At 66.6% G+C, this 191136-nt stretch carries 165 protein-coding genes, 2 tRNA genes and 3 pseudogenes; 86 read left to right on the top strand and 84 right to left on the bottom strand.

Annotation, left to right across the window (positions count from 1 at the left end; all coding sequences use genetic code 11):
• Window positions 1-174: 174 nt before the first annotated feature.
• Both AC06FA_RS08805 and AC06FA_RS08810 read left to right on the top strand, forming a co-directional pair.
• Window positions 175-570, top strand: a complete 396-nt coding sequence (locus AC06FA_RS08805) for a hypothetical protein (RefSeq protein ID WP_478067967.1) — start codon at window positions 175-177, stop codon at window positions 568-570.
• 118 nt (window positions 571-688) lie between these two features.
• Window positions 689-3493: a TonB-dependent receptor gene (locus tag AC06FA_RS08810; protein WP_478067968.1), complete on the top strand. Its 2805-nt coding sequence runs from the start codon at window positions 689-691 to the stop codon at window positions 3491-3493.
• Between the two features lie 83 nt (window positions 3494-3576).
• On the opposite strand, the gene AC06FA_RS08815 is transcribed toward AC06FA_RS08810, so the two are convergent.
• The 4 genes from AC06FA_RS08815 to AC06FA_RS08830 form a co-directional block, all read right to left on the bottom strand.
• Window positions 3577-3987, bottom strand: a complete 411-nt coding sequence (locus tag AC06FA_RS08815; RefSeq protein ID WP_478067969.1) for a hypothetical protein — start codon at window positions 3985-3987, stop codon at window positions 3577-3579.
• Between the two features lie 94 nt (window positions 3988-4081).
• Window positions 4082-6544 carry a DNA ligase D gene (gene ligD / locus AC06FA_RS08820; RefSeq protein WP_478067970.1) on the bottom strand — a complete coding sequence of 821 codons (2463 nt, stop codon included), beginning with the start codon at window positions 6542-6544 and terminating at the stop codon, window positions 4082-4084.
• A 3-nt stretch (window positions 6545-6547) separates the two neighbouring features.
• Entirely contained in the window at window positions 6548-7483 is a 936-nt protein-coding gene (ku, locus tag AC06FA_RS08825) for a non-homologous end joining protein Ku (RefSeq protein ID WP_478067971.1), read from the bottom strand.
• Window positions 7484-7595: 112 nt separating this feature from the next.
• Window positions 7596-7994 (bottom strand): hypothetical protein, encoded by a 399-nt coding sequence (locus AC06FA_RS08830; protein ID WP_478067972.1) that lies wholly within the window; start codon window positions 7992-7994, stop codon window positions 7596-7598.
• 143 nt (window positions 7995-8137) lie between these two features.
• On the opposite strand from AC06FA_RS08830, the gene AC06FA_RS08835 reads away from it, so the two are divergent.
• Window positions 8138-8461 carry a hypothetical protein gene (locus tag AC06FA_RS08835; protein ID WP_478067973.1) on the top strand — a complete coding sequence of 108 codons (324 nt, stop codon included), beginning with the start codon at window positions 8138-8140 and terminating at the stop codon, window positions 8459-8461.
• Between the two features lie 229 nt (window positions 8462-8690).
• Here the strand turns inward: AC06FA_RS08835 and AC06FA_RS08840 are convergent, their stop codons facing one another.
• From AC06FA_RS08840 to AC06FA_RS08860, 5 genes are all read right to left on the bottom strand, one after another.
• Entirely contained in the window at window positions 8691-10085 is a 1395-nt protein-coding gene (locus AC06FA_RS08840; protein WP_478067974.1) for an ATP-binding protein, read from the bottom strand.
• Window positions 10078-10794, bottom strand: coding sequence for a response regulator (locus tag AC06FA_RS08845; RefSeq protein WP_478067975.1), 717 nt, complete (start codon window positions 10792-10794; stop codon window positions 10078-10080). Before AC06FA_RS08845 ends, AC06FA_RS08840 begins: the two co-directional genes overlap by 8 nt.
• A 58-nt stretch (window positions 10795-10852) precedes the next feature.
• Window positions 10853-11869: a TonB-dependent siderophore receptor gene (locus AC06FA_RS08850; RefSeq protein WP_478067976.1), complete on the bottom strand. Its 1017-nt coding sequence runs from the start codon at window positions 11867-11869 to the stop codon at window positions 10853-10855.
• A gap of 60 nt (window positions 11870-11929) precedes the next feature.
• A complete protein-coding gene (locus AC06FA_RS08855; RefSeq protein ID WP_478067977.1) occupies window positions 11930-13171 on the bottom strand; it encodes a TonB-dependent siderophore receptor in 1242 nt (413 codons plus the stop codon).
• A 121-nt stretch (window positions 13172-13292) separates the two neighbouring features.
• A complete protein-coding gene (locus tag AC06FA_RS08860; RefSeq protein WP_478067978.1) occupies window positions 13293-15410 on the bottom strand; it encodes a TonB-dependent receptor family protein in 2118 nt (705 codons plus the stop codon).
• A 169-nt stretch (window positions 15411-15579) separates the two neighbouring features.
• On the opposite strand from AC06FA_RS08860, the gene AC06FA_RS08865 reads away from it, so the two are divergent.
• The 3 genes from AC06FA_RS08865 to AC06FA_RS08875 all read left to right on the top strand — a co-directional run bounded on the left by AC06FA_RS08865 (window position 15580) and on the right by AC06FA_RS08875 (window position 18954).
• Complete coding sequence (locus AC06FA_RS08865) at window positions 15580-16782, top strand: amino acid aminotransferase (protein ID WP_108751687.1); 1203 nt, start codon at window positions 15580-15582, stop codon at window positions 16780-16782.
• A gap of 339 nt (window positions 16783-17121) precedes the next feature.
• Window positions 17122-18138 carry a class 1 fructose-bisphosphatase gene (locus tag AC06FA_RS08870; RefSeq protein WP_478067979.1) on the top strand — a complete coding sequence of 339 codons (1017 nt, stop codon included), beginning with the start codon at window positions 17122-17124 and terminating at the stop codon, window positions 18136-18138.
• A gap of 108 nt (window positions 18139-18246) precedes the next feature.
• Window positions 18247-18954 carry a 2OG-Fe(II) oxygenase gene (locus tag AC06FA_RS08875; protein ID WP_478067980.1) on the top strand — a complete coding sequence of 236 codons (708 nt, stop codon included), beginning with the start codon at window positions 18247-18249 and terminating at the stop codon, window positions 18952-18954.
• A gap of 28 nt (window positions 18955-18982) precedes the next feature.
• On the opposite strand, the gene AC06FA_RS08880 is transcribed toward AC06FA_RS08875, so the two are convergent.
• From AC06FA_RS08880 to dnaA, 18 genes are all read right to left on the bottom strand, one after another.
• Window positions 18983-19600 (bottom strand): hypothetical protein, encoded by a 618-nt coding sequence (locus AC06FA_RS08880; RefSeq protein ID WP_478067981.1) that lies wholly within the window; start codon window positions 19598-19600, stop codon window positions 18983-18985.
• 102 nt (window positions 19601-19702) lie between these two features.
• Window positions 19703-19906, bottom strand: a complete 204-nt coding sequence (locus AC06FA_RS08885; protein ID WP_478067982.1) for a hypothetical protein — start codon at window positions 19904-19906, stop codon at window positions 19703-19705.
• A gap of 76 nt (window positions 19907-19982) precedes the next feature.
• Window positions 19983-20345: a hypothetical protein gene (locus tag AC06FA_RS08890; protein ID WP_478067983.1), complete on the bottom strand. Its 363-nt coding sequence runs from the start codon at window positions 20343-20345 to the stop codon at window positions 19983-19985.
• A gap of 201 nt (window positions 20346-20546) precedes the next feature.
• Window positions 20547-21659 carry a PA0069 family radical SAM protein gene (locus AC06FA_RS08895; protein ID WP_478067984.1) on the bottom strand — a complete coding sequence of 371 codons (1113 nt, stop codon included), beginning with the start codon at window positions 21657-21659 and terminating at the stop codon, window positions 20547-20549.
• A 210-nt stretch (window positions 21660-21869) separates the two neighbouring features.
• Complete coding sequence (locus AC06FA_RS08900) at window positions 21870-22613, bottom strand: pyridoxine 5'-phosphate synthase (RefSeq protein ID WP_478067985.1); 744 nt, start codon at window positions 22611-22613, stop codon at window positions 21870-21872.
• Window positions 22614-22622: 9 nt separating this feature from the next.
• Window positions 22623-22889, bottom strand: coding sequence for a hypothetical protein (locus tag AC06FA_RS08905; RefSeq protein ID WP_478067986.1), 267 nt, complete (start codon window positions 22887-22889; stop codon window positions 22623-22625).
• 40 nt (window positions 22890-22929) lie between these two features.
• Window positions 22930-24390: a cardiolipin synthase gene (gene cls, locus AC06FA_RS08910; protein WP_478067987.1), complete on the bottom strand. Its 1461-nt coding sequence runs from the start codon at window positions 24388-24390 to the stop codon at window positions 22930-22932.
• Window positions 24391-24590: 200 nt separating this feature from the next.
• Window positions 24591-25004 (bottom strand): ExbD/TolR family protein, encoded by a 414-nt coding sequence (locus tag AC06FA_RS08915; protein WP_079224464.1) that lies wholly within the window; start codon window positions 25002-25004, stop codon window positions 24591-24593.
• A 3-nt stretch (window positions 25005-25007) separates the two neighbouring features.
• Window positions 25008-25433 (bottom strand): ExbD/TolR family protein, encoded by a 426-nt coding sequence (locus tag AC06FA_RS08920; RefSeq protein WP_312706457.1) that lies wholly within the window; start codon window positions 25431-25433, stop codon window positions 25008-25010.
• Window positions 25434-25490: 57 nt separating this feature from the next.
• On the bottom strand, window positions 25491-26252 hold the full coding sequence (exbB, locus tag AC06FA_RS08925; RefSeq protein WP_108747910.1) for a TonB-system energizer ExbB: 762 nt from the start codon (window positions 26250-26252) through the stop codon (window positions 25491-25493).
• Between the two features lie 92 nt (window positions 26253-26344).
• Window positions 26345-27013 (bottom strand): energy transducer TonB, encoded by a 669-nt coding sequence (locus tag AC06FA_RS08930; RefSeq protein WP_108763509.1) that lies wholly within the window; start codon window positions 27011-27013, stop codon window positions 26345-26347.
• Between the two features lie 144 nt (window positions 27014-27157).
• On the bottom strand, window positions 27158-28345 hold the full coding sequence (locus tag AC06FA_RS08935; protein WP_478067988.1) for a tetratricopeptide repeat protein: 1188 nt from the start codon (window positions 28343-28345) through the stop codon (window positions 27158-27160).
• Between the two features lie 131 nt (window positions 28346-28476).
• A complete protein-coding gene (locus AC06FA_RS08940; protein ID WP_312706459.1) occupies window positions 28477-29283 on the bottom strand; it encodes a M48 family metallopeptidase in 807 nt (268 codons plus the stop codon).
• Between the two features lie 69 nt (window positions 29284-29352).
• Window positions 29353-30198: a lysostaphin resistance A-like protein gene (locus AC06FA_RS08945; protein ID WP_478067989.1), complete on the bottom strand. Its 846-nt coding sequence runs from the start codon at window positions 30196-30198 to the stop codon at window positions 29353-29355.
• Between the two features lie 67 nt (window positions 30199-30265).
• Entirely contained in the window at window positions 30266-32725 is a 2460-nt protein-coding gene (gene gyrB / locus AC06FA_RS08950; RefSeq protein ID WP_478067990.1) for a DNA topoisomerase (ATP-hydrolyzing) subunit B, read from the bottom strand.
• 111 nt (window positions 32726-32836) lie between these two features.
• Window positions 32837-33931, bottom strand: a complete 1095-nt coding sequence (recF, locus tag AC06FA_RS08955) for a DNA replication/repair protein RecF (RefSeq protein WP_478067991.1) — start codon at window positions 33929-33931, stop codon at window positions 32837-32839.
• Window positions 33932-34734: 803 nt separating this feature from the next.
• Window positions 34735-35835, bottom strand: a complete 1101-nt coding sequence (gene dnaN, locus AC06FA_RS08960) for a DNA polymerase III subunit beta (protein ID WP_005411731.1) — start codon at window positions 35833-35835, stop codon at window positions 34735-34737.
• Between the two features lie 276 nt (window positions 35836-36111).
• Window positions 36112-37443, bottom strand: a complete 1332-nt coding sequence (dnaA, locus tag AC06FA_RS08965) for a chromosomal replication initiator protein DnaA (RefSeq protein WP_312706463.1) — start codon at window positions 37441-37443, stop codon at window positions 36112-36114.
• Between the two features lie 254 nt (window positions 37444-37697).
• Between dnaA and rpmH the strand changes: the two genes are divergently transcribed.
• The 6 genes from rpmH (at window position 37698) to AC06FA_RS08995 (ending at window position 45468) form a co-directional block, all read left to right on the top strand.
• On the top strand, window positions 37698-37838 hold the full coding sequence (rpmH, locus tag AC06FA_RS08970; RefSeq protein ID WP_005411729.1) for a 50S ribosomal protein L34: 141 nt from the start codon (window positions 37698-37700) through the stop codon (window positions 37836-37838).
• Between the two features lie 5 nt (window positions 37839-37843).
• Complete coding sequence (rnpA, locus tag AC06FA_RS08975) at window positions 37844-38338, top strand: ribonuclease P protein component (protein WP_478067992.1); 495 nt, start codon at window positions 37844-37846, stop codon at window positions 38336-38338.
• The gene (yidC, locus tag AC06FA_RS08980) at window positions 38338-40053 is read left to right on the top strand and encodes a membrane protein insertase YidC (protein ID WP_478067993.1); all 1716 of its coding nucleotides are present in this window, start codon (window positions 38338-38340) and stop codon (window positions 40051-40053) included. The genes rnpA and yidC overlap by 1 nt, the downstream gene beginning before the upstream one ends.
• Before the next feature lie 121 nt (window positions 40054-40174).
• A complete protein-coding gene (locus tag AC06FA_RS08985; protein ID WP_478067994.1) occupies window positions 40175-42847 on the top strand; it encodes a polysaccharide deacetylase family protein in 2673 nt (890 codons plus the stop codon).
• Window positions 42848-42850: 3 nt separating this feature from the next.
• Window positions 42851-44200, top strand: a complete 1350-nt coding sequence (gene mnmE / locus AC06FA_RS08990) for a tRNA uridine-5-carboxymethylaminomethyl(34) synthesis GTPase MnmE (protein ID WP_478067995.1) — start codon at window positions 42851-42853, stop codon at window positions 44198-44200.
• Between the two features lie 155 nt (window positions 44201-44355).
• Window positions 44356-45468, top strand: a complete 1113-nt coding sequence (locus AC06FA_RS08995) for a glycerophosphodiester phosphodiesterase (RefSeq protein WP_478067996.1) — start codon at window positions 44356-44358, stop codon at window positions 45466-45468.
• A 50-nt stretch (window positions 45469-45518) separates the two neighbouring features.
• Here AC06FA_RS08995 and AC06FA_RS09000 read toward each other — a convergent pair whose 3' ends face one another.
• A complete protein-coding gene (locus tag AC06FA_RS09000; RefSeq protein WP_478067997.1) occupies window positions 45519-46289 on the bottom strand; it encodes a rhomboid family intramembrane serine protease in 771 nt (256 codons plus the stop codon).
• A gap of 107 nt (window positions 46290-46396) precedes the next feature.
• Window positions 46397-47359, bottom strand: coding sequence for a TerC family protein (locus AC06FA_RS09005; RefSeq protein ID WP_108751422.1), 963 nt, complete (start codon window positions 47357-47359; stop codon window positions 46397-46399).
• Window positions 47360-47736: 377 nt separating this feature from the next.
• On the opposite strand from AC06FA_RS09005, the gene AC06FA_RS09010 reads away from it, so the two are divergent.
• Window positions 47737-48906, top strand: a complete 1170-nt coding sequence (locus AC06FA_RS09010; protein WP_478067998.1) for a class I SAM-dependent rRNA methyltransferase — start codon at window positions 47737-47739, stop codon at window positions 48904-48906.
• A gap of 44 nt (window positions 48907-48950) precedes the next feature.
• On the opposite strand, the gene AC06FA_RS09015 is transcribed toward AC06FA_RS09010, so the two are convergent.
• Complete coding sequence (locus tag AC06FA_RS09015) at window positions 48951-49853, bottom strand: hypothetical protein (RefSeq protein WP_478067999.1); 903 nt, start codon at window positions 49851-49853, stop codon at window positions 48951-48953.
• On the bottom strand, window positions 49850-50665 hold the full coding sequence (locus AC06FA_RS09020) for a protein klaA (RefSeq protein WP_478068000.1): 816 nt from the start codon (window positions 50663-50665) through the stop codon (window positions 49850-49852). Before AC06FA_RS09020 ends, AC06FA_RS09015 begins: the two co-directional genes overlap by 4 nt.
• A gap of 154 nt (window positions 50666-50819) precedes the next feature.
• On the opposite strand from AC06FA_RS09020, the gene AC06FA_RS09025 reads away from it, so the two are divergent.
• Entirely contained in the window at window positions 50820-52052 is a 1233-nt protein-coding gene (locus AC06FA_RS09025) for a dipeptidase (protein WP_478068001.1), read from the top strand.
• Window positions 52053-52156: 104 nt separating this feature from the next.
• Here the strand turns inward: AC06FA_RS09025 and AC06FA_RS09030 are convergent, their stop codons facing one another.
• Together AC06FA_RS09030 and AC06FA_RS09035 are read right to left on the bottom strand one after the other, a co-directional pair.
• On the bottom strand, window positions 52157-53584 hold the full coding sequence (locus tag AC06FA_RS09030; RefSeq protein WP_478068002.1) for an amino acid permease: 1428 nt from the start codon (window positions 53582-53584) through the stop codon (window positions 52157-52159).
• 266 nt (window positions 53585-53850) lie between these two features.
• Entirely contained in the window at window positions 53851-54753 is a 903-nt protein-coding gene (locus AC06FA_RS09035) for a LysR family transcriptional regulator (RefSeq protein WP_478068003.1), read from the bottom strand.
• A 111-nt stretch (window positions 54754-54864) separates the two neighbouring features.
• Between AC06FA_RS09035 and AC06FA_RS09040 the strand changes: the two genes are divergently transcribed.
• The 3 genes from AC06FA_RS09040 to AC06FA_RS09050 all read left to right on the top strand — a co-directional run bounded on the left by AC06FA_RS09040 (window position 54865) and on the right by AC06FA_RS09050 (window position 57688).
• On the top strand, window positions 54865-55932 hold the full coding sequence (locus AC06FA_RS09040; RefSeq protein ID WP_478068004.1) for an aldo/keto reductase: 1068 nt from the start codon (window positions 54865-54867) through the stop codon (window positions 55930-55932).
• 36 nt (window positions 55933-55968) lie between these two features.
• Window positions 55969-56964: an aldo/keto reductase gene (locus AC06FA_RS09045; protein ID WP_478068098.1), complete on the top strand. Its 996-nt coding sequence runs from the start codon at window positions 55969-55971 to the stop codon at window positions 56962-56964.
• A 67-nt stretch (window positions 56965-57031) separates the two neighbouring features.
• On the top strand, window positions 57032-57688 hold the full coding sequence (locus tag AC06FA_RS09050; RefSeq protein WP_478068005.1) for a suppressor of fused domain protein: 657 nt from the start codon (window positions 57032-57034) through the stop codon (window positions 57686-57688).
• A gap of 143 nt (window positions 57689-57831) precedes the next feature.
• Here AC06FA_RS09050 and leuE read toward each other — a convergent pair whose 3' ends face one another.
• Together leuE and AC06FA_RS09060 are read right to left on the bottom strand one after the other, a co-directional pair.
• Window positions 57832-58461 carry a leucine efflux protein LeuE gene (gene leuE, locus AC06FA_RS09055; protein ID WP_478068099.1) on the bottom strand — a complete coding sequence of 210 codons (630 nt, stop codon included), beginning with the start codon at window positions 58459-58461 and terminating at the stop codon, window positions 57832-57834.
• Between the two features lie 8 nt (window positions 58462-58469).
• Window positions 58470-59450 carry a LysR family transcriptional regulator gene (locus tag AC06FA_RS09060; RefSeq protein ID WP_478068006.1) on the bottom strand — a complete coding sequence of 327 codons (981 nt, stop codon included), beginning with the start codon at window positions 59448-59450 and terminating at the stop codon, window positions 58470-58472.
• Window positions 59451-59540: 90 nt separating this feature from the next.
• On the opposite strand from AC06FA_RS09060, the gene AC06FA_RS09065 reads away from it, so the two are divergent.
• From AC06FA_RS09065 to AC06FA_RS09110, 10 genes and pseudogenes are all read left to right on the top strand, one after another.
• Entirely contained in the window at window positions 59541-60548 is a 1008-nt protein-coding gene (locus AC06FA_RS09065) for a zinc-binding alcohol dehydrogenase family protein (RefSeq protein ID WP_478068007.1), read from the top strand.
• A gap of 565 nt (window positions 60549-61113) precedes the next feature.
• The gene (locus AC06FA_RS09070) at window positions 61114-61551 is read left to right on the top strand and encodes a DUF2946 family protein (protein ID WP_478068008.1); all 438 of its coding nucleotides are present in this window, start codon (window positions 61114-61116) and stop codon (window positions 61549-61551) included.
• A 72-nt stretch (window positions 61552-61623) separates the two neighbouring features.
• Window positions 61624-63690 carry a TonB-dependent copper receptor gene (locus tag AC06FA_RS09075; protein WP_478068009.1) on the top strand — a complete coding sequence of 689 codons (2067 nt, stop codon included), beginning with the start codon at window positions 61624-61626 and terminating at the stop codon, window positions 63688-63690.
• Between the two features lie 300 nt (window positions 63691-63990).
• Complete coding sequence (locus tag AC06FA_RS09080) at window positions 63991-65097, top strand: efflux RND transporter periplasmic adaptor subunit (RefSeq protein ID WP_478068010.1); 1107 nt, start codon at window positions 63991-63993, stop codon at window positions 65095-65097.
• A complete protein-coding gene (locus AC06FA_RS09085) occupies window positions 65094-68219 on the top strand; it encodes an efflux RND transporter permease subunit (RefSeq protein WP_312706485.1) in 3126 nt (1041 codons plus the stop codon). The genes AC06FA_RS09080 and AC06FA_RS09085 overlap by 4 nt, the downstream gene beginning before the upstream one ends.
• Window positions 68212-68866 (top strand): annotated as a pseudogene (locus AC06FA_RS09090) (GNAT family N-acetyltransferase). The gene AC06FA_RS09085 and the pseudogene AC06FA_RS09090 overlap by 8 nt, the downstream one beginning before the upstream one ends.
• 202 nt (window positions 68867-69068) lie before the next feature.
• A complete protein-coding gene (locus AC06FA_RS09095) occupies window positions 69069-70577 on the top strand; it encodes an alanine/glycine:cation symporter family protein (protein ID WP_478068011.1) in 1509 nt (502 codons plus the stop codon).
• Window positions 70578-71420 (top strand): TrmH family RNA methyltransferase, encoded by an 843-nt coding sequence (locus AC06FA_RS09100; RefSeq protein ID WP_478068012.1) that lies wholly within the window; start codon window positions 70578-70580, stop codon window positions 71418-71420.
• Between the two features lie 142 nt (window positions 71421-71562).
• Window positions 71563-72549, top strand: coding sequence for a hypothetical protein (locus AC06FA_RS09105; protein ID WP_478068013.1), 987 nt, complete (start codon window positions 71563-71565; stop codon window positions 72547-72549).
• Between the two features lie 10 nt (window positions 72550-72559).
• Entirely contained in the window at window positions 72560-74011 is a 1452-nt protein-coding gene (locus AC06FA_RS09110) for an alanine/glycine:cation symporter family protein (RefSeq protein ID WP_478068014.1), read from the top strand.
• Window positions 74012-74164: 153 nt separating this feature from the next.
• On the opposite strand, the gene AC06FA_RS09115 is transcribed toward AC06FA_RS09110, so the two are convergent.
• The 4 genes from AC06FA_RS09115 to AC06FA_RS09130 all read right to left on the bottom strand — a co-directional run bounded on the left by AC06FA_RS09115 (window position 74165) and on the right by AC06FA_RS09130 (window position 77413).
• Entirely contained in the window at window positions 74165-75586 is a 1422-nt protein-coding gene (locus AC06FA_RS09115; RefSeq protein WP_478068015.1) for a M28 family peptidase, read from the bottom strand.
• A 297-nt stretch (window positions 75587-75883) separates the two neighbouring features.
• Entirely contained in the window at window positions 75884-76288 is a 405-nt protein-coding gene (mscL, locus tag AC06FA_RS09120; RefSeq protein WP_478068016.1) for a large-conductance mechanosensitive channel protein MscL, read from the bottom strand.
• Window positions 76289-76341: 53 nt separating this feature from the next.
• A complete protein-coding gene (locus AC06FA_RS09125) occupies window positions 76342-77058 on the bottom strand; it encodes a fumarylacetoacetate hydrolase family protein (RefSeq protein ID WP_478068017.1) in 717 nt (238 codons plus the stop codon).
• Window positions 77059-77128: 70 nt separating this feature from the next.
• Window positions 77129-77413, bottom strand: a complete 285-nt coding sequence (locus tag AC06FA_RS09130) for a hypothetical protein (protein WP_312706494.1) — start codon at window positions 77411-77413, stop codon at window positions 77129-77131.
• Window positions 77414-77590: 177 nt separating this feature from the next.
• Here AC06FA_RS09130 and AC06FA_RS09135 point away from each other — a divergent pair, with 177 nt between their 5' ends.
• A complete protein-coding gene (locus AC06FA_RS09135; protein WP_478068018.1) occupies window positions 77591-77929 on the top strand; it encodes a Rieske (2Fe-2S) protein in 339 nt (112 codons plus the stop codon).
• Between the two features lie 223 nt (window positions 77930-78152).
• On the opposite strand, the gene AC06FA_RS09140 is transcribed toward AC06FA_RS09135, so the two are convergent.
• The 4 genes from AC06FA_RS09140 to thiS all read right to left on the bottom strand — a co-directional run bounded on the left by AC06FA_RS09140 (window position 78153) and on the right by thiS (window position 81904).
• Window positions 78153-80000, bottom strand: coding sequence for an SLC13 family permease (locus AC06FA_RS09140; protein ID WP_108757018.1), 1848 nt, complete (start codon window positions 79998-80000; stop codon window positions 78153-78155).
• Window positions 80001-80027: 27 nt separating this feature from the next.
• Entirely contained in the window at window positions 80028-80762 is a 735-nt protein-coding gene (gene trmB / locus AC06FA_RS09145; protein WP_478068019.1) for a tRNA (guanosine(46)-N7)-methyltransferase TrmB, read from the bottom strand.
• Window positions 80762-81556 (bottom strand): thiazole synthase, encoded by a 795-nt coding sequence (locus AC06FA_RS09150; RefSeq protein WP_108750910.1) that lies wholly within the window; start codon window positions 81554-81556, stop codon window positions 80762-80764. Before AC06FA_RS09150 ends, trmB begins: the two co-directional genes overlap by 1 nt.
• Window positions 81557-81703: 147 nt before the next feature.
• Entirely contained in the window at window positions 81704-81904 is a 201-nt protein-coding gene (gene thiS, locus AC06FA_RS09155; protein WP_478068020.1) for a sulfur carrier protein ThiS, read from the bottom strand.
• A 205-nt stretch (window positions 81905-82109) separates the two neighbouring features.
• Here thiS and AC06FA_RS09160 point away from each other — a divergent pair, with 205 nt between their 5' ends.
• From AC06FA_RS09160 to AC06FA_RS09195, 8 genes are all read left to right on the top strand, one after another.
• Window positions 82110-83942 carry an autotransporter outer membrane beta-barrel domain-containing protein gene (locus AC06FA_RS09160; protein ID WP_478068021.1) on the top strand — a complete coding sequence of 611 codons (1833 nt, stop codon included), beginning with the start codon at window positions 82110-82112 and terminating at the stop codon, window positions 83940-83942.
• A gap of 108 nt (window positions 83943-84050) precedes the next feature.
• A tRNA-Gly gene (locus tag AC06FA_RS09165) sits at window positions 84051-84124 on the top strand.
• Window positions 84125-84267: 143 nt separating this feature from the next.
• Window positions 84268-85146 (top strand): 30S ribosomal protein S6--L-glutamate ligase, encoded by an 879-nt coding sequence (rimK, locus tag AC06FA_RS09170; RefSeq protein ID WP_108757016.1) that lies wholly within the window; start codon window positions 84268-84270, stop codon window positions 85144-85146.
• A gap of 256 nt (window positions 85147-85402) precedes the next feature.
• On the top strand, window positions 85403-85879 hold the full coding sequence (locus AC06FA_RS09175) for a hypothetical protein (RefSeq protein WP_478068022.1): 477 nt from the start codon (window positions 85403-85405) through the stop codon (window positions 85877-85879).
• A gap of 88 nt (window positions 85880-85967) precedes the next feature.
• Window positions 85968-86435 carry a hypothetical protein gene (locus tag AC06FA_RS09180; RefSeq protein ID WP_478068023.1) on the top strand — a complete coding sequence of 156 codons (468 nt, stop codon included), beginning with the start codon at window positions 85968-85970 and terminating at the stop codon, window positions 86433-86435.
• An 8-nt stretch (window positions 86436-86443) separates the two neighbouring features.
• Window positions 86444-87121: a response regulator transcription factor gene (locus AC06FA_RS09185; protein WP_005410804.1), complete on the top strand. Its 678-nt coding sequence runs from the start codon at window positions 86444-86446 to the stop codon at window positions 87119-87121.
• Window positions 87084-88454, top strand: a complete 1371-nt coding sequence (locus AC06FA_RS09190; RefSeq protein ID WP_108750905.1) for a sensor histidine kinase — start codon at window positions 87084-87086, stop codon at window positions 88452-88454. The genes AC06FA_RS09185 and AC06FA_RS09190 overlap by 38 nt, the downstream gene beginning before the upstream one ends.
• A gap of 483 nt (window positions 88455-88937) precedes the next feature.
• Window positions 88938-89324, top strand: a complete 387-nt coding sequence (locus AC06FA_RS09195; RefSeq protein ID WP_478068024.1) for a hypothetical protein — start codon at window positions 88938-88940, stop codon at window positions 89322-89324.
• A gap of 96 nt (window positions 89325-89420) precedes the next feature.
• On the opposite strand, the gene AC06FA_RS09200 is transcribed toward AC06FA_RS09195, so the two are convergent.
• The 8 genes and pseudogenes from AC06FA_RS09200 to AC06FA_RS09235 all read right to left on the bottom strand — a co-directional run bounded on the left by AC06FA_RS09200 (window position 89421) and on the right by AC06FA_RS09235 (window position 95336).
• Window positions 89421-89843 (bottom strand): DUF4279 domain-containing protein, encoded by a 423-nt coding sequence (locus AC06FA_RS09200; protein WP_478068025.1) that lies wholly within the window; start codon window positions 89841-89843, stop codon window positions 89421-89423.
• A gap of 179 nt (window positions 89844-90022) precedes the next feature.
• On the bottom strand, window positions 90023-90508 hold the full coding sequence (locus AC06FA_RS09205; RefSeq protein ID WP_478068026.1) for a tetratricopeptide repeat protein: 486 nt from the start codon (window positions 90506-90508) through the stop codon (window positions 90023-90025).
• 351 nt (window positions 90509-90859) lie between these two features.
• Window positions 90860-91033 (bottom strand): annotated as a pseudogene (locus tag AC06FA_RS09210) (DUF6968 family protein); the annotation flags it as partial.
• Window positions 91034-91235: 202 nt separating this feature from the next.
• On the bottom strand, window positions 91236-91721 hold the full coding sequence (locus AC06FA_RS09215; protein ID WP_478068027.1) for a tetratricopeptide repeat protein: 486 nt from the start codon (window positions 91719-91721) through the stop codon (window positions 91236-91238).
• 210 nt (window positions 91722-91931) lie between these two features.
• The gene (locus tag AC06FA_RS09220) at window positions 91932-92417 is read right to left on the bottom strand and encodes a tetratricopeptide repeat protein (RefSeq protein ID WP_478068028.1); all 486 of its coding nucleotides are present in this window, start codon (window positions 92415-92417) and stop codon (window positions 91932-91934) included.
• A gap of 168 nt (window positions 92418-92585) precedes the next feature.
• Window positions 92586-93194 carry a dephospho-CoA kinase gene (coaE, locus tag AC06FA_RS09225; RefSeq protein ID WP_478068029.1) on the bottom strand — a complete coding sequence of 203 codons (609 nt, stop codon included), beginning with the start codon at window positions 93192-93194 and terminating at the stop codon, window positions 92586-92588.
• Window positions 93195-93204: 10 nt separating this feature from the next.
• The gene (locus AC06FA_RS09230) at window positions 93205-94068 is read right to left on the bottom strand and encodes a prepilin peptidase (RefSeq protein WP_478068030.1); all 864 of its coding nucleotides are present in this window, start codon (window positions 94066-94068) and stop codon (window positions 93205-93207) included.
• Window positions 94069-94076: 8 nt separating this feature from the next.
• Complete coding sequence (locus tag AC06FA_RS09235; protein WP_478068031.1) at window positions 94077-95336, bottom strand: type II secretion system F family protein; 1260 nt, start codon at window positions 95334-95336, stop codon at window positions 94077-94079.
• 355 nt (window positions 95337-95691) lie between these two features.
• Here AC06FA_RS09235 and AC06FA_RS09240 point away from each other — a divergent pair, with 355 nt between their 5' ends.
• From AC06FA_RS09240 to AC06FA_RS09265, 6 genes are all read left to right on the top strand, one after another.
• Window positions 95692-96159 carry a pilin gene (locus AC06FA_RS09240; protein ID WP_199932827.1) on the top strand — a complete coding sequence of 156 codons (468 nt, stop codon included), beginning with the start codon at window positions 95692-95694 and terminating at the stop codon, window positions 96157-96159.
• 89 nt (window positions 96160-96248) lie between these two features.
• The gene (locus AC06FA_RS09245) at window positions 96249-97442 is read left to right on the top strand and encodes an isoprenylcysteine carboxylmethyltransferase family protein (protein ID WP_478068032.1); all 1194 of its coding nucleotides are present in this window, start codon (window positions 96249-96251) and stop codon (window positions 97440-97442) included.
• The gene (locus AC06FA_RS09250) at window positions 97439-98326 is read left to right on the top strand and encodes a serine hydrolase domain-containing protein (protein ID WP_478068033.1); all 888 of its coding nucleotides are present in this window, start codon (window positions 97439-97441) and stop codon (window positions 98324-98326) included. The genes AC06FA_RS09245 and AC06FA_RS09250 overlap by 4 nt, the downstream gene beginning before the upstream one ends.
• Window positions 98327-98411: 85 nt before the next feature.
• Window positions 98412-98822, top strand: coding sequence for a pilin (locus AC06FA_RS09255; protein ID WP_478068034.1), 411 nt, complete (start codon window positions 98412-98414; stop codon window positions 98820-98822).
• A 118-nt stretch (window positions 98823-98940) separates the two neighbouring features.
• Entirely contained in the window at window positions 98941-100668 is a 1728-nt protein-coding gene (gene pilB, locus AC06FA_RS09260; RefSeq protein WP_478068035.1) for a type IV-A pilus assembly ATPase PilB, read from the top strand.
• Window positions 100669-100738: 70 nt separating this feature from the next.
• Window positions 100739-101101 (top strand): hypothetical protein, encoded by a 363-nt coding sequence (locus tag AC06FA_RS09265; RefSeq protein ID WP_478068036.1) that lies wholly within the window; start codon window positions 100739-100741, stop codon window positions 101099-101101.
• Between the two features lie 144 nt (window positions 101102-101245).
• On the opposite strand, the gene AC06FA_RS09270 is transcribed toward AC06FA_RS09265, so the two are convergent.
• On the bottom strand, window positions 101246-102628 hold the full coding sequence (locus tag AC06FA_RS09270) for a sigma-54-dependent transcriptional regulator (RefSeq protein WP_478068037.1): 1383 nt from the start codon (window positions 102626-102628) through the stop codon (window positions 101246-101248).
• Window positions 102629-102681: 53 nt separating this feature from the next.
• Window positions 102682-104295 carry a sensor histidine kinase gene (locus tag AC06FA_RS09275; protein WP_478068038.1) on the bottom strand — a complete coding sequence of 538 codons (1614 nt, stop codon included), beginning with the start codon at window positions 104293-104295 and terminating at the stop codon, window positions 102682-102684.
• A 435-nt stretch (window positions 104296-104730) separates the two neighbouring features.
• On the opposite strand from AC06FA_RS09275, the gene sucC reads away from it, so the two are divergent.
• From sucC to AC06FA_RS09290, 3 genes are all read left to right on the top strand, one after another.
• Window positions 104731-105900 (top strand): ADP-forming succinate--CoA ligase subunit beta, encoded by a 1170-nt coding sequence (sucC, locus tag AC06FA_RS09280; protein ID WP_108750894.1) that lies wholly within the window; start codon window positions 104731-104733, stop codon window positions 105898-105900.
• 21 nt (window positions 105901-105921) lie between these two features.
• Entirely contained in the window at window positions 105922-106797 is an 876-nt protein-coding gene (sucD, locus tag AC06FA_RS09285; RefSeq protein WP_005410793.1) for a succinate--CoA ligase subunit alpha, read from the top strand.
• A 225-nt stretch (window positions 106798-107022) separates the two neighbouring features.
• Complete coding sequence (locus tag AC06FA_RS09290) at window positions 107023-108657, top strand: NAD+ synthase (RefSeq protein WP_478068039.1); 1635 nt, start codon at window positions 107023-107025, stop codon at window positions 108655-108657.
• A gap of 102 nt (window positions 108658-108759) precedes the next feature.
• Here the strand turns inward: AC06FA_RS09290 and AC06FA_RS09295 are convergent, their stop codons facing one another.
• Entirely contained in the window at window positions 108760-109953 is a 1194-nt protein-coding gene (locus AC06FA_RS09295) for a lipase family protein (RefSeq protein WP_478068040.1), read from the bottom strand.
• Between the two features lie 222 nt (window positions 109954-110175).
• Entirely contained in the window at window positions 110176-111063 is an 888-nt protein-coding gene (locus tag AC06FA_RS09300; protein WP_478068041.1) for an outer membrane protein assembly factor BamD, read from the bottom strand.
• Window positions 111064-111175: 112 nt separating this feature from the next.
• On the opposite strand from AC06FA_RS09300, the gene rluD reads away from it, so the two are divergent.
• The 3 genes from rluD to AC06FA_RS09315 are packed head-to-tail and all read left to right on the top strand — an operon-like array spanning window position 111176 to window position 113453.
• A complete protein-coding gene (gene rluD / locus AC06FA_RS09305; RefSeq protein WP_478068042.1) occupies window positions 111176-112165 on the top strand; it encodes a 23S rRNA pseudouridine(1911/1915/1917) synthase RluD in 990 nt (329 codons plus the stop codon).
• Window positions 112165-112932, top strand: coding sequence for a peptidoglycan editing factor PgeF (pgeF, locus tag AC06FA_RS09310; RefSeq protein WP_478068043.1), 768 nt, complete (start codon window positions 112165-112167; stop codon window positions 112930-112932). The genes rluD and pgeF overlap by 1 nt, the downstream gene beginning before the upstream one ends.
• Window positions 112929-113453, top strand: coding sequence for a thiol-disulfide oxidoreductase DCC family protein (locus AC06FA_RS09315; protein WP_478068044.1), 525 nt, complete (start codon window positions 112929-112931; stop codon window positions 113451-113453). The genes pgeF and AC06FA_RS09315 overlap by 4 nt, the downstream gene beginning before the upstream one ends.
• A 189-nt stretch (window positions 113454-113642) precedes the next feature.
• Here AC06FA_RS09315 and AC06FA_RS09320 read toward each other — a convergent pair whose 3' ends face one another.
• From AC06FA_RS09320 to AC06FA_RS09340, 5 genes are all read right to left on the bottom strand, one after another.
• The gene (locus AC06FA_RS09320) at window positions 113643-114947 is read right to left on the bottom strand and encodes an OmpA family protein (RefSeq protein ID WP_478068045.1); all 1305 of its coding nucleotides are present in this window, start codon (window positions 114945-114947) and stop codon (window positions 113643-113645) included.
• A 276-nt stretch (window positions 114948-115223) separates the two neighbouring features.
• Entirely contained in the window at window positions 115224-116588 is a 1365-nt protein-coding gene (gene otsA / locus AC06FA_RS09325) for an alpha,alpha-trehalose-phosphate synthase (UDP-forming) (protein WP_478068046.1), read from the bottom strand.
• Complete coding sequence (locus AC06FA_RS09330) at window positions 116585-118366, bottom strand: glycoside hydrolase family 15 protein (protein WP_478068047.1); 1782 nt, start codon at window positions 118364-118366, stop codon at window positions 116585-116587. Before AC06FA_RS09330 ends, otsA begins: the two co-directional genes overlap by 4 nt.
• Window positions 118367-118404: 38 nt before the next feature.
• Window positions 118405-119163, bottom strand: coding sequence for a trehalose-phosphatase (gene otsB, locus AC06FA_RS09335; protein WP_478068048.1), 759 nt, complete (start codon window positions 119161-119163; stop codon window positions 118405-118407).
• Window positions 119164-119572: 409 nt separating this feature from the next.
• Window positions 119573-122005 carry a TonB-dependent receptor plug domain-containing protein gene (locus AC06FA_RS09340; RefSeq protein ID WP_478068049.1) on the bottom strand — a complete coding sequence of 811 codons (2433 nt, stop codon included), beginning with the start codon at window positions 122003-122005 and terminating at the stop codon, window positions 119573-119575.
• Between the two features lie 236 nt (window positions 122006-122241).
• Between AC06FA_RS09340 and AC06FA_RS09345 the strand changes: the two genes are divergently transcribed.
• The 4 genes from AC06FA_RS09345 (at window position 122242) to AC06FA_RS09360 (ending at window position 127476) form a co-directional block, all read left to right on the top strand.
• The gene (locus AC06FA_RS09345) at window positions 122242-122718 is read left to right on the top strand and encodes a DUF3574 domain-containing protein (RefSeq protein ID WP_199911969.1); all 477 of its coding nucleotides are present in this window, start codon (window positions 122242-122244) and stop codon (window positions 122716-122718) included.
• 34 nt (window positions 122719-122752) lie between these two features.
• Window positions 122753-123613, top strand: a complete 861-nt coding sequence (locus AC06FA_RS09350; protein WP_478068050.1) for an XAC2610-related protein — start codon at window positions 122753-122755, stop codon at window positions 123611-123613.
• A gap of 110 nt (window positions 123614-123723) precedes the next feature.
• A complete protein-coding gene (locus AC06FA_RS09355; protein WP_478068051.1) occupies window positions 123724-125442 on the top strand; it encodes a thiamine pyrophosphate-dependent enzyme in 1719 nt (572 codons plus the stop codon).
• A gap of 426 nt (window positions 125443-125868) precedes the next feature.
• Window positions 125869-127476, top strand: coding sequence for a SulP family inorganic anion transporter (locus AC06FA_RS09360; RefSeq protein WP_478068052.1), 1608 nt, complete (start codon window positions 125869-125871; stop codon window positions 127474-127476).
• Between the two features lie 46 nt (window positions 127477-127522).
• On the opposite strand, the gene AC06FA_RS09365 is transcribed toward AC06FA_RS09360, so the two are convergent.
• A complete protein-coding gene (locus AC06FA_RS09365; RefSeq protein ID WP_478068053.1) occupies window positions 127523-128086 on the bottom strand; it encodes a hypothetical protein in 564 nt (187 codons plus the stop codon).
• Between the two features lie 154 nt (window positions 128087-128240).
• Between AC06FA_RS09365 and AC06FA_RS09370 the strand changes: the two genes are divergently transcribed.
• Window positions 128241-129068, top strand: coding sequence for a DUF3014 domain-containing protein (locus AC06FA_RS09370; RefSeq protein ID WP_478068054.1), 828 nt, complete (start codon window positions 128241-128243; stop codon window positions 129066-129068).
• A 66-nt stretch (window positions 129069-129134) separates the two neighbouring features.
• Window positions 129135-130454, top strand: a complete 1320-nt coding sequence (locus AC06FA_RS09375; RefSeq protein WP_478068055.1) for a retroviral-like aspartic protease family protein — start codon at window positions 129135-129137, stop codon at window positions 130452-130454.
• Window positions 130455-130465: 11 nt separating this feature from the next.
• On the opposite strand, the gene AC06FA_RS09380 is transcribed toward AC06FA_RS09375, so the two are convergent.
• The 4 genes from AC06FA_RS09380 to AC06FA_RS09395 are packed head-to-tail and all read right to left on the bottom strand — an operon-like array spanning window position 130466 to window position 135970.
• A complete protein-coding gene (locus tag AC06FA_RS09380; protein WP_478068056.1) occupies window positions 130466-131584 on the bottom strand; it encodes a cytochrome-c peroxidase in 1119 nt (372 codons plus the stop codon).
• Window positions 131585-131630: 46 nt separating this feature from the next.
• Window positions 131631-134435, bottom strand: coding sequence for a hypothetical protein (locus AC06FA_RS09385; protein ID WP_478068057.1), 2805 nt, complete (start codon window positions 134433-134435; stop codon window positions 131631-131633).
• Window positions 134436-134493: 58 nt separating this feature from the next.
• On the bottom strand, window positions 134494-135465 hold the full coding sequence (locus AC06FA_RS09390; RefSeq protein ID WP_478068058.1) for a FecR domain-containing protein: 972 nt from the start codon (window positions 135463-135465) through the stop codon (window positions 134494-134496).
• Complete coding sequence (locus AC06FA_RS09395; RefSeq protein ID WP_478068059.1) at window positions 135455-135970, bottom strand: sigma-70 family RNA polymerase sigma factor; 516 nt, start codon at window positions 135968-135970, stop codon at window positions 135455-135457. Before AC06FA_RS09395 ends, AC06FA_RS09390 begins: the two co-directional genes overlap by 11 nt.
• Window positions 135971-136199: 229 nt before the next feature.
• Here AC06FA_RS09395 and clpB point away from each other — a divergent pair, with 229 nt between their 5' ends.
• On the top strand, window positions 136200-138785 hold the full coding sequence (clpB, locus tag AC06FA_RS09400; RefSeq protein ID WP_478068060.1) for an ATP-dependent chaperone ClpB: 2586 nt from the start codon (window positions 136200-136202) through the stop codon (window positions 138783-138785).
• A gap of 21 nt (window positions 138786-138806) precedes the next feature.
• Here clpB and AC06FA_RS09405 read toward each other — a convergent pair whose 3' ends face one another.
• The 5 genes from AC06FA_RS09405 to AC06FA_RS09425 are packed head-to-tail and all read right to left on the bottom strand — an operon-like array spanning window position 138807 to window position 143286.
• On the bottom strand, window positions 138807-139382 hold the full coding sequence (locus AC06FA_RS09405) for a relaxation protein (protein WP_478068061.1): 576 nt from the start codon (window positions 139380-139382) through the stop codon (window positions 138807-138809).
• Window positions 139383-139400: 18 nt separating this feature from the next.
• Window positions 139401-140651 (bottom strand): Tle-like phospholipase domain-containing protein, encoded by a 1251-nt coding sequence (locus AC06FA_RS09410; protein WP_478068062.1) that lies wholly within the window; start codon window positions 140649-140651, stop codon window positions 139401-139403.
• Window positions 140648-141370, bottom strand: coding sequence for a hypothetical protein (locus tag AC06FA_RS09415; protein WP_478068063.1), 723 nt, complete (start codon window positions 141368-141370; stop codon window positions 140648-140650). The genes AC06FA_RS09410 and AC06FA_RS09415 overlap by 4 nt, the downstream gene beginning before the upstream one ends.
• Before the next feature lie 18 nt (window positions 141371-141388).
• The gene (locus AC06FA_RS09420; protein ID WP_478068064.1) at window positions 141389-142633 is read right to left on the bottom strand and encodes a Tle-like phospholipase domain-containing protein; all 1245 of its coding nucleotides are present in this window, start codon (window positions 142631-142633) and stop codon (window positions 141389-141391) included.
• The gene (locus tag AC06FA_RS09425) at window positions 142630-143286 is read right to left on the bottom strand and encodes a hypothetical protein (RefSeq protein ID WP_478068065.1); all 657 of its coding nucleotides are present in this window, start codon (window positions 143284-143286) and stop codon (window positions 142630-142632) included. Before AC06FA_RS09425 ends, AC06FA_RS09420 begins: the two co-directional genes overlap by 4 nt.
• A 417-nt stretch (window positions 143287-143703) precedes the next feature.
• Here AC06FA_RS09425 and AC06FA_RS09430 point away from each other — a divergent pair, with 417 nt between their 5' ends.
• Window positions 143704-144264, top strand: coding sequence for a hypothetical protein (locus AC06FA_RS09430; protein ID WP_478068066.1), 561 nt, complete (start codon window positions 143704-143706; stop codon window positions 144262-144264).
• A 90-nt stretch (window positions 144265-144354) separates the two neighbouring features.
• Window positions 144355-145641 carry an O-acetylhomoserine aminocarboxypropyltransferase/cysteine synthase family protein gene (locus AC06FA_RS09435; RefSeq protein WP_478068067.1) on the top strand — a complete coding sequence of 429 codons (1287 nt, stop codon included), beginning with the start codon at window positions 144355-144357 and terminating at the stop codon, window positions 145639-145641.
• A gap of 201 nt (window positions 145642-145842) precedes the next feature.
• Here the strand turns inward: AC06FA_RS09435 and ybaL are convergent, their stop codons facing one another.
• Together ybaL and AC06FA_RS09445 are read right to left on the bottom strand one after the other, a co-directional pair.
• Complete coding sequence (ybaL, locus tag AC06FA_RS09440) at window positions 145843-147540, bottom strand: YbaL family putative K(+) efflux transporter (RefSeq protein ID WP_478068068.1); 1698 nt, start codon at window positions 147538-147540, stop codon at window positions 145843-145845.
• A 135-nt stretch (window positions 147541-147675) separates the two neighbouring features.
• Window positions 147676-150063, bottom strand: a complete 2388-nt coding sequence (locus AC06FA_RS09445; protein ID WP_478068069.1) for a TonB-dependent receptor plug domain-containing protein — start codon at window positions 150061-150063, stop codon at window positions 147676-147678.
• A gap of 337 nt (window positions 150064-150400) precedes the next feature.
• Between AC06FA_RS09445 and AC06FA_RS09450 the strand changes: the two genes are divergently transcribed.
• Window positions 150401-152266, top strand: coding sequence for an ABC-F family ATP-binding cassette domain-containing protein (locus AC06FA_RS09450; RefSeq protein WP_108753935.1), 1866 nt, complete (start codon window positions 150401-150403; stop codon window positions 152264-152266).
• 76 nt (window positions 152267-152342) lie between these two features.
• On the opposite strand, the gene ampR is transcribed toward AC06FA_RS09450, so the two are convergent.
• On the bottom strand, window positions 152343-153242 hold the full coding sequence (gene ampR / locus AC06FA_RS09455; protein WP_478068070.1) for a LysR family transcriptional regulator AmpR: 900 nt from the start codon (window positions 153240-153242) through the stop codon (window positions 152343-152345).
• Between the two features lie 176 nt (window positions 153243-153418).
• Between ampR and blaL2 the strand changes: the two genes are divergently transcribed.
• Window positions 153419-154330 (top strand): L2 family extended-spectrum class A beta-lactamase, encoded by a 912-nt coding sequence (blaL2, locus tag AC06FA_RS09460; RefSeq protein ID WP_478068071.1) that lies wholly within the window; start codon window positions 153419-153421, stop codon window positions 154328-154330.
• Between the two features lie 64 nt (window positions 154331-154394).
• Here the strand turns inward: blaL2 and ggpS are convergent, their stop codons facing one another.
• Both ggpS and AC06FA_RS09470 read right to left on the bottom strand, forming a co-directional pair.
• Window positions 154395-156644: a glucosylglycerol-phosphate synthase gene (ggpS, locus tag AC06FA_RS09465; RefSeq protein ID WP_478068100.1), complete on the bottom strand. Its 2250-nt coding sequence runs from the start codon at window positions 156642-156644 to the stop codon at window positions 154395-154397.
• Between the two features lie 65 nt (window positions 156645-156709).
• Window positions 156710-157951: an MFS transporter gene (locus tag AC06FA_RS09470; RefSeq protein WP_478068072.1), complete on the bottom strand. Its 1242-nt coding sequence runs from the start codon at window positions 157949-157951 to the stop codon at window positions 156710-156712.
• Window positions 157952-158085: 134 nt separating this feature from the next.
• On the opposite strand from AC06FA_RS09470, the gene AC06FA_RS09475 reads away from it, so the two are divergent.
• From AC06FA_RS09475 to AC06FA_RS09485, 3 genes are all read left to right on the top strand, one after another.
• On the top strand, window positions 158086-159297 hold the full coding sequence (locus tag AC06FA_RS09475; protein WP_478068073.1) for a cation:proton antiporter: 1212 nt from the start codon (window positions 158086-158088) through the stop codon (window positions 159295-159297).
• Window positions 159298-159401: 104 nt separating this feature from the next.
• Window positions 159402-160961 carry an ArnT family glycosyltransferase gene (locus AC06FA_RS09480; RefSeq protein WP_478068074.1) on the top strand — a complete coding sequence of 520 codons (1560 nt, stop codon included), beginning with the start codon at window positions 159402-159404 and terminating at the stop codon, window positions 160959-160961.
• 57 nt (window positions 160962-161018) lie between these two features.
• The gene (locus AC06FA_RS09485) at window positions 161019-161663 is read left to right on the top strand and encodes a hypothetical protein (RefSeq protein ID WP_478068075.1); all 645 of its coding nucleotides are present in this window, start codon (window positions 161019-161021) and stop codon (window positions 161661-161663) included.
• Window positions 161664-161746: 83 nt separating this feature from the next.
• Here the strand turns inward: AC06FA_RS09485 and AC06FA_RS09490 are convergent, their stop codons facing one another.
• Complete coding sequence (locus AC06FA_RS09490) at window positions 161747-162502, bottom strand: DUF3011 domain-containing protein (RefSeq protein WP_478068076.1); 756 nt, start codon at window positions 162500-162502, stop codon at window positions 161747-161749.
• A gap of 159 nt (window positions 162503-162661) precedes the next feature.
• Here AC06FA_RS09490 and aspS point away from each other — a divergent pair, with 159 nt between their 5' ends.
• The 20 genes from aspS (at window position 162662) to AC06FA_RS09590 (ending at window position 179964) form a co-directional block, all read left to right on the top strand.
• Window positions 162662-164413, top strand: a complete 1752-nt coding sequence (aspS, locus tag AC06FA_RS09495; RefSeq protein WP_478068077.1) for an aspartate--tRNA ligase — start codon at window positions 162662-162664, stop codon at window positions 164411-164413.
• Window positions 164414-164429: 16 nt separating this feature from the next.
• Complete coding sequence (locus AC06FA_RS09500; RefSeq protein WP_108750857.1) at window positions 164430-164753, top strand: DNA primase; 324 nt, start codon at window positions 164430-164432, stop codon at window positions 164751-164753.
• A gap of 32 nt (window positions 164754-164785) precedes the next feature.
• Complete coding sequence (locus AC06FA_RS09505) at window positions 164786-165307, top strand: N-acetyltransferase family protein (protein ID WP_478068101.1); 522 nt, start codon at window positions 164786-164788, stop codon at window positions 165305-165307.
• Between the two features lie 78 nt (window positions 165308-165385).
• Window positions 165386-166018: an esterase/lipase family protein gene (locus AC06FA_RS09510; RefSeq protein ID WP_478068078.1), complete on the top strand. Its 633-nt coding sequence runs from the start codon at window positions 165386-165388 to the stop codon at window positions 166016-166018.
• A 202-nt stretch (window positions 166019-166220) separates the two neighbouring features.
• Entirely contained in the window at window positions 166221-166952 is a 732-nt protein-coding gene (locus AC06FA_RS09515) for a YebC/PmpR family DNA-binding transcriptional regulator (RefSeq protein WP_108753923.1), read from the top strand.
• 105 nt (window positions 166953-167057) lie between these two features.
• Window positions 167058-167579, top strand: a complete 522-nt coding sequence (gene ruvC, locus AC06FA_RS09520; protein ID WP_478068079.1) for a crossover junction endodeoxyribonuclease RuvC — start codon at window positions 167058-167060, stop codon at window positions 167577-167579.
• Window positions 167580-167592: 13 nt separating this feature from the next.
• Window positions 167593-168186 (top strand): Holliday junction branch migration protein RuvA, encoded by a 594-nt coding sequence (ruvA, locus tag AC06FA_RS09525; protein ID WP_108750852.1) that lies wholly within the window; start codon window positions 167593-167595, stop codon window positions 168184-168186.
• A 49-nt stretch (window positions 168187-168235) separates the two neighbouring features.
• Complete coding sequence (locus tag AC06FA_RS09530; RefSeq protein ID WP_108750851.1) at window positions 168236-170155, top strand: potassium transporter Kup; 1920 nt, start codon at window positions 168236-168238, stop codon at window positions 170153-170155.
• A 502-nt stretch (window positions 170156-170657) separates the two neighbouring features.
• Window positions 170658-171698, top strand: a complete 1041-nt coding sequence (gene ruvB, locus AC06FA_RS09535; RefSeq protein WP_199933448.1) for a Holliday junction branch migration DNA helicase RuvB — start codon at window positions 170658-170660, stop codon at window positions 171696-171698.
• Entirely contained in the window at window positions 171688-172119 is a 432-nt protein-coding gene (gene ybgC, locus AC06FA_RS09540; RefSeq protein ID WP_478068080.1) for a tol-pal system-associated acyl-CoA thioesterase, read from the top strand. Before ruvB ends, ybgC begins: the two co-directional genes overlap by 11 nt.
• A 10-nt stretch (window positions 172120-172129) precedes the next feature.
• A complete protein-coding gene (tolQ, locus tag AC06FA_RS09545) occupies window positions 172130-172909 on the top strand; it encodes a protein TolQ (RefSeq protein ID WP_478068081.1) in 780 nt (259 codons plus the stop codon).
• A gap of 24 nt (window positions 172910-172933) precedes the next feature.
• The gene (gene tolR / locus AC06FA_RS09550) at window positions 172934-173362 is read left to right on the top strand and encodes a protein TolR (protein ID WP_478068082.1); all 429 of its coding nucleotides are present in this window, start codon (window positions 172934-172936) and stop codon (window positions 173360-173362) included.
• Window positions 173352-174404: a cell envelope integrity protein TolA gene (tolA, locus tag AC06FA_RS09555; protein WP_478068083.1), complete on the top strand. Its 1053-nt coding sequence runs from the start codon at window positions 173352-173354 to the stop codon at window positions 174402-174404. Before tolR ends, tolA begins: the two co-directional genes overlap by 11 nt.
• 178 nt (window positions 174405-174582) lie before the next feature.
• A complete protein-coding gene (tolB, locus tag AC06FA_RS09560) occupies window positions 174583-175902 on the top strand; it encodes a Tol-Pal system beta propeller repeat protein TolB (protein ID WP_478068084.1) in 1320 nt (439 codons plus the stop codon).
• A gap of 64 nt (window positions 175903-175966) precedes the next feature.
• Window positions 175967-176482, top strand: a complete 516-nt coding sequence (gene pal, locus AC06FA_RS09565; protein WP_108762703.1) for a peptidoglycan-associated lipoprotein Pal — start codon at window positions 175967-175969, stop codon at window positions 176480-176482.
• A 3-nt stretch (window positions 176483-176485) separates the two neighbouring features.
• Window positions 176486-177313, top strand: coding sequence for a tol-pal system protein YbgF (gene ybgF / locus AC06FA_RS09570; protein ID WP_478068085.1), 828 nt, complete (start codon window positions 176486-176488; stop codon window positions 177311-177313).
• A 146-nt stretch (window positions 177314-177459) separates the two neighbouring features.
• Entirely contained in the window at window positions 177460-178161 is a 702-nt protein-coding gene (queE, locus tag AC06FA_RS09575; protein WP_108750842.1) for a 7-carboxy-7-deazaguanine synthase QueE, read from the top strand.
• A gap of 78 nt (window positions 178162-178239) precedes the next feature.
• Window positions 178240-178905, top strand: coding sequence for a 7-cyano-7-deazaguanine synthase QueC (queC, locus tag AC06FA_RS09580; protein WP_478068086.1), 666 nt, complete (start codon window positions 178240-178242; stop codon window positions 178903-178905).
• Window positions 178906-179064: 159 nt separating this feature from the next.
• A tRNA-Lys gene (locus AC06FA_RS09585) sits at window positions 179065-179140 on the top strand.
• Between the two features lie 338 nt (window positions 179141-179478).
• Complete coding sequence (locus tag AC06FA_RS09590) at window positions 179479-179964, top strand: surface-adhesin E family protein (protein ID WP_478068087.1); 486 nt, start codon at window positions 179479-179481, stop codon at window positions 179962-179964.
• A 240-nt stretch (window positions 179965-180204) separates the two neighbouring features.
• Here AC06FA_RS09590 and AC06FA_RS09595 read toward each other — a convergent pair whose 3' ends face one another.
• Together AC06FA_RS09595 and yghX are read right to left on the bottom strand one after the other, a co-directional pair.
• Window positions 180205-180567 carry a hypothetical protein gene (locus tag AC06FA_RS09595; protein ID WP_478068088.1) on the bottom strand — a complete coding sequence of 121 codons (363 nt, stop codon included), beginning with the start codon at window positions 180565-180567 and terminating at the stop codon, window positions 180205-180207.
• A gap of 529 nt (window positions 180568-181096) precedes the next feature.
• Window positions 181097-181993: a YghX family hydrolase gene (yghX, locus tag AC06FA_RS09600; RefSeq protein ID WP_478068089.1), complete on the bottom strand. Its 897-nt coding sequence runs from the start codon at window positions 181991-181993 to the stop codon at window positions 181097-181099.
• 93 nt (window positions 181994-182086) lie between these two features.
• Here yghX and AC06FA_RS09605 point away from each other — a divergent pair.
• From AC06FA_RS09605 to AC06FA_RS09615, 3 genes and pseudogenes are all read left to right on the top strand, one after another.
• A pseudogene (locus AC06FA_RS09605) lies at window positions 182087-182929 on the top strand (alpha/beta hydrolase); the annotation flags it as partial.
• 66 nt (window positions 182930-182995) lie between these two features.
• Window positions 182996-183781 (top strand): alpha/beta hydrolase, encoded by a 786-nt coding sequence (locus tag AC06FA_RS09610; protein WP_478068102.1) that lies wholly within the window; start codon window positions 182996-182998, stop codon window positions 183779-183781.
• Between the two features lie 19 nt (window positions 183782-183800).
• Complete coding sequence (locus AC06FA_RS09615) at window positions 183801-184229, top strand: SMI1/KNR4 family protein (protein ID WP_478068090.1); 429 nt, start codon at window positions 183801-183803, stop codon at window positions 184227-184229.
• Between the two features lie 26 nt (window positions 184230-184255).
• On the opposite strand, the gene AC06FA_RS09620 is transcribed toward AC06FA_RS09615, so the two are convergent.
• Window positions 184256-184678 (bottom strand): response regulator, encoded by a 423-nt coding sequence (locus AC06FA_RS09620; protein WP_478068091.1) that lies wholly within the window; start codon window positions 184676-184678, stop codon window positions 184256-184258.
• Window positions 184679-184842: 164 nt separating this feature from the next.
• On the opposite strand from AC06FA_RS09620, the gene AC06FA_RS09625 reads away from it, so the two are divergent.
• Window positions 184843-185151, top strand: a complete 309-nt coding sequence (locus AC06FA_RS09625; RefSeq protein WP_478068093.1) for a TFIIB-type zinc ribbon-containing protein — start codon at window positions 184843-184845, stop codon at window positions 185149-185151.
• A 133-nt stretch (window positions 185152-185284) separates the two neighbouring features.
• On the opposite strand, the gene AC06FA_RS09630 is transcribed toward AC06FA_RS09625, so the two are convergent.
• From AC06FA_RS09630 to recQ, 5 genes are all read right to left on the bottom strand, one after another.
• Window positions 185285-185797, bottom strand: a complete 513-nt coding sequence (locus AC06FA_RS09630; protein WP_478068103.1) for an N-acetyltransferase family protein — start codon at window positions 185795-185797, stop codon at window positions 185285-185287.
• Window positions 185798-185864: 67 nt separating this feature from the next.
• A complete protein-coding gene (locus AC06FA_RS09635) occupies window positions 185865-186815 on the bottom strand; it encodes a copper resistance protein B (protein ID WP_478068094.1) in 951 nt (316 codons plus the stop codon).
• Window positions 186812-188629, bottom strand: a complete 1818-nt coding sequence (locus AC06FA_RS09640; protein WP_478068096.1) for a copper resistance system multicopper oxidase — start codon at window positions 188627-188629, stop codon at window positions 186812-186814. The genes AC06FA_RS09635 and AC06FA_RS09640 overlap by 4 nt, the downstream gene beginning before the upstream one ends.
• A 75-nt stretch (window positions 188630-188704) precedes the next feature.
• Window positions 188705-189085 (bottom strand): CopL family metal-binding regulatory protein, encoded by a 381-nt coding sequence (locus AC06FA_RS09645; RefSeq protein ID WP_478068097.1) that lies wholly within the window; start codon window positions 189083-189085, stop codon window positions 188705-188707.
• A 100-nt stretch (window positions 189086-189185) separates the two neighbouring features.
• Window positions 189186-190991, bottom strand: a complete 1806-nt coding sequence (recQ, locus tag AC06FA_RS09650) for a DNA helicase RecQ (protein ID WP_108753906.1) — start codon at window positions 190989-190991, stop codon at window positions 189186-189188.
• Between the last annotated feature and the right edge of the window lie 145 nt (window positions 190992-191136).

A 191136-nucleotide genomic window follows, 5' to 3' on the forward strand; every position in this document is an offset into this window, starting at 1 on the left:
GTCGAGCTTGCTCGACTGGCCTAACCCGTAGAGTCGAGCTTGCTCGACTGGCCTTATCCGTAGAGTCGAGCTTGTTCGACTGGCCTCGTACAGCAGTCGAGCAAGCTCGACTCTACAAGGCCAACGTCGCGCGCGCTCAACGCTACCCATGGCGGCACGCCGTACAATGCGTGCATGCCTGCCCTGCTCAAAACCATTTTCCTGTCCATCGTCGCCCTGATCGGTGCGCTGCTTGCCCTGGCCCTGGTCAGCAGCGCCGGCGGATGGCTGCCGTCGTTGTTCGGCCTGCACCCGGGCAGTGAAGCGCAGCTGGGCTGGGACCTGGCCTTCAGCGTGCTGGGCGGCATCGCCGCCATTGCCTTTGCCACCTACTACGCGCCGTGCTGGCCGCGCGCGCATGGCACCTCGGTCTGGCTGCTGCTGGTGCTGGGCGCGGGTTACGGTCTGTGGCTGATGGGCGGCGATTTCCCGCGCTGGTTCGCGGTTTCCCTGCTGGTGTCACTGCCGGTGCAACTGCTGGTGGGCTGGTGGTTCGGGCGCCGCCCCTCGCGCAGCGCAACACAGGCTTAACAATTCCCCCCTAGGCTCGGTGCCCGCCGAACGTCGGCAACGCGGCGCAGGGGCCTGCACCCACGGATAGAGGGGCAGGCGCGGCGTAAGACACCACAGGGAACCGGGAAATCATCCGATGCGTCACCAGATCCGGGAAGCCGCCGCAGCGGCTCCCCACGCGAAGCGTTTGTCCCGTGCCGTGCATGCGGTGCTGATTGGCGGCATGGCCGTACTGCCCATCGACGCAATGGCCGAAGATGCCGCCGACGGCGATACCCGCGAGCAGCTGCAGCAGTTGGACACGGTGACCGTGACCGGCAGCTACGCCAAGAGCCTTGAGAAGGCCGTCGACCTCAAGCGCGCGAACATCGGTTTCTCCGATTCGATCGTCGCCACCGACGTGGCCGACTTCCCGGAACAGAACCTGGCCGAAGCGCTGCAGCGCATGCCCGGTGTCACCATCGAGCGCAACAAGGGGCTGGGCAGCAAGGTCAGCGTGCGTGGCCTGCCCAGTGAGTTCACCCTGGTATCGATCAACAACCTGGCCACGGCCTCGGGCAGTGGCGGGCGCGATGTGCAGTTCGACATCTTCGCCGCCGACGTGGTGCAGACGGTGACCGTGCAGAAGTCGCCGACCGCGGCCGACGAGGAAGGCGGCATCGCCGGTTCGGTCTACATCGAAACCGCCAAGCCGTTCGACTATGCCGAACCGAAGTTCAGCGCCTCGGCCGAGGCTTCGCACAACTCGATCAATGGAAAGATCGATCCGAAGATCTCCTTCCTGGCCAGCGATACCTGGGGCGACTGGGGTGGCCTGGTGTCGTTCTCCAAGGCCAAGCGCAGCAACCGTACCGATTCCAACTCGGGCATCAACTTCCGGCCGATGGGACGCTTCCTGGAAGCGTCCGGCACGCGCGGCGCGCAGGCCGCTGCGGTGCTGGCGCGCGATGCGGGCATCATCGTGCAGGACCGCATGGACAAGGACGAAACCAGCCGCATCATCTTCCAGGACAAGGTCGGCGACCGCGTCTATCTGAACGAGCAGGACCAGTGGGGCGCCACGGCGTCGCTGCAGTTCAAGCCCAGCGATACGTTCTCGCTCAGCTTCGATGCCATGTTCGGTGGCTACGACACGCATGAGGATGAGTACGATGCGGCCGCCTATTCGGCCTCCAGCCGCAGCACGCTCGACACCATCCACGACTACGACAGCGACACCCTGTCGGCCTATGGCATCACCGTGCTGAAGGATGTGTCCTACACCGCCACCCAGCACGAGATCCTCAGCAAGGAACGCAGCGCCAACACCGACTATCGCCAGTTCAGCAGCAAGCTGGACTGGAAGGTGGGCGGCTGGGACATCGACGCGCTGGTCGGCTATTCCGGTGCGCGCAAGGATTCGGACTACGCAAACCTGAAGCACGTGGCCTATGCGCCCTCGCGCACGCGCTGGACCGCCAACGGCGGCGAGACCGTGCCCAGTGCAGCGTCCAACGGTTTCAACATGTATGCCTCGCCGGAAAAGTACCTGTTCGAGGCCTACGAAACCGAAGTGGAGAACGTGAAGGATGACAAGTACGCCGCGCAGCTCGACCTGCGCCGGCAGCTGGAACTGGCCTTCTTCCCCGCGCTCAATGCCGTGCAGTTCGGCGCGCGCTACACCGACAAGACCAAGGAACGCGCGTTCGGCAGCGGCAAGATCCAAGGCCCCAGCGCCGGCAGCGTGGCCTGGGTGAACACCCGCACCTTGGCCGACAGCAACCCGACCTGGATCAGCCAACTGGCGCCGGGCGGCGGCTATCGCCCCAGCGATCTGGATTGGCAACAGGTGTCCAATGCCTACGCGCGCGCGACGTTCCGCTACCCCGGCTACAGCACGCCGATCGATCCGGGCCAGTACTACGAGGTCAAGGAAAAGACCCTGGCGCTGTATGCCATGGCGGATTTCTACTTCGATATCGGCCGCGTACCGGTCTATGCCAACCTGGGCGTGCGCTCGATCGATACCGATGTCGATTCGGCCGGCTTCCACCCGGTGCAGAACGCCGATGGCAGCAACGGCTACACCCCTACGCCGATTTCCAGCAGTGGCGATTACAGCGATGTGCTGCCCAGCTTCAACATGACCGCCGAGATCGCCGACGGTCTGGTGCTGCGCGCTGCCGCGTCGGAAACGCTGATGCGCCCGTCGCTGACCGACATCGCCTACCGCCGCACGGTCAGCTGGAGCAGCTTCCGCTTCATGGATGGCAACCCGGCACTGAAGCCGACCACAGCCCGCCAGTGGGAAGTCGGCCTTGAGAAGTACCTGCAGAACGGCGGGCTGCTGGCCGCATCGTATTTCTCCAAGAAGATCGATGGCGTGGTGCGGCAGTCGCTGACCGGCATCGTGCCGAACGTGGAGAAGCTCAACGCCAACGGCTCGCTGGACGGTTACTACGACTTCGAGGTCTACCAGCCGGTCAACGCAGACGGTTCCTACAAGGTGACCGGCGTGGAACTGGTGGCGCAGCTGCCGTTGTCGATGCTGCATCCGGCGCTGGAAGGCTGGGGCATCAATGCCAACTACACCCAGCTGGACAACTCGCTGACCGGCGCTTCGGACCTGGACATTCCCACCCCGCCGGAAGGCCTGGCAGAGAAGGCCTACAACTTCACCCTGTACTACGAGAACGATCGCTTCAGCGCGCGCGCCTCGTACAACTACAAGGACAAGTACGTCGAGTACATCCACCTGAACATGTACCCGGTCTACCGCGATGCCTATGGCCAGCTGGATGCATCCATCGGCCTGCGCCTGAACGACACCTGGAAGGTGAACCTGGAAGCGATCAACCTGCTGGATGAGAAGACCAGCGGCTACACGATCGACAAGGCCTTCCCGACCCAGTACGAGTTCTCCGGGCGCCGCGTGACCTTCGGCATCCGCGCGGACTTCTGATCCGGTACCGCCGGGCCCTGCCCGGCGATACCCTCAACGGCGCGACGACCTGGCGTGCAGCCGAGCCAACGCTCGGCTGCATTTCAGCGGAAGCGCGGCTTGAGATCGTGCGCCTTCAGCTCTTCCACCAGCTCCGTCGTGCTGTCGATGCGTTCCTGGCTGCAGAAAGAGGGATTGCTGCGGATCTGCGCCTCGTGGAACCCGACACCGACGATTTCCTGCACCATCGGGTCCTGGTCGAACTTTTTCCCGAGGTAGTCCAAGGCCGCACCTTCGTCGACCGTGACGTTGCAGGCGCGGGCCGCAGCCAGGCGTGACCAGGTGTACTGCAGGTCCGGATCCCAACCCATGGCGTCCTCACCGGTGAAGCCATTGTCGAAGTGGTAGGCATAGACCTCGCTGGAAATCTGCTTTGCCTTCATGCCACCGTGGCCCGAGTAGGCCTGGGCCACCATGGGCAGCAGCAGCGCGGCAAGGAACATCATTTTCTTCATGCAGCCATCGTCCTGATTGAAATCCGTGCAGGATTCCAGCCAGCCGGGCACCAGGCGTACCACCGGCTGCGCGCTCGCCGGGCGTGGCCCGGCGCTACCGATTGCCGCGCGGCAATACCTGCTGCAACCGCTCGATGCCCCGCCAGGGGTCGGCCTTCAGCCGTTTCGCCCGCGCCAAGGCCTTGGCCATCGGGAACGCATCGGCAGCACTCACCCGCGCCAGTTCGTCCCAGCGCAGCGGCACCGCGACACCGGCGCTCTCGCGTGCGCGCAGCGACCACGAGCACACGCTGGTGGCACCGCGCGTGTTGCGCAGCCAGTCAATGAAGATCACGCCGCGGCGCTTGGCCTTGCTCATCGTCGCCACGTAGCGATCGGGCTGTTCCAGCGCCATCGCCTGCGCGAAGGCCTCGCAGAATGCCTTGGCCTGTTCCCAATCGGCTTTCGGCTGCAATGGCACCACCACGTGCACGCCCTTGCCGCCGGACAACCGCACGAAGCTCTGCAGTCCGACCTGCAGCAGGCGGTCGCGCACATCGCGCGCACCGGCCTTCACCTGCGCCCAGGACACGCCTTCGCCGGGGTCCAGGTCGAACACCAGTCGGTCCGGATGCTCGGGATCGTCCACCGTCGCGCCCCACGGATGCAGCTCCAACGTGTTCATCTGCACCAGCTGCAGCAGGCCGCGCGCATCGTCAATGTAGACGTAGTCCTCGCGCCCGCTCTTCTGCTGCAGCGACACGGCATGCACGGCATCGCCCAGGCCAGGACCGTGGTGCTTCTGGAAGAAGCAGGCTTTGCCGACGCCGTCCGGGCAGCGCAGCAGTGACAGCGGGCGACCGGCAATCTCCGGCAGGATCCAGCGTGCCATCTGCCGGTAGTAGTCGGCCACGTCGCCCTTGCGCAGCTTCTGTTTCGGATAGACCACCCGTTCGGGATGGCTGATGGCCACCGCCGCATCATCCTGCCCGGCACCAACGGGTGCCGCGCCCAGGTCCTGCTTCCGCTTGTCGCTGCGCAGCCGCTTGAAGCTGGCCTGGCGCAGCAGGCCTTCCTTGCCCCAGCCACGGAAGGCCACTTCAGCCACCACCTGCGGCTTCGCCCAGCGCACGCTGGCGGCGCGGAACGGAACATGTGCAGGCAGTTCCACTACCGGCGTCTTCACCGCCAAGGGCGCCAACACGGCGCTCAGGGCCTTCAGCGCGTCATCGTCGAAGCCGGTGCCGACCCGCCCCACGTAGCGCAGGCCCCCGCCATCGGGCGTGGCCAGCAGCAGCGAGCCGAAGCCTGCACGGCTGCCCTTGGGTGCGGTGTGGCCGACGACGACGAACTCGTCGGTGTCCTCGTGCTTCACCTTCACCCAGCTGCGCGCGCGGGTGTTCACGTAGGGCGCGTCCACCTGCTTGCTGACGATGCCCTCGAATCCGGCGTCGCCACTGGCGGCGAACACCGCAGGACCATGGTCGATCACGTGCTCGCTGAAAGCGATCATGCCGGGCTCCGGTCCGATCAGCGCCTTCAGCAGGGCTTTGCGTTCAACCAGTGGCGCGCGGCTGATGTCCACGCCAGCCACGCCGGGCAGGTCGAACACGATGTAGCGCAGCGGCTGCTTCGAACTTCCATCGATCACCCGCTGCAGGGCGGCGAAGTCACTGCGTCCCTGCGCATCGAGCACCACCAGCTCGCCATCCAGGCGCGCATCGCGCAGCGGCAGGGCGCGCACGGCCTGCGCGACTTCGGGGAAATCGGCGGTCCAGTCCAGGCCATTGCGCGATCGCAGTTTCACCTCGCCGTCGTGCAGATCGGCCAACAGCCGATAGCCGTCCCATTTGATCTCGTGCAGCCAGCCTTCGCCATCCGGCGCGCTGTCGCGGTGGTCGGTGAGCTGTGGCTTGAAGCCACGCGGATACGCGTGGTCACGTGCACCGGTCAACTTCAGTGCACGCGCATGCCAGCGTGCATCGGCCTTGCGTTGTGCAGCGCGTGGCTTCTTTGCGCGCGTGCGCGTGGCCGCGCGCGATGGCGTGGAATCCTGCAGCAGGTCATCGGCCTCTGCATCGCGCGCCTGCGCATCATCGCGCTTGATCAGCAGCCACTGCACCTGGCGTCCCTTCATGGCGGTGCGTACCAGCTTCCAGCCCCCGCTCAGGCGCTGCCCCTGCAGTACGAAGTCGATCTTGCCGTCGGCCAGCGCCTGCAGAGGGTCGCCTTCGCAGGCCCAGCTGCCGTGGTCGAACACCTGCACATGGCCGGCACCGTAGTGGCCTTCGGGAATGTCGCCCTCGAAACCCGCATAGGACAGCGGATGATCTTCCACCTGCACTGCCAGGCGCTTCTCGCCCACGCGCAGCGAGGGTCCCTTGGGCACCGCCCAACTCTTCAGCACGCCGTCCATCTCCAGACGGAAGTCGTAGTGGCGTGAGCTGGCGTGGTGCAGCTGGATGACGAACTGCGGGCGTCGTTTCAGATTGCCTGCCGCCGGGGCATCGTCGGGCTCGGGTGTCTGCCCGCTACCCCCACCCAGGCGGCGCTTGCGGCGGTACTGGTGCAGCGACATGGTTCAACCCGCCTTGCGGCGCGGCGCGGCCTTCTTGGTTGCCTTGCCGGTTCTGGCAGCGGTTTTGGCGGTCGCCTTCTTCGCCTTCGCTGCTTTTTTCGCTGGCGCCTTGCGGGGTGCGGCCTTCTTCGCCGGCGTACGCTTGTTGGCGTCCAGGCTCTTCTGCAGCAGCGCCATGAAGTCCACCACGTTGGTGGTGGCGTCCTCGCGCGGCTCCGGCGCTTCTTCCACGCGGGTGGTACCGCCCTTGGACTTGATGCGCTTGTTCAACACCTGTTGCAGGCGTTCGCGGAATTCGTCGTGGTACTGCGCAGGATCCCACTGCGCCGACATCGACTCGATCAACTGGGCCGCCATCGCCGTTTCCTTGGCGGTGATGCGGTAATCGGCCAGGCGGCCGCTGGGCAGCTTGTAGTCGTCCGGATCGACCAGTTCCTGCGGATAGCGCAGGATCATCAGCACCAGCGCGTCGTCCTGCGGCATGACCGCACACAGGTATTCACGCGTGCGCACCACCACCCGCGCGATGCCGGCCTTGCCGGTGCTGCGCAGGGTTTCGCGCAGCAGCACGTAGCCTTTTTCAGCCTTCTTGCCAGGCAGCAGCAGGTAAGGCTTCTCGTAGTAGCGCGGATCGATGCTGCCGGCATCGACGAAGGCTTCCACTTCAACCGTTTCGTGGCTCTCCGGCGCCGCTGAGCGGATGTCACTGTCCTCCAGCACGACGTAGCTGCCCTTGTCGTACTCGTAGGCCTTGACGATGTCCTTCCACGGTACTTCTTCGCCGGTATCGGCATTGACCCGCTCGAAGCGGATCGGTTTGCGGTCCCGCGAATCCAGCATGCGGAACTGCAGGTCGACCTTGCGCTCGCCGGACATCAGCGAAACCGGCACGTTCAGCAGGCCGAAGGAAAGGGTTCCAGTCCAGATCGGGCGAGCCATGGCGCGCACCTGCATTGCGGCGGGGCGGCCAGATTCAGGCGCCCGCCGTGAAACGGCCGTGTCGGCACCGTGCAGGGCGGGTGGTGCAGCCGGGAACGGGTTCGGTGCCGGCTCACTGCAGCAAGGGCCGCACCGCGGCCGCCGGAATGTGGTCCAGCGCGCGCCAGGCGTCTTCCACCACGGGCCGGGCCTGGGCCCAGCCCATGCGCGACTGGCCACGCATCTGCTCCCAGTGTTCGGCCAGTTCCTCGCAGGTGTCGGCCGCATCGCCACGGGGCCAATCGGCGGCATGCGTGGTCAGCGCGAACGCGTACACCGGGCACAGGTCACGCCAGTTGCGGTGGCCGTGGGCGCGGCGGGTCTCGTAGTCGTTCAGCATGTACTGCAGGTAGTCCTGCGCCACGGCCTGCGGATCTTCATGGCGGCGGCTGCGGCGCTGCGCGGTGCGCGGGGCAACCGGATCCAGCAGGGCGTTGAACACGGACGGGGCGGGGCGTTCAAGACGGGGCATGGCCGGCTCCTGCAGCGGGGCGGGAGGGCAGGAATACCGGCGCCGCCGTTATCCAGCCGTGACAGATATGTTCATGACGCCGGGTTCGCGGTTCCTTTACCCGCGCGGCGCTGTAGTGGGCACCCCGCCACCGGAGCAGCCCCATGTCCAGCCGAGATCCCCTGCGCCAGGCCCACACCCCGGTTCCGGGTGAACAACGTGCCAAGCATGATCTGGCCGACGCCGAGAACCGCGGTGCCGGCATGCCGGCGCCTGAGCACGACGCCCTGCCGGTGGTCCGCCACCCTGAACAGGCGGCGCAGGACCGCAAGGACTGCGGTGACCGCCATCGGGGCGGGCAGGAGAGCCCGCTCAAGCGCCGCGAGCGCAAGCAGCACGCCAGTGACAACCAGGACCAGGCGCTGGAAGAGACTTTCCCCGCCAGCGACCCGACCTCGCCGTTCGTACCGGCCAAGGCCCCGGATTGATCCGGTAGCGTCGAGCTTGCTCGACTGCCGTTCGTAGCGTCGAGCTTGCTCGACTGCTGTTGGTAGAGTCGAGCTTGCTCGACTGCCGTTCGTAGAGTCGAGCTTGCTCGACTGCCGTTCGTAGAGTCGAGCTTGCTCGACTGCCGTTCATAGAGTCGAGCTTGCTCGACTGCTTCCAGGCAGCCGAGCATGGCTCGGCGCTACACAAGCCAGTCGAGCAAGCTCGACTCTACCCGGGTGCGTGCGGCAGGGTAATGCGCACGCACAGCCCGCGCCCCGCCTCGCCGTCTTCCAGCCACAGCTGGCCGCCATGGGCCTGCACCACCGCCACGGCGATGCTCAGGCCCAGACCGGTGCCGCCATGCCGCGCGCTGCGCGAAGCCTCCAGCCGCTGGAACGGCTGCAGCATGCGTGCACGCTGTTCGGCGGGTATGCCCGGACCGTCATCCACGATGCAGATGTGGATGGCCTGTGCATCGCCCCAGGCGTTCACCCGGGCGCCACCGCCGTAGCGCCCGGCGTTGTCCAGCAGGTTGGCCAGCGCGCGCTTCAGGCTGCGGGGAAAGCCGCTGCAGGCCATGCCGATCTGTCCCTGCAGCTGCACCGCATGCCCGGCCTCGCGTGCATCGTCCACCACCGTGCGCAGCAATGCGTCGATATCCAGCGGCTCGCGTTCGCCGCGCAGCTGGGTGGCGCTGCTGTAGTCCAGGATTGAATCCACCAGTTCCTGCATGTCGTCCAGATCGGCACGCCAGCGCGTGCGTGCGCTTTCATCGGCCAGCAGTTCGGTACGCAGGCGCAGCCGGGTCAACGGCGAACGCAGGTCGTGCGATACCGCGGCCAGCAGTTCCTCACGTGCCTGCGCAGCCTGTTGCAGCTGCTGCTGCATCTGGTTGAACGCCTGCGCGGCCTGGCGCACTTCGCGCGGCCCTTCCAGCGGCAGCGGCGGAGCGTGCAGGTTGTGGCCCAGGGCCTGCGCGGCGGCCCCCAGGCGGGTGAGCGGACGGGTCAACCAGCGCACCACCAGCAGCGCCAGCAGCACGATCAGCAAGGTGCGCAGCCCGTAGATGCGCAGCAGGTAGTCGCTCAGCGCGTGGCCCGGCTCCAGCTGCAGGCCGGCCTGGCCCTCGCGCACGTCGAACTGCAGCCAACGACCGGTGCTGCTGCGCACCCGCAACTGGAACTGCCCGGCCACATGGCGCGCCGACAGCGCCTTGTCGTCCTCGCGTCCCTGCCCGTCGTACAAGCGCAGGTGCTGCAGATGCAGTTCGCGCGGCGCACCCAGCTCGCTGGCCAGTGCCGCCTGCAGCAGGTGTTCAACGGCACGGTCACGCGCGCGCAGGGGCACCGGGCCACCATCGTCCACCGCGTGCACGGTCAGGTCGGCCGTGGACAGCAACGCGGGGTCGGCGCCGGCCAGCGGTGATCGCGGGGCTTCCAGCAGGCGCAGGCTCTGCGCGACGTGGGCGGCGGCCAGGCGCGCGGGAATCTCGGCCACGCGTTCGTAGCGGGCGTCATGCCAGATCGTGCCGGTCAGCAGCTGGGCCAGCAGCATGCCGGCCACCAGCACCAGCACCAGGCGGCCGTACAGGGTGCGCGGCCAGCCCTGGCGCGGCTCAGCCATCGGCCAGCACCGGCCCGGCCAGGCAGTAGCCGCGGTGGCGCACGGTGCGGATCAGCAGCGGCGCGCGGCTGTCGTGCTCCAGCATCTGCCGCAGCCGGCTGATGCACATGTCGATGCTGCGGTCGCTGGGCAGGCGGTCGCGTCCATAGACCTGTTCCACCAGATAGTCGCGTTCCAGCACTTCATCGGGGTGGCGCAGGAACAGCTGCAGCGCGATGAAGTCCGTCTCGCCCAGCAGGTGGCGGCGGCCATCATCGGCCTGCAGCTGGTGGGTACGCGTGTCCAGGGTCCAGCCGGCAAAGCGCAGCCGCGGGGCGACCGCCGCCGGTTGCGCGCGGCGCAGCACCGCCTGCAGCCGCAGCAGCAGCTCACGCGGGTCGAACGGCTTGGCCACGTAGTCATCGGCGCCGTGTTCCAGCCCCAGGATGCGGTCGGCCGGCCGCCCGCGCGCGGTCAGCATGATCACCGGCAGCGACGTGCGCGCACGCAGCTGCTGGCACAGGGTCAGGCCATCGTCGCCGGGCAGCATCAGATCCAGCACCACCGCATCGAACCGCTGGTGATCCAGCACCGCCCACATGCCCGTGCCGTCGGCGGCCGTTCCGGTGTGCAGGCCATGCCGGCCCAGGTATTCGGCCAGCAGCGCGCCGATCTCCGGGTCGTCGTCCACGATCAGGATGCGCGCAGCGGGGGCAGGGGCTTCAACCATGTCTGCATCTTCCCAGAAGCGGCGGCGCCCCGCAGTGCAGGCGCCGCCGTTGGTGGGGTCAGAAGCGCGCACGCACGCTGAAGGTCGCGCTGCGCGGCTCGCCGAAGATCAACCCGTCGTAGAAGCCGTACTGGGTGTAGTAGGTCTTGTCGGTCAGGTTGTTCACGTTCACCGCCAGCTGCACGGTATCGGTCAGGGCGTAGCGCGCCATCAGGTTCACCAGGGTGTAGCCGCCCATCGGCAGGTTGCTGGCGTCGTAGCGGCCACCGCCCAGCGGGCGGCCCGGGTTGGTCGACATCACCGTGCCGCTCTGCACCGACAGGCCACCGCCAACAGTCAGCTTCGACAGCGCACCGGGCAGGGTCCAGGTGGTGTTCAAGCGCAGCAGGTGGCGCGGGTCCTGCTGGTAGGACAGGCCATCGACCTGCAGCCAGGTGTAACCGGCATAGACGTTCCAGCCCTGGGCCAGGCGGCCACTGATTTCCAGGTCGGCGCCCTTGGATTTCACCCCGTCCACCGCGCGGTAGATGGTCAGGCCGGTGTCCGGATGCACCTCGCCGGTGCTTTCGGCCACGTTGTTCTGCTCGTTGCGGAACAGCGCCAGCGCCGCGTTCACTGCGCCGTCGGCCCATTCGCCCTTGATGCCGGCCTCGTAGCTCTTGCCGGTCACCGGATCGAGCAGGGTGTCGTTGGCATCACGCACGTTGCCCTGCGGGCTGAACACATCGGTGTAGCTCACATACGCCGAATAGTTCGCGGCGAAGTCCCAGACCAGGCCGGCGTACGGCGTCACCACCTGCTGTTCGCCGCTGGCCGCACCGCGGGTACGCACGTCGGCCTGGGTGTAGGTCTGGGTATAGGTCTTGTAGTTGCTCAGCCGCGTGCCCAGCACCAGCAACAGCCGGTCGGCCAGGCTGAAGCGGCCGGCCACGTAGCCGCCCAGGTTTTCGGTAATGGTCTTGCTGCGCGCGGGCGTGCGGAAGGTTTCAAAGCCCGCGTAGCTGCCGTCCCAGCTGCGCCAGTCGGCGATCGGCAGGCCCACGGCGCGGTACTGGCAACCGCTCCACGGCGCCACGCCTGCGATGGTGCAGTTGCCCAGCGCAGCACTGAAGCTGTAGTCGGTGATCTCGCTGCGCTAGCCGTTGAAGCCCACCATCAGCTGGTGCTCGCGGCCGAACAGCTGCAGCGGGCCACTGGCGCTGACGTCCAGGTTGTCGCGGCGGGTTTCCGATTCACTGTGGATGGCGTTGAGGAAGGCGCCGCTGCCATCAGGGTTCCAGAAGCCGGCGAAACCCTGGTTGCGCGCAGCGTTGTTGACCTTGGCCACGCCGTAGTTGGTGAAGCTTTCGCCGCTGTCATGGGCGAATGCCACGCGCAGCGTCCAGTCCGCGCCCAGCCCCTGTTCCACGCTGCCGAACACGGTGGTGTTGTCACGCTTGGCCAGGCTCCAGTCGGCGGCAGGGTTGGTGCTGCGCGACAACTGCGCACGGCTGCCGTCGGCCCACCAGATCGGCACGTTGCTGCCCCACGAAGCGCCGCCATTGCGGGTTTTTTCGTACTGCACGCCCAGGTTCAGCACGGTGGCACTGCCCAGGTCGGCCTCGAAGCTGGCCAGCCCGGCCAGGCGCTGGATGTCTTCGCGCTGGCGGAAGGTGTCCGAATCCTCGGCACTGACCACGAAGCGGCTGCGCACGCGACCATCGGCGGTCAGCGGCACGTTCACGTCGCCCATCAGGCGGCGCTTGTCATGGCTGCCGAGGGTGAGCGCGGCGGCGCCACCGAAGTCCGCAGTCGGCCGCTTGCGTTCCAGGTAGACCGTGGCCGAGGGATCGCCGGTGCCGCCCAGCAGGCCGTTGGCACCGCGCACCACCTGCACGTGGTCGTACAGATCCATGTTCAGCGCTGCACCGCCACCGCTGAAGCTGCTGGCACCGTTCACCAGCATGCCGTCCACCTTGAAGTTGCCGATGTCGAAGCCGCGCGCGCGGAAGGTGGTGCGCCCGGCGTTGTCCAGCGAATAGGTGGTGATGCCGGTGGTGCTGGTCAGCACGTCGTCGATGGATTCGATCTGCAGATCGTCCATCTGCTGGCGGGTGACGCTGGTGACCGATTGCGGGGTCTGGCGCACGCTCAGGTCCAGGCCGATGGCAGCGCGGCTGACCGGCAGCGTATAGCTGTCGGCCTGCGACTGGCGGCGCGCGGTCACTTCCAGCCCGTCCAGCGTGGTGGGGTTGGCATCGGCCGGGGCCTCGGCCTGGGCGGCCAGCGGCAGCGCCAGCGCAACGGCCAGGGCAAGGGCGCGGCGCAGGCCAGGCGCATGCGGGCACGGCAGAACAGCGCGCGGCAGGCCCGCGCGGGTGGGGGCATCGGCAGTCACAGGGGGAGTCCTTATCGGAGATTCAAATGGGATCGATTCCCATTTGCGTCATGATAGCGACGCCGTCCTGTGTTCCTGCGTGTGGGAATGTAAGCGTGTGTAACGGCGCGCCGCTGCGCCCTCAGCGCCACGACCACTGCAGGCCGACGCTGGCGCGACGGTCCGGGCCGGGTTCGAAGAAGCGGCCATTGCCATCGTTGACGATCACCGAGCCGATGTAGCGCTGGTCCAGCACGTTGTCCAGGCGGGCGAACGCACGCAGATCGCCATTGGCCAGCGACCAGCGGTGGCCAGCTTCCAGGTTCAGCACGGCGTAGCCCGGCGCGCGTTCGGTGGCCAGATCGTTCACCACCACGTCGCTGCTGGCGGTGCCTTCCAGCGCCCACTGCCAGGCACCCGGCGACCACTGCAGGCGCGCGTAGGCCTGCTGGCGGGGCACGCCGGGCAGGCGGCTGCCGGCACGCACTTCCGTATCGGGCACGCTGCAGCCGCTGCCGCCACAGGCCAGGTAACCCGACCGCACCTGCGCCTGCAGCCAGGTCCAGGCCACCTGCAGTTCCAGCTGTTCGGCCAGCGGCTGCCGGTACTGCAGTTCCACGCCCTGGCGGCGGGTGCGGCCGATGTTGCGGTAGGTACTGCGGCCGTTGGTGTTGCTGGCCACGGCCAGTTCGTCATCGGTGTCGGCGCGGAACACGCTCACGTCGAACTGGGTGCCGTTCTGTGCATGCCACTTGCTGCCCACTTCCACGTTGCGGCTGCGCGCGGCGGCCAGGTCCAGCGCCAACCCGGCCTGGGCGTCGGCGCGGTAGCCCAGCTCGTTGAAGGTGGGGGTTTCGAAACCGCGGCCCACCGCCGCGTGCAGGCGCCACTGTGGCGTGGCCTCGAAGCTGACCCCTGCCACCGGGGTGGTGGCCTGGTAGCGGCGGCGACCGCTGTCATCGGGATTGCGGCCGACGATGTAATGGTCGTCCGACTCGAAGCGCACCGTGCTGTGGCGCACCCCGGCCAGCAGCGACCAGCGCGGGGTCCACTGCCACCAGGCCTGGGCGAACTGGTCCACGTTCTGCACGGTGTCGCGCTGGTCGCGCCGCAGCGCACCGCGCACACCCAGCGTGCTGCCGATGAAATTCTCGTAGCCGGTGCGGTGCTGGCGCTGGCGGTCGGCATTGGCGCCCACCACCACGTCCAGCGGCCGGCCGGCCAGATCGCCGCGCCAGCCCCAGCGCGCGTCCACGCCGCCGTAGTTGCCGTCCAGATCGATCACCCCACCGGCATGCAGGGGGTTGGCCTGCGGGCCCGGCGGAATGGCCAGGTACTGGGTCACCTCGCGCTGCCCGCCGTAGCCCATCAGCTGCCAGCGCTGGGCGCCTGTCTCGCGCGTCCAGCGCAGCCCGGCCTGCTGCTGGCTGACCGATTTACGAGTGTTGTACTGCGTGGCCACGGACGTGGCCTGGCGCGGATTGGCGGCCACCTGGGCGCGGGTCAGGCCCAGCGGGTCCTGCGCATCGGGCGCGTCCAGCGCGTTCAGCAGCAGCTCCAGGCGGCCACCGGCCACCTCGCCGCCGATGCGGGCGTTCAGCGATTCGCGGCGGGCGCGGCTGTGGTCGCGCCAGCCGTCGGTACGGAAGTGGTTGGCGGCGATGTTGTAGTCGATGCCGGCACTGGCGCCGCGCAGCTGCGCGCCCACGCTCAGTGTGTTGTCCGCCCCGGCATTGACCCGCAGCCGCCACGGATCACCGGCCTGGCCCTGCGCGCTCCAGACCTGCAGCACGCCACCGGACGAATTGCCGTACAGCGCCGAGAACGGCCCACGCAGCACGTCGATGCGCTCGGCGCCCAGCAGGCTGGCATGCGACAGCTGGCCCTGGCCGTCGGGCATGGTGGCGGGCACGCCATCCACCACCACACGCACGCCGCGCACGCCGAAGGTGGAACGGGCACCGAAGCCGCGGATCGACAGCTGGGTGTCCTGGGCGAAGTTCTGCCGGTCGCGCGCCAGCAGCCCCGGCACGCCGGCCAGGGCCTCGGAAAGCTGGGCACTGGCGCCGCTGCGGTCGTCATCCACCCAGACCGTGTCCTGGCTGGCCGGCAGCGCGAACGGGTCGATGCCCTGTACCCGTGCGGCCTGCACCTCCACCGTGGGCAGCGCGGTGGGGGTGGTCTGGGCCTGCGCCCCGGCGGCGGCCGGCAGCAGGGCGATCAGCAGGGGCAGGCGACGGCGCGCCACGGGCTCGTTCATTGTTCAGCTTCAACCACGGGGGGGAAAACGACACGGCATGGTACGGGCAGCAGCGTGACGATGGGCGCCGCGGCGGTGGCACGCTTTGTTACGATGGAAGGGTTGCGGCCCAGCGCTGCAACCACGCGACCCGCGCTTCTTCTCCCCCTCAATTCGAACGAGTACCGCCGTGTCCTTCTTTGCAAACGTGGAACTGGTCCCGGGCGACCCGATCCTGGGCCTGACCGAGGCGTACAACGCCGACAGCCGCCCGACCAAGGTCAACCTGGGTGTAGGCATCTACTACGACGAAAGCGGCCGCATTCCGCTGCTGCGTGCCGTCAAGCAGATCGAGCAGCAGCTCGCCACCGAAGCAAAACCGCGCGGCTACCTGCCGATCGATGGCCTGCCGGCGTACACCCAGGCCACCCGTGAGCTGGTGTTCGGCAAGGACTCGCCGCTGCTGGACGCCGGCCGCGTCGCCACCACCCAGACCGTGGGCGGCAGCGGTGCGCTGCGCGTCGGTGCTGACCTGCTGAAGAAGCTGCTGCCGCACGCCACCATCGCCATCAGCAACCCCAGCTGGGAAAACCACCGCGCGGTGTTCGGTGCGGCCGGTTTCGAAGTGGTCGAATACACCTACTTCGACGCCGCCACCCACGGCGTGAACTTCGACGGCATGCTGGCCGACCTGCAGACGCTGCAGCCGGGCACCGTGGTGCTGCTGCACGCCTGCTGCCACAACCCCACCGGCGCCGACCTCACCGTCAGCCAGTGGAAGCAGGTGGCACAGCTGCTGAAGGATCGCCAGCTGTTCCCCTTCATCGACATGGCCTACCAGGGCTTCGACAAGGGCATCGAGCAGGACGGCGCGGCCGTGCGCATCATCGCCGAGGCCGGCATCGACAGCTTCATCGTCGCCAACTCGTACTCCAAGTCGTTCTCGCTGTATGGCGAACGCGTGGGCGCGCTGTCGGTGGTCGCACCGACCGCCAACGACGCCAAGGCCGTGCAGTCGCAGATCAAGCGCATCATCCGCACCATCTACTCCAGCCCGTCCACCCACGGTGCGGCGCTGGTGGCCGGTGTGCTCAACAGCCCGGAACTGCGCGCGCTGTGGGAACAGGAACTGACCGAGATGCGCGAGCGCATCCACGCCCTGCGTGGCGGTCTGGTGGAAAAGCTGGCCGCCGCCGGCGCACCGCAGTTCGGTTTCATCAACCAGCAGGCCGGCATGTTCTCCTACTCCGGCCTCAGCCGCGTGCAGGTCGAGCGTCTGCGTGACGAGTTCGGCATCTACGCCGTCGGCACCGGCCGCATCTGCGTGGCCGCGCTCAGCCAGAACAACCTGGAATACGTCGCCAAGGCCGTGGCCACCGTCGCCAAGGGCTGAAGCACCGCTGCACATGCTTGAAAACAGAGGCGCCGAAAGGCGCCTTTGTTTTTGCTGATGCTCCTGCTTTTGCCACACCCTCCGCGCTCGCGGCGAACCCTGAAGCCCGCGGGAGGGACAGGCTGCGTGGGACCGCAGGCGCCAAGGATGGCGCCTACGAGCCCCCATGGATGGGTTAACGGCGTGTCCCGCGCAGCCTGTCCCTCCCGCGGGCCTCGATAGAAAGACGGCGCCGCACAGCGCAACGCTCCTGTAATCGATTTCCCCTCAAACCAATCACGCACGCGCCGCGCGCAGCAGCGACAATAGCCGTTTCCCCGCTGCCAAGGCCCGCCCGCCATGTCCCGTACTTCGCTGACCCGGTACCTGATTCAAGAACAACACGCCGGCCGCATCAACGCCGACCTGCGCCAGCTGATCGCCGTGGTCGCCCGCGCCTGCACCAGCATCTCCATCGCCGTCAGCAAGGGCGCCCTGGGCGGCGTGCTGGGCGATGCCGGCACCGGCAACGTGCAGGGCGAAGCGCAGAAGAAGCTGGACGTGATCAGCAACGAGATCCTGCTGGAAGCCAATGCCTGGGGCGGCCACCTGGCCGCCTGCGCGTCGGAAGAAATGGACCACAGCCAGCCGGTACCGGACATCTACCCGCGCGGCGATTTCCTGCTGCTGTTCGATCCCCTCGACGGCAGCTCCAACATCGACGTCAACGTCTCGGTCGGCACCATCTTCTCGGTGCTGCGCTGCCCCACCAACGTCGAGCTGCCGGGTGACGAGGCCTTCCTGCAGCCGGGCAGCAAGCAGATTGCCGCCGGCTACTGCATCTACGGGCCCAGCACCCAGCTGGTGCTGACCGTCGGCCATGGCACCCACGCCTTCACCCTGGACCGGGAAACCGGTGAGTTCGTATTGACCACCGCCAACATGCAGATTCCCGCCGCCACCCAGGAATTTGCCATCAACATGTCCAACCAGCGCCACTGGGAAGCACCGATGCAGGCCTACGTGGCCGATCTGCTGGCCGGCAAGGAAGGCGCGCGCGGCAAGAACTTCAACATGCGCTGGATCGCCAGCATGGTGGCCGACGTGCATCGCATCCTGACCCGCGGCGGCATCTTCATCTACCCGTGGGACAAGAAGGAACCGGGCAAGGCCGGCAAGCTTCGCCTGATGTACGAAGCCAACCCGATGGGCCTGCTGGTGGAGCAGGCCGGTGGCGCGGCGTGGACCGGCCGCGAACGCATCGTCGACATCCAGCCCGAGCATCTGCACCAGCGCGTGCCGGTGTTCCTGGGCTCGCGCGAGGAAGTGGCCGAAGCCGTGCGCTATCACCAGGAGCATGACGCGAAGAGCGTCTGACGGCGGCCATCCCTACAGCGGTCATGGCACAACGATGACATGACCGCAGGGTGACAGCAGCGGCGGCAAACGGCACCATCAGGCCCTTGCCGCCGAAGGAATGTACGCATGCACGAGCCGGGCCCGGTCGATTTCATCGAAGTCATCCACAACGCCGTCCCCAGCGACGTCTGCGCCGCCATCGTCGCCCGCATGCGCGCCAGCCAGCACCTGAAACCGGGTGCAGTGGGCAGTGGCGTGTTCCCGGAACTCAAGCGCAGCAAGGATCTGCGCATCAGCGGCGCGGATGGCTGGAAGGATGTGGACAGCGCGCTGCAGCAGGCGGTTTTCGCCGGACTGTTGACTTATCTACGCCGTTATCCACAGGCGTTGATCGCGCCGCTGATGTTGCAGATCCAGGACAGCAACGGCCAGCCGCGCCGACTGTCGGCCGAGGATTTCCCCGACATGGCGCAGGAGCAGCTGGCCGACCTGGCCCGCACCTGCCTGCGCCCGGGCGCCATCAACCTGCAGTGGTATGCGGCGGGCGAGGGCGGTTACCCGTATTGGCACTGCGAGCTGTACCCGAAGGACTCGCAGGCCGAAACGTTGCACCGGCACGTGTTGTGGACGCTGTACCTCAATGACGAGTTCGAGGAAGGCGAAACCGAATTCCTGTTCCAGGGCCGCAAGATCGCACCGCGCACCGGCAGCCTGCTGATCGCGCCGACAGCGTTCACCCACACCCATCGTGGCAACCGCCCGCAGGGGGGGGACAAGTTCATCGCGACGAGTTGGATCCTGTTCCAGAGTGCGCAGAAGTTGTTTGGGGGGTGAATCCTGTCCCCACGGGTGTCGCATCCCATTACCTTTTCGGGGGATTCGCCTCATCAAAGGGAGAATCATCGCTCCCCGGTCTTCCCTCCCACGCGCGCAGTTCGGCGATGTCCGCGCTGTCGGCCTTGATCGCACGATGGATGCTGACAGGAGCGTCACAGTCTTCCGGCCAATCCAGAGGGCTTGCGAGCGTGAACGTCGCCTGCAACGAAACCTCGATCCGGTTGCGCTCGACGGCATCGATGATGACCTGGCCGGAAGCAGCCGTGCTGTAGCAGCCACTCTTGCCTGCAAAAGCACTCGCCCCCTTGCTGAAGAACACACGTACTCCTGCATCGCCAACAGCCAGGATCTGCCCAGCGCGCAGCACTCCAGGAAGTACAACCGTCAGCTTCGAGAAACTCGACCTGTCGGCATTCCAGGCACGCTTGAATTCCCGCACAGCGACCACGGTCTGCGCGCCATCAGAAATTCTGTGGCACGAAAAGGGCAAGCTTCTCGTATCAACGTCAAGGCACGTGTCTTCAATCGATGACGCATGGCTGACGAAGAACGCAGATCGATCCGCTGCGGCGGCGGCCGTCGGAAGCCAAGCCAGCATCGCCAACGTGATGGATCGCGCGTGCAATCTACTGAGTACGATCACAGCCGCCTCCTTGTGGATCTGCGCATGGGGCCCCTCATTGCATCGCCTTCCGCATGAGCGCGCTCAGTCGAGCCAGCTCGACGCTGCAATCGTGGCGCAGCATCAGGCTTCCGGCTTTCTCCAGAGTCTGATCAGGACCTTGTACATCACCCAGGCGATCCAGCCACAGACCAGACCGATCCCAGCGACAATGATTTCCTCTTCGCCGAACGGCGATCCATTCAATCCTTGATAGACGACGAAGCCGATTGCCCGCAAGGAAAACAGTGCAAACAGCACGATAGGTGCCCAGAGAATTATCTTCATCGTTGTCTCAGAGGATTGGTAGCGTCGAGCTTGCTCGACGGCTCTTTGTCGCGCGCTCAGTCGAGCAAGCTCGACGCTACAGGGCCAGCGCGACGCACACCGCGATCAGCACGATCACCAGAACGGGTACTACATAGCGCAGCAGCACGCGGTTGAGGCGCTCGGCCGATCGATCGTCGTCCTGCACGCGCTGCAGCAGCGTCTGCCGGTCCAGGTAGCAGCGGTCGGTCGCCACGACCTCGACCAGGCCGTCGTCGATCATGTCGTACAGCACCTCTTCCAGCTCCACATCGAATGCGGCCAACGGAATCGAGGTCGCCGGCGAAAAGGCCTGCCGCTGCTCGAAGTACTCCAGCACCTGGCGATGCTGCGCCTGCATCCAGGGATGGGTGTTGGCAGCGGAAGCGGCGATCGCCGCGGCAAGTACACCATCGTTCACGGACATCTCCTGTCCGGCCCTTCATGGGCCTCGCCCCGATTCTTGGCCGAAGCGGGGCGCCGCGTCCACCCCGCAGCGTCGAGCGCGCTTGATTGCCTCCGCTTCGTAGAGTCGAGCTTGCTCGACTGCTTTCAACATCAGTCGAGCAAGCTCGACTCTACCTCGACTGCGTTCAACATCCGTCGAGCAAGCTCGACTCTACTAGAACAACGTTCCCTGCGGCGAATCCTTCTGCGGCGGCAACGGCTTCAGAAACCGGCTGCAGTCCAGCTTCGGCCAGTGGCTGTTCTGCGCATTGAAGCCCAGCCGCTTCCGCGCCAGCTTGAACCGGTTGTTCAACAGGTCCGCGTACACGCCCTGGCCACGCATGCGCGTGCCGAACTGGCTGTCGTAATCCTTGCCGCCGCGCAGCTGCTGGATGGTGCTCATCACGTGCGCGGCGCGGTCGGGGTGGTGGGTTTCCAGCCAGTCGCGGAACAGCGGCGCCACTTCCAGCGGCAGGCGCAGCAGCACGTAACCGGCGGTGCTGGCGCCGGCGTCGTGGGCAGCCTCCAGCACGGCCTCCAGCTCGCTGTCGTTGATCCACGGAATCACCGGCGCCACCATCACGCCCACCGGAATGCCGGCCTCGTGCAGCCGCTTCATCGCACGCAGGCGCGCATGCGGTGCCGATGCGCGCGGTTCCAGCTTGGCCGAAAGGTGCGGGTCCAGCGAGGTGACCGAGAAATGCACGCTGACCAGGTTTTCCGCCGCCAGCGGTGCCAGCAGATCGATGTCGCGCTCCACCAGCGCGTTCTTGGTGATCAGCGAAAACGGATGCTTCGTTTCCAGCATCACTTCGATCAGCTGGCGGGTCAGTTTCAACTTGCGCTCGATCGGCTGGTAGGCATCGGTGTTGATGCCCAGCGCGATCGGCTGCGGCACGTAGCCCGGCTTCGCCAGCTCCTTGCGCAGCAGCTGCGGTGCGTTGGTCTTGGCAAACAGCTTGGTTTCGAAGTCCAGGCCCGGCGACAGGTTCAGATAGGCATGCGAGGGCCGTGCGAAACAGTACGAGCAACCGTGCTCGCAGCCACGGTAGGGGTTCACCGACTGGCTGAAGCCTACATCGGGCGAAGTGTTGCGGCTGATGATGCTGCGCGCGGTCTCCGCCCGCACTTCGGTGCGCAGGCGGGGCGCGCTGAACTCGTCGCTTTCGTCTGGCGCCCAACCGTCATCGATGGCCTCGCTGACCGTGCTTTCAAAGCGGCCGGCCAGGTGCGAGGTGGAGCCGCGGCCCTTGATGGCGGCGTGGGCCTTGAGAGGCAGGTGCTGCATGTCGCCCTCCGGCCGTTGCTGGGCCGTTAGTATTATTGCTAACCACAGGCGGTGCAAGCACCGGAAATTCACGTAGCTGTAGGCGTACAGGCGAATCCGGGTGCGCGTTGACCCCAGGGTTATCCACAGGTTCCACGGGGCAGGGCGCAGCCCAGCGCCGTGGCAATCCAGAAGCCTGGGCCACGGCGGTCTCAACAACTGCGACGGGGGTTACAGCAGGGCCAGGTAGCCCTTCACGGTGGCATCCAGACCGTCGTACAGCGCCTCGCCAATCAGCGCGTGGCCGATGGACACTTCCAGCACCTGCGGCACGGCCGCCAGGAAGTCGCGCAGGTTGTCCTGCGACAGGTCATGGCCGGCGTTCACGCCCAGCCCGACCGCCTGGGCGCGGCGTGCGGCGGTAGCGAACAGGTCCAGCATGGCGCGGGCGTCACCGGCGGCGTGGGCTTCGGCATAGGGGCCGGTGTACAGCTCGATGCGATCGGCCCCCACCGCGGCGGCCTGTTCCAGCAACGGGTTGCCGGCATCCACGAACAGGCTGACCCGGCAGCCCATCGCTTTCAGTTCGGCCACCAGCGGGCGCAGGCGCTCGCCATCGCGTTCGAAGTCGAAGCCATGGTCGGAGGTGATCTGGCCATCGCCATCGGGCACCAGGGTGGCCTGCGCCGGCCGGGTCTGCGCGCACAGCGGCAGCAGGCCGGGGTAGCCCTCACGCGGCGGGGCGAAGGGATTGCCTTCGATGTTGAACTCCACACCACGGGCACGGGTCAGCGTGGACAGCGCCAGCACGTCTTCGGCGGTGATGTGCCGGCGGTCCGGGCGCGGGTGCACGGTAATGCCGTGTGCACCGGCATCCAGGCAGGCCTGGGCGGCGCGCACCACGTCCGGTTCGGCACCGCCACGCGAGTTACGCAGGACGGCGATCTTGTTGACGTTGACGCTGAGCTGGGTCATGGAACGGAACTACGGGGTCGGGGAAGGGGGATCGTGCGGGTCGCGCGGGGCGTGCCCCTGTGGCGCCTGCTCGCGCAGCCGACGCACCTGGTCGGCGTCGACCAGGGTGGACGGGTCGCGCTGCAGATCGCCGAAGCGGGCCACGTAACGGCCGCGTACCCAGGCCAGCAGGAAGGCCAGCGCCGCCAGCAGGGCCAGCGACATCAGCCCCATGTGCGGGGTCTTCAGGGCGAAGGCGAAGCAGCCCAGCGCCAGCAGCAGGTACAGCCAGTACATGTGCGATCTCCCGCAGGTTACGCGGCAGTGTAGCGCTGCGTTACAGCAGCGGCGAGGCCAGCCGCGCGAATGCCTCGGGCAGGCGGTGCAGCCAGAGCGAGCGTCCTGCCTGATCCTGCACACGGCACGAGCGGTTGAATTCGGCCTGCAGCAGCTGCGCCAGCTCGGCCACCCGGTCGCGGTCGCTGATCATCATCGACAGCTCGAAGTTCAGCCGGAAGCTGCGGTGGTCGAAGTTGGCGCTGCCGACGATGCAGACATCGTCGTCGGCAATGAAGGCCTTGGTATGCAGCATGCGCGGGCCGTACTCGTAGATCTTCACCCCGGCATGCAACAGTTCGTCGAAGTACGAGCGTGCGGCCTGGGTGACGAACCAGGAGTCGCTCATCTTCGGCACCAGCAGCCGCACGTCCAGCCCGCCCAGTGCGGCCGAGGTCAGCGCCATGCGCGCGGCCTCACCCGGCACGAAGTAGGGGGTGACCAGCCACACGCGCTCGCGCGCTTCCTGGATGGCCGCCACATGCAGGCGATGGATGGTTTCCCAGCCCGAATCGGGGCCGGATACCAGCACCTGGGCATCGATGCTGCCGTCGCCCCGCAAGGGCATGTCGGTGGGCCACAGCCGCGCGATATCGAAGCGCGAGGGTTCCTGGCCACTGGCATACAGCCAGTCTTCCACGAACACCAGCTGCAGGCTGCGCACTACGTGGCCGGCAATGCGCATGTGCAGATCGCGGTAGGCGTTGGGGTTGCGGCTTTCGTCTTCCTCGTCGGTGATGTTGATGCCACCGGTGAACGCCAGGCGGCCATCCACCAGCACCAGCTTGCGGTGGGTGCGCAGGTTCAACCACGGCCGTTTGAAGGGTTTCAGCAGCTGCCGCGGATGGAACCAGATGGCCTCGCCGCCGGCATCCAGCAGCGGCTGCAGGAAGCGCCTCGGCAGCGACGAGGAACCCACCGCATCCAGCAGCAGGCGCACCTGCACGCCGGCCCGCGCACGCTCGACCAGGGCATCGCGCAGCGCGGTACCGGCATGGTCGGGGCTGAAGATGTAGTACTCCAGGTGCACGTGGTCGCGCGCCTGGGCGATGGCCTCCAGCAACGCGGCATAGGTCGCCGCGCCATCCACCAGCCAGGTCACTTCGGTGGCGGTGCTGGGCGCCAGTCCGGTGGTGGCCTGGGCCACCTTGGCCAGCTCGGTGCAGCCGGCATCGGGCGGGCAGACATCGCTGTAATGCTCCATGCCCGAGCGCGCGCGGCCACGGCGCAGGCGCTGCCGTTTCACCTTCTGCGGGCCCAGCAGGTAGTAGATGAAGAGGCCGAGGTACGGCAGCAGGGCCAGCGACAGGATCCAGCTCAGCGTGGCGACCGGCTCGCGCTTCTGCAGCATGATCCAGCCGGCCAGCGCCAGCAGGTAGAGCAGATAGGCCACGGCCAGGATCGTGCCGAGGTGGGCGATGCCATCCAGCCAGACGCGAAGAGAATCGAAGAGGGCGAGCATGCGCCGATCATAGCGGGCGGGCGCGTGGTGGTGAGGTCGTGGTGCTGGGGTCAGAGCCCTTCCCGGTGGGAAGGGATCCGCCCCCCGGGGTCAGATCCGTTTCTGCAGGAAACGGCTCTGACCCCAGGCAAAAAAAAGACGCCCCTGTCTCCAGGGGCGTCTGCAGTCGCGTCATGACTGTTGTGCTGCGGTATTGCGTATTACTGCTGCACGAAGCCGATCTTCTTCATCTGAGCATTCTTCGCGGCGGCCAGAACCTTGGCCATCACGTCGTACTCGGAATCCGGGCTTGCGTCGATACGCAGTTCGGGCTGGTTGGTCGGGTCACGCTGGACCTCCTGTTCCATCCGCTGCTGCAGATCGTGCGTGCCGATCGGGCTGTTGTTCCACGAGACCTGGTTGCTGGCGTCGATCTTCAGTTCGATCGGCGGCGGCGGTTCGACCAGCTGCGGCGGTGGGTTGAGCACGCGCTGCGGCAGGTCCACGGCGATCGGGTACGTCATGATCGGCGCGGTCACGATGAAGATGATCAGCAGAACCAACATCACGTCCACCAGGGGCGTCACGTTGATGTCAGCCATGGGGCCTTTGCCACCACCACTACTGAATGCCATGGCTTATTGCCCCTTTTCTTTGGTCGCGACGAAGCCGACGTCCAGCATGCCCTGTTCCTGCGCGACCTTGGTCAGGTCGTTGATGACGCGCATCTTGGTGGTGCGGTCACCACGCAGGTTCAGCGGCGGCTGCGGGGTCTGCTGGGCGGCGGTCGCCAGGCGCGACTCGAGAGTCTGCTTGGTGATTTCCTCGTCGTTCCAGTAGATCGAACCGTCTTCCTTGACTGCCAGGGTGATGGGGCCCTTGCGGTCGTTGGTGTCGTCCGGCTTCTGGACCAGATTGGCCTCCGGCAGATCCACCTTGACCTTGTGGGACATCAGGGGCGCCGTGATGATGAAGATGATCAGCAGCACCAGCATCACGTCCACGAGGGGCGTAACGTTGATGTCGGCCATGGGGCCGCCGCTGTTACCACTACTGAAAGCCATAACGGGCTCCGTCTAGATCGTGTTGACTACGTTCTCGCTGGGTACAGCGCGTCGCAATTAGCGGACGCGCGAACCGGTGGCGAAGAAGTCGTGCAGGTCGTGCGCGAAGGTATCGAACTTGCTGATGGTCGCGCTGTTGATCTTGCTGAAGAAGTTGAAGGCGAACACGGCCGGGATCGCGACGAACAGACCGATCGCGGTCATGATCAGCGCTTCACCCACCGGGCCGGCAACGGCGTCGATCGAAGCGGAGCCGGTGGCACCGATCTTGATCAGCGCGCCGTAGATGCCCCACACGGTACCCAGCAGACCGACGAACGGAGCGGTTGCACCGACGGTGGCCAGCAGGGTCATGCCCGACTGCAGCTTGTTGCTTTCGCGGGTGACGGCCTGACGCAGGGCGCGGTCGACGAACTCCGAACGGCTCAGGTTTTCGCCCAGGCCACCGGTGGCGCCGCCTTCAGCGCGCTGGTGGTGGGCAGCAGCCTGCGCAGCGTCCAGGGCGATCTTCGAGAACGGCTCCGAAGCCGGCTGCTCTTCCATCGCACGGATGGCGTCCTGCGCGTTCGGGGTATCCCAGAACAGGCTGACGACGCGGTCAGCAGCGCTCTTCAGGCGGGTAGCGCGGAAGATGTTGATGACGGTCCAGTACCAGGACATGGCCGACATGACGACCAGGGTCAGCAGCACGACCCAGGAAACGGCGAAATCACCCGGCTTGGTGGTCATTTCGTGGATCAGGTGCTCGAAGCCCATCTGCGACAGGGCGTTGGACGGATTGCCCCCGGCAGCAGCGGCGATGAAAATTTCCTGCAGCATGACGCTTACCTTTGTTGTGTGTGGTGATAAAGGGTGTAGCTAAGCTAGACAATCGAACCGGAGGAGGGGGTGGCCGCAGCCACCCGCTCGCATCAGTTCAGCGCAAAGTTGACCGGGACGCGGACGCGACCAGCAGCCTTCTTACCGCCAGATTCAGCGGCGTTGAAACGCCACTTGCGCGCGGCTTCCATCGCAGCACGGTCCAGGTCGCGGTTACGGCTGGACTTTTCCACCGTGACATTGGTGACGTTGCCGTTGGCATCGACATCAATGATCAGGATCACTTCGCCCTGGATACCAGCGCGGAAAGCGGCCGGCGGGTAGCGCGGCGGATTCATGGCCTTCGACGAGATGTCGACGCTGGCCTCGATCGTCGTCGGCGGTGCCGGCGGTGCGGGAGGCGACGGCGGGGTGACGATATCGTTCGGGCGCGGTTCCGGCACGTCGACGACCGGCGCCTGCGGCGGCGGCGGGACGGGCGACGGCTTCGGCGGCGACAGATTCTTCACCGGCGGCGGCGGGGTGTCCTGCGGCGGCGGCGGCGGCGGCGGCGGCGGCGGAGGCGGCGGCGCGTCGACGATGGTCACCATGACGTTGCGCTCCTTCTCAGCCACGGCCTTGGGGGCCACAGCGGGGATCAGGAGCATCATGAAGGCGGCCAGATGCAGGGCGATTACAAACGCGATACCGACGATGCGAGGCCAGCTCAGCCCCTTGTCATCGGGTTGTTCGTACCGGTGAACGACTAGTTGTTCCGTCATGCGCCAAGAGCTCAATAGTGGGGCCGGAGTCCCGGGGGGCGGGATCCCTGATCAGCGGTGCATGACACCGCAGGAACCTCCAAGCTTATACCAATCCTGAGCGCCTGCGCATTAATCTCGCAGGCGTTCAGGCGTTATTCCTACTTACTTCAGGTTGATGATTTTCTTGGCATCAGCCTGGTTCTTCACACCCTTCGCCAGCGCCTGCTGGGCGGCCTGCTTGGCCTCCGGAATGCGACCTTCGGCATGCAGGACGCGTGCCAGGTTCAGGTAGGTCTCACCGTCCTTGGACAGCGGGGCAGCCTTCTGCCACGCCTCGATCGCCTGCGGGACCTGGTCGGAGTAGTAGTAGGACTGGGCCAGTGCCAGGTAAACCTGGTAATCCGGCTTCAGGATGCCCTTCTGCAACCCTTCGTTGATGACCCCGATGACGTCCTTTTCCTTGTTCTCGGTGTTGGCATAGATCGAGTACAGCTGCTTGTACTCGCGCTCTTCGGTGAGCTGGCCGCTGCTGCGCAGCTTGTCCATCACCGCGGCGGCCTTGGGCATCTGGTCGGCCTGCATGTACATGTTGGCCAGGTTCAGCTGCGCCTTCTTGTCGTTCGGATTCTTCGCCGCCAGCGCTTCGGCGGTCTTCACCGCTTCGCCGGTCTGGCCTGCTTCGGCCAGGGCGGCCATCAGCAGCTGGTTCCAGTTGTCCTTCGGCTCCGGCGAGGCGGCAATGGCCTGCTGCAGGACCGGAATCGCTTCCTGGTAACGCTCCAGCTGGTACAGCGCCTGGCCCTTGGCGATCAGCTCTTCCGGCTTGTTCGACTTGCTCTCGGCGAAGTACTTGTCCAGGGTGGCCAGGCCTTCAGCGGTCTGGTCTTCCTGCAGCTGCAGCTGGCCCAGCATCAGCATGGACTGGTAGTGGCCGTTGTTGTCCAGGCCGTTCAGCTGCAGCACCTGCTTCAGGTAGCCCAGCGCAGCCGGGGTGTCATCGCTCTGGTAGGCGGCCTGCGACGCCAGCTGTGCAGCCAGCGACTTGTCGTAGTTGTTCGACGCGCTGTTGCCCAGGATCTCGCCGGCAATCTGCAGGGTCTCCGGGAACTTCTGATCGTTGTAGCTGTCAATCAGCTTCTGCAGCTGCTTGCCCATCTTCGCGGATGCCTTTTCCTTCGGCTCCTCACGGGTGGCGTTCGGGTACAGCACTTCGGCCTTGGCCTGCTTGCCACCGCGGTTGCCACGCTCGGACGAACGCGAGGACTGCGCGAACGCATCGGTGACCACGGCGCCGGTCAGGGCAGTGGCGATCAGGACGGAAAGCACAGCTTTGTGGTTACGGAAAATCATCGTTCACCTCGATCGAACCGCCCGGAGCGGCAAAGTCGGACTGTCAGAAAAATCTGAGCCGCCAAACGTATCAGAAACGGATGGCATGAGAAATCGTTTTATGTGCTGCAGTACAGCATGAATCTGCGCACTCACCCACACTTTGGCCGGCGACCGGCCGCCTGCGCCTGCTGATAGACCGGCGCCAGGGCGGGCGCGTCACGCTGCAGCTCGCGGATACGGTTGGCCGGATCAGGGTGGGTGGACAGCCATTGCGGGCTGCGTCCGCCACTGGCGGCCATCATGTTCTGCCACAGATCCACGGCCTGGGCGGGGTTGAAACCGGCCTGGGCCATCAACCGCTGGCCGATCACATCGGCCTCGCTTTCCTGGGTGCGCGAACCCGGCAGCAGGAACGCGGCCTGCGCGCCCATGCCGCCGAGCTGGTTCACCGTGCTGGCGGCGCCGTCGCCGCCGTAGGCACCGGCCAACGCGCCCAGCACCGCCAGACCGGTCTGCGCGCCCATCTGCCGGGTGATGCGCTCCTCGTGGTGGCGGGCGATGACGTGGCCGATCTCATGGCCGATGACGGCCGCCAGCTGATCCTGGTTCTTCGCCACGGTGAAAATGCCGGAATTCACGCCCACCTTGCCGCCGGGCAAGGCGAAGGCGTTGGGTTCCTTGTCGACGAACACGGCCGTCTCCCACCGTACGCCACGGTATTGATCGGGCAACTGGGCCACCAGCGCATTGACCACGCACTGCACGTAGCCGTTCTGGCGACCGTCAGTGCTGATCTTTTCCTTCTGCTTGGTTTCGGCGAATGCCTGCGCCCCCAGCTGGTCCAGCTGGGCCTGCGACACGCCGCCCACCATCTGCCGACGGCCGGTAGGCGAAGTAGTGGTCGCACAGGACGCAACCAACAACGTGATGAGCAGGGCGAGCAACAGTGATTTCATGGAATCCCCCGTGTTCATGCAGGCAGTGTGTACCGTACCTGCTTAATCTTTCGTCAAGCGACCGTGGCCTTACGTCGCACCGAAAAATACCAGCGCCGCCAGCGCCACGGCGTTGTTCAGCCCGTGCGCGGCAATGGCCGCCCACAGCGTACCGGTACGCTTGTACAGCCAGCAGAACGCAGCGCCCATGCCCCCGTAGACCAGCCACAGCTGGGCGATCTCGGCCGGACCGTTGGCGCTGGTGCCGGGAATTTCATGGATCAGGGCGAACGCCAGGCTGCTCAGCAGGATGCCCACCCCGGGGCGCCCGGCCTGCCACAGGCGCCCGAACAGCACGCGGCGGAACAGCAGTTCTTCATAGGCCGGGGCCAGCACCACCGCGAACAGCACCAGGAACACCGGGAACTGGGCCACGGCGTTCTGCATCAGATGCAGGTTGGTGGGCACCGGTTCGACGCCCAGCTGCTTGGCCACGAAGGCGATGCCGTTGCTGCCGATCACGATGCCGGTGGCCACCAGCAGGGTCCAGCCCCAGGTGGCGGGGCGGCGCAGCGCCTGCAGCGATCGTTGGCGTTCGGCGGCGTTGGCCGGCCGCCGCCAGAAGTACACCAGCAGTGCGGCGCCGCCGGTAGCGACCAGCGCCATGATCACCTGGGCCAGCGCACCCGGTTGCCCCAGCCGGTCGGCCAGGGCGCCGGCATCGACCGCTGCGCCACCGGCGTTGGCATTGGCCACGCTGATCGACACGGTGCGCGCCAGGCCCCAGACCATGCCGCTGATCAGGCTGAGGCCGAACAGGGCGACGGCGGCAATGCCCAGATCGATGAAGAAGCCGGCCAGCGGCGAGGAGGCGCGGGGCGCGGCGGACGCCGGGGGAACCGGCGGCGGTGCGGAAACCGGAGCGGAAGCGGACATCGGGTACCTGTGGTCGAGGGACAACGGCCGGCGCGCCTCCCCGCGCGCCGGCCAGCAGTCGAGTGTGTCAGATATCCAGGTTGGCGACCTTCAACGCGTTGTCTTCGATGAAGTCACGACGCGGTTCGACGACATCGCCCATCAGGGTGCTGAAGATCTGGTCAGCAGCGACCGCGTCCTCGATGCGCACCTGCAGCAGGCGACGGGTGTCGGGGTTCACCGTGGTATCCCACAGCTGTTCCGGGTTCATTTCGCCCAGGCCCTTGAAACGCTGGATCTGGCGGCCACGCTTGGCTTCGTCCAGCAGCCAGTTCTGTGCCTTGGCGAAGCTGTCCACCTCGATGGACTTGGCGCCGCGGGCAATGGTGGCGCCTTCGCGCACCAGGCCATGCAGCAGCTTGGCGGCCTGATGGATGGCACGCAGTTCGCCGCTTTCGAAGGCCGACAGCGGCAGCACCTGGAGGTGTTCCTCGCCCATGTGGCGGCGGGTGACCAGCACAGCGGCGGAGCGCTCTTCGGTGGCGTCCTGCAGTTCCAGGGTGAAACGCGGGCTGCCCAGGCTGCCCTGGTTGAGCTGCTTGGCCAGTGCGTCCAGCCCTTCGTCGGCCGGGGCGTTGCGCAGGCTTTCCGCATCCATCGGCACGAAATCGACCAGCGCTTCCAGCAGCAGGCGATCGTAGCGGTGCGCGTTGCGGGCGATGGCATCCTGCGCAGCGGCGTAGGCCAGCAGCAGCTTTTCCAGCGCGACACCTTCGATGCCGGGTTCGCCGGACGCCGGCACCAGCGAGGCGTTTTCCACCGCGCTGCTGGCCAGGTAGCTGTCCAGCGCCGGATCGTCCTTCAGGTACAGCTCGGTCTTGCCCTGCTTGATCTTGTACAGCGGCGGCAGGCCGATGTAGACGTAACCGCGCTCGATCAGCTCCGGCATCTGGCGGTAGAAGAACGTCAGCAGCAGGGTGCGGATGTGGGCGCCGTCGACGTCGGCGTCGGTCATGATGATGATCTTGTGGTAACGCAGCTTGTCCGGGTTGTACTCGTCGCGGCCGATGCCGGTGCCCAGTGCGGTGATCAGCGTACCGACCTGGTCCGAAGACAGCATGCGGTCGAAACGCGCACGTTCCACGTTGAGGATCTTGCCGCGCAGCGGCAGCACGGCCTGGTTCTTGCGGTTACGGCCCTGCTTGGCCGAACCACCTGCCGAGTCACCCTCGACGATGAACAGTTCGGACAGCGCCGGATCCTTTTCCTGGCAGTCGGCCAGCTTGCCCGGCAGGCCGGCGATATCCAGCGCGCCCTTGCGACGGGTCAGATCGCGCGCCTTGCGCGCCGCTTCACGTGCACGCGCGGCATCGACGATCTTGCCGGCGATGGCCTTGGCTTCGTTGGGGTTTTCCTGCAGGAATTCTTCCAGGCGCGCACCAAAGGCGTTTTCCACGGCCGGGCGCACATCGGAACTGACCAGCTTTTCCTTGGTCTGGCTGGAGAAGCTGGGGTCAGGCACCTTCACCGACAGCACGGCGATCATGCCTTCGCGCATGTCATCGCCGGTCAGGTTGATCTTGGCCTGCTTGGCGATGCCGTTCTGCTCGATGTAGTTGTTGAGCACACGGGTCAACGCACCACGGAAGCCGGCCAGGTGGGTACCGCCATCCTTCTGCGGGATGTTGTTGGTGAAGCAGTACATCGTCTCCTGGTAGGAGTCGGTCCACTGCAGCGCCACGTCCACCACGATGTTGTTGTGCTCACCGGTCACGGCGATGACGTTCGGGTGCAGCGGGGTCTTCAGCTGGGCCAGATGCTCCACGAAGCTGCGGATGCCGCCTTCGTAGTGGAAGTCGTCGCGACGGCCATCGCCGCGCTCATCGGCCAGCACGATCTTGACGCCGGAGTTGAGGAACGACAGTTCGCGCAGGCGGCGGGCCAGGATGTCGTAGTGGAATTCCACGTTGTTGTGGAACGCCACCACCGACGGCCAGAAGCGCACGGTGGTGCCGCGCTTGGTGGTCGGACCCAGCTGCTTCAGGGCCGTTACTGCGGCGCCATCGCTGAATTCCTGCTGGTAATGGAACCCGTTCTGGAACACGTCCACCAGCAGCTTCTGCGACAGCGCGTTGACCACGCTCACGCCCACGCCGTGCAGACCGCCGGACACCTTGTAGCTGTTGTCGTCGAACTTGCCGCCGGCGTGCAGCACGGTCATCACCACTTCCGCGGCCGATACTTCGCGGCCGAGCTTGGCGCTCATCTGCTCGTGCTTGCCGGTGGGGATGCCGCGGCCGTTGTCCGAGACCGACACCGAGCCGTCGGCGTGGATCGTCACCGCGACGTGGTCGGCATGGCCGGCCAGCGCTTCGTCGATGGAGTTGTCGACAACCTCGAACACCATGTGGTGCAGACCAGTGCCGTCATGGACGTCACCGATGTACATGCCAGGACGCTTGCGGACAGCCTCGAGCCCTTCCAGGGCGGTGATGCTGTTGGCGTCGTAGTTGCCGTTGTTTACCGGGGTGTTCTGTTCGTCGGTCATTGCGCTTGCCGTAGGCTCCGCAGGTCGGGCACCACGTGAAGCGGTGCGCCGGGAAAGTAGGGGTGCAGCGTGAATTATACCAGCCGGGCCTTGCGGGCCCTGATGTTGCCACTATGGCACAGCCACGATCCGTGCATGTTCCACGTGGAACCGGGTGATGTCGGGCAGATCCACCAGGGCGACCGGCGTTTCGGTGGCGGTGACAAAGATCTGCGCCGGCCCGGCCAGCAACCGCTGCAGCACACGGGCCTGATGGGTGCGATCCAGCTCTGAGGCCAGATCATCCAGCGCGATCACCGGCCATTCCCCACGCTGTTCGGCATAGTCCTCGGCCTGCGCCAACAGACAGGCCAGTGCTGTGAGCTTGGCCTGCCCGCGGGACAGCGCGTCGCGACCGGGGATGCTGTGGAAATCCACGCTCCAGTCGGCCCGATGCGGTCCCACTGAGGTGTAACCAGCCTGGCGGTCACGTTCGCGGGCCAGCAGGAGTGCATCGGCCAGCGGCAGTTCGTGCCGGCGCCAGCCGGGGCTGAGATTCAGGCCCTGGATGCCCAGTTGCGGCGCCAACTCGGACGCCAGGGCGATTGTCCGTTCCTGCAGCCGCTCCAGATAGTGCTGGCGTCGGCTGGTCAACGGTTCACCGGCTTCGGCCAGCTCGTGATCCCATGTATCCAGCATTCGCGAGGGCCCGCCCTGCTTCAACAGGGCATTGCGTTGCTTCAGAGCGCGGGAATAGCGGCGCCAGAGCGAAAGAAAGTCTGGTTCCACGTGGAACAGGCCCCAATCCAGGAAGCGACGGCGCGGTTCGCCGCCGCCACTGACCAACGCGTGGCTGCCGGGCTCAAACGTAACTACTGCCAACGCTGCACAGAGATTGCCCAGCTGGGCAACGTCCTCGCCATCCAAACGACCCTTCCATTCCTGCCCACTGTGGCGCAGGCCTGCCTTTCGGCGGTGCGGCGGGTGGTTGGACCGCTGTTCGTCCCATTCCACGAAGATTTCCAGCGCGTCCTGGCCTTGCTGGACCAGCCCATCACGCACCCGTCCGCGGAAGCTGCGGCCATAGGCCATCAGATGCAGGGCCTCCAGCACACTGGTCTTGCCCGCACCGTTGTCGCCGGTCAGCAGGTTCAAGCCCGGCTGCGGCGACAGGTCCACCGCACTGAAGCGGCGCAGTTGGTTCAGGGCGAGGCGGCGGATCAGCATGGGAAGCAGGAGACCATCCGCGCAGGGCGGAAGCAGGGCAGGGAATCCATCAGCTTACTGCATCGGTCAAGCGCGCCGCCGCCAGCCATGGGAGCTGCTTGAACCCCGCGAATTTCTTGAAATCTGCAGCGCAGGCCAGGCCTGGCGTGCGCAGAATCCAACGAATCGAGGCTGGTCTGGTGCTTCACAAAGCGATGCAGCCTGACACCCAAGCGATACGCCCCGCCGATTTCTTGAAATCTGAAGGGCAGGGCAGTGGAGCGTTCCACAGATTTCAAGAAATTCATGCACCTCGTTCCACGCTGTCCACAGCGGCACTGTATGACTTATGCACAAGGGATGGGCAATCTGTGGATAAAAAAGGCTCTTTTCGCCGATGGGAAAACTATCCACAGCTTCCCCCCCAGCCCCAGAGCCCGATATACAGGGGGTTTCAGGCGCATAAACCCGTTAAAAATCAAATAGATAACCATGTTTTCCACGAAATCTGGCTCTACCAGCACCGCCATGCTTTAGATTTATACCCAGATTTAAAAGCTTGGGACGCCCTCGCACGCAGGAATCCAGGCCTGTGGACAGTAACGTCAGCAGAGGCCGCGAACTCTCGCCGAACAGGACTCCGCAGGATTGCTCCAACCAAGCTTTCGATGGAATAGCGCTCGGCGCGTTGGCTCACGCGCGGTTCTGCCAATGCCACCATGCATGAACTCAAAGATCCGGAAGCGGCAATGCTCCACGTGGAACAAAAAAAAACGCCCGGATGATCCGGGCGTTTTCTTGTTTCACGTGGAACAGGCGCCAGGTCAGAGACGCAGCGGCATCACCACATGGCGCGACTTCTCGCTGCTGGATTCACGCACCAGCGCCGAGGAGTTGGAATCGCGCAGCTGGATGATGACCTCTTCGTCGCGCAGCGCGGACAAGGCATCCAGCAGGTAGTTCACGTTGAAGCCGATGGCCAGGTCGCTGACCGTGGTGTCGGCTTCGATCTCTTCCTGGGCTTCTTCCTGCTCCGGGTTGTGCGCGCTGATCTTCAGGTTGCCCGGCGAGACTTCCACGCGGATACCGCGGTACTTCTCGTTGGACAGAATCGCGGCACGCTGCAGCGAGGCACGCAGCGCTTCACGGTCCACCTTCACTTCGCGGTCGGCGCCAATCGGAATCACCGCTTCGTAATCCGGGAAGCGGCCGTCGATCAGCTTCGAGGTGAAGGTGACATCGTCGCGCTTCACGCGCACGTGGCTGCGGCCAACTTCCAGCTCGATCTCGCGATCGCCGCTTTCCAGCAGACGCTGCAGTTCGGTCACGCCCTTGCGCGGCACGATGATCTGGCGCTTGGAACCGCTGGGCTTGGCCAGATCGGTTTCACACAGGGCCAGGCGGTGGCCGTCGGTGGCCACGGTCCGCAGGGCATCGCCGCGCAGATCGAACAGCAGGCCGTTGAGGTAGTAGCGCACGTCCTGCTGGGCCATCGCGAACGCCGTGCGTTCGATCAGTTCCTTCAGGGTCGCTTCGCCAATGGCCACGCGCTCGGTGGCTTCCACTTCGTCCACCGACGGGAAGTCGTTGGAGGGCAGCGTTGCCAGAGTGAAGCGGCTGCGACCGGCCTGCACGGTGATCTTGTCACCGGTCTGCGAGACGGTGATCCGGCTGCCGTCGGGCAGGGCGCGGATGATCTCGAACAGCTTGCGGGCGGGAATGGTGGTTTCGCCGTCCTGGGCATCTTCAACCGCGATCCGCGACACCATCTCCACTTCCAGGTCGGTACCGGTCAGCGACAGCTGGCCGTTCTGCACCTGGACCAGGAAATTGGCCAGAACCGGAAGGGTCTGGCGGCGTTCGACCACGTTGACGACCTGTGCCAACGGCTTGAGAAAGGCTTCGCGCTGCAGTGTGAAACGCATGTGGTTCCGTGCCCCTATGCTTTAAAAAAATGTGGAATAAATCAAAAGCTTGGTGGTGCTGGTAGAGACAGAATTGCTGGAAAACAACCCTAAGTCTTTGTAATAAAAGGATTTTCAGACCGCGAAACCCTCTGCATTACCGACCCCCAAGGGGTGGGGAAAGCTGTGGATAAATCTGCCGCGATTTCAAACCGCTTTTTTATCCACAACTCATCCCGCGCTTGCTACCGGATTCTGCACCGTTTTGTGCGATGACGCCTTATCGGCGTCGGTGCATCATTCGCTCAGCTTCCGGATCAGCTTGTCCCAGTCCTCGCGGAGCTTGCCGTCGGTTTCCATCAGGGTGCGGATCTGACGACAGGCATGCAGCACCGTGGTGTGATCGCGACCGGCAAAGGCGTCGCCGATCTCGGGCAGGCTGTGTTCGGTCAGCTCCTTGGTCAGGGCCATGGCGACCTGACGAGGGCGGGCCAGCGAACGGGTCCGACGCTTGGACAGCAGATCCTTGATCTGCAGCCCGTAGTAGTCGGCCACGGTTTTCTGGATGTTGGGAATGCTGATCGCCTGCTGCTGGGCGCGCAGCAGATCGCGCAGGGTTTCCTGGGCGAATTCGGTGGTGATCGCGCGGCCGGTGAAATTGGCGCGGGCGGTCAGGGTATTGAGCGCACCTTCCAGGTCGCGCACGTTGGAGCGCATCTTCTTGGCGATCAGGAACGCAACATCATCGGGAATCTCCGCGCCGCGCTCGCGTGCCTTGGCCAGCACGATCGCTGCGCGCGTCTCGAAGTCCGGCGGTTCGATCGCGACGGACAGGCCCCAGGCAAGCCGCGACTTCAGGCGCGCTTCCAGGCCTTCCACTTCGCGCGGGTACCGGTCGCAAGTCAGGATGATCTGCTGCTTGCCGTCGAACAGTGCGTTGAAGGTGTGGAAGAACTCTTCCTGGGTGCGGTCCTTGCCGGCGAAGAACTGGATGTCATCGATCAGCAGCGCGTCCACCTGCTGGAACTGGCGCTTGAACTGATCCATGGTCTTTTCCTGCAGGGCCCGGATCATCGCGCTGAAGAACTGTTCCGAACGCAGGTAGAGCACCTTCGCACCCGGATTGGCCTGGCGCATGGCGTTGCCGGCGGCAAACATCAGGTGGGTCTTGCCCAGGCCGGTGCCCCCGTACAGCAGCAGCGGATTGTGCGCGCGGTCGCCCGGCTTCTGCGCCGCCTGGAACGCCGCGGCCAGACCCAGCTGGTTGCTGCGGCCTTCCACGAAGTTGGCAAACGTGTAGTGGTTGTCCAGATTGCCGGCAAACGGCACCTGCGGTTCGGCGGCCACGGCCGCTGCCGGGCTCGAAACCGGCGCGTTCTGCGTGTCCGAGGGCCGCGGGCGCGAGCCGATTTCAAGGAAAACGTCGCTGAAACCGGCGAAATGGGCCAGCAGTTCGCGGATGCGCGCCAGGTACAGCTCACGTACCTGGTCGACGATGAAGGCGTTCGGTGCATACAGCACCAGGCTGTCCACGCGCAGATCGGCCTGCAGCGGCTTCAACCAGGTGTGAACGTCTTCCGGCGGGAACTCCGCTTCAAGGCGTTCGAGACTTCGGGTCCAGGCATCCATCGGCAATAATCGTCCGGTGGCCGGTGGATAGGCGCGACAACGCGCCCAGACACAGGCCGGAAAGGGGGAAATGGATGGCTCAGACTACCACCGCGCGCGCGCCTTCGGAATGGTTGTCCCCCACTTATTCACAAAAACATCCACAGCTATTGCACAGGCCGGTGAATTCGCGTAGTCAACAGGGGTTGACGGGAGGGGGGCGACCTCTCTAGAATTTCCGGTTCTTTCCCGTCCCATTCATACGAGAGGCCCACATGGCCACCAAGCGCACCTACCAGCCCAGCAACCTCAAGCGTAAGCGCGACCACGGCTTCCGTGCCCGTATGAAGACCGCTGACGGCCGCAAGATCCTGTCGCGTCGCCGCGCCAAGGGCCGCAAAGTCCTGAGCGCCTGATTGCCATGCCGCTCACCGCGGCAGACGCAATCCCTTCGACAGTGAATACTGCAGACCCGCGCAAGCGATTCCCTCGCTCTGCGCGGGTTCGCACGCGTGCCGAATATTCAACGGTCTTCAACGGCGCCCGCCGTGTGTCCGATCCGCTGATGACCCTGCACTGGCTGCCGGCTGACCGGCCGGCCAGGCTGGGTCTGGCGGTTTCCCGCAAGGTCGATCCGAACGCCGTTGGGCGTAACCGGATCAAGCGCGTCCTGCGCGACATCCTGCGTCAGACACGTACCGACATCCAGCCAGGCGACTTCGTCGTCGTGGCCCGTAGTGCTGCGCGTTCCGCCAGCAACGACGACATCCGCCAGGCCTTCCTGCGCCTGCTGCGGCGCCTGCGCGCATTGCCCGCGCCGGGCGTGGACGGCACAATGCCGCCGCCTGATGGCATCGCAACTCCCTCTTTGACCGAGCCGGCATCGCGTTCCGGCCCCGCTGAGCATGCCCGCTGATGAACCAGACCCGCGTATTCCTCATTTTTGCCTGGCTGATGGTGGCCGTGCTGCTGTGGATGGAGTGGAGCCGTGAAACGGCCGCCCCCACCCCGGCCCCGACCAGCAGCTCGGCCCCGGCCGCCGCACAGAGCGTTCCGGGCGCGACCCCGGGCAGCATCCCCAGTGCACAGGTTCCCGGCGCGCCGGGCCAGGCTGCGGCGACCCAGGCCCAGGCCAGCGCGACCCCGGCTGCCCAGCGCGTCACCGTCACCACCGACGTGCTGCGCCTGGTGCTCGATGGCGGCCGCGTGCTGGACGCCGAGCTGCTGCAGTTCCCGCAGAGCAAGGATGAAGGCAGCCCGCCGGTTCGCCTGCTGACCGAAGACCCCGCGCACCCCTACAGCGCGATCAGCGGCTGGGCCAGCGAAGACAAGAGTGCCCCGGTGCCCGGCGCCGACGGCTTCAAGCTGGTAGGTGATACCCGCGACTTCGTGCTGGCCGACGGCCAGAACGAACTGCAGATCCCGTTCGAATGGGCCGCCAACGGCGTGACCATCAAGCGCACGCTGACCGTCTCGCGCAACGAGTACGCCGTGCGTTTCAAGGACGAAGTGATCAATGCCGGCGCTGCACCGTGGAACGGCTACGTCTACCGCACCCTGGACCGCACCCCGACCATCCTGTCGCGGAGCATGACCAACCCGGATTCGTTCAGCTTCAATGGCGCGACCTGGTACGACAACGACAAGAAGTACCAGCGCCGTGCGTTCAAGGACTACCTGGAAGATGGCGCGCTGAACCAGAACATCACCGGCGGCTGGCTGGCGATGCTGCAGCACCACTTCTTCACCGCGTGGATTCCGCAGAAGGACCAGACCGCCCACTACGTGCTGTCGCAGGTGGCCGGTCGTGATCTGATCGAAGCGCGTGGCCCGGCCTTCACCGTGGCCCCGGGCCAGTCCACCAGCACCGAGGCCCGCCTGTGGGTCGGCCCGAAGCTGGTGAACCAGATCGCCAAGGAAGACGTGCCGGGCCTGGACCGCGTGGTCGACTACAGCCGCTTCTCGATGATGGCGGTGATCGGCCAGGGCCTGTTCTGGGTGCTGAACCAGGTGCACAAGCTGGTGGGCAACTGGGGCTGGGCGATCGTCGGCCTGGTGGTGCTGCTGAAGCTGGTGCTGTACCCGCTGTCGGCCACCCAGTACAAGAGCGGTGCCAAGATGCGTCGCTTCCAGCCGCGCATCGCGCAGCTGAAGGAACGCTATGGCGATGACCGCCAGAAGTTCCAGACCGCGATGATGGAGCTGTACAAGAAGGAAAAGATCAATCCGATGGGCGGCTGCCTGCCGATCCTCATCCAGATGCCGATCTTCTTCGCCCTGTACTGGGTGCTGGTGGAATCGGTCGAACTGCGCCAGGCGCCCTGGTTCGGCTGGATCCAGGACCTGACCGCACGTGACCCGTACTTCATCCTGCCGGTGATCAACGTGGCGGTGATGTGGTTCACCCAGAAGCTGACCCCGGCACCGGGCATGGACCCGATGCAGCAGAAGATGATGCAGTTCATGCCGCTGGTGTTCGGCGTCATGATGGCCTTCATGCCGTCCGGCCTGGTGCTGTACTGGGTGGTGAACGGTGGCCTGGGCCTGCTGCAGCAGTGGTGGATGACCAAGCGCCACGGCAGCGAGCCGGTTGCAGCCAGCACCGCCCCGGCCCCGGTCAAGAAGAAGTAACCCGACCGGCGGGTAGAGTCGACCGTTGGTCGACTGACATGAAAAGCCCGCCGCAAGGCGGGCTTTTCGCATGCGGGGGTAGAATCGCCCGCACACCGCTTCTCCCACCTTCGAGTCCGCCATGCCGCGAGTGTCGTCGTTCCGCCTGTTCCTGCCCTCGCTGTTGCTGACCCTGGTCGTTGCCGGGTGCGGCGACAAGGACGCGAAGGCGCCGGCGAACGCGGTGACCCAGCCCAGCGCGCAGGCCGCCGCCGCTGCCGATCCGGCCGCTGCGCCGCTGCTGCAGGCGCTGCAGAAGCAGCTCGATGGCTACCGCCGCATCGTGGTGCTGCTGGCCAACGAGGAACAGCAGTCGGCCGCCGACCGTGCCACCTCCACGCGCGTGGGCCAGCAGCTGTTCCACGATGGCCTGGAGCAGCGCACCGCCATCGCGGCGCAGTTTGATGCTCTGCTGGGCAGTGGCAGCCCGCAGCGCTTTGCAACGCTGGGCACCGTGCTGGACTACATCGAGTCGGCGCCGGAGCTGTTCGATGCCGACCGCCTGGCGTTCCGCGAAGTGCTGCGCGACCTGCACGACCGCGTCGGTGCCGATTCCTCGCTGCCGGCGGTGAAGCTGCACCAGCGCATCGGCGAAGACCTGGACGCGCTGGACGAGATCGAGCGCAACTACAACCAGGAACTGACCCGCATCTTCAGCCGCTTCGAGCGCACCCGTGCCATCGACCTGAAGCGCGAGAAGTGGGACGACTACATCGCCCACCTGCACAAGGACTACAGCCGCGAGTCGATCCTGCGCGACTACGGGGTGATCGAGCCGTACCCGATGTCGATGAAGGACAGCGACCGCGAGATCTTCGGCCGCGACCTGCCGCCGAAGACCGTGGTGCTGACCTTCGATGACGGCCCGCACAAGGCCTATACCGATGAAGTGGTGGCCATCCTCAAGCGCTACGACGTGCCGGGTGTGTTCTTCGAAGTGGGCCGCAACCTGGGCAAGGTCGACGCCGACGGCAAGGTCACCCTGGGCCCGATGGCGAAGATCAGCCGCAGCCTGATGGAAGAGGGCTACGCGGTAGGCAACCACAGCCTGACCCACGCCCAGCTCTCGCGCACCACCGGCGATGCACTACGCCAGCAGGTGCTGGACACCGATACGCTGCTGAAGGATGTGGACAGCAAGCGCGCGCCGCTGTTCCGCTTCCCCTACGGTGCACGCAATGCCGAAGGCCTGCAGCTGCTGAACGAAGCGGGCCTGAAGTCGATCATGTGGAACATCGACTCGATGGACTGGGCCGACCCGGTGCCGGAATCGATCGTGCAGCGCGTGCTGGGCCAGGTGAACAAGGAACAGCGCGGCATCATCCTGTTCCACGATATCCACGACCGCGCGGTGAAGGCGTTGCCGCAGATCCTTGATCGCCTGATCGCCGAGGGTTACCAGTTCGCCGGCTGGAACGGCCGTGAATTCAACGTCGCGCGCCCGCGCAAGGGCGCCAGCAACGATGCCACCGTCACCACCGGCTACGAGAAGTCGTGGGCGATCGTGGTCGGCATCGACAACTACGCCAAGTGGCCGAAGCTGGAATACGCCAGCCACGATGCACAGGCGGTAGCCGATACGCTCACCGGGCAGTTCGGCTTCCCGTCCTCGCAGGTGATCGTGCTGAAGAACGAACAGGCCACCCGCAACAACATCCTGGCCGCGTTCCACGACCGCCTGGCCGATGACCGCACGGGAAAGAACGACCGCGTGTTCGTGTTCTTCGCCGGCCACGGCGCCACCCGCCAGCTCGCCTCTGGTCGCGACCTTGGCTACATCATTCCCGTCGATTCGGACCCGAAGGAATTTGCCACCGACGCCATCGCGATGACCGACATCCAGAACATCGCCGAGAGCATGCAGGCCAAGCACGTGATGTTCGTGATGGATGCCTGCTACAGCGGCCTGGGGCTGACCCGCGGTGGACCGTCGTCATCGTCGTTCCTGCGCGAGAACGCGCGTCGCAGCGCGCGGCAGATGCTGACTGCCGGCGGTGCTGACCAGCAGGTGGCCGATGCCGGCCCGAACGGCCACTCGGTGTTCACCTGGGTGCTGCTGCAGGCATTGGCCGGCAAGGGCGATCTGAACGGCGATGGCCTGATCACCGGTACCGAGCTGGCCGCCTACGTGGCGCCGGCGGTGTCGGCGGTTTCGCAGCAGACCCCGGCCTTTGGCAGCCTGCCCGGTTCGCAGGGCGGCGAGTTTGTGTTCCAGGTGCCGGACAGCCAAGAATACCTCAACGCCGATACGCGCCAGCTGACCGCCGATGCGATTGCGCTGAACAACAAGGTCGACGCCGCGCAGGACGCCAAGAACACCCAGGCACCGGTCACCGTGGCCGACCTGCAGGGCGGCAAGGCCAAGCTGGTGGTGCCCAGCGCCGGCCCGGCCTCGGACCGCCAGCGCGCGCAGCAGGCCAACGATCGTGGTCTGCAGCTGTACCGCGAGAAGCAGTACGACGAAGCCGCCGCGCAGTTCGCCGAAGCACTGAAGCTGCGTCCGGACTTCGCCCAGGCCGCCAACAATCTCGGCTTCGTCTACTACCGCCAGCAGCGCTATGCCGAAGCGGCGCGCTGGCTGGAAAACACCTTGAAGATCGACCCGTCGCGTGCGGTCGCCCACCTCAACCTGGGCGATGCCTACTTCAATGCCGGCGACAAGGCCAAGGCGAAGCAGGCTTACACCACCTACCTGGCGCTGCAGCCGCAGGGCAGTGGCGCCGCGCAGGCCCGTGCACAGCTGGAGAAGCTCTGAGCCATGAACGATGTGACCCGCACCGACACCATCGTCGCCATCGCCAGTGCCCCCGGCGCGGGCGGTGTCGGCCTGCTGCGTTTGTCCGGTCCGCGTGCGGCCGCCATCGCCAACGCACTGGGCGCGCCTACGCTGCGCCCGCGCCACGCCCACTACGCGCGCCTGCGCGATGCCGACGGCGAGGTGATCGACGACGGCATCGTGCTGTGGTTCCCGGCGCCGAACAGCTTCACCGGCGAAGAAGTGGTGGAGCTGCAGGGCCATGGCAGCCCGGTGCTGCTGCAGCAACTGGTGGCGCGCTGCATCGCCCTCGGCGCGCGGCAGGCGCGGCCCGGTGAGTTCAGCGAACGCGCCTTCCTCAACGGCAAACTGGATCTGGCCCAGGCCGAAGCCATCGCCGACCTGATCGCCGCCGGTGACAACCGTGCCGCGCGTGCCGCACGGCGTTCGCTGGACGGCGTGTTCTCGCGCCGCATCGACGCGGTGGTGGAACAACTGGTGCTGCTGCGCATCCATGTGGAAGCGGCCATCGACTTCGCCGACGAACCGCTGGATACGCTGGGTGGCGAGCAGGTACGGCGTGGTCTGGAACAGGCGCGCGGCGACCTGGCCCTGCTGCGCCGCGATGCCGAGCGCGGCCGCCGCCTGCGCGATGGCCTGCATGCGGTGCTGATCGGCCCGCCCAATGCCGGCAAGAGTTCACTGCTGAACGCACTGGCCGGCAGCGAGCGCGCCATCGTCACCGACATCGCCGGCACCACCCGCGACACCCTGCGCGAGACCATCCGCCTGGATGGGCTGGAATTGACCCTGGTCGACACCGCCGGCCTGCGCGACGGCGGCGACGCCATCGAACGCGAGGGCATGCGCCGCGCCCATGTGGAGATCGAGCGCACCGACCTGGCGCTGATCGTGCTGGACGCGCGCGACCCGGCCACCGGTGAAGCCGCGCTGGGCCAGGCCGTGGCCGCCGTGCCGCACAAGGTCTACATCCACAACAAGTCGGACCTGCTGGACGCGCTGCCGGCGCTGGACGACCCGGACCGGGTGTTCGTTTCGGCGGCAACGGGCGCGGGGCTGGACGACCTGCACGCGCGCCTGCGCAGCATCGCCAGTGCCGGGGCAGGGGAGCAGGTGGACGGCGAGTTCTCCGCGCGCACCCGCCACGTGGATGCGATCGAACGCGCGCAGGAACACGCGCAGCGCGCCGATGGCGAGCTGGCCCACGAACACCTGGAACTGGCCGCCGAAGAACTGCGGCTGGCGCATGACGCGCTGGGCGAGATCACCGGACAGATGAGTGCCGACGATCTGCTGGGCCGGATCTTCTCCAGCTTCTGCATCGGCAAATAGGCTCTGCCTCTGGTAGATGCCAACCTTGGTTGGCATAAGGCTCAGGCCAGAAGCTGGGGTCGGAGCCCCTACGGGGATCCGACCCCATGCTTCCCCCGGCTGTCATATTGCCGCCGCATACTGACGGCCATCACAGATCGTTTGGGGACGTCGCAGTGAAGTCGTGGGGTTGTGCGTTGCTGTTGTCGCTGGCCGTGGCACCATCGGTGGCCATGAGTGCTGAATCGTCCACCCCGACCGCGCCCAAGGCGCTGGTCTATGGCCACCGCGGCGCCAGTGCGCTGCTGCCCGAGCACACCCTGGCGGCCTATGCCCAGGCCATTGCCGATGGCGCCGACTACATCGAACCGGACCTGGTGATGACCAAGGATGGGGTGATGGTGGCCCGCCACGAGAACGAGATCGGTGGCACCACCGATGTGGCCGAGCACGAGGAATTCGCCAAGCGGAAGACCACCAAGGTGATCGACGGCCAGAGCGTCACCGGCTGGTTCACCGAAGACTTCACCCTGGCCGAGCTGAAGACCCTGTACACCCGCGAGCGCCTGCCGGAGCTGCGCAGCACCGCGTTCGATGGTCAGTTCCGCATCGCCACCCTGGACGAGATCCTGGCCTTCCTGGTGCAGCAGGCCGGGCGTGCCAACCGCGGCATCGGCCTGGTGCCGGAGATCAAGCACCCGACCTACTTCCAGTCCATCGGCCTGCCGATGGAAGACGCGCTGCTGGCGGCGCTGCGTGGCAAAGCCTATACCAACGTGGGTCCGGTCACCATCCAGTCGTTCGAGACCGCCAACCTGCGCTACCTGCGCGGCAAGCTGGGGCGCGGCAGCAACATCCGCCTGCTGCAGCTGATGTGGAAGGGCGAGGTGAAGCCGGCGGACATCGCCAAGGCCGGCGGCAGCCTGACATACGCACAGATGATGACCCCGGCCGGCCTTGAGCAGGTGGCCACCTATGCCGATGGCATCGGCCCGGAACTGCGCTCGATCATCCCGCTGCAGGCCAACGGTGCGCTGGGCACGCCCACGACCCTGGTGCGCGACGCGCATGCGGCCGGGCTGCTGGTCATTCCGTATACCTTCCGCCCGGAAAACCACTTCCAGGCCAGCAACCTGCGCAAGGGCGCGGACAACGCGCGCAACCCGGAAGGTTCGATTGCGGAAATGCGCGCCTACCTGGCGACGGGCATCGATGCGTTCTTCACCGACGACCCGGCACTGGGGCGGCAGGCGGTGGACGGCACGGGCGCGGTCGCTGCCGGGCAATGACGCGTGCGGGTGGGGTCAGAGCCCCTTCGGGGATCTGACCCTGCCACCGGTCAACCGCGCGGGTCTTCCGGCCGGCGGAACGGAATCACCACGTAATCCTGCCCTTCGCGCGGCTGCCACAGCACCGGCACGCGCTGCGGCGAGGGCGGTTCCAGTTCGTCGTCGGCCAGCGGCTGCACCTCGTCTTCCTCGTCTTCCCAGCTGTAGTGCGGGCGCGGCGGCAGCGGGTCGGCGTTGCGGAACAGCAGCGCGGCGATGATGCCGGCGAAGGCGCCGCCCATGTGCGACTGCCAGGACACACCGTCGGCATGCGGCAGGATGGTCATCAGCATGCCGCCATAGAACAGCATGCCGATCAGGCCGGTGGCGATGGCCGCGCGGTCGCGGCGCAGCAGGCCCAGGCTGGCCAGCAGGAACATCAGGCCGTGGGTCACGCCACTGGCGCCCAGGTGCACGCTGCCCGGGTTGCCCAGCATCCACGCGCCGACACCCGAGCCCAGCCACAGCAGGGGCAGGGCGCGTACGGTCGCCTTCGGATAGACGCTGCCGGCCAGGGTGCCCAGGATCAGGATCGCGATGCTGTTGGCGGCGATGTGCTCCACCGACGCATGCAGCATCGGCCCGCCGACCAGGCCCAGCAGGCCCTTGGCGTCCAGCGGTGCTACCGCCCACGGCCGCCAGTCGAAACTGCCCTGCAGGGCGAACACGACCACCAGCACCAGCACGGCGGCCAGGCTGGTGTTGAACGCCCGCAGGATGCGCAGGCGGTCGTTGCGGGGGGCCGGCACGTCGCCGGCCGGCAGGGGCGCGTTGTTGTCCATGCTTCAGCAATGGCGGTGGCTGGCGCGAAACCAAGGCCATCGCTGCGGGAGAGTGGGCGCGGCCGGCGGGACAATCCACCGGCCGCGCGCTGCGGGCCCGGCCAGGATCAGGCCGCGCCGGTACCTTCCTTCGGCGGGTACTTCAGGCTGAGCACCACGGTCGCGGCAATGATCACCGCCACCACGCCCAGCGACACCGGGGTGGGGATCTTGAACAGGTCGATGATCATCATCTTGATGCCGATGAAGCCCAGCACCAGCGCCAGACCGTACGGCAGCAGGTGGAAGCGGTCGGCCATGCCGGCCAGCAGGAAGAACATGGCGCGCAGGCCCAGCACCGCGAACACGTTGGAGGTGAGCACGATGAACGGGTCGGTGGTGATGGCGAAGATGGCCGGGATGCTGTCCACGGCGAAGATCACGTCGGTCACCGCGATCAGGATCAGCACCGCGAACAGCGGGGTGAACCAGCGCACGCCGTCGCGCTTCACGCTCAGCGCATTGCCTTCATAGCCGGGCAGCAGGCGCAGGTGCTTGCGCATCCAGCGCAGCGCCGGGTTGGTTTCCAGATCCGGTTCCTGGCCGGCGGCGAACCACATCTTCCAGCCGGTGAACAGCAGGAAGGCGCCGAACACGTAGAGCAGCCAATGGAACTGGCTGATCAGCACGCTGCCCGCGAAGATCATGATCGTACGCAGCACGATCGCACCCAGGATGCCGATGATCAGCACCTTCTGGCGCTGTTCCTCCGGCACCGCGAAGTAGCTCATGATCATCAGGAAGACAAAGATGTTGTCCACCGCCAGGGCCTTTTCGACCAGGTAGCCGGTCAGGAACTCCAGGCCCACCTTGTTGGCCACCACCTGGCCGGCGGTTTCACTGAGGTAGAACCACAGGCCCGCGTTGAACAGCAGGGCCAGGGCGACCCAGCCTATGGACCACCACAGGGCTTCCTTGAAGGTGACCTTGTGCGGGCCCCCGTGACGCATCAACACCAGGTCGACCAGCAGGGCGATGATCACCACCGCCACGAAGCCGCCCCACATCCACACATTACCGATCGTCTGCATTGGGAATATCCGTTGGAAAGATGAATGCCAGGCCGGACGGCGAGGATCTGCAACGGAGGATCGGGAGGGGGATCCAGGGACAGAGCTTCGCCAGTACGGCGAAGGTCTCGCTCGCAACCCCACGCGGGTGGGATTGCCGTTGCACCGGAGCCTGCGGGCTCGAATTGACGGCGACAACGTCTGGGAGCTACTCCCCTTCTGGCGCCGATTCTGCGGCCTGGCCGGCCCGCCGTCAAATGGCCGGCCCGACGGGGTCAGATCCCCGCAGGGGCTCTGACCCCATGCCGCCTTGGTAGGTGCCAACCTTGGTTGGCACGCCGGTCAGGTTCGGAGCCCCGTTGGGGATCCGACCCTGGCTGCCGGTTTACAATAGGTGGATGAATACCCCCTTGCCCGTTGTCCGCCTGAAGAATGCGTGGCGTTCCAGCCACCCGTGGATCTTCCAGAAGCTGGTCGAAAAGCCGACCGTCCGCCCCAAGCCCGGTTCCATCGTCGACGTGGTCGGCATTGATGGCGAATTCATCGGCCGCGGGTTCTACAACGGGCACTCGCGCATTGCCGTGCGCATCCTTGAAACCGATCAGAACGTGCCGGTCGATGCCGGCTGGTTCTCGCGCAAGATCGCCCAGGCGGTGTCGCTGCGCCGTGAGGTGCTGAAGCTGGATGCGGTGTCCGACGCCTGGCGCGTGGTGCACAGCGAAGGCGACGGCCTGTCCGGCCTGGTGGTCGACCGCTACAACGACCTGGTGGTGGTCGAATTCTTCGCTGCCGGCATGTTCCGCCACCGCGAATGGATCTACGACGCCCTGCGCGAACAGTTCCCGGGCTGCCGCTTCCACAGCTTCGCCGACGAACACGTGCAGAAGCAGGAAAGCTTCGACTTCCACGGCAACACCACCACCGAAGCGTCGGTGATCACCGAGTACGGCATCAAGTTCCGCGCCGACCCGGCCGGTGCCCACAAGACCGGTTTCTTCGCCGACCAGCGCGAGAACCGCGAGTGGCTGAGCCAGCAGGTGGAAGGCAAGCGCGTGCTGGACCTGTGCTGCAACACCGGTGGTTTCGCCGTGTACGCGGCTGCGCGCGGTGCTTCGGAGGTGGTCGGCATCGACATCGATGAGGACGTGATCCAGATCGCCAAGGGCAATTCGCGCCTGAACAACGTGCGCCCGAAGTTCGTCCAGTCCGACATCTTCCCGTGGCTGCGCGACGCCGCCAACCGCGGCGAGCAGTACGACGTGGTGATCCTGGACCCGGCGAAGATGACCCGCGACCGCGACCAGGTAATCACCGCGCTGAAGAAGTACCTGGACATGAACAAGCTGGCGCTGGGCGTGGTGAAGCCGGGCGGCCTGTTCGCCACGTTCTCCTGCACCGGCCTGGTGGCCGAGGACCAGTTCCTGGACATGCTGCGCCGCGCGGCGTACTTCTCCGGCCGCACGATCCAGATCCTGAAGGTGGCCGGCGCCGGTCCGGACCATCCGTTCATGGCGCACGTGCAGGAATCGCGCTACCTGAAGGCCGTGTTCTGCCGCGTGGTTGATTGATTCCGACCTGTAGAGTCGAGCCATGCTCGACTCTCGGTGCCTGATCAGTTCAGTCGAGCATGGCTCGCCGCGACATGTGCCACATCCGGTACCGGCGGCACCTGCAACTGCTGCAGCAGGCCGTTGATCACCCGCGCCCGGCCGCGCACGTGGTACCCCAGCGTGGTCAGACCGATGCCGGCGACGATCAGCAGCAGCAACGACCAGGCGATTGCCATGCCGATGACGTGCTGCACGCCGCTGCGCCACCGCTGGTCGCGCAGCCACGCCTGGCTGCCCGCCGAATAGGGAAGCCGGGCCTTGGCTTCAAAACGCGCACGGATCACCGCCGGCACGGCGATGCCGATCTCCTCGCCGCGGGCAATGGCCAGGCCGGTGTTGTTCAAGGGCGTGGAGGCCCGTGCCAGCGAACGCTGCGCCTGCAGGTAGCCCTGCCACCGCGGGCTGAGCGCGGCGAATCCCGGGCTGTCGATGAGCGCGGGCAGCTGAGTGCTGTCGAGCTTGGTGCCATCGCCGGCTTCTGACCGGCTGAAGTCGGGACTGACGAAGCCGTTGCCAACCAACAGGGCCACCAGCACCGACCCGCCGATCACGAACGAGAAGGTGAAGTGGCGCACGCCGCGGTTGAGCAGCACCCTGCGCAGGCCGAAGCCCATCCACACCAGCAGGCCACCCACGATGCTGAGGTTGGCAAATGCCAGCAGGGCGAGCGACGAGGGCTCATTGCCGTAGCCGGCCGGCACGTGCGCCGAAGGTGGACTACCGGTCAGCCCCTGCAGCAGCATCATCGACAGCAGCGCCGTGGCGGGCAGCAGTGCGAAACAGGCCAGGCCCAGGGTGCGCGCGAAAGAACCCCGGCGATACAGCGCGCGCAGGCCGGGCACTGCTTCAACACGCTGCTGCAGCTCTGCCGGCACCTGCAGTGGGTCGGGCCTGGACGGGGTCATGCCGGTGCTCCGGAGGTGCGCAGCAGCTGCTGCAGGGCCTGCTTCAATTGTTCCTGGGCCTGTGCCGCACGCGCCACCATCTGCGGGCTGGCGTTGTCGCTGTTCTGCAGGGCCTGGATGGTCTGCCGCCAGATGGGCAGCAGGATCTGCACGGTTTCGCAGTAGCGGTCGAGCAGTTCAATGGCGTGGTTGCGCGCCAGCTGCACCTGGATGCGGCTCATCGAATGGCTGGCCAGCAGCGCGGTCAGGTTCGCCACCCGTCGCTGCAGGCGCTCCACGGGGCGGTCCAGCACCAGCGGATCGTCGCTGGCGCCGCTGTCCGTCGGCAGTTCCTGCAGGAACTGCACGCCCGCGTCGATGTAGATCTGCAGGCGTGCGCCCTGCACATCGTGCGCATCCAGCTGCGCGTTCAAGCGGTCGACGCTGCCGCGCACCGCGGCGGCCTGGTGCTCCACTTCCGACAGCACGTCACCATTGCCGCCCAGCGCGATGCGCCGGCGCAGCCGCCGTTCGATATCGGCACCGGTGAACCGCTCCCACCAGCTGGCGCGTTCCAGCAGTGCGTTGGGGTCGTGTGCGGAAAGGCGGCTGACCAGATCGGCCAATGCCTGGGCCAGCGCGTGGGCACTGGCTTCCTGCCAGGCCGGCTCGGCACTGGCGCTGGCCAGGTCGGCCGGCCCGTAGCGACCGATGTCGATGCGCCCAGCGAACAACGCCGGCAGCACGTCACGCTTGAGTTGCTCGACGCTGAGCGGCGCACTTTCAGGTACAGGCTGTGCCGTGGGAAGCGGGGGTGGGGCGGGATGGGACATCGGGATTCCGTTCCAGGGATGACGCGGCGTAGCGACTGCCGTTGTCGATAGCGGCTGTTGCCGAGTGTAATGGAGTGCGCGCGCCCACTTGGCACTACCGGTAGTGGCTGACCCGGCGCTATGGTCGTGTTCTTCCCATTGCTGGTGAGAGCCCATGCCATCGTTGCGTCGCCTGTCCCTGCTGCTTGCCCTGGCGCTGAGCGCGCCGCTGTCCGCCCACGCCATCGAGTTCAGCGCGCAGGAACTGGCCCGCGCCAAGGCCCTGCAGCAACGCCTGCTGACCCTGGACAGCCACCTGGATACCCCGGCCAACTTCGGCCGCAGCGGGTTCGACATCGAGCAGCGCCACGACCACAACGCGCTCTCGCAGGTGGATTACCCGCGGATGGTCGACGGCGCACTGGATGGCGGCTTCTGGGCCATCTACACCGACCAGGGTGATCGTAGCGCTGCCGCGCACCTGGCCGAGCGCGACCATGGCCTGCAGCGCCTGCTGGAGATCCGGCAGATGCTGGCGGCCAACCCCGAGCGCTTCGCGCTGGCGCTGACCGCCGATGATGCCGCGCGGATCAAGGGTGAAGGCAAGCGCGTGGTCTACATCAGCATGGAAAACGCCAGCCCGCTGGTGGCCGACCCGACGCTGCTGAGCTTCTACCACCGCGCCGGGCTGCGCCTGCTCAGTACCGTGCATTTTGCCAACAACGAATTCGCCGATTCGGCCACCGATCCCAAGGGGCCGGAGTGGAAGGGCCTGAGCCCGGCGGGCAAGGACCTGGTGCGCGCGGCGGTGAAGCTGGGCATCGTCATCGACCAGTCGCACGCCTCCGATGCCGTGTTCGATGATCTGCTGGCGATGATGCCGGTGCCGTTCGTGCTGTCGCACAGCTCGGCCAAGGCGGTCTACAACCATCCGCGCAATCTTGACGATGCGCGCCTGCGCAAGCTGGCCAAGGCTGGCGGCGTGATCCAGGTGAACGCCTATGGCGGCTACCTGATCGATACCGGCAAGACGCCCGAACGCAGGCAGGCCGAGGAAGCGCTGAGCAAGCAGATGGGGGGCTGGGAAGGCATGTCCATCGCCCAGGGCGTCGCCCTGCAGCAGGCCGAGCAGGCCCTGGACCATGAACATCCGGTGCGCCACGCCAGCCTGGACGACTTCTTCGCCCACTTCGAGCACATCCTGAAGGTCGTCGGCCCGGAGCATGTGGGCATCGGCCTGGACTGGGATGGCGGTGGCGGCCTGACCGACCTGGCCGACGTCAGCCAACTGCCGAAGATCACCGCCTGGCTGCTGCGCAAGGGCTACACCGAACAGCAGATTGCCGACATCTGGGGCGGCAACCTGCTGCGGGTGATGCGAAAGGCACAGGCCTACGCGTCTCCGTAGCGTCGAGCCATGCTCGACTGCGCCTTTGTAGAGTCGAGCCATGCTCGACTGCTTCTGCCGCCAGCAGTCGAGCATGGCTCGACTCTACAGAAGGGCGACCCGGATCAGCGCGCGATCACCGCATTGCGGCGGCTGTACAGGAAGTACAGCACCAGGCCGACCACGTTCCACAGCAGGAAGTACAGCTGGGTGGTGTGCGGCAGGCTGATGAACAGGTAGATGCAGCCCAGTGCGGCCAGCGGCCCGACCACGAACGCCAGCGGCGTGCGGAAACTGCGTTCGCGGTTCGGCTCGCGCACGCGCAGCACCACCAGGCAGATGCCCACGGCAGTGAACGCGGCCAGGGTACCGGCGTTGGCCAGCGCCGCGATCTCGTCCAGGCGTGCCACACCGGCCAGCGCCGACACCACCACGGCGGTGAACAGCGTGGTCGCCACCGGCGTACCGGTGCGCGCGCTGACCTTGGACAGGCGGCGCGGCAGCAGGCCGTCGCGGCTCATCACGAAGAAGATGCGGCTCTGGCCATACAGGAAGGCCAGCAGCACGGTGGGCAGGGCGATGATGGCGACCACGCCGATGAACATGGCGGCCTTGGGGCTGCCCAGTTCACGCATGATCAGGGCCAGCGGTTCGGCACTCTGCCCGAACACCGCATAGCTCATCGCGCCCACCGCGGCCAGCGCCACCAGCACGTACACGATGGTGCAGCCGACCATCGAACCGATGATGCCGATCGACAGGTCGCGGGCCGGATTCTTGGTTTCTTCGGCCGCAGTGGAAATGGCGTCGAAGCCATAGAAGGCGAAGAAGATGATGGCCGCCGCGGCCATCACGCCGCGCTCGACGCCGTCAGGGCCCATGGATTTGGCGAAGCCGTGCGGCATGAACGGCTGCAGGTTGCTGCTGTCGAAGGCGGGCAGGGCGACGGCCACGAACACGGCCAGCGCGATCAGCTTGAACACCACCAGGATGGCGTTGAGGGTGGCGCTTTCCTTGGTGCCGGCCATCAGCATCAGCGCCACCAGCCAGGTGATGATGATCGCCGGCAGGTTGATGAAGCCACCGGCCACGTGCGGCCCCGCGGCCAAGGCAGCCGGCAGGGTGATGTCGATGCCGAACTGGGTGTGCACCCACTGCAGGAAGCCGACGAAGTACCCCGACCAGCCCACCGCCACGGTACTCACGACGAGCGAGTACTCCAGGATCAGGCTCCAGCCCACCACCCAGGCGAATACTTCGCCCAGCGCGCTGTAGCTGTAGGTATAGGCGCTGCCGGCGGCAGGCATCATGGTCGACAGTTCGGCGTAGGACAGCGCCGCGCAGGCGCACACCGCGCCGGCGATGGCGAAGGAAATCAGCACCGCCGGTCCGGCCAGGTTGGCGCCCACGCCGATCAGCGTGTAGATGCCGGTGCCGACAATGGCGCCGATACCTAGGGCGATCAGGTGCGGCCAGCTGAGGGTCGGGACCAGCCGCCGGCCGGCTTCATGGTCGGTGACGGAATCTAGGGTCTTGCGCCGGAGCAGGGACATGCAGGCCTCGGAAGGGGATGACTTGGAACGACAAGTTCCCGAGTGTGACCCAACGCAGCGCAGCATTACCACTGACGGGGGTCATACCCGCCCTGCCGCGCGCTGTGGCCCGATCAGGTTGACGGAATCGGCATAAACGGGCCCGTGATCACGTCGGGCGTGGCCGATGGCTTCGGGTGGGTAGCGTCGAGCTTGCTCGACTGTGCAGAACAGTCGAGCAAGCTCGACTCTACCGGTCATGGCAGATTCGTCGAGCAAGCTCGACGCTACCGGTCATCCATGGCCGCGCGCAGGTGGTCGATGAACACCCGCAGCTTCGGTGCCATCTGCTCGCGCGCCGGGTAATACAGGTGGAAGCCGGGAAACGGCGGCTGCCAGTCCTGCAGCACGCTGCGCAGGCGGCCGGCGGCAAGGTCGTCGGCCACCAGGGAGGCGAAGCCCTGGGCCATGCCCAATCCATCCAGCACGGCGCGATGGGCGACGCCGGCATCGTTGAACACCAGCCGCCCGGTCACTTCCACCTCCAGGTCGTGGCCCTCGCGGCTGAACTCCCAGGGCATCAACCGGCCATTGGCCAGACGGTGCACGATGCAGGCATGGCCCTGCAGGTCATGCGGGGTCTGCGGCACACCGTGGCGTTCGAAGTAGGCCGGCGTGGCCACCACCACTTGCCGTTCGGGCGGCCCGACCGGCACCGCGATCATGCCCTGCGCCAGTGATTCACCCAGGCGGATGCCGGCGTCGAAGCCCTCGGCCACCAGATCGGTCAGCGCCGGGTCCACGCACAGTTCCACCTGCACCTGCGGGTAGCGCGCGAGGAAATCGGGCAGCCGCGGCAGCACCATGCGATCGGCGACGATGCGCGGCAAGGTGACCCGCAGCCGCCCGGCCGGCACCGAGCGCGCGCTGTCCAGTTCGGCGAACGCCTGGTCGATCTGCTCCAGGCCGCCGCGCACGCGCTGCAGGAAGCGCGCGCCGTGTTCGGTCAGGCCCACCCGCCGCGTGGTCCGCTGCAGCAGGCGCACACCCATCCGCGCTTCCAGCGCGCGCACACTCTGCGACAGCGCCGAGGTCGACACCCCCAGCGCATCGGCGGCGCGGGTGAAACTGGCATGTTCGGCCACGTGAACGAAGGCAACCACGGCCGTGAGCGGTGCGGAGGCATCCATTGTGAAGCCATCCTTCAAGGTGAGTCCGGTTGAACGCAGTTTATCCACATGATCGACAGGAGGAAGCTGGTTTCCCCGGCGGATGCACCGCCTGCGTGATGGAGACCTGCCATGTCGCTCGACCACTACCGCCTGCTGGGCCGCTCCGGCCTGCGGGTCAGCCCGATGGCCCTGGGCACGATGACCTTCGGCGCCGACTGGGGCTGGGGCGCGGATGAAGCCGAGGCCCGCCGCATCTTCGACGCCTACGTCGAACGTGGCGGCAACTTCGTCGATACGGCGAACAACTACACCAACGGCAGCGCCGAGACCCTGCTCGGCCGTTTCGCCAAGGGCCAGCGCGACCGTCTGGTCATCGCCAGCAAATACACCCTGGCCACCGTGCCGGGCGATCCCAACAACGCCGGCAACCACCGCAAGAGCATGCTGCGCTCGGTCGAGGACAGCCTGCGCCGGCTCGGTACCGATTATCTGGACGTGCTGTACCTGCACGCCTGGGACGACACCACCGGCGTGGACGAGGTGATGCGTGGCTTCGACGATCTGGTGCGCAGCGGCAAGGTGCTGTACGCCGGCATTTCCGATACGCCAGCCTGGCAGATCGCACGCATGCAGACCTTGGCCGACTTGCGCGGCTGGGCGCCGCTGGTAGCGCTGCAGATCGAATACAGCCTGATCCAGCGCAGCGTGGAACACGAATTGCTGCCGATGGCGCAGGCGCTGGGCCTGGGCGTGGTGGCCTGGTCACCGCTGGGCAGCGGCGTGCTGACCGGCAAGTACAGCGCCGCCGATCTGGCCCAGACCGACGCACCGGAGGCCACGGCGGGTGGCTCACGCCGCAACGTCGCCCTGATCAACGGTGCGTTGACCCCACGTTCGCTGCAGATCGCCGATGAAGTCCGGCAGATCGCCCAGGAACTGTCGCACTCCCCGGCCCAGGTTGCCCTGGCCTGGCTGTTGCAGCGCCCCGCAGCCGGTGCCCTGCCCATTGTCGGCGCCCGCACCCTGGCCCAGTTCGAGCACAACCTGGACGCCCTGCAGCTGCAGTTGCCGGTCGAGGTGATCGCACGACTGGACGCGATCAGCGCCGTTGCACCGTCCTTCCCGCACGACTTCCTGCAGATGCCACTGCCACGCATGTTGATGAGCGGCGGCACCCGCCTGCAGCCGCGCGCCTGACCTTTCCCCGGAGACTTGCCGATGAACCCCGCACCGATGACCACCCGCACCCTCGGCCCCGCCGGCCCCACCGTGTCCGCCCTGGGCCTGGGCTGCATGGGCATGAGCGCCTTCTACGGTGGGCGCAGCAGCGAAAACGAGGCCATCGCCCTGATCCAGCAGGCGCTGGACCGTGGCGTGACGCTGCTCGACACCGCCGATGTATACGGCCCGCACAGCAATGAACGCCTGCTCGGCCGCGCCATCGCCGGGCGCCGCAACGAGGTGTTCCTGGCCAGCAAGTTCGGCCTGAAGCTGGACCCCGGCAACCCGCAGGCGCGCGGCATCGACGGCCGCCCGGAATACGTGCAGGCCGCCTGCGAGGACAGCCTGCGCCGGCTGGGCGTGGACCACATCGACCTGTACTACCAGCACCGCGTCGACCCGGCGGTGCCGATCGAAGACACCGTGGGCGCGATGGCGCGCCTGGTGGAACAGGGCAAAGTGCGTTGGCTGGGCTTGTCCGAGGCCTCCGCAGCCACGGTCCGCCGCGCCCACGCCGTGCACCCGATCACGGCGGTGCAGAGCGAGTACTCACTGTGGTCGCGCGAGCCGGAGCAGAACGGGGTGCTGGCCACCACCGCCGAACTGGGCATTGGCTTCGTGCCGTATTCGCCGCTGGGCCGTGGCTTCCTGACCGGTGCCATCCGCAGCGCGGATGATTTCGAGGCCGACGACTACCGCCGCAGTTCGCCGCGCTTCCAGGGCGACAACTTCGCCCGCAACCTGGCGCTGGTGGCGCAGGTGCAGGGGCTGGCCGCCGAGCTGCAGATCACCCCGGCACAGCTGGCCCTGGCCTGGGTGCTGGCACAGGGCCCGCACCTGCTGCCGATCCCGGGCACCACGCGCCTGCCGCGCCTGCAGGAAAACCTGGGCGCGCTGCAGGTGCAACTGAGTGCAGCGGTGCTGGCACGGCTCGATGCCGTGTTCCCGCTGCACGCGGCCGCCGGGGAACGTTACCCACAGGCCGTGCTGGCCACGGTGGACCGCTGAAGGGAGGGGCGGGGTCGCGCTATCCTGCCGCCCCGCCCACAACCGCCAAGGACGCACGATGCCCGCCATGGACGATGACACCCTGCTCGAGCGCAGCTGGGAAGTCCGCGAAGAAACCCTGTACAAGCAGCACTTCGGCGACACCGGTCCGGGCATCTACCCGCTGGACATGGACCTGCTGCACGGGGTGTTCCAGCAGGAGGACATCGATCCGCGCTGGCTGCACGTGGGCGTGTTCGCCTGCCCCCCACATGGCGAGCGCCGGCACTGGGTATATGTCAGCTCGGGCCTGTCCAACGCCTGGGAAGGTGCGCACGAGGACGGCGATTCGGGCTTTGGTGTCGAACTGCTGCTGGAGACGCGCGACGAAGCGCCGTGGGCACTGACCACCCTGCGCTGGTTCACCGCCTACCAGCTGCTGCTGTGCCATTCGCGCATGCCGGGCGGTCCGCTGGCGCCGTGGCACCGGTTGAAGCTGGGCATGCCGGTGGACCGTGCCGACAGCGAACTGCAGGCGATGGTGTTCATTCCCTCGCCGCATTTCCCCGGTCCGCAGCAGCTGCCCTCCGGTCGCTTCGATTTCCTGCAACTGCTGCCGCTGACCCTGGATGAGCACGCCTTCGGTCGCGAGCACGACTTTGAAACGGTGCTGGCGCAGCTGACCGCGGCTGGCGCCGCGCCGGTGGTCGACCCGCAGCGTGGCGGAATCGCATTGATCCCGTAGAGTCGAGCTTGCTCGACTGGCACGGAAAATCAGTCGAGCAAGCTCGACTCTACCGCACTGTCAGTGGTTCGATCCCCGGCCAGTGGCAGCCATCTTCCTGCCACGCATCAACGTTCTCGGTGAACGCCGTGCCAGCGGCCGTATCACCCGTTCAGCCCCAGGCGGATGCCGAAGCCGACCAGGAACAGGCCGGCCACGCGGCGCAGTGCCGTACTCACCCGCGGGTGCTGGATCAACCGCCGCCGCGCCAGGTTGCCTGCGCCGATCAGCAGCGAGCAGTAGGCCACGCTGACCACGAAGATGATGCCGGCCAGCGCCGCGAACGTGGCGATGCCGTGGTGCGCCTTCGGATCAATGAACAAGGGCAGGAAGGCCATGTAGAACAGGATGGCCTTGGGATTGAGCAGGCTGACCAGGATCGCCTGCTGGAAATAGCGGCCGGGCTGCATGCGGATCGGGCCGCCGTCACCGCCCTCGGACTTCGGTGTGCGCAGCAGGCTGATGCCCACCCACACCAGGTAGGCCGCGCCCAGGTACTGCACCGCGTGGAAGACCAGCGGATTGGCTTTCAGCAGGGCGGCCACGCCGGCCAGGGCCAGCCACATCAGGATCTGGTCGCCTACCAGCAGCCCGGCCAGCGCGGTGTAGCCGCCGCGCACGCCGCCACGGCCGGTGGCCGTGAGCAGGGTGAAGGTACCGGGCCCGGGCAGGGCAAGGAACACCAGTACGGCGAGCAGGAACGTCCACAGATCCTGGATGCCCATCCACGGCATGGCTTGGCTCATTGTTGTTGCGGGGGGGCGTTATTGTCGGCCAGAGCCGCGGTGGGGGACAGGGGCCCGCTCTCGCCACCGGGCAGCCCGGACAGCAGCCGTTGCAGGTGCTGGCGCAGCTGCGCGTGCAGCTGCCGCACCGCCGGCGAGAACTGCTTGCGGTGCGGGCAGACCAGCTGCAACGGCACGTGGCTGCCAATACCGTCCAGCAGCACCTGCAGGCGACCTTGCAGCACGTCCTCGCGCAGGTCCAGCCACGACTTGTAGGTGATGCCTTCACCGGCGACCGCCCAGCGCCGCACCACGTCGGCATCGTCGCAGACCAGCGGGCCGCGCACCGGCAGCACCACCCGCCGTCCCTCGACCTCGAACGCCCAGCGATCGTAGGTGCGTCCCCCCAGCTGATAGGCCAGGCAGTCGTGTTCGCGCAGATCCTCCAGCCGCGCCGGTACCCCGCGCCGCTGCAGATAGGCGGGTGAGGCGGCGAGCACGCGGCGGTTGCCCTCCAGCAGGGGCAGGGCGACGTAGCTGGCGTCGTCGAACTGGCCCAGGCGGATCGCCACGTCCACCGGGTCGCGGAACACATCGGCCACCTCGTCGGACAGCCGCAGGTGCAGGCGCAGCTTCGGGTGTGCGGCGCGGAAGGTGGCCAGCCACGGCAGCAGCAGGTTGCGGCCGAAATCCGAAGGCGCCGACAGCTGCAGGGTGCCGTGCAGTTCGGCCGCGTCGCCCTGTACCCGTGCCTGACCCTCGCGCAGGGTGGTCAGCACCTCCTGCGCATAGGGCAGGTACAGCGCACCTTCGCCGGTCAGGCGCAGGCTGCGGGTGGTGCGCACGAACAGGCGCAGGTCCAGCTCGCGTTCCAGCCGTGCCACCGCCGCGGCCACCTGGCCGGGCAGCAGGTCGGCTTCGCGCGCGGCCTGCGAGAAGCTGCCGAGCGCGGCGGTGCGGACGAACAGCTGCAGGTCGTCGAAGCGGATCATTTTCATCGCCAGAGTGAAAGTGCTGACTGATTCTGCGCCTTTTCCGCCCGGCCAGCGCGGCGCACGCTGTGCCCTCCTTCTCCCGTTGGACCCCTCATGCGCGCCATTGCCTATACCCACGCCGGCCTGCCCATCGACGATCCGCAGGCCCTGCTCGACATCGACCTGGACCTGCCGCAGCCCGGCCCGCGCGACCTGCGGGTGGCCGTGCGCGCGGTGGCCGTGAACCCGGTGGATACCAAGGTCCGCCGCGGCGCGGCCACGGAAAGCCCGCGCGTGCTGGGCTGGGACGCCGTAGGCGTTGTCGACGCGGTGGGCAGCGAGGTGACGCTGTTCCAGCCGGGCGACGCGGTCTACTACGCCGGGGTGATCGACCGGCCCGGCAGCAACGCCGAATACCAGCTGGTGGACGAGCGCAGCGTCGGCCGCAAGCCGGCCCGCCTGGACGACGCGGCGGCGGCGGCCCTGCCGCTGACCGCGATCACCGCCTGGGAGCTGCTGTTCGACCGCCTGCGCATTGCCGAAGGGGGCGGTGAGGGCCAGACCCTGCTGGTGATCGGCGCCGCTGGCGGTGTCGGCTCGATCCTGGTGCAGCTGGCGCGGCAGCTGACCAGGCTGACGGTGATCGGCACCGCTTCGCGCCCCGACACCCAGGACTGGGTGTACGCCATGGGGGCCCACCACGTGATCGACCACAGCCTGCCGCTGGCCGAAGGCCTGGCCCGGCTGGGTATCGCCCAGGTGGAACACGTGGCCAGCCTGACCCACACCGACCAGCACTATGCGCAGATCGTCGAGATCCTCGCGCCGCAGGGCCAGCTGGGCCTGATCGATGATCCCGGCCAGCTGGACGTGATGGCACTCAAGCGCAAGGCGCTGTCGCTGCACTGGGAATCGATGTTCACCCGGCCGCTGTACAAGACGGCGGACATGCAGAAGCAGCACGATCTGCTGAACCGGGTGGCCGAGCTGGTCGACGCCGGCGTGCTGCAGACCACGCTGGGTGAGCACTTCGGGCGCATCAACGCGGCCAACCTGCGCCGCGCGCATGCACTGCTGGAAAGCCACCGTGCCAAGGGCAAGATCGTGCTGGAAGGCTGGTGAGGGTTCCGGCCAACGGCTGAGCCCCTCGTGGCTGAGGGGCGGTCGCGGAATGCGGGTCATGCGCTTGGGCCGGGCGGGTGGGTTGTGCGGGGGACGCCGTGAATCCGTCCATGGAGGCTTGTCAGCCGCATCCATGCGGCCGACACCCCCGCGCAACCCACCCGCCCGACCTCTGACAGATTCCGGGTGTGGTCAGCCACGGAAAAGAAAATAGAAGATCAAGATCAAGAGCAAGATCAAGAGCAGAACCGGGGTCAGAGCCCGTTGCGAAGCAACGGGATCCGACCCCGTGCCGTTCCGACAGATCGCAGAAAACTGTCGAAGGCGGGGTGGGTCCGGTTGCGGGGGTATCCGCGCCATGGATGGCGCGGCTAAGCCCCCATGGACGGGTTTACGGCGTCCCCCGCAACCGGACCCACCCCGCCAACCCACGGATAGCCGCTTTTGACGTTGCTTCAGTCGAGCATGGCTCGACTCTACAGGGGTGCAGGGCGCAGCCCTGCCGAAAAACACCTGCGACGGTTCGTCGCACGGCCAACCCTGGAGCGGGCTCTACACTAGCGCGGTGAACCGCCTGTCCCGCCCGCAGCGCCTCCTGCTGCAGCTTGCCTTCGTGGCAACGCTGCTGATGGTGCTTGCGCCGCTGGTCAGCCGTGCGCTGCAGGCGCCCGAGCATCACGCTCCTGCGCATGCGCAGATGGATCAGATGTCGCCGGCCATGCATGCCCACATGCATCACAGCAGCATGGCGGAAGAACACGGCGCGTTGCATGCACAAGGGCCGTCTACCCCGCCGGCCGATCCGCATGCCATGCACGGCGAGGCCTGCGAGTACTGCGTGCTGGCCATGCGCCTGCTGCCGTGGCTGGCTGTCGCGCTGCTGCTGGTGCCGCTGCTGTGGCGGCCGCGTGTGCTGTTCGCCCCGCTGCTGCCGCCGCTGCCACCGCAACACTGGCCCGCGCATGCCGCGCGGGGCCCACCGCTGCGCTCCATCGTCCGCTGAATTTCCCATTCAATCCGCCGCACGACGCCTGACCGGGTGCCGTGCGCGCGTGCGCACCCTGGAGTTGTCTGCATGAAAAACCTGTCCCGCCCCGCGGGCGCGTCCGCGCGCCTGCCGGTTGCCCTCGGCCTTGCCGTGGCCGCTTCGCTGGCACACGCCGCGCCTGCTGATGAAGCGCGCACCCTCGATACCCTGGTGGTGACCGCCGCCGCGCCGTCCTCGCCACTGCACTGGGTGACCGACCCGCGGCTGCCGCGGCAGCCGGTGCCGGCCAGCGATGGCGCCGATTACCTGAAGACCGTTCCCGGCTTTTCCGCCATCCGCAACGGCGGCACCAATGGCGACCCGGTACTGCGCGGCATGTTCGGTTCGCGCCTGAACATCCTCAGCAACGATGGCAACCTGATCGGCGCGTGCCCCTCGCGCATGGACAATCCGCTGTCCTACATCGCGCCGGAAAGCTTCGACCGATTGACCATCATCAAGGGCCCGCAGAGCGTGCGCTGGGGCGCGGGTGCGTCGGCCGGCACCATCCGTTTCGAGCGCGATACGCCGCGCTTCGACCAGCCCGGCGTGCGCGCCGATGCCAGTGCGCTGGTCGGCTCGCGCAACCGCAACGACCAGGTGCTGGACCTGACCCTGGGCAATCCCACTGGCTACGTGCGCGCCAGTGGCAACCGTTCCGAGGCGGACGACTACAAGGACGGCCATGGCGATGTCGTGCCTTCGAAGTGGCGCAAGTGGAACGGCGATGTGGCGCTGGGCTGGACGCCCGATGCCGATACGCTGCTGGAAGTATCCGCCGGTGCTGGCGATGCCATCGCGCGCTATGCCGGTCGTGGCATGGACGGTGCGGCGTTTGAACGCACCACCTTCGGTGCGCGCTTCGAGAAGCGCAACCTGCCCGGTGCCTGGGACACGCTGCAGGCCAACGTGTACTACAACGAAGCCGACCACGTGATGGACAACTACACGCTGCGCACGCCCAACCCGGACAGCAGCATGCCCATGCCGATGGCTTCCAATGTCGATCGGCGCACCCAGGGCGGGCGCATCAGTTCCGAATGGCGCTGGCAGGACGTGCAGCTGGTGGCCGGCGTGGATGCCGAGGACAGCCGCCACCGTGGCCGCGTGGGCATGGGTCGCAACACCTATCAGAACGCGGCCTGGAACCGTGATGCCGACTTCGAACGGCAAGGCGTGTTCAGTGAACTGACCCTGGGCGCGGACACTGCGCAGCGCTGGATCAGCGGGCTGCGCATCGACCGCGCCCGGGTGCGCGATACGCGTGCGCAGATCAGCGGGATGATGATGGGCATGCCCAACCCGACGGCGGGACAGCAGCGTCGGCAGTGGCTGGGCAGCGGCTTCGTGCGCTACGAACAGGATCTGGCCCAGGGCCTGACCGCCTATGCGGGCCTGGGCCACAGCGAGCGCATGCCGGATTACTGGGAACTGTTCTCGCCCGATGCCGGCCCGGCCGGCAGCGTGAATGCCTTCGCCGGCATCCAGCCCGAACGCACCACCCAGCTCGACGTGGGCGTGCAGTACAGCGGGCCGCGCGTGCAGGCCTGGGTGTCGGCCTACGCCGGGCAGATCCAAGACTACATCCTGTTCACCTACCGCAGCGGCGGCATGATGGGCAGCAGCAGCCAGGCCGACAACATCGACGCGCGCATCGCCGGCGCCGAAGCCGGGCTGAAACTGCAACTGGACCCGCAGTGGTCGCTGGGCAGTACCCTGGCGTATGCGTGGGGCGAGAACCGCGATGCGCAGCGTCCGTTGCCGCAGATGCCGCCACTGGAAGCGCGCCTGAGCGCCGACTGGCAGGGCCAGCGCTGGAGTGCCGGTGCGTTGCTGCGGGCCGTGGCCGCCCAGCACCGGGTCGCTGCCGGGCAGGGCAATGTGGTGGCGCAGGATCTTGCGCCCAGCGCAGGGTTTGCCACCTTCGCGCTCAATGCGGCGTACCGCTTCAGCCCGCAACTGCAGGTCAGCGCGGGCGTGGACAACCTGTTCGACCGCGCCTACAGCGAACACCTGAACCTGGCCGGCAGCGCCGACTTCGGTTTCCCGGCCGATCCGGTGCGCATCAACGAACCCGGGCGCAGCCTGTGGATGAAGGTGAACTACCGGTACTGATCCGCCGGGCATGGCCCGGCGCTACCCAGGCACCGGGTAAAAGAAACGGGGTCGGACCCCGCCAGGGCCGACCCCTGCCTGGCGCCCTCTGCCCGGCAGTTCCGACTGTACGACGGGATAACCCCATGCGGGCGCACTGGATACATCCCGACATACGCCGACATTGCGCCGCCGAGCCTTGCATGGAACGGGTTCCCGGCGCTATCGCAGTAGCGGTTTCACGGCGGTAAACGCTTGGCACATACCGATTTCATGGGGGGGTGCCTACACTCGGCGGCCGTGGATCAATCAGGACTGTGCATGTTGGCTCGTATCGCTTCCCCGCTGGCCCTTGGCCTCGGCCTGGCCCTCCTGGCCGGCTGTGCAGGCAAGCCGGAGGCTGCCGCACGCCGGCAGGGCGAAGCCGTACCGGTCACCGCGCAGGTGGTGCAGCCCACCCAGTGGAATGACACGCTGCAGGCATTGGGCACCGCCAAGGCACGCGAATCGATCAGCGTGACCGCCAAGGTCAGCGAGATCGTCGATCGCGTGCATTTTGAAAGCGGCCAGCAGGTGGCGGCCGGCGCGCCGATCGTGACCCTGCGCGGCCAGGCGCAGCAGGCGGCGTTGAGTCAGGCGCAGGCCACGTTTGCCGAAGCCGATCAGTTGTACAAGCGGCAGCGCGAACTGGCGACCCAGCGCCTGGTGTCCAGTGCCACGCTGGATACGCAGAAAGCGATCCGCGATTCGGCCGAAGCGCGTGTGGCGGAAATGCAGTCGGAAATCGGCGACCGCCGCGTGCGCGCACCGTTCGCCGGCGTACTGGGCATCCGCCAGGTCAGCCCCGGCTCGCTGGTCACGCCCACCACGGTGATCGCCACCCTGGACGACATCGAGCGCATGCACGTCGATTTCCAGGTGCCGGAAGTGGAGTTGGCCGCGCTGTCCACGGGTGACAAGGTCAGCGCCACCAGCGTGGCCTGGCCCGGACGCACCTTCGAAGGCGAGGTGAGCACCATCGATGCGCGCATCGATCCGGCCACCCGTGCGGTGACCGTGCGCGCCGACTTCGGCAACGCCGACCATGCGCTGCGCCCCGGCATGCTGCTGGATGTGCGCCTGTTCCGCCCCGAGCGCCCGGCGCTGGTGGTGCCGGAAATCGCGGTGGTGCAGGTCGGGCGCGATTCCTACGTATACCGGCTGAAGAACGATGACACGGTGGAACGTGCCGACGTGGTGATCGGTGCGCGCCGCTCGGGCGTGGTGGAAATCCGCCAGGGCCTGCAGGCCGGGCAGCGCATCGTGGTCGATGGCACCGGCAAGCTGCGCCCCGGGTTGAAGGTGGCCGCGTCGAACGCGGCCGCGGCCAACGATGCGCAGCCGCCGGCTGAGGCCACCCCGGCCGCCGCCGAGGGCCAGGGCGGATGAAGCTTTCGGATATCTCCATCCAGCGGCCGGTATTTGCCGTGGTGATGAGCCTGCTGCTGCTGGTGCTGGGCATCATGTCCTTCACCCGGCTGACGCTGCGCGAACTGCCGGCGATCGATCCGCCCATCGTGTCGGTGTCGGTGGATTACACCGGCGCCTCGGCGGCGGTCATTGAAAGCCGCATCACCCAGGTGCTGGAGGACGCGCTGGCCGGCATCGAAGGCATCGATACCATCAACGCGCGCAGCACCAACGGGCGTTCGCAGGTCAGCATCGAGTTCACCTCCAACCGCGATATCGAAGCAGCCGCCAACGATGTGCGCGATGCGGTCAGCCGCGTGGCCGACCGCATGCCCGAAGAGGCACGCCCGCCGGAAATCGCCAAGGTGGAAAGCGATGCCGACCCGATCATCTGGTTCAACATGTCCTCCACCACCATGGACACGCTGGAACTGAGCGATTACGCCGACCGCTACGTGGTCGATCGTTTTTCCAGCCTGGACGGCGTGGCCCAGGTGCGCATCGGTGGCCGCCAGCGCTATGCCATGCGCATCTGGCTGGACCGCGACCAGTTGGCCGCGCGTGGGCTGACCACCGGCGATGTGGAAACCGCCCTGCGCAACGAGAACGTGGAACTGCCGGCCGGCCGCATCGAATCGGCCGACCGCGATTTCACCCTGCGCGTGGAGCGCAACTACGTCAAACCCGAAGACTTCGCCACCATTCCGCTGGGCAAGGGCGCCGACGGCTACGTGGTGCGCATGGGCGATGTGGCCAAGATCGAACTGGCCTCGGCCGAACGCCGTGCCTATTTCCGCAGCAACGGCGAACCGGGCGTGGGCCTGGGCATCGTCAAGACCTCCACCGCCAACTCGCTGGACGTGGCCCGCGCCGCGCGTGCTGAAGCTGAAAAGGTGGCCGCCACCCTGCCCGAAGGCACGCAGATCGTGGTCACCTTCGACAACACCACCTTCATTGAAGCGGCGGTGGACCGCGTCTACGCCACGCTGGTGGAAGCGATGCTGCTGGTGCTGGCGGTCATCTGGCTGTTCCTGGGCAGCTTCCGCGCCGCATTGATTCCTGCGGTCACCGTGCCGGTGTGTCTGGTGGCCGCGTTCATCGCGCTGTACGCCTTCGACTTCTCCATCAACCTGCTTACCCTGCTGGCGCTGGTGCTGTGCATCGGCCTGGTGGTGGACGATGCGATCGTGGTGGTGGAGAACGTGCAGCGCCGCATCGATCTGGGCGAACCGCCGCTGGTCGCGTCCAAGCGCGGCACCACCCAGGTGGCCTTCGCGGTGATCGCCACCACTGCGGTGCTGGTGGCGGTGTTCCTGCCGGTCGGTTTCCTGGAAGGCAACACCGGTCGCCTGTTCCGCGAACTGGCAGTGGCGCTGGCCGCAGCGGTGGCGCTGTCGGCGTTCGTGGCACTCACGCTCACCCCGATGATGGCCTCCAAGCTGCTGAAGCCGCATACCGGGCAGGCACCGCGCGGCCTGCATGGTTTCATCAACCGCAACCTGGATCGCCTGGCCGCTGGCTATGGTCGCGTGCTGGACCATCACGTCGACCGCACCTGGATCTACCTGGTGGTGATGGCCGCTGCGCTGCTGGCTACCTGGGGGCTGATGAAGATACTGCCCTCCGAACTGGCCCCGGCCGAAGACCGCGGTTCGTTCCAGATCATGATCGATGGCCCCGAAGGCGCCGGCTACGACTACACCGTGCAGCAGGTGCAGCAGGTGGAAGCGCTGCTGGCCCCGCACGTGGGCGCCGACAAGACCATCGCCCGTGCCAACCCGCGCGTGCCCGGCGGCTTCGGTGCCAGCGAGGAAATGCACACCGGCCGGGTGAGCGTGTTCCTGCAGCCGTGGCGCCAGCGCAGCGAAAACACCGTGGACGTGGCCAACGAACTGCAGAAGGAACTGGACACCCTGCGTGGCGTGCGCGTGCGCACCCAGGTCGGTGGTGGCCTGGTGCGCAGTGGCGGGCAGCCGTTCCAGATCGTGCTGGGCGGGCCGGAGTACGCGGAAATCGCCCAGTGGCGCGACCGCATCCTGCTGCGCATGGCCGACAACCCGGGCCTGGTCGGCCCCGATTCGGACTACAAGGAAACGCGCCCGCAGATGCGGGTCAACATCGACCGCCAGCGTGCGGCCGACCTCGGCGTGCCGGTCACCGCGATTGGTTCGGCGCTGGAAACCATGATGGGTTCGCGCCGCGTCACCACCTTCGTCGACAACGGCGAAGAGTACGACGTGCTGGTACAGGCCGGCCGCGATGGCCGCGCCAGCCCGGCCGACCTGGCCGCGATCCGCGTGCGCGCCAACTCCGGCGAACTGGTGCCGTTGTCCAACCTGGTCACGCTGAGCGAAGTGGCCGAGGCGGGCACCCTGAACCGCTTCAACCGCCTGCGCTCGATCACCATCAGCGCCGGCCTGGCGCCGGGCTACCCGCTGGGCGAAGCGATTGCCTGGGCCCAGCAGGTCAGCCGCGAGGAACTGCCGCAGTACGCGCAGATCAACTGGAAGGGCGAATCGCGCGAATACCAGAGCGCCGGTGGTGCGGTGCTGCTGACCTTCGCCATGGCCCTGCTGGTGGTCTACCTGGTGCTGGCCGCGCAGTTTGAAAGCTTCATCCACCCGCTCACCATCATGCTGACCGTGCCGCTGGGCGTGCTCGGCGCGCTGGTCGGCCTGTGGGTGAGCGGCGGCACGGTGAACCTGTTCAGTCAGATCGGCATCGTCATGCTGGTCGGCCTGGCCGCGAAGAACGGCATCCTGATCGTTGAATTCGCCAACCAGCTGCGCGATGACGGGCGCACCGTGCGCGAAGCCATCATCGAATCGGCGATGGTGCGCCTGCGCCCGATCCTGATGACCTCGATCGCCACGGTGGTCGGCGCCATTCCGCTGGTGGTGGCCGGTGGCCCCGGTTCGGCCAGCCGTGGCACCATCGGCATCGTGATCATCTTCGGCGTCACCCTGTCCACCTTCCTGTCGCTGTTCGTGGTGCCGGCGTTCTACGCGCGCCTGGCCCCGTACACCCGTTCGCCCGAAGCGGTGAAGCGCGAACTGGAAAAGCAGGAAGCCGAATCGCCCTCGGTCGGCGGCCATGCCTGACCGGCACGCCGACGGGGTGCCTGACGGGGTCGGATCCCTTTCCCAACGGGAAAGGGCTCTGACCCCAACCCCGTCCGCCAGCGGGGTCGGATCCCTTTCCCAGGGCGAAAGGGCTCTGACCCCCAACCTGCAGGGCCAGGGCTTCCGGCTGCGCCCCTGGCACGCCGACGACCTCGAATCGCTCCTGCAGCACGCCAACGACCCCGAGGTATCGCGCGGCCTGCGCGATCGCTTCCCGTACCCGTACACCCGCGACGACGGCCAGGCCTTCCTGGCTGGCCGCGTGCTGGCGGCCAGCACGCTGAACCTGGCCATCGAGATCGACGGCCACGCCTGCGGCAGCATCGGCGCCCAGCCCGGCACGGCCGAGCGCGGACACAGCGCCGAGCTGGGGTATTGGCTGGGCCGGGCGCATTGGGGGGCAGGGCGTGATGACCCGCGTGGTCGCCCTGTTCGCGCCCTGGGTGATGGACGAGCTGCGCCTGTTCAGGCTGCAGGCCGAGGTCCTGGATTTCAACGAAGGCTCGGCCCGGGTGTTGCTGGCCAACGGCTTCAGCGAAGAGGGCACGGCCCGCTGCGCGGTGTACAAGCGCGGCCAGTTGCACGATCTGCGCCGCTTTGCCCGGGTGCGCACCCAGCTGCCCTGAACAGCCAGGGGTCAGATCCCAGAACGGGGGTAGAGTCGACTGTCAGTCGACTTCCGCGCGCAGCGCGGGATTTGCCGCAGTTCATCGGAGAGCAGTCGACTAACAGTCGACTCTACCGCAGCGACCTTCGATCAGGGAGAATCGGTGCCGTCCCTTCCAGCCGACGGGACGTCCCCCAACCCGCCGACTGGAGAGAGCGCGCGTGGAAGCAACCGTACATTTCATCAACAGCATCATCTGGAGCAAGGCACTGATCGTGGTGTGCCTGGGCGCCGGCCTGTTTTTCAGCCTGCGCACGCGCTTCATGCAGCTGCGCGGCTTCTTCGAGATGTGCCGCCTGACCGTGAAGGGCGAGAAGTCCGACGCCGGCGTGTCCTCGTTCCAGGCCCTGGCCATGTCCATGGCCGGCCGCATGGGCATCGGCAACATCGCCGGCGTGGCCACCGCCATCGCCTTCGGCGGCCCCGGCGCGATCTTCTGGATGTGGGTGATGGGCTTCCTCGGCGCGTCCACCTCGTACGTGGAATGCACCCTGGCGCAGATCTACAAGACCAAGGATGCCGAAGGCCGCTACCGTGGTGGCCCGGCCTACTACATCGAAAAGGCGATGGGCCTGAAGTGGTATGCGCTGGCCTTCGCCTTCGCCACGATCATCGCCGCCGGCTTCCTGATGCCGGGCGTGCAGGCCAATGCCATCGCTGACAGCGTCATCAACGCCTGCCGCGGCACCGCGCTGTGCGGCCCGCTGGATGGCCAGGCCTTCGGCATGGACCAGGTGCAGGCGCTGAAGCTGGTCATCGGCATCGTGGTCGCCCTGCTGCTGGGCGTGGTCATCTTCGGTGGCGTCAAGCGCATCGCCAACTTCGCCGAAGTGGTGGTGCCGTTCATGGCCGCCGGCTTCATCCTGATGGCCATCGTCATCATGATCATCAACGCCGACCGCGTGCCGGAAATGTTCGGCATCATCTTCGACAGCGCCTTCGGCACCCACGCGGCGTTCGGCGCCATGATGGGCCTGGCCATCGAATGGGGCATCAAGCGCGGCATCTACGCCAACGAAGCCGGCCAGGGTTCGGGCCCGCACGCCGCGGCGGCCTCGGAAGTCTCGCACCCGGCCAAGCAGGGCTATGTGCAGGCCTTCGCCATCTACTTCGACACCATGATGGTGTGCACCGCCACCGCCTTCCTGATCCTGGCCAGCGGCACCTACAACGTCTATTCGCCGGTGGAAGGCGCCGCCCCGATCTTCCAGGGCCTGGCCGGCATTCCCGAAGGCGCCGGCTATGCACAGGCGGGCGTGGAAGCGGTGTTGCCGGGCTGGGGTTCGGCGTTCGTGTCCATCGCCATCTTCTTCTTCGCCTTCACCACCATCATGGCGTACTACTACATGGCCGAGACCAACCTCAGCTATGTGAACCACAACAAGAAGCGCCCGCTCACCGTGCTGGTGCTGCGCCTGGGCATCCTGGCCATGGTCGTGTTCGGTGCCTTCCACAACGCCACCCTGGCCTGGGCGCTGGGTGACATCGGCGTGGGCCTGATGGCCTGGCTGAACATCATCGCCATCCTCATCATCCAGAAGCCGGCCATGCTGGCCCTGCGTGACTACGAACGACAGAAGAAGCTGGGCCTGGACCCGGTGTTCGATCCCGATGCACTGGGGATCAAGAACGCCGAGTTCTGGCGCCAGCGCAAGCAGGAGACCGTGTAAGTGAACAACCCCTGGAACAACCGCCGCCCGTCCGCCCGTCCGCCGCGCGCCACACCGTTGCCGCGCCCGGAAGGGCAGGGCAGTGGCGGTGGTGCAGGCGCCGGTGGGCGTGGCAATGACGAACTGCGCCTGTACGGCCTGAACGCCGTGCTGGCCGCGTTCGAAGCCCGCCCGCAGGCATTGCGCAAGCTGTACCTGCTGGAGGCGCGCATTCCGCGCCTGCAGCCGCTGCTGAAGTGGTGCGTGGCCAACCGCGTGGGCTACCGCGTGGTGGAAGACGGCGATCTGAACAAGCTGGCCGGCACCACCCACCATGAAGGCGTGGTGGCCGATGTGCTGCGCGCGCCTGCGCTGGAACTGGCGCAGTGGCTGCAGCAGGTGGGCGATGGGCCCGCGCTGGCGTTGTGGCTCGATGGCGTGGGCAATCCGCACAACCTGGGCGCGATCCTGCGTTCGGCCGCGCACTTCGGGGTGAAGGCGCTGCTGCTGCCGGCCGGCAGCACGCTGGCCCTGTCCGGTGCCGCCGCGCGCGTGGCCGAAGGCGGTGCCGAAGCGGTGCCGCTGGTGCAGCTGCCCGACGATGCGCAGGCCATGGCGCAGCTGCGTGCGGCCGGCTTCGGCCTGGCCGCCACCTTGGTGGACGGCGGCGAAGACGTGTTCCGCGCGACGTTGCCGGCACGTCTGGTGTACGTGATGGGGGCCGAAGGCGAAGGCATGGACCGCGAACTGGCCAGCCTGTGCGACCAGCAGGTCTCCATTCCGGGCAGCGGCGCGGTGGAAAGTCTCAATGTCGCATCTGCCACGGCGGTACTGCTGGCGCAGTGGGCCAGCCGCCGCGGTTGACCGCTTCAGGGTCAGATCCCGTGCCGCAGGCAAGGGCTCTGACCCTAAAGCACGCATGATGTTTTGAAAGTTTCCTTATTGGTCCGCCGTTCCCGGCGACGCAGGGTGGAAGTCCAACCCACGTTGTCCAGGAGTGGCTGTCATGCATCATCCGCGTCGTACCCTCGCCGTTGCCCTGCTGCTGGCCTGCGCGTTGCACAGCGCCAGTGCCGCGGCCAACGAACACAGCCTGGAAGGGGTCAACTTCACCGGCCCGCTGATCACCCCCAATTCCGCCGGCATGGCGGCGGGGCATTGGTACATCGAACCCTATCTGGTGCGTGTGGACAGCACCGCGTTCTTCGACGACAGCGGCGATCGCCACCGCAGCGATGAACGCAGCGGCGCGTGGGCCGTGGTGGTGCCCATCGCCTACGGCTTCAGTGAACGGGTCACCGGCCAGGTCAACCTGAGCGCCTCGCGCGCCGAATCGGGCAGCACCCGCAGCAGCGGCTTCCGCGCCGGCGATACCACCGCACGGCTGCAGTATCTGCTGCAGGCGCCCAGCGCCGACGGCACCACCCCGGCGGTGTCGGTGGCGCTGGTACAGCGCTTCAGTACCGGCAGCCACGACCGCATCACCGGCAATGCGCTGGATGCGCAGGGCGATGGCGTGCAGCGCACCACGCTGGCGCTGGGCATGCAGAAGGTGGAATGGATGGCCAACGGTCGGCCGCTGCGCTGGCGCGCGCAGTTCAGTGCCGGCCCTGCGCCGTCGCGCACCGCCCTTTCCGGGGCCAGCGTGTACGGCACCGAGCGTGGCTTCCAGGGGAACATCGCACGCGGGTCCGTGCTGGGCCTGTCGATGGGGGCCGAGTACAGCTTCAACTCGCGCTGGGTCGGGGTCATGGAAGTTGCCGCCAGCCGCGAATCGGGCCAGCGGCTCACCGGCTTCGCACCGGGTGCCGACGGTCAGGTCCGGCAGATCGACGAACGCCGCCCGGCCAGTCGCAGCGTCACCGTGGCACCGGCCGTGGAGTACCACTTCAGCCCCTCGCTGGGGCTCATCGCTGGCGTGGAAGTGACCGTGGCCGGGCGCAACAGCGGCCGCATCATCAGCCCCCAGGTCGCCCTGGGCATGTTCTTCTGAGGGGCGCGCCATGACTGTCGAATCCGTTGTGAACAGCGTGCTGGGCGTGGTCTGGAGCCCGCTGCTGGTGGTGCTGTGCCTGCTGGCCGGGCTGTACTTCAGCATCCGCACGCGCTTCATCCAGCTGCGCGCGCTGCCGGACATGCTGCGCCTGATGTTCCGCCACGAACGTTCCGAGGCCGGCGTATCGCCGTTCCAGGCGTTGTCGCTGTCGCTGTCCAGCCGGGTGGGCGTGGGCAACATCGCCGGCGTGGCCATGGCCATCGCCTTCGGTGGGCCGGGCGCCATCTTCTGGATGTGGATCGTGGCGTTCCTGGGTGCCTCCAGCGCCTTCATCGAATCCACCCTGGCGCAGATCTACAAGGATCGTGACGGCAAGGGCCAGTACCGTGGTGGGCCGGCGTATTACATCGAAAAGGGCCTGGGCCAGCGCTGGTACGCGGTGCTGTTCGCGGTGGTCACGGTGATGGCCGGCGCCATGCTGGCCGGTACCCAGTCCAATGCGATCACCAGCGCGGTGAACGAGGCCTGGGATGTGCCGGTGGTGACCACCACGGCGGTGCTGCTGGTGGTGCTGGGGGCGATCCTGGTCGGCGGCGTGCGCCGCATCGCGCGCGTGGCCGAATGGGTGGTGCCGATCATGGCCGTGGCCTATCTGGGCGTGACCGCCGTGGTCATGGTCATCAACGCGGACAAGCTGCCCGAGGTCATCCTGCTGGTGGTGCGCAGCGCGTTCGGGGTGGATGCGGCCTTCGGCGCGATGATCGGCACGGCCATCCAGTGGGGCGTGCGCCGCGGTGTGCTGTCCAACGAAGCGGGCATGGGCAGTGGCGCGCATCCAGCCGCCGCCGCGGAGGTGTCGCACCCGGTGAAGCAGGGCCTGGTGCAGTCCTTCTCGGTGTACATCGACACCCTGGTGGTGTGCAGCGCTACGGCGTTCCTGATCCTGTCCACCGGTCTGTACAACGTGTACGACCCGGCGGTGAACGGCATTCCAGATGAGGCGCGGTTGCTGCTGGGCAATCTGCCGGGCGTCGAGGCCGGGCCGCGCTTCGTGCAGCACGCGGTGGAATCGGCGCTGCCGGGCTTCGGCCGCTCGTTCGTGGCGCTGGCGATCCTGCCGTTCGCGTTCACCACCATCCTGGCGCTGTATTACATGGCCGAAACCAACGTCAGCTACCTGTGCCGCGATCGGCCAAGTGGCGGGGTGATGGTGGTGTTCCAGCTGCTGTTCCTGGCCGCCACCGGCTATTCGGCCATGAACAGCGCCACCGTGGCCTGGTCGCTGGGCGATATCGGCGTGGGCATGATGAGCTGGTTGAACATCATCGCCATCGTGCTGCTGCAGAAGCCCGCACTGGCCGCGCTGCGCGACTACGAGCAGCAGAAGCGCAACCAGACGGACCCGTTGTTCAACCCGCAGAAGATCGGCGTGCGCAACACGCGGGTCTGGGACGGCTGATCCCAAGCAATCGCCTGGTAGGTGCGAACCTTGGTTCGCACGGCTGTTGCCGGGGCGATCGCCGGGCATGGCCCGGCGCTACCGTAGGGCTGCTGCTCTTGCCTGGTGGGTGCGAACCTTGGTTCGCACCGCTGTTGCCGCGGCGCTACCGCATCATTCGTTCGGCGGAACCGTCGCCTTGGCTTCACTGCCGAAGCTGCCATCGGCTTCGGCGGCCAGGTAAGCAAACACGGTGTACGCGGCCACGTTCTGCGCCAGCGCCTTCGGGTCGATCTTGTCCAGCGTATCGTCGGCGGTGTGGTGCAGGTGGAAGTAGTCCGACCCATCCTGCGCCAGCCACGCCCACGCACCGCCCTTGGCCGCCAGCGGGCCCACGTCCGGGCCCGGGCCGCCCTTGTCGGCCTGGTACTCGATGCCCAGCGGCTTCATCACTTCGGCAATCTGCTGGGTCGCTTCGCGCGAACCTTCCGGGTTCGGCGAACCGGTGTTGAAGGCGTAGATGCGCCCAGCACCGAAGTCGCTCTCGGCGGCCAGCTGGTGCAGGGCCACGTCCTTGGCATGTGCTTCGGCGTAGGCCTTGCCGCCGTACAGGCCCTGTTCCTCGTTGGCGAACGCGATCACCCGGATCGTGCGCTTCGGCGCCTGCTTCAACTGGCCGATCAGATGGCCAGCGGCCATGGTGATGCCCACGCCGGCACCGTCATCCACCGCACCAGTGCCCAGATCCCATGAATCCAGATGCCCGCCGATCACCACCACTTCCTTGGGCAGGGTGCGCCCGGTGATTTCACCGATCACGTTGTACGAGGTGGCCGTGCCATCCCAGCCGCAATCCAGCGCCACCTTCACCGTGGTGCTGCCACGGGCCAGCAGGCGTGCCAGCTGGTCGGCATCGGGCACCGACAGCGCGGCCGACGGCACCGGGGTCAGGCCGTCGTCGAAGCGGGTGATGCCGGTGTGCGGCACGCGGTGCGAATCGGTGCCCGCCGAACGCATCAGGAAACCGACCGCGCCCTTGCGGATGGCCTCGGACGGGCCCTTGCTGCGGATCGCACCGCCGCGGCCGTAGTCACGACCATCGCGGAACGGCAGCATCTGGTAGTCGACGAAGGCGATCTTGCCCTTCAGCGATCCGGCCGGGGCGGCCTGCAGCGCGGCCAGGTCGGCAAAGCGCACCACTTCGGCTTCCACGGTACCGCCCGGGCTGCCCCCCAGTGCGGTGATCTGCAGCGGCTGCGGGTTCTTGCCGGTTACCGCGGCGTGTTCACTGCGGCGTTCCCACTTGGGGAAGGTCACCGGTTCCTTCCAGACCTTGTCAAAGCCCAGGGCCTTGAACTTGGCTTCGGCCCAGGCCACGGCGCGGGCGTCGGTCTCGCTGCCGGCAATGCGCGGGCCGATTTCAGTCGTCAGCGATTCGACCACCTTCCAGCCGGTGTCATCGGCCAGCGCCTGGTCGCGCAGCTGCGCGGCGGTGGCCAGCGAGGCGGGGGGGAGCGTGGTGGTGCGGGGCGCCGCGAAGGCCGGCGCGGCCAACAGGGCAAGGGACGATGCGATGGCAAGAACGCGGCGACGCATGGACAGCTCCGGGAAGGGAATCAGCCTTGGAGCTTAACAGTCGTTCAGTGCGGCGCATGGGTGGGAGGTCATGCCAGGGCTGAATGCTGTTTTCCGGCCATGAGCGGCAAAGCGAAAGCCCCGCCGGGGCGGGGCTTTCGTGTGGCGCTCGTGCGGGCGAATGGGCTGCTGTCGTAGAGTCGAGCTTGCTCGACTGCTTTGAAGAGGCCAGTCGAGCAAGCTCGACTCTACGGACGAGCGAAGTCGAGCATGGCTCGACTCTACGGACGAGCGGGGCGCCCACCGGCGCCCGGCACGTTATTTCTTCAGGCTGTCGCGGATCTCGCGCAGCAGCACCACTTCTTCCTTCGGTGCGGCCGGGGCGGCTTCCTTCTTGCGCGACAGGCGGTTGATCACCTTGATCACCAGGAAGATGGCGAAGGCCACGATGACGAACTGCACCAGGGTGTTGAGGAAATCGCCGTAGCCGATCACCACCGCCGGAATCTCCTTGCCATCCGGGCCGATGCTGGCCGGTGACAGCACCCAGGCCAGGTCAGAGAAATCCACCTTGCCGATCAGCATGCCCAGCGGCGGCATGATGATCTTTTCCACCAGCGCGGTGACGATCTTGCCGAAGGCTGCGCCAATCACCACGCCCACGGCGAGGTCGATGACGTTGCCGCGCATCGCGAATTCCTTGAACTCGGTAAGCATTCCCATTGTTGTTCTTCTCCAGAGGGCGAGGGGACAGGCGCAGGGTAACGCAGCAGATGTCAGCCAGCGATGACGCCGTGGCGCTCGGCCACGTTTTCCAGGCGTGCGCTGAAACGATCGCCCGGCTTCAGTGCGGCCACGCCCGACGGCGTGCCCATGAACACCAGGTCGCCGGCGCGCAGCTGCCACAGCTTGGACAGTTCATGCAGGATTTCCGGCACGTTCCAGATCATCTGGTCCAGCAGCGATTGCTGGCGTACTTCGCCGTTCACTTCCAGCGAAAGATTCAGTGCGGCCAGATCACCCACTTCGCCGGCATGCACGATCTCGCTGATCGGCGCGGAGGCATCAAAGCCTTTGGCCGAATCCCACGGGTGGCCCTTTTCCTTGGCGGCGGCCTGCAGGTCGCGGCGGGTCAGGTCCAGGCCCACGGCATAGCCGTACACCAGTGCTTCGGCATCGGCCACGGCCAGCTCACCGGCCGGCGCATCGCGGCCGATCGCCACCACCAGCTCCACTTCGTGGTGCAGGTTGGCGGTGGCGGGCGGGTAGGGAATCACATCGTCGTGGCCGACCACGATGGCATCGGCCGGCTTGGTGAAGAACATCGGCCGACCGCGATCGTCGGCGGCCGGCACAGCCGCGCCCATTTCACGCGCGTGGTCTGCAAAGTTGCGGCCCACGCAGTACACGCGGTGCACGGGGAAGCTGCCACCGCCCACCACGGGAACGCGGGGCACGGCGGGAGCGGCAATCACATCGGAAACATCGGACATGCGGACATCCAGGAAGGGCGTGCCCGCAGTCTAGAACCTAACGCGGCCCGCCGTCAGCGGGTGCGTGCCTTCAACGCGGCGACGACAGCGCCGATTTGCGCACCACGCGGTACTCGCCTTCCACCACGTTGGGGTCAGCGGCACGGCCGACGCTGGCCGGCTTGCGCGAGGCCAACAGCTTCCACGCCAGGCCGATCAGGATCATCGCAGCGCCCACGAACACGCCCACGAACACCATGGCGGCCAGGATGGCCAAGCCCAGCAGGCCCACGGCGATGCGTACCAGCGGGTTACGCGGCTTGCGCGGCGCGAACAGGGTACGGAACTGGTGGATGGCGGATGCGCGAGTAAACATGGCGGCTCGATAGGCTGAAATCAGCGAAGTGCCAGTATCCGGAGGCGCCACTGTCATTGAGTGAAAAAGTCGTTAAATATAGCCTTGGCTTATTACCAATCAATGACTTGTGTTCATGTGAGAGCCAGCGACCTGAGCGCGCGTGCGAGAATGGCGCTTTACGTCGGAGCCTTCGCCATGACCACCACCACCGTCGCCCTCATTGCTCTGGATGCCCTTGCCGACGGGGCGTTCGCCGAGGTCGAAGCGCTGGTGGATGGCGATGCCGAATCGGTGGTGTTGTACCGCGACGGCAATGACGTGCGCGCCTTCCTGAACATCTGCCCGCATGCCGGCCGCCGCCTGGACTGGGCGCCGGGGCAGTTCCTGAAAAGCCGCGAGGGCCACCTGGTGTGCGCCGCGCACGGCGCCTCGTTCGCGCTGGACAGCGGCGACTGCGTGGCCGGCCCATGCAAGGGCGACCGCCTGCGCGCGGTGCCAGTGGATGTGCGCGACGGGCAGGTCTACCTGGCCTGACCCCATCGGGCCGGGAGCAGTCGAGCATGGCTCGACTCTACAAAAGCCGTGTCGACCAAGGTCGACACCTACCAGAGCCGGGTGCGACCTCACGTCCGGGGTCGGATCCGTTTTCCGCAGGAGAACGGCTCTGACCCCATCGGGCCGCAAGCAGTCGAGCATGGCTCGACTCTACAAAAGCCGTGTCGACCAAGGTCGACACCTACCAGAGCGGTGTGCGACCTCAGAACATCAGGTTGATCATCAACACCACGACGCAGGTGTAGATCAGCGACAGCGGGCCGCCAACCCGCCACATCTCGCGCGGGGTGTAGTTGGCCGGGCCGGTGATCATCGAAATGACCGGGTTGGACGCGGTCATCAGGTTGTTGGACGCCGACAGCGCTACGATCAGCGCGAACGCGGTCGGGTTGCCGCCCGCCGCCAGCGCCAGGTTCACCGCAATGGGCACCATCACGATGGTCGCGCCCACATGGCTGATCACCAGCGAGAACGCGGTGGTCAGCAGTGCCAGTGCCACTTCCAGCACCCACAACGGAATGCCGGTGGGCAGCTTGTCGATGGTGTGCCCGGCCACCCACGCCGCCGCACCGCTGGAATCCATCGCCCAGCCGAGCGGGATCAGCCCGGCCATCATGAACACCGTCTTCCAGTTGATCGAGGCATAGGCCTCGTCCATGCGCAGCACGCCGGTCAGCAGCATGCCGGCCACGCCGGTCATCAGGGTCAGCGCCACCGGCAGCTTGCTGGTCAGCGCAATCAGGATGGTCAGCGCGAAGATCGCCATGGCGATCTTGAACTTGTGCGGGCGCTGCTCGCCGGTCGGGTAGTCGGTCACCACCACGAAGTCGCGGCTGCGTGCGGCCTGCGCCAGGTCGGTCCAGATGCTGTGGAAGACCAGCATGTCGCCGGCGCGCAGCTGCACGTCGCGCACATCCTCGCGGATCACCTGCTTGTCGCGGTTGATCGCCAGCAGGCTGATGCCACGTTCCTTGCGCAGGCGCAGATCGGCCGCGCTCTTGCCGATCACGTTCGAGGTCGGCGGCACCACGGCCTCGGAAATGCCGGCGCGGCTGGGGTTGAACAGATCGCCCAGGTGCTTCAGGCGCGAGGACATGCGCAGGAACTGGTTCTGCGCGAAATCGCTGATCTGCTCGCGCGGGCCCATCGCGCCCAGCACGCTGCCCACCCAGATGCGCATCTCCGCCGGCGGCGCCAGGCGGGTATCGTTGCCGGTCTTCAGGGCCAGCAGCAGCGGCGCATCGTGCAGGTTTTCCGCCTCGCCCAGCGTCATGCCCACCAGCGGGCTCTCGGCGGTCACCACCAGTTCGAAGACATCGCCCTCAATGCCGTAGGTCTTGGCGAAGTAGCTCTCGGTGCGCGCCGGGGTCACCCCGTCGTTCACCAGGTTCTCTTCCTCGATCAGCTTGCGGTCGCCGTAGTAGCGGAAGTACAGCAGCGAAGCGACCAGCAGCGCCACGCCGATCGGCAGCGGCGCGAACATGCGCAGCGGTTCGATGGTGGCCAGGCCGGAGGGCAGGTTGTTGTTGGCCGAGGCCAGCAGATCGTTCAGCAGGATCAGCGGCGAATTGCCGACCATGGTCAGCGCGCCACCCATCACGATGGCCGCGGAAATGGGCAGCAGCAGGCGTTGCAGGGTCAGCCCGGTGCGCGCGGCCAGGCGCGAGGCCACCGGCAGGTACAACGCCATCACCGAAGGGTTCTGCATGAACGAGGAGTTCAAGCCGGCAATGGCGGTGGTCATCATCAGCAGCCGCTGCTCGACGCCGTGGCCGCGCCGCAGCAGCCACGCGGCCAGCCGGTTCAGTGCACCGGTGCGGTCCAGGCCCGCGCCGAGGATGGTGGTGGCGATGATGCTCATCACCGCGTTACCGGAAAAGCCCCCGAAGATTTCCTCAGGGGCGATCAGACCGGTCACGCCCAGCACCACCAGCACCACCAGCGCCACCACGTCGGCGCGGATGCGCTCGAACAGGAACATCGCCATCGTGAAACCAACCAGCCCGAGCACGAGCTTCATGTCGTTGGTCAGCGTCAGCGCGGTATCCATGTGGGGCGCAGGGTCCTCGGTGGTGGGTCAGGTGCGGTCGTACAGCAGATCCCAGACGCCGTGGCCCAGCTTCTGGCCGCGGGTCTCGAAGTGGGTCTGCGGGCGCCAGTGCGGGCGCGGTACGCTGCCACGCGGGCCGGCACGGTTCACCAGCCCGGCAGTGGCGTCCAGCACGTCCCACATCTGTTCGGCGTAGTCTTCCCAGTCGGTGGCGCAGTGCAGGCGGCCACCGGGGCGCAGCTTGCGCACGATCAGCTCGGCGAACGCCGGCTGCAGCAGGCGGCGCTTGTTGTGGCGCTTCTTGTGCCACGGGTCCGGGAAGTAGATGCGCACTTCATCCAGCGCACCGTCGGCGATTTCGTTCTGCAGCACTTCCACCGCGTCGTGGTGGTACAGGCGCACGTGGTCGGCGTTGTCATCGGCCAGCGCGTTCAGCAGGCGGCCCACGCCGGGCGCGTGCACTTCAATGCCGATGTAATCGCGCGACGGGTCGTGCTGCGCGGCAAAGCGCATGGCGGCACCGTTGCCGAAGCCGATTTCCAGCACCTTGTGCGCCGGGCGGCCGAAGGTCGCGTCCAGGTCACGCGGCTGGCCGTTGTAGTCGATGCCGAAGCGCGGCCAGCGTTCGTCGAACGCGCGCTGCTGGGCGGGGGTGAAGCGGCCCTGGCGCAGCACGAAGCTGCGCACCTCGCGGCGGCCCTCGCTCACGGTGAAGGGCTTGGGCGGGGCCTTGGAACCGGCGCTGTCGAAGGGATTGGTCATCAGCCGATCACCCCTTCCACCGGCGAAGACGCACTGGCATAGCGCTTGCGCGGAATGCGCCCGGCCAGGAACGCCTCGCGGCCGGCTTCCACGGCCTTGCGCATGGCGCTGGCCATCAGCACCGGGTTGCGCGCTCCGGCAATGGCGGTGTTCATCAGCACGCCGTCGCAGCCCAGTTCCATGGCAATGGCCGCATCCGACGCAGTGCCCACGCCGGCATCGACGATGATCGGCACCTTGGCGTCTTCAATGATCTGCAGCAGGTTGTACTTGTTCTGGATGCCCAGGCCCGAACCGATCGGCGCGGCCAGCGGCATCACCGCCGCGCAGCCGATCTCTTCCAGGCGCTTGGCCAGGATCGGGTCGTCGGAGGTGTAGACCATCACCTCGAAGCCGTCCTTGACCAGCTGTTCGGCGGCCTTCAGCGTCTGCACCACGTCCGGGTACAGGGTCTTCTGGTCGCCCAGCACTTCCAGCTTGGTCAGGTTGTGGCCGTCCAGCAGCTCACGGGCCAGGCGGCAGGTGCGCACGGCGTCTTCGGCGGTGTAGCAGCCGGCGGTGTTGGGCAGGATGGTGAAGCGGTCCGGCGGCAGCACGTCCAGCAGGTTCGGTTCGCCAGGGTTCTGGCCGATGTTGGTGCGGCGGATGGCCACGGTGACGATCTGCGCGCCAGCGGCCTCGGTGGCCAGGCGGGTTTCCTGCAGATCCTTGAACTTGCCGGTGCCGGTCAGCAGCCGCGAGCCATAGGTCTTGCCGGCGATCACCAGCGAATCGGGGGAGACATGAACGTTCATGCCGCGATTATCGCCTATCCGCCTGAAGATGGGGTCACGCCGGAAGCAGGGTCGGATCCCTTTGCCAGCGGCCAAGGGCTCTGACCCGTGGCGCAATGCGTGGGGGTCAGAGCCCTGCGCTGTGCGAAGGGATCCGCCCCCTTTGCCTCAACCACCGCCCAGGGCGTGCACGATCTCCACCACGTCGCCATCGCACAGCGCGTGCGCGCCATGCTGGCTGCGGCTGACGATCTGGCCGTTCACTTCCACGGCCACCCGCCGCTGCAGCAGGTCTTCGGCGGCCAGCAGGTCGTGGACGGTGGCCGGGGCGGGCAGGGTGCGGGGTTCGCCATTGAGCTGGATGTTCATGGCCGCATTGTCGCCGATGGCCCGGTCTTATCGGAACCGTTGCAAATCCTCCGCAACGCCACCTCCGGCACAGTTGCTGCGGGGCGGTCCGGGCGACAATTCATGCGGCGGCGCAGCGTGAGCAATCGGCGGGACGGTGAAACCATTCACCGTGCGCCGGCGTACGTGCGCCGGGTCCTCAACATTTTCCCCCAGGAGTTTTTACATGCTGCTCAGCAAACGCCCGATCCGCTCCCTCATGGCGGCCGCGATCGCGCTGGCCGCGCTGCCGGCCATGGCAGGCGAATCCCCGTTCAACAGCACCGTCTTCTTCGGTGACAGCCTGACCGACGGCGGCTACTACCGTCCGCTGCTGTCGGCCGATGCGCGCCCGGTGGCGGGCCAGTTCACCACCAACCCGGGTTGGGTGTGGGCGCAGTTCGTGGCCGACTACTACGGCACCAACGCCACCCCGAACGGCCTGGGCCGCACCGGCGACAACTACGCCGTGGGTGGCGCCCGCGTAGGCACCGACCTGACCCAGCCGGCCTTCGGCAACGTGCCGGTGCCGTCGCTGAAGACGCAGACCGCCAACTACCTGGCCGCCAACGGTGGCAAGGCCGACCCGAATTCGCTGTACACCGTGTGGGGCGGCGCCAACGATCTGTTCGCCATCACCACCCCGGCGCAGGCCCCGGCCATCATCGGCGCGGCGGTAACTGACCAGATCGGCATCGTGTCGTCGCTGAAGCAGGCCGGCGCCCAGTACGTGATGGTGCCCAACCTGCCCGACGTCGGCATCACCCCGGGGTTCATCGACCGCGGCGCTGCCGGCCAGGCGCTGGGTACCTCGCTGTCCAATGCCTATAACAGCGCCCTGTACGGCGGCCTGAAGCAGGCCGGCATCGACTTCATCCCGCTCGATACCTACACCCTGCTGCACGAAATCATCGCCAACCCGGGTATGTACGGTTTCAGCAATGTCACCGGCCGCGCCTGCCTGGTGGCCTCCTCGTTGGGCTGCAGCCCGCTGGCCTATGTGCGCCCGGACGCGGCCAACACCTACCTGTTCGCCGATGACGTGCACCCGACCAGCGCGGCGCACCAGATGCTGGGCCAGTACGCCATCTCCATCCTGGAAGGCCCGCGCCTGCAGCAGGTGCTGAGCCACTCGGCGCAGACCATCGGCCGTTCGCGCGCCGACCAGGTCAGCCTGCACCAGAGCGGTCGTCCGGCCGATGGCCTGTCCTGGTGGGGCGGCCTGCGTGGCGACATGCAGCGCTACGACCACGCCGACGTGTACGACGGCATGGCCCCGGCCGGCCTGGCCGGTATCGACTGGGCGCGTGACGGCATGGTCGTGGGCGGCTTCGCCGGCTTCGGCCGCATGGACGCCGACTTCGGCAACAGCCGTGGCGACTTCACCCAGAAGGACACCACCGCCGGTCTGTTCGCCGGCTGGTACGGCGAGCGCGTGTGGGTGAATGGCCAGGTCAGCTACACCTGGCTGTCGTATGACGTGAACCGCAAGGTCCAGCTGGGCCCGGCTACCCGCGAACACGGCGGCTCGCCGGACGGCAGCAACCTGACCGCGGCACTGAACGCGGGCTACGAGTTCGGCACCGAAGGCGGCTTCCGCCACGGCCCGATCGCCTCGGTCATCTGGCAGAAGGTGAAGATCGATGGCTACACCGAAACCGCCGACGCCAACACCCTGGCCACCGGCCTGGGCTACGGCCAGCAGGATGTCGATTCCACCGTGGGCCGTATCGGCTGGCAGGCCCGCTTCGACGGCGGTGCCGTCAAGCCGTACGCGCAGCTGACCTACGACCACGAGTTCGAAGACACCAAGCAGGCCAGCGCCTGGGTGCAGAGCCTGCCGGACGTGGGCATGTACCGCGTGCCGGGCATGGACTTCGACAAGAACTATGCCACCGCCATCCTGGGCGCGCGCATGGAACTGTTCGGCCTGCAGAGCAACGTCGGCATCAGCGCCACCACCCTGCAGAAGCGTGCAATGGACGCCACCGTGTTCGCCAGCTTCAGCGGCAGCTTCTGATGCAAGGCGGGGTCGGATCCGTTTCCGCCTGGAAACGGCTCTGACCCCACAGCGGCATGCCGCCATTGCGCAACACCGGCTGCTCCGCATAAGATTCCACCCTGCAATGCGGGCGTAGCTCAATGGTAGAGCTGTAGCTTCCCAAGCTACTGACGTGGGTTCGATTCCCATCGCCCGCTCCAGCATTCCAACCCCGGTTGTGGCCCTGCCACTGCCGGGTTTTTTTTGTGGGGGCCGTACCGCGTTGGCCCGCCGCGCACATCAGCATCATCGCGCCGCCACACGCTCGCGCTATGCTGCGCGCCTGCCGCCCGATGCCCCTGCGATGAAGCTCGCCATCCTGTCCCGCAACAGTTCGCTGTACTCCACCCGTCGGCTGGTCGAGGCCGCGCGCGCGCGCGGGCATACCGTGCGCGTGCTGGACCCGCTGCGCTGCTACATGCGCATTGCCGCCGATGGCTTCTCGATGCATTACAAGGGCCGGCCAATGACTGGCGTCGATGCGGTCATTCCGCGCATCGGCGCCTCCATCACCCGCTACGGCACCGCCGTGCTGCGCCAGTTCGAGCTGATGGGCGCGCGCACGCCCAATCCGTCAGACGCGATCCTGCGTTCGCGCGACAAGCTGCGCGCGCACCAGCTGCTGGCGGCCAAGGGCATCGACATGCCGGTGACCGTGTTCGGCGACAACCCCGACGACACCGTGGATCTGTTGTCCATGCTGGGCCCGGCGCCGCATGTGGTGAAGCTCAACGAGGGCACCCAGGGGCGCGGGGTGATCCTGACCGAAAAGGCCAGTGCCTCGCGCGGCATCGTCGAGGCGCTGCGGGGCCTGTACGCCAACTTCCTGATGCAGGAATTCATCGGCGAGGCCAAGGGCGCCGACCTGCGCTGCTTCGTGGTGGGCGACCAGGTGGTGGCGTCCATGCAGCGGCAGGCGGCCGAGGGCGATTTCCGTTCCAACCTGCACGCCGGTGGCACGGCCCAGGCGGCCAAGGCCAGCCGCGCCGAGCAGCAGGTGGCGGTGCGCTCGGCCAAGGCACTGGGCCTGTCGGTGTGCGGGGTGGACCTGATCCGTTCCCAGCGCGGGCCGCTGGTGCTGGAAGTGAACTCGACCCCCGGCCTGGAAGGCATCGAAGCGGCCTGCGGCGTCGACGTGGCCGAGCGCATCATCGTGCACGTGGAGAAGCTTAAAAAACCTTGATTATCAATTGCTTGAGTTTTTGTTCAGGGCGCAGCCGGGGGTTTAACACGGCTTTAATCGGTCGGGGCGTAGGCTTCACCGAACCGCAGCTCTGCCTCTCAGCAGGATCGGTAATCGGGATACGACTTCAGGCCCAGACGGCTTACCGTCTGGGCCTTTTTTATGCGGCGGCCCGCGGCGACGGGCATCGCTTGTCCGGGGCCGGGTTGGCTCGTACAGTGGGGCCTTCGTTCCAGGAAGGATCGGGAGGCTGGCGATGTACCGTATGACGATGATCGCAATGCTGCTGGGCCTGAGTGTGGCCGCACAGGCCCGTCAGGAAAGCAGTGCCGTACAGATGGACCGCCAGGCCCCCGTGGCCGAGCAGGTGCGCCGGGTCGAAAAGGCCCTGGACAATGGCGATTACAGCGAAATCTCCGCCGACGACCGCGCCCAGGTGCGGCAGGCGCTGGCGCGCATCACCCAGCGCATGGGCGACCACACCACCCTGCAGGACCTGCCGCCGGCCGTGCAGAACGAGGTGTTCAACGACCAGGAGCGGGTCAATACCCTGCTGACCCGGGCCCACGCAGACAGCCGCATGATCTGCCAGCACACCCGCACCACCGGCAGCAACATGCCCAAGAGCCGGTGCCTGACCGTGGCCGAGCGCCGGCGCATGGAGGAAAAGGGCAAGGCACTGCTGAATGACCAGCGCTCATACAGCAACTTGAACCCGAACGACCGTCGTTGAGGGCGCTTAACGCGTTGCCAATGGCACTTGAAGGGCTTGCGCGCATGCGCATACAGTCAGCGTTCACATCAACAAGGACGGGTACCCCATGAAGCATCCATTGATGGTTGCGCTGCTGGTTTCTGGCTTGGCATTGGGGTTCGCAGCCCATGCCAAGGACGCCGTGCTGCAGGCCGGCCAGCCGCTGCTGCCGCAGCTGGACAAGATCGACAAAGACTTGAATGACGGCGAGACCTACTCCGAACTCAGCGCCCAGGACCGCGGTCGCGTGCGCGAAACGCTGGTGCGCCTGCGCCGGGTGGGCGAGGAGTACCGCGACGGTGCGTCCATGCCTGAATCAGTCCGAACCCAGGTATTCAACGACCAAGAGACTGTGAACGTAGTTTTGACACAGGCTCGTGAAGATAGTCGTCTAATATGCCGACGTGAAAAGACCACCGGCTCCAACCGTGCGACCACGCAATGCCTGACGGCAGCCCAGCGCGAACGCATGCGTGACGACGCCGACCGCAACCTGACGCGTGCGCAGCGTGGCGGCCCGACCAAGAACAACTAGAGGTGACAGTGAGAATCCTGGTAATCGAAGACAACAGCGACATTGCAGCCAATCTGGGTGACTACCTGGAGGACCGGGGCCATACGGTGGATTTCGCCGCCGACGGCGTGACCGGCCTGCACCTGGCTGTGGTGCACGAGTTCGACGCGATTGTCCTGGATCTCAACCTGCCCGGCATGGATGGCATCGAGGTCTGCCGCAAGCTTCGCAATGAAGCGCGCAAGCAGACCCCGGTGCTCATGCTCACCGCGCGTGATTCGCTGGACAACAAGCTGGCCGGCTTTGATTCGGGCGCCGATGATTACCTGATCAAGCCGTTCGCGCTGCAGGAAGTGGAAGTGCGCTTGAACGCGCTGTCGCGCCGCGGCAAGGGCGTGCAGACCCGCGTGCTGGAAACCGGCGATCTGGAATACAACCTGGACACGCTGGAAGTGCGCCGCCAGGGCAAGCTGCTGCAGCTCAACCCCACCGCCCTGAAGATCCTGCAGGCGCTGATGGAAGCGGCCCCGGCCGTGGTGACCCGGCAGGAGCTGGAAACCCGCGTGTGGGGCGAAGAGCTGCCCGATTCCGATTCGCTGCGCGTGCACATCCACGGCCTGCGGGCGGTGGTGGACAAGCCGTTCGAAGTGCCGCTGATCCAGACCCGCCATGGCATCGGATACCGCATCGCCACACCGGAAGCCTGATTCGGTGGCGGCGAAAGGGGAACGTCGGCGCACGCCTTATCGGCGGCGCCTGCGTAGCCGCATCATCGTGTCATTCGTGTTGTTGGGCTTCTGCCTGACGACACTGTTCGCGTTCGCCACCAACTGGGCCCGCATCCGCGTGGAAAACCAGCTGGTGGAAGACGTGATGAACCGCAACATCAACGAGTACGCGCGTCGCTTCTACGAACACCCCGGGCGCAACCCGGAAGTGCCCGTGCAGCAGATCAAGGCGTATGCGTATTCGCGCGACAAGTTCGACCGCGTGCGCGAGAACCAGCCGGATTGGGCCGCGCTGCCCAACGGCAACTACAACCTCAGCGGCACCGACGAGCAGGGCCAGCCTTACGCCTACAAACTGGCGGTGCGCAAGGCGGACGACGCCTGGTTCTTCCTGGCCTATGACATGACCGACAGCGTGCGCGGTGGGCAGCAGCTCAGCCGCGCGCTGGTGTTGTCGGTGCTGGTGTTCAGCCTGCTGTCGCTGGTGCTGGGCTGGTGGTCGGCGTCGAAGGTGATGAAGCCGGTGTCCGACCTGGCCGCACGCCTGCGCGCCTATCGCGGCGGCAGCAGCGACCCCGAGCCGCTGGCGCCGCGCTTCCCCGACGACGAAGTGGGGCAGTTGGCGCAGGCGCTGGACGACTATTCATCGCGGCTGACCGAAGTGGTGCAGCGCGACCGCGAGTTCAATGCCGACGTGAGCCACGAGCTGCGCACGCCGCTGGCCGTGATTCGCGGCGCCACCGAACTGCTGCTGACCCGCCCGGGCCTGGACGACAAGGTGCTGCAGCGCCTGCAGCGCATCCAGCGTGCCGAACAGCAGTGCAGCGACCTGATTGGCGCCTTGCTGCTGCTGTCGCGCAACGAGCGCGGGCAGGGCACCAGCAACGTGGCCCGCGTGGCCGAGCAGCTGCTGGATGCACACCGCGCACAGCTGGGCGGCAAGCCGCTGGAGCTGGTGCTGGAAGGCGAGCGCGATCTGGTGATCGACGCGCCCGAGGCCGCGCTGTCGGTGGCGCTGGGCAACCTGATCGGCAACGCGGTGAAGTATTCGCAGGACGGCGACGTGCGCGTGCACGTGGGTGGCAACGCGGTGTCGGTGACCGACAGCGGCCCGGGCCTGAGCGAAGAAGATGCGGCCAAGCTGTTCCAGCGCGGTTATCGCGGCACGCATGCCGGGCATTCGCAGGGCGGCGGTATCGGCCTGTCGATCGTCAGCCGCCTGTGCGATCTGTACGGCTGGCAGGTGAGCGTGCGGCCGGGCGGCCAGCGCGGCGTGATCGCCACGCTGACGTTCTCGCCGAAGCCGCTGTAATCGGGCGAACGGGTACCCGGTGGGCGCCGACCCTGGTCGGCGCTGGTGCTGCGCGCGATGTGTCGTGACTGGCGTGTGCGTGGGTACTGCAGCTCCGTTCTCTGCGGCTCTGACACCGTGGTGATGTGATCGGTATCGCGCAGCGGCTGTGCGTGGCGGCACGAATGGGCTGCGGCGTAGGGGCCGTGGCGCTTTTGCCTCGTGATTGTCGAGACGGGGGATGGCCTGATGGCCGGGCCGGGGCGGGTGCCTCGGCCGGGATTGGCGTCCTGAAAAAAACCGACATTCAGCAAATCCCTGATGCACGCTCCGTGCATTTCGGACAATGCACCGCTTGCCGTCTCCTTGGCGGGCGGTGCGTGGGGATTCGTCAGAATCCGCTGGAGTCTTTATTGCTGATTGTTGGATCTCCGGTACGCCAACCCGCACCGTCCGCCACCTTGCATCCGCAGGTGGCCCCGCCGTCTGCGGAGGAGCAACGCCATGTCACAGCGCACCGCCTATCCCAACCTGCATCGCCTGGTTGGCGAATCAATCGACCAGCTTCCGGCCGAGATTGCCGAACGCATTGAAGACGTCCTCTCTGAACCCACCGACCTGCTGCCCAACCTGCTGGCCCGCATGGATGGCCGCGACACCGCTGAAGGCCAGCCGCAGAAGGCAACCGGCATGACGCCGGCGCAGGCCGTCACCCTGGCCAGCTTGAGCCGCACGCTGGCCGGCCTGAATGCCCTGATCCAGATGCTGCACGCGGCCGAAGCCGCACGCGTGCAAGGCAGCGCCGGCCAACAGTTGCCACCCGACGTGGTGGAGGGTCTGCTGCTGGCCGCCCGCGAACTGGCCCAGTACGCCCGCCGCCAACTGGGCTGAAGGGCAGGGCACCCGCCGGGGTCGGATCCCTTTCCGCAGGAAAGGGCTCCGACCCCGATCAGGCCACCCCGCACAGCGGCGCGCATTCGGGAAACTTCAATCTTCCGAAAAATAGTTGTCGATGCTCAGCGCCACGTCGTAGCTGCCAAGCTCGATAAGCAGGTCGGGCGGCAGCGTGGGGCCGCCGTTGAAGCTGGACTGGAAGTGGCCACACCAGAAGCACGCCTTGAACTGCGTGGAAAGCAGCTTGATCTCGGCCTTTCTGGCATGCAAACAGCCGAGCAGGAACCTCAAGCCTTGCTCCAGACTTTCCCATTCGTGCCGGAAACCGATCTCACCGTGTCCGTCGTATGCCCAGAATGCGTGTCGTTTCCTCACGCCATGTTCTTCAGGCTGGCTGCGCTGATGGCTGGGCTGCAGATGCAACAGGGTTGAGATCCTGGCGGCGTCCAGTTGTTCGCCGGAGAACTGGATGCAGACGGTGTATTGATGGCCTGGCCGGACGGGTGCGTCGTTCATCGTAGTGTCTGATCCTTGGCGGCCGCGACGGGCAAACTGCGACGCCCGGCATGGAGATTCGTCATCGGTCGGGAGCCCTCGCGCCATCGCCCACTGCAAGCTCCGCCAGTTCCCTCCCGGCTGGGCGCGCATGCGCGTGTTTTTCCCGTTGCGTCCGCTCAGGAGTACGGCTGCACGAATCACTCCTCATTGGAGGCTGGACCATGCACCGCCACATACTCCTGGGCTGTTTCGTCGCCAAGGTCGGCGGCCTTGTCGATCCAGTAACGCGCTTCTTTCGTGTCCTGTTCGACTCCGTTGCCATGCATCAAGGCAAGACCGTATTCGTACATCGAAGCGGGATCTCCCGCGTCCGTGCCGATCTTGAAGTATTCCGCCGCACGTACATCGTCGATCTCGACCAAGTCGCCGAACAGGTATCTCATTCCGAGATCGAAGATCGCTGGAATGTATCCCATCTCTGCAGCGGTCTGTTCAGACCGCAGCATTCTGTCCTCACGCGCCTCTCTGGGCTCGCCCTTTGGGCTAAAGCTTCCCATGAGGTAGATGCCCTCTGCGGTTCCTGCTGCGGGATGCGACTTTACGAAGTCGTAAGCTTCTCTGAAGCCTTGTGTCTCGCAAATCTCACTGAAATCTTTGGACAATTGAGTTGGGAAGTTGCTCACGGATCCTTCCGGGAAATGTAAGCCGGATGCGGCTTGGGCTTGCGGGCTGGCGGCGATTCTACACCCACGCTGGACATGATCCGTAAGCTGGCGCTGACGGTCAGCGGCGATGCGTTGTTGTTCGATGACGAAGAACGGCAGACCGCGCAGGCCGTAAAGGCGTGATCCTCAAGCACCAGGCCAAACAGTCGCAGCCAGATGTGCAGCTGCCGGCGAGATCGAACGAGAAGAAGCGTGCAACGCGCTAAGGCAATCATCAACGCCACAAACGACAAGACCCGCAGCGATGCGGGTCTTGTCGTAATGGGCGATCAGGAAGCAAGCCTGACGTTCGCCGATCTGGAGTCATGATCAATCAACAAACCCGCCGTCCACCCAAGCACTATCCAGCCAAGTAACAGGAGTTCCAGACCTTTTGCTCAAAGCAATAAGTTTGGTGCTTATTTTTTTCATCGCCAATTGCAATGCCTGCACTGAATCTACGCCCATCGCATAGCTGATCTTTTTCCTGCCCCCAGTATCAAGCTTATACCGGCAGCGGTTTTATCACCAGATAACAAGGGTGGCGGACGCCCATCCACCGCGCTGCGGACGGCGGGGCCGTCGCGTCGGCTGGTGGGGCGGCCTGCGAGTTTGAAACCCTCAGGGAGGTGGCAGCTCCCGGACGTCCCGGTCTGCATGCGCGTGTTTTCCCCGTTAGTTCCGGCCCGCAGTACGGCTGCAGGAATCACTCCTCATTGGAGGCTGGACCATGCACCGCCACATACCTCTGGGCTGTTTCGTCCCCAAGCTCGGCAGCCTTGTCGATCCAATAACGCGCTTCTTTCCTGTCCTGTTCGATTCCCTTGCCGTGCTTCAAGGCAAGTCCGTACTCGTACATCGAAGCGGGATGACCGGCGTCTGTGCCGATCTTGAAGCACTCGGCCGCGCGTACTTCGTCGATCTCGACCCAGTCGCCGAACAGATACTTCATCCCCATATCAAAGATTGCTGGAATGTATCCCATCTCTGCAGCGGTCTGGGTATGTTCCAGCAGCCTGTCCTCATGCATCCACTGGGGATCACTCCCCGATCCTGACCAGGCAAGGAGGTAAATGGCTTCTGCAGTTCCTGCGGCGGGATGCGCCCTCAGGAACGCGTAGGCCTCATTGAAGCCGACTCTCTCGGCAATTTCATAAAACTCAGTCGTCAGTTGTGTTGGAAAATTGCTCATGGATCCTTCCAGACTATGTAACCCAGACGCGGTTTGAGCTTGCATGTTTGGGGAGCAGTTCCACCACGCTGCGGACGGCGGGGCTGTGGCGTCGGCTGGTGGGGCGGCCTGCGAGTTTGAAACCCTCCCGTAGGTGGCAGCTCCCGGACGTCCCGGTCTGCGTGCGCGTGTTTTTCCCGTTGCTTGCGCTCAGGAGCACGGCTGCAGGAATCACTCCTCATTGGAGGCTGGACCATGCGCCGCCACATACTCCTGGGCTGTTTCGTCGCCGAGCTCGGCGGCCTTGTCGATCCAGTAACGCGCTTGTTTCGTGTCCTCTTCGACTCCGTTGCCATGCATCAAGGCAAGACCGTATTCGTACATCGAAGCGGCATGGCCCGCGTCCGTGCCGATCTTGAAGCATTCCGCCGCACGTACATCGTCGATCTCGACCCAGTCGCCGAACAGATACTTCATGCCCATATCAAAGATTGCTGGAATGTATCCCATCTCTGCAGCGGTCTGGGTATGTTCCAGCAGCCTGTCCTCATGCATCCACTGGGGATCACTCCCCGATCCTGACCAGGCAAGGAGGTAAATGGCCTCGGCAGTTCCTGCGGCGGGATGCGCCCTCAGGAACGCGTAGGCCTCTTTGAAGCCGACTCTCTCGGCGATTTCATAAAACTCAGTCGTCAGTTGCGTTGGAAAATTGCTCATGGATCCTTCCAGACTATGCAACCCAGATGCGGTTTGAGCTTGCGTGCCCGGGAGCGCTTCCACAAGGCCGCGGCCGGCATTGACGAAGCCCTACACATGTACGCCTCCAGCCGGACCTCATCCGTGTGAGCCTTGCTTGGGGGCTGCCGCTGCCGCCGGCGCAGGGGTTTATCCCGCCGCAGCCAGATACAGGCCATGCAGCCGCTCCACCTGCGCCTGCAGCGCATCCGGATGCCCATCATTGACCACCACGTCATCGGCCAGCGCCAAGCGCTGTGCGCGACTGGCCTGGGCGGCAATCATCTGGTCGGCCAGCGCGGCATCGATGCCGTCGCGCTGCATCAGCCGGGCATGCTGCACGGCTTCGGGGGCGTCTACCACCAGTACGCGGTCCAGCCACGGGTAGGCGGTGCGCCCGCCCACTTCGGTCAGCAGGGGAATGGCGGCAATCGCATAGCGGCTGGGCGCCTGTTCGCACTGCTGCTGCATCAGCAGGCGGATGGCCGGGTGAGTGATGGCTTCCAGTGCCGTGCGTTCGGCCGGGTCGGCGAAGATGTGGGCGCGCAACCGCGCCCGGTCCAGAGTGCCGTCGGCCAGCAGCATGGCGGCGCCGAAGCGCTCGGCAATGCGGGCCAGCGCCGGTGCGCCGGGGGCGACCACCGCGCGGGCGGCCAGGTCGGCGTCGGCCACCACGATCCCCAGCGCCTCGAAGCGCCGGGTCACTTCACTCTTGCCGGCGGCAATGCCGCCGGTCAGGCCCACCACATAGCGGCTCATGGCGGTGCCGTCAGCGCAGCCCGCTCATGATCAGGTACTGGTTCAGCAGCGGCTCGCCCCACATGAAGAAGATCCAGCCGGCCAGCGCCAGGTAGGGGCCGAACGGGATGGGGGTGGCCTTGTCACGGCCCCGGCTGTACAGCCAGATCGAGCCGATGATGGCACCCAGCACCGAGGACATCAGGATGATGGGCAGCACGCCCTTCATGCCGCACCAGGCGCCCAGGGCCGCCAACAGCTTGAAATCGCCGTGGCCCATGCCTTCCTTGCCGGTCAGCTGCTTGAACAGCCACCACACCGACCACAGCGACAGGTAGCCCAGCAGGGCACCCAGCAGGGCGGGCTTGGCCGGCATGTACAGGTTGTCGATGCTGCCTATCAGGCCCAGCCACATCAGCGGCAGGGTCAACTGGTCCGGTAGCAGCTGGGTACGCAGGTCGATGCCCGACAGGGCAATCAGGAAGCAGGTCAGCACGATGGCGCCGAAGCCCTGCCAGCCGAAGCCGAACTGCCACACGCAGGCCAGCACCATCACCGCGGTCAGCGCTTCCACCAGCGGGTACTGGATGGAAATGGGGGCCTTGCAGTGGCGGCACTTGCCGCCCTGGATCAGCCAGCTGAACAGGGGGATGTTTTCGTACCAGGACAGCTTGTGCTTGCAGTGCGGGCAGTGCGAGGGCTCCACCACGATGCCCGGCGGGGCAGGTTCGTAGTAGTCCGGTTCTTCCAGAACCTCGCGCGCATCGCGCTTCCACTGCCATTCCAGCCGCTTGGGCAGGCGCAGGATGACGACGTTCAGGAAACTGCCCAGCAGCAGCCCCAGACCGGCCGCGGCGGGGTAGCCGAGGCCGGGATGCTGGTCGAGAAATGCCATTGTTACCTTTAGCCGACGACGGCGCCGAGTTTGAAGATGGGCAGGTACATGCCGATGACCATGCCGCCGACAATGGTACCAATGAACACCATGATCATCGGTTCCAGCAGGCTGCTCAAGGCATCCACGGCATTGTTGACTTCCTGCTCATAGTACTCGGCCACCTTGAACAGCATGGCATCCAGGGCGCCGGCCTCTTCGCCGATGCCGGTCATCTGGATGACCATGTGCGGGAACAGGTTGGTCTGCTTCATGGCCATGTTGACCGGGTAGCCGACCGACACGTCGTCACGCATGCGCAGCACGGCTTCTTCGTAGACCTTGTTGCCGGTGGCGCCGGCGACGATGCCCAGTGCTTCCACCAAGGGCACGCCGGCCTTGAAGGTCACCGCAGTGGTGCGTGCAAAGCGGGCAATCGAGCTGTTGTGCATGATCTGGCCGATCACCGGCACCTTGAGGATGAACCGATCCATCCCGTGCTGCATTTTCGGCGATCGCTTGTAGGCCATCACGAAGCCGATGACCGCGCCTGCGACGATGAACAGAATGAGCCACCACCAGGAAATCACGAAGCGTGACATTCCCACGATCAGCTGGGTGAACGCTGGCAGGTCGGCGCCGAATCCCTTGAACACCTCTTCAAACTGCGGCACGACGAAGATCAGCAGGATGGCCGACACGACGACGGCGACAACGACCACCATCGCCGGATAGAACAGCGCCTTCTTGATCTTGCCCTTCAGTCCTTCGATGTTTTCCTTGTACGTCGCAACGGTGTCCAGCACCGTCTCCAGCACACCTGCGCCTTCACCGGCCCGCACCAGGTTGCGATACAACTCGTCGAACTGCACCGGGTACTTGCTGACTGCCTCATAGAGCGAAGAGCCGCCCTCGATATCCAGCCGGATGCCGTCAACCATCTTCTTCATGCGCGGGTTCTTGTGCCCGCTGGCGATGATGTCCAGGGCCGATACGATCGGAACGCCCGACTTCATCATGGTGGCCATCTGGCGGCTGAAGAACGCAATGTCCTTCGGTCCCACTGCCTTGCCCGCAGACCCGAACAGCGGCTTGGGCTTGACCTTCACTACGCCTGGGTTGATCCCCTGCCGGCGCAGTTCTGCCCTGAGCAGGTTGGCGTTCTTGGCCAGCTGCTCACCTTTCATCTTCACGCCGCGCTTGTCTGTCCCCTGCCAGACAAACGGCTGCAACTCCATGGTGCTACGCGCCACGGGCTCTTTCTTGATCGCACTGCGACTGACAGACATGTTGGCTCCCCAAGACCCGCCATCCCCAGGCGGGTATCAATGGGCCGATGGTAGCGGGTTCAGGGGCTTCTGGGCAGCAGCAGGCCCCATCGGTGTGTGATTTCGTGGCAGGCGCCGACCAAAGGTGACGCACTGCGTCACATTGCCGCCTGCGTCGCAGATTTCTCACCGGGGGGTTCCCATCCTCGAAATAGCTGCCATCATTGGCGCGGGGAAATCCAGGGGGAGGCGTGCCGGGGTTGGCACGCAACCTGCGTTGATCCACCCGCAGGGCGCAGGACCCGCTCACCCGGCCGCCGGCCGGACCGCTCCTGGGCACTGACATCAACCACCACTATCTTGGGGATGTACGACTATGAAGAACCAGAAGGGCTTCACCCTTATCGAACTGATGATCGTTGTTGCGATCATTGCCATCCTGGCCGCCATCGCTCTGCCGGCTTACCAGGACTACACCATCCGTTCGCGCGTGTCGGAACTGGCCGTGATGGCCAGCTCGTTCAAGACCACCGTGGCTGAAAACATTGCCAACAACGGCGGCACCATTCCCACCACCGGCGCTTGCACCGGCACCGGCACCACCGCTGCTACCACCAACATGGCCAGCATCGCCTGCGCCGGCGCTGGCGTGATCACCGTGACCGGTGATGCGACCCGCACCAAGGGCACCATCCTGACCTACACCCCGACCGCTGGCGCCGCTGACTCGGCCGTTGGCACCACCTGGCGCTGCGTCGGCAGCGGCTCGCAGGCCAAGTACTACCCGGCCGAATGCCGCGGCGCTGCTGGCGGCACCGGCACCGGCACCGGCACCGGCGGCTGATCGCCCGGTAGCCAACGGTTAGTTGTCTGAGGATGGGGGGCAATGCCCCCCATCCTTTTTTTTGACAGTGATTTCCTGGGGGAGCAGGGATGACTGAACTTCCGCGAACGGCGGTACCGGCGCGCGTGGGGATCGTGGGCGCGCTGGGTGCGGTCGCAGCGATGCTGTGCGCATTCGCTTTGTCGCTCGGGACAGGACCCGCGCTGATCTTTCTGGTCCTGGGGGGCGCCGTGCCGATGTGGCTGCTGGAATGGCGCCAGGTTGAAAAGACGCAGCCGCCGCCGGCGGGCCCGGACGTCCTGCTCGGCCTGGTGGTTGTGGTGGCCCTGGCGGGCCTCAGCGTGTGGATGCAGCTGACCATCGGCGGGGGCCTGGGCGCTGCGGCTGGCGACATCCTGCTGCCCGGGATTGCGTCGGCGGCACTGGCGTTCATCGTTGCCTTGCTGCGCCCGCGCTGGCTTGGAGAGAACATCGCCGCCCTTGGACGCGTCGTGCGTGGCTTCGTGCGGTCCCGGCGCTTGGCCGACGGCGAGATGACCTTGATCCTTGGATGGGTGATCAAGTGCTTCTTCCTGCCGCTGATGCTGGGCTGGGCACTGGGATGGCTGACCCATGCCGAGGCAAAGGTGTTTGATTCGTCTGCGCTCGCATGGTTCGCGGTTCCGCTGGCGCTGATGTACGCCATCGACACCTCGTTCGCGGCCATCGGCTACATGTCCACCAGCCGCCACCTGGGGGCGGAAATCCGTTCCGTGGACCGGACGTGGCTCGGCTGGCTATCGGCCCTTGTCTGCTATCCGCCCCTGAGTGTGTGGGTGCTTGACGCCTGGTTGGTGTACAAACACGGTGCCGACTGGACCGTCTGGCTTGCGATCGGCAGCGTGGCGTCCTACCTGTGGGGCGGTGCGATCCTGGCGTTGACCGCCATCTACACCTGGGGCACCGTGGCCTTCGGGCCGAGGTTCTCCAATCTGACGCACCGCGGCATCGTGACCCACGGCCCCTATCGATGGGGCAAACACCCCGCCTATCTGGCCAAGAATCTGTCCTGGTGGTTGATGTGGGTGCCGTTCCTGCCCGTCATGGGGTGGGGGCAGGCGCTCGTGCACAGCCTTTCACTGCTGTGCGTGAACGTCATCTATTATCTGCGGGCGCGTACGGAGGAGCGGCATCTTCTGCACGATCCGGTCTATCGCCAGTATGCGGATTGGATTGCGCAGCATGGTCTGTTGGCGCGGATCTTGCGTCCCGTCGGCTGGGGGCGAAACAGGAGTCGGTCATGAATGCCAGGGCGTTTCTGATCATTGCCATGCTGCTGGTCAGCGGCTGCGGGGAGAAGGAGCGTCCGCAGGTTGCCTGCATGAAGCAGGCGTTGCAGCAGCCGGAGCTGCACTCGGGAAGAGTGGTGTTCGGGCGGCTGGGCGGGCAGCCGGAAGTGGTGCGCGCAGGCGGGCTGTTTGCTGCCGATACCGATTCCGAGCTGCCCATGGCCAGTTTGACCAAGCCGCTGGTAGCCGATCAGGTGCGGAAAGCCATCGCACGTGGGGACTTTCAGTTGAGTACCCCTTTCGCGGACCTGCTGCCCCACCTGCGGATCCAGAGCAGCAACCAGAAAACCACGGTGCGCCAGTTGCTTCAGCACCAGGGAGGGTTTGATCGCAGCGGCGGCGATCCGCTCTTCGCCAATGATCCGCCCAGTTGTGCCCTGGCTGCTGCGGATGTGGCGTTCCGCCCGCCGGAAGTGCAGCCTGGCCACGCGGTCATGTACAGCAATGCCGGGTACTGCCTGCTGGGGCAGGTGTTGCTGGAGAGGCCCCAGCACCTGTCCCCGGCGTTCCGCGCCATGCTGTCCAGCCCGTTGGGGGCTGCCGGCGGGTGGCGGGCGACGCTGCCCGCGGCCTATGCGACCTATCAGGCCCTGCTTCCGGTTCGTGACCTGCCTTCGACACTCCATCTGGAAGATGGCAGTCACTACGCCTACGGGTGGCGTTGGGATCCGGCTATGCGGGTGTGGATGCACTTCGGCAGATTGCCCGGAATGCTGTCGCTGGCGGTCACCGATGGCAGTGACCGGCTTCTGCTTGCCTACTTCGATGGTGATCCGGTGAGTGACACCCACAGCGCCGCGCTGGCTGCCAAGGCAATGTGGCCCTGTATGTCCCGCTGAGACGGGGCAGATGTACCGACCCGGCGTTGTTGATCGATGGCGTCGCTGATCTATCTCCACAGAATGCCCAGGGGAGGCATGCCAGATGAAGACTTCACGTGGCTTCACGCTGATTGAATTGATGATTGTGGTGGCCATCGTGGCCATTCTGGCTGCGATTGCATTGCCTGCTTACCAGGACTACACGATACGGGCCAGGGTTTCCGAGGCCACCGTACTGATGTCTGGCGCGAAGGCGGCCGTCGTGGAGAACATAAACAGTCGCAATGCCCTGGACGCGAACGCCTGCGTGGGCGTCGATTCGTTGGTGACGGCCACACGCAACGTCGCTTCGATGGCGTGCGCAGGAAACGGGGTACTGACGGTGATCACCACGGCCGCCGCGGGATCGGTGACGCTGCGATTGACGCCCACGTTCGCGGCCAATGAGCCGGTCCAGTGGCAGTGCACACGGGTCGCCGGTCTGGCCAAGCATGTGCCGGCCGAATGCCGTTGACGCGGCAAGGTTCGGCGGCGGCGATCGCGGGCATGGGCGCAGGATGTGGCGTGCATCCGGTGCTTTCGCATGGGTTGGGTGTCCGGTAACCTGTCAAAGGGAGTAGGAGCCTTATCTAATGAATGCAATCGTCACCGCCAATCTCGTCGGCATCACCGGCCTGGCCCGTCGCCTTGTGCAGGATGGTGCGCTGGACGAAGCCGGCGCCCGCGATGCCATGGCCAAGGCGACGGCTGCCAAGCAGCCGCTGCCGACCTGGTTCGCACAGAACAAGGTGGTGGGAGCCGCCCAGCTGGCAGCGGCCAACTCGGTTGAGTTCGGCATGCCGCTGTTCGACGTGTCCACGTTCGACAGCAGCCAGAACGCCATGAGCCTGGTCAGCGAAGAGCTGCTGCGCAAGCACAACGTGCTGCCGCTGTTCAAGCGCGGGGGCAAGCTGTTCGTGGGGACCAGCAACCCGACGCATTCGCTGGACGAGATCAAGTTCCACACCAACCTGGTGGTGGAGCCGATCCTGGTCGATGAGGACCAGATCCGGCGCACCCTGGAGCAGTGGCATTCCAGCCACGACACCCTGGGCGACGCGCTCGGCGGTGACGACGATGGCATGGCCAATCTGGACGTCTCCGGCGGTGAGGAGGACATGTCGTCCACCGATAGCGGCGTGGACGCCAAGGGCGATGACACCCCGGTGGTGAAGTTCGTCAACAAGGTGCTGGTCGATGCGATCCGCAAGGGCGCGTCGGACATCCACTTCGAACCCTACGAAGACGACTACCGCGTGCGCCTGCGCATCGATGGTCTGCTGAAGATGGTGGCGCGCGCGCCGGTGAAGTTGAACCAGCGCATTGCCGCCCGCCTGAAGGTGATGGCGCAGCTGGATATCGCCGAAAAGCGCGTGCCGCAGGACGGTCGCATCAAGCTGAACCTGTCCAAGAGCAAGCAGATCGACTTCCGCGTCAGCACCCTGCCGACCCTGTTCGGCGAAAAGGTGGTGCTGCGTATCCTGGACGGCAGCGCGGCGAAGCTGGGTATCGACAAGCTGGGTTATGAGCCGGACCAGCAGAAGCTGTTTCTGGAAGCCATCCACAAGCCCTACGGCATGGTGCTGGTGACCGGCCCGACCGGTTCGGGCAAGACGGTTTCGCTGTACACCGCGCTGGGCATCCTGAACGACGAAACGCGCAATATTTCCACCGCCGAAGACCCGGTGGAAATCCGTCTGCCCGGCGTCAACCAGGTGCAGCAGAACAACAAGCGCGGCATGACCTTTGCGGCGGCGCTGCGCTCGTTCCTGCGACAGGATCCGGACATCATCATGGTGGGCGAAATCCGCGATCTGGAAACGGCGGAAATCGCCATCAAGGCGGCGCAGACCGGTCACATGGTGCTGTCTACGCTGCATACCAACGATGCGCCGCAGACCATCGCGCGTCTGATGAACATGGGCATTGCCCCGTACAACATCACCAGCTCGGTGACTCTGGTGATCGCCCAGCGTCTGGCGCGCCGGCTGTGCAACAACTGCAAGCGGCCGGCTGAACTGCCGGCGCACGCGCTGCTGGCCGAAGGCTTCACCCAGGCACAGTTGGATGCGGGCATCCAACTGCACGAAGCGGTGGGCTGCGATGAATGCACCGAGGGCTACAAGGGCCGTACCGGCCTGTACCAGGTGATGCCGATGACCGACGAGATTTCCACCATCGTGCTGGCCGGCGGCAACGCACTGCAGATTGCCGAAGCCGCGCAGGCGATCGGCGTGAATGATCTGCGCCAGTCGGCGCTGAAGAAGGTAGCGGCGGGTGTGACCAGCCTGGCCGAGATCAACCGCGTTACCAAGGATTGACCAACGGACCCGGCCAGCTCGGCGACGCTGGTCGGTGATATCTGAAGCAAGGGCTTGCAGGAGATACGGAATGGCACATGGAGGATGCATCGGTGGTGTTGCTGCGCTGCGTGTTGCGCTGGCTGCGTTCGCAGCGGTCGCGCTCAGTGCCTGCAACTCCCCTGAAATCGTATGTGGCGGCAAGGTTCATCCGGCCGATATCACTCCAGAGCAGATGCGGCTCGTGGAAGTTGCCAGGCATGAGACCGAGGAACTCTGCGGTGCTGGCGGGCGCGGATGTGACTTTTCCATCTACGCGACGAGGGGTGGGCAGACCGTTCGGGCCAGCCGGATGTCGCCACATGACAACGGGTGTTCTACGTACTTCGGCGGCGATCAATACGTAGCGTTCGACGAGGCTGGTAAATTCGTCGAGGTGATCAACGGCCTGTAGCGGAACTTCTGGCCAGGCGGTGGTTGTGCCGCACGGAGCGCGCGCCCGGTGCAGGAGATCCACGCCATGCGTGGATAGCGCAGGCCCGAAGGGGTCAGAGCCCTTTCCTGCGGAAAGGGATCCGACCCCGGGGCACTCCGGCCCTTATTCCATGCCCAGCTTTTTCAGCTTGTAGCGCAGCGCGCGGAAGGTAATGCCCAGCTGCGCGGCCGTGCGCGTCTTGTTCCAGCGGTTCTCTTCCAGCGCACGCTGGATGGCGCTGCGTTCCAGCTGTTCGATGTACGAGGGCAGGGCGGCGCTGCCGGGTTGCAGGTCGGCTACCGCTTCCACGGCCACGACCGGGTGGGCGCCACCGGCCGTGCGCGGAGCGTGCTGCGGCAGGCGCAGGTCGTCGGCGCCGATGCGGTCTTCTTCGGCCAGCGCCAGGGCGCGTTCCAGGATGTTTTCCAGTTCGCGCACGTTGCCGGGGAAGCCGTACTGGGCCAGCGCGTCCAGCGCCGACGGGGCCAGCAGCGGGGTCGCGCGGCCGTGGCTGCGGGCCAGCCGCGCCAGGATGGAACCGGCCAGGTCGGGCAGGTCCTGGCGGCGCTCGCGCAGCGGCGGCACCTTCAGTTCGATTACGTTGATGCGGTAGTACAGGTCGTGGCGGAAGCGGCCGTCTTCGACCAGTTCGGCCAGATCCTTGTGGGTGGCCGACAGGATGCGCACGTCCACCGGTTCTTCGTTCGACGCGCCCACCGCACGCACCGATTTTTCCTGGATCGCGCGCAGCAGCTTCACCTGCATCTGCAGCGGCAGTTCGGCCACTTCGTCCAGGAACAGGGTGCCGCCATGGGCGGCCTGGAACAGGCCCGGCTTGTCGGCGTGGGCGCCGCTGAAGCTGCCCTTGCGATGGCCGAAGAACTCGCTTTCCATCAGTTCGCTGGGGATGGCACCGCAGTTCACCGGCACGAACGGGCCGGCAGCGCGGGCGCCTTGGGCGTGGATGGTGCGTGCCACCAGTTCCTTGCCCACGCCCGATTCGCCGAGGATGTAGACCGGCGCCTGGCTGCGCGCCACCTTGCCGATGGTGGTGCGCAGCACGTCCATGGCCGGCGAGCTGCCCAGCAGGCGCGCGGCCTGTTCGCTGGACGGGCCGCTGGCGGGGCGCTCGGCGTTGTTCAGTTCCAGCGCGTGCTTTACCAGCCCGCGCAGCACCGAAATATCCACCGGCTTGCTGACGAAATCGAAGGCGCCGGCCTTCAGTGCTTCCACGGCCAGGTCCATGCTGCCGAAGGCGGTGATCATCGCCACCGGCGTGCGTGGGTAATGGTGCGCGATCTCGCTGACCAGCTCGATGCCGTTGCCATCGGGCAGGCGCATGTCGGTGATGCACAGATCGTAGGGATTGCTGGCCAGCAGCTCGCGCGCTTCGGCAAGGTTGGCGGCGGTGCTGATGCGCAGGCCCATGCGGCCAAGGGTCAGCACCAGCAGTTCGCGGATGTCGCGTTCATCGTCGACGATGAGAGCGCTGCGGGTTTCGTTCATGGGCGGAAAGATAGCCGAGGGGGGCGGAAGCGACAAATACTTGACGCGCAGGATCAGGTCGGAAGCAGGGTGTGCGGGCCCGGCAGGACCAGGCGGAAGCACGAGCCGCCGGCCGGCACCGGGATGTAATCCAGGCGTGCCTGGTTGGCCCGGCACAGCTCGCGTGCGATATACAGGCCCAGGCCGGTGCCGTGCTCGGAGGTGGTGAAGAACGGGCGGAACAGCTGCGCGGCCACCGCTTCGGGAATACCAGGGCCGCGGTCCATCACGTCGATCACCGCATTGCGTTCGTGCTGGGCCACGCGCAGGCGCACGCGGGCGGGCTGCTGGCCCACGCGGCCGTACTTCAGCGCGTTGTGCACCAGCACGGTCAGCACCTGGTACAGGTGGCGGGTGTCGACCTGCGCCGGTACCGAGGTGTCGGTGATGATCGGTTCGATGCTGTCCGTTTCCAGCGTCTGGCCCTGCTTGTACTCCAGCACGAAGCGGCGCACGAAGGCGGCCAGATCGACGTTTTCCGGGGTGGCACGCTCGCGCCGGGCCAGGCCCAGCACGCTTTCCACGATGCTGTTGGTGCGCTGGCACTGCTGGTGGATGATCTGCAGCAGGCGGCGGTCGCTTTCGTTGAAACCGGTGCCTTCCTCCAGCAGCTGGACCGCGTAGTTGATGGCGGCCAGCGGGTTGCGGATCTCATGGGCCAGACTGGCCGAGAAGCGGCCCATGGCCGACAGGGTGAGCGATTCGGCGCGGCGCGAGACCACGCTGGAATCGTCCAGGAACACCAGGGCCAGATCGCTGCCGGCCAGCAGGCGGGCAAAGCGCGGCTGCACTTCCGGCTGGTCGGGGTTGAGCTGCAGCGGCAGTTCGTCCTGGGTCCAGCCGTTGCGCCAACGGTTCAAGCGGCGCGCCAGTTCCGGGGCGATGCTGGTCAGGTCCAGGCGGCCGGTTTCGCCCACACCGTCGCTGTCGCCCAGCAGCAGCGAGGCGGCTTCATTGGCCAGGGTGATGCGGTTCTCGCCATCGACCACCAGCACGCCGGTACGCATGCGGCGGATGATCAGCTCGTTGATCTGGAACAGGTTGGCCACTTCGTCGCCGCGCTGGTTGGCCAGCTGCTGGTTGCGGCGTGCGCGGTTGCCTACCTGATAGCTGATGAAGGCCAGGGCCAGGTAGCTGGTGGCGAACATGGCCAGTTCGGCCAGGGTGCGGGTGGGGTCGCCGCCTTCCAGCACCTTCCACAGGTATTCGGCGGCGGTGGCCACGCTGGCCGCCAGCGCCAGGCACAGGCCCCAGCTGAGCGGCAGCAGGGTGGCGGCTGCGGCGATGTTGAACAGCAGCGACATCGAGATGCCGGCACTGGCGCCGGGCAGGGCATGTGACAGCAGGCTGGCGGCAACGATATCCAGCAGCACGCCGCCGACCACGGTGGGGCGCAGCCAGCGTTCGCTGCGGCCGATCAGCAGCCACAGCATCGACAGGCCCAGGTAGACGCCGCCGACGGCATAGGCCAGGTGTGGGTGGTGGGCTTCGCCGACCAGGGCCGACAACGGGCTGTAGAGCAGGGCGGCGATGACCGCTGCGATCAGCACCCGATACAGGGCGAAGAAGTACAGCTCGCGCCGAGGTATCGATTCGATGCGGTCGATCAATGAAGCACTGGGTGACACGCCGGAACTCCCCTTCTGGCTGCCTGGAACTGGGTTTGACGGCGGTGGCCTGCAGCGTAGCCGATGTTCCCCCGATCATCGGAACCGCTTTGTAGAGTCGAGCCATGCTCGACTGCCTTGCCGAAACAGTCGAGCATGGCTCGACTCTACAGATCAGAAGCCGTCGAGCAAGCTCGACGCTACCGCCCCCAGTATAGGCCTGTGGAAGCGATTTCCTGCGCAGTCGGCCCCGGACCGGCGGCCGGCCGGGCCCCCCGGGCGGCCGCAACTGCCTGAATGACGGCGGAAATCTGGCCGGGTCTGGCCATTTGTCCATACTTCTTTGCGCCCCGGCGCTGGCTCGGCCACAATAGTGGGCCCGCCGCGGTCCATGCCGGCGCCCCGCCGGGGCCCCTGAGGAATTGCGTGCGGTCGTTCCTATTCCCACGGTGACGCATGAATTTCCACGAATACCAGTCAAAACAACTGCTTGCCGAATACGGCATTCCGGTCCCGGCCGGCAAGGTCGCTGCGACCCCGGACGAGGCGGTTGCCGCTGCCAACGCTCTGGGCCAGGGCCCCTGGATGGTCAAGGCGCAGATCCACGCTGGCGGCCGCGGCAAGGCTGGCGGCGTCAAGTTCTGCAAGACCACCGACGACGTGAAGGCCGCTGCGGCCAAGATGCTCGGCACCAAGATGGCCACCTACCAGACCGCTGGCGTTGAACTGCCGGTCAACCTGGTGCTGGTGACCACCGCCGGCGAGATCGTCAAGGAACTGTACCTGTCGGTGCTGGTTGACCGTGGCACCAAGACCATCACCTACATCGCTTCTTCGGAAGGCGGCGTGGAGATCGAGCAGGTTGCTGCTGAAACCCCGGAGCTGATCCACTCGCTGAACGTCGACTTCGTCGAAGGCGTGCAGGGTTACCACGGCCGTGATTTCGGCTTCAAGCTGGGCCTGACCGCCAAGCAGGCCGGCCAGTTCGCCAGCATCATGGTGAACCTGTACCGCCTGTTCAACGAAAAGGACCTGGCCCTGGTTGAAATCAACCCGCTGGCCATCCTGGACGACGGCAACCTGTACGCGCTGGACGGCAAGTTCGACAGCGACGACAACGCCGCGTTCCGCCAGAAGGCCCTGGTCGCCATGCGCGACAAGACCCAGGAAGATCCGACCGAAGTGATCGCTTCGGAACTGGACATCAACTACGTCACCATGGACGGCAACATCGGCTGCATGGTGAACGGCGCAGGCCTGGCCATGGCCACCATGGACGTCATCAAGCTCAACGGCGGCGAGCCGGCGAACTTCCTGGACGTGGGCGGCGGCGCCAACAAGCAGCGCGTCATTGAAGCCTTCAAGCTGATCCTGTCCTCGGACAAGGTCGAAGGCATCTTCGTCAACATCTTCGGCGGCATCGTCCGCTGCGACATGATTGCCGAAGGCATCATCGCCGCCGTGAAGGAAGTGGGCGTCAAGGTTCCGGTCGTGGTGCGCCTGGAAGGCACCAACGTGGAAGAAGGCAAGCAGCTGCTGCGTGACAGCGGCATGGCCATCATCCCGGCTGACAACATCAACGATGGCGCCAAGAAGATCGTTGAAGCTGTCAAGAACGCCGCCTGATACCGACACCAAGGAATTACCATGTCTGTTTTGATCAACAAGAACACCAAGGTGATCGTGCAGGGCTTCACCGGCCAGCAGGGCACCTTCCACGCCACTCAGATGATCGAGTACGGCACCCAGGTTGTGGGCGGCGTGACCCCGGGCAAGGGTGGCACCACCCATATCGACCTGCCGGTCTTCAACACCGTTGCCGACGCCGTGCAGAGCACCGGCGCCAACGCGTCGGTCATCTACGTGCCGCCGCCGTACGCGGCTGACGCGATCCTGGAAGCCGCTGCTGCCGGCATCAAGGTCATCGTCTGCATCACCGAAGGCATCCCGGTGCTGGACATGCTGCGCGTGAAGAACGTGCTGACCCGTTCGCATCCGGACACCGTGCTGATCGGGCCGAACTGCCCGGGCGTCATCACCCCGGGTGAGTGCAAGATCGGCATCATGCCGGGCCACATCCACCAGCCGGGCAAGATCGGCATCGTGTCGCGTTCGGGCACCCTGACCTATGAAGCGGTCAAGCAGACCACCGAAGTCGGCCTGGGCCAGTCCACCTGCATCGGTATCGGTGGTGACCCGATCAACGGCCTGAACTTCGTCGACTGCCTGAAGCTGTTCAACGAAGACCCGCAGACCGAAGGCATCATCATGGTCGGCGAAATCGGCGGTGACGCTGAAGAAGCCGGCGCCGAGTACATCAAGAACCACGTGAAGAAGCCGGTTGTCGGTTTCATCGCCGGTGCGTCGGCTCCGGCCGGCAAGCGCATGGGCCACGCCGGTGCGATCGCCTCGGGCGGCAAGGGCACGGCTGAAGGCAAGTTCGCCGCCATGGAAGCTGCCGGTGTCGTCACCGTCCGTTCGCCTGGCGACCTGGGCGCCGCCATCGCCAAGCTGGTGAAATAAGACCGTTGCCGGCCTGCGGCCGGCACGATCGGTAGAGTCGACTGTGTAGAGTCGACTGTTAGTCGACTGCACCACTGCTCGACTTGCTGCATGCGAAAACACAAAGGCCGCCTCCGGGCGGCCTTTGTGCGTCTGGCGTGGCGTGGGGTCAGAGCCCCTTTGCTGCGCAAACGGGATCTGACCCCGGCGTTACAATGGGCCATTGCAACCACAGGCTGGATTCCCATGGCTTCGATCCGTATCGCGATGGCGCAGTTCGATTTCCCGGTCGGCGATGTTGCCGGCAATTCCGAACGCATCATCGAGATGATCGGCCAGGCGCGCGATGAGTACGGCGCCGAGCTGGTGATGTTCCCCGAGCTGGCAGTGAGCGGCTACCCGCCGGAAGATCTGCTGCTGCGCCCGGGCTTCCTGTACGAATGCGAGCAGGCCATGGCCCGCATCGCCGCTGCCTGCCGCGGCATCACCGTCGTGGTCGGCTGGCCGCAGGCCGCCGGTGCGGTGGTCTACAACGCGGCCAGCGTGCTGCGTGACGGCCTGGTCGAGCGCACCTACCGCAAGCGTGAGCTGCCCAACTACGCGGTGTTCGACGAGCGCCGCTACTTCGACGTGGACCCGGACGGTGGCAGCTGCGTGTTCGAGGTGAACGGCGTTCCGGTGGGCCTGCTGATCTGCGAGGACCTGTGGTTTGCCGAGCCGCTGGCCGACACCGTGCGCGAGGGTGCGCAGCTGGTGGTGGTGCCCAACGCCTCGCCCTACGAGCGCGGCAAGCATGCCCAGCGCGATGCCGTGCTGGCCGCGCGCACCCGCGAGAGCGGGGCGGCCATCGCCTATCTGAATGTGGTCGGTGGCCAGGATGCGCTGGTGTTCGACGGTGCCTCGGTGGTTGCCGATGGCGACGGCACCGTGCACCCGGCCGCCGCGGCCTTCGTCGACCAGTGGCTGGTGGTTGATTACGACGGCAGCAGCCGGCGCTTCCTGCCGCATGTGTGGATGGACGACGGCGACGAAAGCATGGATGCGCTGGCCTGGCGTGCGGTGACCCGTGGCATCCAGGACTACTGCCGCAAGAATGGCTTCAAGAAGGTGTGGCTGGGCCTGTCCGGCGGCATCGATTCGGCGCTGGTGCTGGCCCTGGCCGTCGACGCGCTCGGCGCGGAGAACGTGACCGCTGTGCGCCTGCCGTCGCGCTATACGGCCGGCATGTCCAATGACCTGGCTGCCGAGCAGTGCGAGGCGCTGGGCGTGAAGCTGGAAGCGGTCTCGATCGAGCCGGCCTTCAAGGGCCTGATGGAAGCGCTGGCGCCGATGTTCGAAGGCACCACGCCGGATGTGACCGAAGAGAACCTGCAGTCGCGCAGCCGCGGCGTGATCCTGATGGCACTGGCCAACAAGTTCGGCGGCCTGCTGCTGACCACCGGCAACAAGAGCGAGTACGCGGTGGGTTACGCCACGATCTACGGCGACATGTGCGGCGGCTATGCGCCGCTGAAGGATCTGTACAAGACCGAGGTGTTCGGGCTGTCCAAGTGGCGCAATACCGTGGGCGGGGCGCCGGTCATTCCGCCGGCGGTGATCAGCCGCCCGCCGTCGGCCGAGCTGCGCGACAACCAGCTGGACCAGGATTCGCTGCCGGCCTACGACGTGCTGGACGGCATTCTGTACCGCTACGTGGACCAGGAGCAGTCGCGCACGGAAATCGTGGCGGCCGGTTACGACGCCGCCGTGGTGGATCGTGTACTGCGCCTGGTGCGCATCAGCGAGTGGAAGCGCCACCAGGCCGCACCGGGGCCTAAGGTGTCGCGCCGGGCGTTTGGGCGCGAGCGCCGCTACCCGATCAGCAATGGGTTCAAGGGCTAAGGGCGGCCCAGGCCAGGTCGCCCGGCGTCGGGTAGGTGCGGACCTTGGTCCGCACGGTGAGCGAAGAAGCGCAGTCGAGCATGGCTCGACTCTACAGACCCATCATCGTGCGGCGTCGAGCTGTTGTTCCAGACCCGCCAGTTCGGCTGCTGGGTCGAAGCGGGCATCCTCCAGCCGGGCACGCACGAATGCCAGCCCGTCGGCCGCGGCCGCATCCAGCGTGCCGCGGTGGTCGACCGGGTAGTGCCGGAAGGCCACCGGCTCGCCACGCAGGGCCAGGCCGGCGGCGTACAGCAGCGTGGTCAGGTAGGGCACATCCTGGTCGCCGGTGCCGTGGGCCAGCATCAACGGCTGGGTGAACCCGCGCCGCGGTACGCCCAGATAGTCGTGCAGCAGCGTCCAGATGCCCGGCACCGTGGTCAACGGCGCGCTGAACATCTCACCGGTGCTGGCGCCTTCCAGCTGCGCGGCCAGATCGGTCAGGCAGTGCTGGCGGGCCAGTGCGATGCGGGCCCGGCCCTGCGCGCTCAGCACGCGGTCGATCTGCGGCGCCACCTGCAGCAGGCCATCGAGCAGGTAGGCGTGATAGGCGTTCAATGCCCCGGGGTTGGCGGTGCGGTTGTCGGGCCGCATCAGCAGTGCGGTCATTTCCACGGCCACGGGCGTGCCGGCGGTGAAGCTGCCCTTGAACTGCAGGGCGGGGCCGGCGTAGTCGGCCGCCAGGTGGCCGGCGCTGAGCGCGGCCGACGCCCCCTGCGAATAGCCCACCGAGACCCAGCGGGGCGACAGACGCCCGCCGTCCAGGAACTGGTGGCTGGCCTTGACCATGTCGATGCTGTTGCGCGCGGCGGCGCGCACGTGCAGGTAGGTGTGCTGGCCCGGGCTGCCGAGGCCGTGGTAATCGGCAGCGACCACGGCATAGCCCTGGCCGAGGAAGTGGTCCAGGAAGCGCCCGTCGCGCTCGGGGTGAGTGGGGCCGGACACCGACGGCGCGCAGTGGTTGGCAATGCCCTGGGTGCCATGCGCCCAGGAAACCACCGGCCAGCCGCCCGCCGGCGCGGTGCCGGCAGGCAGGTAGAGCAGCCCCGTGCCCTGGGCCAGCCGGCCGCTGTGATCGGGGGTGTGGTAGCGCAGCAGGTAGGCCTGGGCCGCCTTCGAGGGCACCCAGTCGGCGCGGTAGGGGGCGGCGGTGAGCAGATCGCCGGGCTCGGCCGCCTGGGCAGCCACGGGCAGGCCCAGCAGGGCGGCAGCGATGGCGGCCAGCAGCGGGCGGGTGCGGGAAACGATTGAGGTCATGCGGACTCCAGGCAGCCGGGATGGCCGTGCACGGGAGTGTGGAAGGCGGTGCGGGTTGGGTGTGGGAACGGGATCGCAATGGCTGCGGATTCGTAGAATTCCTAACCAGGAGATCCACGCCATGCGTGGATGGGGATATCCCCAGCGTCCAAACGCCAAGCGCCGTCGAGCATGGCGCGACGCTACAAAAGGAAAGGGCCCCTTGCGGGGCCCTTTGCGCTCTTATTTCTTTTCCAGCCGCGCGTTGCGCTGGCCGGTGCTGGCGGACTTCTCGCCCGCAAACGGGTTCAGCTTGCGGATCATCCACGGGTACTTCGGCCAGTTGCCTTCCAGCCACGGGTGCTTGGGGTCGTTCAGGGTCAGCACGCGGCGGGCGTCATCGGCCAGGGTCTTGTTGCCCAGGTGGGTGTAGGCTTCGCCCAGCACCGCCACGGCGTCGTACTGGAACGCGCTCTGCGGGTAGGTTTCCAGCAGGTAGTTGGCGCGGCCGGCGGCGGAGACATAGGCTTCGCGGCGCAGGTAATACAGGGCGTTGTCCAGTTCGTGCTGGGCGAACACGTCACGCAGCTCGATCATCCGCTGGCGCGCATCGGCGGCGTAGCGGCTGTTCGGGTAACGGTCCACCACGATGTTGAAGTCGGCATAGGCCTGGTGCGGGGTGGACAGATCGCGACGGCTCGGGTCCAGCGACCATACGCGGCGCAGGAAAACCGTATTGCGATTGGAGTTGGCCAGGCCGCGCAGGTAGTACAGGTAGGCGATGTTGCGGTGGGTCGGATAGGTACGGATGAAGCGGTCGATGCTGGACACCGCGTCATCGTGCTTGCCGGCCTTGTACTGGGCGTAGGCGGTCTCGATCATGGCCTGTTCGGTGTACGGGCCATACGGGTACTGGGCCACCAGGCGGCGGAAGCTGGCTTCGGCGCCGCTCCAGTTGCCACCCTTCATGAGCGCGTGGCTCTTGTCGTACAGCTGTTCGACAGGCGTGCCTTCATCGGGGCGATCCCCCTTCTTGGCACCGCGGTGGCAACCGGTGGCGGCGATGACCAGCACCAGCAGCAGGGCGGTGAGGCGGACGGGCGCGGAGAGCATGGCGGAGCGTCGGATCATGGGGTCGAGGCGGGACGCGTCTGGAATACGAAGGGTCGATGATAGCCTAGTGTCCTGTCCTGCGACTGAAACCGGCCGTCCGGACCCCAAAATTTCAAAGATCCCCCTTGCCATGTCTGAACAAACCTCCGAATCGGCCCGCCAGGCCATCGTTCCCGATACCGCCGCCGGCCGTCGTTTCGACGCCGTTGTGGCCGAGCTGTTCCCCGAATACTCCCGTTCGCGCCTGACCGAATGGATCAAATCCGGCGATGTGCTGCTGGATGGCGCCCAGGCCCGCCCGCGCGACCCGCTGCGCGGGGGCGAGGTGGTCAGCCTGACCGTGGTACTGGACACCCAGACCGATGCGCAGCCGGAAGACATCCCGCTGGACGTGCTGTTCGAGGACGAGCACCTGCTGGTGATCAACAAGCCGGTGGGCCTGGTGGTGCACCCTGGCGCCGGCAACCACAGCGGCACCCTGGTGAACGCCCTGCTGTACCGCGACCCGTCGGTGGCGGTGCTGCCGCGCGCGGGCATCGTGCACCGCCTGGACAAGGACACCAGCGGCGTGATGGTGGTGGCCCGTACCCTGGAAGCGCAGACCGCGCTGGTGGAACAGCTGGCCGCGCGCGACGTGCACCGCCAGTACCTGGCCGTGGTGATGGGCGCACTGGTGGCCGGTGGTACCGCCGACGCCCCGATCGACCGCCACCCGCGCGACCGCCTGAAGATGGGCGTGCGCGAGGATGGCAAGGAAGCGGTGACCCATTACCGCCTGCGCGAGCGCTTCCGCGCGCACACCGCGCTGGAATGCCGCCTGGAAACCGGCCGCACCCACCAGATCCGCGTGCACATGGCGCACCTGCGCCACCCGATCGTGGGCGATCCGCTGTACGGCGGTGCGTTGAAGCTGCCCAAGGGCGCCAGCGACGAGCTGATCGCGGCGCTGCGTGGCTTCAAGCGCCAGGCGCTGCACGCCGAAACCCTGGAATTCGTGCACCCGATCACCGGCCAGCCGGTGCGCAACAGTGCACCGGTGCCGGCGGACATGCTGCATCTGATGAAGGTGCTGCGCGAAGACAGCGAAGCCTTCGCGGCGCGCGAGCGGGACCGCTGGTGATGGCCGCCGCACTGCCGCTGCTGCAGGCTGACTGGCCGGCACCGCCGGGAGTGCGGGCGCTGACCACCCGCCGCCATGGGGCGGGCATTTCGCCGGCGCCGTTCGACCAGTTCAACCTGGGCAACCGGCATGCCGCCGATGGCGATACCCCGGCCAACGTGGAGCACAACCGGCGGCTGCTGCAGCAGGGCCTGGCCCTGCCGTCGGCGCCGCACTGGCTGCGCCAGGTGCACAGCAGCACCGTGCTGCGCTTCACCGCGCCGCCGCAGGCCGGGGCCAGCGAGCCGGTGGCCGATGCGGCGGTGACGTCCGCGCGTGGCGTGGTGCTGGCGATCCTGACCGCCGACTGCCTGCCGGTGGTGTTTGCCGCCGCCGATGGCAGCGAAGTGGGGGCCGCGCATGCGGGCTGGCGCGGGTTGGCCGATGGCATGCTGGAACACACGGTGGCCGCGATGACCACCGCCCCGGCGCAGCTGCGCGCGTGGCTGGGACCGGCGGCCGGCCCGCAGGACTACGAGATCGGCGAAGAGGTCTACCACGCCTTCGTTGGCCACGACCCGGCGGCCGCAGCGGCGTTCGTGGCTACCCGCGAGGGGCACTGGAAGGTGGACCTGTTTGCCCTGGCACGGCAGCGCCTGCTGGGCGCGGGCCTGGATCTGGCCAACATCCACGGCGGCACCGTGTCGACGATGGCCGACCCGGACCTGTACTCGCACCGGCGTGATCGCCGTACCGGGCGCATGGCCACGCTGGTGTGGATGGCATGAGCCGGGATGAACCCGCTGCGGGGTCAGAGCCCTTCCCTGGCGGGAAGGGATCCGACCCCTGGCTCGCGGAGGGGTCAGAGCCCTTTTCTGCCGAAAAGGGATCTGACCCCCGCCACGACCCCAGCCACGCCGCCGTCATCGTCTTCGACGGCGTCTGCGCGCTGTGCAGCCGCTGGGTGCGCTTCCTGCTGCGGTTCGACCGCCAGGGCCGCTACCGCTTCGCCGCCATGCAGGGCACGCACGGCAGCCGCCTGTTGCGCGCACACGGGCTGGATCCGAATGATCCGCTGTCGTTCCTGCTGGTGGACGCACAGGGCGCCTGGACCGATACCAATGCGATCCTGCGGGTACTGGCCGGCCTGGGCGGCGTCTGGCGGTTTGCGGGCGCGCTGCGCGTGCTGCCGCAGGCATGGCGGGACCGGGCGTACCGCGTGCTGGCGCGCAACCGCTACCGCTGGTTCGGACGCCATGATGCGTGCTTTCTACCCAATGCGGACCAGGCGGCGCGGTTCCTGGATTGACCGCGCATTCGGTAGAGTCGAGCTTGCTCGACTGCTCTGTCTGTAGCGTCGAGCCATGCTCGACTACCGTATTTGTAGAGTCGAGCCATGCTCGACTGGTTGTGCGGCAGTCGAGCATGGCTCGACTCTACCAACGGCAGTCGAGCAAGCTCGACTCTACCAACGGCAACCGGCAGGCCGCATTGCCCATCATTCCAGTAGCCGGTAGGCAATACGCCGGTTCTGCGCGCGCCCGTCATGGCTGCGGTTGTCGGCGATGGGCTGGTCCTGTCCATAGCCTCTGGGCACGAGCACGTCGGCAGGCGCGCCGCGATCCTGCAACGCCTGCACCACTGCATTGGCGCGCTGCTGGCTCAGGTGCAGGTTGTCGCTTGCCGTTCCGTGGTGGCTGTCGGTATGCGCGGCCACTTCCACCCGCGCGCCCTGTGCCAGGTTGCGCAGTGTGGCTGCTACGGCGCCCAGCGTTTCATGCGAATCGGCGGTCAAGGTGCTCGTGCCCTGATGGAATTTCAGCGTGGTCATGTTCAGCGCTGCCACGTGCTGGGCGAGGTCGGCCCCGGGCGGAAGCTGGGCCAGTGCCGCCAGACCCGGGCCCCACAGGCCGTTGATCTGCAGCGCCGGGAAGTCCTGCCGCAGTTGCTGGGAAAGTGCCCGTCGCTGTGTTTCCGGCAAGCGCTGTGAATCGACCTGCAGTTGCTGGTCATCGAACGCCAGGCGCAGGCCATCGCCCTGCCACTGCGGCAGTCGGGTGATCAATCGGTCCAGCCAGTTCGGCGCCTGGGCGCGCGGGTCCAGGGTGATGCCACCGCGCACGTTGTGGCGACCGTGCACGGCCACCAGCGCGTTCCACACGCGGCGACGATCGGCCTCAGTGGGCAGGCAGCCGTCCACGTGCACCTGGCTGGCGTGCTGCTGCAGTCGCAGCCGTGCAGCATGTTCGGGCACGATCGGCGTTGTGCTCCACAGCGGTGTGCGCGCCTTCAACAGCAATCCGGTGGTGACGACCAGAACGGCGCAGACGGCAAGCAGCCACAGCACGCTGCGCAGCGCCATGCCGTACATCGCGCGCGAGGGTGCGGCGCCCCTCATGCGCCGGGGCGTGGTCGCTGGCGCGCTGCGTCGGGCCGGGCGGCGCAGCAAGGCTTGACCGGCCGACGATGACAGCAGCCGGATCAGCCCAGGCAGAAGATCGCAGGCGGTGACCCGGAACGCTCCGGGCGACAGACCGCTGCGCCGGGCCAACGCGTTCATCGCATGCGCACCGAGCGCGCGCTCCAGTTCGCTGGCGACCACGGGCAGCGCGATGGCATCGGGACGCTGCCAGGACTGGAAACGCATGCCCAGCCCGGCCTGTTCGAACTGCTGCTGCAACCCGTCCATACCCAGCGGATGCGATGCGATCCAGGCGACCAGTACGTCCACGACCCAACGGGTACGGTGGCCCAGGTCCAGACGGGTGGTGGCTGCAGCAATGAAACGGTCGTAGGCGGACATGCGGTGAATCCCCAAGGTGCCCCGGCGTGATGCAGGGGCTTCAGGGGGCGTCACTTTGGGCAGATAGCGTCAACGCGGAATGAAATATGTGGGCGCGCGCTGCGTTCGTTTGCTCCGTCGCGTTGGCGGACAAAGACACGCAACGCCTTGTGCGAAGCCAGCTTTACAGTGCAACCGGGCCGAATGCGACACAGCATGGGCACTGGCGGGAAGCGTCAATCGAATGGTTTCATGCGCAATCGATTAGGTGCCGATTACGACAAGACGGTGCCGCGGTTACCCCTCCAGCGCTTCCAGGTAGCTGCGCCGCCAGTGGTTGATGTCGTAGGTGCGCAGGTGCTCCATCATCGCGTGCCAGCGTTCCTTGCGGCGGCGAAGGGACATGGTGGCGGCGGTGGCGATCGCATCGGCCATGCCGTCCAGGTCGTAGGGGTTCACCAGCAGCGCCTGCTTCATTTCGTCGGCGGCGCCGGCCAGCAGTGATAGCACCAGCACGCCAGGGTCCTCCGGGTCCTGCGAGGCCACGTACTCCTTGGCCACCAGATTCATGCCATCGCGCAGCGGGGTGACCAGGCCGACCGCGGCGGCGCGGTAGAAGCCGGTGAGAGTGGCGTGGGTGAAGTTCTGGTTGACGTAGCGCAGTGGCGTCCAGTCCGGCGCGGCGTGGCCGCCGTTGATGTGGCCGGCAATCTGTTCCAGCGTGCTGCGCAACTGGCGATACTCGGTGACATCACCGCGCGATACCGGCGCGATCTGCAGATAGGTCAGCGAGCCGCGCTGGTCGGGGTGGCGTTCCAGATAGCGCTCGAAGCCGCGGAAGCGCTCGGGCAGGCCCTTGGAATAATCCAGGCGGTCCACGCCGATGGCCAGCTGGCGGTCGCGCAGGCTGCTGCGCAGGTCCTTCACCGCTGCCTTGCTGGCGGCGGTGCCGGCCTGCCGGGCAATCAAGGCGGTATCGATGCCGATGGGGAAGGCGGCGGCGCGGAAACGCCGACCGCCAGGGGCCTCAAGCTGGCCATCGCCCAGCACCTTGCCGCCACCAAACAGCCGCAGGTAGGTCTGGAATCGGTCGGTATCGCGCTGGGTCTGGAAGCCGACCAGATCGTAGGCGTACAGCGCCGAGAACAGGCGCAGGTGGTCGGGCATGGCCTGCAGCAGATCCGCCGATGGCATGGGGATGTGCAGGAAGAAACCGATGCGGCAGCCGATGCCCCGTTCGCGCAGCAGCGCACCCAGCGGAATCAGGTGGTAATCATGGATCCAGACAATATCGTCTTCGCGAAGCAGGGGGGCCAGCTTGTCGGCAAACAGCGCGTTGACCTTCTGGTAGGTCTCGCGCGTGCCGCGGTCGTAGTCCACCAGGTCCAGGCGGAAATGCAGCAGTGGCCACAGGGTGCGGTTGGCGAACCCGTTGTAATAGCCATCCACCTCGCGCTTGCTCAGGTCCAGGGTGACGAATTCGATATCGCCCTCTTTCTGCCGGTGCAGGGTACCGCTGCCTTCGCGCACGCTCTTGCCGCTCCAGCCGAACCACAGGCCACCGCGCTCCTTCAGTGCGGCCAGCAGGCCCACCGCCAGGCCGCCGGCGCGGTTTTCGCCAGGCAGGGCCACGCGGTTGGAAACAACAACCAGACGACTCACGAGGCCTCCTGCCAGGAGCGCGACAGGCGCATGGCGGCAGTGATCAGCCCCACGTGCGAGTACGTCTGCGGGAAGTTGCCCCAGGCCTCGCCGCCGTCGAAGGCGAGGTCTTCGGACAGCAGGCCCAGGTGGTTGCGCTGCTTCAGCAGCAGCTCGAACATTTCGCGAGCTTCGTCCATGCGACCGATCGCCGCCAGCGCATCGATGTACCAGAAGGTGCAGATGGTGAAGCTGGTTTCCGGCTCGCCGAAGTCATCCGGGGCGACGTAGCGGTACAGCGAATTGCCGTGCTTCAGGTCGCGGCCGATGGCTTCGACGGTGGCGACGAAGCGGGCGTCGTGGGCATCGATGAAGCCGATATCGGCCAGCAGCAGCAACGACGCATCCAGGCGATGGCCGCCGAACGTATCGGTGAAGTGGCCGTGCTCGTCGCTCCAGGCCTCGGCCATGATGCGCGCGTGGATGGTGTCGGCTCGCTCGCGCCAGTACTGCGCGCGGTCATCGCGCTTCAGGCGCACGGCGATCTTGCACAGGCGGTCGCACGCGGCCCAGCACATGGCGCTGGTGTAGGTGTGCACTTCGGTACGGCCGCGGAACTCCCACAGGCCGGCATCGGGCACGTCGTGCAGGGCGAAGGCCTGTTCGCCCAGCGGCTCCAGCCGCGCGAAGGTATGCGCATCGCCTGGGTCCTGCAGGCGGCGGTCGAAGAACAGCTGGGTGGAGGCCAGCACCACGCTGCCGTAGACATCGTGCTGGCGCTGCACCCAGGCCAGGTTGCCGCGGCGCACCGGGCCCATGCCGCGGTAACCGGACAGGGTCGGCACTTCGTCCTCATCCAGCTTGGCCTCGAAGCCGATGCCGTACAGCGGCTGCAGGGTGCCATCGGTGGTGGCCAGGTTGAAGATGTAGCCCAGGAACTGCTCCATGGTGCGGGTGGCGCCCAGCCGGTTCAGCGCGCGCACCACGAAGGCGGCATCACGCAACCAGCAGTAGCGGTAGTCCCAGTTGCGCACGCTGCCGGGCGCTTCGGGAATGGAGGTGGTCATGGCTGCGATGATCGCGCCGCTGTCTTCGTACTGGCACAGCTTCAGGGTGATCGCACTGCGGATCACCGCGTCCTGCCACTCCAGCGGAATGGACAGGTAGCGCACCCACTCGCGCCAGTAGTCGCGCGTGCGCTGGAAGGCTTCCTGCACATAGCCGCTGATCGAGCGGTTCAGTGATTCATCCACGCCCAGCACCAGATGGATGGGGTGGTTGAGCACGAACGGCAGGCCGTCGCGCACGAACCGCACCGGCACATCGGTGGTCAGGCGCAGCACGTGGTCGGGCAGGATCCAGCGCACGTGGTTGCTGCCCCAGGTCGATTCGGGCACGCGCGCGCCCCAGTCGGCCAGCGGCCGTGCACGCACCACGATGCGCGGGCTGCCAGCCAGCGGGCGCACCTGGCGGATCAGGCTGACCGGTCGGTAGAAGCGGTCGTTCTGGCGCCAGCGCGGGGCGAAATCGAGGATTTCCAGCGCGCCGCCGTGGTGGTCGTGCAGCACCGTGCGCAGGATGGCCGTGTTGGTCAGGTAGCTCTGTTCGCTGCTGGCGTAATCCTCCAGCTCGATGGCAAAGTCGCCACCTTCCTGTTGATTCGGCGAAAGCAGCGCGCAGAACGTGGGATCGCCATCGAAGGTGGGCAGGCAGCTCCACACCACGCGGGCATGCTTGTCGATCAGGGCGCCGAAGCTGCCGTTGCCGACCACGCCCAGATCAAGATCGGGTTGGGTCATCACGCAGAAGATTCCGGTTATGGCCGTGGGGGCCGGGGTCAATAGGCATTCTCACGCAGCCAGGCGTGCACGCTGCGTATGTCAGGCAGGGCGAACACCGCAGCGCTGGGCTCGCGTTCGCCGATCAGCACGCTCCAGCCGTGCTGGCCGTTGGCGGCGTCGAAGCCGTACTCGTCGGTCAGGTCATCGCCCAGGAACACCGGCAGGCGGCCGCGGAAGGGCAGGTACTGCATCATGCGGCGCAGGGCACGGCCCTTGTCGGTGCCCACCGGTACGAACTCGACCACGTGGTCGCCCGGCTGCAGGCGGTAGCTGGGCCGGCCGCGGACGTGGCGCTCGGCGAACGCGCGCACGTCCTCGCCGGCATGCGGGGCGCCGCGCCAGTGCAGGGCCAGGCCCACGCCTTTTTCCTCCACCAGCACACCGGGATACCCGTGGGCAAAACGCATGGCCTGCTGGTGCAGGGCATGCAGCCATTCGCCGGTGTCATCGTCGTGGTCATCGCGCAGCACGCGGCCATCGGCGCCGCGCATTTCATGGCCATGCAGGCCGGCGGCGGGCAGCTGCAGCGGCGCGAACAGCTGGTCCAACTGTTCCAGCGGGCGCCCACTGACCAGGGCCACGGCGCCTTCCAGGCGGTCGCTGATGCGACCGATGGCTTCACGCACGTCGGGCAGCAGGTGCACGGCATCGGGCCGTGCAGCGAATTCAATCAGGGTGCCATCGACGTCGAGGAACAACGCGCAGGCGTCGTCCAGCCACGGCGGTGGCGGACGCAGGGGAAGCGGTTCAGCCATGCCCCGCAGGGTGCCAGCGGCGGCGTGTAGGCCAGGTCGAGGACAGGCTACGGCCGCGCAACGGTGGGTGCCGACCGTTGCAGCGGGGGACGGGGGGCGATGGGGGAATGACTACGGGGGAACCACGGTGGGGGAACGACGGCGGGGAAACGACGGCGGGGAAACGACGGCGGGGGAACCACGGTGGGGGAACGACGGCGGGGTAGAGTCGACTGTCAGTCGACTATCGCGCGTAGCGCGGGATTTTCGCGGGGTGCCAAGAGCAGTCGACTAACAGTCGACTCTACCCGGTCGTTTTTCCCGGTCGATTTGATCCGGTCGATTTGATCCGGTGGTTTTTCCCAGCCGATTCAACCCAGCCGATTCCACCGGGGCGGCCCATCATTTCGATGGGCCGCCCCGCGCTGCATCAGAACGTGTAGCGCACGCGACCGTAGTAGTACGCGCCGTTGCTGCCGATCGGCGACAGCACGTCATACGGCAGGTTGCCGTAATAGTAGATATCGTCGTTGGACTTGTCCGGGTAGTTGTCGGTCAGGTTCTGCCCGCCGATGGCCACGCTCCACTGCGTGTTGAAGCGGTATTCCACTTCCGCATCCAGCTGCCATTCGGCCTGGTAGGTCTGGCGCGGAATGTAGCCATCGCCGAAGTTGAACACGCGGGTGGCACTGCCGTAGCGGTTCACCCGGCTGCTCAGCGACCAGTGGTCGTTGCTCCATGCGGCCGAGAAGCCGGCGCGACTGCGCGGGGTGGCGTCGGTCAGGGTGTTGGTTTCTTCGATGCCGAACAGCACGTAGTCAGCATCCAGCGCCTGCAGCTGGGCCGGGGTGGCCAGCACGTTCTTCAGCGTGGTCTTGGTGTAGGCGTAGGTGCCGGTCAGCAGCAGCTGGCCATCGCCCAGCGCCTGGCGCCAGTTGGTCACCAGTTCGGCACCACGGGTGCGGGTGTCGGCGGCATTGACGAAGAAGCTGGCGCTCTGCAGGCCGGTGACGCCGTAGTTGGCAGCCACGTAGTCGGTCAGTGCATCACCGGTGATGCTTTCAGACAGCGCAATGCGGTCGTCGATGTCGATCTGGAAGAAGTCCAGCGACAGGTCGAAGTGCTCGCCGATGCGGCTGGTGAAGCCCAGCGAGGTGTTCAGCGACTTCTCCGGCTTCAGGTCCTGTGCGCCCAGGCCGCGGGCGATCGGGTTGTTCACCGACAACAGGCGGCCCTGCACCAGCTGGCCGGCGGCGTTGTAGCCGGTGGAGGTGGATTCATAGCCGATCTGCGCCAGCGACGGCGCGCGGAAGTTGTTGGAGATGGCACCGCGCAGGGCGAAGGCCGGGGTGAATTCGTAGCGCAGGCCGAGCTTGCCGGTCAGTTCGCCGCCGAAGTCATCGTTGTGCTCGTAGCGCGCGGCCAGATCGGTGGAGAAGTGATCACCGAACTGGCTGGACAGGCTGGCGTAGGCACTGGCTACATCGCGCGCCAGCGAGGCCGCATCCTGCGGGGTCAGGCCACCACCGGCCTGCGAGCCGGTCGGACGGTCGGTGTACGGGCCTGCGGCATAGCTGTACGGATCACCGGGGCGGGTTTCATAGCGCTCGTGGCGCACTTCCGCGCCCAGGCCCAGGGTGTGGGTGATGCTGTCGCTCTGGCTGAACACGCGGCTCAGATCGAGGTTGCCCACGGTCTGCGCGTACTGGTAATCGGCGGTCTTGAAGCGGGTCGGGCTGGTCGGGCCCAGCGAGGCGTTGATCGAATCGCGCAGGCGGTAGGTGAAGTCGTTCTGGCCGTAATCGACGCTGCCGTCGTAGCTCCACTCACCCCACTGGCCGCGCACGCCGGCCACGGTCTGCACGTCGCGGTTCTCGCCTTCGGAGATCGGGCGGTAACCGTTCGGGTAGACCTCCTTCCAGTTGGCGTCGCTGTCGGGGTAGCGGAAGTAGTTGGCGCCTTCGGTATCGCGCTGGTTGAAGGTGCCGAACGCATAGAACGTGGCGGTCTTGCCCACCGGAATTTCGGTGTTCAGCCACAGGTTGATGTCCTTGCTGGCGCCATCGCCGAGCACGTAGTTGCGCTTGCCCTGCAGCGCCAGGTTGGCCTCGGTCTGGTCCCACGGCGGAATCAGGTCGTAGCCGGCGCGGTTGGTGCCGTTGCGCTTCTTGTACTCCAGGCCCACGCGCAGGAAGCCACCGTCTTCGCCCAGCGAGGTGCCGACCTTGGCGCTGATGTTGCCGGTCTGGCCATCGGTGAGGGTGCGGCCGATCGGCTTCAGATCGGTGTGGTTGGCACCGTAGCTGGCTTCGATTTCGCCGCCGTCGCCGCCGTTGTCCAGGATTACGTTGATCACACCGGCCACCGCATCGGAGCCGTACAGCGCACCGGCGCCGTCGCGCAGCACTTCGATGCGCTTGATGGCACTGACCGGGATCGAGTTGAAGTCGACCGGGGTGGTGCCCTTGCCGATCTTGCTGTCGGTGTTCACCAGCGCGGTGTGGTGGCGGCGCTTGCCGTTCACCAGCACCAGCACCTGGTCGGGCGACAGACCGCGCAGCTGCGCGGCGCGCACGTGGTCGGCGCCACCGGAATTGGACTGGCGCGGGAAGTTGAACGACGGCAGCAGGGCCTGCAGCGCGCTGCCCAGTTCACCGTTGACCACGCCGGCCTTGCGGATGTCTTCGGCAGTCAGCACGTCCACCGGCGCGGTGGATTCCAGCACGGTGCGATCTGCGGCGCGGGTGCCGGTCACGATCACCGTGTCCAGGTTGGTGGCGGCGTCCTGGGCTGAAGCCAGGGCGGGGGACAGCGCAAGCGCAATGGCGAGGCCGAGCGGCGACGCGGACAGACGGGGGGACATGCAGACTCCAGCAGCGACAACGTGGGGAAGGGGGGAGGTGTTATGGCTTACATCCATCCGGATGAAGCGATATATTATCTTCGCGTGAGGAGCCGGTGCGATGCAAGCCCCGGCTGCAATCGCATCAGTTCATGCCCCAACGGCATGAGTATTGGTTGCAGTTGCAACCACGGCGCGGGTGTACCCTCCGTGCCCTTTCACCGCGTTTGTTCCCCTTCCCCGGAGTGTTGTTCCCGATGAAACGCCTTGGCCTGATCTTCGCCGTACTGCTGGCCACCAGCGGCTGCGCCAGCCTGTCTTCGCAGGCGCCCAGCGCCTACACCACCACTGCCGCGCTGGAAGGCGACGCGGCCCGCCCGGCCAGCGGCCACGGCTGGGTGCGCAGCGAGCTGTACTTCGGCGTGGGTGAGGAGCAGGGCAGTGGCAACCGTCCGCAGGCCGACACCATCAGCGAGGCACAGTGGCGCGCGTTCCTGGACAAGGAAGTGACCCCGCGCTTCCCCGATGGCCTGACCGTGTTCGATGCCTACGGGCAGTGGCTGTTCCGTGGCGATGCAGCGCCCAACCGCCTGCGCACCAAGGTGCTGGTGGTGCTGCACGAAGACAGCCCGCAGCGCCGCGCCGATATCGAAGCGATCCGCCTGGCGTGGAAGCAGCAGACCCAGCACCAGTCGGTACTGTGGTCGCGGCAGGCGGTTGACGTATCGTTCTGACCTGGAGGGCGCCATGGCGGCGCCACAGGCCACGATGATGAAACACAGGGATGCGATGTCGGGCCTGCTGCTGGCAGGCCTGCTGGCGCCGGCCGCGCAGGCGGCCGGACAGGACGATGGTCCGCTGCGCTTCGCGCCGGCACCGGGCGTGCAGGTGCAGGCCGAGGTGAGGGAGGGCGGCAGCATCGACGTGCGTGTTTTGCCCTCGGGCAAGCGCCTGCAACTGCCCGGTGCCGCAGACGCCGATGGCAATGCGCGGCTGTCGGCCGAAGACATCGATTTCGACGGGCGCCCCGAGCTGGTGGCGCGGGCGTCGGTCGGCATGGTCAACGAAGCGGTGGCGGTCTATCGCTTCGATCCGGCCAGCGGCGGCTTCCGCGCGCTGGAGGCGGATACCCACGGCCGTGACAGCTGCGGCAACCTGATGGGCCTGACCGTCGACGCCGCCACGCGCACGCTGAGCAGCAGCTGCCGCAGCGGTCCGATGTGGTACACCGATCTGTACCGCTTCGCGGGCACCCAGCTCTATCTGTACCGCGCCGAGGACGTGCTGCAGCTGGGCGATGCCTTCGATGCCGCGCTTCAGGTCGATCACACCGGCGAACAAGGGCCGCTGGCGGTGTGGCGCACCTTCGATGCGCAGGGCCGCGTGCTGGACAGCGCCATCGGCGATGGCCTGGTCGCGCCCACCGGTCCATCGCCGGTGCCCGGCATCCAGGTCACGGTGCGGTCGGCGCGCCTGTTCCTGTTCGAACGGCCTGGTGCAACCAGCACCCAGCGCTACCTGGTGCAGGGCGATCGGGTGGAACTGCGCGATGCAGCCGACGGCTGGGTCCAGGTGCGCTATCAGAACGCAAAGCGCGGCGCGGTGCTGGGCTGGATCAACGTGAACTGAACACTGCGCGCGCCCTATACCGATGTATGGGGCGCAACGCGCCGATGCCCACGGAAGCGTCACCACACGGGGTCTAGCCTCGGGGTCCTCCCCCAAGCAAGGCTTTTCCCATGAGCAAGCGTGTTGCCGAGATCGTTGTTGAAACCCTGCAGCAGGCAGGCGTGCGCCGCTGTTACGGGATCGTGGGTGACACGCTGAACCACGTGACCGACGCCATGCACCGCAGCGAGATCGACTGGGTGCATGTACGGCACGAGGAGGTGGCCGCCTTCGCTGCCGGTGCCGATTCGCTGGTGAGCGGTGAGTTGACCGCTTGCGCTGGCTCCTGCGGTCCCGGTGGCCTGCATTTCATCAACGGCATTTTCGAAAGCAACCGCAACCGCGCGCCACTGGTGCTGATCGCCAGCCAGATCGTGACCAGCGAACTGGGCATGGAATTTCCGCAGGAAGTGGATTTCAAAGCGGTCTATGCCAGCTGCACGGTGTTCTGCGAGCAGGTGCACAGCCCGGAACAGGCGCGCCGCGTGGTGGCGCTGGCGTGCCAGGCGGCGATCAGCCGCCGCGGCGTGGCGGTGGTGATCCTGCCGGCCGATATCAGCGAGGCCGAGGTGAAGCACGATGTGCCGTTCTCGGTGCATTACACCCAGCCGGTGCTGCGCCCGGCCGACGCCGAGCTGCAGCGCATTGCCGAGCTGCTGGGGCAGGGCAAGCGCATCGGCATCTATGCCGGCGCCGGTTGCCAGGGGGCGCATGCGCAGCTGATCGAACTGGCGCACCGGCTGCAGGCGCCGGTCGCGCACACCTCGCGCGCGAAGGATTTCGTCGAACCGGACAACCCGTACAACATGGGCATGACCGGCATCTTCGGCATCGAATCGGGCTTCCACACGCTGATGGCCTGCGACACGCTGCTGCTGCTCGGCGCTGATTTCGCCTGGGGCCAGTTCTACCCGGACAAGGCCACGATCATCCAGGTGGACCGTGATGGCAGCCACCTGGGCCGCCGTCATCCGGTGGACCTGGGTGTGGTGGGCGACATCGCCCCCACCCTGGATGCCCTGCTGCCGCTGTTGCCGCCGCGCGAAGACAGCAGCTTCCTGGACGAATGCATCGCCCGCCGCGACAAGGCGCTGCAGACCCGCGAGCAGGAAGAACAGCCGGGCAAGGGCGAACTGATCCACCCGCAGCACCTGACAGCGTTGCTGTCCCGGCATGCTGCCGATGATGCGCTGTTCACTGCCGATGGCGGCTCACCGATGGTGTGGATCCTGCGCCACATCCGCGTGAACGACCGTCGTCGCACGCTGACCAGCCTGCTGCACGGGACGATGGCCAATGCCATGCCGCAGGCGCTGGGCCTGCAGAAGGCGTTCCCGGGGCGTCAGGTCATTTCCTTGTCCGGCGATGGTGGCCTGGCGATGCTGCTGGGCGACCTGCTGACTGCCGTGCAGGAGAATCTGCCGATCAAGGTGGTGGTGTTCAACAACGGCTCGCTGAACTTCGTTGAGCTGGAGCAGAAGGTGGAAGGCCTGCTGGACAACTACACCGATCTGAAGAACCCCGATTTCGGCCGCCTGGCCGAGGTGATCGGCTTCCATGGCCGCACCGTGACCCGCAGCGAGGATCTGGAAGAGGCGGTGCTGGACTTCCTGTCCCAGCGCGGCCCGGCGCTGCTGGACGTGCATACCAGCCGCGCCGAACTGGTGATGCCGCCGCAGATCGAAGCCAAGCAGGTGGCCGGCACCGCACTGTATGCGGCCAAGGCCGTGTTGAACGGCCGCTTCGACGACGTGAAGCATCTGCTGGTGGACAACTTCCTGAAGAAGTGAGGGCAGGGCTGCGCCCTGCACCCGCTGTAGAGTCGAGCCATGCTCGACTGAAGCAACAGCAAAAACTGGTTTCCTGGGAAATGGCGGGGTGGGTCCGGTTGCGGGGGACGCCGTAAACCCTTCCATGGGGGCTTAGCCGCGCCATCCATGGCGCGGATACCCCGGCAACCGGACCCACCCCGCCTTCGACAGTTGGCCGCGAGCTGTTGGAACGGCACGGGGCCGGATCCCGTCGCTGCGCAACGGGCTCTGACCCCGGATCAGATCGCGATTCCACCCGTAGATCCACGCCATGCGTGGATGGCCGAGCGTAGCGACTGCCCGGAGGGCCCCGCCGCTGGCTGGAACCCATCATTCCACCCGGGAATTGGCGCCCGGGCCCCGCTGGGCCTACCATCGGCGGTCCCCACCCCCACCGCCCCTTCCATGTCCGCTCCCGCTTCCGCCGCACCACGCCGCTGGTTCGTCGCCGGCGACTTCAATGGCTTCTTCGGCCTGGTCGTCGACAACCTGTCCATCCTCGGCTTCATCGCCATGGCCCTGGTCGGCATGTTCCAGTTCCCCGCCGACGTGGTCTTCGGCCGCATGTTCCCCGGCACCGCCTTCGGCGTGCTGGTCGGCAACCTGCTGTACACCCTGATGGCGCGCCGCCTGGCCGCGCGCACCGGCCGCGACGATGTCACCGCCATGCCGCTGGGCCTGGACGCGCCCACCAGCATCGGCATGGCCCTGCTGGTGCTGGGCCCGGCATTCCTGGCCTTCAAGCAGCAGGGAATGGATCCGCACGCCGCGGCCATCGCCACCTGGCAGCTGGGCATGGCCTCGCTGGTCATCATGGGCGTGCTGAAACTGATCCTGTCCTTCTTCGGTGAAGCGGTCACCCGCGCGCTGCCGCGGGCGGCGCTGCTGGGGTCCATCGCTGGCATCGCGCTGGTGCTGATGGGCCTGCTGCCGCTGCTGGAAACCCTGCGGTCGCCGCTGGTGGGCTTCACCACGCTGGGTCTGCTGCTGTACGTGCTGATCGCCAAGGGCAAGCTGCCGGTGCGTGGCCCGGGTGTGCTGCTGGCCTTCGTGTTCGGCACCGTGCTGTATTACGGGCTGGGCCTGGCTGGGCTGGGTGTGCCGGGCTTTGCCATTCCGGCCTGGGTGCCGCCGCAGGTGGTACTGCCGCTGCCCACTCTGGGCTTCATCGAAGGCCTGCCCACGGCGATGACCTACCTGCCGTTGCTGCTGCCGTTCGGCCTGCTGATGGTGGTGGGCGGCATCAATGTCTCGGAAAGCGCGCGCGCGGCCGGCGATGACTACCGCACCCGCGACATCCTGCTGGTCGAAGCCTTCGCCACGCTGGTGGCCGGTCTCTGTGGCGGCGTCGCGCAGACCACCCCGTACATCGGCCAGCCGGCCTACAAGCACATGGGCGCGCGCAGCGGCTATACGCTGCTGACCGGCCTGTTCGTGGGCATCGGCGGCATGCTGGGCATCATCTCCGGGCTGGTGCAGTGGCTGCCACTGGCGGTGCTGGCGCCGATCATCGTGTACGTGTCGATCGACATCACCACCCAGGCCTTCCAGGCCACCCCGCGCCAGCACGCCGGTGCGATGGTGCTGGGCTTCCTGCCGTCGGCGGCCTACCTGCTGGCGATCAAGGCACCGGGCTGGATTCCGGCCGATCGCCTGGGCGCGATGCTCACCACCGTCGATGGCCACGGCCTGCCGGAACTGGCGGTGATCTTCACCCTGGGCAATGGCTTCATTATCACGTCCATGCTGTGGATCGCCACGGTAGCGGCCATGGTGGATGGGCGCCTGCGCCGTGCCTGCGGCTTCCTGCTGGTGGCGGCAGCGCTCACCCTGTTCGGCTTGATCCATTCGGTGGACCCGCGTGGTGGCATCTACCTGCCCTGGAACCTGGAGGGCCTGGCGCGTGTGATCAGCTGGCAGTTCGCCGGCGCTTACGTGGCCTTGGCCGTGCTGCTGGGCCTGCTGTCGCTGCAGAAGCAGCCGGTGAAGCCGCTGGCTGACTCGGCGCACTGACCGCTGGCGCCGGGCCATGCCCGGCGCTTTCATCAAGCGCTTGTGGTCAAACCGCAGGCGCTGCCAAAGGCAACGCGAAGTCGAAATCTTCCTCTGCCTGTATTCCAGGCAGCTGGGCCATGGCCCGCAGTTCCAGCCCATAGCCCTGCGGCGGCTGCGGCTGCGGCAGGCCGGTGTAGCCATGGATGAGCACCTGGTAGTGCCCCGGCGCCACCTCCAGGTAGTCGCTGTTCAACAGGCGTTCCTGCAGCCGCTGCCGGTACTGCAGGAAGAAGTCCGCGTCCCATTCCATCACCGCATGCAGGTCAGCGGCGATCAGCACGCCACTGTCCACCTGCAGGGGCATGCCCGGGTGGCTGAAACACCGCGTCGCGGCGTGTGTCGGAACGCTGCCTTGCACAAACACCGCGTAGTCGTCTTCTTCGATGGGATACATCGGCAACACAGCGCCAGCGCGGACTGCGGCGTCACCCAGTGCCGGATCGTCGACGAAGCGATGAAAGGGGGATTCCCCCGCTGCAGGATTCGCCTGCACGAAGGCGTGCAGCACGTGCGGATCGAACAGCACGATGCCAGGCTGGAACAAGCGGATGACGGCGGTGTGTTTCATTGCAGCTCCGGAAGGGCGTAGCGGGCATTCATGCGGCCTGCGCGAAGATGCAGTGTAAGACGCGCAGGTGCAGGTGCATGCGCCGCGCGGGAACCCCGGCAATGGATGCAGGTCAGACATTGTCCAAGCCGTTTGCAGAGCGAGGTTGCGCATCATGCAGAAGAGTGGGAACGCCGTGTGGCCCTGGGTGCTGGGCGTGGTGGTGATCGGGGGCGCGGGCGCGTGGTTGTTCCGCGATCAATGGCAGGCCCTGGCCGATCGGGTGGACGTGCCCACCCAGGCCGCACCTGCTGCAACCGGCGCACCGCCGCCGATGTCCGCGGCGGCACCACCGGCCTCCGCAGCGACCGTGCAGCACCCGCTGGACACCGAGGCTGCCGCCGATCCGGCGCTGCCGAAGATGGAAGACAGCGACACCGCCGCATGGAATGCGCTGGGTGCCCTGTTCCAGGGCGAAGGCCCACTGGCGCTGCTGCTGCGCGATCACCTGATCCAGCGCCTGGTCACCCACGTGGACAACCTGGACAAAGCCAGCGCACCGCCATCGGCCCTGGCCACACGACCGCTGGCCGGCAGCCTGCTGATCGAGGGCGGCGAGGGCAGTGAGCACATCGCTGCGGCCAATGCAGAACGCTATGCGCCCTACGTGCGGGCCTTCACGGCAGTCGATACGACCGCCGCAGCGAAGGCCTATGTGCGTTTCTACCCGCTGGTCCAGCAGGCCTATGCAGAACTGGGCCATCCGCAGGGTTACTTCAACGATCGCCTGGTGGCGGTGATCGATCATCTGCTGGATACGCCTGAGCCGCAGCGTCCGCTGGCGGTGCAGCGCGACGAACGCGGCAGGTATCGCTTCGCCGATCCGTCGCTGCAGGCGCGTTCGGTGGGGCAGAAGCTGCTGCTGCGCATGAGCGCCGAACAGGAACAGGCAGTGAAGCAGACACTGCGCCGATTGCGTGCGTCGATCACGCGCGGTGTGTAGGGTGAACATCGGCATGCAACGACGCTCGTGCTAGGGTTTCGTGCTGGGTAGACAGGAGTGACCTTGATGCGTACTACAGGGCTGGCGCTGGGCGTCATGCTGGTGTCATCGGCAGCGACAGCTGCCGAAGTGCCCAATGGCGATGTGAATGATCCCTATCGCTACACGGCCAATGTGCAGCATGCGCGGCTCGCCGCCCTGCAGGCGATGGGCAAGGCAAAGGGTGCCAAGGGGCGGCTCGGTGCTGCCGGCTACTACCGCGTGCGCGGTGAGCTGGACAATTCCAGCCGCGCGGCACGCGAGTGCATGGCGGCTGTGGCCAGCGAATCTGCCGATTCGGTGAAGGGCGTGGCCTATCTGTGCAGCGCCACCTTGGCCGGCAATGCCCTGCTGCAGGGCGATATTGCCGGCTGGGCCCGGCAGATGCAGGACGTACGCACACGGCTGCACAGCGACATCCTGCCGATGCTGAAGGACGCACCGGGTGAGGTGCGTGTGGCCAGCGTCAGCGAACCGCATTTCGAGCGCTTCCTGCAGTGGCCGCGCAGCGCCGAACCGGTCGCGGCCCCCGCGGCCGATGTCAGCGTGCCGATCCAGCTGCAGAACGAGCTGCCAACGATCACCCTGAAGGTGAAGACCGCCACCGGCGAGCGCGATCTGCGCGTGCACGTGGACACCGGCGCGGCGCGTTCGCGGATCGGCCGCACGCTGGCTGCCGAACTGGGTCTGGCGTTGACCGAAGGGTTTACCGTGGCCAATGACAACGGTGATGCGCTGTTCGCGCTGGCCGCGCCGTTGGACCTCGACATTGGCGGGCTGGCCGTGCGCCAGGTGTCGTTCGCGGTGCTCGGCCAGGACGACCTGCCGCGCATCGGTCTGGACGTGCTGCGCGCGCTGGGCCGCGTGCGCATCGACAAGGACGCGCTGGTGGTCCAGGCGGCCTCCAGCAACGTGCCCTGCACGCGGCGCATGGCCTACGTTTCATCGCTTACTGGCGATGATTATCAGCTGCGCTACCCGATCCGTGCAGGCAAGGACAACATCCTGGTGCAGCTGGATACCGGCTTCAACGGGGCGTTCATGGCCAGCGGCATTCCGCCGACCATGCCGCCGCCGGCAGCCGTGCAGCGCAGGAACATCATCACCACCGATGGCGCGCGGGACCTGAAGTACGCCGGCGCCACCACGCCGGTGATGATCGGCGACGAGGTGCTGAACCTGCCGGTGGACCTGGCCCTGGAGCCCGGGCGGCTGTTCAACCCGGACTGGCAGGCCGGCTTTGCAACGACTCAACGCTACAGCCTGTATCTGGACGTGGCCGGCACCTTCGGCTGCCCGGTGCCGGTGCCGCAGGCAGCACCGCTGCTGCCCCCGCGCGCTCCCTGAGCGCGCTCGCGTTACAGCGTCTGCAGGAACGCTTCGAGGTCCTGCAGGTCCTGACGGCTCAGCCCGCGCGGGCGCAGCAGCGGGTCCGGGCGCGGGAATGGCGGTGCATCGGCGGGCAGATCGGCCGGCGGGCGCGGCCGCGCGCCGCCCACGTTGTAGAACGCAAGCACGCCGGACAGGCGCGGGATCAGCCCGTTATGCATGTACGGCGCGGTCGCGGCGACACCGCGCAGCGAGGGGGTGCGGAAGCGGCCACTGTCGGCGGCATCGCCAGTGACCTCGTAGCGCCCCAGATCTTGGCGGGGGCGTCCATGGAAATGAAGCCCCAGGTTGTGGAAACCGTTGTCGGTCAGCGCCGGTCCGCTGTGGCAGTTCATGCAGCCGGCCTCGGTGCGGAACAGGTGCAGCCCGCGCAGTTGGGCATCATCCAGTGCGCCCGCGTTGCCGCGCAGGAACCGATCGAAACGGCTGTTGCGCGGTGACAGGCTGCGCTGGAACGCGGCGATGGCCTGGCCCAGCTGTTGTGCGTCGATGCGCGGTTGCTCAAACACCGCCGCGAAGTCACGGCGGTAGCCGGCATCACGGCGCAGGCGGCGCACCGCTCCATTCACGCTGAAGCCCATTTCCACCGGATCGGCAATCGGCCCCAGTGCCTGCGCCTCCAGGGTGGCAGCGCGCCCATCCCAGAACAGCGGCGCCACGTGCGCACTGGCAAGCACGCTGGGGGCGTTGCGTCGGCCGGTCTGCCGGTCATGCCCGAATGACACGCGGCGGCCATCGGCCCAGCCCAGGTCAGGATCGTGGCAACTGGCACACGCCAACTGCCGCGACCGTGACAACACCGGATCGAAGAACAAGCGCCGGCCCAGTGCCACCTTGGCCGGCGTGGAGGGATTGTCGACCGGATCAACAGGCACCGGTAGCGGCGCCAGCTCCTGCCACGCAACGCCGGGTTCGACGTGCGGTGCGGGCCACTGTGGCGTCGGGCCGCTGTAGAGCGCGCGCAGGCACGCCGCGTCAGGGCGCGTAGGCAGCACGTCGGGGCAGGGCGTATCGCGCGCAGGCGCAGGCCCGCCCGCGCCGCCCAGCAACAGGGCGGCGACGGGCAGGATCGCGCGCAGAAAGTGCATGCGTTGCATCGGCAGTGGCCCGGCAGCGTGCCGCCGGGCCGTGCATTCAGAACGAATAGCCCAGTTCCAGCCAGTAGCTGCGGCCAGGCTCGTAGTAGGCCGTTGTCGCGGTGGTGCCGGTGATGCGGTTGCTGCGATTGAGCACGTTCTGCACTTCCACCCGCACGTAGGCTTCCTGATTTGCCCGGGCCGCAAAGGCGTACTGCAGGGTCGTGTCCCACGTCCAGCCGCTGGGGTTGCGCACGTCCTCATAGACAACCAGCAGGTCATCGCCATGCTGCTCGTACTGGCTCGTCTTCAGCAGACCCTCGTACCCTGCGCGGAAACTGAAGAAGTTGGACCAGGTCAGCCCCGCGGCAGGAATCTCGGTGCGGGTCGCCAAGCGTGCCGACCACGGACGCACGTAGTCGCGGGCAGGCAGGTCGTAGCGATGGATGGCGTTGCCGTGGTAGCTGACCAGCTCGTAGAAGTCACCGATGAGTGTGGCGGTGGTGGCGTCTTCATAGGTGTTGTAGCTGCGCTTGGATTCGGTGTGGTCAAGGGCCAGCTGCGCGGTGGACCGCGTGCCCCACACCGTCAGCGGCTCCTGCGGCGATACCGAAAGCGTGTAGGTGCTGCTGCTGCTGCGTCCCGCGTTGGCATATTCGTACAGCGCCGTCTTGTACACGGTCTTGTCATAGGAATCGGTGATGCGCCTGCGGACGATGTCGCCACGGTTGCTGCGATCGACGTACTTCACGTTGATGTCCAGCCCGGCGAACTGCTGTCGCCACGCCACCGACCATTCATCGGTGTACGGCGTGTCCAGGTCGTTCACACGATTGGCTGTGGTTGCGCGCGCACCCTCGATGCTGTCCCACGGGGTGGCGCTGCTGGTGCGGGTGCGATCTTCCTGCAGACTCTCGCGGCCTTCGCTCAGCAGGTAGGTGAAGAAGTTGCGGCCGTAGTAACGGTTGCGGCCGACCGTCAGCACGCTGTTGCCGCTGCCGCCGATATCCCACGATGCGGCAAAGCGCGGCGAGATGTTCGTTCCCTTCCAGAAATCATTGCGGTCCAGGCGCACGCCCGGGCGCAGGCTGAAGTTGCCGATGCGGATGTCGTCCTGCAGGTAGGCATCCCACTCCGTGCCCGACACCTCGAACGCGCCTGCGTGGTAGAGGACCAGCTTGGAGAAGTACTGGCCTTTTCCAGCCGCCACGGACGAGGTCCGGGTGAACACCGGCGACAACGAACAGGAGTCGGTGTCTTCCATGCCGGTCGTCAGCGTGCAGCTGGTGGCGGTACGCGGTGTCTGGTAGACGTACTGGTCGTTCAGCCGTTCGTAGTCAGCATTGCGCCGCTGCACGCCGGCGCCGAAGGTCAGGTGATGCTCGGTGGCACCCCACTGGAAGCGTTCGCGGCTGGCGGAGAAGCGGTAGCCGATCTTGCGGTCGCGCTGGTCGACGCTGCCCCAGCTGCCTTCCTGGCTGTACGTGCCGACGCCCCAGTCCTTTTCTTCCGAAGGTGCCCAGGTCTTGTAGTAGTCGTAGTCGCTGCGCCGCGAGCTTTCCAGGTCACTGTAGGTCAGTGCGTTGCCGAACGACCACGTGCCGGTATCGTAGTCGGCGCGCAACGAGACCACAGGGCCGCCGGACTTCAGGTTGAACCAGGAGTTGCGTGTGTTGGCTATGAAGTAAGCATCGTCGGTGGGCGAGTAGCTGACGTTGGCACGCAGCTGCAGGCCCTCACCGTTGTTCCAGTCTGCAGCGAGGGTGGCGGCCGTGCTTTCCCGCACTTGGGTACGCTTGAAGTCGTCGTTGGTACTCACCTTGCCGCCGCTGTAGGCGCGCAACGGGATTTCCGAACGGGTACGGGTGACGGTGCCGATCAGGCCGATGCCATTGCGGGTGCGACCTTCCAGGCGTGCCCCCAGCTTGTACTTGTCATACTCCTGTTGGAAGGTGGGCTGTGCCGATTCCTCGAAGCTCTCGGCCTGGCCCGGATGCATGATGACTTCGTTCCACGCCGAACGCGCCATGCGCAACCACACCTTGCCCGACAGGCTGTCACCGGCCGTGCGGCTGGTGGCATCGATCACGCCGCCGGTGAAGCCGCCGTATGCCGCCGGCACGTTGCTGTCATAGATGGTGACCTTTTCCAGCAGGTCCGGGTCGACGGTGATGCCCTGTGCAGCGCTGGGTACGTTGATGGTCGAGTACGCATCGCCGTTGTGGCCGGGTGCTGCGTTGCTGGCCGGGTCGAGATCGTTGTTGAAATTCGCACCGTCGATGAGGAACAGGTTCTGGTAGAAGGGCGCGCCGTTGATCGAGAAGTCCACCGGGCGGATTTCGCCGCCGTTGCGTGCGCTCCAGCCGGTATTGCTGAACTGCACGGCCGGGTTGATGCGCAGCAGTGAGCCCAGGTCTCCATTGCCCTTGGCGTAACCCTGCAGGTAGTCCTGGTCCAGGGTCATGCCTTCGGCGTATGGAAAGTCGCGCGAGGCAACGCTGCCAACCCGAAGCGGGCGCAGCTGGCGCACCGTCGCCGCTGGCGCGGGGGCTGCCTGCAGCGTGTAGCTGCCGTCGGCGCGGCGCACCGCACGCAGCCCGGTGCCCTGCAGCAGGGTGCTGAAGCCTGCGTCCACGCCCGCGGCAGGATCGACCGGCGGCGCGCTGCGGCCCTGGGTCAACGCCGGATCGAAGGACAGGGCGACGCCATGCTGGGCGGCGAAGGCGCTCAGCGCACTGCCCAGCGACGCCGTGGCAGGCGCATTGGCGGTCTGGTCGGCGGGCGCGGTCTGGGCGAAGGCGGGCGTGGCAGCCAGGGCGATGGCCAGCAGGCTGTAGCGGAAACGGGTGGGGATCACAGGCATGGAGGGAGCCGGCAGAAGAAGGATTCACTCCCTCTGCCACGCAGGATGGAAAAAAGTGTCACCGCGGCGGGGCGGCCGCACGCACCCGCACCGTCAAACCCTGTTCAACGCGCAGCGGATAGGTGGCCGCCAGCATCGACAGGCTGCGCGGCAGGTCGTCCAGCGGGAAGGCACCTGACACCGGCAGCGTGGCCACATCGTCGTCCACGCGCAGCCAGCGCCGGTGGTAGCGGCCCAGTTCCTGCAGCAGAGCCCGCACCGGCAGGCTGTCCGCTACCAGCATGCCGTGCAGCCATGCGTCGCTACCCGGCGGCGCAGCGTGCGGCTCGGCGCGGCGGCCGTCGCCCCAGCGCAGCTGCTGCCCGGCCTCGACCCGCTGCACCGCGCCGGTGGGCACAGTCACCTGCACCGCGCCTTCCTGCACCACCAGCAGGCTGGCATCGTCGAACAGGCGCACACTGAAGCGCGTGCCCAGTGCCAGCAGCACGCCCCGCGGGGTCGCCACCCGGAACGGACGTGCGGGCTGCTGCGGGTCGGGCGCCGTGTCGATGTGGATCTCGCCGCGCCGCAGCCGCAACAGGCGCTGCTGGCCATCGAAGGCGATATCGACGGCGCTGGCGGTGGCCAGGTTCAACACACTGCCGTCGTCCAGCACGCGGCGCAGGCGCTCGCCCACGGCGGTGCGTACGCTGGCATCCCAGGCGGCACCGTCGTACAGGTGCCAGGCCAGCCAGCCGCCCAGCGGTGCCACCAGCAATGCGGCCACACCACGCAGCACGGCGCGCCGCGCCGGCGAGGAAGGGCCCTGCAACGCGTCGTGGGCCAACGCCGTGGGAACATGGGCACTGAGTGCCAGCAGCCGCTCGGCGCGTTGCCAGGCGCGCGCATGCTCTGGCGCGGCATCGTGCCAACGCTGCCATTGCACGCGCTGGGCGGCGCTGCCGTCGTCGTGCAGGCGCATCAGCCAGTCCGCAGCCTGTTCCAGCACGCGGGGTGACAGCCCGGCGCTGCCGGCCGGCTCAGGGCGCATGCGCCAGGCAGCCCACCAGCGCCCGCTTCATGTGGCGCTTCACTGTGGACAGCGACAGTCCCAACTGCTCGGCGATCGCCTCGTAACGCAGGCCATCGAACTGGGCCAGCAGGAAGACCCGCCGTGCCATCGCGGGCAGCCCGTCCAGCATGGCATCGATCTGCTGCAGCGCTTCGCGTACCAGCGCCTGTTCCTCCAGCGAGGGCAGGGCAGGTTCGGGAAACTGCGCCAGATACTCCAGATAGGCGCGCTCCAGCGCCTGCCGCCGGAACCAGTTGGCGGCCAGCCCGCGCGCCACGGTGGTGAGGAAGGCGCGTGGCTCGCGCAGCGCGGCCAGGTCGCGATCCAGCAGCAGCCGCGCGAAGGTGTCCTGGGCGAGGTCATCGGCCACATCGCGATTGCCCACCCGACCGCTCAGCCAGCCGCGCAGCCACCGGTGGTGGTCGCGGTACAACGTGGCCAGGTGCGGGTGGGGCGCGTGCATGCGGAAAGTGTCGGCGGACATGGATCGAAATGAGAATGATTCGCAAGTATCGCATTGGCGTGGCCCTGGTGCCAGCCCTTGCCAGCCGGTTGCGCAGGATCAACGCGTTGCCCACGGGGCCGGGCGCATGCTTGCCCGTGCCTGACCAGGCTCCAGGTGCAGTCGCAGCCACCCTTGAAACGGGACGGTGCAACCGCATCTTCCCTGCATCGCCGGCGCGGGCCGGCTCTGTAACCGATGAGGATTCGCAATGCGGATGGACAAGCTCACCTCGCGTTTCCAGCAGGCGCTGGCAGACGCACAGTCGCTGGCCGTGGGCCGCGACAACAGCATCATCGAACCGGTTCACCTGTTCAGCGCACTGCTGGACCAGCAGGGCGGCAGTACGCGCCCGCTGCTGGCCCAGGCAGGGGTGAACGTGCCGGTGCTGCGCGAACGCCTGGCCGAGGCGCTGGACGCCCTGCCCAAGGTCTCCGGGCAGGCCGGCAACGTGTCGCTGGGCAATGACCTGGGGCGCCTGCTGAACCACACCGACAAGCTGGCCCAGCAGAATGGCGATGCGTTCATCGCCAGCGAATGGTTCGTGCTGGCCGCGCTGGAAGACAGCGGCACGCTGGGCATGGCGCTGCGCGCCGCCGGCGCCGACAAGACCCGCCTGCAGGCCGCCATCGACAAGCTGCGTGGCGGCGAGAACGTGCAGTCGGAAAATGCCGAAGAGCAGCGTCAGGCGCTGGAAAAGTACACCATCGACCTGACCGCGCGCGCCGAGAGCGGCAAGCTGGACCCGGTGATCGGCCGCGATGAAGAAATCCGTCGCACCATCCAGGTCCTGCAGCGCCGTACCAAGAACAATCCGGTGTTGATCGGCGAACCCGGCGTGGGCAAGACCGCGATCGTCGAAGGGCTGGCCCAGCGCATCGTCAACGACGAGGTGCCCGAGGGGCTGCGTGGCAAGCGGGTGCTGTCGCTGGACATGGGCGCGCTGATCGCCGGTGCCAAGTTCCGTGGCGAATTCGAGGAGCGCCTGAAGGGCGTACTGAACGATCTGGCCAAGAGCGAAGGGCAGATCATCCTGTTCATCGACGAGCTGCACACCATGGTCGGCGCGGGCAAGGCCGATGGCGCGATGGACGCCGGAAACATGCTGAAGCCCGCGCTGGCACGCGGCGAACTGCATTGCGTGGGTGCCACCACGCTGGATGAATATCGCAAGTACATCGAGAAGGATGCCGCACTGGAGCGCCGCTTCCAGAAGGTGTTCGTGGGTGAGCCGTCGGTGGAAGACACCATCGCGATCCTGCGCGGCCTGAAGGAAAAGTACGCCGTGCACCATGGCGTGGAGATCACCGATCCGGCCATCGTGGCCGCAGCGACGCTGTCCAACCGCTACATCACTGATCGCCAGTTGCCCGACAAGGCCATCGACCTGATGGACGAGGCCGCCTCGCGCCTGCGCATGGAGATCGACTCCAAGCCGGAAGAACTCGATCGCCTGGAGCGTCGCCTGATCCAGCTGAAGATCCAGCGCGAAATGCTGAAGAAGGAAAAGGATGACGCCTCGCGGCAGCGCCTGGCCGATCTGGAAAATGACATCGACGGCCTGGAGCGCGAGTTCTCCGATCTGAACGAAATCTGGAAGTCGGAGAAGGCCGCTCTGCAGGGGGCGACCAAGATCAAGGAACAGGTGGAACAGGCCAAGCTGGACCTGGAAGCGGCCCAGCGCCGCCAGGATTTCGCGCGCATGAGCGAGATCCAGTATGGGCTGTTGCCGCAGCTGGAAAAGCAGCTGGCCGCTGCCCAGGAAGCCGAGAGCAACGACTTCAAGTTGGTGCAGGATCGGGTGACCGACGAAGAAATCGCCGAGGTGGTTTCGCGCTGGACCGGCATTCCGGTGAACAAGATGCTGGAAGGCGAGCGCGACAAGCTGCTGCGCATGGAAGAAGTGCTGCACAACCGCGTGGTCGGCCAGGAAGAAGCGATCAAGGTCGTTTCCGATGCCGTGCGCCGCTCGCGTGCCGGGCTGTCCGACCCGAACCGGCCGGCCGGCTCGTTCCTGTTCCTGGGCCCGACCGGCGTGGGCAAGACCGAGCTGTGCAAGTCATTGGCCGAGTTCCTGTTCGACAGTGCCGATGCGATGATCCGCATCGACATGAGCGAGTTCATGGAGAAGCACAGCGTGGCTCGCCTGATCGGTGCGCCTCCGGGTTACGTGGGCTATGAGGAAGGCGGCTACCTGACGGAGGCCGTGCGCCGTCGCCCGTATTCGCTGATCCTGCTGGACGAGGTCGAGAAGGCACACACCGATGTGTTCAACATCCTGCTGCAGGTGCTGGACGATGGTCGCCTGACCGACGGCCAGGGCCGCACCGTGGACTTCCGCAACACGGTCATCGTGATGACCTCGAACCTGGGCTCGCACCAGATCCAGGACATGAGCGGCGACGACAGCCCGGAGGCCTACACGCAGATGAAGGCCGCGGTGATGGGGGTGGTGCAGGCGCACTTCCGCCCGGAGTTCATCAACCGTCTGGACGACATCGTGGTCTTCCATCCGCTGGACAAGCAGCAGATCAAGCAGATCGCGCGCATCCAGATGCGCGGGCTGGAGAAGCGCCTGGCCGAGCGCGGGCTGAAGCTGGTCGTGTCCGATGCCGCGTTCGACCTGCTGGGCAATGTGGGCTTCGACCCGGTGTATGGCGCTCGCCCGCTGAAGCGCGCGATCCAGGCGCAGCTGGAAAACCCCTTGGCGCAGAAGATCCTGTCCGGTGCGTTCGCCAACGGCGATACCATCGAAGTGGGCAACGACGGCGGCCACCTGGTGTTTGCCAAGGCCTGATCCGGTTGTGCCGGTCCCCGCCTACGGGCGGGGACGTACCGGACGGTAGCGCCCGTTCTCGCCAACGCCGCTGCCGCGGGTGTCGACGTTGGCGCACAGCTGCTCCTTGCCACACAGCACCACGTCGGCGCGATTGTAGGCGCGCAGCAGTTGGGCCTCGACCTGGTTGCGCTCGATCTCAGCGCGGTACTGACCGCCCAGCCACGCGGCGCCGCCAAGCAGGATCGCCACCGCAGCTACAGCCGTGGCCACGCTTTTCCAGACGACGCCGCGCGAGGCCACTTGCAGGCGCTTTACTTCCGCAGCCAGTGCTTCGGTACTGCGGCCCACACTCTTGGCCGAGGTGGCCAGTTGCTGCTCGTAGGCACCGACCGGTGCGAGCAGAGCCTGCTTCACCGCAGCGGTTCCGTCGCGCGTCAATCCGGCGATGGCGCTGTCGGCGCTGGCACGGAACTGCCCGGGCAGCGCCTGCGTCAGGCCGTTCAGCGCGGCCGACAGACGCGACTGCTGCTCAGCCATCTCCGCGCACATCCGCTGGTAGCGCTCCATCAGCAGGGCGGTCTTGCTGATCAGATCTTCCAGTTCGCGTTCATCCATGATTCTGTCTCCAATCCGTCAACGACGCATGGCGGCCGCTTGAGTTTCCTGCTGCACATTCTGCTGGCGTAGCTGTTCCTGTGCGTGCTCGCGGGCCGTATCTTCCGCGTTCACCTGATTGCGCGCTTGATGATCCAGCGTTTGCCCCGCCTCCCGCGCAGACATCTGCTGATTGAGGACCTTGAAACGGTCGGGGTCTGCGTTGAGCAGTTCGTTCAAGCGCTGGCCCAGGGGAGATGGCGTCTGGAACTCTGGCTGCTCGCGCAGCGGTCCGCCGTGGGAGCCCGGCGCATTGCGTTGCTCGGCCGGATTGAACGGATGCGCGGCACGCCTTGCTGCCTCGGCCTGGCGCTCGGCGTAGGCACCGGGTTCATCCGGGCCGCGGAGATAGTCCACGGCGTCCAGCACCAGGCCGGGTCCGCCACGTCCGATCACCGTAGCGGTGGCGCGCATCTGATGGATGCTTGTGCGATAGGCTTCGACTCTTCGCTGATCCTCAGGGTCTGTGATCCGCGTTGAAGGATCATCGAGGACGGATTTGACCTCGACGCCTCTCTCAAGATGATCGACGAAGTGCTTCATGCGATGGGAGTCGGCCAAGGCAATTGCCGATCCCGGCCTGATGACACGTTCGGCCAACCCGCCCATCATCGACTGGGTCGCCTTCGACAGTTGCTCTGCGTTGCGAAGAGTCCTCAACTCGCTTGGCAAAGCATAGATTTCGACATTCCCATAGTGGCCGCCAGCAGCGCTGACGAAATCGCCTGCCATCATGTGATTGGTGAATGGTGCGGCATTAGCGGGCTGCCCTTGAGGGATGCGGTAGCCCAAGCTGGCTGCCCCATAGGGATTGAAGGCCTCGCCTGGCAGGTTGTAGTGATGTGCCGTGATCTGGGCCAATGCGCCGCCGAGCGAGTGCCCAGTGACCGTTAGGGATACGTTCTTCTCCTCGGCCATCTCTTTGGCTTGCCGGGTGAGTTCAAGTGCATCATTGAGCTGGCCATTGAATCGGGTTCCGACCATGCCTAGGTCGATCGCGCCGTCCTTCAGAGGCTCGCGGTCAAACTCGGTGCCTCGGTGTGCAATGACGAAGTCGCCAGTTTCTACGTTCTTGTAGATCGTGCCTTGGTACCCGCTAGGCATATCCACATGCTTTACGGCTACGAATGTGCTTCCGCCAGCATCGATCTCCTTTGCGCGTCCGTCCGCTCTGAACTGCGGCGGCGAATACACTTCGTTTGCGAGGTCAGCATTGATGCTCCTGCTCATTTTGTGGGCTCCTTCCTTGGACTGATGGTGATGGTGTAAGAGAAGTAATCGACGCGTTGAGCCTCGGGTACGTTCTCGGTGAACCGGGATTGCGGAATGCTGTCAGCCGGGTAGGTCCCGCCATCATCAATCAGTGGTTGAATGTTCCTGCTTGAGTGCCTCGTTTCAGTTCCAGCGTCAGCAGAGGTGGAGATGGTGAAGTAGGCGAACGACTTTGTGGCCTCTGTCTCCAATGTCGCGCCGACCCGCACGGGCTCCCAGTTGCAAGGGCCTCTTCCGTAGTAGTCTCGATTGAGGATGCCGTCGCGGAAGTAAGTTCCCGCGTATGTCGTTGCATTTACTCTCTGTAGCGGAATTTCAAGCGTGTGCTTGTCGATGCCATAACGAACGCCCTCGAAATTGTCGATGGGCGGCAGGCAGTCGGCCGTCACTTTGTATGTGACATATGCGCTTGTCGCATGGATATCCTCCGGCGCATCATGCGTAGTAACCACTACCTCATACGCTTCCTTCGGCGAAGGATTGGCTTCATACGGCGGCGGTGCGCGCTCCTTGCTGCCGCAGGCTCCGATCAGGGGCAGCAGTGCCAGCAGAAGGGGGCGTACTGCAGGTGAGAGACCGCGCTCACGGGTGCGATGTCCGTCTGTCATCGTCGGGCCGGTGGCCCAAGCGGCGTCGGTTCCTTGGGCGGATCGTCGCTGTGATGTTCGTTCATCCATGCTGCTCTCTCCACTCCATCAACGACGCATCGCGGCCGCTTGAGTTTCCTGCTGCACATTCTGCTGGCGCAGCTGTTCCTGTGCGTGCTCGCGGGCCGTATCTTCCGCGTTCACCTGATTGCGCGCTTGATGATCCAGCGTTTGGCCCGCTTCCCGCGCAGACATCTGCTGGTTGAGGACCTTGAAGCGGTCGGGGTCTGCGTTGAGCAGTTCGTTCAAGCGCTGGCCCAGGGGAGATGGCGTCTGGAACTCTGGCTGCTCGCGCAGCGGTCCGCCGTGGGAGCCTGGCGCATTGCGTTGCTCGGCCGGGTTGAACGGATGCGCGGCACGCCTTGCTGCCTCGGCCTGGCGCTCGGCGTAGGCACCGGGTTCATCCGGGCCGCGGAGATAGTCCACGGCGTCCAGCACCAGGCCGGGGGTACCACGGGTAATCACCGTCGTGGCGGCGCGCACTTGGTGGATGCTGCTCCGATAGGCGTCGACGCGGCGCTGATCTTCGGGATCTGTGATCCGCGCTGAAGGATCATCCAGCAACGACTTGATCTCGACGCCATTCTCGACGCGATCGACAAAGTGCTTCATCCGGTGCGAATCGGGCAGAGCGAGTGCTGGCAGGGGGTTGCCACCTGTGCCGCCCAGTCCGCCGGCCAGGCGGGAAGCGAGCTCTGCATTGCGCAATACGGTGAGCTCACCAGGCGCGGCATACATCTGGATGCTGCCGTAATGCTTGCCTGCGGCGCTGACGAAGTCACCGGCGGTGACATGGTTGACGAAGGGGGCCGCATTCGCAGGCTGGCCACTCGGGATGCGATAGCCCAGGCTGGCCGCGCCATACGGGTTGAACCCTTCGCCCGGGAGGTTGTAGTGATGACTGGTGGCCTGAGCCATGCATGCGCCGAGCGAGTGGCCGGTCACCGAGAGTTTGGTGCCATCTCGCTCGGCCATTTCCTTGGCCTGTCGTGTCAGCTCCAACGCATCCTGGAGTTGAGCGTTGAATCGCGTAGTGACCATGCCGAGATCGACGACGCCATCTTTCAGCAATTCGCGGTCGAACTCGGTGCCACGGTGAGCTACCACGAAATCGCCGGTAGCCACATTCCTGTAGATGGTGCCTTGGTACCCGCTCGGCCTGTCTACGTACTCAACGGCTACGTATTCCTCTCCATCAGGGCCTGCTGGGATCCGTAACGGCTTGCCGGTTGAGTCAAACTTTGGCGGAGAGTAGCTTGCATTGGCAAGGTCCGCGAGGGCGCTCTTACTCATTTCTTGATCATCCTTGAATTGATGCTTATGTGATAGGAAAAGTGATCTTCCCGATCTGTTCCGTTAAATTTTTGATCGTATTGCTCTTGGGAAAGGTCATTCGCGAGCTGTAGCCTGCCATTGTTTTCCCATGTCGATGTTTCCTTTCTCGCGTAGCGCGTTTCCTGTGGTTTCCCTAGGCTGGCTCCCAACTGAAAGTAGGTGAACTTCCGGGTGTGCTCCGTCTCGAGTTTGACGTCAACCAATTGGAATGACCACGTGCACACCCCTCTGCCAAAGTAGTCAGCGTTTAGCATTCCATCTGCGTAGAGCACTCCTTTAAATGTTGTTGCATCCACTCGGTGAAGCGAAAGGGGGAGGAAGGTTTCGTTCTCCCCATACCGCACTCCCTCGAAATTGCGGATAGGTGGCATGCAGCCTTCGTCGGCTATCTTGTAGGTTGCTGATGCTGAGGTTACATACATGTCCTCCGGCGCATCATGCGTAGTAACCACCACCTCATACGCCTCTTTCGGCGAAGGATTGGCTTCATACGGCGGCGGAGCGCGCTCCTTGCTTCCGCACGCACTCAGCAGCGGCAGCGCCAGCAGTCCGGAACACAGTGCACGGGTAACCACACGTGCACTGCCTGGGGCAGCTTTGAGTTCCTTCATCGGTCGGTCCAGCGTCCTTGAGTACTCGCACAGTACGGCTGTGGATGGCGGCATTTCAAATCTGCCCTGAATAATCTCATTACCTGTGATGAGCGTCGCAATTTACGCGCTGAGCTCCCATCATTTACGCCCTCGGTTCCTGCGAATTGCGTCACCCGCTGGGCTGGGCACACACAGATGGGTCGCACCGGCAAACACTCACAGGGCTGTCGCATAACCCGAGGAACTGCTGGCCATCACGCGGCACTTTCATCGGCAGGTCGAGCGCAAAGCGTCTTGTCTGCTCGTGAATGGCTGGCAATGAGGTGTTTTCACAAGCGCCATCTGGCGCGGCGGCAAGAATCGGCGTAATGCTATGGGCGTCCCTGGCCCCCGGCGGACATGCGGTTTCCCACCTTTGGAGAAGGAGTTCCATCCATGACATCCCGAATCACCCTGTTGAATCTCACCCTGGGCGCGCTGCTGGCGCCGGCTGCGGTACTGGCCGCCAACGGCGAGCAGGCCCGCCTGCCGTCCATGCCCGGTTACGTGCAGGCCTACGATGCCGTCGATCCGCAGGGCAACCGCATCGTCGAGTACGTCCCGAAGGGCCAGACCGTGCAGAACTGGACAGACATGATCACCGTCAACACCGCCCCCAACTCCGCCAGCGTCAGTCCGCGTGAGTTCCTGGGCTTCATGGAGGCGGGCTGGAAAGTGGCCTGCCCCGATGCACAGGCGCACTGGGTGCGCGAGGGTGAGGAGGAGGGCCGCCCCTTCGCGGTGCTGATGCTCGGTTGCCCACTCAATCCAGGCACCGGCAAGCCGGAGTTCGCCTGGATCAAGGGAATCCAGGGGCTGCAGGGCTTCCACACCGTGCAGAAGGCATTCCGGTCCGAACCCGAATCGAAGGATGTCGTGACCTGGGTCACCTGGCTGCGCGACGTCAGCCTGTGCGGTAATGGGCAGGCCCCGGCCTGTGCGGCTGCCGCACGCTGATAGCCGACGGTACGGGCGTTATTGCCAAGCGCTCTGAGCAAGGCGGGGCCGCTGCCCTATGGTGGCGGTTTCCCGCCTGGAGGCTGTGCAATGAGCGATCCGCAGTGGCAACTGGAAACCCTGGCCGTGCATGGTGGCTACCGTCCCGACCCGACCACGCGTGCAGTGGCGGTGCCGATCTACCAGACGGTGGCCTACGCCTTCGATGACACCCAGCACGGCGCAGACCTGTTCGACCTGAAGGTGCCAGGCAACATCTACACGCGCATCATGAACCCCACCACCGATGTACTGGAGCAGCGTCTGGCCGCGCTGGAGGGCGGCATTGGTGCGCTGGCCCTGGCCTCGGGGCAGGCCGCCATCACCTACGCCATCCAGACCATTGCCGAGGCAGGCGACAACATTGTGGCGGCCAGTGCGCTTTACGGCGGCAGCCTGAACCTGCTGGCGCACACCCTGCCGCAGTACGGCATCCAGGCACGTTTCGCCGACCCGGCCGATCCGGCCGCCTTTGCCGCGCTGATCGATGCGCGTACCAAGGCAGTGTTTGTCGAGTCCATCGGCAATCCGCGCGGCAATGTCACCGACATCGCCGCGATTGCCGAGGTCGCGCATGCCGCTGGCGTGCCGCTGATCGTCGACAACACCGTGGCCACGCCGTTCCTGCTGCGCCCGTTCGAGCACGGTGCCGATATCGTGGTGCATTCGCTGACCAAGTATCTGGGCGGTCATGGCAACAGCCTGGGCGGGGCGATCATCGATTCGGGGCATTTCGACTGGGCCGCGCACGCGCAGCGTTTTCCACGGCTGAACCAACCCGATCCCAGCTACCACGGGGTGGTCTACACCGAGGCGCTCGGGGCGGCGGCCTATATCGGGCGGGCGCGGGTGGTGCCATTGCGCAACACCGGCGCCGCGCTGTCGCCGTTCAACGCCTTCCTGATCCTGCAGGGCATTGAAACGCTGGCGCTGCGCATGGAGCGCATCAACGCCAATGCGCTGGCGGTGGCGACGTTCCTGAAGTCGCACCCCAAGGTGGCCTGGGTGCGCTATGCCGGTCTGCCTGACGACGCTGAACACGCCGCCGCGCAGCGCTATCTGGGCGGGCACGGTTCGGGGGTGCTGACCTTCGGCCTGCCTGGCGGACGCGCGGCAGGGGCGCGCTTCCTGGATGCGCTGAAGCTGTTTACCCGGCTGGTGAACCTGGGCGATGCGAAGTCGCTGGCCACGCACCCGGCCTCGACCACCCATCGGCAGTTGGATGCTGCGGAACTGGCCCGGGCCGGGGTGAGCGAGGACACGGTGCGCCTGTCTATCGGCATCGAGCATATCGGCGACCTGCAGGCCGATCTGCAGCAGGCCTTGGCCAGCGCCTGATAGCCGTAGGCTTGGTCGTCATCGCCAGCGGCGATCACCAGCGGCCGCGCGATGCGCTACGGTGGAGCTGCCTCTCCAAGGCGTGGCAAACGTGGCAATGCAGATCCCCGGCGGGTGCGGGCCCGCCGGGGATTTTAATGTTTCCGGGATCTGACCCCATGCGCCACCGTGTCGACCAAGGTCGACACCTACCCACACCTCTTACACCACCGGAATGCTGTTCTGCCCCAGGTTCCGGTACGGCGGCGTGGACATGATCATTTCCGCCAGCGAATAGGCCAGCTCGCGCTCGGCCATTACCGTGCCATCGGCGCCGTGCTCCAGCAGGTGCTTCACTTCGGCATCGCTGTGCGCCCGCGCCAGCAGCGTCAGGTCGGGGTTGATGGCGCGCAGCTTGGCCAGCGCCTCACCGGCTTCCAGCGGCTGCGGAATGGCCAGCACCGCGATCTTGGCGCGCTCGGGATGGGCCTCGGCCAGTACCCGATCAGCAGCGGCACTGCCGCGGATCGCCGCCAGGCCCTTGGCGTGTGCCTGCTCGACGTGTTCCTTGTTGTCATCGATCACCAGCACTGGCACGCCGCGGTCACGCAGTACCTGCGCCAGTTCGCTGCCCACCCGGCCGTAGCCGATCACGATGGCGTGGTCATGCAGGTCGCGCGAAGGGCCGATGGCCTCTTCCGGCTCCGCAGCCTGCGGCAGCTGTTCCTGCTTGGCCTGCCAGCGGTCCAGCAGGCCGAACACCAGCGGGTTCAGCATGATCGACACCAATGCACCGGCCAGCACCAGCGACTGGCCTTCCTTGGGCAGGATCTGCAGTGCCACGCCCAGTCCGGCGATGATGAAGGCGAATTCGCCGATCTGCGCCAGGCTGGCCGAGATGGTCAACGCGGTGCTGGTGGGGTGGCCGAAGGCGCGCACGATGAAAAACGCGGCGGCGGACTTGCCGAACATGATGATGGCCACCGTCGCCAGCACCTGCCAGGGGTGCTGCACGATGATGTTCGGGTCAAACAGCATGCCCACCGATACGAAGAACAGCACCGCGAATGCATCACGCAGCGGCAGCGAATCGTGCGCAGCCTTGTGGCTGAGCTCCGATTCGTTCAGCAGCATGCCCGCGAAGAAGGCGCCCAGCGCGAAGGACACGCCGAACAGCATGGCCGAGCCGAATGCCACGCCCAAGGCGATGGCCAGCACCGACAGCGTGAACAGTTCGCGCGAACCGGTGCCGGCAATGCGTTCCAGGATCCACGGAATGACCCGGCGGCCGACCACCAGCATCACCGCGACGAACAGGCCCAGCTGCACGAACGTCCAGCCGATATCGGCCAGCACGCTGCCCACGGTGTGGGTTTCCTTGGACGCCTCCGGGCCGAACACCCCCGCCAGCACCGGCATCATCACCAGGGCCAGCACGCAGGCCAGATCCTCCACGATCAGCCAGCCGACGGCGATCTTGCCGCGCATGGTTTCCAGCAGACGCCGCTCTTCCATGGCGCGCAGCAGTACCACGGTACTGGCGGTGGCCAGCGAGAAGCCGAAGATGACCCCGTGCAGCGCCGGCCAGCCCATCAGCCAGGCCACGCCCCAGCCGAGCAGGGTGGCCACGGCGATCTGGCCGATGGCACCGGGAATGGCGATGGCCTTGACCGCCATCAGGTCCTTCAGCGAAAAGTGCAGGCCCACGCCGAACATCAGCAGCATCACGCCCAGTTCGGCCAGCTGGTTGGCCAGCGCCTGGTCGGCCACGAAGCCGGGGGTGAAGGGGCCGACGCAGATGCCAGCGACCAGGTACCCGACCAGAGGCGACAAACGCAGCTTGTTGGCCAGCGCACCCAGAATGAAGGCGAGCCCCAGGCCAACGGCCACGATGTTGATCAGGTCGGTGTCATGGTGCATCGGCACTCGCAGGAAATCGGGGGATGCCCCGATTTTCACCGATGCGGCCAGATACGGCAAACCGTAAATGCGAATGGGGTCAGAGCCCTTTTCTGCCGAAAAGGGATCTGACCCCGGGTCAGCTACCGCAATTGCTTACCAGTTGTACTTGATGCGACCGTACACATACGCGCCGTTGAAACCGAACGGCGAGTAGTTGCTGTAGGGCAGCATGCCGAAGGTCGAGTTCTGCAGGTCTTCGGTGCGGTCCGGGTACTCGTCCAGCAGGTTGTCCGCGCCCAAGGTGAGGGTCCAGTTGCTGCTGGGCTTGTAGCTGACCGAGGCATCCAGCACCCACTTGTCGCCGTAGGTCTGGTCACGCAGGGCGGTGGCGGAATTGCGCACGGTGAATTCGCCGTAGCGGGTGGCCGCCAGGCCCAGTTCCCAGTGGTCCGAACGCCAGGTGCCGCTGACAATGGTCTTGTCGCGCGGGAAGCTGTCTTCGATGCGGCCGATCTCATCGCGGCCGATCAGCGACTGGGTCAGGCCCAGCGTGCTGAACACCGCCGGGGTGCCGCCCACGCGACGCACTTCGGTGTCGTTGTAGCTGTAGGCCGCGGTCAGTTCCAGGCTGCTGGCGCTGAACGGAATGGTGTAGCTGGACACGAAGTCCACGCCGCGGGTGCGGGTATCCAGGCCGTTGGTGAAGTACGAGAACGCGGTGACCTGCGGCAGCCCCAGCCCGGCCAGCAGGTTGCTGGTGGCGGTGTTGGTGGTGATGCTGGACGACAGCGCGATGCGGTCATCAATGTCGATCTGGTAGGCATCGACGGTCACGTACAGGCGGTCCACCGGCTGCAGCACCAGGCCGACGCTGTAGCTGGTGGAGGTTTCGGCCTTCAGCGGCGAAGCGCCCAGTGCCTGCGCGGCCGCGCTGGTGGTCGGGAACGTGCCGCGTTCGACGAACACGCCGTTGGTGAACTGGCTGGTGACGGCCTGGTAGCCCTGCTGGGCCAGCGAGGGCGCGCGGAAGCCGCTGGAGGCCGTGGCGCGCAGCGCGACCTTGTCGGTGAAGGCGTAGCGTGCCGACAGCTTGCCCGAGAAGCGGTCGCCGAAGTCCGAATAATCCTCGTAGCGACCGGTGATGCCAGCCGAGAACTTCTCGGTCAGGTCCGCTTCCAGGCCGGCGTACACCGCGTAGTTGTGGCGGTCGGCATGCACTTCGTTGGTCGGGGTAAAGCCACCGAAGCCCTGCGCGCCGGTGCCGGTGTAGGAGTTCAGTTCGCCCGGGTTCTGGTCCCACTTTTCCTTGCGGTACTCACCGCCGAAGGACAGGGTGACCGGATAGGCCAGGCCCCAGTCGAGCGACTTGGTGATGTCGGCGTTGAACACGTCCTGCTGGTACTTCAGCGTGCCGTCGTAGAACGAGCGCGGGCTGGTCGCACCAAGGCTGTAGTTGATGCTGTTGCGGGTGTGGAAATCCAGGGTGTTCTCGCCGTGGTTCAGGCTCAGGTCCCAGGTCCAGCCGCTGTCGGTGTTGCCCTTGACCCCGGCCACCACCGAGCGGTCCTTGGAGTACTGGTTGATTTCCGGCACGAAGCCGTCCGGGTAGACCTGGGCCAGCAGCGCGGTCTGGCCGTTGTGGTTGCGCGAGCGGTAGAACGCGAACGAGGTGATGTCGCGGTTGCTGAGGATCGCGTTGGCGTAGCCGGTGACGTGGTCGCTGAAATCGAAGCTGGCGTTGGCCGACACGGCGGTGGCGTCCACCTTCGGGTCGCCCACCACGAAGGTGGTTTCGCCGATGGACGGGTAGTTCACCGTGTTGGGGGTGGTGCCGCGGTACGGGCCGGCGCGGTTGCTTTCATCCTGCTGGCTGATCTGGCCAGCCACGTGCACGCGACCGCGACCGCCGGCGAATTCCACGCCGGTATCGCCGGACAGCTGGTACTTGTTGCCGTCACCGGCCGAGTACTGGCCGTAATCGACCGCCAGGCTGCCGCCGCTGCCACTGCCCTTCAGCACGATGTTGATGACACCGGCAATGGCGTCCGAACCGTATTGCGCCGAGGCGCCGTCGCGCAGCACTTCCACGCGCTCGATGGCGGCGATCGGAATGGCGTTGATGTCCACCGCCGACGAGCCGCGGCCGATGGTGCCGTTGACGTTGATCATGGCCGAGGTGTGGCGGCGCTTGCCGTTCACCAGCACCAGCACCTGGTCGGGCGACAGGCCGCGCAGCTGCGCCGGGCGCACGCCGCTGGTGCCGTCGGTCAGGGCCGGGCGCGGGAAGTTCAGCGAGGGCAGGGCGCGCGACAGCGCCGTGGCCAGTTCGCTGCTGCCGGTGGACTGCAGCACTTCGGGGGTGATGATGTCGATCGGCGACTGCGATTCGGCCACGGTGCGGTCGGCCACGCGGGTACCGGTGACGATCACCGTGTCCAGGGTGTTGGCGGCGGTGCCGGCCTGCTGGGCCACGGCAGCGAAGGAGGATCCACCGAGGGCGACAGCGACGGCGGCGGCGATCAGGCTGGTCTTGCGGGTCATCGGGAGGGGGCTCCGGTTGGCGGGGGCGGGCACCGGAATCGACATCACTGGGGTGAGGCGGACGACGGTTGTTGCGGTGCGCAATGCAGGAATTAACGGGATATTCAGTGCCTGTCAAATGGTGGTAACAGGAAAAAATGTTGCCGTGGCAACCATTTAGCTGTGACGGGCAGCGAAGCGGGGGAGGGGGCCGGGGGCTGCGCGGGGCCGACGCGGGAGAGAGTGGGCCTGCCACCGCGCATCCCGGGGCGCGTCAAGTATTCGTTAACGCTAGAATTGCGTCGCAGGAACAGTGCTCACCAGCACATTCCATCTGGTTATATGGACGCCTTCCCCCATGATTTCGCTTCGTAATTTCGCCTTGCGCCGCGGCGAGCGGCTGCTGTTGTCCAACGTGGACCTGACCCTGCACGCCGGTTACCGGGTGGGCGTGGTCGGCCGTAACGGGGCCGGCAAGTCCAGCCTGTTTGCTGCGGTGAAGGGCGAGCTGGAGGCCGACAAGGGCGATGTGGACCTGCCCGGCAAGGTGCGCATCGCCAGCGTGGCCCAGGAAACCCCGTCGCTGCCGGACCCGGCGCTGAGCTTCGTGCTGGGCGGCGATACCGAAGTGGCCGCGGTGCTGGCCGCCGAGGCCGACGCCACCGCGCGCGAGGACTGGGAGGCGGTGGCCGAGGCGCATACGCGCATGGCCGAACTGAATGCCTACGACGCCGAAGCGCGTGCCGGCAAGCTGCTGCACGGCCTGGGCTTCCCGGCCGAGACCCACCATCGCGCGGTGTCCTCGTTCTCCGGTGGCTGGCGCGTGCGCCTGAACCTGGCACGCGCGCTGATGATGCCCAGCGACCTGCTGCTGCTGGACGAACCGACCAACCACCTGGATCTGGACGCGGTGTACTGGCTGGAACAGTGGCTGCTGAAGTACCCGGGCACCCTGCTGCTGATCTCGCACGACCGCGAGTTCCTGGACAACGTGGCCACCCACACCCTGCACCTGCACGGTGGCGGGGCCAAGCTGTACCCCGGCGGCTACACCGACTTCGAGCGCCAGCGTGCCGAACAGCTGCGCCAGCAGCAGATCGCGCATGAGAAGGAGCAGGCCGAGCGCGCTCACCTGCAGAGCTTCATCGACCGCTTCAAGGCGCAGGCCAGCAAGGCCGCGCAGGCGCAGAGCCGCATGAAGCGCCTGGCCAAGCTGGCCGGTACCGAAGCGGTGCGCGCCGAACGCGAGTTCCGCATCGAGTTCGCACCGCCGGCCAAGCTGCCGTTCTCGCTGATCCGCCTGAACCACGTCGAGGCCGGTTACGGCAGCGACGCGGTGATCCTCAACAACGTGGGCTTCGGCCTGGAAGCGGGCCAGCGCATCGGCCTGCTGGGTCCCAACGGCGCCGGTAAGACCACCCTGGTGAAGACCCTGGTGGGCGAGCTGAAGCCGATTGCCGGCGAGCGCTCGGCACACCCGGACCTGCGCATCGGCTACTTCGCCCAGCACACGGTGGAGTCGCTGCATGAAGGGCAGTCGCCGATCGAGCATTTCCGCGAGATCGCCCCGGATGCGCCGAACCAGGCGTTCCGCGATTTCCTCGGCAAGTGGAACTTCCCCGGCGATCGCGCATTCGAGCCGGTCGATGGTTTCTCCGGTGGCGAGCGCGCGCGCCTGGCGCTGGCGTTGATCGCCTGGCAGCAGCCGAACGTGCTGCTGCTGGACGAACCGACCAACCACCTGGATCTGGAAATGCGCGAAGCGCTGGCCGAAGCACTGGCCACCTTCGAGGGCGCGATCGTGATGGTGTCGCATGACCGCCATCTGATCGGCCTGGTCTGCGATACCTACTGGCGCGTGGCCGACGGTGTGGTCGAGCCGTTCGATGGCGACCTGGATGCCTACGCCGCCTGGCTGCGCACCCGCCCGCAGGCGCAGGGCACCAAGGCGCGCATGGAGCAGGTGGAAGAGCCGGTGGTGGTCAAGACCGCACCGGTGGCGCAGGTGGTGCAGAAGAAGCCGGCGAACCCGCACAAGCTGGCCAGCGCCGAAGCCAAGGTGGCCGAACTGGAAGCCAGCCTGGCCGAACTGGACCGCCAGCTGGCCGACCCGGCCAACTACGCCGATGCCACCCGCATGGCCGTGCTGGGGCGCGAGCGCGAAACTGCCGCCGCGCAGTTGGAAAAAGCCGAAGCGGCGTGGATGGAACTGCTGGAATCGTGATGACGTCCGCCGGGCACGGCCCGGCGGATTCCCCTGATCCGCTGCGCGCGCCGGGCATGGCCCGGCGCTCCCCGGGTTACGGGTGCATCGGTAGCGCCGGGCCATGCCCGGCGGCATCCTGTGCCTGCAGCCATTCGCGGAAACGCCTGGCCGGTTCGCGTTCAACCCGCGAGCGCAGCCGGGTCAGCCAGTAACGGCCCAGGTCCAGCGTCGTGGCAAACGGCTGCAGCAGGCGGCCTTCGGCCAGCTCGGGCTCGAACATGCGCAGTGGCAACAGGGCCACGCCCGCACCGCCGGCCGCGGCGGCGGCCAAGGTCAGTGAAGAATCGAACACCGGGCCGCGGGCTTCCACGCCACGGGTCGCAGCGGCCTGCAGCCAGCGCGGCCATTCGTCGCTGCGGTAGGAGCGCAGCAACGGCACCCCGGCCAGGTCGCGGGGCTGCCGCAGCCTGCGCGCCAGCGCGGGCGCGCACAGCGGTGCGAACGGCGCTTCCAGGATGGCCGTGCAGTGTTGCCCTTGCCAGTCGCCCTCACCGAAACGGATGGCCAGGTCCAGCCCTTCGCCGGCCAGATCGATGCGGTTGTTGTGCGTCTGCAGCCGCAGTTCGATATCCGGGTGGGCCGCCTCGAAGGCCGCCATGCGTGGCAGCAGCCAACCGGTGGCGAACGTGCCCACCACCCCGATCGTCAGCACCTCGCGCGCCGGCCCGCCGGTGTAGCGGGCGATGCTGGCGGAAATGCGCTCGAACGCTTCATTCAGGACCGGATACAGCGCCGCACCCTCGTCGGTCAGGGCCACCCCGCGCGGCAGGCGGTGAAACAGGCGAACCCCCAGACGGTCTTCCAGCCCGCGGATCTGGTGGCTCAGCGCGGCCTGGCTGACGCACAGCTCCAGCGCCGCACGGGTGAAGTTCTGGTGGCGGGCCGCGGCTTCAAAGGCGCGCAGGGCGTTCAAGGGCAGGGTGGGATGCAACATGGCCGAGGCATGAGGGTGGGTGATGGCAGATCCTAGCCTGAGCGTCGCTGCTGCCGCCATTGGAAGTATTGAATGCGTCAGGCATTAGGAAAACGCATGGCTGACCCTGAAAATCGCTGCTGGTCGTGCATGTGTGGGGGCGCCAATACTCCCGGTTCCTTTCTTGGAGGTTGGTCATGGTCGCTCGCCGTCGATTCCTGCAGCTTGGCGCTGCCACGCTCGCATCCTCCTGGCTCGCACCGGCGCTGGCGCGCGCTGCGTCCGGCCCCAGCACCGGGGCGGTCGACACGACGGCCATTGCGAAGGCAAGCGATTTCGCCGCGCTGGAACGGGCCTGCCAAGGCCGCCTCGGGGTGACCCTGCTCGATACCGCCAGCGGTCGTCGCCGCGGCCATCGCCAGGACGAACGCTTCCCGCTGTGCAGCACGTTCAAGGCCGTGCTGGCGGCCACGGTGCTGCAGCAGGCCGAACGGGCGCCCGCGCTGCTGGAGCGGCGCGTACCGGTGCACGCGGCTGACCTGCTGTCGCATGCCCCGGTCACTCGTCGCCATGCCGGCAAGGACATGACCGTGCGCGATCTGTGCCGGGCGACGCTGATCACCAGCGACAACACCGCCGCCAATCTGCTGTTCGACGTGGTCGGTGGCCCGGCAGCGGTCACCGCGTTCCTGCGTACCAGCGGTGACAAGGTCAGCCGCAGCGATCGCCGGGAGCCGGAATTGAACCGCTTCGCGGTAGGCGACCCGCGCGACACCACGACCCCCGCCGCCATGGCCACGACCCTGCAACGCCTGGTGCTGGGGCCGGTGCTGCAGCCCGCATCGCGACAGCAGTTGGCCGACTGGCTGATCGACAATGAGACCGGTGACGCCTGCCTGCGCGCAGGCCTGGGCCCGCGCTGGCGGGTGGGCGACAAGACCGGCAGCAACGGCGAAGACGCGCGCAATGACATCGCCGTGCTGTGGCCGCGCGCGGGCGGCGCGCCGTGGGTGCTGACCGCGTATCTGCAGGCTGGCGCGATCAGCTACGAGCAACGCGCCACGGTGTTGGCGCGGGTGGGTGCGCTGGCCGATGCACTGATCGGCTGAGGTGCAGGTGTGATGTGCGGGGTCGGAGCCGCTTCCGCAGAAAACGGATCCGAACCCCGCTGCGTCAGCTGGCCGGTGTGTCGCTGCCTTCCACGGCGGCCAGGAAATCACGGCCCCAGCGATCCACGTCGTAGTACTCCACGATGCCCTGCAGCTGGCGCAATCGCGCGCTGGCCTCTTCTTCGGGCATCGACAGGGCCTGCAGCAGGCCCGCGGCCAGATCGGCAGGGTCATGCGGATTGGTCAGCACCGCGCCCTTCAGCTCGGCTGCCGCGCCAGCGAATTCGCTCAGCACCAGCACACCGGGCGTGCCTTCGATGCCCTGGGTGGCGACGAACTCCTTGGCGACCAGGTTCAGCCCATCACGCAGCGGCGTGATCCACATCACCTGCGCGGCCGCGTAGTGCGCCACCACCTGTTCGAACGGCAGGGCCTGGGCGAAGAAGCGCACCGGGGTCCAGTCCAGGCGCGAGAAACGGCCATTGATGCGGCCCACCGCCTGTTCGATCTGGTTCTGCAGCGTGCGGTACACGGTCATTTCGCGCGCGGCGGGCACACAGACCATCAGCAGGGTGACCTTGCCACACTGTTCCGGGTGCTGTTCCAGCACGCGCTCGAACGCTTCCAGCTTGGCAAGGGTGCCCTTGGTGTAGTCCAGTCGTTCCACCGACAACACCAGCTTGCGTGCGCCGATCTCGCGGCGCAGCTTGAACAGGTCGTTGCGGACCTCGGCACGCGCCAGCAGCGTGCGGATGCGGCGCACATCGGTGCCTACCGGGTGCGCGCCCAGCGCCACGTCGCGGTCACCGACGCGCAGGCGGGTGGTCATGGTGTCCAGGCCCACCGCGCAGCCGTAGGTCAAAAAGCGCGGCGCGCAGCTTTCCCAGGCCAGGCGCTCGGCGGGCATGGCACCACGCACCACGTCCACGAAGTTTTCCACCTGGCGCGGAATATGGAAGCCGATGTAATCGCAGCACAGCAGGCTGCCGATGATCTCGCGCCGCCACGGCACCACGTTGAACACATCGGCAGACGGGAAGTAGGTGTGGTGGAAGAAGGCGATCTTCAGGTCCGGGCGCAGTTCGCGCAGTGCCGCCGGTACCATCCACAGGTTGTAGTCGTGGATCCACACGGTCGCACCGTGCGCGGCTTCATCGGCCACCGCTTCGGCGAAACGGCGGTTCACCTTCAGGAACACCTGCCAGTCGTCTTCGCGGAACCGCGCGCGTTCCCAGAACACGTGCAGCATCGGCCAGAACGCTTCCTTGGAAAAGCGCTTGTAGAAGATGTCCACGTCCTGGCGGCTGAGCGGCACACGGGTGGCGCGCAGGGTCGGGTAGCGCTGCGCGTCCACCTGTACATGGCGCTGGAACGGGCGGTGCTTGGGATCGTCGATGCCCCAGGCCACCCAGCTGCCGCGCTGGCCGCCATCGAAGAAGCTGAGCAGCGAGGGAATGATGCCGTTGGGCGAGCGCGGCGGCCGCTGCACCAGCTTGCCGTCTTCGATGGCTTCGTCGAAGGGCAGGCGGTGGTACACCATCACCAGTTCGGCGCCCTGTGCGCGGGCGGCGGCCGGTGCATGCAGGAAGGGATCGTCGGCGGGCAGCAGGCCGAAGTGTTCGATGGCTTCCAGAATGCCACCGCAGCCCGGTTCACGGGCGTGGTAAGTGTGGGACAGATCGGCCGTGGCCGCGGTCAGCGCCGGCTCCGATTCACCCACGCACACCCCGCGGAAACCGGCCTGGTACATCGACAGGTCGTTCAAGGTATCGCCGGCCACCAGGATGCGCTCGCGCGGCAGCTCCAGCAGGCGCGCCAGTGCGGCCAGGGTGCGGCCCTTGTCGGTATCCGGCGGCAGGATGTCCAGGTAGCGGTCGGCCGAATACAGCACGTCGCAGCCCAGCGCGTGCGCGGTCTGCTGGATCTGCTCGCGCAGCGGGGCCAGCGTGGCCGGGTCGCAGAAGTAGGAGCAGCGCCGCTCCTGCGGAACGTCCTGGCGCTGCAGCGCGGTGAACGGCCGCATCGCTTCGGCCACCACCTGTTCGCCGGGCCAGTGCGCGTCGATCATCGACTGCAGCGGCTGCAAGGGTTGCAGGGTGTGGCCGTGGACGACGGTGGCGCCCACATCGCAGACGATGTAGTCGGGGCGCGGAATGGCCGGGTCGGACAGCAGCGGCATCACCGCTTCCAGGCCGCGCCCGGTGATGAACACCAGGGCGATGCCTGGGTGCTGGTCCACCAGCCGGTACAGACGGTGGCGCTGGGCGGCGCTGCCGGCCAGGAAGGTGCCGTCCAGGTCGGTGGCCAGGATCAGCTGCGGCTCGCGGGCCGCGGGGTCGGAAAGAACGGGGTTCGGAATCAGGGTCGGGGACTCGACAGTCAATGCACTTCCTTCGTGGGTACGGTGGGAGATTCGGTTTCGGGCATCAGTTCCAGCGCGGCAGGCGTGGTCCGCAGCATCGGCCGGAACGGCGCCGGATGGGTGCGCAGGCGCGCATGGCGCAGCAGGCGCAGGGCGGTGAACGCGGCCAGCGCGCTGAGCACCGCGGTGAAATACAGCGGCAGTGCCGGCGCGCCATAGCGCTGCATCAGCGCACCGGCCAGCGCCGGACCGATGGCCGCGCCGATGCCGTGCACCAGCAGCAGGCTGCTGCAACCGGACAGCAGGTCGGGCGTGGGCAGGTAGTCCAGCATGTGCGCCACGGCGAACGGGTAGAGCGCGAAGGCCAGGCCGCCGTAGCAGAACACCAGCATGAACATCAGGTGGATCTGCTGCGACAGCGGGGGCAACGCGGCCAACGCCGCCACGGCGGCGGCCAGCACGCTCAGGCACAGCAGGCCCAGGCGGCGATCATGGCCGTCGCTGATGCGGCCCAGCGGCCATTGCAGCAGCGCACCGCCGGCGATGGCCGCCAGCATGAACAAGGGCACCTGGTTTCCGCGCAGGCCGATCTGCTCGGCATACACCGGCAGCAGGCCCCAGAACGGCCCCATCGCCAGCCCGGACAGGCCGGCGGCCACGGTGGCAACCGGCGCCAGCGTGTACAGGCGTGCCAGTTTCAGCCGCGGCACGCTGGGCACCTCCGGCTGCTGCAGGCGGGTTGCGGTGACCGGCAGCATGGCCGCGCAGACCAGCAACGCGGTGAGCGAGAACATCGTCGCCGCGCCGGCATCGCCGGCCAGCAACAGCACCTGGCCCAGCGCCAGCGCCGATAGATTCACCATCATGTAAACCGAAAACACCCGCCTGCGCCGCTGCGGATCGGGTTCGGCGTTGAGCCAGCTCTCGATCACGGTGTACAGGCCGACCAGTGCCACGCCGGTCACCACGCGCAGCAGCATCCAGCCGGCCGGGCTGATCCACAGCGGATGCAGCAGCACGGCCATGGTGGCCAGCGCGGCATGGAAGGCGAACGCACGGCTGTGGCCGATGCGGCGGATCAACGGCGGGGCGGTGAAGGTGCCGATGAAATAGCCGGCAAAGTAGGACGACATCACCCAGCCCAGGGTGCCTGCACTGAAACCTTCCTGCCCGCCACGCACGGCCAGCAGGGTGCCCAGCAGCCCGCCGCCGGTCAGCAGCAGCGCAACCCCCAGCAGCAGGGCCGTCAGCCGCCACATAGGGGCGGCCTCGATGGAAGACAGGGAGAAAACACCTGTCCCACCCTAACACACCCGCATTTCAGCCTCGTTCGATTTGCAGCGGCGCGAGTGCGCGCGCATGCTGCGCGCGTTCGTTCCACACGGAAGTCACGATGAGCCATGAACTGATCTACCTGCTGCTGATCTTCGCGCTGCTGGTCATTCCGCGCGCGCTGCAGCGTTTCAGCCTGCCGGCGCCGCTGACCTGCCTGCTGTTCGGCATCATCGCCATGCTGTGGCTGGGCGAACGTTCGCACGATGCAGTGATCGGCCTGCTGGCCACGCTGGGCATCTCCTCGCTGTTCCTGTTTGCCGGGTTGGAAGTGGATCTGGCCGCGCTGCGGCGCGGGCTGTGGCCACTGCTGGCGCATCTGCTGATCCGCAGCGCAACGCTGTTCGGCGTGGGCTGGCTGGCCTGGCGCTATGCGGACCTGCCCTGGCAGGCCGCCGGCCTGCTGGCGCTGGCCCTGCTGACCCCGTCCACCGGCTTCATCATGGATTCGCTGTCACGGCTGGGGCTGAGCGAAGACGAGCGGTTCTGGGTCACCAGCAAGGCCATTGCCGGTGAACTGCTGGCGCTGGCGGCGTTGTTCGTGGTGCTGCAGGCCGGCGATCCGGTGCATATGGCCATGTCCAGCGGTGCCTTGCTGGCGATGATGGTCGGCCTGCCGCTGCTGTTCATCGCGCTGGGCCGCTGGGTGGCACCGCATGCGCCGGGCTCGGAATTTTCGCTGCTGGTGATGGTGGGCATGGTGGCGGCCTACATCACCTACCTGCTGGGGGTGTACTACCTGGTGGGCGCCTTCATCGCCGGTCTGGTCGCGCGCCTGCTGCACCAGCGCATGCCGCTGCTGGCATCGCACGAGAACCTGCATGCACTGCGCCTGTTTGCGTCGTTCTTCGTGCCGTTCTATTTCTTCAACGCCGGCACCAAGGTGCCCAGCGAAGCGCTGAGCTTCGAGGCGCTGGGGCTGGGCGTGGTGATCACGATGGTGGTGCTGCCGCTGCGTATCGCGGTAGTGTGGCTGCAGCGCCGGGTCATGTTCGGTGAGAGTTTCCGCAGCAGCCTGCGGGTGTCGCTGGCGTTGGCACCGACGCTGATCTTCACCCTGGTGCTGGCGGCGATCATGCGCGAGCGCTTCCAGATTCCGGCGGTGCTGTTCGGCGCGCTGCTGCTGTACGCCGCGCTGACCACGCTGCTGCCCTCGCTGGTGTTCCGCACGCCCTTCGATGTCGATCCGGTGGAGCAGGAGCCTGCCGGTGAAGGCGAGGGCGCACCGGTGGCGGCGACCGAAGTGATCGAGCCGGTACCGGCGCGCGATTGATCGCGCGATGGTCTGGGCCGCTTGCGTTGCAACGGCCCAGACCGGACACTGCGCGCCCGGCCGCACCGCCCTGGTGCGCGCCGGTCTGCACAGGAGCCCCACGCGTGATCGAGGACGTGAACCACCACCGCAGCCTGCTGCCCGCCCGGATCCTGCTGGGATTCTCGGCGATTGCGCTGTTGATCCTGTTCGTCGCCAGCTGGTCGATGCCGCCGGTGGATGCGTCCGGCTTCCGGCAGACCCAGACTGCGCTGTCCATCGAGTGGTTGCTGCGTGGCGGCCCCTGGCTGGATTACCTGACGCCGGTGATCGGTGCACCCTGGTCCATCCCCTTCGAATTTCCGCTGTACCAGTGGCTGGCGGCGCTGTTGTCGGCGGCCACCGGCCTGAGCGCGGACAACAGCGGCCGTGTGGTATCGCTGCTGTTCCATGTGGGCAGCATCGTCATGGTCTACCGCGTGGTCCTGGCGTTCCGCCCCGACCGCCTGCTGGCGCTGTGCGTAGCGGCTGCGTTCGCGGTCTCGCCGTTTGCCCAGTTCTGGGGACGGGCGGTGCTGATCGAATCCATGGCGGTGTTCTTCGGCCTGGTGTTCGTCTGGGCGATGGCCGGCCTGCGCACCCGACCACGCCTCCTGCTGGGCGTAGTGGCTGTGCTGGCCGCGGTGCTGTCGGCGCTGGTGAAGATCACCACGTTCTTCGCCTACGCTGCGTTTGTGGCGCTGGCCCTGCTGTGGCTGGCGGTGCGTGAACACGGCTGGCGCCCGCAGTGGCTGGCCGCGCACTGGAAGCTGCTGGCCTGGGGCGTGGTTGCGGCGCTGGCGGTGCTGGCCACGCTGCTGCTGTGGCTGCAGCACGCAGACGCATTGAAGGTGCAGTCGGCGCTGGGCGAACAGGTCACCTCCGCAGGGCTGAGCACGTTCAACTACGGCACCCTGCAGCAGCGCCTGGACCCGGCCACCTGGGCGGCGGTGTTCAAGAAGCGCTTCGGCGCCGCCACCGGCTCGAACTGGGTGTTCCTGCTGATCGCCATCGCCGGCCTGTGCATGCGCCGCACGCGCCCGGCCGTGGCGTTGCTGCTGCTGGCCTACCTGCTGCCGTTCCTGGTATTCACCAACCTGCAGGTGGTGCACCCGTACTACCAGGCCGCGCAGGTGGTGTTCGCCACGTCCATCGTCGGCCTGGTGCTGTGGGCGATGGTGCTCCGCGCGCAGGCCAGTGGCCGCTATCGCTGGCCGATCGCCTTTGCCGTGCTGCTGTGCCTGTTGTCGACCGGCTTCGGCCTGGTCCATTACCTGAAGAACATGCAGGAAGCCCGTCAGCCCAGCGATGTTTCGCAGCTGGCGGCGCTGATCCAGGCGGGGACGCCGCAGGACGGGGTGGTGGTGGCGCTCGGCCAGGACTGGTCGTCCGAACTGCCGTACCGCTCCGGCCGTCGCGGGGTGATGGTGCCGGACTGGGCCTCGGATGACGTACTGCGGTCGCTGGTGGAAACCGACGCGGCCCTGGGTGGCCTGCCGCTGGCCGCGCTGGTGGTCTGCCCCAACCAGTTGGCCAATACCGCCGAACGGGTGCAGTGGCAGGCGCAGCTGGTGCAGCGCTATTCGGCCGGTGCGCAGAAGCAGGTCGTGGGGCAGTGCGAGGCCTGGCTGCAGCCGGCGCGCTGACCCGATCGGCCGGCGCCGCGGTTTGCGCGCGCTGGCCGTGGCCGTTAGGGTGGGGCCATGACTGTCCGTTCCGTCTCGATGTCCGCCGTGCTGGCGCTGGCCCTTGCGGCCTGTTCCCAGCAGCCGCCCCCGATCAGCCACGATGTGGCCACCGCGCCGTCCGATGCCTTCATGGCGGCGGTGGCCGCGCACTGCGGCCAGGCCTTTGCAGGCAGGGTGGTGGAAGACACCCCGGCACCGACTGGCGATGATCCGTTCGCGGGCAAGCCGCTGGTGATGCACGTGCGCGGCTGCGATGACCCGGGCCACGAACTGCGCATCCCTTTCCACGTGGGCGCCGACCATTCGCGCACCTGGATCCTGACCCGCACCGAGCACGGTCTGAAACTGAAGCACGACCATCGTCATGCCGATGGCAGCCCTGATGCGATCACCCTGTACGGCGGCGACAGCACGCCACCGGGCACCGCCCAGCGCCAGCAGTTCCCCGCCGATGCCGAGTCGGTGGCGATGTTCCGCCGCGCCGACATGCTGGCGTCGACCCACAACGTGTGGGCCTTGGAGATCGAGCCGGACCAGCGTTTCGTCTATGAACTGACGCGGCCGGGCGGGCGGCGTTTCCGCGTCGAATTCGACCTGGGTAAGCCGGTGGCGCTGCCGCCCGCGCCGTGGGGTTCCGAGGCCCCGCCGGCGCAGCCCTGAACTGATCGGGGGCCGATCCCCTGCCGCGCATTCTGTGCAGGGGTCAGAGCCCTGGCCGGTGGCCAGGGATCCGACCCCGCCGCTCAGCGTGTGCCAAAGCGCGCCCGGCAGCCGTTGCTGACCCACACGCTGCCGCGGGAATAGCCCCAGCTGCGGCCTTCCTGGCAGGCGCTGCCCGACAGCTGCTGCTGCAGCACCGGCCGGCCCTGGCGTTCATCCCAGTCGCAGTTCTGGGTGCGGTTGTTATTGCTGCTGCAGGTGATGCTGTAGTTGCTGTTGCCACCGCCCCAGCCGCCGCCGTTGCCACCGCCCCAGCCCCCGCGGCTCTCGGCGAATTCACCGCGGCAGCCCCGGTTGACCCAGATCGCCCCGCGGCGCACGCCCCAGGTCTGGCCCTCCACGCAGGCCGACCCGGAAATCTGCCGCACCAGGGTGGCCCCGCGCCAGTTCACCGGGCAGGTGCGCTCGCGGTTGTCCTGGCTCTCGCAGCGGATGGTGCCGCCGCTGTTGCCGCCCCCCCAGCCGCCGCCATTGTTGCCGCCGTGGTTGCCGCCCCAGCCGCCGCGGCCTTCGACAAACTCGGCACGGCAGCCGCCGTTGACCCAGATGCTGCCGTTGCGGCTGCCCCAGGTGCGGCCCTCCACGCAGGCCGAGCCGGACAGCTGGCGCACCAGCTGGGCGTTGCGCCAGCCGGTGCTGCAGACCCGTTCGCGGTTGTTCTGGCTTTCGCAGCGGACCACGCCGCTCTGCGCGGCGGCAGGGGCGGGGGACAGGGTCAGCCCGGCAAGGGCGCCCAGGGTGAGGGTGGTGGCCAGGCTGGCCAGGGACAGCGCGTTCATGGCAAATCCCCATACGGTGTGTGGTGCGCGACTATAAGGACGGGGCGGATAAAGCCCGTGTGACCGTCCGCATTTGCCCCAGCCGGGGCCTCGGCCGCAGAATACGGGGCTTTCCGGCCCCCGTTCGGTGCCGGCGTTCTCCAGCGGAGCTTTCCCCCCATGCGTACCCACTTCTGCGGCCTGGTCAACGAGACCCTGATTGGCCAGACTGTCACCCTCGCCGGCTGGACCGACGTGGCCCGTAACCAGGGCGGCGTCTGCTTCATCGATCTTCGCGATCATGAGGGCATCGTGCAGGTGACCGTGGAGGTGGACAACGCCGAGGTGTTCGCCGTGGCCGCCAGCCTGGGCTACGAAGACGTGCTGCAGGTGGAAGGTGTGGTGCGCGCGCGCCACGCGGTGAACGACAAGATCGCCACCGGCAAGGTGGAAGTGATCGCCACCGCCATCACCGTGCTGAACAAGGCCGCGCCGCTGCCGTTCCACGCCCACGAGAACCCGGGCGAAGACACCCGCCTGAAGTACCGCTACCTGGACCTGCGCCGCCCGGAAATGCAGCGCATGCAGCGCACCCGCATCAAGCTGGTGCAGGCCCTGCGCCGCCACCTGGACGAGCGCGGCTTCCAGGACATCGAAACCCCGATCCTGACCAAGGCCACCCCGGAAGGCGCGCGCGACTTCCTGGTGCCGGCGCGCATGCACCCGGGCGAGTTCTACGCCCTGCCGCAGAGCCCGCAGCTGTTCAAGCAGATCCTGATGGTGGCCGGCTTCGACCGCTACTACCAGATCGCGCGCTGCTTCCGCGACGAAGCCCTGCGCGCCGACCGCCAGCTGGAATTCACCCAGCTGGACATGGAATTCGCTTTCGTGCGCGAGCGCGACGTGCAGGATTTCGTTGAAGACATGATCCGCGCCATCTTCAAGGAAGTGGTGGACGTGCCGCTGGCGGCCAGCTTCCCGCGCATGACCTGGGCCGAGGCCATGCGCCGCTACGGTTCGGACAAGCCGGACCTGCGCATCGCGCTGGAGCTGGTGGACGTGGCCGAACTGGTCAAGGACAGCGAGTTCCCGGTGTTTACCGGCCCGGCCAATGATGCCGAAGGCCGTGTGGCCGCGCTGCGCATTCCGGGCGGTGCCACCCTGTCGCGCAAGCAGATCGACGAATACGCCGCGCACGCCGCCAAGTACGGCGCCAAGGGCCTGGCGTACATCAAGATCGGCGACAACGGCGAAGTCAGTTCGCCCATCCAGAAGTTCTTCAGCGAAGAGCGTTTCGCCGCGCTGGTGGCCCATGTGGGCGCTGGCAACGGTGACATCGTGTTCTTCGGCGCCGGTGGCTACAACAAGGTGTCCGACTTCATGGGCGCCCTGCGCCTGAAGGCCGGCAAGGACTTCGGCCTGGTCGCCGACGGCTGGGCACCGCTGTGGGTCACCGACTTTCCGATGTTCGAATGGGACGAGGAAGAGCAGCGCTACGTCGCCCTGCATCACCCCTTCACCGCGCCGGCCGTGGACGATATCGCCGACCTGCGTGCCAACGCCCGTACCGCCGTTTCGCGCGGCTACGACATGGTGCTCAACGGCAATGAAATCGGCGGCGGTTCGATTCGTATCCACCGCCCGGACATGCAGAGCGCGGTCTTCGAGCTGCTGGGCATCGGCGCCGAAGAAGCCCGTGCCAAGTTCGGCTTCCTGCTGGACGCGCTGAACTACGGCGCGCCGCCGCACGGCGGCATCGCCTTCGGCATCGATCGCATCGCCGCGCTGATGGCCGGTACCGAGTCCATCCGCGACGTCATTCCGTTCCCGAAGACCACCGGTGCGCAGGATCTGATGACCGATGCGCCGTCGCCGATCGTCGATGCGCAGCTGGCCGAAGTGCATATCCAGGTTCGCCCCAAGACCAACTGATCAGGAGATCCACGCAATGACCGAGTTCGCGTTTTCGCTGGAGTGGGAAAAGCTGGGCAATGAAGGCTCCGAGGCCACCCTGGTCACCGAGCGTGCACGTGTATTCGGTGGTTGGCTGGTCCGCGTCGGTACCAACCCGGCCGCGATGGCACTGACCTTCGTCGCCGACGGCGAAGGTCGCTGGGACGGTGAAGACTTCGGCGTCGAGGATTACGAGGACGACGAAGAGGAAGAGTTCGACGAGGACGAGGAAGAAGAAGGCGAGGACGAGGACGAAGAGGAATACGAGGAAGAGGACGAGGAAGAAGAGGACGAAACCGAGTCGTCGGAACGGGCTTGACCCCGACCGTCGCCCTGGCGTCCACTCGACCCATGTATTCGATCCGCCGCGCCACCGTGGACGACGCGCCGACCCTGTCGGCGCTGGCCGCGCGCACGTTCACTGAAACCTTTGGCCACCTGTACCCGCCGCAGGACCTGCAGGCCTTCCTGGAGGAGGCCTACACGGTCGAGCGCCAGCGCATCATCCTGGGCCACCCGGAATATGCGGTGTGGCTGCTGGAACGGGACGGGGAGGCGGTCGGCCATGCTGCCGCCGGCCCCTGCGGCCTGCCGCACCCGGACGTGAAGCCCGGCGATGGCGAGCTCAAGCGCCTGTATCTGGTGAAGACCGAGCAGAGCTGTGGCTGGGGCAGCCGCCTGCTGGAAACCGCGCTGGCCTGGCTGGAGCGCGACGGCCCGCGCACGCTGTGGTTGGGCGTGTGGTCGGAAAACTTCGGCGCACAGCGCTTCTACGCCCGTTACGGCTTCCAGAAAGCCGGCGAGTATCTGTTCCCGGTCGGCCAGATCAACGATCTGGAATTCATCCTGCGCCGCGAACCGCGCCCGGCCTGAGCGGCTTCACTGCCGCTTGCCCCGCGATTTCGTTCAATCACTGCAGATCCCGCCCCGCCCAACGCCAGGCTGTTACGCATGAATCCCCCTGTTTTGCTGCTGCATGGCATCTGGAATGCCCGTGCCTGGGTCGGGCCGTTGGCCTGGCGCCTGCGCGCGCGTGGTTTCCAGGTGCATACCTTCGGTTACGCCTCGATCTTCGGCGGGCCGGACGTGGCCGTGCCGCAGTTGCTGGAACGCCTGGCCGGCACCGGCCCGCTGTCGCTGGTGGGCCATAGCCTGGGCGGGCTGGTGGCGCTGGAAGCCCTGCGCCGGCAGCCGCAGTTGCCGGTGCAGCGCGTGGTCTGCCTGGGCTCGCCGCTGCGCGGCAGCGGTACCGCGCGCTCGTTGTCGGAACACGGCTGGGGCCTGGCCCTGGGCCGCAGCAGTGACCTGCTGCTCGATGGCCTGCCGGACTGGCAGGGCAGGGCGCAGGTGGGGTTGATTGCCGGGTCGGTGCCGCACGGCCTGGGCAGCCTGCTGGGGGCGATGGGTGAAGCGTCCGACGGTACGGTGGCGCTGGACGAGACCCGCCTGCCAGGCCTCGCCGACCACTGCGTGGTGCGCACCAGCCACAGCGGGCTGGTGGTATCACCCGACGCCGCGCGGCAGACCGCGCATTTCCTGAAGCACGGCCAGTTCGATCACAGCAGCGACGCCGCCGCCGCGTAGGTTGGTGGGTGCGAACCGTTGGTTCGCACGCCTTTCGCCGGGCATGGCCCGGCGCTACCGACCTGCCCTGGTAGGTGCGAACCTTGGTTCGCACGCTTTTCCGGGCCATGCCCGGCGGCATCTGCCCACCCTAGACACGGTTGCCGCCCCCGATCAGGTAGAATCCGCGCCTTGATCCTGAAGCAGCCAGACGGTAGCACCCATGGGTAGAGGCCCCTCCATCGAAGCCCGCAAGAACGCGTCCGACGCGAAGCGTGGCAAGATTTTCACCAAGATCATCCGCGAGATCGGCGTTGCCGCGCGCGGCGGTGGAGGCGACCCCAACAACAACCCGCGCCTGCGCGTGGCCATGGACAAGGGTCTGGGCGTGAACATGTCCAAGGACGTGATCGAGCGCGCCATCAAGAAGGCCACCGGTGAACTGGAAGGCGTCGATTACGAGGAAATCCGCTACGAGGGCTACGCGCCCGGTGGCGTGGCCGTGATCGTCGACTGCCTGACCGACAACCGCGTGCGTACCGTGGCCGATGTGCGCCACGCGTTCAGCAAGTGCGGCGGCAACATGGGCACCGAAGGCTCGGTCGCCTTCATGTTCAAGCGCCTGGGCGTGCTCAGCTTCGCCCCGGGCGCAGACGAGGAAGCGATCACCGAGGCGGCCATCGAGGCCGGCGCCGATGACATCGTGGTCTACCCGGACGACGGTTCGATCGACGTGGTCACCAGCCCTGACGCATTCAACGCGGTCAAGGATGCGATGGCCGCTGCCGGTCACGTGCCGGGCCACGCGGAAATCACCTTCCGTGCCGACAACGACATCAAGGTCGAAGGCGACGTGGCCCTGCAGGTGAAGAAGCTGCTGGACATGCTGGAAGACCTGGACGACGTGCAGGACGTGTATTCCAACGCCGAACTCGGCGCCGACGCCTACGCCTGAGCCGTCTTCGACGGTCTGGGCGCGGGCCGTTGAACGGTCACCGCGGACAGTCATGAGCCCATACGCCTGCCAGCGCTACCCGTTCCACCCGGCCAGGAGTGCCGCATGACCCGCATTCTCGGCATCGACCCCGGTTCACAGCGGACCGGGGTCGGCATCATTGATGTCGACGCCACCGGCAAGGTCAGCCACGTGCACCACCAGCCGCTGGTGCTGCTGGGCGCCGACGATTTCCCCCAGCGCATGAAGCTGCTGGTGCTGGGCCTGGCCGAGTTGTGCCAGCAGTTCCAGCCGCAGGAAGTGGCCATCGAAAAAGTGTTCATGGCGCGCAACCCGGATTCGGCCCTGAAGCTGGGCCAGGCCCGCGGCGCGGCCATTTCGGCGGTCGTGCTGCGCGACCTGCCCGTGCACGAATACGCGGCCAGCGAGATCAAGCTGGCCGTGGTCGGCCGCGGTGGCGCGGAAAAACAACAGGTCCAACACATGGTCGGGCTCATGCTGAACCTGAAAACCAAGCTGCAGGCCGACGCGGCCGACGCGTTGGCGGTAGCCATCACCCATGCCCACGTAAGGGCGACGGCCAACCGCCTGGGGCTCAGTGCCCGCCAGGCATGGGGCCGCAAATGAGGAGCTGCACGCAATGATCGGTCGACTGCGCGGCATCGTCGCCTACAAGGCACCGCCGTGGCTGGTGGTGGATGTGAACGGGGTGGGCTACGAGCTGGAGGCGCCGATGAGCACCTTCTACGACCTGCCTGAACTCGGCCGCGAGGTCATCCTGTACACCCACTATTCGCAGAAGGAAGACAGCGTTTCGCTGTACGGCTTCCTGCGCGAGGGCGAGCGCCGGCTGTTCCGCGACGTGCAGAAGGTCAGCGGCATTGGCGCGAAGATCGCGCTGGCCGTGCTGTCCGGGGTCACCGTGGAAGAGTTCGCGCGCATGGTCCAGGCCGGTGATATCACTGCGCTGACCCGCATTCCGGGCATCGGCAAGAAGACCGCCGAGCGCATGGTGCTGGAGCTGCGTGATCGCGCCGCCCAGTTCGGTGCTGGCGGTGCACTGCCCACCGGCAGCGGTCCGGCACCGGCCGATCCGCTGGCCGATGCCACCGTGGCCCTGCAGCAGTTGGGCTACAAGCCCACCGAAGCAGCGCGCATGGCCCGCGATGCCTTCAATGAAGGCGACGAAGTGGCCACGGTCATCCGTAAGGCCCTGCAATCGGCGCTGCGCTGAGCCGCGCCTTCCATTCCCCACCACACGCCTGAGCCCCGCCAGGAGCGCCATGTCCAGCAGTCAAACCCCGCACGATGCCGCCCATGGCGGCCACGGTCACGCTCCCCCGGCTGGGGGTCTGGCGCTGATCATCGGTGCGATCGGCGTGGTGTTCGGTGATATCGGCACCAGCCCGCTGTACACCCTGAAAGAGGCGTTTTCGCCGCACTACGGGCTGACCAGCGACCACGACACCGTGCTGGGCGTGCTGTCGCTGGCGTTCTGGGCGCTGAACATCGTGGTCACCCTGAAGTACGTGACCATCATCATGCGCGCCGACAACGATGGCGAAGGCGGCATCATGGCGCTGATGGCGCTGACCCAGCGCACCCTGCGCAACGGGTCGCGCTCGGCGTACGTGGTCGGCATCCTGGGCATCTTCGGTGCCTCGCTGTTCTTCGGCGATGGTGTGATCACCCCGGCCATTTCCGTGCTCGGCGCGGTGGAAGGCCTGGAAGTGGCCGCGCCGGGCCTGCATGCGTTCATCGTGCCGATCACCGTGATGGTGCTGCTGGCGGTGTTCGCGGTGCAGCGCTTTGGTACCGAGAAGATCGGCAAGCTGTTCGGGCCGATCACCTCGATCTGGTTCATTTCGTTGGCAGCGATCGGCATCTACAACATCGTCGATTCGCCGGAAGTGCTGAAGGCGTTCAACCCCTGGTGGGCCATCCGCTTCTTCATGGACCACAGCTGGCACGGCATCTTCATCCTGGGCGCGGTGGTGCTGGCAGTGACCGGCGGCGAAGCGCTGTATGCGGACATGGGCCACTTCGGTGCCAAGCCCATCCGCCACGCCTGGTACTTCTTCGTGCTGCCGTGCCTGGTGCTGAACTACCTGGGGCAGGGCGCGCTGGTGCTCAACCACCCCGAAGCGGTGAAGAATCCATTCTTCGAAGCCGTGCCGTCGTGGGCGCTGTACCCGATGATCATCCTGGCCACCATGGCCGCGGTGATCGCCTCGCAGTCGGTCATCACCGGCGCGTTCTCGGTTTCGCGCCAGGCCATGCAGCTGGGCTACATCCCGCGCATGCGCATCAAGCACACCTCGCACGACACCATCGGCCAGATCTACATTCCCGGCATCAACTGGGGCATCGCGGTGATGGTGATCGGCCTGGTGCTGGCCTTCCGCAGCTCGTCCAACCTGGCCGTGGCCTACGGCATCTCGGTGTCGGCCACCATGCTGATCGACACCCTGCTGCTGGCCCTGGTGGCGCGTTCGCTGTGGCCCAAAGCACGCAACTGGATCCTGCCGCTGTGCGTGGTGTTCTTCATCATCGACCTGGGCTTTGTCATCGCCAACGGCGCCAAGCTGCTGCAGGGCGCGTGGTTCCCGGTGGTGCTGGGCATCTTCCTGTTCACCATGATGCGCACCTGGCGCCGTGGCCGCGAACTGCTGCGCGATGAGATCCGCAAGGACGGCATCCGCATCGACACCTTCCTGCCGGGCCTGATGCTGGCGCCGCCGGTGCGCGTGCCGGGCACCGCGGTGTTCCTGACCGCCGACCCGACCGTGGCCCCGCATGCGCTGATGCACAACCTGAAGCACAACAAGGTGCTGCACGAGCGCAACGTGTTCCTGCACGTGGAAACCCTGCCCATTCCGTATGCGGTGGAAGGGCAGCGGCTGAAGATCGAATCGGTGGGCGATGAGTTCTACCGGGTCTACGTGCGCTTCGGTTTCATGGAAACCCCGGACGTACCGCTGGCGCTGATGCGTTCGTGCGACCACGGCGGCATCTACTTCGACCCGATGGACACCACCTTCTTCGCCAGCCGCGAAACCATCGTGGCCACCGCCAACCGCGGCATGCCGATCTGGCGCGACAAGCTGTTCGCATTGATGCACCGGAACGCGGCCCCGGCCACCGGCTTCTTCCGCATTCCCGGCAACCGCCTGGTCGAGCTGGGCGCGCAGGTGGAGATTTAATCTCCACCTGCGCTTCGCCCCACGATTTGCTGCGCAAATCGCGGGCCCCGCGCGCATTCCACCTTATCCCCCCGCCTATCGGCGCGCCCCCTTCAACAACAAGGGGGCTCCTCTTGCGGAGATGCTGCGTGCCTGAAACTGAGCCCACTCTCCTGCTCTGTTCCATCCACGCATGGCGTGGATCTACCGTGTCGACCAAGGTCGACACCTACCAGATCCGACCCCCTGTCGACCCACGGTCGGCACCCACCAAAGCAGAACGCCGTTCCGGCAGACCGCAGCAAACTGTCGAAGGCGGGGTGGGTCCGGTTGCGGGGGCGTGAGCCGCATGGATGCGGCGACCGAGCTTACAGGGACGTACTTGCAGCGTCCCCCGCAACCGGACCCATCCCGCCATTCCCCAGGAAGCCCGCTTCGGCTGTTGCTCTGGATGTTGCCGTTGCCTCTGCGGGTGCCGGGCGCAGCCCGGCCGAAACCCGTACTTTTGCCGCATAATCAGCAGATGACCGACGACCGCATCATTGGCGCCGGCGCCACCCGCGAGGATGACGCCGCCGACGCCAGCATCCGCCCCAAGCGACTGGCCGATTACCTGGGCCAGGCGCCGGTGCGCGAGCAGATGGAAATCTACATCCAGGCCGCCAAGGCCCGTGGCGATGCGCTGGACCACGTGCTGATCTTCGGGCCCCCCGGCCTGGGCAAGACCACCCTGAGCCATGTGATCGCCAACGAACTGGGCGTGGCGCTGCGGGTCACCTCCGGCCCGGTCATCGAAAAGGCCGGCGATCTGGCCGCGCTGCTGACCAACCTGCAGCCGCACGACGTACTGTTCATCGATGAAATCCACCGCCTCTCGCCGGTGGTGGAAGAAGTGCTGTACCCGGCGATGGAAGATTTCCAGATCGACATCATGATCGGCGAGGGCCCCGCGGCCCGCTCGATCAAGATCGACCTGCCGCCGTTCACCCTGATCGGTGCCACCACCCGTGCCGGCCTGCTGACCGCGCCGCTGCGCGACCGCTTCGGCATCGTGCAGCGCCTGGAGTTCTACAGCGTTGAAGAGCTGACCCGCATCGTGCGCCGGTCCGCCGCCATCCTGGGCATCGACTGCACCGCCGACGGGGCAGGGGAGATCGCTCGCCGCGCGCGAGGTACCCCACGTATCGCCAACCGCCTGCTGCGCCGCGTGCGCGACTACGCCCAGGTCAAGGCCGGCGGCCATATCGACGAAGCCGTGGCCCAGGCCGCCATGCAGATGCTGAAGGTCGACCCGGAAGGCTTCGACGAACTGGACCGGCGCCTGCTCAGGACCATGGTCGATTACTTCGACGGCGGCCCGGTGGGCATCGAATCGCTGGCCGCAGCGCTGTCCGAAGAGCGCGGCACGCTGGAAGACGTGGTCGAACCCTACCTGATCCAGCAGGGCTTCCTGGTGCGCACCGCGCGTGGCCGCATGGCCACCCACAAGGCCTACCGGCACATGGGGCTGAAGCCCAAGAACCCGCCGCAGGACCTGTTCGCGGAGGTTCCCGATGTCGGTTGAACCGCGATTCAGTTGGCCGACACGCATTTACTGGGAAGATACGGACGCTGGCGGGGTGGTCTACCACGCCCGCTACGTGGCCTTCATGGAACGGGCCCGGACCGAATGGATGCGCGCGCTGGGCTACGGCCAGGAGCGCATGCGCAGCGAGCACGGCCTGGTGTTCGCGGTGCGATCGATGCAGATGGACTTCATCAAGCCGGCCCGGCTGGATGACGCCCTGCAGGTCAGCGCCACCCTGGTCCAGCTGAAGAAGGCCAGCATGGTCTTCGACCAGCAGGTCCTGCGCGACGGCCAGCTGCTGCTGTCCGCGCAGGTCCGCATTGCCGCACTGGACGCGGCCAGTTTCCGCCCGCGTGGCATGGACGATGCCGTCCTGGCCGCGCTGCAACCCCACCTCCACCCTGAATCCGAACACTGAGGAACAACGGATGATCGCAACGCTCCTGGCCCTGCAGGCCACGGTCACCGAGGCACTGCCGGCAGACGTCAGCAACGCCGCGACCCAGACCCTTGCCCAGGCCACCACCGGCGGCGGCATCAATTACCTCGAACTGATGGTCAAGGCCAGCCTGCCGGTGAAGATCATCGTGCTGCTGCTGCTGATCGGCTCGTTCGTCAGCTGGGTCATCATTTTCCGCAAGGCCCGTGTGTTCAAGCAGGCCACCCGCGAGGCAGACGAGTTCGAGAACCGCTTCTGGTCCGGCGCCGACCTGGGCAAGCTGTACAGCTCGGCCACCGACCGCAGCCGCAATGTGGGCGGCCTGGAAGCGATCTTCGAAGCCGGTTTCCGCGAATACACCCGCCTGCGTGACAAGCGCCGGCTGGATGGCCGCGCGCAGCTGGAAGGTGCCCAGCGCGCCATGCGCACCACCTACACCCGCGAAGTGGACCAGCTGGAACGCAACCTGGAACTGCTGGCCAACATCGGCTCGACCGCTCCGTATGTGGGCCTGGTCGGCACCGTGTTCGGCATCATGGTGACCATGCACGACATGATCAGCAGCGGTGCCCAGGCCGGTATCGCCTCGGTCGCCCCGGGTATTTCCGAAGCGCTGTTCGCCACCGCCATCGGCCTGTTCGTGGCCATCCCGGCGGTGTGGGCCTACAACCGCTTCACCACCCGCGTGGAGCGCATGTCGGTCCGTTTCGAGACCTTCGCCGAGGAGTTCAGCTCCATCCTGCAGCGCCAGAGCGCTGGCGACGAGTAAGCGCCTGACCCGGGAGTCCAAGCCATGTCCGCTGCCATCGGTCGCCGCAAGCGCCGCAAGCTGAAATCGGAAATCAACGTCGTTCCCTATATCGACGTCATGCTGGTGCTGCTGATCATCTTCATGGTCACCGCGCCGCTGCTTACCCTCAGTTTCGATGTCGATCTGCCCACCTCCAACGCCAAGGCGCTGGAAAGCAAGCAGGACCCGGTCATTGTTTCGGTGCGCGAAGACGGCCAGCTGAGCCTGAAGCTGCCCGACGCCAAGGAACCGACCGCGGTCACCGCCGAGGAGCTGCAGGGCCGCCTGTCCGGCATTGCCGCGCAGGACAAGGACGTGCGCGTGATCGTAGCCGCCGACCGTGCCGTGGCCTATGAAAAGGTCATTGCCGCGATGGACGTGATCAAGCGCTCGAAAGTGGACAAGGTAGGCCTGGCCACCGATGCACGCTGAAACCCTGCCGCCGCCGCACAAGCAGGAACCGGGCTGGGGCCTGCCCCTGGCCCTGGCCGTGCTGGTGCACCTGCTGGTCGCGCTGATCTTCATCGGCGCCTGGCTGTGGTCGCCCCAGCGCAACACCGAAGCCGCTGCCGGCGATCCGTCGGTCGAGGCCAGCCTGGCGGTGTCCTCGTCCGAGGCCGCGGCCGCGCGCCAGGCGCTGCGCCAGTCGGAAAAGCTGGAAGACCTGCCCGAGCCGGTGGCCGAGCCGATTCCGGTGCCTGAAGACACCATCCCGCCGCCGCAGCCGATCGAGGAACCGCGCCCGCAGGACGCGCCCACGCCGCAGCAGCAACAGGCGCAGGAACGCGTGGCCCAGCCCGATACCAAGGACCAGGAGGCGGTCAACGCCCTGGCCATTTCGCAGGAAAAGGCCAAGCAGGAACAGGAAGCCAAGCGCCGCCAGGAGCAGATTGACCTGACCGAGCGCAAGCGCCAGGAAGAGGCCGAGCAGAAGGCGCGCCTGGCCAAGCAGCAGGAAGAGGACGCCAAGAAGAAGATTGCCGAGCAGCAGCGCGTGGCGGCCGACAAGGCCGAAGCGGACCGGCAGAAGAAGATTGCCGAGATCCGCGCCAAGCGCGAGCAGGCCGAGAAGGAAGCCAAGCTGGCCGAGCAGAAGCTACGCCAGGTGGCCGCCGCACGCAACGCCGCCGGCAGCGCCAACGCCGGCAGCAGTGGCCCGGCGCAGCCGGCCGGTGGCGGGGGCGGCACCAGCGATGATCTGTCGGCCAAGTACGCCGCAGCGCTGGTGAACAAGATCCGCGGTTCGTGGACCCGTCCTGACAGCGTGCCGCTGGGGCAGAAGTGCCAGATCACCATCACCCAGATTCCGGGTGGGCAGGTGCTGCAGGCCAAGGTGGGTGCCAGCTGCCCGTATGACGAGGCCGGCAAGCGCTCGATCGAGGCCGCCGTGCTAAACGCCCAGCCGCTGCCGTACCGCGGCTTCGAACAGGTCTTTGCACGCACGCTCAACCTGACCTTCACCCCGCAGGATTAAGCCCGGGGTGTGCAGTGGCGCCCCCGTCTGCAGCATCGCGCCGGGGCGTCAGGTCAACGCCGCGTGACGGCGTGGGCTGGCACTGACCCGGAATTCACGTACCCTTGGTTCATGATTGCGAAGCGGTTCACTCGCCGTTTGCTATCCCTCGTACCGGTTTCCCCTCATTGAGCGCTCCATGAAGAAGATGCCTCGCTGGCTTGCCGTGTTTGCGGCCCTGTTGCTGCCCTTCGCTGCCTTCGCGCAGCAGAGGAGCCTTGACCTTGAAATCATCGGCGGCAATGCCTCCGCGCTGCCGATCACCATCGTGCCCATGCCCTACCAGGGCGCGGCCGGTGCCCCGCAGACCGACGTGGCCGGCGTGGTCCGCGCCGACCTGGAGCGTTCGGGCCAGTTCCGCACGCTGCCCGAAGCGCAGATCGTGGAAAAGCCGAGCCGTGGCGGCGACATCCAGTTCGCCACCTGGCGCGCGCTGAAGCAGAACTACATCGTGGTCGGCCGGGTGATGGACGCCGGTGCCGGTGCCTACCGCGTGGAATACGAACTGTTCGACGTGCCCAAGGGCGAGCGCCTGCTGGGCCTGGCCATGACCGCCCGTGGCAACGCCATGCGCGATGTGGCGCACCAGATGGCCGATGCCATCTATGAAAAGATCACCGGTGTGCGCGGCGCCTTCTGGACCCGCATCGCCTACATCACCGCCAGCGGCAAGGGCGACGCCATGCGCTATGCGCTGATGGTGGCCGATTCGGATGGCTACAACCCGCAGACCATCGTGCGTTCGGCCGAGCCGCTGCTGTCGCCTTCGTGGAGCCCGGACGGCAGCAAGCTGGCCTACGTCAGCTTCGAGCGTGGCAACTCGGCCATCTACATCCAGAACATTTCCACCGGCGCGCGTGAGCTGGTCACCAGCTTCCGTGGCATCAACAGCGCCCCGGCGTTCTCGCCGGACGGCCGCAAGCTGGCCCTGACCCTGTCGCGTTCGGGCAATCCGGAAATCTACGTGATGGACCTGGGCAGCAAGCAGCTGACCCAGCTGACCAACCACTTCGCCATCGATACCGAGCCGACCTGGGCCGCCGATGGCAGCGCGGTGTACTTCACCTCCGACCGTGGCGGTCGCCCGCAGGTCTACAAGGTGGGTGCCGGCGGCGGCAGCGCCGAGCGCGTCACCTTCCAGGGCAACTACAACGCCAAGCCTTCGGTGTCCTACGACGGCAAGAAGATCGTGGTGGCGCAGGGTTCGGGCAACAGCTACAAGATCGCGATGATGGACAGCTCGCTGGGCTCGCCGCGCTGGAGCACCCTGTCGCCGGGCTCGCTGGACGAATCGCCCAGCTTCGCCCCCAACGCCAGCATGGTGTTGTACGCCGCCCGTGAGGGTGGCCGTGGTGTGCTGTACGCCGTTTCGGCCGATGCACGGGTGCGCCAGCGCCTGGTCCTGGCTGACGGTGATGTGCGCGAACCGGCATGGTCCCCCTACCGTACCCAGCGCTAAAAGAGTGTTAATATTTCCGCTGTTTTGAACCCCTCATCGGCCTAGGAGCCACAAAGGTATTGCCATGAACAAGACCACCCGCGTTCTGCTTGTTTCCCTGCTGTCTGTGGCCGTCCTGGCCGGTTGCTCGAAGAAGGTGAAGGAAGAAGCCCCGGCTTCGGTCGACACCGGTTCGACCACCCAGCCGACCGGTCCGGCCACCTCCGGCCTGTACGGCCCGGGCGATCTGGACACCGACGCCTGCCTGCGCCAGCGCGTTGTCTACTTCGACCTGGACAAGGAAGACGTGAAGCCGGAATTCCAGGCGATCATGGCTTGCCACGCCAAGTACCTGCGTGACCGTCCGTCCTCGCGCATCACCCTGCAGGGCCACACCGACGAGCGCGGTTCGCGCGCGTACAACCAGGCCCTGGGCGAGCGTCGTGGCAACGGCGTGAACTCGGCCCTGCAGGCCAACGGTGGTTCGGCTTCGCAGCTGACCGTCGTGTCCTACGGTGAAGAGCGTCCGGTCTGCACCGAGTCGAACGAGTCCTGCTGGTCGCAGAACCGTCGCGTCGAAATCGTCTACACCGCGCAGTAATCCATGCGCATCGGCATCAAACTGATGCTGGTCGTTGCGGCAGCCCTCGTGGCTGCCGCACCGGCGCAGGCACAGCGACAGAGCCTGGCCGATCGTGTCGGCGCGCTCGAGCAGCAGATGTACAACAACAGTGCCAACCAGGACCTGTTGAACCAGATCAATCAGCTGCGCCAGCAGGTCACCAGCCTGCAGGCTTCCATCGAGCAACTGCAGCACGACAATGCCCAGCTGAAGCAGTCCGGCCAGGACCAGTACCTGGATCTGGACAGCCGCCTGAACCGGTTGGAAGGGGGCTCTGCCGCCCCGGCCCTGCCGCCCGTTCCGGCCGGTGCTTCCACCGCGCCCAAGGCCCCCGCGGCCCCGGCCAAGCCCACTGCAGCGGCCACTTCCGAGCGGCCGCCTTCGGTGCATGGCGATCCGGGCAGCCTGGCCGCCACCGGCGATGAACGCACCGCCTACAACGTCGCTTTCGACTCGTTGAAGGCCGGCAAGTACGACGATTCGGCGCAGCTGTTCCTCAGCTTCCTCGAGCTGTACCCCAATGGCGTCTACGCCCCCAATGCCTTGTATTGGCTGGGCGAAAGCTACTACGCCACCCGAAATTTCCCGATGGCCGAGTCCCAGTTCCGCGAACTGCTCTCGCGCTATCCCACCCACGACAAGGCCGCCGGCGGCCTGCTGAAGGTCGGCCTCTCGCAGTATGGCGAGGGCAAGGTTGACCAGGCCCAGCAGACCCTGGAAACCGTCGTGGCGCAGTACCCGGGTTCGGATGCCGCGCGCACCGCCCAGGACCGCCTGCAGTCCATCCGCCTGGGCCAGCAGATCCGCTGAGCCGGCGTACAATACGTGTCCCCAGCGCCGAGCCCAGCTCGGCTGCTGTCGTTGTAGTTCCTGTAGAGCCGAGCCATGCTCGGCTGCCTTTGCGTGTTGCGCCCGGTGATCCATCCGGCTGCCCGCCCCATGAAGAAGTGCCCGCCATGACCGCCGTCCCCCTGTCCGCCGCCGTCGCCACGCCCAGCGAGATCGTGCAGTCACCCTTGCCCCGGCTGAAGATCACCGAGATCTTCACCTCGCTGCAGGGTGAAGCCGATACCGCCGGTTGGCCGACCGTGTTCGTGCGCCTGACCGGCTGTCCGCTGCGCTGCCAGTACTGCGACACCGCCTACGCCTTCCATGGCGGCACCTGGTGGGATATCGACGACATCGTGGCCGAAGTGCTGGCCCAGGGCGTGCACCATGTCTGCGTGACCGGCGGCGAGCCGCTGGCGCAGAAGCGCTGCCTGATCCTGCTGGAAAAGCTCTGCGATGCCGGCCTGGATGTCTCGCTGGAAACCTCCGGTGCACTGGATGTCAGCGCGGTCGATCCGCGCGTGTCCCGCGTGGTCGACATCAAGACCCCCGGTTCGGCCGAAGTGGCGCGCAACCGCTGGGAAAACCTGCCGCTGCTGACCCGCCGCGACCAGATCAAGTTCGTCATCTGCAGCCGCGAAGACTACGACTGGGCCAAGGGCCTGTTGGCCGAGCACGACCTGGTGAAGCGCTGCACGGTGTTCTTCTCGCCCAGCAAGGGCGAGATCACCGCCCGCCAGCTGGCCGACTGGATCGTGGAAGACCGGCTGCCGGTGCGCTTCCAGATGCAGTTGCATAAAATCCTGTGGAACGACGAACCGGGCCGGTGAGCCCGGGCGTGGTGCCCTGATGTAGTTCCGGCGCGGGACAGCGTGCTGGCTTTCCCCTCCCAACCGGACGTTTTCCCCATGAAGAAGGCAGTCGTGCTTCTCTCCGGCGGCATGGATTCAGCCGCCGTCATCGCCATGGCCCAGGAACAGGGCTTCGCCGTACACGCCCTGAGCGTGCGCTACGGCCAGCGGCATACCTCTGAACTGGACGCCGCCGCGCGCGTGGCCAAGGCGATGGGCGTGGTCGCGCACAAGACCGTGGACGTGGACCTGCGCAGCATCGGCGGTTCGGCGCTGACCGACGATATCGACGTGCCCGAAGCGGGCGGCGAGGGCATTCCGGTCACCTACGTGCCGGCACGCAACACCATCATGCTGTCGCTGGCCCTGGGCTGGGCCGAAGTGCTGGGCGCCAACGACCTGTTCTGCGGCGTGAACGCCGTCGACTACTCGGGCTACCCGGACTGCCGCCCCGAGTTCATCGCCGCCTTCCAGGCCCTGGCCAACCTGGCCACCAAGGCCGGCGTGGAAGGGGCGGGCATCCGCGTGCACGCACCGCTGCAGTTCCTGAGCAAGGCGCAGATCGTCAGCGAAGGCGTGCGCCTGGGCGTGGATTTCGGCCTGACCGTGTCCTGCTACAACGCCGATGCCAACGGCGCCGCCTGCGGCCACTGCGACGCCTGCCGCCTGCGTGCCCAAGGCTTCACCGACGCCGGCGTAGCCGACCCGACCCTCTACGCCTGATCGGCTTGCTCTGGTAGGTGCGAACCTTGGTTCGCACTGCTCTGGCGGGTGCGACCACCCGAATGGTGGGTGCGAACCTTGGTTCGCACGCTTTTGCCTTCCCACCAAGCCATCAAAGTAGGGTAAAATGCCGACCCCGCCGAAAGGTTGGGCATGCATGGGCCGTTAGCTCAGTCGGTAGAGCAGAAGACTTTTAATCTTTTGGTCGATGGTTCGAATCCATCACGGCCCACCATTGCATCAATGACTCAGGCGCCCGATGGGCGCCTTTTTCATGGGCAATGGAAGCGCCCTGCAACCGACTTCCAGCACCAAGCCCAAGCGCCGCGCCGCAGTGCCCGGTAGGCCCGCGCGCGCCGCGTCTTTCGCCTACATCTTCCAAGCGCGGGCCGCGGTGTCCGCTGCGCGCTGATCAGCCATGCGTGCGTTGACCTGCTTCTGCGCAGATTGATCACGCCGCGCCGCGCCGCGCCGCGAAGTCGATAGTCAGCCTATTCAGGCAAGAGTGGAAATCGAGGCGTGATCGAACGGCATACTTGCGCCCCCCATGTCGTAGCAAGGAGCAGAATTTACATGACGTTTGTTGAATTGAAGCGCGTTGGCGCCATTCTTCTCGCCACTGTGGCCCTGGGCAGTACTTCGGTCCAGGCAGCCGAAAAAGCAGGTGCAGCGCAGGGGAATGCAGGCACGCAGGCATCTGCCAGAGCAGACGGGGTCAAATCGCCCGAGCGCTGGTATTACCTGGGCAGCAGTGCGTCATCCAAGACCTATATCGACAGGCAGCAGAAGCTGCGACGTGAGGGCGACACCGTCACGCTGACGATCCGCCAGGTGCTTGATACCGTATCGGACGATCTCAAGGTGCACCCCCGAACCCGCTACATGGATATGCGATCACGCTATGACTGCAAGAAGCACACCGTGGCCCATCTCTCGAGTCTGGAACTCAGCGCAGACAACGAGTATCTCGGGGGCGAACCCAAGCCACTTGATCCTGTGCCGGTGCATCCGGGCACACTGAATGCTGCGGTATTGGACGTCGCCTGCTCGGCGGGTTGAGCCCGCGCCAGGCTTCAGCGTTGCGCGGCAATCCGCCGCGCAACGCCGCGCAAGATCAGTTCAAGGCCCGCCATGATGTCCGCACGGTCATCGTGGCGCGGACCCATCCGGCCGGGTAGATCACCGATGTGGCGCGGCCTTTTTCGCGTCTGCACCCTTCCATTGCCTCGCATTCTGGCGAGCTGCATATGTGGCCTTCGATCTCGGTGAGGGCTCCAAGACTGTGCCGGGACGCGAGCATCAGGAAGGCGGCCGGATCTCCCCACACACCTTCTCCGCCAGCCCTCGCAGCGCGAGAAACAAACCATCCACCACACCCTCATCCAGATGCTGCCCAGGTGTTCCGGCCAGCCGACAACGCTCGGCGGCATGCAGTACTTCCGCGACGGTCAGCAGCCCGACCGCGGCACGTTCTGTCCGCGCCAGCGCTTGCTGCCGACCGGGCGGCAATCCGGTTTCCGGCCACGGCTGCCCATCGGCGGCATCGCCATCGCGAATGCCCTTCAAGCATCCCCAGACCGTGCTGAGTTCGGGGGCGGGGTTGTCATCGTCATTCACGCTGTCGTGGTGGGCGTACAGCGGATGCGGCGGCGGTAGAGTCATGTCGGCTTCCTCGGCAAAAGGACAGGCGTGCCACCGCGCAGGGCGGGTGGCGGGCGGTGCGTGGCTGCAAGCCGGAATGACATCACGCTAATGGCCGGCGGGTTCGAAAACCCCCACGCACCGCCCACCATGAAGGCCGACGGATCACCCGCCGGCACCATCCACAGACGGTGCCGACGGGCGAGCGTAAACAACAGCGTGATTGTCATTCCGGGCTTGCAGGCCCGGTGCCACCCGTTGTCGGTGGCGCTGCATGTTGGTTACGCCTGCGCTTGGGTTTCAATCAGAATTGTCTGAAACAGCGTTCCAACCCCAAGCCGCACCTGCATTGTTACAGGTGCAGCCAGCGCAGCACGCGACAGCGCAGGACGCTTCTGCGCCAGCGGCTAGCGGATTGCGCTCAAACATGTCGCAAAGCGCGAAGTAGTGCGCGCCTGCTGTGCGCGCCTTCCATCAACCAAGCGAAGGCGCGGGTGCGTGGCGAGCGCGGCTCGTCGGTCCAATCACGACATGCGCGGCCTACACGCTCTCACGCCAGATAGCGCTGGAACCACGCCAGCGTGCGCTCCCACGCCAGATCGGCCGCGGCCTTGTCGTAGCGCGGTGTCGAATCGTTGTGGAAGCCGTGGTTGGTGCCCGGGTACACATGCGCCTGGTAATGCGTGCCGGCTTGTTTCAGCGCGGCCTCGTACGCCGGCCAGGTGGCATTGACGTTGTCATCTTTCTCGGCGAAGTGCAGCAGCAGCGGCGCCTTGATGCGTGGCACGTCCTTGGGGTCGGCCTGGCGCCCGTAGAACGGCACCGCCGCGTCCAGTTCCGGGTAGGCCACCGCCGCCGCATTGCTGACGCCGCCGCCATAGCAGAACCCGGTAATGCCAACCTTGCCGCTGGCCTGTGCATGCGCGCGCAGATATTCGATGGCCGCGAAGAAATCGTTCATCAGTTTCTGCGGATCGACCTGCTTCTGCAGTTCGCGGCCGCGATCATCATTGCCGGGATAACCACCTACCGAACTCAGGCCATCCGGCGCCAGTGCGATATACCCGGCCTTGGCCACGCGGCGCGCCACGTCTTCGATATAGGGATTCAAGCCACGGTTCTCGTGCACCACCACCACCGCCGGCAGGCGCTTTTCCAGCTTGGCGGGGCGCACGAAGTAGCCGCGCACCTGGCCATGCCCGTTGGGCGAGGGGTAGGTGAGGTATTCGGCGTGGATATCGGGATCGGTGAAGGACACCTGCTGGGCCAGCGCGTAGTCGGGCGTGAGCGCGGCCAGCAGCGTGCCAGCAGTAACACCGGCCACGGCGAAGGCCGCAGCGCGATCCAGGAAATCACGGCGGCTCATGCGCCCATGCACGTAACCGTCGTACAGCTCCAGCAGTTCGGCGGGAAAGTCCTTGGCGGTCAGTCGGGTCAGTCGGGTCATGCGGGCACTCCAGGCGCAGGGGCGAACGCCGAATCTAGCACTGTCCTGCCGCAGGCCGTTATGCTCGAAGAATTTCCGGTGAAGGATTCCACCATGCGGGTGTTCGTGCTTCCGTTCCTGCTTCTGGCCGCCTGTGCCGCACCGCTGCACGCGGCCGAACCGGCGCCGCCCGCGCAGTCGGCCACCGCCGCGCCGCTGGCCATCGGCGAAACCTTCACGATCGAATCGAAGGCGCTGGGCGAAACCCGCCGCATCAACGTCTACCGGCCGCAGCCGTGGGGGCTGGACCCGAAGGCGCCGCTGCCGGTGCTGTACATGCCCGACGGTGGCATTGGCGAAGACTTCCTGCACGTGGCCGGGCTGGTGCAGGTGCTGACCGGCAACGGCAGCATGCGTCCGTTCCTGCTGGTGGGCATCGAGAACACCGAACGCCGCCGCGACATGACCGGCCCCAGCAGCGACCCGCAGGACCAGAAGATTGCCCCGCGCATTGGCGGTTCGGCGGCCTACCGCAGCTTCCTGCGCGACGAACTGATGCCGCAGGTGCGCCAGCGCTACGCCACCACCGACGAACGCGCGCTGATCGGCGAATCGCTGGCCGGCCTGTTCGTGGTGGAAACCCTGCTGCAGGAACCGGGCCTGTTCAACAGCTATATCGCGCTGGACCCCAGCCTGTGGTGGAACAAGGGCGCGCTGCTGGCGACGGCGCCGAAGCAGTTGCCGACCGTGGCCAAGGCCGGCCCGCGCGTGTTCCTGGCCAGCAGTGGCCAGCCGGAACTGGCCGATGCCAGCGCCAAACTCGCCGCACTGCTGAAGCAGGCCTCACCGTCGCCGCTGGTGAAGTACCAGCCGCTGCCGGATGAAACCCACGCCACGATCTACCACCCGGCCGCATTGCAGGCGCTGCGCACGCTGTTCCCGCTGCCTGCGGTAGCGCCAGCCGTTGCCGAAGACGCGCCGGCGCAGCCGTATGTGGCGCTGCCCGATACCCAGACGCTGCGCGTGCACGATCCGGCGGGCCGCGATTATCCGGTCTGGGTGGCCTTGCCGGCCGGCTATGCCGAACACCCGCAGAAGCGCTACCCGGTGCTGTACGTGACCGATGCGCTGTACAGCTTCCCGCTGGTGCGCAGCGTGCGCAACCTGGTGGGGCAGCAGGGGCAGAACATCGAGGACTTCATCCTGGTCGGGTTGCCGCCGCAGGAAGGCCTGACGTCCAAGCAGAGCCGCTCGCGCGACTACACGCCCAGCAACCCGGCGCGCATTCCTGCCGGCTACTACAGCAGCGATGTCACCTACGGCGGCGCCGCGCACTACCGCGATTTCCTGGCCACGCACGTGCTGCCGCGGGTCGATGCGCGCTACCGCACCGATCCGGCTCGCCGCACGTTCGCCGGTCATTCCTATGGCGCCCTGTTCGGCGCCTATGTGCTGACCACCCAGCCGGACCTGTTCAGCACCTACATCCTGTCCAGCCCTTCGCTGTGGTTCGACCAGGGGCTGCTGCCACGCCTGCAGCAGGCCGCCGTCATTCCCGCGCAGCCGACCCGCGTACTGCTGTCGGTTGGCGGCTACGAAACCATCAAGCCCGGCCCGCGCTATTCCACCGGCAATGACATGCTGCGGCAGGCGGCCGATTTCACCACCCAGCTGCAGCGCCCTGGCCGCAACCTGCAGGTGGACAACGTGGTGATGGACGGCGAAGACCATCTGACCGTCTACCCGCGGGTGATCACCCGTGCGCTGTTGGACGTGCTGCCGGGGGAGGGGCCTTACACCGGTGGCTGACTATCGTGGATGTGTTGAGATGCCGCCGGATCTGATTGCGCGGGTGGAGGCGTTGCATGCCGATCATCCCAGCCTGCGTGGACTGCCGGCCACGGACGCGCAGATTGCCGAGTCCCAGCAGACGCTGGGCGTGGTGTTCGATCAGCAGTACGTGGCATTCATCAAGCGCTTCGGTGGCTCGTTCGCCGGGGTGGACGTGCACGCGTTTGCGAACGGTTCGCTGGTTGGTCGCGAGACGGTGACCGAGCTGACGCTGGGCTTTCGCGAAGGGTATGACGAGGTGCTGCAGGATGAGCTGCGCGGCGCCGTGGTGATTTCCGGTGATGGTGCCGGCAACCCGGTGCTGCTGACCGCACGGGGTGAAGTGCTGCTGTACCTGCACGAAGAAGGCGAAGTGGAACGCTTGTTCCCTTCGCTCTACGACATAATGGATGCCTGGCTGGCGTAGATCCACCCCATGCGTGGATGAATGCCTTACGCCGCCTGCGCGTCCTGCCCGGTCAATACGCCGGCATCGGCGTGGCGGAAGCACAGCCGGATCGCATCCAGCAGCTCGCTCATGTTGTACGGCTTGGGCAGGAAATGAATGCCTGCGCGCAGCTGCGGCAGCACGCTGTGCTGGTCCATGCCCGAGGTGACCAGGATCGGGAGGTGCGGGTACAGCCCGCGCACCTGGTTGGCGGCCTCGATGCCGCTCACCCGGCCCAGGTTGACGTCGGTGAACAGCAGGTCGAAGCGTTCACCGGCCGCCAGCAGGCCCAGCGCGGCCTCGGCGCTGCTGACGCCCACCACGTGGCAGGCCTGGCTTTCCAGCGCCATGCGGCTCAGCTCGCGGGTTTCTTCGGCATCCTCGATCAGCAGGACGCGCGGTTCAACGTGGCGCTTGGACAGCAACATGACGCGACAACTCCGGACAGCAGCGGTGAAAAGGCGCGCAAGTATGCCCGTCGCCCCGGTGAGGCCGGTGTGCAGGGCACGCTAAACCGGCGTTACACGGCATGTTGCCGAACAGTCATCGATAGACAGGTAAAGTCAGGGACAGACTGAGAGGAGCGACGCCCATGCAGTGCCCCGTGTGTACCACCCAGACCCTGCAGATGGCCGAGCGCCACGGCATCGAGATCGACTACTGCCCGGGCTGCCGCGGCGTGTGGCTGGACCGTGGCGAGCTGGACAAGATCATCGAGCGGGCCGGCGCTGCCGTGCCGCCACCGGCACCGCTGCAGGCGCCGCCGCAGGTGGCCGCGCAGGTGGTGCACCGTGATACCCGCCATCTGGGCCAGCGTTACGAGGACAACCGCGGGCAGCATGGCCACGGGTACAAGAAAAAGAAGAAGGAAAGCTTCCTGTCGGAGCTGTTCGATTTCTGAGAACGCGAGGTAGAGTCGAGCTTGCTCGACTGCGCCGAAAGGCAGTCGAGCATGGCTCGACTCTACAAGGGCCAGAGCAGTCGAGCATGGCTCGACTCTACAAGAAGCGAGAAGCAGTCGAGCAAGCTCGACTCTACGGGCGGCGCAGGATGTATTCGCGGTCGCGGGTGCTGCCGACGATGAAGTCGTACTCGCCGGCTTTTTCGCAGCCGTAGCGCGCGTAGAAGCGCTGGGCGGCGAGGTTTTCTTCCCACACGCCGACCCACAGCGTGCGGCGTTGCGGCTGGTCCAGCCAGGCGATGAAGGCGTCCATCAGGCGCGCGCCGTGGCCGCGGTTGTGGTGGGCGGCCAGGATGTACAGGCGCTTCAGTTCGATATCGCAATCGCGCGCTTCGGCGTGCGGCAGGGTGTTGGCGCCGGCCGCCAGATAGCCGACCACCTGTGCGCCGTCCAGCAGCAGCCAGACGGCGCTGCGCGGGTCGGCCAGTTCCTCGCGCTGCGGCACGATGCCGTAGTGCTCCTGCAGGAAGGCGTCCAGTTCCTGCGGCGGGTACGAGTCGCCCCAGGTTTCGGTGTAGGTGGCAATGGCGATGGTCGAAAGCGCTTCGGCATCGGCCAGGCTGGCGCGGCGGATCTGCAGGGACATGGCGGTGGCGGTGGTCAAGCGTGGCGCAGTGTAGCCGCCCCCGGCGTCTACCGGGGACGGCACGTGCTCAGAACCACATACGCACACCCGCGACCCAGCGCGTGTCGCGCGCATGGTCACCGGCATGGTCGGCGGCATCACCGAAACTGCGCTCGTGGCTGATGCCGATGTACGGCGCGAAGCGGCGGCTGAACTCGTAGCGCAGGCGCAGGCCGGCCTCGACCTTGTTCAGACCCTGGCCGATGCCGTGCTCGGGTTCGTCCTTGGCCGCCAGCGTGGCTTCCACCAGCGGCTGCAGGATCAGCCGGTTGGTCAGCAGTACGTCGTACTCCACTTCGGCCTTGGCCAGCACCTGCCCGCCGGAACCCAGGTAGAGCGTGGCCGAGCTTTCGAACTTGTACGGCGCCAGGCCCTGGATGCCGATCGCCGCCCAGGTGCGCGAATCGGCAGGGCGGAAATCCTGGCGCACGCCGACCAGCACGTCCCACCATGGCGAGAGGCTGCGGCCGTAGAGCGCTTCCAGCGAAGAGGAGTCGGTGCGGCCGCCACTGCGCTCGCCATCGCTGCGCAGCCACAGGCGGTTGATGTCGCCGCCGATCCAGCCGCTGGCTTCCCAGGCCTGGCCCTTGCCGTCCTGGCCATCCCAGTGTTCCAGGCGGTCGATCAGCAGCAGGCTGTTGATCTGCGGGGCATGTTCCATCGCATCGTGATTGATGGGCGGGAAGGCCGCGGCGCGGTCGGCGTCGGTAGGCACCGGGATGGGGTCGCGGGGTTCGCTGGGCGCGGGCATGGCGTGGCCCATCGCGGCGTGGTCCATCTGCGCGTGATCCATCGTTGAATGGTCCATCGTTGAATGGTCCATCTTTGAATGGTCCATCTTCGAATGATCCATCTTCGAGTGGTCGACCGGTGCCGCTGCGGGCATGGCCATGTCATGGCCGGCATGTGACTGCGCGAAGGCGGGCAGGGCAGCGGCCAGGCTCACGGCCAACAGACTGCGGGAGACGAGGCGGCTCATTCTTCGATCCTCACTTCGCGCATCATGCCCGCTTCCATGTGGTACAGCAGATGGCAGTGGTAGGCCCAGCGGCCCAGTGCATCGGCACGCACGCGGTAACTGCGACGGGTGCCCGGCGGCATGTCCACGGTGTGCTTGCGCACCTGGAATTCACCGGCCGCGTTCTCCACGTCGCTCCACACGCCGTGCAGGTGGATCGGGTGCTGCATCATGGTGTCGTTCACCAGCACGATGCGCATGCGCTCGCCGTAGTTCAGCCGCAGCGGTTCGGCACTGGCGAAGGGAACGCCGTCGAACGACCAGGCGAATTTCTCCATGTGCCCGGTCAGGTGCAGCTCGATCTCGCGGCTGGGCTCGCGGCCATCGGGGTCGTCGAACAGGCTGTGCATGGCACCGTAGGTCAGCACCTGGCGGCCGTTGTCGCGCAGGCCGATGCCGGGGTCATCCAGCTTGGGCTCGCTGGCGCCGCTGCGCATGTCCACCAGCGGGCTGGCCCGTTCGCTGGCCGAATGCTTCGGCGCCTTGTTGGCGGCAGCGGTGCCATGCGTGCTGTGGTCCATGTGGGCACCGCAGCCGCCTTCCATGCTTTTCATGGACGCCATGTCGTGGCCGCCGTGGCCGGCCATGTCATGCCCCGACATGTCATGCCCCATGTCGCTCATCGTCAGCAGTGGGCGCGGGTCGCGTTGCGGTACCGGCGCCTGCAGGCCATGACGCACGGCCAGGGTGCCAGCGGCAAAGCCGGTGCGGCCCATGTCCTGGCAGAAGATGGTGAAGGCGTCCTGCCCGCTCGGTTCCACCAGCACGTCGTAGGTCTCGGCCGGGGCAATGCGGAACTCATCGATGCTGACCGGGTGGATGTACTGGCCATCGGCGGCCACCACGGTCATCTTCAGGCCGGGAATGCGCACGTCGAAATAGGTCATCGATGCACCGTTGATGAAGCGCAGCAGCACCTTTTCGCCACTGCGGAACAGCCCGGTCCAGTTGCCGGCCGGCGCCGTGCCGTTCATCAGGTAGGTGTAGGTGTGCGCATTGACATCGGAAATGTCGGTGGGGGTCATCCGCATGCGGCCCCACATGCCGCGGTCGGACAGCGCCGCCGACCAGCCGTCACGGCGTACATCGCGCACGAAGTCGGGCAGGGTGCGCTTGTAGTAGTTGTCGTGCTCGGCCAGCTTCTTCATGCGGCGGAACAGCGCGCCGGGGTCCATGTCCGTCCAGTCCGACAGCAGGATCACGTGCTCGCGGTCGTGCTGGTAGGGCGCCGGTTCGGCCGGGTCGATGATCAGCGCGCCATACAGCCCGGCCTGTTCCTGGAACATCGAATGGCTGTGGTACCAGTAGGTGCCCGACTGCTTCAGCTGGAAGTGGTAGTGGTAGGTTTCGCCGGGGCCGATGCCGTTGAAACTGAGCCCCGGTACACCGTCCATGTTGGCCGGCAGCAGGATGCCGTGCCAGTGGATGGAGGTGGGGTGGCGATCCAGCGTGTTGCGCACGAACAGGTCCACGGTCTGGCCTTCGCGCCAGCGCAGGATGGGCGCCGGCAGCGAGCCGTTCACGGTGATCGCCGGGCGGGTGCGGCCGGTGAAGTTGGCCAGCGATTCGCCGATGGCCAGTTCGACGCGGGTGTCGGTGAGCACGGCCGGTGCGCCGGCCAGGCGCGGCGTGGCGCTGGCGGCGGCAAGCGCGCGCTGCGGCACGCCGATGGCGGTGGCGCCAGCGACCACGCCGCCAGCGGCCAGGCCCTGTACGAACAGGCGGCGGGACGGCATGGGCAGGGCGCCCGGGCCGGGGGGGATGCGGGTATTCATGGGTGACTCCGGAACACGGGTACGACCGGCTGCAGGGCCGGTATCGATGCGCGGCGCGCCCGTGGGCGCGTGGAATCAGCCGATGGGAGGGCGTGAGATGGGCGGCAACGGTGGCGCGGGACGGCCGCTGGCGTGCACCTGCGGCGGCGCAAGCGACCAGGCCGGGCCGACCGGCAGGGCCAACGGCTGCACGGCCAACAGGGGCTGCTGGGCACAGCTGCGCACGCAGTCCTTCATCTGGCAATGGCTGTCGTGCGCCGGGGCCTGGGTTTCCGGGGCGGAGGTGGCCTGCATGCCGGCAGAGTGGTGGCAGTCGGGTTCATCTGCCGCTGCGGTGGCCATGTCGTGCGCCATCGGGCCCTGCAACGCGTGCCCACTGGCCATGGCCGCGTTCACCCCGTTGAGCAACAGGCTGAGCATGAGCACGACACGCAGTAGGGTGGAGGCGACGGACATGGGCATCAATCTAACGGCAAGCGGGGTGCGATGCACACCCGCATGAACGAGCGGTTCAAGGTTGGAGCAGGGCCAGGGTGTGTCATCCCGCGGCCGCACATTACCCTTCCTCGCGCACGATCTCGACCAGGCGCGGGCCGTAGCGGCTCAGCTTGGTGCCACCGATGCCGCCGACCCGGGCCAGTTCATCCAGCGAGGTCGGGCGCTGTTCGGCGATGTTGCGCAGGGTGCTGTCGTGGAAGATCACGAAGGCCGGCACGTTCTGTTCGCGCGCCAGTTCGGCGCGCAGGCCGCGCAGGGCGTTGAACAGGGCCAGGTCCTGCGGCAGCACCGACAGGCCGGTGCGCTGCGCACTGCGCTCGCGGCCTGCGGTAGCGCTGGCCGCATCGCGGCGCATGCTGATCTGGCGACGGCCGGTCAGCACCGCGCGGCTGGCATCGGTCAGGCGCAGGCCGCCATGGCCCTCGCTGTCCACTTCCAGCAGGCTGGCCGCAACCAGTTGCCGGAACACGCTGCGCCAGGTGCGCGCATCCAGGTCGCGGCCGATGGCGTAGGTGCTCAGCTTGTCGTGGCCCTGCTGCTTGATCTTCTCGTTCTCGCTGCCGCGCAGGATATCGATCAGGTGGCCGACGCCGAAGCGCTGGCCGCTGCGGTACACGCAGCTGAGCGCCTTCTGCGCGGGAATGGTGGCGTCCCAGGCGGCCGGCGGGGTCAGGCAGTTGTCACAGTTGCCGCAGGGTTGCGGATAGGTTTCGCCGAAACCGGCCAGCAGCACCTGGCGGCGGCACTGCATCGATTCGCAGTAGCCCAGCAGATGGTCCAGCTTGGACCGTTCCAGCTGCTTGCGTTCTTCGCTGGCTTCGGACTGCTCGATCATCTGCTTGAGCAGCACCACGTCGCCCAGGCCGTAGCACAGCCAGGCCTCGGCGGCCTCGCCATCGCGGCCGGCGCGGCCGGTTTCCTGGTAGTAGCCTTCCATCGATTTGGGCAGGTCGGTATGCGCCACGAAGCGCACGTCCGGCTTGTCGATGCCCATGCCGAAGGCGATGGTGGCGCACATGACGATGCCATCTTCGCGCAGGAAGCGGCGCTGGTTGTTGGCGCGCACTTCCGGCGGCAGGCCGGCGTGGTAGGGCAGGGCATTGAAGCCCTGGCCGCAGAGGAACTCGGCGGTTTCTTCCACCTTGCGCCGCGACATGCAGTAGACGATGCCGGCCTCGCTGCGGTGGCCGCGCAGGAAATCGGTCAGCTGCTTGCGCGCGTTGTCCTTCTGCACCACGGTGTAGCGGATGTTGGGGCGGTCGAAGGAGCTGACGAAGTGGCGGGCCTGGGCCAGGTCCAGACGCTCGGCGATCTCGCGCTGGGTGGGCGGGTCGGCGGTGGCGGTCAGCGCGATGCGCGGAATGTCCGGCCAGCGCTCGTGCAGCACGGTCAGCTGGCGGTATTCCGGGCGGAAATCATGGCCCCACTGCGACACGCAATGCGCTTCATCGATGGCGAACAGGGCGATGTGGCTGCGCGACAGCAGCGACAGGAAGCGGCCGGTCAGCAGGCGTTCGGGGGCGACATAGAGCATGTCCAGTTCGCCGGCCAGCAGCTCGCGTTCGACCCGGGCGGCGGTTTCGCCATCCAGGGTCGAGTTCAGGTATTCGGCGCGCACGCCGAGCTGGCGCAGGGCTTCGACCTGGTCCTGCATGAGCGCGATGAGCGGGGAGATGACGATGCCGCAACCGTCACGCAGCAGGGCAGGCACCTGGTAGCACAGCGACTTGCCGCCGCCGGTGGGCATCAGCACCAGCGCATCGTGACCGGCAGCCACATGCTCCACGATGTCCTGCTGGGGACCACGGAAATCGTCGTAACCAAAGACGCGTTGGAGCAGGTCGTGCGCGGGACGGGAAGCCATCCGCCTAGTTTACCCCGGCGGGGGAGGCAGGGGTTCGGCAGGGCTGCGCCCTGCACCCCTATGTAGAGTCGAGCCATGCTCGACTGAAGCAACGTCAAAAGCGGGGTGTGTGCTGGTTGGGCGGGGCGGTGTCGGATTGCGGGGA

The organism is Stenotrophomonas sp. Steno-C17, assembly GCF_056393165.1.

Bases quoted from the DNA above. Each gene is read 5' to 3' on its own strand.
- AC06FA_RS08805 (WP_478067967.1), top strand. From the start codon at position 175: ATGCCTGCCCTGCTCAAAACCATTTTCCTGTCCATCGTCGCCCTGATC.
- AC06FA_RS08810 (WP_478067968.1), top strand. From the start codon at position 689: ATGCGTCACCAGATCCGGGAAGCCGCCGCAGCGGCTCCCCACGCGAAG.
- AC06FA_RS08815 (WP_478067969.1), bottom strand. From the start codon at position 3,987: ATGAAGAAAATGATGTTCCTTGCCGCGCTGCTGCTGCCCATGGTGGCC.
- ligD (WP_478067970.1), bottom strand. From the start codon at position 6,544: ATGTCGCTGCACCAGTACCGCCGCAAGCGCCGCCTGGGTGGGGGTAGC.
- ku (WP_478067971.1), bottom strand. From the start codon at position 7,483: ATGGCTCGCCCGATCTGGACTGGAACCCTTTCCTTCGGCCTGCTGAAC.
- AC06FA_RS08830 (WP_478067972.1), bottom strand. From the start codon at position 7,994: ATGCCCCGTCTTGAACGCCCCGCCCCGTCCGTGTTCAACGCCCTGCTG.
- AC06FA_RS08835 (WP_478067973.1), top strand. From the start codon at position 8,138: ATGTCCAGCCGAGATCCCCTGCGCCAGGCCCACACCCCGGTTCCGGGT.
- AC06FA_RS08840 (WP_478067974.1), bottom strand. From the start codon at position 10,085: ATGGCTGAGCCGCGCCAGGGCTGGCCGCGCACCCTGTACGGCCGCCTG.
- AC06FA_RS08845 (WP_478067975.1), bottom strand. From the start codon at position 10,794: ATGGTTGAAGCCCCTGCCCCCGCTGCGCGCATCCTGATCGTGGACGAC.
- AC06FA_RS08860 (WP_478067978.1), bottom strand. From the start codon at position 15,410: ATGAACGAGCCCGTGGCGCGCCGTCGCCTGCCCCTGCTGATCGCCCTG.
- AC06FA_RS08870 (WP_478067979.1), top strand. From the start codon at position 17,122: ATGTCCCGTACTTCGCTGACCCGGTACCTGATTCAAGAACAACACGCC.
- AC06FA_RS08875 (WP_478067980.1), top strand. From the start codon at position 18,247: ATGCACGAGCCGGGCCCGGTCGATTTCATCGAAGTCATCCACAACGCC.
- AC06FA_RS08885 (WP_478067982.1), bottom strand. From the start codon at position 19,906: ATGAAGATAATTCTCTGGGCACCTATCGTGCTGTTTGCACTGTTTTCC.
- AC06FA_RS08895 (WP_478067984.1), bottom strand. From the start codon at position 21,659: ATGCAGCACCTGCCTCTCAAGGCCCACGCCGCCATCAAGGGCCGCGGC.
- AC06FA_RS08900 (WP_478067985.1), bottom strand. From the start codon at position 22,613: ATGACCCAGCTCAGCGTCAACGTCAACAAGATCGCCGTCCTGCGTAAC.
- AC06FA_RS08905 (WP_478067986.1), bottom strand. From the start codon at position 22,889: ATGTACTGGCTGTACCTGCTGCTGGCGCTGGGCTGCTTCGCCTTCGCC.
- cls (WP_478067987.1), bottom strand. From the start codon at position 24,390: ATGCTCGCCCTCTTCGATTCTCTTCGCGTCTGGCTGGATGGCATCGCC.
- AC06FA_RS08915 (WP_079224464.1), bottom strand. From the start codon at position 25,004: ATGGCATTCAGTAGTGGTGGTGGCAAAGGCCCCATGGCTGACATCAAC.
- AC06FA_RS08920 (WP_312706457.1), bottom strand. From the start codon at position 25,433: ATGGCTTTCAGTAGTGGTAACAGCGGCGGCCCCATGGCCGACATCAAC.
- exbB (WP_108747910.1), bottom strand. From the start codon at position 26,252: ATGCTGCAGGAAATTTTCATCGCCGCTGCTGCCGGGGGCAATCCGTCC.
- AC06FA_RS08930 (WP_108763509.1), bottom strand. From the start codon at position 27,013: ATGACGGAACAACTAGTCGTTCACCGGTACGAACAACCCGATGACAAG.
- AC06FA_RS08935 (WP_478067988.1), bottom strand. From the start codon at position 28,345: ATGATTTTCCGTAACCACAAAGCTGTGCTTTCCGTCCTGATCGCCACT.
- AC06FA_RS08940 (WP_312706459.1), bottom strand. From the start codon at position 29,283: ATGAAATCACTGTTGCTCGCCCTGCTCATCACGTTGTTGGTTGCGTCC.
- AC06FA_RS08945 (WP_478067989.1), bottom strand. From the start codon at position 30,198: ATGTCCGCTTCCGCTCCGGTTTCCGCACCGCCGCCGGTTCCCCCGGCG.
- gyrB (WP_478067990.1), bottom strand. From the start codon at position 32,725: ATGACCGACGAACAGAACACCCCGGTAAACAACGGCAACTACGACGCC.
- recF (WP_478067991.1), bottom strand. From the start codon at position 33,931: ATGCTGATCCGCCGCCTCGCCCTGAACCAACTGCGCCGCTTCAGTGCG.
- dnaN (WP_005411731.1), bottom strand. From the start codon at position 35,835: ATGCGTTTCACACTGCAGCGCGAAGCCTTTCTCAAGCCGTTGGCACAG.
- dnaA (WP_312706463.1), bottom strand. From the start codon at position 37,443: ATGGATGCCTGGACCCGAAGTCTCGAACGCCTTGAAGCGGAGTTCCCG.
- rpmH (WP_005411729.1), top strand. From the start codon at position 37,698: ATGGCCACCAAGCGCACCTACCAGCCCAGCAACCTCAAGCGTAAGCGC.
- rnpA (WP_478067992.1), top strand. From the start codon at position 37,844: ATGCCGCTCACCGCGGCAGACGCAATCCCTTCGACAGTGAATACTGCA.
- yidC (WP_478067993.1), top strand. From the start codon at position 38,338: ATGAACCAGACCCGCGTATTCCTCATTTTTGCCTGGCTGATGGTGGCC.
- AC06FA_RS08985 (WP_478067994.1), top strand. From the start codon at position 40,175: ATGCCGCGAGTGTCGTCGTTCCGCCTGTTCCTGCCCTCGCTGTTGCTG.
- mnmE (WP_478067995.1), top strand. From the start codon at position 42,851: ATGAACGATGTGACCCGCACCGACACCATCGTCGCCATCGCCAGTGCC.
- AC06FA_RS09000 (WP_478067997.1), bottom strand. From the start codon at position 46,289: ATGGACAACAACGCGCCCCTGCCGGCCGGCGACGTGCCGGCCCCCCGC.
- AC06FA_RS09005 (WP_108751422.1), bottom strand. From the start codon at position 47,359: ATGCAGACGATCGGTAATGTGTGGATGTGGGGCGGCTTCGTGGCGGTG.
- AC06FA_RS09010 (WP_478067998.1), top strand. From the start codon at position 47,737: ATGAATACCCCCTTGCCCGTTGTCCGCCTGAAGAATGCGTGGCGTTCC.
- AC06FA_RS09015 (WP_478067999.1), bottom strand. From the start codon at position 49,853: ATGACCCCGTCCAGGCCCGACCCACTGCAGGTGCCGGCAGAGCTGCAG.
- AC06FA_RS09020 (WP_478068000.1), bottom strand. From the start codon at position 50,665: ATGTCCCATCCCGCCCCACCCCCGCTTCCCACGGCACAGCCTGTACCT.
- AC06FA_RS09025 (WP_478068001.1), top strand. From the start codon at position 50,820: ATGCCATCGTTGCGTCGCCTGTCCCTGCTGCTTGCCCTGGCGCTGAGC.
- AC06FA_RS09030 (WP_478068002.1), bottom strand. From the start codon at position 53,584: ATGTCCCTGCTCCGGCGCAAGACCCTAGATTCCGTCACCGACCATGAA.
- AC06FA_RS09035 (WP_478068003.1), bottom strand. From the start codon at position 54,753: ATGGATGCCTCCGCACCGCTCACGGCCGTGGTTGCCTTCGTTCACGTG.
- AC06FA_RS09040 (WP_478068004.1), top strand. From the start codon at position 54,865: ATGTCGCTCGACCACTACCGCCTGCTGGGCCGCTCCGGCCTGCGGGTC.
- AC06FA_RS09045 (WP_478068098.1), top strand. From the start codon at position 55,969: ATGACCACCCGCACCCTCGGCCCCGCCGGCCCCACCGTGTCCGCCCTG.
- AC06FA_RS09050 (WP_478068005.1), top strand. From the start codon at position 57,032: ATGGACGATGACACCCTGCTCGAGCGCAGCTGGGAAGTCCGCGAAGAA.
- leuE (WP_478068099.1), bottom strand. From the start codon at position 58,461: ATGCCGTGGATGGGCATCCAGGATCTGTGGACGTTCCTGCTCGCCGTA.
- AC06FA_RS09060 (WP_478068006.1), bottom strand. From the start codon at position 59,450: ATGAAAATGATCCGCTTCGACGACCTGCAGCTGTTCGTCCGCACCGCC.
- AC06FA_RS09065 (WP_478068007.1), top strand. From the start codon at position 59,541: ATGCGCGCCATTGCCTATACCCACGCCGGCCTGCCCATCGACGATCCG.
- AC06FA_RS09075 (WP_478068009.1), top strand. From the start codon at position 61,624: ATGAAAAACCTGTCCCGCCCCGCGGGCGCGTCCGCGCGCCTGCCGGTT.
- AC06FA_RS09080 (WP_478068010.1), top strand. From the start codon at position 63,991: ATGTTGGCTCGTATCGCTTCCCCGCTGGCCCTTGGCCTCGGCCTGGCC.
- AC06FA_RS09085 (WP_312706485.1), top strand. From the start codon at position 65,094: ATGAAGCTTTCGGATATCTCCATCCAGCGGCCGGTATTTGCCGTGGTG.
- AC06FA_RS09105 (WP_478068013.1), top strand. From the start codon at position 71,563: ATGCATCATCCGCGTCGTACCCTCGCCGTTGCCCTGCTGCTGGCCTGC.
- AC06FA_RS09110 (WP_478068014.1), top strand. From the start codon at position 72,560: ATGACTGTCGAATCCGTTGTGAACAGCGTGCTGGGCGTGGTCTGGAGC.
- AC06FA_RS09115 (WP_478068015.1), bottom strand. From the start codon at position 75,586: ATGCGTCGCCGCGTTCTTGCCATCGCATCGTCCCTTGCCCTGTTGGCC.
- mscL (WP_478068016.1), bottom strand. From the start codon at position 76,288: ATGGGAATGCTTACCGAGTTCAAGGAATTCGCGATGCGCGGCAACGTC.
- AC06FA_RS09125 (WP_478068017.1), bottom strand. From the start codon at position 77,058: ATGTCCGATGTTTCCGATGTGATTGCCGCTCCCGCCGTGCCCCGCGTT.
- AC06FA_RS09130 (WP_312706494.1), bottom strand. From the start codon at position 77,413: ATGTTTACTCGCGCATCCGCCATCCACCAGTTCCGTACCCTGTTCGCG.
- AC06FA_RS09135 (WP_478068018.1), top strand. From the start codon at position 77,591: ATGACCACCACCACCGTCGCCCTCATTGCTCTGGATGCCCTTGCCGAC.
- AC06FA_RS09140 (WP_108757018.1), bottom strand. From the start codon at position 80,000: ATGGATACCGCGCTGACGCTGACCAACGACATGAAGCTCGTGCTCGGG.
- trmB (WP_478068019.1), bottom strand. From the start codon at position 80,762: ATGACCAATCCCTTCGACAGCGCCGGTTCCAAGGCCCCGCCCAAGCCC.
- AC06FA_RS09150 (WP_108750910.1), bottom strand. From the start codon at position 81,556: ATGAACGTTCATGTCTCCCCCGATTCGCTGGTGATCGCCGGCAAGACC.
- thiS (WP_478068020.1), bottom strand. From the start codon at position 81,904: ATGAACATCCAGCTCAATGGCGAACCCCGCACCCTGCCCGCCCCGGCC.
- AC06FA_RS09160 (WP_478068021.1), top strand. From the start codon at position 82,110: ATGCTGCTCAGCAAACGCCCGATCCGCTCCCTCATGGCGGCCGCGATC.
- rimK (WP_108757016.1), top strand. From the start codon at position 84,268: ATGAAGCTCGCCATCCTGTCCCGCAACAGTTCGCTGTACTCCACCCGT.
- AC06FA_RS09175 (WP_478068022.1), top strand. From the start codon at position 85,403: ATGTACCGTATGACGATGATCGCAATGCTGCTGGGCCTGAGTGTGGCC.
- AC06FA_RS09180 (WP_478068023.1), top strand. From the start codon at position 85,968: ATGAAGCATCCATTGATGGTTGCGCTGCTGGTTTCTGGCTTGGCATTG.
- AC06FA_RS09190 (WP_108750905.1), top strand. From the start codon at position 87,084: ATGGCATCGGATACCGCATCGCCACACCGGAAGCCTGATTCGGTGGCG.
- AC06FA_RS09195 (WP_478068024.1), top strand. From the start codon at position 88,938: ATGTCACAGCGCACCGCCTATCCCAACCTGCATCGCCTGGTTGGCGAA.
- AC06FA_RS09200 (WP_478068025.1), bottom strand. From the start codon at position 89,843: ATGAACGACGCACCCGTCCGGCCAGGCCATCAATACACCGTCTGCATC.
- AC06FA_RS09215 (WP_478068027.1), bottom strand. From the start codon at position 91,721: ATGAGCAATTTTCCAACACAACTGACGACTGAGTTTTATGAAATTGCC.
- AC06FA_RS09220 (WP_478068028.1), bottom strand. From the start codon at position 92,417: ATGAGCAATTTTCCAACGCAACTGACGACTGAGTTTTATGAAATCGCC.
- coaE (WP_478068029.1), bottom strand. From the start codon at position 93,194: ATGAGCCGCTATGTGGTGGGCCTGACCGGCGGCATTGCCGCCGGCAAG.
- AC06FA_RS09230 (WP_478068030.1), bottom strand. From the start codon at position 94,068: ATGGCATTTCTCGACCAGCATCCCGGCCTCGGCTACCCCGCCGCGGCC.
- AC06FA_RS09235 (WP_478068031.1), bottom strand. From the start codon at position 95,336: ATGTCTGTCAGTCGCAGTGCGATCAAGAAAGAGCCCGTGGCGCGTAGC.
- AC06FA_RS09240 (WP_199932827.1), top strand. From the start codon at position 95,692: ATGAAGAACCAGAAGGGCTTCACCCTTATCGAACTGATGATCGTTGTT.
- AC06FA_RS09245 (WP_478068032.1), top strand. From the start codon at position 96,249: ATGACTGAACTTCCGCGAACGGCGGTACCGGCGCGCGTGGGGATCGTG.
- AC06FA_RS09250 (WP_478068033.1), top strand. From the start codon at position 97,439: ATGAATGCCAGGGCGTTTCTGATCATTGCCATGCTGCTGGTCAGCGGC.
- AC06FA_RS09255 (WP_478068034.1), top strand. From the start codon at position 98,412: ATGAAGACTTCACGTGGCTTCACGCTGATTGAATTGATGATTGTGGTG.
- pilB (WP_478068035.1), top strand. From the start codon at position 98,941: ATGAATGCAATCGTCACCGCCAATCTCGTCGGCATCACCGGCCTGGCC.
- AC06FA_RS09265 (WP_478068036.1), top strand. From the start codon at position 100,739: ATGGCACATGGAGGATGCATCGGTGGTGTTGCTGCGCTGCGTGTTGCG.
- AC06FA_RS09270 (WP_478068037.1), bottom strand. From the start codon at position 102,628: ATGAACGAAACCCGCAGCGCTCTCATCGTCGACGATGAACGCGACATC.
- sucC (WP_108750894.1), top strand. From the start codon at position 104,731: ATGAATTTCCACGAATACCAGTCAAAACAACTGCTTGCCGAATACGGC.
- sucD (WP_005410793.1), top strand. From the start codon at position 105,922: ATGTCTGTTTTGATCAACAAGAACACCAAGGTGATCGTGCAGGGCTTC.
- AC06FA_RS09290 (WP_478068039.1), top strand. From the start codon at position 107,023: ATGGCTTCGATCCGTATCGCGATGGCGCAGTTCGATTTCCCGGTCGGC.
- AC06FA_RS09295 (WP_478068040.1), bottom strand. From the start codon at position 109,953: ATGACCTCAATCGTTTCCCGCACCCGCCCGCTGCTGGCCGCCATCGCT.
- AC06FA_RS09300 (WP_478068041.1), bottom strand. From the start codon at position 111,063: ATGATCCGACGCTCCGCCATGCTCTCCGCGCCCGTCCGCCTCACCGCC.
- rluD (WP_478068042.1), top strand. From the start codon at position 111,176: ATGTCTGAACAAACCTCCGAATCGGCCCGCCAGGCCATCGTTCCCGAT.
- pgeF (WP_478068043.1), top strand. From the start codon at position 112,165: ATGGCCGCCGCACTGCCGCTGCTGCAGGCTGACTGGCCGGCACCGCCG.
- AC06FA_RS09315 (WP_478068044.1), top strand. From the start codon at position 112,929: ATGAGCCGGGATGAACCCGCTGCGGGGTCAGAGCCCTTCCCTGGCGGG.
- AC06FA_RS09320 (WP_478068045.1), bottom strand. From the start codon at position 114,947: ATGTCCGCCTACGACCGTTTCATTGCTGCAGCCACCACCCGTCTGGAC.
- AC06FA_RS09330 (WP_478068047.1), bottom strand. From the start codon at position 118,366: ATGACCCAACCCGATCTTGATCTGGGCGTGGTCGGCAACGGCAGCTTC.
- otsB (WP_478068048.1), bottom strand. From the start codon at position 119,163: ATGGCTGAACCGCTTCCCCTGCGTCCGCCACCGCCGTGGCTGGACGAC.
- AC06FA_RS09340 (WP_478068049.1), bottom strand. From the start codon at position 122,005: ATGTCCCCCCGTCTGTCCGCGTCGCCGCTCGGCCTCGCCATTGCGCTT.
- AC06FA_RS09345 (WP_199911969.1), top strand. From the start codon at position 122,242: ATGAAACGCCTTGGCCTGATCTTCGCCGTACTGCTGGCCACCAGCGGC.
- AC06FA_RS09350 (WP_478068050.1), top strand. From the start codon at position 122,753: ATGATGAAACACAGGGATGCGATGTCGGGCCTGCTGCTGGCAGGCCTG.
- AC06FA_RS09355 (WP_478068051.1), top strand. From the start codon at position 123,724: ATGAGCAAGCGTGTTGCCGAGATCGTTGTTGAAACCCTGCAGCAGGCA.
- AC06FA_RS09360 (WP_478068052.1), top strand. From the start codon at position 125,869: ATGTCCGCTCCCGCTTCCGCCGCACCACGCCGCTGGTTCGTCGCCGGC.
- AC06FA_RS09365 (WP_478068053.1), bottom strand. From the start codon at position 128,086: ATGAAACACACCGCCGTCATCCGCTTGTTCCAGCCTGGCATCGTGCTG.
- AC06FA_RS09370 (WP_478068054.1), top strand. From the start codon at position 128,241: ATGCAGAAGAGTGGGAACGCCGTGTGGCCCTGGGTGCTGGGCGTGGTG.
- AC06FA_RS09375 (WP_478068055.1), top strand. From the start codon at position 129,135: ATGCGTACTACAGGGCTGGCGCTGGGCGTCATGCTGGTGTCATCGGCA.
- AC06FA_RS09380 (WP_478068056.1), bottom strand. From the start codon at position 131,584: ATGCACTTTCTGCGCGCGATCCTGCCCGTCGCCGCCCTGTTGCTGGGC.
- AC06FA_RS09385 (WP_478068057.1), bottom strand. From the start codon at position 134,435: ATGCCTGTGATCCCCACCCGTTTCCGCTACAGCCTGCTGGCCATCGCC.
- AC06FA_RS09390 (WP_478068058.1), bottom strand. From the start codon at position 135,465: ATGCGCCCTGAGCCGGCCGGCAGCGCCGGGCTGTCACCCCGCGTGCTG.
- AC06FA_RS09395 (WP_478068059.1), bottom strand. From the start codon at position 135,970: ATGTCCGCCGACACTTTCCGCATGCACGCGCCCCACCCGCACCTGGCC.
- clpB (WP_478068060.1), top strand. From the start codon at position 136,200: ATGCGGATGGACAAGCTCACCTCGCGTTTCCAGCAGGCGCTGGCAGAC.
- AC06FA_RS09405 (WP_478068061.1), bottom strand. From the start codon at position 139,382: ATGGATGAACGCGAACTGGAAGATCTGATCAGCAAGACCGCCCTGCTG.
- AC06FA_RS09410 (WP_478068062.1), bottom strand. From the start codon at position 140,651: ATGAGCAGGAGCATCAATGCTGACCTCGCAAACGAAGTGTATTCGCCG.
- AC06FA_RS09415 (WP_478068063.1), bottom strand. From the start codon at position 141,370: ATGGATGAACGAACATCACAGCGACGATCCGCCCAAGGAACCGACGCC.
- AC06FA_RS09420 (WP_478068064.1), bottom strand. From the start codon at position 142,633: ATGAGTAAGAGCGCCCTCGCGGACCTTGCCAATGCAAGCTACTCTCCG.
- AC06FA_RS09425 (WP_478068065.1), bottom strand. From the start codon at position 143,286: ATGAAGGAACTCAAAGCTGCCCCAGGCAGTGCACGTGTGGTTACCCGT.
- AC06FA_RS09430 (WP_478068066.1), top strand. From the start codon at position 143,704: ATGACATCCCGAATCACCCTGTTGAATCTCACCCTGGGCGCGCTGCTG.
- AC06FA_RS09435 (WP_478068067.1), top strand. From the start codon at position 144,355: ATGAGCGATCCGCAGTGGCAACTGGAAACCCTGGCCGTGCATGGTGGC.
- ybaL (WP_478068068.1), bottom strand. From the start codon at position 147,540: ATGCACCATGACACCGACCTGATCAACATCGTGGCCGTTGGCCTGGGG.
- AC06FA_RS09445 (WP_478068069.1), bottom strand. From the start codon at position 150,063: ATGACCCGCAAGACCAGCCTGATCGCCGCCGCCGTCGCTGTCGCCCTC.
- AC06FA_RS09450 (WP_108753935.1), top strand. From the start codon at position 150,401: ATGATTTCGCTTCGTAATTTCGCCTTGCGCCGCGGCGAGCGGCTGCTG.
- ampR (WP_478068070.1), bottom strand. From the start codon at position 153,242: ATGTTGCATCCCACCCTGCCCTTGAACGCCCTGCGCGCCTTTGAAGCC.
- blaL2 (WP_478068071.1), top strand. From the start codon at position 153,419: ATGGTCGCTCGCCGTCGATTCCTGCAGCTTGGCGCTGCCACGCTCGCA.
- AC06FA_RS09470 (WP_478068072.1), bottom strand. From the start codon at position 157,951: ATGTGGCGGCTGACGGCCCTGCTGCTGGGGGTTGCGCTGCTGCTGACC.
- AC06FA_RS09475 (WP_478068073.1), top strand. From the start codon at position 158,086: ATGAGCCATGAACTGATCTACCTGCTGCTGATCTTCGCGCTGCTGGTC.
- AC06FA_RS09485 (WP_478068075.1), top strand. From the start codon at position 161,019: ATGACTGTCCGTTCCGTCTCGATGTCCGCCGTGCTGGCGCTGGCCCTT.
- AC06FA_RS09490 (WP_478068076.1), bottom strand. From the start codon at position 162,502: ATGAACGCGCTGTCCCTGGCCAGCCTGGCCACCACCCTCACCCTGGGC.
- aspS (WP_478068077.1), top strand. From the start codon at position 162,662: ATGCGTACCCACTTCTGCGGCCTGGTCAACGAGACCCTGATTGGCCAG.
- AC06FA_RS09500 (WP_108750857.1), top strand. From the start codon at position 164,430: ATGACCGAGTTCGCGTTTTCGCTGGAGTGGGAAAAGCTGGGCAATGAA.
- AC06FA_RS09505 (WP_478068101.1), top strand. From the start codon at position 164,786: ATGTATTCGATCCGCCGCGCCACCGTGGACGACGCGCCGACCCTGTCG.
- AC06FA_RS09510 (WP_478068078.1), top strand. From the start codon at position 165,386: ATGAATCCCCCTGTTTTGCTGCTGCATGGCATCTGGAATGCCCGTGCC.
- AC06FA_RS09515 (WP_108753923.1), top strand. From the start codon at position 166,221: ATGGGTAGAGGCCCCTCCATCGAAGCCCGCAAGAACGCGTCCGACGCG.
- ruvC (WP_478068079.1), top strand. From the start codon at position 167,058: ATGACCCGCATTCTCGGCATCGACCCCGGTTCACAGCGGACCGGGGTC.
- ruvA (WP_108750852.1), top strand. From the start codon at position 167,593: ATGATCGGTCGACTGCGCGGCATCGTCGCCTACAAGGCACCGCCGTGG.
- AC06FA_RS09530 (WP_108750851.1), top strand. From the start codon at position 168,236: ATGTCCAGCAGTCAAACCCCGCACGATGCCGCCCATGGCGGCCACGGT.
- ruvB (WP_199933448.1), top strand. From the start codon at position 170,658: ATGACCGACGACCGCATCATTGGCGCCGGCGCCACCCGCGAGGATGAC.
- ybgC (WP_478068080.1), top strand. From the start codon at position 171,688: ATGTCGGTTGAACCGCGATTCAGTTGGCCGACACGCATTTACTGGGAA.
- tolQ (WP_478068081.1), top strand. From the start codon at position 172,130: ATGATCGCAACGCTCCTGGCCCTGCAGGCCACGGTCACCGAGGCACTG.
- tolR (WP_478068082.1), top strand. From the start codon at position 172,934: ATGTCCGCTGCCATCGGTCGCCGCAAGCGCCGCAAGCTGAAATCGGAA.
- tolA (WP_478068083.1), top strand. From the start codon at position 173,352: ATGCACGCTGAAACCCTGCCGCCGCCGCACAAGCAGGAACCGGGCTGG.
- tolB (WP_478068084.1), top strand. From the start codon at position 174,583: ATGAAGAAGATGCCTCGCTGGCTTGCCGTGTTTGCGGCCCTGTTGCTG.
- pal (WP_108762703.1), top strand. From the start codon at position 175,967: ATGAACAAGACCACCCGCGTTCTGCTTGTTTCCCTGCTGTCTGTGGCC.
- ybgF (WP_478068085.1), top strand. From the start codon at position 176,486: ATGCGCATCGGCATCAAACTGATGCTGGTCGTTGCGGCAGCCCTCGTG.
- queE (WP_108750842.1), top strand. From the start codon at position 177,460: ATGACCGCCGTCCCCCTGTCCGCCGCCGTCGCCACGCCCAGCGAGATC.
- queC (WP_478068086.1), top strand. From the start codon at position 178,240: ATGAAGAAGGCAGTCGTGCTTCTCTCCGGCGGCATGGATTCAGCCGCC.
- AC06FA_RS09590 (WP_478068087.1), top strand. From the start codon at position 179,479: ATGACGTTTGTTGAATTGAAGCGCGTTGGCGCCATTCTTCTCGCCACT.
- AC06FA_RS09595 (WP_478068088.1), bottom strand. From the start codon at position 180,567: ATGACTCTACCGCCGCCGCATCCGCTGTACGCCCACCACGACAGCGTG.
- yghX (WP_478068089.1), bottom strand. From the start codon at position 181,993: ATGACCCGACTGACCCGACTGACCGCCAAGGACTTTCCCGCCGAACTG.
- AC06FA_RS09615 (WP_478068090.1), top strand. From the start codon at position 183,801: ATGCCGCCGGATCTGATTGCGCGGGTGGAGGCGTTGCATGCCGATCAT.
- AC06FA_RS09620 (WP_478068091.1), bottom strand. From the start codon at position 184,678: ATGTTGCTGTCCAAGCGCCACGTTGAACCGCGCGTCCTGCTGATCGAG.
- AC06FA_RS09625 (WP_478068093.1), top strand. From the start codon at position 184,843: ATGCAGTGCCCCGTGTGTACCACCCAGACCCTGCAGATGGCCGAGCGC.
- AC06FA_RS09630 (WP_478068103.1), bottom strand. From the start codon at position 185,797: ATGTCCCTGCAGATCCGCCGCGCCAGCCTGGCCGATGCCGAAGCGCTT.
- AC06FA_RS09635 (WP_478068094.1), bottom strand. From the start codon at position 186,815: ATGAGCCGCCTCGTCTCCCGCAGTCTGTTGGCCGTGAGCCTGGCCGCT.
- AC06FA_RS09640 (WP_478068096.1), bottom strand. From the start codon at position 188,629: ATGAATACCCGCATCCCCCCCGGCCCGGGCGCCCTGCCCATGCCGTCC.
- AC06FA_RS09645 (WP_478068097.1), bottom strand. From the start codon at position 189,085: ATGTCCGTCGCCTCCACCCTACTGCGTGTCGTGCTCATGCTCAGCCTG.
- recQ (WP_108753906.1), bottom strand. From the start codon at position 190,991: ATGGCTTCCCGTCCCGCGCACGACCTGCTCCAACGCGTCTTTGGTTAC.